Below are 196,603 nucleotides of genomic sequence, written 5' to 3' on the forward strand. Positions count from 1 at the left end.
ATCGATGACGCGCTTCCCGAGCGACTGCTTCAAGTCTCGGGGGATGTTGCGGGTGAGGTTCGTGGCCATCTGAAGCAGACCAAGCGAAACCTTGTAGATTTGCAAGTCCGTGTGCATTGCCATGAGGCTCGCTCTCCAAGAGCAACCGGCCGCAAGCGGCCGGATTGAATAAACGAATTAATCAATCAATTGACTGCGGACGGGGCGGACGCGGAGCTCGCTGTACTTGGCGTCGTTGCTCTGATAGCCATCACCGAAGACCATGTAGAACGCGCCGTTGGCGGAGCGCTGCGAACTCGACCAGTAGGCGCGGGGCTGAAAGGCTTCGGCGGCGCCTGCTTGGAAGGCGGCCAGCGTTGTCTGAGCCGGTGATTCTTCGGTGTGCAGCAGGCCGACAGGCTCGCTGTTCGGGTTGTCACCACTGCGACCGTACTGCCAGTTCACTTCGGTGGTCGGCTTGAAGTGGCGGTACTGCAATTCCTGAACGTCGCGCGCCGGGATTGCCCAATCGGTGAAGCCGCCGATATCCAGAGCCAGCACCTGCTGCGCCAGTTCGCTGCCAGCGGCAGCCATCGCCTCGGTGTTGGCGCGGCTGTTAGTGAAGCTGTCGGCACCTTCGATCTTCTCGCCGTACTTGCCCCATTCGCCTTCCAGTTCGTGCGCAGCGCCGGCGCTGATGTTCAGGTAACGCTTGCCGGTGTCTGGGTCACGGGTAATGCCGGAGAAGAACCCGCCGCCGAAGGGCTGGCCGATTTCCGGGATTGTCACTGCTGGTGCTGCTTGAGCTGCTGCGGACATGGTCTTTCCTCTTTTCGAAGGCAACAAAAAAGGCGCTGCTGCGCCCGGTGCCGATCAAGAACGAATTATTGAAGGATTAAATAAAGAATCTGCGGACGGGGCGGACGCGGAGCTCGTGGTGCTTGCCGATGAGGACCTGACAGCCATCACCGAAGTGCATGGCGAATGCGTGGTTGGCGGAGCGCTGCGTTGATGACCAGTACCAGGTGTCTTTGGCGAACAGTTCAGGCACGTTCACCCAGCAGTGATACAGCTCCGCACACGCTGGCAGGTAAAAGTCGTGATGCCCTTCGGCCTGGTACTCGGCGCAAGCATCGGCAGCTGGGTACTTACGCTCATCGTCATTGCCAATGAGCACCTGTGTGTTGGTGTGGCCGTCGGTCTTGCTCAGACCCTTCACCTCCACTCCACGCCCGCCCCACTCAAGACTGCCAACATCCTTGGCTGCGACGATCAGGTGGTGCGCGGGAACATCGCCGCGAGCAGCCACCAGCCCGCCGTTGATGCCGCCTTGACCGGGCCACTCAGCGCCAAGCGCAGGCACTGAGTGGGCGGTTATCGGCTGGACGTTGGACGCCGGTGGCAGTACCAGGGCAAAAGTGCTGGCCAGTGCCAGTTTGGCCAGCGAAGAAGCCGGCATCTTAATCGTGGCGTCGCCGTGCTTCAGGGTGATCATTTCGGGTTTCATATGATACCTCGTTGGTTCCAGTAAGGCGCCGCCCTCCGTGACTGGATGCGCAGCGTGGGTAGGGTTATTTCGGAATTTCGATTTCGTCTTCAGGTTCTGGCGGATCGGCTGCGAGCGACTTCCTCCCGGCAGCCTCAATAAGTCGCGACACTTTTTCGGTAACGACAATAGGTGTCTTGACACCGCGTAACATGGTGGCCTGGGTTTCGAAGTCGGCGGCTATCAGGTTGATCAGCAGCCGCTGGTGGATGTCCTGCTGGTTGTTGATGCCGTGGGCTGCCATGACCCGCTTCAGGTCAGGCTTGAACACCCCTGCCACTTCAACCGTAAACTTCTCGACGCCCAATGCGGCGTCCTTTGCTGCTGCCTTCTCGCGCTTCCTGCGCTGCTTGATGGCTTCCGCTGTCGGCTCCTGTTGTTCCTCGGCCATGGCCTACCTCTTCTATTCCGCTGGCCGGCAAGTCCAGCCAGGTTTGTCGTTTGCGTTGTTGGGTGCGAAAACGTCTCACGCTGCGACCTTCACCTGATGCCAGGCGCCGGCGGCGTAGAACAGCTTCGCAGCTTGGGCTTCGTCCATCGATATCTCGTCGGGAATGGCGATCCAGCCTGATGCGACCAGATGGGTAGGGTTCGCGCTGTTGCGCAGCTCCAGGTAGTAATGCTCAATCGCATCGGTGAGGTGCTCGACCTTGTAGATGCCCTCGGGCGAGATCTCCACCGACTTGATGTACTCGGCGCCGCGCTCGTCTCGACACATGGCGGCGATGTAGATCGTCCAGCGATACGAGAAATCGAAGATCGCATTGGCGATCGCCAGACTGCGGATCTGCCGGCAGCTCTTCCAGTTCGCCATGATCTGGCTGCCGCTGGGGTCGATGTTCACGACCGCGACGTGGTTGGTACGCAGCAGCGCCCGGCAGCTGCGTTCAGCCCGGGCGAAACCGTTGTTGGGTTTGCGTTTCGACTTCATATCGAGTCCGCCATTTTGCGCAGAGCCCTGCGGTCAGCGGCCGATATCGGCTTCGGGCGCCGCTTGAGGACCGTTTCAGGGTCTATTTTCTTCGAGCGGGGCGGCTTTGGCTTCATTCGGGCGGTTGGCAGCTCCTGATAGTTGCTGCCGGGGCGCACCCAGAAGTCCGCCATCGCAGCGGCGATCCGATCCGACTCAGTCTGTTTTGCCCGAACTGCGTTGAGGTTGAGACTGATCATGCTGCCACCTTTATCAGCCTCACGCCGGCCATGCTGAATTTGTTGCCCTGATCGGCGACCAGCGCGTCGAGGTTTTCCCAGCTCACGGTCAGCACCGAGATTGGCGCTTGGCCGTAAGCAACCGCTTTGATCAGCTCTTCCAGATCAAACACTTCGGCCTGCAGGTTCAGCGGCGCCGCGGTTGAAGTCGATGGTTTCGAGGCTGACTGAACCGGCGCCGCAGCTTTCACTGGTGCCGGGCTGGCAATTGGAACCTGTTCGACCGGCGCCTTGGCTTTCGCCTCGTCTTCGATTCGCTTCAGCTCCTCCTGACGGATCTGCTCGCGCTGGGCTTCGGCTTTTTGCTCCTCAGCCTTCTGGTGCTCAGAGATGCGCACCTTGATCAGCGCGACCAGGTCATCGTTGGCCTTGAGGACGAGTTGTTGAATATCGTTGAACAAGAATGCATGGTCAGGCGCGAGCTCGGCCAAGCTGGTCAAATTCAAGCGAATGGCATCTGCTGACTGGCTCGCGGCGATTTTTGCTCGAGCCAGCTCGGTATCGACGGCATCCTGCAGACTGGCAATGGTGCGTTTGTTCTTCATCGCGCCGGCGAAGTCGGAAGCAACCGCTGGCAGCGTCACCCGGCCCAGTGTTTTATTGATGGCCGCGACGTGATCCGCTAACGCCTGCTCAGCCTTCTGCTTGATGCTGGTCTTCACCAGCAGCTCTTGAGCCTTAACGAGCTTGTCGACTTTCAAACGCGTCTCGCGAGCATGTGCGCTGATTCGATCAAGAGACGAGAAAAGCTCGTCAATGCTTTGGGTTTGGGAGAGCGCTTGTTTCTTCGCTACCGCAACCGCTTCTTCGACATCACCGCACCACTTGACCGCCTTCTTGGCGTCGGCAAAGTCTTGGTCGGTCTGCAGGGTGGTTTTCACAGAGTCGATGACAGCGAGAGCCGAATCCTCGAACACCTTGAGGTTGCTCGCGGTAACCATACCGGTGAGTTCGATGCGTAGCGCTGGCAGCTCGTCCGGGGCCTTGCCGACGATAATCGACGGAGCCTCTGCCATTTCGAAGTTGGCCAGGTCGGCCTCGAACTGTTTCCAGCCTTCGACCAGCTGCGCGGCGCGGCCGGCGACAGGTCGGTATTCCATGTGCACGAAGTTTTCGGCAGTGCCGTCGGAGCAAACGAAAATCACGCGCTCGGCGCCGCTCACCAGCAGTTGCTGCTCAAGCTGCCAGTAGTAATGCGGATCCAGCTCGCCGGCCTTCACCTGGGCGACCAATGATTCGTTCCAAAGCTTGTGCTCGAAGAGGGTCTCGCCCAGCATCGTCGCGCCGTCCATGGAGGCGAGCAGATTGCCTTCGGTACCTACGACTGGATAAAGCTCCTCGCCGATCATCACTTCAACCAGTGGCCGGGCAAGCGCTTCAGTTGCATGGCCTCTGTCGAAGATGTACTGCTGCGCCTGATTGACCTCCGGCGCAATTCCGGTTTTCTTCATGGTCAGCAGGTCGGTGCGGGTCTGGTACTTCGAAGCGCCCATCATTGCGGGCGCCTCTGAGGCGGTGAAGTGCTGAGCGCGCAATGCGTGCCACTCGGCGGAGCCTTGAGCTACGTTGTGAATTTTCATGCTGCGTCTCCGTCGATGGCTTTGAGGTTCTGGATTTTTTCGATCTGGGCCGGGCTCAGCATGTATTTGCTGCTGATGGTCGCGATCAGGTGTTCTGGGCTGGTTCGGTTGGCATCAACCAGTGGCTGCCATTTGGCGATGTTCTCTTTCAGGAGATCATCGGAGTAGGGCGGAAGAGCCTCGGGCTCAGGTTCTTGCTGCCGCTGCGGACTCACGTCGCGCGGCGCCTCTTCGAATGTTTTGCCTTCCATCTCGTCGGCCGTTGGCGCTGATCCGACCTCAGGGAAAGCCTTGCGCAGTGCCTGAGCCTCAGCGCACTTGGCGAGCTGGGCGAAGGCGCGGCGCTTCCACATGGTGTTTGGGGCAATCGTGTCCTTGCCGGCCGTTGCGTAGTTCTCAAGCCAGCGCTCGTTCGCGGTGAACTCGGCAACGAGGCCGTTCGACATTTGGCGTTTGACGGTCACCCGGCACCACTCTGGATAGGTGACGTCCACGCCGCCCAGCTTTGCGGTAATTGGCGGTCCGTATTCAGGATCGCTGATACCTGCGTACTGCCCAGTGCGCGCGGCCTGGATGCGATAAAGACCAATGCCGGGCATTACCGTGTCCTGCATCTTTTTCGCTTTGGTGTTCCAGATCGGCACGATGTGCACAGGCTTCAGCATTGGGTCCAGATGCGCGGCCTGGCAGTAAGCCAACACCATCACCACCGAGTTCTTTTCTGCGCCTGGGTAGAGGCTGTTGCTCAGCACCTCAACAAGTGCCGCCTCAGACATCGCAGGCAATTGGTCTTCCTGCTTCATTACTGCGCTCACGGGAGTTCCTTGCCGCGCCCAGCGCAGCGATTGAATGCTTGGTTTATTGAGTGATGCGGTCGGCGAGTGCGCTGAGCAGCATCAGGAAGGTGTAAATCGAGAGGACTCGAAACGAACCGCGCCGAATCAGCACGCGGCGTGCCCGCTGAAGACTGGTCATCGGAACACGTTGTAGGTGGTGGATCTCGGCACCTGGCACGTACCCTGGCCATCGCGAACGACGCCATAGGCTCCTGCACCGGCTACCAGAACCGCAACGAGAATCCAGTAGACGAGATTCATGGTCGAGCCCTCACGGCGATGCGGCCTTGTTTGATGGCAGCTACCAGCGGAGGAGGGAGCGCCGAAACAGGAAGTTCGCGGGGGATGCCCGCACCGATAACCGCGAGGCTGCGTTCAATCTCCTCCAGTTGCTCATCAAGAAGCGTTTTAACCGGTGCAGTGGTCATACCGAAACTCCTTTCAGATGCGCGTTGCGCTCGACGAACTTGGCGTCCAGCGCATCCCGATAACGGTTGGCGGTGCGGGTGTCGATGATCTCGGCGAACTCCGCCATTTCGATCATGCCCATGACGAAGGTGCGATCCGGCACCGGAGTGCAGGTCTTCTTCATCTTGGCGATCTCAAAGCCCAGCCGGGCCAGTGCTACCTGATTGCTCATAACTTGTCGTCCTCGACAGCCTCGCGCTCAGCTGCCACTGCTTCGGCGGCGTGCGGACGGAGGAGGTCGGTTGCGATCGTTTCCAACTCCGTGACCGGGCTTTCGGTGCCTAGCAGGCGCTTGGCGTGTGTCAGCGCCTCGGCCGGACTGCCGACCACGACAGCCAGCACCAGGTTGGCGAACGAATCGCGATCATCCAGCCCGTCGATCTGGCGCTGATTCAGGTGTAGTTGCAGGTGTTCGGCATACTGCGCTGAGGTCGCTTTCTGCGCCGGGCCAAACCGACGCTTCCATTCCACATCCGAGCCGCACACCAGCTGTTCAGCGGCGCTTTCCAGCCATTCGCGCTGATCGTCCGGTTCGCTCACCGCGGGAGGCAACTGCGCGTCGTACATGGCCTGACAGAGTTTCAGTGCTGCGTTCATGCGACCTCCGGCCAATGGCGCTCAATGCTCTCTTTGGCGTACGGCGACAGGCGCGCATAGCCGTTTACCGATCCGCACCCCGGCATGGTCCCTTCAAGCTCGACGCAGGCACGGATGTCGCAGCGGCGCGAGCAAACCCAGCCGCCGTAATGGCAGCGGTGGACTTCACCTTTCGGCTCGGGGTGATAGGCGAGGCCGCCTTTCCACGATGGCGAGCCGCGCAGCTTCAGCCCGCAACCTCGGCAAACTGCTTGTGTGTCGGTGCAGTTGTGCATGACGACCTCCAGTGTTTGTGGTTAGGCGGCTTTCGGATCGCCGTTAAATGCGTCGATAACCGCCTGCGCCTGATCTTCGCCATCAATGAACAGAATGTTCGAAGGGAGAAAGGTGTCGACGCGACCGTCAGGGAACTCAACGACCGCTACCGTGAAATTTCCAAACCCAGTTTCCGCTTCAACTGTCTCAACGCCCCAGTGATGGAAAAGCGCTTCGCCAGTGCCTTTAAAGCCTGTGTGGGGATTGCCGATTCGCGTCATTACGGGGCGCATAATTGATGCCTCTGTGGTTGATCCAACAAAACTCGCAATGCACTCATCCGCTCCGCTGGTTGCCGTTGGGCGCGGAGGTGAGTGCATTCGGGTGGTGTCGGGGAGGGATGCCGGTTACTTGTCCGGCGCTGATGTCACCAGCAGATCCGTGGGCTATACCCGCTGCGGGGCGCTGACAAGGCGCGCTCTCCGGAACCGATATTCTCTCGTCGGCCCAAGCGCCCGACACTGTAGCGGCCGGGTAGGCTGTTGCTCGGCAACGGCTGGTTAGCGCTTCATGTCGGTATCTCCTATCGCTCGCTCACTGGGCAGGCAGTGGCCACCTATGGAATGGGATGCCGGTCTTTCCCGGCTGTCACGGCGCTTGTGCCAGATCAAGGTAGCTCGCCAATACTGGGTTGGCGCTGACCCTGCGCAATGCGGGTTGAGCTATTCGCCGAGTGATGCAGAAGGCCGGACGCTACCCCGGCTCTGGAACGTTCACGCTCTGTGTAATGGCCGCAGCGCGTTCGGTATCGCCCGATTGCTCGGCAAGGCTGCAGTACGTCCGAATCCAGGGGCCTGTTTCCACCAATACAAGAAGGTGTGCACTTACCCACCTTGGTTCCAATCCCCAAGGAGCGATCCCCATCGAGTCATGCCGTGTATAGCGTGTCTGCGAGGCTCAGCATCGAACCCATCTTTCCACGCCGCTTCCGCATCGGGGTGTGATCTACGCGAGGTCGTCACCTCTGGCTTTGCCTGCCGCCGCGCTTTGTCGACGGTGCTCAGTGGCTGGTCTGATTACGAGTCAGGTGCCTTGCTCCGCTGTAGATCACACCCCGATGCGCTCTCATAGAGAGGATCGGGCAGCAGCTTTGCAGTCGGCTGCCGTCATTCGTTGGCCGTCTTCGCACTCAACTACGTGCACGCCGCTGGTGTATCCACGCTCAGCGTTAATCCGGTTTGCCTCTCGGATGCAGGCGTCCAAGTCGTCATCGGCGAATACCTGCAGCTCTCCGCGCAGGGTGATGTGAATGACCTTGTTCATCGTCTTGCCCTCGGTTGATTTCCCGTCTGGCCCTGTCGCCAAGGCCAGCCAGTGAAATCTGTTTTCTCCACCACGCGCATCGCCTCGGTTTCCCCACCTGGCCGGGTCACACATTTCGTGTTCAGTGTTCTTCCCGGCTGGCTTGCGTGGTTTCGCGTACTCACATCTGGTGAGCACGGCCAGTTCCAGAGCTGGCATGGCATCGACTATTTGTTGCTCGCGCTTACCGGATCGGGTCCGGGGTAGTCGATGGCGAGGATCCTGAGGTTTTAAAGAGCGCAGGCCTTGTTGAGGCCCTTCGCAGTGGCTGTGTGTCGCTGCGATGGGTGGAATATGAACCATCAGTTCACATTAGGTCAAGTACCAAAAGTACATATTTTTCATAAAGTACAGATTCGGCGAAATTTCACCGGTCGACGGTTTAGGGATTTACCACCAAGGATCGCTTCGCTATAGTCCGTCGAATACTGGATGCATATACAGCATGAGGAGGTGGAAATGGCGAAGGCAAAGAAGACAGATAAGCCAGTGGCGCGGCATGAGGTCAGTGGAATTGAAAGGCTGGGGCTGCGGGTTTCGGGGATGATCAATCATCCGATCGCGCAGGAAAGGCGGATGGTGACGATCCATCGTCTCGACAATGATGGCGATCGAGAGTGGGAGGAGGTGATGGGCTTGCTATCCGAAACGGACGGGATTGAGATGATCCTCAACGATGAGGATGAGTCGATAACGTTGAAGTGGGAGGCGCAGGAGGAAAGTGATCCCGTTGCGCATGAAGATGATGATCTTCGGGTGATAGCCCAGGAAGTGCCTTTCTAACGGACAAAGAAAAGCCCGCTCATTGGCGGGCTACGGATTCGGCAGGGAAGGGCAGAAACAAGAAGCCCGGCGCTAGGCCGGGCTTGGTTACTTGCTTGGCGCTTGCGGCTGAGGCGGTGGTGGGGAAGTCGTCTCCGACTTGCCTGCCTGAAACGCTGAAAGCGTGGTGGTTATCGCGGTGATGGTATTCGCTTGAGTCGCGAAGTAAGCGCCAACCAAGATCGCGGCGACCGCTAAAAGCTGAACGCCTACAGCAGCCCAGTAGTTGGATTTCACAGTGGCGGCTTGTTTTGCTGCTTCTTCCGCGCCTTCAGCGGCTTTTGTTACCCTGTCGGCCATAAACTCATAGCGCTTGTCACGCTCCAGTTGCGTCTTATCGCGCTCGGCTTGCGCTGAAAGAAAGGCATCAATTTTCGCAGACACAGACTCTACCCTAGCATCCATCTTTACCTCGATGGTCTCCATTCGGGCATTGAATTCTTCGCGAGTGATATCGTTCATGGCCTTAGTATTGCCCGCGCCAGCGGCCCTGTCCACATTGACATTTGTTCCGGCGCGATATGCTGTTCGGGCTCTCTCGCTCATTTTGTCCAGAAGCTCCAGCTTGTTCAGCGCAAGCTTGTCATATGCGTCCTGCGCCAGCCGCGCCGCTTCCTCAATAGAAAGAGGCGCGCCTTCATCTGAGGTTGGCTCGTCGGTCATTGCTCTTTCCTTTTTGCCCGCTTGGTTCGTGGGGGCTTTGGTCCTTACGGCCATGCCTTAAAGCCTCTAAAGTTCAAGATTTACTAGTCTGCCTGCTTTCTTAGTAGCTATCCCCAGTTCTGGCTTACACATCAAGCCAACACCGACCTCGGCCACTTGGAGTCTACTAACTTGCCGACGACCACGAAGTCACAATCCCCGCCGCGCCAGGTCACCCAGCCTTCACCCTGGTAACCAGGCCAATCTCCACTTCCGCTGCATATCCCACCAGCCGATCCTCACCATCATGAAACACGGTGCACATCCTCAGCACGGCCTGTGCATCCGCCTCATTGCCTGCCAGGCTCAGCCGCTCCGCAATCCTCATCAGCTCCACAGCTGACCACTTGAGGTCCGAGGCGATGCCCTGGAGGTCGCGCTTTAGGTCTTGATTAGGTTTGGTTAGGGTCATGCTTTAACCTCAGATCTTCTGCGAGCCTCTGACTGAACCGCTCCACAGGAATGCCGGTAAGCTTAAGAACCGCTTGAGCAACCTCAATGTCTAGAGCCTTAGTACCTAGAAAATAATTATTAATGGTCGAAGTGGATACCCCTATCTCGCTCGCTATGGTGCTCCGAGCTAGACGATCCGCCTTTTGCCTGCTTGCGTTATAAGCGGCAATCGCTCTGCGAAGGGCTAGGCACTCGTCTTCTTCCCATATCCACAAGCCATGATTACGCATAAATTCTCGCTCAAGTGCGCAATGCCATTCTGGCTAGGTAGGTCGCACAACCTTCACGCCTTCACCGCATCCGCAAGCGACGCCGCCCGATCCGCATGCTTGTAGAGTTTCGCAATCAGCATAAGGGCAGCTGTCGCATCGACATCTCGGCAGTCCTTAGTGATTCTCAGCACTTCGTCTGCGGCTTGCTCAAGGTCGAGCGCTAACTCGTTGAGATCGCTGTGAATATCTTGGTTGGGTTTGGGCATAGACTTTATACCAAGTGGGCATTCCAGACGAGCAACACGCGCGCTTGGATGTAGGTCTCGTCGGCAAAAATGTCCTCGGCTGGATGCTTCTTGTTGTCCGAGATCATCTTGAATTTGTCCTTGCCCTTCATCTGCAGGCGCTTTATGTACTGGAAGCCCTGGTAGGAGAAGAAGTATATCCCGTCTCCGACGAACTCTTTGATGCTGATGTCTACCAGCAATGGGTCGCCATGCTTGACTGTTGGCGTCATCGACTGACCCCAACCTGTAATCATTTTCAGGTGGTAGTGTTCAACGAACTCAACACCCATCGCCCGAAGCTGTGAAGGACTGACGCGCACGTCCTGAAGCATCTCCGGGTAGTCATGGGCGACCTCCCCGCCACCTAAAGCGCCGCGAATGTCGTAGTGGGCAATCCAAACTTCATCCCCGACCTTGCCTGGGCGATATGCGTCGTGCACAAGCACTCCGCCAGATGCTTCGACTTCATCACCTTCGGCTACGGCGAGAAGCCGCTGAAGCCGCTCTTCGCTGAGAGTCTTGCCAGCCAACATTGCCCGCACCTTGTCGGCGGCAGTGGTCGGCTCCGGCTCAGCGGCATCTGCTAATTGAGCAGGACCGTCACCGGCAGCGTGCTGTAGCCACTCCACCTTGACCCCTAAAAAGGAAGCGATTGCCTGCATTTTGGCAGGGCCTGGCATGGACTCGCCATTCAGCCATTTACTGGCAGCCTTCGGCGTGACCTTCGCTATTTCAGCCAAGCGAGCGCCCGCCCCCCACTGATCAATGCCTTTTGCGGCAACTGACTTTTTGAGGCGGGAAGCGAAAGCAGCGCGTATTTCTTCGATATGAACCATAGGTTCAATATCGCATGCCCTTGCATGTACTTTCAGTTCCGACATAATATGTACTGCAAGTTCATAATTTACCCGGAGGCCATATGAGCCCACTGAAGAAATCGATTGATGACGCCGGCGGCGTTCCGGTGGTTGCCCTGGCCTGCGGAAAGACGCCGCGTGCCGTTTACAAATGGCTCACCGCTGAATGCTTGCCGCGCACCGAGTACACCGGCGAGACGCGCTATGCCGAGCGAATTTCTGCGTTAGCAGCCGCAAACGGGAAGCCATTCGAGGCCTCTTGGTTGCTGTCCGAAGCCCATCCGAAAAAATCTGCTGCCTGACTAACCACTTCCAACCACACAAGGAAACACAGATGTCGTACTTCGCACCCGATCACCTCCACGACAAGCCGACCAAGGTTCGCCTGGATGAGGTGGCTGATGATTTGTTGACAGCGATGGCTCGCTTCCAGCGGACCCAGAAAGCCGTTCTTGCTCGGGAAATTCTTGAGCGCGGACTGAACCAGATGATGGAAGAGCTTAACGCAAAGACTGACGTGGCCTGAAGTAGCCGAGGAGGCCCTGTGCCTGAAAGAAAACCGCTGGAAATCCAGCTCGACTGGCAGGGACTCGCTGATCTGGAGCTATTAGCCAGACGCAACGGGATAACACCAGAAGAGATGGCCGCAACAATCATGAACCGGGCGCTGGATCGAATGACCCGGCCACCAAAGAGCCGGAGCAACGTCGCTTCCATAGGACGGAAGGGCTGATAAGCCCCTCAGGGACTATTGAGGATCTGCCAATGAAACAACCGATTACCAAATCACAGGCACAAAAAAGCCACCGGGCAAGGGTGGCTTTTTGTGCAGCACTTACAAATCAGTTCTGGAGCGAATAATGCCCATTCCCCAATCAGTCGTCAACTCAAACCAATCCGCGACACAATTTCGCGTATCGCAAAACGTGTCGCGACCCACGTCGCTTGCTCTTGGCGGCGTGAAAATTAAGCAGGATCTCGATGGGCGTTATTGCCTGAATGACCTGCACAAGGCTGCCGGAAAAGAGAAGCGTCACGCACCAGGTTACTGGCTCGCGATCCAGCAAACAGCAGAGCTAGTGGCTGAACTGGAAACTACCGGAATCCCGGTAGTTACGATTGAGGGCCGAAATGGTGGCACCTTCGTTATGAAGGAGCTGGTTTATGCCTACGCAATGTGGGTGAGCGCCAAATTCCACTTGCAAGTGATCCGCACCTTCGACGCTGTCGTCATCGGCCACATTCAGCTTGTCGAAGGAAAGCAGGCCAGGGAGAGGGCTCGTCTTGAGGCTCCAGCCCTAACTGACGCGATCAAGCACGGGCGCCTCTCTGCAGGTAAAGACGTCAAGCACTACCACTTCAGCAATGAGTTCGACCTGATCAACCGCATCGCCCTGGGCATGCCTTCCAAGGCGTACCGGGCGGCGCACTGCATCAGCCCCACCGATTCGATCCGCGACCACCTCACGCCCTGCGAGATCCGCTGCATTGAGCACCTTCAGCGCGTCAATGCCTCCCTGATCGACGTTGGCATGGACTTCGAATCCCGCAAGCAGAAGCTCAGCCAGATTTATATCCAGCGTCACAGCCGGGCTCTTCTTTCCGAAATTAAGCGCCTGGAGTTCTGACCATGGCCGATAAAACCTACCAGCAATTGATCGAGCGGGCCGCACAGACCGCGCTTGAACACTACCAGGCGCAGAACACTAAAAAGGCCCTCAAGGCTGAACTGCGCTCGCTGTACGACACCTACTTCCGAGCCCATGGCCGACCTGACGGGAAGTTCGACCCATACAACGAGGCCTTCCTCCCTGTGATGGATTTCACCGAGGCGCAGTTCCAGCGCGTTCGTGCTGCCAAGAAAGCCGAATACAACGCCAAGCGTCGTCACCACACCGCGCTGCGCGCGCTCGAAGCTTTCCGGCCAACCAATCTCAAGGGGGTCGCATGATGCATTACTTCAAGCGGAACATTGGTGATTACCACAAGAAGGCCGGGCGTCTTTCCATGCTTGAACATGGGGCTTACACACTCCTGATTGATGCGTGCTACGACCGTGAGCGCTTCCCAACGATGGAAGACGCAATTGACTGGTGCTGGGCACGCAACAAGGAAGAAATCGACGCAGTTGAGCTTGTTTTGCGCAAGTTCTTCGAGCTTGTCGATGGTTTCTACATCCAGGCGCGTATTCAGGACGAGATAAACGCCTATCACGCTACAGCCTTGAAAAATAAGGAGATTGCCGAAAAGCGTGAAGAGGTGAGACGCACGAAGCGTGTACCAAATAGCACGAAGCGTGCACCACTCGTGCACGAAGCGTGCACGGATGGTCACCTAACCACTAACCATAAACCACTAACCATTAACCAAGAACCAATAGATCAAAAGACTTGCGCACCTGCGGTGAGCGAGGCGCCGGATCTGTTCCCGAAGTTCTGGGCGCTGTACCCACGGAAGCAGGACAAGGCCAAGGCTCTGAAGGCGTGGACGAAACTCAAGGTCACTGACGAACTGTTCAACCTGATCGCCAAAGGCCTCGCCGCGCAGGTTGTGTCCGCCGACTGGGTCAAGGAGGGCGGTAAGTACGTCCCAATGCCCACTACCTGGCTCAACGGCAAGCGCTGGGAGGACGAGGTCAAGCCATCCAGCAACGTCCACCAGTTCCCGGCATCCCGCCACACCGGTTTCGACCAGCGTGATTACAAGGCGGGCCTGACTGCTCGTGGGGACGGCACCTATGACTTCTGAGCCGAAGAAAATCGATCTCGACATCAACGACATCGAGCGCCGTTTCGGTGTGATCGCCAAGCAGCCAGCCGAATGCCCGACTCACGGTAAATACGCCGCAGTGATTCGCAAGACCAGCGACATCGCGTCCGGTTGCCCGGAGTGCGCCGCAGAGATTCAGGCGCAGCGCGATCAGGAAGAACAGCGGGCGATGTATGCCCGCATTGCCGAACAGCGCTTAGAGCGCAAGCTGGGGGCCTCGCTGATTCCGAAGCGATTCATGGGCAAGAACTTTGCCGACTTCGTTGCCGACACTGCAGCGCAGAAAGCCAATCTGGCCAAGTGCGTCGAGTACGCCGACAAATTCCCGCAGCACCTGGAAGACGGGCGCTGCATCGTGATGACCGGCACGCCGGGTACGGGGAAGACGCATCTGGCCGCCGCCATCGCTGGGCACGTCATCGTCAACCACAACGCCACAGCCGTGTACCGCACTGTCGGCGGACTGCTCCAGTTCATCAAGGGCAGCTACGGCGACCGCGCCGAATACACCGAGTCCGAGGCGTTCGCCAGTCTGGTCGAGCCATCGCTGCTGATCATCGATGAAGTGGGTGCCACCAAGCCGACCGAGTTCGAGTTGGCCACCTTGTTCGCAGTGATCAACGGGCGCTACGAGGCGCAGCTGCCGACCATCGTGATTTCCAACATCGACGCCAAGGAGTTGGGCGCGGTGCTGGGTGATCGCTCGGTCGACCGCCTGCGTGAGGGTCGCGGCATTGGTCTGGTGTTCGAAGGCGCGTCTGAGCGCAGCAAGCGGAGGGCTTCGTGATGAGCAACGACAAGATTCAGGGCGAGTTCGCCGTTTGGTATCTGGCAGAGGTTATCGAATCGTACGGCAAGGGCGTACGCGCTCAGGCAGAAAAGAATCTGGCTTGGTTGCGTGAGGACGGCAGCTTTGCCGACCCAATGCTTCGGCTGGGCTTTTTGGCATGGCAAGCATCCCGCGCAGCACTGCCGACGTGGCAGTCGATGGAAACCTGCCCAAAGCACATCGACGTTCTGTTTTTCAATGAGCGAAACGGCGTGATACCCGGCCGCTTGACCGATGCCGATTCCTTCATGACCGACAAAGAGCGCGATGAATGGGATGGCAGCGAAGAAGCCCAGTTCAGCATCGACGCATTTGGCTTCGGCCACTGGGGCGTTGATCGCATGGAAGGGTCGGAGGCTCCGACTCACTGGATGCCATACCCGCAAGCTCTGAGGATGAAGCCATGACGACCAAAACCCAAATCGGATTTGCTTGCGGCTTCGCAGGTTTCGGCATCGGCATCTACTGCGTCCTGATCACAATGGCGGTGACGGCATGATCATCGACAATGAGCAGCTTAAAAAGACTCAAAAACTGCAAAAGTTGATGCGCGACCCAGTCGCTGTCCTGGCCCTGATCGCCGAGAACGAGCGGCTCAAGGCCGGTGTTGATTCTGACATGGCAGAAATTGACCGGATTCAGGCCGAGTACGACAAGCAATTCCGAAGGGCTCGGGAATTTCGAATCGAGCGCGACCATCTCAAGGCCGCGAACGCCGGCCTCAAAACCGGCTACGAAGCCTATGAGCAGGTAGTACAGGGGCTCAAGGCTGAGAACGAGGCGCTGCGCAATGCTCTGAAAGCCGCCGAGGTCGCCATGTGGAAGGCTGAGTCGAATATGGACAACGAAGCGGCTGATATACGCGACTTGCTCGCCGCCATGAGCAAAGGGGCGCAGTCATGAGCACCGAGTTCGCAATCCGCGACCAGCGCGACGTCAACCGGCTGATGGGCTTCCTTCACGCATCCGACTTCACCAAGCCGAAGACGGTGGTGATCAAGGACGAGAAGCGCCCTGAAGTCTGCAATCGGAAGATGTGGGCGATGCTCAAAGACGTGTCCAGCCAGGTCGAGTGGTACGGCAAAAAGCTCTCCGATGAGGACTGGAAGCACGTCTTCAGTTCCGCGCTCCAGAAGCAAGACGTCGTGCCAGGGATTGATGGCGGCTACGTCGTGCTGGGCGTTTCGACCCGAAAGCAGTCCCAGAAGTGGTTCAGCGATTTGTTCGAGCTGATGGGGGCGTTCGGCGCCGAGCATGGCGTGCGCTGGACTGAGTCCGACAAATGGGGCGGCCGATATGATTGATAAACGGATTCGTACAATTTGGAAGGACATCAATCGACGGTGTAAGTCCGATGGTGATCGGTCTAAAAAATGGCCGACCTACAAATCATCTACATGCGATTTTGAGGATCTTGCTGATTTTGCGGACTGGGCAAATGTGCAGCCCGGCTTCCACATGCGCGACGGCGACGGAAACAGCTACCAGCTTGATAAGGACATCATCATCGCTGGAAACAAAGCCTATTCGAGAGAAGCCTGCTGTTTTGTGCCTGCGAGAATCAACACCATCCTCACGTCATGTATCGGCGCGCGCGGAGCGTGGCCGGTTGGCGTCAGCTGGAACATCCGGGACAGAAAATTCGCATCCAAAATTCGCATTAACGGAGTTCGTCGCTACCTAGGGTATTTCGATGATCCATTACAGGCTCATGCAGCTTGGCAGGAAGCAAAAGCCCAGGAAATACGCAATGCGGTCGCAAGTTACGAGTCGTCCCTTGGAGTAGATGTGCGGGTTGTCGATGCGCTGCTGAAGCGGGCGGACGGTATCGACAGTGATCGCGCTCAAGGACTGGAAACCATGGAGCAACAACCATGCGCGTAGCCATCAAGGAATCGAAGGCGCCCAAGCCGAAGAAGTGCAAGAACCCAGCGTGCGGGGACTCATTCGTTCCGCAGCGACTCGGGCAGGCGGTATGTGGCTACAAGTGCGGTCTGGCGATAAAGGAGGTCAATCAGGCGAAGGCTGGCAAGGCGTTGGCCCAGGTTGGGCGCCGCGAGATCCAGGTGCGCAAGGAAAAGCTGAAGACCAGGGCTGACCACCTGCGAGAAGCCCAGGCGGCCGTGAACGAGTACGTCCGCCTGCGTGATGCGCACCTTCCGTGCATCAGCTGCGACTCCATGCCGAACGACAACGACCTGATGACGGGCAGCCGCTGGGACGCTGGCCACTACCGATCTGTCGGTGCCTGTCCTGAGCTGCGTTTCGAGCCGCTGAACATCCACCGCCAGTGCGTGAAGTGCAACCGCAACCTATCCGGTAACGCGGTCGAGTACCGCATCCGGTTGGTGCAGCGCATCGGCGCCGAAACCGTGGCATGGCTCGAAGGGCCTCATGAGCCCCGCAAGTACACCGTTGAAGAAATCAAAACCATCAAGGCCGAATACCGGGCCAAGACCCGAGAACTGAAAAAGGGGCAGGCAGCATGAAATTGATCAACGCACGTCAAGCGTGGACAGACGCACAACATGAGTCGAATGCCTCAATCAGTGCAGCAGCGGCTGACCGGGCAAAATCTGCAACCGTCGTCCGGAAGGAGAAGGCCGCGCTGCGAGAGATCATCTTCGCCGCTCAGGGAGAGGACAAGGAAGAGCGCATCATGGCTGTGCGCCAGAAGATCCACATTGCCGAAACACGCCGTTCGCCAATTGGTCGGTCGACACATCGAGCTGCCCACCTGGTGACCATGGGGAAGGTTCAGAAGGCGATCGAGTCATTGCCGTTCCAGGTGCAGCAGTTGGGGCACTACCTCTACCACCCATGCATGACGGTCGTTCACATGCTCAACGCCGAGAAGCTGATCTGGTCGGATACCGACTTCAGTGCGCTCACCGATGCCAAGGCGGCGAAGGTTCATTGCCTGATCACCTGCGCGCTTCAGTCCTACAAGGCCGAGGCGAACGGTGGTGACGCGTGGGGGCCGGCGCGAGTGTCTGACGCCATGATGAAGCTGTACGGGATCGCTATTCAGCCCAAGCACTGGGATCGCGATTGGCTCGACATCTGGAATTTCCTGAGAAAGGCTATCGAGGAAGTGGATTTTCAGGCACAACAGCCAGTGTGGCAGGTTATTCACGCAGAAAAATCAGAGGATGCGGCATAAAGGTGTTGCCATGGTGGGGAATTTGATGTACTTTTCCCACACTGCGCAACTTACCTCCAGCGCACGACCACTTCGAAGCCCGGCCACTGCGCCGGGTTTTTTATTGCCTCGAAATCAACCTTCTGGAGATGCGCATGAAGCTGAAAGCCAAAAGCAATCTGCTGGAGCGCGCCAGAAAGGCTTGGGAGGCGGTCGCACGCCAAGTTGGCGAGAGCGACTTCTCGCGCCATCCGCGCACCGGCGAGTATCTGCACCCCGGTGTCGCCATGGGTTGGCGCATCCGCAAAAAGAATCTGTAGTTTTACCTGTAGCCAGGACAGCCTTCGGGAAGGCCTGGACGTCTATAGCCGGATAGTGCGACGCACGGATCAACGCCGGCAGCCCGTGCACCCTGACCTCAAACTTGCTTTCGGGGTGGCGCGAGACTGGATCAGCGAGATCGATGCAAAGGGGCGTCGACGTTGAGAAAGGCTTTGGCAGACAGCTCGGAAAGACGAGAGCACCTATTCAGGGCCTCTGCATTTGCAGGGACTTTTCGTTTTCGGCTCCCCACACCCATTGCTCCGAGCTGGGAGTGCAGCGGACGCCGGATTTATCAATCTCCCCATGGGGGAGGCAACTCGGATGCCTACCATGCCTGATAAGCCAGACACCTGGGCCAAGATCTGGCTGGCGTTGAGCAATCCGCTCTGGCAGGGCGCAATCATGGCCATCACCGTATCGTTGCTTCGCGTGATGTACGACGCGAAGGAAACCAGTAAGCGTCGGATCCTTTTCGAATCGCTGATCTGTGGATCGCTGAGCCTCGTTGCGTCCAGCGTGATCGAGTGGATGACCTGGCCGCCCAGTCTGTCGGTTGCTGCTGGAGGGACTATTGGGTTCCTCGGCGTGACAGCCATTCGCGAGCTGGTGACCCGTTTCCTCGGTCGCAAGGCGGATGCCGCATGAAGGCCTTCGCTGCTGCAATCATCATTGCCTTGGTCGGCCTGCTCCTCGTTGGGATTCAGCAGTCGCGCGTCATCGCCCTTCGCGGTGAGGTGGCGTTCGAAGCCAGCGAGAAGAAGAAGGCGGTCGACGCCAACCTCGAAAGCCAGGCCACGATCACCACGCTGCGCGCTGAAGCCCAGCGCAATGCCGATTACCAGAAAGACCTGAGCAAGCGGTTACAGGCCAGCCAGGCCAAAGCCAAAAAGGCGGAGAAGAACTTTGAAGAACTCAAGCGCAACAGCAAGCCTGTTCGTGATTGGGCTGCTCAGCCTCTTCCTGACGGCCTGCGCGGGAAAGCCGGCGGTGGTAACAAAGACAGCGGCAGTAAGAGTCGAGCCCCCTGAGCTGGTGCCATGCGAGCGGGTAGCTGATGAAGACCTCGCCGACAACGGCCAGCTCTGGGAGCTGAAGAACCAAGCCATCAACCTGCTCGACACCTGCGCTGACCAGGTGGACGCGCAGATCAAGCGCAGTCAGAGCAAGTAGGTCGCGACACGTTTCGCGAGAGTGCAAATTGTGTCGCGACACTAGTGCATAGGCCCCTTCAAGTTCCTCGCCTCGTTTTCCGCTGAGAGAATTTGCATGCGCACGCGCTCATGCTTTTCGTGCAGCTTAAGGTAGTCGGCGCGAACGTCCTTGTTCCTGTCACGATCGTTGGCCAAGAATCGACGATTGTGCTCGAGCACTCGCAACGTTTCCTCTCGGGTAAGTCCGACCATAACTTCGTTGCCATCCTGATCCTTGCCGAGCATTCGCATCTCATTCATGTAGTTGCGGTCTGAGTCGGTTATGTCGAGGTTGCTCATTAATGTCTCCGCCGTTCAGTGATTCCGATTGCTAGGAATAACCGACGAACCCTAAACATTTCAAGCACTGCCCAAGCGAGGCACCACAGTCTCAAGGAATCCCTATGGCGCTGACAGCAAAACAGCAGCGCTTCGTCGACGAGTACCTGATAGACCTGAATGCCACGCAAGCCGCTATTCGTGCGGGATACAGCGCAAGGACAGCCAGATCCATCAGCAACGAGAACCTGACAAAACCTGACATCCAGTTAGCAATTGAAAAGGGGATGAAAGCGCGGTCGAGCCGGGTAGAGATCACCCAGGACATGGTTCTTAAAGAACTGGCCAAGATTGGCTTCAGCGACATCCGTAAGGTCGTGCGCTGGGGTGAGACGCAGGTCCGCATGGTCGAGGACGAAGAAGGCAATGCGGAGGACATGGTTCCGTATCACGGCCTAGCGCTGATCGATTCGACTGAGGTGGATGACTCTACGGCGGCAGCCATTGCCGAGGTGTCCCAGAGTCGGGACGGTTTGAAGGTCAAGCTGCACGATAAGAAGGGCGCGCTGGTCGATATCGGCCGTCACCTTGGAATGTTCTCACCGCCTGGCCATGCCGACCTCGAAACCGAGCTCAAACGCATCGAGGTCGAGAACAAGCGCCTGCTCAACGAGAAGCTGCGCCGCGAATTGGAAGACCCGAATCAGGGCCTGCCCGAGCCCAAACAAGTAATCATCGGGGTAGAAGATGCAAGCGACCCTGAAGCTGAATAAGCCGCAGTTCGAGTTCATCAGTCACCCCAAGAAGTTTTCAGCGTTCGTCGGCGGCTACCGTAGCGGCAAGACGTTCGTGGGATGTGTCCGGATGTGCATCAACGCACTGGAGCACCCAGGCATTCCGCAGGGCTACTTCGCGCCGACCTATCCGCAGATCGCGGACATCTTCTACGACACCATGCCGGTGGTGGCCGAGGCATTCGGCCTGTTCGCCGACATCGTACCGAGCAAGAAACGCGTGTACCTGCGCGACAACCGAGGCCGGTGCCTGTCGACGATCGTCTGCAAGAGCATGGAGCACCCGCACCGCATCGTCGGCTTCAACATAGCTCATGCGTTGGTCGACGAGATCGACTGCATGGCGATTAAGAAGGCTGACAGCGCCTGGAAGAAGATCATCGCGCGGATGTCCACGGTTTGGCCTACGCGGGCCATGAACACCATCGACGTCACCACGACGCCGGAGGGCTTCAACTGGGTTTATCGCAAGTTCGTCAAGGAGCTGGCGGCCAACCCGAGCCAGCGCCCGCTGTACGGCATCGTGCACGCTTCGACGCGGCAAAACGCGAAGAACCTGCCGAAGGACTACATCAAGTCGCTGCGTGAGTCGTACCCGGCCAACCTGGTGGACGCATACATCGACGGCCTGTTCGTCAACCTGACGTCGGGCAGCGTGTACCCGAACTTCTGCCGCAAGCAGAACCACACGGACGCCACGATTCGCCCGGGCGAGCAGTTGCACGTCGGCATGGACTTCAACATCAACCGGATGGCCGCGACGGTGCATGTCATTCGTGACGGGCTGCCGCTGTTGCTGGAAGAGGCCACGCACCTGTTCGACACGCCGGCGATGATCGTCGAGCTCAAACGGCGGTATCCGGGCCACAGCATCACGGTTTACCCGGACGCCAGCGGCAAGAACCGCAAGAGCGTCAGCGGCAGCGAGTCAGACCACAGTTTGCTCCGCGCCGCCGGCTTTATGGTCATGGTGAACCCGTCGAACCCAGCGGTTCGCGATCGGGTGCTGGCCGTGAACGCCATGTTCCTCAACATCGATCAGAAGCGCCGCTACCTGGTGAACACCGACAACTGTCCGGTGAGTACGCAGGTGCTCGAACAGCAGGCCTACAGCGAAAACGGCGAACCCAACAAGGACGGCACTGAAGACCCGGTCGACGCACTCGGCTACTTCATTGTCCAGCGCTTCCCGATTGCGGGCAGCTACACACTCGCGAACGTGAGCGACCAATGAGCGCATTCACTTATCTGAAAGACAGCCTGCAGAACCTGGTCGCAGGACTGGGTACTGCGCGCGACAAGGCATCGCACTCGCACTACGCGCTCCCAGTGATGGATGACCAGCAACTGCTGAACGCTTTCCGTGGTTCGTGGACGGCGCAGAAAGGCGTGAGCATCCCGGCCGTTGATGCGTGCCGCAACTGGCGCAACTGGCAGGCCGACAAGGCTCAGATCGAGCTGATCGAAGCCGAAGAGGATCGCCTGAACGTCAAGGGCAAGATTCTGGAGGCCCTATTGAAGGCTCGACTGTTCGGCGGGGCCGCAGTGTTCATCGGCACCGGTGAGCGTGACACGGCATCTGAGCTGAAGCCGGATCGAGTCGGGAAGGGCGGCATAAAGTACCTGACGGTGATGACTCGCCGCCAACTCAGTGCCACGGAGATCGAGCAGGACCCGCAAAGCCCGCGCTTCGGCAAGCCAAAGGCCTACCGGCTCCCCGGTTCGACGGTGGAGATTCACCCGTCGCGCCTTGTCATCTTTGTAGGCGTGCCGCATCCAGACCCCGAGCTTGCCATAGGCACGGGCTTCGGCTGGGGTGATTCGGTACTGCTGTCGGCCATGCCGGCCGTACGTCACTACGACGAGACGGTCGCCAACGTGGTCAGTCTGGTCTACGAGGCCAAGATCGACGTCATCAACATCCCCAACCTGATGTCGAGCATGCAGGACAAGAACTACGAGCGCTTGCTGCTGGAGCGCTTGCGGCTTGCCGCTACGGCCAAGGGGATCAACGGAACGCTGATCCTCGACGGGCAAGAGACGCACAGCTCCAAATCGGCGAGCTTCGGCAACCTGCCTGAAGTGATCGCCAAGACAGAGCAGGGCGTCGCCGGCGCGTTCGATATCCCAGGAACCCGCATGTTCGGCCAGTCCTCGACAGGGCTCGGCGCGAACGGCGAAGAGAACACCCGCAACTACTACGACAACGTCGCCTCACGCCAGAAGCTGGAGATCAAGCCAGCCATGAGCGTGCTGGATGAGGGCTTGATCCGCTCCGCGCTCGGCAGTCGGCCGAAAGAGGTGCACTACACCTGGGCGCCACTTTGGCAGGCCACGGCGAAAGAGCGGGCCGATATCGGCAAGACCACAGCGGACACCATCAAGGCGCTGAAAGACTCCGGACTGTTCCCTGAGGATGCGCTCTCGACCGCCGCAGTGAACCTGCTGGTCGAGCTGAGCGTAATGCCGGGTCTGGAAGCGGCGATCGAGAAGTTCGGCGCCGAGCTGCCCGATGAAGACGATGACGACGCCGACCTGCCGGGCACCGCCGCGGGTCGGCCGGTGGCGAAGAAAGCGATCACTGACGCCGCGCCTCGCTCCCTGTATGTGTCCCGCAAGGTCATCAACGGCGCCGAGGTCATCGCGTGGGCCAAGTCGCAGGGCTTTGAATCCACCGTCCCGGCTGCTGACCTGCACGTCACCGTTGCCTACAGCCGCAACCCGGTGGATTGGATGAAGGTTGGCGAGTCATGGTCGGGCGATGGCAAGGGCCAGCTCAAGATTGCACCAGGTGGCGCACGGCTGATCGACAAGTTCGGCGAAGGCGCGGTGGTGCTGCTGTTCAACAGCTCCGAACTGGCTTGGCGGCACGTCTCCATCGTTGAGGCTGGCGCCTCTTGGGACTGGCCGGACTATCAGCCCCACATCACCTTCACCTACGAACCCGGCAGCGTCGATATCGACAAGGTCGAGCCATACCGTGGCGCGATTGAGCTGGGTCCTGAGATCTTCGAGGAGCTCGCCCCATGATCTTCACCGACTCCGTGCCAGTCACGGGAGTGCGGCGCACCGAGGACGGCTATCTGGTGGCCGAGGCTCGAGTCGCGCGCACCGGCATCCAGGACTATCTGGGTACCGAGATCGACCCGGACAACGAACACGGCCTGCGGGATAAGCCAATCGTTCGTGTGTACCGGCCAGAGAGCGCGGTCTTCCACGCTGACGCCATGCACTCGTACGCCTACCGGCCAATGACCAACGGCCACCCGGGCGGGGACGGCGTCAACTCCAAGAACTGGAAAGACGTCGCGATCGGCCAAACCGGTGGCGAGGTTGTCCGCGACGGGCAGTTCGTCAAGGTGCCGCTGGTGCTGATGGACGCCAAGGCGATCGAGGACTACGAGTCCGGCAAGCGAGAGCTGTCCATGGGCTACGGCGCCGAAGTCGTGTTTCAGGATGGCGTTTCCCCCGATGGCGAGCAGTACGACTGCTTCCTCGGCCCTATGAAAATGAATCACCTCAGCCTTGAGCATCGCGCTCGGGGTGGCGAGCACCTTCGCATCGGTGACCATAAACCACACACCCCCCAAGGAGGCCATGACATGGCTGATTCACTGCGTACGGTCATCGTTGATGGCCTGTCCGTCCAGACGACCGACCAAGGCGCCCAGGCGATCGACAAGCTGACCAAGCAGCTGGCCGATGCCGGGGTAAACATCAAATCCCTGACCGACGCGCATACCGCTGCGCTGGCGCTGAAGGATGGCGAACTGGCGAAGAAAGACGCTGAGATCGACGCCCTCAAGGCCAAGCAGCTCAGCGATGCCGATATCGACAAGCGCGTCACCGCTCGCGCTGATCTGATCAGCAAGGCCAAGTCGATCGCGGACGCCGACTACACCGGGAAGACCGACGCCGACATCCGCAAGGCTGTCGTGGTCGCCAAGCTGGGCGATGCGGCCGTGGCCGGCAAGGCTGACGCCTACATCGACGCGCGCTTCGAGATTCTGGTCGAAGACGCCGCCAAAGATCCGGCCGGCGACCCGTTCCGCAAACACATGATTCAGCAGGACGGCAAGACCGTCGGCGATGAATCGGAAAAAGCGCGTCTGCAGATGATTGCCGACATGCAAACCGCCCACCTGCCGAAGGCATAAGGAGCACAGCAATGGCTACTTACCAAAACACGTACACCAACGCTCCAGCCAAGGGCGTGCCCGGCCTGGTCGCCAACGAAGAGAAGTGCAACAAGATCAGCCGCACCGTCTCGAACGCTGAGGGCGTTGTCTTCGGCGCGCCTGGCTTCCGTGTGGCTGGTGCTGGCAACGATCACAAGATCGCTGCCACTGGCACCCTGTTCCTCGGCCTGGCCGTGCTCACTGCTGCTGTCCCGCCAGTTGCCACTGGCTCGACGCTGGTCGACGGCTACCCGCAGGACTTCACCGGCGCGTTCATGACCGATGGCCAGATGTATGTAACTGCCGGCGCCGCTGTAGCGCCAGGCGATGACGTGTACTACGTCGCCGCCACCAACCGTTACGTGACGACTGCCGCCGCCGGCGCCGTGCTGATCCCGGGCGCCTTCTTCGACACCACCGGTGCGAACGGCGACATCGTCGAAATCTCCCTCAAACATCGGAGCGCTTAACATGCCACAAGCTTTCGAAGACGCTCAGTCGGCGTTCCCGTTCGTTCTGGCCCAAGGCCGGAACATCGAAACCCGCATCTACACGCGCCGCTACCCAGCGTTCAACTACGCGGCAAGCATCCCGGTCGTGACCGAGGGCGCCCCATGGGCCATCGGCACCACCTTTTTCACCGTCGATACTGCCGGTGAAGCGAAGTTCTTGTCGGGCTCCGGTACCGACATGCCGTTCAACTCCGCAACCCACGATCAGGCATCGCACGACTTCGCGATGATCGGCTCTGGCTGGGAGTGGAACCTGGAAGAAGTGAACCAGGCGCAGTTGTACGGCATCAACCTGAGCGGCACCAAAGCGGACTCTGCTGCTGACAAGGTCGAGCGCCTGCTGAACTCCATCGCGTTCGTCGGCAGCACCGAGAAGCGCTGGACCGGACTGCTGAACGACGGCAACGTTTCCCGCGTCGACGCTGCTTCGACCGGTACCGGCAGCTCGACGTTCTGGCCAAACAAAACGCCGGATCAGATTCTGGACGACGTCAACGGTGTTCTGGGGAGTATCCGAACAAACACCGGCGAGGTTGAATGGGCTGACACGCTGCGCCTGCCGCCGGACGCCTTCCGTCACATTGCTACTCGTCGCATGGGCGCCGGCGATGGCTTCATGACTGTTCTGGACTACCTGCGCAAGAACAACATCTACACCGCGGAAACCGGTCAGCCATTGGACATCGCTCCGCTGCGCGAAGCTCGCAATGCTTCCGCTGATGGCGGCGGTCGCCTAGTTGCGTACCGGAAGGATCCGGAGGTGGTTCGCTTCCACCTGCCAATGCCGCGCCGCGTGCTGGCTCCGCGTCAGAAGTCCATCATGGGTTTCGAGACCGGCATCATCGCGCGTACCGGCGGTACCGAGATTCGTCTGCCGGGCGCCGTGGCGTACCTCGACGAAATCACCCCACCAGCAGCCTGATAGGAGGTCGACATGAAAGTGACCAACAACTCGAAGGCGCTTCAGGGCGTGCACACCACGGCTGGCGTTGTCTACGTCCTCCCTGGTGAAACGCAAGACCTGGACTTGACGCCAGAAGGGCACAAAGGCGCGTCGCGTCTCGCCTTCATGAGCGTCGATGGCAAGGCGCCTGCCGCCGACGGCGACGAAAAGGCTGAACTGCTCGCCAAGCTGAAGGCGCTGGGCATCGATGCCGCTGGCAACAGCAAAGTCGAAACCCTGCGCAAGAAGCTGGAAGAAGCCGAGGCAGCCGCCGAAAAGCAGAAGGTCGTCGACGAGCTGAAGGCGCTGAACGTTGAGTTCGATGCCGAAGCAAATCTGGAAGCCCTACAGGCCGCACTCGCTGCTGCCAAGGCGTAACACCCCGCAAAACCGGAGCGCATGACGCTCCACCTATTCGAGATATCCCGATGCCAGACTTTTACGGAACCGTCGCAGCTGCCGACGCCTATCACGCTGCGCGCGCGAATGCCGCCTGGGTTGGTGATGAAGTGGCGAAGCAGGCTGCGCTGATCCGGGCATCGGTCTACATCGACGGCCGCTACCGGAAGCTTCTTGCTTCGGGCGTGTGGCAGTCATTGTTCCCCGGCGTTAAGACCGAGGGCAGAGGGCAAGCCAGGGAATGGCCGCGCACCGGCGCCTATGACTATGAGAGCAACCCGATTCCCGCTGACCAGGTGCCCGTCGAGGTTGAGCAGGCTACGTACGAAGCCGCACTTCGTGAGCTTGTCGAGCCTGGCAGCCTAAGCCCAGACTTCGTTTCCGCCTCATTGGTAAAGCGCGAGAAGGTCGGGCCGCTGGAAACTGAATTCGCCGTGTCGGTGGGTTCGGATGCCGCCGGATCTGTCCGCCCGGTGATCAGCATCATCGACGAGATGATTGCTCCGGTTCTGGTTGCACGGTATGCGCTCCCCGTGGTGTTCGTTGTATGAACGCCGCCGAGATACTCCAGAAGGTCGAGGCCATGGAGCCCGGTATGCAGAAGGCCTATCTCGATTCGGTGCGCGCCACAGTTGATGCGGCCACTGTCATCGAGGTGGAGCGCCTGCTGGCTGCCGAAGATGAAAATGGGCTGATCAAGCTGCTGAGCATGGGCGCAATGGCGCTGCTGATCGAGTCGGTTCGGTCTTCGTTCATTGCCGGCGGTCGATTCGAGATGGTGGCCATCTTCATTCCGCAGGCTGATCGAGAGGTTGCGGGTCGCAAAGAGTTCGACGTCACCAGTGCCGAGGCCAGTAATTGGCTCTCTCGCCAGATCGTCGAAACCCGCAACACGACTACCGACAACGTCCGCGAGGCGATCCGCTCTGTGATGGGTTCTCGCCGGGTTATCGGCGGGCCACAGGCGGTTGTTCGCACGAACCGCCAGGCCGCGCTTGACCTGATTGGGAGGGTGAGTCCGCAGACCGGGGTGCGCTCCGGCGGAGTCGTAGGGCTTCCCGGTAACTTCGCCCAGTTTGTCGTCAATGCCCGTCGCCAGTTGCTCAGCGGCGACCCTGCGCAGCTCAGGCAGTACCTGGCTCGGACGCGGCGTGATCGTCGATTTGACGGCATCGTGAGCCGCGCCATCGCGAGCAGCAAGCCGGTGGCGGTCAAGGACGTGGACAGGATTGCCGGGCGCTATTCTGAGCGGCTGCTAAAGACCCATACCGAAATGCTGGCCCGCACCCTGGCGCATGAGTCACTCAACGCTGGGCGCGATCAGGCGTGGGAGCAGCTGGTCGAGCAGGGCATTGCTCGCGAGCGTGTCGAGAAGGAATGGCGTGATCGCAACGACGAAAAAGTGCGCAACAGTCATCGATACATGCGCGGTGTGCGCACCAAGCTTGGGCAGGCATTCCAAACCAACAGCGGCGCGCTACTGCGATTTCCGGGCGATTCAAGCCTGGGCGCCGGTTATGACGAAACAGCCAGCTGCCGGTGCATCTGCATCTACCACCTGAAGGACTGACTCATGCCCGACATTTACGACCGGAGCAAAGCGCTGACGGTGCGGATGCTCGCGCCTCGAAGCAAAGGTGGCAAAGGTTTGGAGATGACGCTGACCAAATCAGTGAAGGGGCCGAGAGATCCAGACACTGGCAGCGCAACTACGGCGAGCACGAATTACGCAGGCTCGGCATTTCGCGATACCTATGAGCAGAAGGACATTGACGGCACGCTGATCAAGATCGGCGACGTGAAGCTCTTGGTTTCGCCCGTGCAGTTCTCTGGCTCGGATATGCCGCAGCCCGCTACCCAAGACAAGATCCTGTTCGACGGAAAGCTCTACACCGTCATTCAGGTCAACCCGTGGAATTACGCGGGCCTCGCAGTCGGCTTTGAAGTGCAGGGGAGGGCGTAATGGCGAACCAACCACATCACATGACCGAAAGGTATGGCGGCCTGAACGGCTCGTTTGCCGAGACCCTGCGCCAGTACCGAGATCAGGCGCTGGCTGACATGGACGAAGTGTTCCGCAAGGTCGTGATCGAGATCGGATCTTCAGTTATCCGCTTGTCACCGGTGGACACGGGCCGCTTTCGGGGCAACTGGCAAATGACTATCGACGCTCCAGCATCAGCCAGCCTCGACAACTACGACAAGGAAGGGCATGAAACCATCGCCACCCTTGTCTCTGATGCTCAGCCGCTCACGTTCGGGCAGACAGCCTACATCGTCAACAACCTAATTTACGCGATTCCGCTGGAATACGGCCACAGCCAGCAAGCGCTGGCGGGCATGGTGCGGATCACCAAAGAGCGCTTTCAAGACATCGTGGCACAGGCCATTCGAGAGGTAGCGGAATGAGTCACGCCAGAGCGCGCCGCGCCATCGAGGTAAAGCTGACGGCCTGGGCCGAAGATCAGGCCATGCCGATCGTATTCGGCACCGAAGAGTTCACGCCGCTAGAGGGTCAGGTCTATGTCCGCGCATTCCTGATGCCTGCCAGCACCACATGCCGCTACCTGAATGCCAGTGAGCTGGAGTACCGAGGCATCTACCAGGTCAGCATCTACACCCCAAACGGTGAGCCTATTTCGGTTCCTGAGCAGATCGTAGACCAGATGTCCGCGCTGTTTCCGCTGGATTCGCGGCTGGACCGCGCAGGATTTCTCGGCCAGGTAACAGATCCGGTAGAGCAGGGGCCAACGATCCCGGACCCAGTCAGATACACGGTTCCCGCGTCATTCACTTACCGCGGGAGCGCCCCGCCATAGGGCAGAGCAATGCAAAAGCGTATCCCTCTACCCAACGGGACCACGATCTGGGTAAGCCCGGCCGTTGCACCTGGCACGCTTACACCGCCAGTTCCAAGCGACTCAAGCTGGATTGAGGTGCAGAAGGTAACGGCGCTGACCCATTCGGGCGGCGACGAGAAGTTCTCGGTTTACTCACCACTCGGCAGCTACGAAGACGTTCGCACACCGTCTGGCCGCAACCTGATGGACGTTCAAATGAGCTTCCAGGATGCGCCGGGATCGGCATTCGCAACGGCAATTGAGCTGGGAAGGGATTCCAGGGCGGCGCTGGCATGGAAGTTCAAGCTACCCGGCGGCCAGGTCAGCATCGTGTTTTCGGGCTACGCCAGCGGATCCATGATCCCGGTCCTTGACCGAAACCAGCTGATGGTAATCGCAATCACCATAGCCGTGATCGGCACGCCCAAACGCATTACAGGCTGAAAAGCCAAGCCCATCAAGCCCTGGCACTCGCCGGGGCTTTTTGTTTCTGCCGCAAGGCAAACCGAATCCCTCGCGGGATATTCATGCTGGCTAGGGCTGTACACCCGAAAGGGACGGGTACGCCTCCGTCCCTGCCTGCATGCCTCTATTAAATGGCGAGTCAGGAGTGCGCAATGAGCGAATTGATTTTGAACGATGCTGACTTTCAGCAGATGGTGATGGCCGACCAAGGAAAGGTCGTAACTACTTCGCTGCGCGTTGCTGCCTACTTTGGCAGGGCGCACAAGGCTGTCTTGCGAAAGATTGCCAACATGAAGTGCTCGCCCGAATTCAACCGGCGCAATTTTGCGCTCGTTGAATACCTGGACGCGAAGGGTGAGCAGCGGCCCATGTACGAGATGACCAAGGATGGCTTTATGTTTGTCGCCATGGGGCTGACTGGCGAGAAAGCGGACCAGATCAAAGAGCGCTTCATTGACGCCTTCAACTGGATGGCCGATCAGCTGCTCCAGCGCGCCATGAGTTACGACCATATTCGCAACGAGCTGATGCTTGAATACCGGCAGGAGAAGGGCATTGCCAGCCTGGCCGGACGAACCTTGCAGCGCTGGCAGATCAAGAAGCCAGCCATTGAAACCAAGATAATGACCATTGAGCGCGACGGTCAGTACCGACTGTTTAGCGCTTAACACTAAAGAACCCCAATAACCCGCCATGAGCGGGCTTTCTCGTTACTAAGAGGTAATACCCCATGGCTACTCGCATTGCGCTTCCGAACGGCGCGACTATGCAACTCGCAGCAAGCTTTTCTGCTGCCAAACTGATCACCGCCATCAGCAACGCCAGCCCTGCCGTGGCAAGCGCTACAGCGAACGGCTTGCTCGAGGGCGACATCGTCCTGTTGGAGTCGAACTGGGGCAAGCTGAATGGTCGAGCCGTTCGCGTTTCCGATCCGGCCACCGACACGTTCTCGCTGGAAAACATCAGTACCGAGAACCTCGATTTCTACACCGCCGGCGGCGGCGCGGGCAACTTCCAGCTGGCGGCGACCTGGGTGGAAATCACCAAGATCACGGGTGTATCCCTGACCGGTGGCGAACAGCAGTTCCTGACTGTTGGCTACTTGGCTGACGATGACGACCGCCAGTACCCGACCAACCGCAACCCGATGAGCATGGCGCTGACTGTTGAAGATCAGCCGACAGCCGCCTATGTGCCAGTTGCTGAGGGCTACACCGACAACAAAACCCAGACCATCCTGCGTCTGAACCTGCCTAACGGCGACAAGATTCTGTACCCAGGCTTCTGCACCATCACTGATACGCCGACTCTGGAGCGTAATGCCCTGATGACCCGCACAGTGAACTTCGCCCTGTCCGGTCGCCCGGTTCGCTACGTAAAAGCCGCGTAACTCGCGGCTTCACCCTTTCCCCAGATAGACCACCCCCCCACCTTATTCGCATCAGGAGCTTCACCCATGGCTAAGATTTCCATTCAGCAGAACCCTACCTTTAAAGTCGACGTGGAGATCCCGCGCATTGGTGACAAGGCAGTCAAAGTCCCGTTCGTGTTCGCATACCTCAACCGCGATGAACTGGCGGAGTTCGCCGATGCCAGTCTTCGGAATGGCAAGGAGCTGCGCGGCCTGATCGAAAAGGAAGGCACGATCCGCGAACTGTCGGGCGTGTCCGAAGACTTCCAAGTGGGCCAGCTACAGCAGATCGTGAAGGGCTGGGGCTTCGACGACGAACTGAACGAAGAAAACATCCGTGCCCTGGTTCGCAGCTATGCCGCCGTTCCTGATGCCATCGTCATGGCCTACCAGGAGTCGTACAACCAGGCTCGCAAGGGAAACTAATCGAGGTCGTCCGGGCGGTCTACACCCCATCCGCCACGGCCGAGCAGGCCGCGCTGTTTGGGATGAGCCTGGACGACCTGGAAGAGGAGGTGGTGCTGTGGGATGTCAACGCCGAAGCCTTCGCCGTGTTCAACTCCATGAGCACGCAGTGGCGAGCCGGCATGAGCGGGGCGACCGGCCTGGACTACACCTCTCTGCCAATCGTGATGGATCTCGAAGGGATTGACGCTGACTACCGCAAGCAGGTTTTTCGCGACGTGCGGACCATGGAGCAGGAAGCGCTGAAGACGATGGCTGACAATCAGGAATAGGGATATTTGGGCGGCCACCATGGATGGTGGTAGATTGATGTCATTACAAAAGGGAGCTCCATAATGAAGATGTTTTTAGCCGTAGTATCGATTGCACTGGTTGGGCTTTCGCCGGCTCAAGCGGCGCCTGCTGACCCGGTAAAGGAATATGCCGAACTGCTCCATCATGGCGCGTTCATGTGCAAGGTTCAGCAAGACACCTATGACGTCGCGAAAAGATACCAGTCCGCGACGCAGAATCAGGACCGCGATAAGGTCATGAGCTGTTATCAGGAATATTCTACGCAAGCGAAGACCGGGCTACCGGCAGCTCTGAAGGCGGCAAAAAATGATGCTGTTCGTACAGCTCTAAAGAATCTGTACACGGACTGGGCAGCATATTTTGGCGAATTTGACCGGCTCAGCGAAAGCCGTTACGAGCACTCAGAGAGCGCGCTAGAAACGGAACTGCTAATCGATAATTAGCGCCCATCAATCCTATAAACCCGCCTAGGCGGGTTTTTTTTCGCCTGGAGAAAAGTAATGACAACCATCGCCGAGCTTGGTCTTGCCGTTAATTCTGAGTCAGCGGTTCAGGCGGCCGAAAACCTTGACGGCATGGTCGAAGCCGGCGTCCGCGCCGAGCAGGCAATCAAAAAGGTAGGCGAGACCTCCGATCAGGCCAAGGAGCGCATGCTGGCACTTGCCAACGCTGCGCTCCAGTCGAGCGGCTATCAGGAAACGCTTAATCGCGCCTACGAGGCGACAGCCGGAGCGTCAGCCGCAGCCGCACGCGAACAACTCAATCAGTCCGCAGCGATGCGTCAAAGCGCCAGGTCCGCAACTGATAACAGCTCCGCACAGGAAAAAGTAGCAGCCTCCGAGAAGAAGGCAACCGTAGCAATCACCGAGCAGCGCACTCAGCTTGAACAGCTTCTAGCGAAAATCGATCCGACCACCGCGGCGCTCGCGAGACTGGGTGACCAGCAGCGCCAGCTTGAGAAATTTAAGGCGGCCGGCATCCTTGATCCTGCGACATTCTCTGAATATCAAGCCAGGCTTCAGCAAACCGAATCCTCTCTAACAGGGTTTGGTACAACGCTTACTCGAACCGGCGTGTCGGCCGGGCAGACGCAGGCAGCGCTTCGTCAGCTCCCGGCGCAGTTCACTGATATTTTCACCAGTTTGGCCGGCGGCCAAAACCCGCTACTGGTGTTTATCCAGCAAGGCGGCCAGATCAAGGATTCGTTCGGCGGCATTGGCCCGATGTTCGATGTGCTAACCCAAAAAGTTGGCTCATTCCTTGGCTTGAGCGGTGGCGTGGTAGCCGCCGGCGCTGCACTTGGCGAGGTCGGCTTGGGCGCGCGCTCTGTCGGAGAAGGAGCAGAAGCCGCCGGAGAGGGTCTGGGCAGTCTGGCCGAGGGGGCAAACACCACCACCGACGCACTCAAGAACACCAAAGAGGCTACCGACGCACTTCGGGCGGCTACGCCACCACTCGGCATTGGGCTTGGAGCGGTGCTTGGCGTTGTTGCTGCTGTCGCCGCCGCTGCTGTAGCGCTTGGTATTGCATACAAGCAAGGGTCAGACGAGACCAGCGCTTATGGAGCGGCGCTCGCTCTTACCGGAAACACCGCAGGGGCCACGGCCGGGCAACTCAGCGTCATGGCCAGAGCCGTGGCGGAAAGCAACGGAACCGTCCATGAAGCCGCAGCAAGCCTTGCCCAGCTTGCTCGATCTACCCGGATCCCGTTAGAGGCCTTCGAGGGGCTGGCCACGGCTGCGGCTAACTTTGAAGATGCCACTGGTGTCGCCGCAACTGAAACCATCGCCAACTTTGAGCGGATCGCGAAGGAGCCGTCGAAGGCACTGCTAGCGCTCAACGAATCGATGAACTTCCTTACCGCTAGCACGCTGGAGCAAATCCAGGCTCTAGAGCGCCAAGGAAAGACCGCTGAAGCCGCGAGCCTCTCCAACACCACATATTCCGAAGCTCTGACGGCGGTTGCGGGCAGCGTAAACGCGAACCTCGGTTCAATTGAGTCTGGCTGGAAATCGGTGAAAGAGGCTGCAGCTAGCGCATGGGACGTGATGCGCAATGTTGGTCGCGAGAAGTCGTTTGCAGACGCCGTGTCTGAAATCGAGCAAAAAATATCGGACTTCAGAGAGCAAGGAGAAAGGCTCGGAGGGAGCTGGGGTAAGAGCCTGGCCGACAAGGGTATCGCGAAGCAACAGTCGGCCCTAACCCAGTTGCTAGTTGCAGAGGATGAGCGGTTGCGCCGAGCGTCCGCAAAGGGTGTTGCTGCGCAAATTCGTTCGGACGGAATTGAGGGTGAGCAGGCAATTCGCAAGGTGCGTGAGGCTACGCAAACCAACGCCCAGAAGCGCGAAAAGGAAATTGAGGACTATCGGCTTGGCGTTGAGAAGCTACGCAAGAGCAACCCGAGCAGCGCATTGCTGGCAGAAAAGCAAATCGCACAGGACATCGCGAACATTCGCGCGAAGTATAAGGACTCCAAGGTCAGCGGCCCCGCCGTAGACCTAACCTCCTTCAACGACGCCGAAAACAAGCTCAAAGCGCTGACCGCAAGCCATCAGAACTCGATGCGGATTCTGGATGCTTCGCAGAAGGCTGGCCTGATCACTCAGCAGCAGTACGCCGAGCAGAAGTCAGCGCTGATCCAGAAAGAAAAGACCGACGTCGAGGCTGCCTATCAGGGTGAGATTGCAGCCCTTGAATCGGTCCGCGACAAGTCCAGCACCACCGGCGCCCAGCGCATTCAGATAGACCAGAAGATCGCCGACGCGCGGTCGAAGATGGTCGACGCCTTGAAGAAGCTGGATGCTGACCAGGAGGTGCTTTCTGTCGAGATGCGCGGCCGTATCGAAAAGGACGAGGCGGCCATCAAGGCGTTCGCTCAGACCGTACAGGACAGCCTCAATCTGGCTCAGCAGGGACTGGACAATCAGCTTGCAGGTTTTGGGCTGAGCGACAGAGACCGCGCGCGACTCCAGGAAGACTTGAAAATCCGCCAGGATTATCAAAAGCAAATGGAACGGCTTACTCGTGATTACGGAAATATCGTAAATCCAACGAGCGGCGATAAGGATAAGTACGACAGGGAAACTCGGATTCTTGAGGATGCCCTAAGTGAGCGGCTGTCCAAGCAAGAGAAGTTCTACAGGGACGAAGAGCAGCTTCGAGGCGACTGGTCGAACGGTGTGTCTCGGGCCTGGAGGAACTACGTCGATGAGGCCAGCGATGCCGCCGGGATGACCCAGTCTGCCTTCAGCAGTGCCTTCACAGGCATTGAAGATGTATTCGTCGACTTCATCACCACGGGCAAGGCGTCGTTTAAAGACTTCGCTGACTCGGTGCTCGCCGATCTGGCGCGAATCGTGGTCAAGCAGCAAGTCATCGCTCCGCTGCTGCAATCGATGTTCGGCAGCACGTCATCGGGCGGCGGTATCGGCCAGGCTTCGGGCGAGATGTTCGGCGGAGGAACTGGATCGGGATTTACTGACATCCTGTCGATGGGCCAGAAGGCTATCGGCTTGTATCAAAGTGGTGCCGGTCAGGCGTTCATGTCTGGCTTTCAGTCGGGCGCCGGCATAGTCGGCGGTATCGAAAGCGGCCTCACTGCTGGCTATGCATCCCTTGCTGGCTCAATAACTGGCAACACCGCGGCTATCGGCAGTTTGCAGGCAGGCTACACAGGCTCGGCCATGTCGAACTGGGTCGCCGGGCAGGCCGGGTCAGGAGCGAGCGCGGCAACAGGCGCGGCTTCTGGTGCTGCGTCCGGGGCCGGTGCGGGCGTCAGCACGCTGGGTGCCGCCGCATACGGCATTGGTGGCGCGATCATGGGCTACCAGCAAGCAGGCATTAAAGGTGCTGTGACTGGAGCGGGCGGCGCTGTAGCTGGTGCATACGCAGGCGCCGCAATTGGTAGTGTTGTCCCGATCATCGGCACGGCGATTGGCGCCGCAATAGGTGCAATCCTTGGAGGAACTGTTGGCTCATCTATTTGGGGGGGCGAATGGCAAACAAAGGATCAGGGTTTTCAGCTCGGAGTCACCGACAATGAGTTTGTCGGCAGCCAGTACGAATACCAGAAAAAGAAAGGCGGACTGTTCGGTAAGAACAAGAAGCGCACCCGACTTTCTGCACTTGATCCAGAGATGCAGAAGTCGCTGGACGGCGCGTACGACGCTACGGAAGGCTCCGTCCTCACGCTGTTTGATCGCCTCAACGTTCAGCTGAATGACGGCGTTCTCGACGGCCTCAACATTGCTTCAACCAAGATCAGCACGAAGGATAAGACGGCTGAGCAGATCCAGGAAGAAATCACCAAGTGGTTTGGTGGCGTGGCGGACTCCATGGTTTCCGCTGTCGATTCCGCAACTGGAGCAGGTCTAGGCGGTTTCAACTTCGAAAGCCTGACCACGTTCGTCAACAACCTGTACTCCGTCAACGACGTGTTGAAAAACCTGAATGTCGGGCTTTTCGATCTCAACGTTAACGGCGGGTACATGGCGCAGAGTCTGTCGGCCATGGCAGGTGGGATTGAGGCGCTAACCACCAGCGCGAGCACCTATTACGACAACTTCTTCACGGATACGGAGAAGGCTGACGACACGCTCGAGGCTGTCCGCAAGCAGTTCGAAGCAATTAACATGACGCTTCCGGCCAGCCGCCAGGGCTATCGAGACATTATCGAGGCGCTGGACGTGACCACTGAGGCAGGGCGGGCGATGTTCGTCACGCTGACGGGTCTTGCCGGCAATGCTGCTTCGGCCTATTCGATTCTCGAGCAGCGGGCGACCGACGCGCAGCAGAAGGCGGCCGCAGCAGCTCAAGCAATCATAGACGGCCTAATGGGCTCGGTTTCCAGTGCTCAAGGCGCCGTACAGCGCGCCATCTCGGCCCAGCAGAAAGCCGCACAGGATGCTTACAACGCTCGCGTCACTTCGCTTAATGACATGGTCAGCACCGCGACGGAAAACGTCAGCGGCCTGACTTCTGTCGGTAACGATCTGGGCGCTGCGCTCAAAGCTCTGCGTGGCGATTCGGATGACGCCGTGAAGATGCTGCGGGCCCAGGCACAAGCCACGCTGCAAAGCGCGCTGGCCACGGCTCGTTCCGGTGGGTCGCTGTCCGGCTTCACCGGCTTGAGTGATGCGCTGGATACGGTCAGCAGCAACAACACTGATTTGTACGGCTCCATGGAGGACTTCGCTCGGGACCAGGGTCGCACGGCTAACGTCGTGGCCGAGCTGAACGGGATCAACGGCAAGCAGCTCACCACCGCCGAGAAGTCGCTGAAGGGTCTGGAGACGCAAGTCGAACTGGCCAAGGCGGCGTATGAAGCACAGATGGCTCAGTTCGATTCGCAGCTTGAGTTCGCCCAGGCGCAAATGGACGCCCTCAACGGCGTCGACAACTCGGTCATGGGTGTTACGGCCGCCGTCAATGCCATGAACGCGGCAGTGGTCGCGGCGCTGATGGCGCAGGCATCAGGTGCAGCACAAGCCAATACCCCGCAGAACAACGCCACGCTCGTCGACACCATCTACAAGTCGGTGCTCGGGCGCGACACCAAAGGGGACGAGGCGGGCGCTGCGTTCTGGGCTGCGCAGCTGCAGTCCGGCGCGCTCGGATATGACCAAATCGCGGCGGCCATTGCTCAGGGCGCGCTGGGTAACGGTGCGGAGTCAGCGGCGACCAAGGCCAATGCCGGGAAGTTTCTCGGACTGCCAGGCTATGCCACTGGCGGCTTGATCAATGGACCTGGCACTGGAACCAGCGACAGCATCTTTGCCCGGCTTTCGAATGGCGAATACGTCATGAGCGCTGACGCGGTGCGGATGTTCGGAACTGGGGTGCTCGATCAGATGAATTCCGGTCTTGTCCCGGCTTTCGCTACTGGTGGGGGAATTGGAGAAACCGGGCCACAACTGGAAGTCACCGGCCCGAGTCGGATCTTCAATGCCAACCAGACGGCTTCGATGTTGCGGGGTGGCGGTGATAACGCTGCGCTTCTGTCCGAGCTCAAGCAGATGCGTGAGGAAAACAAATCGCAGCGGTTTCAGATCGCCAAGACAAATCAGCAAGTCGCCACGTTGCTTCAGAAATGGGACGCCGAAGGCGCACCGAAAGAAAGGGACTATGCCCTATGAGACTCATCAAACCGGTTGAAATAACGCCGGCCAAGCTGATCAGCAGCAACGTGCCGGAGACGGAATATCCGGCCTGGGTCGCTGGGTCTTATGGTCTGGGCGACAAGCGAATCAAAGACCATCACATCTATGAGTCGCTGGCCGCTGCCAACACCGCCGATCCATCTGACGCGACGAAATGGTTGGATTTGGGATTTACCAACCGCTGGCGGATGTTCGACAACAAGGTTGAATCACTGACCACTCGCGCTGGCACGATTGAAATCACGATCAAGCCGGGGGCGGTGGTCAACTCCCTGGCCTTGTTCAACCTCAAGGGCAAGTCGGTCACGGTCACGATGGTTGACGCGGTGGAGGGTGAGGTTTACCGCAAGCAAATCAGCCTTGTCGATGCCGGCGTCACCAATTGGTATGACTGGTTTTTTGAGCCGGTTGGTATCCGCACGGACGTCGTGGTGTTGGATATGCCGGCCTATGGTTCGGCCAATGTCGTGGTGACCATAGACGCAGGAGCCGAGGAAGCCGCTGTCGGACACTTGGTTATCGGAGCGGTCAAGCAGATTGGCACCGCGCTTTATGGCAGTTCGGTCGGGATCAACGACTACAGCCGCAAGTCCACGGATGAGTTCGGCAACACCGTTGTAATTCAACGATCGTTCTCCAATCGAGCCGAGTTCGATGTCGCCCTTGATACCTCTGAGGTGACCAAGGTTCGTCGGCTGCTGGCTGAGCTACGGGCCACGCCGGTGGTGTGGATCGGCGAAGAATCTTATGAGGCCACCATCCTGTTTGGTTTTTACAAAGACTTTCAGATCGTGTTTTCCGGTCCGACTGTTTCCGACTGCTCAATTACTGTTGAAGGGGTTACTTAATGGCTAATCCGCCTGTTATTCCAAACCTGCCGCCAGCGCCGACACGAAGCGATGGCCCGGCCGATTTCACGCCCAAAGCGGACGCGATGATTGCAGCGCTACAGCCGATGGTAGCGGCAGAAAATGCACTCGGCGCCTGGATGAACGGCACAGCGCAGCAAGTAGCGGAAGACGCGCTATACGCTGGTCAGGCCGCAGATCGAGCAGAGGCAGTTGACACCAATGTCAGCGAGCAGGTTGCCGCTGCCACAGCAGCAGCAAACAACGCCGCGGCCTCGGCAGTCGCCGCCGAATCCGCCCCTGGCTCAATCGGCAATCTCGCTTTGTTGCATGCCGTCGCCCTCTCTTTTTAGGAATTAAAAACATGTCCAATACATTTACCGCACCCTTTGTTCAGACCTACAAAACGCAGTCCGCCATCGCGCCGACAGCCGTTACCGGTATCGGTACATCCAGTATCGTTGGCGCTGTTCCTGTTTGTACCGCTGGTTCTAATGGGGCACTGGTCACTAAGCTGACGGCGATCCCAAGAGCGACGGTTACAGCTTCGTCCCTGGTTCTGTTTCTTGTGAAGTCTTCCGCCCCGACCGTATTCAACCTGATCGATTCCGAGCTGATGGCCGGATACACCCTCGCCTCTACCACTGCCATCCCTGAAACGGTTTTTGGCAACATTAGCGACGACACGCCGATCCGCCTTGAGGCAGGGGACGCCCTCTATGCGGGCTCCCAAGTGGCACTAGCTGCTGGCATAGTTTTTACGGCTCAGTGGGGCAACCTGTAATGGGCAGCCGGGAACTGGGAAATCCGCTAGGCAATCCTTTCGGGTTGCCTAGAAAAGCCGGCGGTGGGTTAAAGACGATAAATCCGACCATTGTCGATTTCATAAACGGGGCTTCCGGCACCTATACGATTCCTGACGGGTTCTCGTTTTTTCGCGTCACGGCAGTAGGGGCGGGGGGTTCTAGCTCCTTTACTGTCGGCAACAGTGGTGGCGGCGGCGGTTTGGCGAGAACCGGCATTCTTCCTGTAGTGCAAGGGCTGGCAATCTCATATAGCGCAGCAGCCGTACCTACGACAAATAGCGACGGCGCTGCGTCTACCGCGTCTTTCGGCGCCGTTTCCCTTGCGGGTAATGGGGGTAAGGTGTCCGGGGCAGGCGGAACAGGCGCGGGCGGGGACTTCAATTTTACTGGCGGATCTGGAGTGAATCGGGGCGGCGGCGGTGCAGCCGGCCCGAATTCTAATGGTGGCGATGGTGCGGCCAACAACACCAACGACCCCGGAGGTAACTCGACCGATGGGGGTGGCGGCGGTGTCGCCTCCCTAGGCTCTACCCGAGGAGCGGGTGGCGGCGGCGGGGTAATGGCAAAGGGCGCGTCACTTTATCCTAACGGCGGCCTTGTTTCTTCAGGTGGTGCAACCAAGGAGTACTGGGGGGCTGCCGGGCTCACACAGTTCACGCTGAGTGGTGGTAATGGCGGAGACTGGGGCGGTGGCGGTGGCTGCCGCGCAGTAGGGGCTTCAGGGGGAACGGGATCTGTAGGTGGCTATGGCGGGGTGAGGGTCGAACTATGGTAAAGGTACAGAACGATATCGCAACGCGCGAGCCCCTTCCGCAGTTCCTGCAAGGCTTGCTGCCTGAATCGCTCACCGATCTGTCGTGGACCGATCCGGCGCTAGGCGTGCAGGGTGTGGCCTGGTGGCCCGAAGAAAACACTGAAGGCGAACTCGGCGCCGACAAGAAGTGGGGCGCCGAGGTATTGACCATCGACGCCGAGCGCAAAGTGGTGAAGGTCGCCCGCAAGCAGGTGGCTATGACAGCGGCCGAAAAGGCGGCTCGGGATGCGCTGCTTGCTGCTGATTGGCGCGATCGGATTGCGGCTCGTCGCTATGCCGCCGAGACATCCGGCACGATGATCGCCGGCATGCCGATCGATACCGACGACCGCAGCAAGACGCTGATCAATGGCGCGGCATTGCGGGCGTACCGGAGCACTGACTACGTGTTGCGCTGGAAAACCTCAGACGGCTTTGTCGATCTGCCAGCCGCCCAGGTGCTGGCGATTGCCGACGCCGTAAGCGAACACGTTCAGCTCTGTTTTGACCGTGAGGATGTGCTTCTCGGCGCAGTGGCCGACGGCTCGATCACCGCTGAGATGCTGGAAGAGGGGTGGCCTGCATGAGCCGTTTTATCACCACGCTGAAAACCGACCAGACCGACCGCCGAACCTACACGCTGCTGGCTGACCTGGTGCTGGCCGATGAGTACGAGCGCACGATCATCGTCCCCGCTGGCTTCGTCACCGACTTTGCCAGCATCAAGGTGCTGCACAACGCCTTTCTGTTTGTCCTGTTCGCGCTGGTGTCCGGTTACGGCAACTACGCCGCGACTGTGCATGACTGGCTGTACTTCGGCGGGCAGGTCAGCCGCAAGGAGGCAGATGCGGTGCTGTACCGGGCGCTGCGTGCGGAGGGAGTCGCCCGCTGGAGAGCGTACTTGTTCTGGCTGGGTGTCAGGATAGGTGGCGCTAAGCACTTCACCAAGACCCCGACTCGTTCGGGGTTTTCTTCGTCTGGGGATTGAAAAGACGAAGCCCCGGCGAGCTGTAATCACCAGGGCTTCTGTTTTCTCTAGGCGACCGACCCAGAGAACGTGGCGCAATGCTACCAGCGGCAATAAAAAAGCAAAACCCCGGCGGTTCGCAATCGCCAGGGTTTCTATTCTCATCTGACCCCTTAACGACAGAAGAGCGTGGCTCAGATCCTACCAGCGAGAGGCGTGCCCGCCAACCGCCGCACAGCCTGTAACGACTACAAATTTCAGCTATCAGCCCGCCGAGTGCGGGTTTCTTTTTGCCTGGAGAAAAGCATGCCGATCACCGCGCAGCAGCTGCTGCAAATCCTTCCGAACGCCGGCGCCAAAGCCGGCGTTTTTGCACCCGCCCTCAATACTGCGATGCAGCGGTACCAGATCGTCGGCGCCAAGCGTGTGGCCGCGTTCATCGCCCAGATCGGCCATGAGTCCGGCCAGTTGGTCTACGTGCGTGAGATCTGGGGGCCGACTACCGCCCAGGCGAAATACGAAGGCCGCAAGGACCTGGGCAACACCGTCCCGGGCGACGGCCTCAAATACCGCGGGCGTGGCCTGATCCAGATCACCGGCCGGGCGAACTATGCGGCGTGCGGCGAAGCCCTCGGCCTTGACCTGATCAACCAGCCAGAGCTGTTGGAGCAGCCGAAGAACGCCTGCCTGTCAGCCGCGTGGTTCTGGGCAACCAATGGGCTGAACACCCTGGCCGATGCCGACAAGTTCGAAGCCATCACGCGCAGGATCAATGGCGGGCTCAATGGCCAGGCGGATCGGCTGAAGCTTTGGAGCAAGGCGACGGCGGTGCTTGCGTGAGCCCGGTAGCGCTGAAAGCCGCACTGGCTGGTGTGCTGGCGCTGGTGCTGGGCGTGGCCGGTGGAGTCTGGAAGGTGCAGGGCTGGCGTTATGGCCAGAAGCTCGCCGAGCAGTCCGCCGCGTATCAGGCCGATCTGACCACCATCAGCAATGCGGCCTCTGACCAGGTACGCACCGACCAGGCGAAACGGCTCGCGCTCGAGCAGCGTCTGGCAGCCAGCGACCAAACCCACCAAGAGGTTTTGACCAATGCTCAAAAAGACCAAGCTCGCCTGCGCGATCGCCTTGCCACTGCTGATCTGCGGCTGTCAGTCCTCATCGACGCGGATTCAGCCAGTGGGTGTGACCTGCCACAAGCCACCGCCACCGGCGGCGTGGATCATGCAACCGTACGAGCCAGACTTGACCCGGCGCATGCTCAACGAATTATCGCCATCACCGACACCGGCGACCGTGGACTGATCGCGCTACAGGCTTGTCAGGCCTATGTGCGGGCACTCAGTTCTGCCGATACCGCGCATCCCTGAGAAGGCTCTGATTCTCGTGGAAGAGATGGTCCCTCTGGTGCGACACATCAGCGAATCTGCGTTTTTCGCTCAGTAACTCCCCCTCGGTGTACTGAAGCTTTGCCCTGAGAGAGTTACGATCCACCGTGAGAGCGTCATTGTCTCTGACCAAGCCCTGAATATTTTCCAGTGCACGCTCCAGCTTAAGGGTGAGCGCTTCGAATTCGTTCTCATACATCCGCAGCTGGTGCCGGCAGGTTTCGAGCGGTGTTGGATTACCGAGCCAATCGTCGGTGTCTTCTATATAGAGGGGGTCCACGGTAGCGCCTTACTGAATACTGTTTGCATATACAGTAATCGAGGCGCGTAGGGTGGGCGAGGGTGAGGCGACGAGCTGTAGCATCGGATGATAAGGTGACAGGCTGCGAGCAGTGGAACCCGAGCCAGCGACGATTAATTAGTACACGGATCAGTACATCGGAGCGGAGTTGATTGTTCGGAAGGCAATGTTTATTGGCGTTTTGTCGACTAATTAGGTTCCGGCTTCGGGCACCATCTATATCAAGGGCTTGCATGACATACCTCATGCAAGCCCTTATTTTTTTCCGCAATCAAAAAATCTTTTCCGCAATTCCCGTCCTTCTGTCACTTCGTAGGGGCTACCTTCATGCCCTTACGCGTCCGGATATCCTGTTCTGTTATCCCGACAGATGCATGCCCAACTGGTCTCGAGCTTCGTGGATGCTCTCTGTTGGTTCCTCTTCGCCCGCTGCCGCTTTTGCTGGTATCCCGCATTTGAAATTCTGCTTACGGAATCCAGGCGCAACCGGCAGGTAACGTTCATTCAGTGGTGTTCGACGTTATCCGATTCATAATGGCGTGGTGAGCGAAAACGGAAGGCGCAGTTCTTCGACAGGCCCTGTATCCCGGCCGCACATTTCGTCGTGCACGCATTGCTGCACCAGCACGCAAGGAAATGCAGGGACGGTCTGCAGCAAGTCACGCAGGTGGGTGATCGAACGCAGGTGCATCGGCTTGGTCGCATCATCAAGCAAGGTGAACTGGCCGTGGTCCAGGCGGATCCGTGCCAGATAAAAACCACCTTCGAGTGACAGCAGTTCCAGCTCGCGTATTTCGCTGTTGGCCGCGTGTTCGGTGAGGGTTTTCAGGTTCATGCTTCACTCCTTGCCTACCAGGGCAGGCGTTCTCCATCGTAAGCAAAGAAATGGCCGCTGTCGGCCGGCGTCAACTGGTCTATCAAGGTCAGCAATTGGGCCGCGGCCACGTCTGCCGGCCGGGCACTGGAGGCTCCGCGGAAAGGTTGCGACAACCCCGAGACAACCGTGCCTGGGTGCAGACTGAGCAAGCGGCTCTGCGGGCGAGTGCGTGCCAGTTCGATGGCGGCGGTCTTGATCAGCATGTTCAGTGCAGCCTTGGAGGCGCGATAGGCGTACCAGCCGCCCAAACGGTTGTCGCCAATGCTCCCGACCTTTGCCGAAAGCATCGCCATCGCTCCCATAGGATCGAGCAGCGGCAGAAAGTGGCGCAGCACCATTGCCGGCCCCAGCGCGTTCACTTGAAACACGGTCTGAAGCGCGTCCGGCTCGATTGCACTGAGGCTTTTTTCCGGCTTGATCCCGTCGCGATGGAGTAGGCCGGCCGCATGTACGATCAGTTGATACGGTGCTTCGGATGCCAGCTCGGTGGCGGCGCTGGCAATCGTTTCGGGTCGTTCAAGGTCCAGTTCGGGAACGGTATGGCGCCCCAGCGCGCGAACCCCGGCACAGCGCGGATCCTGTTCGAGCTGTTCGCAAAAAGCCGTGCCGAGGGTTCCACCGGCGCCGATCACCAGCGCGCGATAACCGTCGCCGAGCGAGTCCATGGTCAATACGCGATTCATTGGCTCGCTCCGGCGCCCTGGCGACGGAAGAATAGCGTCACCTGGCCGACCTCTACCCCGAACTTGGACATAGTGGTGCGGTTGATCAACGTGTCCTCGTCCATCAGGTACATCCAGTCGTCCATGCTCATTTCGTAGGTCGAGTCGTCGACCGGCAGGTTCAGGCGATAACGCCAGTGCAACGTGTTTCCAGCGATTTGGCCCTTGGCGACACCCACCACATCATCCGCGCGACCGCTCCAGCGCCCCTGGCCCTCGGGCGTGAGGGTCCAGACGCGGCGCTGGCGTGTGCCGTCGCTGTACTGGAAGCGCTCGTCGAGAATCAGGTTGTTGCCCTCGCGGCGGCTGACGATGTCGACCTCGAAGCGCTTGACAACCTCACCGCTGCGCTTCTGAAACATCCCCCAGGCTTTGACGGGCTGGCTGAAAAAATGCTCCAGATTCAATGCCGGTTGCTGATCCGCATAACGGGCGACATCCACACTGCTGCAACTCCCGACGCTGAGGGCCATTGCCAGTATCAGTAGAAATCGGGTCATTGCCTTACTCCCTGAAGTACAAAGGTGATGAGTGTGAAGTTTCGAACTATGGGCTTGTACAGTGGGCAGGCCCTGTATAGGTTTATCGCCGTCCGATCAGCTGTAGAAACTCCTGCCGCGTCGTCGAACTATCACGGAAGGCGCCCAGCATTACGGAGGAAGTCATGACCGAATTCTGCTTCTCTACGCCGCGCATCATCATGCACATGTGCCTGGCTTCAATGACCACCGCCACACCGGCGGCATCGGTGATCTGCTGGATGGCTTCAGCAATCTGCCGTGTGAGGTTTTCCTGGATCTGCAGGCGACGCGCGAACATATCAACCACTCGCGCGACCTTTGATAGCCCCAGCACCCTGCCGGTGGGGATGTAGGCCACATGCGCCTTACCGATAAAGGGCAGCATGTGGTGCTCACACAAGGAATAAAGCTCGATGTCGCTGACGATCACCATTTCATCGCTCTGCGACTCGAACAAGGCACCGTTGGTGACGTCCTCCAGGCTCAACGTGTAGCCATTGCACAGATACTGCATCGCTTTGGCGGCACGCTTGGGCGTGTCTAACAGCCCCTCGCGCTCGGGGTTTTCACCGACGCCGACGAGAATTTCACGGTAATGGCTGGCTAGTAGTGGGTTCATCGAAGTTTCTCGCGGCGTTGGTATGCGTGAGGGCCAATCCGTAGCTAAAGAGTTGTACGCGGCCAAGTGCTTTGTATAGGTTTTATTCAAGATAGGCTGAAAAAAATCATCTGACAATGAATCGGCAATCTTTTTGTGCAGATGCGAAACCCTCACATCGCAGATGTGTGAGGTTGCTCGGATAGCTTCTCGGAAGCCAATGCCACGACGTGCACTTACAATCTGGTATGGGAAACACTTACATGGCAGCGCCGCCACCCATCGCGGTATCGGCGGCGAACCTGAGTTCAGTGTTAATTTCCAGAAGGGTGAGTCAGGCGATAGCAATGCGTTTGACGAACGCGTGGATGATGCATCTCTTTGATTCTTCGCCCCGTCGAATGAGAGGCGATGGATCTACGCAGAAGAGACACGAAAAAAGGGCCGAGAGAATCGGCCCTTTTTATGCTGTCCTAAACAAAGGCTTGTCCGCTAAAGCCGCGGGGCAAGCGCTGAAGTCCGGCCATCGTCGTCAGCCGTTCAATCCATTCGGCGCGCCAGTTGGTTGGGCCGTGTGGGGTTTTTGCTCTTCGCGCGGTGCGGCGGGCCGCATTGCGCTGGTCTTTTCTTGCTTGTTTGAAGGCATCGGTATTGCGGCAACTGCGGCACTTCACGCGATTGAGTTCTTTGCTTGAGCTCAGTTGTTCACCTTTGTGACCACAGGCCAGATGCCCGTCGACGTTGAAATGGATGACCATGAAATGTCTCCTTCGTGACGTGTACAAATTTTGACCATTTGAATACAACGACGTTCGGGGAGGTTTTCGACAGGAAAAAAAACACCCGCATGCGGGCGGGTGAGGGGGGTGTTTCTAAAGGAGTAACTCTACTGTAGGCCAGCAGATGTGATGGTTATGTGAAAAGCTCCACGCCAATTCAAAATCCAGATAAAAAGCGCCCAGGCAGGATTTCGGTGACACTTTTGCCACCGCTGGTGAGGCTCAGATGATTACCGCGCAAAACCCACTGTTATCTGAATCGAGGCAATGGCCGATCAATAGGCTTGAGCGCCGACAGTGAGTTGCGAATCAGCGGAGCATCTTTTTCGATGTCATTCAGGCGATCGCGGATGCGCAGGGCTGTCGGGTGCCCGCCCTGGTGATCGACCCAGTCGGCTATCTCTTTGCAAGCGGCCGCGAGGCGCGCCTGCCGGGCGTCGAGCAGGGTGAGGAGGGTAGTGATGGACTCTTTCTCGGACATGAAACACCTCCGTACGTTGAAACCGCTGAACAGCAGCAAAAAGCCCGCGAGTTGCGAGCTTTCTGCCGATGGGGCGCTGCTCCTTCAGCTGGTTTCAGTATAGACCCGCTGCTGATCGGCATCAGCTTGATAACTGTCGGGCCGGTGTGGTTGAACTGGCTGCGTTGAGACGCTTGCATTCGTCTCGAGCGTCCTCTTCCACGTCGTAGCCATCGCCAATGAAACCGCCAGTGCGGCTATCGCAGATGCGAAACCAGCTTTTGGCTTCTGCAGGATCATGCTGGCTATCAGTGGCGCGTCGCCCGTGAATGATGATCTTGTTGCAACGCTTCACGATGAAAATGTCTTCCATGGCGTCACCGCAGTTGATTCGTGTCACATCAACTATAGAAGTCTTCAGCAATTGTGCAAAAAACAGCCAGGTCAGCTCGTCGGTTGCAGACGCCATCCTTCGGCGTGCCACTGCAGTTCATGGCTCGGGTGTAACGCTCGTAGAAACGCCTGGTCGTGAGAAACCGCCACAATCGCTCCGGGAAATGTCTGCAAGGCTTGCTCGAAAGCTTCTACCGAAGTCAGATCAAGGTGATTGGTTGGTTCATCAAGCAGCAGTAATTGGGCGGGCGTCTGACGCCATAACGCCAGAGCAAGCGCGGCTTTCAGGCGTTCACCGCCACTGAGTGAAGCGCAGGGCAGGGTGACGCGCTGCGCGTTGAGTTGCAGGTGTGCCAGGTAACTGCGCAACGTGCCTTCGCTCAGCGGTGTTTGTTGCTCCTTCAGCTGTTCAACGATAGACATACGATCATCCAGCGACGTCAGTTGCTGATCGAGGAAAGCCAACGGCACATGGGTGCTGCAGGCGCCGGACAGTGGCTTCAGTTCACCGCTTAGCAGGTTCAACAACGTCGATTTGCCACAGCCATTCGGACCACTGACCGCAATACGCATCGGCCCGTGGATGTCTAGGTTCAGCCGCGACGATGGTGCATCAGCCGCTAGCCAGGGCAAACGAGCGTCGATCAACGTGCAGATCCGGCGTGTACTCGGCACGATGCTGCCCGGCAGATTGATCAAGACACCCTCGTCAGGCACGACCTTCGCGAAGGCGTCACGTACCCCGGTATCCAGATCGGTTTTGCGTGACTGCTGGCCGAGGCGCACGTGGTCCATGATTTCCCGCGCAGCCGCTTTCATCGCCGCCCGTTCGAAGCCCGCCACGTTGGCGGTCTGTGCGTTGCGCCGACTGCTGGCAGCGTGGCGCTGGATTGTGTCGTGCTCGCGTTGCAGTCGCGCACGCTGGCGCTGGCGTTCGACCCGGGCCTGATCAAGCTGTGCCTGCGCCGCGGCTTGATGGACCTGCCGCTGTTCAGTGAATTCTGAAAAACGACCCGTGAAGACAGTCGCCCCCAATGGCGTGAGTTCGACAATTCGACGCATCTGTTCCAGTAACTGGCGGTCGTGACTGACGACAATCAGGCCACCGCGCCATGCTTGCAGTGCGTTCCTCAGCCATTGCCGACCCGCGTTGTCGAGGTGGTTGGTCGGCTCATCCAGCACAAGTAATTGACCGGGATTCAGCAGCGCGCCGATCAGGGCGATTCTGGCTTGTTGGCCACCGCTGAGCGTTTGAGTGAGGTCGCTGGCAACGATGTCGGGCAGTCCGGCTTCATCCAGTCGCTGACGCAAGCGCTCCGATAAATCCCAGCGTTCGCCGATGAGGTCGAAATCCTCGCTACTGGCGCAGCCCATCGCCAGCCGCTCGAGCGCCGCGAGCCCCGGCGCCGTGCCTGTTGCGTCGGCGACTGTCTGCCCGCAGGTTGCGACGAAGTTTTGCGCGACGTAGCTCACCGAAACCGGACGCGCCACACTGCCGGTGACAGGCTGCAATTGTCCGGCTATCAGCCGCGCGAGCACGCTTTTGCCGATGCCATTGCGACCCACGATAGCGGTCGGCAGATGATCGAATTTGAGAGTGAGGTCGTTGAAAATCGTCTCGCCATTGGCGAATTGAAAGCCCATTTGATTCAGGGAGACGAGTGCAGGCGTACGCGAGACGTGAGTCATCGGCACCTCCAGAAAATGTCGTGAAAACTGACAAGCGCTAATAAGCGGCAAGTCGCGATTACATTTTTAGAAGGCTGGATTGTTCACGTTTGCGATCATCCTGAGGACGGAAAGGTGGCTAGCCTAAAGGACGGTGCGCAGTCGATCAAGGGGCGACGGTCATCTCGCTCATGCGTTCGAGAAACATCGCCAGCGCCACTTCTTCGGTGCGCAGCCCTTTGCGTACGCGTGGGCGCGGCAATTCGGCAAGCGCGCCTAGCATGAAATTTTCCACCACGGCCGGGTGGATGTAGCACTTGCGGCACACTGCAGGCGTGTTCCCCAGCTGTTTGGCGACGCCTTTGACCATGTCCACCACATGCCGTTTAGCTTCGGTTTCTGATTCATGTTTAAGCTCGCGCAACACGGACAAGGCCAAGGCGCTGCCGGCCCAGGTGCGGTAGTCCTTGGCGGTGAAGTCTGCGCCGGTTAGGGTTTTCAGGTAGCTGTTGACGTCGGAAGAGCTGACGGTATGCCGTTCGCCGTGTTCATCCAGATACTGAAACAGATTCTGCCCGGGGATTTCCAGGCAGCGTTTGATGACCCGCGCCAGGCGCCGATCCTTCACGGTGATCTGGTGTTCTATGCCGCTCTTGCCCCGAAACTGGAACAGGATCGCACTGCCGTTGACCTCGACGTGCCGGCTGCGCAGGGTGGTCAGGCCGTAGGAGCGATTATCCCGCGCGTATTGCGTATTGCCGACTCGAATCAGCGTTGCGTCGAGCAAGGTGATCACCGTGGCCATGACCTTGTCGCGACTGAAGCCCGGTGCAGCCAACAGTGCTTCCAGTTGTTTGCGTAACTTCGGCAATGCCTGGCCGAACTCGCGCAGCCGCGAATACTTGTCGGCATCACGCACCTCACGCCAGCGCGCGTGATATCGGTATTGCTTGCGGCCACGGGCGTCGCGGCCGGTGGCTTGAAGATGACCGCTCGGGTCGGGGCAGATCCACACGTCGCTGTAGGCCGGTGGCACGGCAAGGGCGTTGATGCGTTTGATCTCATCCGCATCGGTAATGCGTTGGCCCGACGGTTCGAAATAACTGAACTTGCCGCGCAGTTTTTTGCGGGTGATGCCGGGCTGTGTGTCATCGACGTAATGCAGGTCGGATGGCAGTGCATCGATCAGCTCGGTGTCGGGCATGGCGGCTTCCTTTGGTGGCGCAGTGGTCGTTAAAGCCATTGACCGCACGCCGAAGCCGTCGTGCCGAATGATTTACGCGAGCACCGCGACTGCCTTTATCTGCGCCCACAATTGCAGGCCAGGACGCACGCCCAATTGATCGCGGGAGAACCTTGTAATGCGCGCCAGCAAAGGCGTGCCGCCCGCGTCTAGACGAATCAGCACATGCGCGGCATTGTCCGCGGCCTGCTCACTGATGACGGTGACCGGAAGGCGATTGAGAATGCTGCTGGATTCGCTGTTTTGCAGGGTCAGGCTGATGTCGCGCGCATGTACCTTGCAACGCAAGGTCTGGCCCACCGCCATTGGCGCATGCGTTACGCGGATGCTCATTTCGGTGGCCGGCAATTGCAGGCTCAGCAGCTGATAATCCGCGTCGTAGGCACAGACCTGGCCTTCGATGATCACGCCGGCGTCATCGCCCATGGCCATCGGCAAGTCCAGACGCGCGAGGGTTTCACCAATCGGCCCGCTGGCCAGGGCCTTGCCGTCGCTGAGCAGCACCAGATGATCGGCCAGGCGCGCGACTTCGTCCTGCGCATGGCTGACGTACAACAGTGGAATATCCAGCTCATCATGCAAGCGCTGCAGGTAGGGCAGGATTTCGTTTTTGCGCTGGCTGTCGAGTGCTGCGAGCGGCTCGTCCATCAGCAGCAGTTTTGGGCTGGTCAGCAGCGCACGGGCGATGCCGACACGCTGACGCTCGCCACCCGAGAGATGCTGCGGATGACGCTCAAGCAAATGACCGATGCCGAGCAATTCAGTGGCATGCGTCATGTCGACCCGGCGCTGCGACTTGGCAATACGTTTGAGGCCGAACTCCAGGTTGGCCAACACTGACAGATGCGGAAACAGGCTGGCCTCTTGAAACACATAACCCACCGCGCGTTTGTGCGGCGGGACGAAAACACCGTTATCGCTGTCCTGCCAAACCTCGTCGTTGACCCGAATAAAGCCTTGCTCTGCGCGTTCAAGCCCGGCGATACAGCGCAGGCACGTGGTTTTTCCCGACCCGGAGTGGCCGAACAGCGCGCTGACGCCGCGGCCCGGCAAGTGCAGATCGACATCCAGGCTGAAGCCTGAATAGGCCATTTTCAAACGTGCATCAATCATCGATCAGCTCCAGCCCGCGCGGGTCTTGCGGCTTGAGTACAGCGCAAGCAACACCACAAACGAAAACACCAGCATCGCGCCTGCCAGCCAGTGGGCCTGTGCGTATTCCATCGCCTCAACGTGATCGTAGATTTGCACCGAGACCACGCGGGTCTTGTCGGGGATATTGCCGCCAATCATCAGCACGACGCCGAACTCACCGACGGTATGGGCAAACCCGAGGATGGCCGCCGTGATGAAGCCCGGGCGGGCCAGCGGCAGGATCACGCTGAAAAAGGTGTCCCACGGATTGGCGCGCAATGTTGCGGCCACTTCCAGCGGGCGGGTACCAATAGCCGAAAACGCGTTTTGCAACGGTTGCACCACGAACGGCATGGAATAGATTACGGAGCCAATCACCAGCCCGGTGAAACTGAACGTCAGAGTGCCGAGCCCCAGCCATTGGGTGAACTGGCCGAGAAAGCCGTGTGGCCCCATCATCAGCAACAGATAAAAACCGATAACGGTCGGCGGCAGCACGAGGGGCAGGGCGACGATCGCCCCAACCGGGCCGCGCAACCATGAGCGGGTGCGCGACAACCACAGGGCAATCGGCGTGCCGATAACCAACAGGATCGCGGTGGTCAGGGACGCCAGTTTCAGGGTCAGCCAGATCGCCGCAAAATCGGCACTCGTCAGCGACATTTAGAGTTGGTAGCCGTAAGACTTGATCACCGCAGCGGCTTTCGGGCCCTTGAGGTATTCAACCAGTGCCTTGGCGGCGGCGTTGTCCTTGCCTTTGCTGAGGATCACCGCGTCCTGTTTGATCGGATCATGCAGGCTGGCCGGTACGATCCACGCCGAACCGCTGGTGACTTTGCCTTCCTTATAGATCTGCGACAGCGCGACGAAGCCGAGTTCGGCGTTACCAGTCGAAACGAACTGGTAGGCCTGGGTGATGTTCTGGCCTTCGACAATCTTGGTTTTGGTCGCTTCGGTCAGTTTCAGTTTTTCCAGCACTTGCGTGGCTGCCAGGCCGTATGGTGCTGTTTTCGGATTGGCGATGGACAGGTGCTGGTATTCGTTTTTCTTCAGCACCTCACCTTTGGTATCGACATAACCGTCCTTCGCCGACCACAGCGCCAGGGTGCCAACGGCGTAAGTGAAGCGCGAGCCCTTGACGGTATCGCCTTCTCTTTCCAGTTTTTCCGGCGTGGTGTCGTCCGCCGAGAGGAACACTTCGAACGGCGCGCCATTCTTGATCTGTGTGTAGAACTGGCCGGTGGCGCCATAGGCTGCGACCAGTTTGTGCCCGGTGTCTTTTTCGAAATCGGCAGCGATGGCCTGGATCGGTGCCGTGAAATTCGCAGCAACAGCGACCTGCACTTCATCAGCCTGAGCAGCACCGATGGCAAATACGGCAAGCAGTGAGGTGAGACGGACAGGGGCAAAACGTGAGGCGCGAATGGTCATGTAGCAGCTCCGTTGTGGGCGGTGCACAGGGCAGGTTTACTCGAGGTGGACTGCGCCGTTGCAAGGGGGGAAATCGCTATGTAGCGAAATATATAGCGATCCCCACTTTGTGGCGAGAGGATTTATCCTGACGGGCCGCTTGACCTGAAACGCATCCCACGCGCGGTATCAACGCGCATTCAGCTTCGCCAATGCACCCTCGGCCAATTGGCGAGTCAGTTCAGCACTGCTGAGGTCTTGGCCCAGCGTGAATGCCTGGCCTGCCCACAGGTTGGCGAACTGCGCATCATCTTTTGCACGTAGAGGCATCAGGGCGCCACCGGCCAACGGGAATGCCGGCGCTTTGGCCGACATTGGCCCCATTTCACGCATCACACGATTAAGAATGCCCCGTGCCGGGCGTCCGGTGAAAATGTTGGTGATCGCGGTTTCACTCTCTTTGGCGGTGCGCAGGGCCTTGTGATGAGAGGCGCTGACTTTCGCTTCCGGGGTGAACAGGTACGCGGTGCCAACCTGAGCCGCTGACGCGCCGAGCATGAAAGCTGCCGCGACGCCTCGCGCATCTGCGATTGCACCGGCGGCAATCACCGACACTGTCACCGCATCGACTATCTGCGGCACCAGTGCGAACGTGCCGACTTGACTGCTCAAGTCCTCGCTGAGAAACATCCCGCGATGACCGCCGGCCTCGTAGCCCATGGCGATGATCGCGTCACAGCCATTGTGTTCCAGCCAGATCGCTTCATCGACGGTGGTTGCCGAAGAGAGGATTTTTGCGCCGGTGGCCTTTACTCGATCGAGCAGAGATTTCTCTGGCAATCCGAAGTGAAAACTCACCACCTCCGGCCGGAATTCTTCCAGCACTTCGCACGCTGCCGTGTCGAACGGCGCCCGGTTGGATACCGGTGTTGGCGCCTCGAAGTCGACACCCAGTTCGCGGTAGTACGGTTCCAGCAGGTTCTTCCACTCGCGTGCGCGTTGCTCATCAGCGGCGGGTGGCTGATGGCAGAAAAAATTTACATTGAAGGGCTTGTCGGTGTGTTCGCGAATCGTTTTCAGCTCTTCGCGTAACTGCTCGATGCTTAGCATCGCCGCCGGCATCGAACCCAGGCCGCCAGCGTTGCACACGGCGATCACCATCGATGAATTTGTCGCACCGGCCATCGGGCCCTGAATGATCGGCGATTGAATGCCGAGCAGGTCGAGAATGCGTGTATCTGGCCATTGGCTCATGGAAGCGGACTCCGAACGATGAAACGGGGCAGGGACGGCAAAGCCGGTTTTACCAGCAAAACCAGACTCCGGGCCACTTTGAAATTGTGAACATCACCTGACGCAGGTTCTCAGCGTCGATGAAATCCGCCATCTCCACCGCCGGCGCCATGAAAATACCCGGCCGATTCGCGGATTGGCTGAAAGTCGAGTGTGGCAACGTATTGCGATGTGATATTTGAAAGCCATGACCCCCTGAAACCCATCCATGAGAGGCCATCATGTTCAACGGTATTTTGATCAATAAAGACGACAGCGGTTATCGCGCCAACCTTCAACAGATCAACGAAGACCAGTTGCCCGAGGGCGACGTGACCGTGGCCGTTGCGTACAGCACGTTGAATTTCAAGGATGGCTTGGCGATTACGGGCAGCAGCCCGGTGGTGCGCAAATTTCCCTTGGTGCCGGGGATCGATCTGGCAGGCACCGTCGAGGTCAGCTCACATCCCGACTATAAAGTGGGCGATCAGGTGCTGCTCAATGGCTGGGGCGTGGGCGAAAGCCATTGGGGCGGCCTAGCGCAAAAGGCCCGGCTGAATGGCGACTGGCTGATTCCGTTGCCAAACGCTTTTACCGCTGCTCAGGCGATGGCGGTCGGCACGGCGGGTTACACCGCAATGTTGTGCATTTTGGCGCTTGAGCGTAATGGCGTGACGCCTGCGCAGGGCGAGGTGCTTGTGACGGGGGCCAATGGCGGCGTGGGCAGTTTTGCCATCGCGCTGCTGAGCAAGCTCGGCTATAAGGTCGTGGCGTCCACGGGCCGGGTGTCCGAGCATGACTATCTCAAGCAATTGGGCGCGACTGAAATCATCGACCGCGCGACCTTGTCCGAGCCGGGCAAGCCGCTGGCCAAGGAACGTTGGGCAGCGGTAATCGATTCGGTCGGCAGCCACACGCTGGCGAATGCCTGCGCCAGTACGCGTGCAGAGGGCACCGTCGCCGCGTGCGGTCTGGCCCAGGGTATGGATTTCCCTGCCTCGGTGGCGCCGTTTATTTTGCGCGGCGTCACTCTGGCCGGGATCAACAGCGTGACTCAGCCAAAAGCGCGCCGCGTGGAGGCATGGGGTCGACTGGCGAAGGATCTGGACTTTGCCTTACTGCCATTGATCAGCCATGAAATCGCCCTCGGCGACGTTATCGATGCCGCGCCGAAACTGCTCGCAGGACAGCTTCGCGGGCGCGTTGTGGTGGACGTCAATCGCTGAAGTGGCACGCAGCTTCAGGGTTGCGTTTCACGCTCCAGCAGTTGCCTTTTACGCTCGACACCCCAGCGATAACCGGAAAGATTGCCATCGCTGCGCACCACGCGATGGCAGGGAATCGCGACGGCCAATCGATTGGCACCGCATGCCTGAGCCACGGCGCGCATGGATGTCGGCGCGCCGATGCGTTGGGCAACGTCGGCGTAGCTGGCGGTGCTGCCAACCGGGATTTCCCGCAGCGCCTGCCACACGCGCTCCTGAAATGCCGTGCCGCGCACATCCAGCGGTAGATCGAGGCCGATGGCCGGGGTTTCGATAAAGCCGACGACTTTGGCGATCAACTGTTCAAACCCTGCGTCGGCGCCAATAAGATTGGCTTTGCGAAACTGATCCTGCAGATCACACACCAGTTGGTGAGGATCGTCGCCCAACAAAATCGCGCAAACCCCGCGCTCGCTTTGTGCCACCAGGATCGCGCCAAGCGAGCATTGTCCGACGGCAAAACGAATGTCGTTGTTTTGCCCGGCCGCGCGGTAGTCACCGGGTTTCATTCCCAGCAAGTGATCGGCGCTTTCATAGAAACGACTGTTGGAATTGAAACCTGCGTCATACAACGCATCGGTCACTGAGCCGCCGTCTGCCAGGCGCTCACGCACGCGGCGCGAGCGGTGGGCGCTGGCGTAACCCTTCGGCGTCAGTCCGGTCGCGGCTTTAAACACACGGTGAAAATGAAACGGGCTCAGACCGGCCGTTTCGGCGAGTTCATTGAGCGCCGGCAAAGTGTCGGCGGACTCGATCTGCCTGCATGCCAGCTCCACGGTGGCAGCATGTTGCGCGAGCACATCGCTCTGATCCTTGCTGGCCCTTTTGCTCGGGCGGTAGCCGGCGGCTTCAGCCTCAAGCGCCGTATCAAAAAACTCCACATTATGCGGTTTCGGCAAGCGCGCAAGACTGCTTGGGCGACAATAGATGCCTGTGGTCTTCACCGCATAGACAAACGTCCCGTCCGCCCGAGCATCCCGCGCAACAACAGCGGCCCAGCGTGGATCGTCTTCAATGTTGGGCGTGCTCGAAAGCGTTTTCATGATGGCTAATCCGTTGACCTGTTTGATTCAGGTTAACCAGCGTTGGTGAACACAACACTCCGGGCCTTGCGGTCAAATTTTCAAGGTTCATCCGGCAACACGAAAAGTCAGATTGATGCGTTGTTCGCCAAGTTGCGGGTGTCGCCCCTGCTTGATCGGTAAAACACCGTGGAACCGCAAGCGATCTACGCCGCCCCAAACCACCATGTCGCCATGCAACAGAGGGATCCGCTGGCTCTTGTCACCACGAGCGAAACCGCCAAACAAAAACATTGCCGGCAAGCCCAGCGACAGCGAAACGATTGGTGCAGCGTAGGCATTTTCGTCTTTGTCCTGATGCAAGGACATCTTGGCGCCGGGGATATAGCGGTTGATCAAGCAGGAATCTGCCTTGAAGTCAGAAAAACCGGCCTCCTGCGCCGCGGCCTCTGCCAGATCGGCAAACACCGGCGGCAGCTCGGGCCAGGGCAATCCGCTGAGTGGATCGACCCTTGAGTAACGATAGCCGCTGCGGTCAGTAATCCAGCCCAGTTGCCCGCAGCTGCTGGTGCCCACCGACATGCTGAAGCCGCCCGGCGTGACCATGTGGCGGAGTGGGGCGGCGACCAGGACGGCGTCCAGCGCCGGTAGCAATCGATCGGTCAGCGGCAGGGCGAATCCGCGCAGTACCCAAGATTGTTCACCGATCTGTTCGGCGCGGGGCTGCTGTGCGGGTTGGTGATCAGCGAACAGGTCGAAAGTGTGCGGCTGCATAGCGATCACCAAAACCTTGGGGCAGTCATTCTGTTGGTCCGTTACAGCGCTTTGCTGACGGCGATATCGCTGATCACATCTTCAGTCTGCCCGTGGATTGCGTCGAGAGCAGCCTTGGCTTCTTCCGCGGTGCCGTTTTCCAGTTGCGCGAACTCGAAACGGCGCTCGCCGTTGAGCTTGTACTTGATGACGTATTTAGTCGTTTGGGCCACGGTCATGAATACCTGTCTGTGTAGGCGGGGCGGCTCAGCTGAGTTTGGAGCTGGAGCGGCGGATGATCTTGATCGAGTGCGTCAGCGTCGGTTTGCGTGTAACGCTGATTGCCCGGGTGGTGACGGTGTCGATGGTAATGTTCCAGAATCCGGTGCTCGGCGCGGTGATGCGGGCCGGGAACGTGTCGAAAGCGCCGCCGTGGTAAGAGTGACGACCGCCATTTTTGAAGCTGCGGAAGTTGGCGTCGCTCATCAAACGGATGTTGCAGGTTTGCGAGCACTGGATGACGACGATGTCGTCTTCGTTGAGGTGTTCGCGCTGGTGAATGAATTTCATGGGCGCCTCCAGAAGGGCTTTTTCTACAAAATCAAAACGATAGCTTGTAATTGGGCGCAGTTTATCAGCCTGCACAGGTTATTATCTGGCCGTCGGGCGTTGGTTTGACAATTTTGAACAGATATTCGCGATTGGATGCGGGTTAAATGCAGAAGGCCCCGGAGAAAAACGGCATTTGTGCTGTCGGACGGTCTTTAACGGAGGTTTTGTATGAAGTGGGGTGTGGTGTGTCTGCCGTTGGTTTTGGCTATGGGTGGTTGTGCGAACGTTTCCGAAATCAATGAAACGCTACCGACCGTAAGCGTAATCTCTGGCAAGAAGCCCCATGAGTATGCGCAGTGCCTGACCGAAAAACTGGCGAACAGCCGCGGCGCGCTGCAGGTACAGCCGCAAAAGGAGGGGGTTCGCGTGATTGTTCCGGGCAAACTGTCTTCTGGTCCCGCCGCCGTGTTTGATATCGAAAACCGCTCCGGCGGTAGCAGCATCAAGCTGCATGAGCGCATGTCCAACGTGCCGGTGCGCCCGCGTGATGTGCGTAACGCTGCCAACGCCTGTATTTCCGGCTGATAGACTATTGGTCATCAGCATCAATGCCGTCACAGTCATGCTGTGACGGCATTTTCATTTCTGGAGTTGCAATGAAGCGAGAGCAAGTGCGGGAACGCCATGCAGAGGGTTTGATCTCTGCCACACATGTCATTCAGAACCCGGCAAATTCCGGAGAATGGATCGTGTTTTTCAAGAAGAGCGCCGGGCGCAGCTATTTCCTGGTGGACGAAAACGACGAAGTCGAGTCTTTCAATCGGCTCGACGACCTGATCGAAGTCGTACGCGGACTCGGGATAAAGTTCGCGGAAATTCACATGTAGAGTCTATTTGCAGACCACTACCACGCTGCGGTTCTTGTAGTTACCGACATCGACGCCCAGTGTCTTTTCGCTTTCCTTCGGCGCCGGTGTGCCGTCAGTGCCGACGATACGGTAGCCCGTCCCTGCGCATGAGGCGTCAGCCTTTTCATAGCAGGTGGCCCAGGAATTGGCTTCGCCGGAGCAGTCGATGGTCAGCCCCTGTTCGCCGTTGTTCAGGGTGGTCGGTTGGGACGTGGCGCAGCCGCTCAATACCAGTACCGCAATCAGTGGCAAAAATCTGTTCATGTTCATAGTTGTCGTCTTCAGCGATGGGGGACTAGACGCTCTGACAGCGCCGGTGTGAAAAGGTTATAGCGATTGGCCACTTGTTTGCGACGGTCGTGTGTCAGGCACAAAAAAGCCCTGCTCGACGGCAGGGCTTGCGACGCTTGGCAGCAGATCAGTCCTGATCTTTGCCGCGGCGCTTTGCCGATGCAGGGGTGTCAGTGAATACCGACGCAACATCAGTCGCCATCTGCTCGCTGTCGAAAGGCCCGGCAACGTGTTCGCCATTGGTAGTGGTGAGAGTCCACTTTCCGTCTTTCTTGTCGATCACATACCCGTTGATGATTTTTACGGCGGCCATCTAATCTGTCTCGTTCGCTGGTTCAAAGTCGCCATGATACCGGCAAAATGTTCACAACGGGGGCGATGAGCGTATGGTAATCCTGCTCTTCGGTCACTTTGCGCTACGCTAGGTGATGGTCTGCAGATGTCGATGGAACTATCGGCGAGAATATTTCTCTATTTTGGCATCGGTCAGCCAGTGCGGGGCATTGTAAGGTGCGCGCCGCCTGATTAGACTGCGCCGAAACTCGTACACACAGCCTTTTCAAGGACTTATATGATCAAGAAATGCTTGTTCCCAGCAGCCGGTTACGGTACTCGCTTCCTGCCAGCGACTAAAGCCATGCCTAAAGAAATGCTGCCGGTGGTAAACAAGCCACTGATCCAGTACGGCGTTGAAGAAGCTCTGGACGCTGGCCTGACTGAAATCTCGATCGTTACCGGTCGTGGCAAGCGCGCCCTGGAAGACCACTTCGACATCAGCTACGAGTTGGAAAACCAGATCAAAGGCACCGACAAGGAAAAATACCTGGTCGGCATCCGCAAACTGCTGGACGAGTGCTCGTTCTCCTACACTCGTCAGACCGAAATGAAAGGCCTGGGCCACGCCATCCTGACCGGGCGCCCACTGATCGGTGACGAGCCGTTCGCCGTGGTGCTGGCGGATGACTTGTGCGTCAACCTCGAAGGCGACGGCGTACTGACCCAGATGGTCAAGCTGTACAAGCAGTTCCGCTGCTCGATCGTGGCCATTCAGGAAGTTGATCCGCAAGAAACTCACAAATACGGCGTGATTGCCGGTGAGATGATTCGCGACGACATCTACCGCGTTCACAGCATGGTCGAGAAGCCAAAGCCGGAAGATGCGCCGTCGAACCTGGCTATCATCGGTCGCTACATTCTGACTCCGGACATTTTCGACCTGCTTGAGCAGACCGAGCCAGGCAAGGGCGGCGAAATCCAGATCACCGACGCCCTTATGAAACAGGCCCAGAACGGCTGCGTAATGGCCTACAAGTTCAAAGGCACGCGTTTCGACTGCGGTGGCGCTGAAGGCTACATCGACGCGACCAACTTCTGCTTCGAAAACTTCTACAAGACTGGCAAGGCTTACTAAGAGCGCTTGATCCTCTGTAGGTTCGTCACGCGGCCCGCATCGTGTGACGCTAAAAACAAACGCCCCGACATATTCGGGGCGTTTGCGTTTGTGCAAACTGAAAATCCTGGTCCGGTTTTTCGCTATTTGAGTCTGGTGCGAATTAGTCGTCAGATTTTTGTTAGTAGTTTGTAACTTAAAATTTAAATTTTATGTTTTGTTCAAAAGAAATTATCTGATCGTTGATGATTAACCGAGTGGTTAGTTCTCGTGTTTATTGGCTTTTATTGCTCTTTTATTGGCAGAGTGTGTGAAAGTATTTCAAAGATACAATATGAAACAAATGCTCTATTGAACTGTAATGTAACGAAATTATAGAAATGTTTTGTTTTTAAAAGGGTGGAAATTCAAGTTTCTTAAATCGTATGTAATATCTTGAGGTCAAGACATGGAGTTCGACGTCATTGTTGTAGGGGCAGGCGCTGTCGGTGGTTCAATCGCGTATGAACTGTCATCGCGAGGTTTGAATGTCTGTCGGGTCGGCGAAACCGATCGTGCGAACGCAGCGTCAAAAGCTGCCGGGGCAATGAACGGATGTTTCGGAGAGGTTACCAGCGGATTGCTGGCAAGCGACTTTGGTCGACTGAAGCTGGATATGGACCGGCAGGCCCAGCAATTATGGCCGAGTTGGGCAGAGCGTCTTGCCATATCCTCTAGTAACGCAACCTCCTTGTTCACCGCAATGGGCACCCACGTCCTGCTCAATACGGCGGGCATGGACGAAGTCGACAGTGTCAACTACGACACCATCGAGAGCACGCTAAGTGAGTACGGCGAACCTTACGAGGTCATTGATCCACGCAAAATGGAGTGGCTCAAACCCAACCATCTCGTTCGTCCGCTGCGAGGCTTGTACATACCGAACGAACATTCAGTGAACTCCCATCTGTTGCTGGAAAAGCTCGATGCTGCATTTGTCGCTGAAGGCGGCACTCTGAAAAATGAGAATGCCAGACGAGTGCTGGCGGAGGGCGGTGTAGCTACAGGCGTGGAGTTAAGCGGTGGGGAAGTGTTATGGGCTCGGAAAGTGATCGTCGCTGCGGGGGTTCATTCTCTTGATCTGCTGAGTGATTTCGACGATGTGGTAAAGAAGATTCCACCGCTATTCAGTGGATATGGCGTATCCGTCCTGGTGAAAATGCCGGAGGGCGTCGAGTTGCCGGGATCCGTCATTCGTACCCCGAACCGTGCGTTCGCCTGTGGCCTGCACTGCGTTCCTCGCGGTGATGGAATTCTGTACCTTGGCGCGACTAATATTATCTCCGAACAGCCGAAGACCCATGCGCTTATTTCGGATGTGCAGTTCTTGCTTGATTGCGCTGTCGATCAGCTGAGTCTGGATCTGCATGGTGCTGAAGTCATTTCCATCCAGGTTGGCAACCGACCCATTCCGGCTGACGGTTTCCCATTGATTGGTGAGTGCGGCGTAGAGGGGCTTTGGCTCGCAACAGGCACTTATCGGGATGGGTTGCATCAGTCGCCATTGTTGGCAAGCTATATAGCCGACTGCTTGACTGGACTGAAGGATACCGGTCTTGATCTCAGTCCGTTTACACCAATGCGCGCTCCGCTGACCGGATTTGCTCGAGAAAACACTGTAAAAGAAACCGTGCAACAAATGTTTGCAACGGGGTATGAGTATCGCTGGGATATAAAGCCTTATTGGTTCCCGCTGCTAGATGAGGGGTTGTCGCGCAACTATCAACAATTGATAAATGATTTACACCCTTCGTTTACTCCGCCACCGGAATTGGTAGCGTTCTCTTACCTATACGAATCTATCCTGAATAAACTCTCCCAATATTATCGGGAGTGGTCATGAGTCTTTCCGAGCGTGAGTGCATCGCCATTCATCAGGCACGAGCGCTGTTACAAGAGTCTGGTGTCTGGAGTCTGGAAGAAGACTTGAGTTGCCTTGTGGATCGCTTTATCGAGCGTGCGGATAAAAAACGCGCACTTGAAGAGTTCATGCTGGCTGTTCATGAGCGCTGCAACCGTATCCCGCTTGGGCATATTGTCGGCACGGTGGACTTTGACGACTTGCCGCTGGTCGTCGGCAGCGGTGTATTCATCCCGCGTTCTCACAGCAGAGTCATTCACAAGTGGATCGAGAGCAGTGCAGCGATGCCGTCGGGCGCAAAGGTTCTGGATCTGTGTGCAGGCAGTGGCGCGATAGGTCTGGCGATCGCGCGACGCAGACCTGACCTCAAAGTCACTTGCGTCGAGTTTGATCCGATAGCCGTGCAGTACCTCAAACGCAATATTGATCGGTTGTCGTGCAAGGGGGTACAGGCAAATCACCTTTGTGCAGACATTGGCGACGAGCAGGCATTTGCGCCATTTGAAAAACAGATCGGCCTGATTGTCGCCAACCCTCCGTACGTTCCGCAGGCTCAGGAACTGCTACCCGAATGGGGCGAGCATCATCCTCAAGCCTCTGTCTATTCCGGTACCGATGGGCTTGAGATGATTCGGCAGATCATTGCTCTTGCCGATCGGTTGCTCGTCCGCGACGGCTGGTTGGTGATGGAGCACGGCGAAGGTCAGGCTGAAGCGGTGCGTGAACTGTTCAGGCGCGATCACCTGACTGACATAGAAACAGTGATCGACAAGGACGAGTCCGATGCGTCGGGTAGTTCGGTAATAACGATTGGCCGCAAGCCTCAGTGATTTCAGGGCAGGAGTTTTCGCATGGATGTGCAAGTAAAGAAAGACTGGATGAGCATTCGCCGTGGTAACACCACTACTGCTCTGACAACCGCTTATGAGGAAGGGCTGACAGGTTTTACCGTTGCGAGTCGTACCGGCAAGCAGATCACACTGCAGGAAGGAGGTGTGTATACGGAATTTGTGTCGTGTTCGTATCTGGGATTGGAAACCCATCCTGCACTGATCGAAGCTGCGCATCAGGCACTCAATACCTGTGGGCTGCATCTATCTTCTTCTCGAAGTGCGATGCGCCCCCAGTATCTGCCGCAACTGGAAGAGCTACTTTGCCAGGTTTATAGAGGCAGTGCGGTTGCTGTGTTCACTTCCACCAGTAGTGTGCATCTCGGTGTATTGCCTCTGTTGGGCAGTGGTTCACTGGCTGGCTATCCCGTCAGAAAGAGAGTGCATTGGCTGATGGACAAGACTGCCCATGCATCTATGCAGGTTTTGAGGGGAATTCTGGAACAGTTCGGTTCTGTTTCAAGAGTTGAGTCGACTGACCCAGAGTCGTTGGACGTTACGTTGAAAGAGTGTTCGAGCAGGGGCGAAACTCCAGTGCTTCTGATCGATGGCATTGGGTCGATGAGTGGTTTGGTGCCCATTGCCGAGCTTTCCCGGCAGTTGGAGTTTGCGCAGGGATATCTGTATGTAGATGATGCACACGGTATTTCGATTGTTGGCCGCTTCGGCGCGGGTTACGCGTTTTCTGCTGTAGATCATTCGATGCCGGCAAATGTCATTTTGGCCGGATCACTTTCCAAAGCCTTTGGCGGCGCCGGTGGTTTTGTTGTGGTGTCGGATCCGCAGGATGTCGAGATCATACGCACTTCAGCAAACCCATTGATCTTCGGGCATTCGATCATGGTGCCGATGCTCTCGGCTAATGTTGCTTCCGCGCAAATCCATCTCACTGAAGAAATTGACGTGCTGCAAAAGCGCCTGTGGAAAAACGTCAGCCTTTTAGATGCGGTCACCGACAACAAGCTGCTTAATGCGGGCGTCCAGTCGCCAGTCAGGGGCGCCTTTTTTGAAACCGAGGAGGCTGGATTGCTGGCTGCAAGAGCCCTGCGTGACCAAGGCATGCTGCTGTTCCCGGTGTTCTATCCAATCATCGCCAAAGGTAAAGCAATGCTGCGTTTTGCAGTGTCGTCCGATCACCGTGAGCAAGAGATCAGACTGCTTGGGGAGGCATTGCAAGCGTTGTCGCGAGACGGGACGTGGACACCTGTTATCAGCGAGCCAGCTTGAATCTGACCGTCGAATACCTTGCAGAAATTGGCTAATGGAGGTGCATGAATGCAACAACACGGACAGTTATCACAGACGGGAACTTCAAACATTTTGCGACCGCTGCGAGAAAGGCTCGACTCGATCAATTTACAGGTGGTTGACCTGCTCTCGGAGCGCATGAAGCTGTGTATGGGCATTGCCGAGCTTAAAGCCGCGCACGGCATTGCGATGATGCAGCCTGGGCGAATTTCCCATGTGCTGGAAATGATCAAGGAAAGATCACAGGCAACCGGGCTCAGGCCGGAGTACGCCGAATCGATTTTCAAACTCATCATTGCGGAGACGTGTACGCAGGAAGACGTGTTGATCAATCAGCGGCTGAGTGGGGGCGTGTCCTCATGAAAATACTGCTGATTGATAACTTCGATTCCTTTACTCAGAACATCGCGCAATATCTGTTCGAGGTAACGGGGGTGTGTGCGGACATCGTCAAGAACTGTGTTTCGTACAGCGAACTCGGTATCGACAACTACGACGCAGTGGTGCTGTCCCCCGGCCCCGGACATCCCGCCGAAGAGGAAGATTTCGGTGTCTGCGGCAACGTCATTTTGCATTCTCCTGTGCCGATACTCGGCATCTGCCTGGGGCATCAGGGAATCGCGCAGTTTCTTGGGGGGGCTGTCGGGCATGCTCCAAGCCCTGTGCATGGCTATCGCAGCCGTATTACGCACTCAGGCAAAGGGCTTTTTCGGGACTTGCCCGAGCAGTTTGATGTGGTCCGGTACCACTCGCTGATGTGCACAAGTCTGCCTGCGGAGCTTCAATGCACAGCTTGGTCCTCCGAAGGCGTGGTGATGGCAATCGAGCATGTTTCCCGGCCGATATGGGGGGTTCAATTCCACCCGGAGTCCATTGATTCGGAATATGGGCACGCGCTACTGAGCAACTTCATACGCATGGCGCTTGAACACAACGTCAGCGTGAGAAGCCGGCTGGAATCCGATACGGAATGCGCGTCGTCAAAAAGCGCCTATGTCGCCGTGGGAGGCGACCTGAATATGCAGCTCTCCTACCGAGAGCTATCTGACAACCTGGATCCCCAAGCGGTATTTTCAACCCTTTATGCCGATGACCGCTTCGCGTTTTGGCTGGACAGCGAGAAATCGGAAAGACCGAACGCACGTTACTCGATCATGGGCAGCGGTGTGGGGCAGGGCGCCATAAGGCTTGACTACGATGTCACTGATCAATGCCTGACGCTCGAAGGACCCAAGGGCAAAAAAAGCATTAAGGGCGACTTTTTTACGCTGGTTGCACAGATCTTCGAAGCCGTTCAGATCGCCACTCCACAGTACATGCCATTCGGCTTCAAGGGCGGTTTTGTCGGTTACCTGGGGTATGAATTAAAAGCATTAACCGGAGGGGAAAAGGTCTATCGGTCGGGCCATCCAGATGCGGCGTTCATGTTTGCGCCACACTTTCTGGTCTTTGATCATCAGGAAGGCAAAGCTTATCAGTGCATGATCACCGCCACGGGGGAAGCGGCCGTTTGGCCGACGCTGCTTGACGTCGTCGAGCTTGAAGAAACTCCCACTCTTCATGGCAGGGCATTTGTTCCGGGAGCTGTTGATGAACTGAAGCTATCGCTTGATGACGGAGCTGATGATTACATCACCAAGATCAATCAGTCGCTGCAGTACATCACCGATGGGGAGTCTTATGAGATCTGTCTCACCAACCGGGCAAAAATGAAGTATGACGGCGCGCCATTGAACGCCTACAAGCGAATGCGTCAGGCCAGCCCTGTGCCTTATGGCGCCTATCTTTCATTTGCGCATTTCTCGGTGCTGAGTGCATCACCAGAGACGTTCCTCAGGATCGATGACAGCGGGATGATCGAGTCTCGCCCTATCAAAGGTACCAGGCCGCGCAGCGAACAAGTTTCGGAAGACCGGATGCTGCGTGATGAGCTCAGGGTTTCAACCAAGGACAGAGCCGAGAACCTGATGATTGTTGATCTGGTCCGCCACGACTTGAATCAGGTTTGCCGCCCGGGGAGCGTACATGTTCCCGAGATTTTCTCGGTCGAGAGTTTCTCGTCGGTACATCAACTGGTTTCCACCGTTCGCGGGCACCTTCGTTCTGAAGTGGTAACTCTTGAGGCCATTCGCGCCTGTTTTCCGGGTGGCTCCATGACGGGGGCGCCGAAGAAACGCACAATGGAAATTATTGACGTGTTGGAATCCTCGGCACGAGGTATCTATGCTGGCGCTTTGGGCTGGTTGTCTTTCAGCGGAGCAGCAGAACTGAGCATTGTCATACGCACAGCTGTTCTGCAGGACGGCGAGGCAACATTTGGCATCGGTGGTGCGATCGTTGCGCACTCTGATCCGCAACAGGAACTTGAAGAGACATTGGTCAAGGCCAGCGTGCCTTATTACAGTTTTGTCGCAGGGAGCGAAGCATGATGGGCGACACGGTAGTCGTGTTGGGTGGCGCTGGACTGGTGGGTTCCCTCATTACCCGTATTTTTATGCAGTACGGATGCGATGTGCGCGTGGTGGATCGCAGGCCACCAGAGCAGCCCTGTGTTTTTCATGAGGTCGACGTTACCAGTCCATTCAGTAATACCGGACATATTTTTCAAGGGGCGACGGCGGTTGTTTTTGCCTTGCCGGAAAGTGTCGCGATTCGTGCCATCCCCTGGGTTCTCGGTGCTGTTTCGGACAAGGTAGCCTTTATTCCAACCTGCTCTGTTCAAGAACCGTTTTATCGAGCATTAAAGAGTGCTTCATCCCGACAGCCCTTTGTCGGGATCAACCCGATGTTTTCGCCGAAGCTTTCTGTTCAGGGGCGTACTGTTGCCGTTTGCCTGGAGGAGGAGTCGCCGACAACCTTTATCGAGCAGTTTCTGCTCGGTGCGGGAATGAAGATCAAGCGAATGACGCCTGTTGCCCACGACGAGCTGATGGCTCTTTGTCAGGCGCTGCCTCATGCCGCGATTCTTGGCTTTGGGCTGGCGTTGTCCAAGTGCTCGCTGGACCTTGAAACTGCGCTGGAAGTGATGCCGCCGCCAATGCGCACCATGATGGCGTTGTTGTCTCGCGTTCTGGTGAATCCACCCGAAGTCTACTGGGACATTCAGCTGGAGAACGATCACGCCATCAAGCAGCGCGAGGCGTTAGCAGAAGGGATGAAGTGCTTGACCGAGAGTGTTCGCAGTCAGGATTACGACGGGTTTCGCAATGATCTGCAAGGTGTTTCAAATGCATTGGGTCGCCGTTTGAATTCGGGGGCAGTCGATTGTCAGCACGTGTTTTCACTGCTGAACTAATCCATATACGCCAGGGAAGTGCGTAGGAAAACGTTTCGCGGGGTCATCAAAAATGCCCCGTGAAATTATCTTTGTCTAAGGAGCTTTATCCATGGCATTAACAAATGAGTCTTCCGGCAGTAACACATCAAAGCGCTGGTTTGGCCTCGGCGTGTTGATGTTGCCAGTGCTGCTGGTGACCGTCGATAACACCGTACTGGGTTTCGCATTACCCAAAATCGCCGAAGCCTTGCGACCGACTGCCAGCCAGCAGTTGTGGATGATCGATGCCTACTCATTGGTTCTCGCAGGGCTGCTGGTGTCGATGGGTAGTCTGGGTGATCGGGTGGGGCACCGTAAGTTGCTGCTCGTCGGGTCACTCGGGTTTGCGGTGGTCTCGGTGCTGACTGCCTACTCCGAGACGGCCATGCAACTGATTATCGGACGGGCTTGTATGGGGATTTTCGGTGCGATGCTGATGCCTTCCACGCTGGCATTGATACGTTCGGTTTTTGAGGATCGAGAAGAGCGCAGGCTGGCGGTGGCGATCTGGGCAACGACGTTGACCGTCGGCTCGGCACTGGGGCCTTTGGTGGGCGGAGTGTTGCTGCAGTTCTTTGGTTGGGGCGCAATTTTTCTGTTGGCGGTGCCCGTTCTGATTCCATTATTGGTGTTGGGGCCGCTTTTGCTCCCTGAGTCAGAGCGTGATGCGTCGGGCCCGTTGGACCCGATCAGCATCCTCCAGTCGATGGTCGCACTGGGAAGCATCGTTTACAGCATCAAACATGGCGCCAGTGACGGCGTTGACTTGGCAGTGCTAATTACTTTTTTGGTCGGTGCATTGGCGGGCTGGATGTTCGTAAGGCGACAGCTGCGTCTTCCTGTGCCTCTGATGGATATGGCCCTATTTCGCAGTGGCACCTTCAGCGGGTCTGTTTTAATCAATTTGATGAGTCTTGCGTTTCTCGTCGGTTTCGTTTTCTTTACGACTCAGTATCTGCAAATTGTCCTGCAGATGTCGCCCTTGAGTGCGAGTCTGGCGTTGGTGCCAGGGCAAATTATGGCAATCATGGTTGGAATGGCGGTGGTCCCGGTCGCGCAGCGTATGCCTGTGCATGTACTGATACCGGTCCTGATGGCCTTCGCTGGCGCGGCGTTTTTGCTGGTGGCCAGCATGGGCAGCAGTCTTGCGGTATTGGTAGCGGCGTTCGCATTGTTGAATATCGGAGTGGGCGCTATTGCGACGGTTTCCAATGACGTGATTTTGTCGGCTGCGCCCCCGGCAAAGGCAGGTGCAGCTTCCGCCATCAGTGAAACAGCCTATGAAGTGGGCGTGGTGTTGGGAACGACTCTGCTCGGCGGCCTGGTTACGGCCTACTATCGTACTGGCCTGCAGCTACCAGCGTTTTTGAGTGATATTCAGGCAGCGCTGGCAAGTGAAACGCTGTCGGGTGCTCATCATGTGGCGACCGGTTTGGTGGAAGATCAGGCGCAACAGTTGATGCAGCAGGCAGGAAGTGCATTTGAAGGCGGAATCGAATTGGTTTCGTGGGTCGCGTTCAGCCTGGCACTCATGGCGATTCTGATCGCTTGGCTTACGTTGCGATTGCCAAAATCGCAACCAGCAGAATGTCATTAATCAAAAGCTGAAGGTAGAACTCCTCGGTATTGCTCATCCACATCCTGTAGAGACTTGCTCAATGGGTGTCTACAGGTATGCTGATCGCCTGCCGAGGAGATAGAAATGGCCTACGATTTTGACCTTTATGTAATTGGTGCTGGTTCCGGTGGAGTTCGCGCTGCGCGGTTTGCGGCCGGTTTTGGTGCGAAAGTGGCGGTGGCTGAGAGCCGTTATCTGGGCGGGACCTGCGTCAACGTTGGTTGCGTGCCGAAAAAGCTGCTGGTTTACGGCGCGCATTTCGCCGAAGACTTCGAGCAGGCGTCCGGTTTCGGCTGGAGTCTGGGTGAGGCGAATTTTGATTGGGCGACGCTGATCGCCAACAAGGATCGCGAGATCAATCGCCTCAATGGCATTTATCGCAATCTGCTGGTGAACAGCGGTGTGACCCTGCACGAAGCTCACGCGAAGATCGTTGGTCCGCATGAAGTCGAAGTCAATGGTGAGCGCTTCACTGCAAAAAATATCCTTATCGCTACGGGTGGCTGGCCGCAGATTCCAGAGGTTCCGGGGCGTGAGCACGCGATCGGTTCCAATGAGGCTTTCTTCCTCAAAGAACTGCCCAAGCGCGTATTGGTCGTGGGTGGTGGTTACATCGCGGTCGAGTTTGCCGGGATCTTCCACGGCCTCGGCGCCAACACCACATTGCTGTACCGCGGCGATCTGTTCCTGCGCGGCTTTGATGGTTCGGTGCGCAAGCACTTGCAAGAGGAGCTGACCAAGCGCGGCATGGATCTGCAATTCAATGCCGACATCGCGCGCATCGACAAGCAGGCGGACGGCAGCTTGAAAGCCACGCTCAAGGATGGCCGAGTGCTGGAGGCCGATTGCATTTTCTACGCGACCGGTCGCCGTCCGATGCTGGACAACCTGGGGCTGGAAAACACTGATGTTCAGCTCACCGATAAAGGTTTCATCAAGGTCGATGAGCAATACCAGACCACTGAGCCGTCGATTCTGGCGCTGGGTGACGTCATTGGTCGCGTGCAGCTGACGCCTGTGGCATTGGCCGAGGGCATGGCGGTGGCGCGGCGTCTGTTCAAGCCGGAGCAATACCGTCCGGTGGATTACAAGATGATCGCGACGGCTGTGTTCAGCCTGCCGAACATCGGCACTGTCGGTTTGACCGAAGAAGATGCGCGTGAAGCGGGTCACGATGTGGTGATCTTCGAGAGCCGCTTCCGGCCGATGAAGCTGACCCTGACTGAATGTCAGGAGAAAACGCTGATGAAGCTGGTGGTCGACGGCAAGACTGACAAGGTTCTCGGCTGCCACATGGTCGGTCCGGACGCGGGCGAAATCGTCCAGGGCCTGGCGATTGCGCTGAAGGCTGGCGCGACCAAGCGTGACTTCGACGACACGATCGGGGTGCACCCGACGGCCGCCGAAGAGTTTGTCACCATGCGTACACCGGTCGGCGCTTAAGCGTCTTTCGGTTTGGCCGAGTCTGGCGTTGCCGCAACGGTAGCTGCCAGGCGAAGGCTGTCTTCCAGGCTCGCTTGAGCCTTGGTCAATTCCTTTTCCAGTGACTGATTGAGTAGCGTCTGCTCCTCGACGCTCTGTTTGAGTGTCTGGCTTTCCAGTGTTGCTACGCGCAGACGTTCGTGGAGGAGGGTGCGCTCACTGTCAACGCGGGTGGCTTGCTCCAGCAATTGATCCTGGCGCTGGTTGCTTTGCTTGAGCTGGTCTTGCATCAGGCTGAGTTCGCGTTGAGTGCCGCGGTTCTCGGTGAGCAAGCGCTCGTTGTCGCGATGCAGTTGGGTAATTTCATCCTGGCGCACCATCGCGCTTTGCTGCGCCTGACGCAGCTCTGCCTGAATTTGCTGCACCTGGCCTTCGTGGCGGCTCTGTTCCTGCTCGCGCTGCTCCTTGGTGGCGTTGCGGTAGTGCTCCAGCGCATCGCGGGCGTGCAGGTGCTTTTCTTCCAGTGAGCGGATCTGCTCGTCCTTGTCCTGCAAGCGCAATTCAAAGTCGGCCAATGCCTGATTCAGACCGGCATTGCGGGTTTGCTCGGTTTGCAGCATCGAGCGGGTGTTGCTTAGCGCCTCGGATTCACGCTCCAGCGCGGCGCCTTGAATGTCGTGCTGGTGCTCCAGTTGTTCCAGAGCCTGACGCACCTGCTTGAGCTCTGATTCGAGCGCGTCGCGCTGTTCCTCAAACTGCTCGCGAGCCTGCTCGATGGGCTCTTGGGCCTGCTCCTTCAAGCGCTGGGCGAGACGCGAAACCAGCGCTGTCAGCTCGTCGTCGATGGGCTCGGCTGAAGCTTCGATCGGCTGAGCGCCGTCATCCAGCTCTTTGAGATAGCGATGGATCGTGGTTTTCGAACCGGTATTGCCCATTTCAATGCGTACTGCATCGATGCTTGGGTGTTCGCCGCGGGCCAGGATTGCTGTGCGCGCAATCTGAACCAGCGCTTTGGTAATGCCGCCACGGGCCATGTGAACTCCTACGATTACGTACTGTGGTACATGCCACTAAAGTACGTAGTGTACCACGATGATAATAAAGTTAAATCTTTGACATTTAAGAGGCGGGATATACTGGTATTACCCAGTGTCAGGCGGCAAAATGCGTTTCGGACATCCTTGAATCAGTACGCCAGCGAGAAAACAGCCCATGAGCGATCTGGATCGCTACCTGCAAGCCGCCACCCGTGACAACACCCGCCGCAGCTATCGCGCCGCCATCGAGCATTTCGAAATAACGTGGGGTGGGTTTCTGCCGGCCACAGCCGACAGCGTTGCGCGCTATCTGGTCGAGCATGCGGGTGTGCTGGCGATCAATACATTGAAGCTGCGGCTGTCGGCACTGGCGCAGTGGCACAACAGCCAGGGTTTTGCCGACCCGACGAAAGCGCCCGTGGTGCGCAAAGTGTTCAAAGGCATTCGGGCGCTGCACCCGGCGCAGGAAAAACAAGCCGAGCCTTTGCAGCTGCAGGATTTGGAGAGAGTCATCGATTGGCTGGAACAGGAAGCTCAAATTGCGAAGGCGCAGCAGGATCGTCCGTCATTGCTCAAGGCTTATCGCGATCGCGCGCTGATTCTGCTGGGCTTCTGGCGCGGCTTTCGCAGCGATGAGTTGTGCCGCTTGCAGATCGAGCATGTGCAGGCGCATGCCGGCAATGGCATCACCTTGTATCTGCCGCGCAGCAAAGGCGATCGGGAAAACCTCGGCCAGACGTATCAGACTCCGGCACTGCTCAAGCTATGCCCGGTGCAGGCCTATATCGACTGGATCAACGAAGCGGCACTGGTGCGCGGCCCGGTTTTCCGTAGCATCGATCGCTGGGGCAATCTGAGCGAAGAGGGCTTGCACGCCAACAGCATCATCCCGTTATTGCGCCAGGCGCTGGAGCGCGCCGGGATTGCCGCCGAACGCTACACCAGTCACTCGTTACGCCGCGGCTTTGCAACCTGGGCCCATCAAAGTGGCTGGGACCTGAAATCGTTGATGAGTTACGTCGGCTGGAAGGATATGAAGTCAGCCATGCGCTATGTTGAATCCAGCCCATTCCAGGGGATGGCTCGGATTACGGATAAACCGGTTTCGCCCTAGATATCGTTTTCTTCTATTAATACAGTCTGCTAATAGCGAAAACAAATCAGCAGCATCAGGTTTGCCAATGAGCCATCCGTCGAGTGAGTGGGTAGGATTCACCCCATCAACTTCATAACCACTGACGGAGAGTCATCAATGCCTATCATCAACAGCCAAGTAAAACCGTTCAAAGCTACCGCGTTCAAAAACGGCGACTTCGTTCAAGTCTCGGACGCTGACCTGAAAGGCAAGTGGTCGGTTGTGTTCTTCTACCCAGCCGACTTCACCTTCGTTTGCCCAACCGAGCTGGAAGACCTGGCTGACAACTACTCTGCTTTCCAGAAGCTGGGCGTAGAGATCTACAGCGTTTCCACCGACACCCACTTTGCTCACGCTGCCTGGCACAACACTTCGCCAGCCATCGGCAAAATCCAGTACACCATGATCGGCGACCCGACTCAGGTTATCTCCCGCAACTTCGACGTGCTGATTGAAGAAGCTGGCCTGGCTGACCGTGGCACCTTCGTGATCAACCCTGAAGGCCAGATCAAAATCGTTGAACTGAACGATGGCGGCGTTGGTCGTGACGCTTCCGAGCTGCTGCGCAAGATCAAGGCTGCTCAGTACGTTGCTGCTCACCCAGGCGAAGTTTGCCCAGCCAAGTGGAAAGAAGGCGAGGCCACTCTGGCTCCGTCCCTGGACCTGGTCGGCAAGATCTAAGTCTGTGACACGCAACTCAGGGCGGAACTCCGCACCTACTTAAGTTAGCTGCACCGCCCAATAAAACGCCCGGGCGAGATTCGCTCGGGCGTTTTTTTATGTCTGAAACAAACCAAAGGAAATCGCCCGTATGTTGGACGCCAATCTTAAAGCCCAGTTGAAATCGTACCTGGAACGGGTCACCCAGCCGATCGAGATCGTTGCTTCCCTCGACGACGGTGCGAAATCCCGTGAAATGCTGGACCTGCTGAAAGACGTTGCCAGTCTTTCGAGCCAAATTACTTTGATCGACAGCGGTGACGATGCTCGCAAGCCATCGTTCTCGATCAACCGCCCGGGCGCCGATATCAGTCTGCGTTTCGCCGGCATCCCGATGGGCCACGAATTCACCTCGCTGGTGCTGGCCCTGCTGCAAGTCGGCGGCCACCCATCGAAAGCCAGTGCCGAAGTCATCGAGCAGATTCGCTCGCTCAAAGGCGAGTTCAGTTTTGAGACGTATTTCTCGCTGTCCTGCCAGAACTGCCCGGACGTCGTTCAGGCGCTGAACCTGATGGCGGTGCTGAACCCGAACATCCGCCACGTCGCCATCGACGGCGCGCTGTTCCAGGACGAAGTCAACGATCGCAAGATCATGGCCGTGCCGAGCATTTACTTGAATGGCGAAAACTTCGGCCAGGGCCGCATGGGTCTGGAAGAGATCCTCGCCAAACTCGACACCGGCGCCATCGAGCGTCAGGCTGAGAAAATCAGCGCCAAGGAAGCCTTTGACGTGCTGGTGGTCGGCGGTGGCCCGGCCGGTGCTTCGGCGGCCATTTATGCCGCACGTAAAGGCATCCGCACCGGTGTTGCGGCTGAGCGTTTCGGCGGTCAGGTGCTGGACACCATGGCCATCGAGAACTTCATTTCCGTGCAGGAAACCGAAGGGCCGAAACTGGCCACGGCGCTGGAGGAACACGTCAAGCAGTACGACGTCGACATCATGAACCTGCAACGCGCCGACAAGCTGATCCCGGGTAAAAATGGCGAGCTGCATGAAATCCGTTTCGCCAGTGGCGCGACCCTCAAAGCCAAGAGCGTGATTCTGGCAACCGGTGCGCGGTGGCGTGAAATGAACGTGCCGGGCGAGCAGGACTATCGAAACAAAGGCGTGGCGTACTGCCCGCACTGTGATGGCCCGCTGTTCAAAGGCAAGCGTGTCGCGGTGATTGGCGGTGGTAACTCTGGCGTTGAAGCGGCCATCGACCTGGCCGGTATCGTGGCGCACGTGACGCTGCTGGAGTTCGATGTGCAGTTGCGGGCCGACGCCGTGTTGCAGCGCAAGCTGCACAGCCTGCCGAACGTTACCGTGATCACCAGTGCGCAAACCACTGAAGTCACCGGCGACGGCCAGAAAGTCAACGGCCTGCGCTACAAGGATCGCAATACTGACGAACTGCGCACTATCGAGCTGGAAGGGATTTTTGTGCAGATCGGTCTGCTGCCCAACACTGACTGGCTCAAAGGCACCATCGAGCTGTCGCCGCGTGGCGAGATCATTGTCGATAACCGTGGCGAGACGTCGATCCCGGGCATCTTCGCTGCCGGTGACGTGACCACTGTGCCGTACAAGCAGATCGTGATTGCAGTGGGCGAGGGCGCGAAGGCTTCGCTGAGCGCGTTCGATCACTTGATCCGAACTTCGGCTCCGGCGTAAACGCCAGGCCTGAAAAGACAAAACCCCATGAGTGATCATGGGGTTTTTTATTGTGCGTGAAAATGCAGCCCCTCACCCCAGCCCTTTCCCGAGGGAGAGGGTTAGGGTGAGGGGCTTTTCGCCTTTCACATCGGCGCAGGCTGAATGATCTCGACCCAGTAACCATCCGGATCCTTGATAAACGCCAGGCTTTTCATGCGGCCATCGGTCAGGCGCTTCTGGAAGTCACAGCCCAGCGCTTCAAAACGCTCACACGCTGCCACGATGTCCGGCACCGAGATGCAGATGTGGCCGAAACCACGCGGGTCAGTGTTGCCATTGTGATAGGCAAAATCGGCATCGTTTTCGGTGCCGTGATTGTGGGTCAGTTCCAGAATGCCCGGGATCGACTTCATCCATTCGGTGCGAGCAGCGGCGTCGGCCGGGATCTGCGCCTTGTCGACCAGCGCCAGGAAATACAGGCTGAATTCCGCTTCCGGAAAGTCGCGCTTCTCAACCAGCGAGAAACCCAGCACGCGGGTGTAGAAATCCAGGGACTTGGTGATGTCCTTGACGCGCAGCATGGTGTGGTTGAAAACGAAATTGTGGGTTGCGCTGTCTGGCGTGGCGGTAACGCCGGGGAAAGTGTTCAGTTCGTGCAGGCTCATGGGCCCTCCAATAACTATGGGCGAGTGATTGGCGCAATGATACGCATGCCTGCCGGCATCGCCAAATGAAAGGGCAGGCTTGCCGTGCGCGCGGCGGGGGCTCAGACTTTGCGGCTCAATCTTCGAGTGCGTCCGGCAATGATCCGACTGTTTAAAACCCCGTTAGTTTTCTTTGGCTTGTTTCTGTGCACCGCTACTGTGTTTGCCGAAGAACCGAGCATCACCTGGCCCGCAGGCTGGCAGGTGGAGGCGCTTGCCGACGCCGCGCCGCAGGTTTCTCGCCAGCGGGGGGTCAAGAACGATGCCGATGGCAATCAGGTAATGGTGATGGAGTTGACCATGACTCAGATTGAAACGGGTCATCAAGTCAATTTGCAAGGTGTTTTGCTGGAAATGCGCAAGTCGATACAAAAGGACTTTTTCAAGGGGGGCTATCAAAGTGTCTGCAACAAGGTGCATCCGACGACGCTTGGTTCTTTGTCTGCCCTGGAGACGACTTGCACGGTGACCGAAAACGGTCGGCATGTGTTATCGCAAACGCTGGTAGCGGCGGTCGCGGCGGATAAGGCTTATGTTCTTTCCTATGCCGGTCAGGCCGAGGCTTATAAGGCGAGCGCGGAAGAGATAGTCGCGGTGAGAAACAGCCTGAAACTTTAACCCACTGTACTCATCTCGCCGGGTTAGATACCCGAAGGGATTAAGCACAAAGTTTAACGTTGGTGCCGCTCGCAACATGATGCAGCAGAATGTTTAGGTTTTTGGCTCAGTAGCGTTACACAAAAATCGCAACTTGCTCGATGAAATTCATTTCATTTGTTAGATATTGTCAATAAAAAAGCCCTGCATCATGCAGGGCTTTGGTGGGAGCCGGATTAACCGCGCAACCAGGAATCAACGGTGCCTGCACCATACTCTTCCTTCCAGGCTTTCAGGCCACGGTGGTTGCCGCCCTTGGTCTCGATCAGTTCGCCGGTGTGCGGATTCTGATAGACCTTGACCACGCGAGCGCGGCGGGTTTTAGGCGCTGCAGAGCTTTGCAGTGCGGATTTTGTCGGATTCGGATCGAGAATGGCGATGATGTCTTTAAGGCCCTTGCCGTAGCTTTTCATCAGCCCCTGGAGCTTTTCTTCGAATTCGATTTCTTTCTTGAGCCCGGCATCGTTCTTCAGCGATTCCAACTGCTTGAGCTGTTCCTGAAGGGCCTTTTCAGCTGCACGAAATTCAGCGAGTCTGGACAATATCTTTACTCCAATAGTGTATTTGGCTGATACCAACCGCAAACAAAGCTTAAAACTGGAGCCTTGTAGCGACTCGGTGATAAGTGGCTCGCCTGCCAGTCTTTGCACAGGCAAGAAAAATTGTAGTTGTTAATGCGTCAGGAGTAAATCCTGATGTTGTCCTCATGTAACAGCAGTGGTTTTTTGTATCATTTTTGTGCGCCTTGTCGGCGTATCTCGCTTAAGTCCATTTAGTTAATGGTGACTTAATGCACTAATGAAGTCTGCCGCCGGCATGGGTTTGCCGTACAGATAGCCTTGCAGGAAGTTAACGTTATGCGCGGTCAGATAATCCGCTTGTGCCTGTGTTTCGACACCTTCGGCAACAATGCCCAGATCAAGCTTGGCCGAGAGTTCGATGATGGTGTCCAGAATGTGCCGCGAAAGCGCGTCAACGCCGATCATGGCCACAAAACTCTGGTCGATCTTGAGGAAATCCACATTGAATCTGCGCAAGTAACCGAGGCTTGAGTGCCCGGTGCCAAAGTCGTCGATGGCGATCTTCACGCCCAGTGCATGCAATTGCTCAAACAGCTGCTGCGTGATCTCGGTGGGCTCGATCAGCTCGCGCTCGGTCAACTCCAGCACCAGACTGACGCTGTCGGGCGCGAAGGATGCGAGAAACTCACGGCAATCTTTGACCAGTGCCAGATCCCGGCAATGACTCGCGGTAATGTTGATACCGATGTGAAACGGCGCGGCAAAGGTCGGTGACTGGGGCCCAAGTAACGCCGCTGTTTGTCGCATCAAGGCGCGGGTCATCGGCACGATCAGCCCTGAGTGCTCGGCGAACGGGATAAACAGGTCCGGGCGCACGAGGCCTTCCTTGGGGTGATTCCAGCGCATCAACACTTCAGCGCCTGACCATTTCTTGCTGTCGCCGTGCACCACGGGCTGGAAGTACGGAACGAACTCGCCGGCTTCCAGGGCACGAAGCATTTCGTGGCTCGGCGAAGTCGAGCGCTTCTGCACGACATGGCCGATGGCGCCCGACACCACACCAAAGAACATCAGCAGGCTGAACAATGGTGGGTACTGTTCGGCCATGTAGCGCCAGGTTTCACCCTTTGGAAAACCGGCCGAGACGCTGAACGCATACCGCGAAGAGTCCAGCATGGTGTGCGCTACCGGCAGCGCGGGCAGCACGCCTTGGCGAACCTGGCCATTGGCTGACATCCAGTTATCACCCACCTGCAATAACAGCAGTGTGTGCCGGCCGATCAGTCGCAGCATGTTGCTCAGGTGATAGCCATCCAGTGTCGTCAATGCACCACCGCGACCATCGCTGAGCCGGTACACCAGCAGCGCGGTGTTGGGTGTGACCGGATTGCCGTTCATCAACCACAACTTGCCCTGAACATAGTCGCCTGCTTTAACGGCTTCCTTGAAGTCGCCGAACAACGAACTGCAATAAAGATTGTTGTCCCACACCAGATTGGTCGAGCGCACAAAAGGGCGGCGGGTTACCTGCTCGCGCAGGGCCAGTTTGACGTTTTCACACGGTTGACCGGCCAGCGGTAGCAGATCCCAGGCCGCCTGGGCTGTGCTGTCAAGCATCAACTCGAACTGAAGCAACGCCTCTTCGGCCGTCTTCTGTGAACTCTGCGCAAGGGTGCGCTCGGCCTGCATGTACAGAATCACGCCACCCAGCAAGACTGGCAGCAGCGCGCAGAGCAGGGTGATAGCGATGCGCACGCTATGTTTACGGCGAGGTCTGACGGTCAACGGCATGGGCGCATCCTGTCGCGAATAAGTGAGGCGCCCGACATCAGACCCGGCACCGGTGCACCGCTGAAAAACATTTCAGCCAGTGGGCAGGATAGATGGCAGATGACACTTGCGCCGCTCATTGCGGGTTAAGTCGTGATGCCAGCTCGATAAAGGCCAGCGCCGCCGGTGATGCCTGACGCTGGTCGAGGACGGCGAGACCGACCTGGCGTTTAACTGCCGGCGACAGCGGTATTTTTACGTAACCGGGATGTGGCGAGTCCGGCAGCGAACCTTCGGCAATCACCGTGATCGCGTCGCCGCGGCTGACCGTCTCGAGCGTACTGAGCAATTGCGAGCAACGATAACGAATGTTCGGTTGCAGGCGTGCGGCGTTGAACAGTCGCGACACCAGTTCCGACGACCCTGCCTCGGTCAAAATGAACGGATCAGCGCAAAGCGCTTTCAGGCTCAGATCGGATCGTGTTGCCAAGGGATGCGCCGCGGGGAGCAGGGCGACCATCTGATCTTCGATCAAGGCAAACGTGTCGAAACGTTCTTCGGGCAGCACCACGAAACCGATGTCGATCCGCCGCTCTTCCAGCCACTGAACGACTTGCCGATCCGGTCCCTCATCAACATGCACTTCGATGCCCGGGTGGGCCTGGCGATAGTGCTGCAGAATATTGGGCAACAACTTGATCGATGAGGTTGGGCCGAATGATCCAATGCGCAGCGTGCCGCGTTTCATGCCGCGGGCATCGGCGGCTTCCTGGCGCATCGTATTGGCCAGGCCGAGCATGGCGCGGGCGCGCAGCAGCAATTGCTCGCCGATATCGCTGAGTTCCACTTGCGACTGATGCCGGCGCAGCAGTTCGACGCCAAGTTCCTGCTCCAGCAACTTCATTGCGTGAGACACCGCAGACTGTGAAATCCCTAACTGATGGGCGGCGAGAGTGAAACCGCGCAGTTCGGCCACCTGGGAGAAAATCTCCAGTTGAGTGAGGGTCATGAGTGTTTGCTCATTTTACGATGATCGGGAATGAGGCGAATGATACGTCATCTTTCCTTTCTCCCGTTTGGAGTGTCATGCGAAACGTTGAGCAAACTCACACAACCCACTGCGCAATGCGGGTCTATCTGACATTGGCGGCAGTCACCATGATATGGGGTGGAACATTTGTTGCCGGGCGTTTTCTGGCCGGTAGCCTCAGCCCGATGTTCGCGGCCAGCCTGCGATTTTTGCTGGCCAGCGTCGCGTTACTGGGTTTTTTATGGCTGGCGCGGATCCCGTTGGCGCGACCTTCGGTGCGCGAGTGGCTGCAACTGGCAGTGCTGGGGTGCTTCGGCATCTTCTTCTACAACCTGTGCTTCTTTTATGGTTTGCAGTACATCAATGCTTCGCGAGCCTCGTTGATTGTCGCGTTGAATCCCGCGGTGATCGGCCTCGCTTCCTGGCTGCTGTTCAAGGAGCGCCTTGGAAGCATGAAAGTCGCTGGCATCGTAATCTGCATTGTCGGCGCCGGGCTGGTGATCGTCAGTCGTAATCCGCAATTGCTGGCTGCGACGCCGGACGCGTGGATCGGCGATTTGCTGATTCTGGGGTGCGTGCTCGGCTGGGGTGTTTATTCGCTGTTTTCCCGTCGCCTCAACCAGACGATCGGCCCAGTGCAGACGGTGACTTATTCGATCCTCATCGGCACGGCAATGCTCTGGACGCTGGCAGCGGTGCGCGGGGAATTGAGTTGGGCTGGGCTGATTGAACTCGGCACACCACAGTGGCTGAGCCTGTTCTACCTCGGTGTCCTCGGCTCGGCACTGGCCTATATCGGTTACTACGATGGCATCCGCAAAATAGGTGCAACCCGCTCCGGCGTGTTCATTGCCCTGAATCCATTGACTGCAGTGATTCTCGGTGCCTTGTTGCTCGGCGAACAACTGACGCTGGCCATGGGGCTGGGGGGCGTACTGATCCTGGCGGGCATTTACCTGTGCAACAAACCCCTTGCACCGGCGCCAGAAAAGCGGATTTTATAGAGAGGGCAGACAACCCTATTTACGCTGTGTAGAATCGGGTTACGCATACAATAATAATTCGTCTTCTGGCAGCAGAAGCCTCGCCCGCAAGAGCCTTGGGTCGACAATGAAGATATTCGGGTTTCAACTGATCTACGGTGACTTTCTCGCCCGCAGTGTGCGTGGCATCTCCTGTGCGCCACCCAGCTACCTCAGCATGACTGACAAATAACCCTGGTTAATTGATAAGAAATGATGAGGCGTCACCATGGCAGATTTATACGAAAACCCAATGGGCCTGATGGGCTTTGAGTTCATCGAGCTTGCATCGCCGGTCCCTGGCACTCTGGAGCCGATCTTCGAGATCATGGGCTTCACCAAAGTCGCCACCCACCGTTCCAAGAATGTGCACCTGTATCGTCAGGGCGCGATCAACCTGATCCTCAACAACGAACCGAACAGCGTGGCTTCCTACTTCGCGGCCGAGCACGGCCCGTCGGTGTGCGGCATGGCGTTCCGCGTCAAGGATTCGCAGCAGGCCTACAAGCGCGCGCTGGAAATCGGCGCCCAGCCGATCCACATCGAAACCGGGCCGATGGAGCTGAACCTGCCGGCGATCAAAGGCATTGGCGGCGCGCCGCTGTACCTGATCGACCGTTTCGGCGAAGGCAGCTCGATCTATGACATCGACTTCGTGTTTATCGAAGGTGTTGATCGCAATCCGGTCGGTGCCGGCCTGAAGATCATCGACCATCTGACTCACAACGTGTATCGCGGTCGCATGGCTTATTGGGCGAACTTCTACGAGAAGCTGTTCAACTTCCGCGAAATCCGCTACTTCGATATCAAAGGCGAATACACCGGCCTGACCTCCAAAGCGATGACCGCGCCGGACGGCATGATCCGCATCCCGCTGAACGAAGAGTCGTCCAAGGGCGCCGGGCAGATCGAAGAGTTCCTGATGCAGTTCAATGGCGAGGGCATCCAGCACGTCGCGTTCCTCTCCGATGACCTGATCAAGACCTGGGATCACCTGAAGAAGATCGGCATGCGCTTCATGACCGCGCCACCGGAAACCTATTACGAAATGCTCGAAGGGCGTCTGCCGAACCACGGCGAGCCGGTTGATCAACTGCAGTCGCGTGGCATTCTGCTCGACGGCTCATCGGAGCAGGGCGACAAGCGTCTGCTGCTGCAGATCTTTTCGGAAACCCTGATGGGCCCGGTGTTCTTCGAATTCATCCAGCGTAAAGGCGATGATGGTTTCGGTGAGGGCAATTTCAAGGCACTGTTCGAATCGATCGAGCGTGACCAGGTTCGCCGCGGTGTACTGGCGACCGAGTAAGCGATAAAAAAGCCTGGCTTCGGCCAGGCTTTTTCAGGTCAAAAGATCGCAGCCTTCGGCAGCTCCTACTAGGGATTTACCTTCCAAATGTAGAAGCTGCCGAAGGCTGCGATCTTTTGCTTTTCAAGGTCTGCGCTGTCGCATCAAATGTTTAAACCCTTCAAACATCAGCACCACAACCGCCAGCCAGATCGGAATGTAGGTCAGCCATTCGCCTGACTTGATGCTTTCGCCCAGGATCAGCGCGACACCCAGCAGTAACACCGGCTCAACATAACTCAACAACCCAAACAGACTGAACGGCAACAACCTGCTGGCAATGATGTAAACCACCAGCGCCGAAGCACTGATCAAGCCGAGCAGTGGAATCAGCCACATCAACCCCGGATATTGATTGAACACGTCCAAGCCTTGCTCACCACTCTGCACAAACCAGTAAGCGACCGGCAGCATCAGGGTCATGTCGACCCACAGCCCGCCGAGGTGGTCGGTTTTCAGGTATTTGCGCAGCACGAAGTACAGCGGATAGCCGACCACGACCACCAGCGTCGCCCAGGAAAATCCGCCGACCTGATACAACTCGTTCAACACGCCCAGGCTTGCAAAGAACACCGCGACCTTTTGCAGGTACGACAGGCTCTCGCCGTAGGCAATCCGCCCGGTCAGTACCATGGCCAGCGGCAGCAGGAAGTAGCCCAGCGACACGTCGAGGCTGTAACCGTTGAGCGGTGCCCACATGAACAGCCACAACTGCACGCCGAGCAGCGCTGACGAGACGACCAGCCCCCCGATGAGTTTTGGCTTGCCCGCCATCAGGCGAATCAACTCCAGGACCCGCCGCCATTCGCTGGAGACCAGCATGAACACCGTCATGCACGGCACCGTCAGGAGCATCCGCCAGCCGAAAATCTCCACGCCGCTCAATGGGGTGAGCAACGAAGTGAAGTAATACATGACGGCAAACAGCACCGAGGCTGTAACCGATAAAGCGATACCTTTAGACAAACTGTCCTCGCGGGTGGGTGATCAAACGGGGCGCGAAGGATACGTGGTTTTTGTGCTGAATATTGCTCGAGTGCTCGATATTCCACACATCCGTCATGACGGTGGGTCGAATATATTGTAGGAGCTGTCGCAGGCTGCGATCTTTTTGATCCTATTGAGGGGACAGCGCCTGCACGGTGTACATCTATCCCGTGTTGGCGCTGCCGCAGACTGCGATCTTTTGATACGGCTTGAATCAGGCGCGCAATGTCCGCGTCATGCGCAACGCCAACACACTTCCGGCAACAATCACACCTGCCAGTAGATACAACGCCGCATCCGTCGAGCCGGTGCTGTCCTTGACCCAACCCACCAGGTACGGGCTGAGGAATCCGGCCATCTGTCCCATCGAGTTGATCAACGCCAACCCTCCGGCAGCAGCGCCAGCACTCAACATGGCAGTTGGCACCGGCCAGAACATCGGCAGGCCCGTCAACGCCCCCATGGTCGCGATGGTCAGACCCAGGATAGCGATGGCCGGATTGCCGGCGAAATTCACCGCAATCACCAGACCGATCGCGCCCATCAACATAGGCACCACCAGATGCCAGCGGCGTTCTTTGCGCAGGTCCGCAGAACGCCCGACCACCAGCATGAACACGGCCGCCAGCAGATACGGAATCGCACTCAACCAGCCGATCACCAGGTTATCGCTGAAACCGAGGTTCTTGATGATCGACGGCAGCCAGAAGTTGATCGCGTACACGCCGCTCTGGATGCAGAAATAGATCAGGCCGAACGCCCAGATCGCCGGATTCTTGAACACCGCCAACAGCGAATCGGTGGTGGTTTTCGGTTTGTTCGCCAGGTCTTCGGCTTGATCCGCTTCCAGTACCGCACGCTCATGTGCGGTCAGCCATTTGGCCTTGGCAAAACTGTCGCTCAGCAGGAAGTAAGCCAGCAAGCCCAGCACCACGGTCGGAATGCCTTGCAGCAAAAACATCCACTGCCAGCCGGCCAAACCGCCCTGGCCCGCCGCGAAGTGATTGAGAATCCAGCCCGAAAACGGGCTGCCGAGCAGACCGGACACCGGGATCGCCGACATGAATAGCGCCATGATCCGGCCACGGCGGAAGGTCGGGAACCACTGCGAGAGATACAGCACAACGCCCGGGAAGAACCCGGCCTCGGCCGCACCGGTAAACAGGCGCAGGGTATAGAACTCGGTTGGTGTGGTGACGAACAACAGGCAGGTCGACAGCGTGCCCCACGTGATCATCATCACCGCAATCCAGCGCCGCGGACCGAATTTGGTCAAGGCCAGATTGCTCGGTACGCCGCACAGCACGTAGCCGATAAAGAAAATACCGGCACCTAGGCCGTACACGGTTTCGCTGAATTTCAACGCGTCGAGCATCTGCAGTTTGGCAAATCCAACGTTAACCCGGTCGAGGTAGTTGAACAGATAGCAGATGAAAATGAAGGGGATCAGGCGCAGGGTAATGCGTTTGTAAACGGCGTTTTTATCATCGTCGATGGTCTGGGTAGCTGCGGCGCTCTGCGACATAGCGGCTCTCTCTTTATTATGATTTTTTGCGATGCAAAGGGTAACGTTGATCGCCCTGAGAGTCTCGGCCACCTTTGGCTGGATTGTCTTTGTGCCTGAGCACAGGGTTTGCCACCAGACCCTGTGCGGGTGACCAACCGTCCGCGCCTGTTTAGAAGGATTGCAGCCGTTATGTTCGAACTCGATCACGACCTCGCTCAGGACATCGTCGACCGGGCCATGGCCATTTTGCCGTACAACGTCAACGTCATGGACAGCCAGGGCTTGATCCTCGGCAGCGGCGAGCCGGAGCGCATCAACACCCGCCACGAAGGTGCGCAACTGGTGTTGGCCAACGGTCGCGTGGTGGAGATAGACGCGCCGACAGCCCTGCATCTGAAGGGTGTGCAACCGGGGATCAATCTGCCGCTGTGGCTCGATCAGCGGTTGATAGGCGTGCTGGGCATTACCGGCGAACCAGAGCATCTGCGCACTTACGCCGAACTGGTGCGCATGACCGCCGAAATGCTGGTGGGCCAACGCAATCAGCAGGCCGAACAGCAATGGCGGCGCCAGCGCTGCGATGATCTGCTGGCATTGCTGCTGAGCGAAGCGGGGGATTCACCGCGTCTGGTCGACGAGGCGCAGCAACTCGGGCTCAAGCCGCAATTGACGCGCGTGCCGTATCTGTTCGAGTTGGGTCTTGAGCACGGGCCGGGGCAAACTGTCGAAGCGCTGAGTGCCTGGCTGACCTCGCGATACCCGGACAGTTGGTGCGTGAGCTCGGCCAAGTCGTCGCTGCTGTGGTGTCGGCCGGCCAGTCAAAACATCGAGCACGATCGTTTGCTGGAAAAACTCGACGGCCTGGGCTGGAAAATCCTGCGCATTGCGGTGGGCGGGCAGGCGGACGGGCTGGTCGGGTTGCGCCGTTGTTATCGCCGGGTCGGCGATCTGCTGGCCTACGGCCGCGAGGTGTTGCCCAATTCGCGCTTGTTGACCCTCAATCGCTATCGTCTACCGGTCATGCTCTGGCGCCATCGCAACGACGATGCGCTGGATGAACTGCTCAAACCACTGCGCAAGGTGATCGCCAAGGACGGCAACGGCCAATTGCTGGCGACGCTGCGCAGTTGGTGTGATCACGATGGCCAGAGTCAGGCCTGTGCTGATGCGCTGGGTATTCATCGCAACAGCTTGCGCTATCGGATGGAGCGGATTGCCGAGATCAGCGGGGTGGATCCGCTAAGGCTGGAGGGGATGCTGGCGTTGTATCTGGGTGTGCAGTTGTTGCCGCAGATTGAACCGGGTTGATTGCTGCTCTCACTGACGCCATCGCTGTCAAGCCAGCTCCCACAGGGGCTTCGGTGACTACAGATATTGTGAACACCCCTAAAACCTGTGGGAGATGGCTTGCCAGCGATGGCGCCGGAACATTCAGCATCAACACCAAGACCTTTTGTAGAAATGAACAATAAACGCCTGCGCCACTTGTGCAGCAGACAGGCGTCAATGCGCATGCCGACTGGCAGCATGAGGGGCATTGGAACTGGAGAATTCACATGAAGATCGTCATCGCCCCCGATTCGTTCAAGGACAGCCTGAGTGCCCAAGGCGTTGCCGAGGCCATTGCGCTGGGCCTGGCGCAAGTCTGGCCGCACGCCACGCTGGTCAAATGCCCGATGGCTGACGGTGGCGAAGGCACGGTCGAGTCGATTCTGGCGGCGTGCGAAGGCGAGTTGCGCCGCACTACTGTGCGTGGCCCGTTGGGCACGGCGGTTGATGCCGCGTGGGGGTGGTTGCCGCACAACCACACGGCAATCATTGAAATGGCCGAAGCCAGCGGTTTGCAATTGGTACCGCCGGGCAAGCGTGATGCATGCATCAGCAGCACGTTCGGCACCGGCGAACTGATTCGCGCCGCACTCGATGCCGGTGCGCAACGGGTGATCCTGGCGATTGGCGGCAGCGCCACCAACGATGGCGGGGCAGGGGCGATGCAGGCGTTGGGTGTGAAGTTGCTCGACGCGCAAGGCCAAATGCTGGTGCCGGGCGGATTGGCGTTGGCGCAATTGGCGCGTGTGGATTTGACTGAACTTGATCCTCGTCTGGCGCAGGTGCGGTTTGATATCGCAGCGGACGTCAACAATCCACTTTGCGGCCCGCACGGTGCCTCGGCGATCTTCGGCCCGCAGAAAGGGGCATCGCCAGCGCAGGTGCAACAACTGGATCAGGCCCTCGGTCATTTCGCGCAATTGTGCGCCGAGGTGCTGGGCAAGGACGTGCGCGATGAACCGGGCAGTGGCGCGGCGGGGGGCTTGGGTTTTGCGGCCAAGGCATTTCTCGGCGCGCAGTTTCAGGCCGGTGTGGAGGTGGTGGCCGAACTGGTCGGGCTGGCCGAAGCCGTCAAGGGCGCGGACCTGGTGATTACCGGCGAGGGGCGATTCGATGCACAGACGCTTCGCGGCAAAACCCCGTTCGGCGTGGCGCGGATTGCCAAGCACTATGCCGTGCCGGTGATCGTAATCGCCGGAACCCTGGGCGACGGTTATCAAGAACTCTATGGCCATGGCATCGATGCCGCTTTCGCCGTGACCAGTGGTCCGATGACGCTCGAACAGGCCTGCGCCGAAGCACCACGACTGCTGCGCGAACGGGCTACCGATATCGCCCGTGTGTGGCAACTGGCCGCAAAACCCTGAGACATTCGCACTGCAAGAGCTGCCGAAGGCTGCGATCTTTTTATTTTGAGGTTAAAAACCAAGAGCAAAAGATCGCAGCCTTCGGCAGCTCCTACATAATGCGCCGTCGACATGGGCGGTCGGGTGTTTCACTGCCGTTACACCCTGAAAAATAGTTCATCTCTACCCACATCCTTCCTCAAGTCTGGCCGATACAGCTAACAGGCGCGCACAACAAATCCCAAAACAGTGACGCCGCACTGAAGCCCGCCTCCACGGGCAGGTGATCACGGCATGGATGCTCGTAGTTTCTATCCTCCGAGAGTCCAACTATGTCTTTGCGTAACCTCAATATCGCGCCCCGTGCCTTCCTCGGTTTTGCCTTCATCGCCTTGCTGGTGATTGTGCTTGGCGTGTTCGCCGTCAATCGCATGTCGACCATTCGCCAGGCGTCAATCGACATGGACTCAACGCAGTTGCCCAGCGTGACGCAACTCAGCGTGGTGACGGAAAACGTGCTGCGCCTGCGGATTCTGTCGTTCCGCGTGCTGGTCAATCGCGAGCCCACCGGTTTGCAGGAGGCGCAGACTCGCATCAATGTGTTGGTGGACAAAGTGCGCAATGCTCAAGCCAGCTATGCCGCGCTGCCCGCAGGCACAGAAGAACGCGCGCTTTACCAGACATTCGTCACGACGCTGGACAACTACCTGCAAGCGCAGAGCCAGATGATGGAGCTGTCGCGTCAGGACAAACTCGACGAAATGCGCACCTTGATCAACACGCGCATCAAGGACGGCACCGACCAGATGGGCGAGCAGCTCAACAAGCTGATCGCAATGAATGCTGCCGGCGCCAAAGCCGCTTCGATCCAGGCGGGTAAGTATTACGACAGCGCCATCACCGGCATCATCATTGTCTCCGTCGTTGCTGCGCTGGCGACCGTGCTGCTGGCCTGGCTGCTGACCCGCAGTATCGTCACCCCACTGAACCGCGCCGTCGAAGCCGCGCGAACCATTGCTGGCGGCAACTTGAGCAAACGCATCGAAGTCGATGGCAAGGACGAACCGGCTCGCCTGCTCGAAGCCCTCGCAGCGATGCAAACCAACCTGCGCAAAACCATCGAACAGATCGCCGGGTCCGCGACGCAACTGGGTGCCGCTGCCGAAGAACTCAGCGCCGTGACCGAAGAAGCCTCACGTGGCCTGCAACAGCAGAACAATGAAATCGAACAGGCGGCCACCGCCGTCAACGAGATGACCGCCGCTGTCGAGGAAGTCGCGCGCAATGCCGTGTCGACCTCCGAAGCGTCGAACCAGTCGACTCACGCCGCCCGCGAAGGTCGCGATCAAGTGGTGAAAACTGTCGACGCGATCCAGACCATGACCCACGACGTGCAAAACACCTCGCACATGATCGAAGGCCTCGCCGCACAGGGTCGCGACATTGGCAAGGTGCTCGACGTGATCCGCGCTATCGCCGAACAGACCAACCTGCTGGCGCTCAACGCCGCCATCGAAGCAGCGCGTGCCGGTGAAGCCGGACGCGGTTTTGCGGTAGTGGCGGACGAAGTGCGCGCGCTGGCTCATCGCACCGCGCAGTCGACGCAAGAGATTGAAAAAATGGTCGCCGGTATCCAGAACGGCACCGGCGAAGCAGTTTCATCGATGCAACAAAGCAACCAGCGCACCCAGTCCACCCTGGAAATGGCTCGTGCCGCCGGCGTTGCGCTGGAGCAGATCACCCAGTCGATCCACCAGATCAACGAACGCAACCTGGTCATCGCCAGCGCTTCGGAAGAACAGGCGCAGGTGTCGCGCGAAGTTGACCGCAATCTGGTCAACATCCGCGACCTGGCCACGCAATCGGCCGCAGGCGCCGACCAGACCAGCGCCGCGACCCACGAACTGTCGCGCCTGGCAGTGGATTTGAACGCCATGGTGGCGCGGTTTGTGATTTGAGCGACTGATTCTGGGAGAAAAAAGGCGAAGCAGTAAGTGTGCTTCGCCTTTCGTAGTTACAAGGTATTCAGGTCAGTTTAACGTCGATGGATTGGCTTCTGGATACCGGACCTGTATTGCCGGCGCGATCCTTTAGCGTAAAAAAAACCGGCCAATTGCCGTTGCCTATGTTACGGACAACGCTCCCCTTCAACTCGATAGGTGTAACCGAGGTTGAGTTCAGGACCTGTGTACTTGAAACAGGCTCGTTGAAACGGCCGAGATAAAGCTCAATGGCATCTCCTGGGCGCTGACCGAAGTAGGGCGCAACTCCAATGACGACCTTGTCTTGGTTTTTTTCTAGATAGTCGGAGGTGAGGCCATCACGGATCACTTCTTCCGGAAGATCAGGCGGGGCGGCCGGACTACCAAAATTCGGGGCGGTCTTGTCTACTTCGAAAAAGGCAGGATCCGACTCCGAGTGGCTTCCAAGATACTCCAGTACAATGCGCACTTCGTAGATTCCTTCGGTAATAAAATAATCCGGGGGTATTACGCTGGGAATAGGAAATTGTATCGGCGTAGTCACTGACTGGATTGCCGCAGTTGCTAAAACGCTCCCTCTCAAACCGACTTTCGTATGCAGATCAACTCGCCGGCCTTGTGGAATGGGAGGGTCAATCAAGGCCTCCACGATTGTAATGTTGAGTGGGCGGTCCAACTGACTGATGGGCAAAAGATTAGCCTGTCCATCAGGAATGTCGGGGAGGGCTCCGTGGATGACTGGAGGTTTGAAGGATTGTGTTTCTTCAGCTGAAATTAACATGTGGTTATTCGCTCATAACGTACGCAATGGGAAGGGTTTTGCCTGTCAATTTAAGGGGGGAAACTTGCGCAGGGGCTACTGTCAGAGTTGACAGGTGTGGCCCTTCGTTAAAAGCATTACGATGAAGGTCTTTTTCAATTGAGTTAATTCTTTTTGACGCTGGCGCGTTTTGTGAATTGAGATAGGGTGAAGGCTGGACATTGCGCAATCAGGAGACGTGCATGCGCTATTCAGCCTTGACCCAACGAATCGCCGGCGAAGGCGCAGCGGCCTGGCAAATTCACGACCGGGCGCTGGAGTTGCGCGCTCAGGGTGTCGATATTTTATTGCTGAGCGTCGGGGATCCGGATTTCGATACGCCGCTGCCGATCATCCACGGCGCGATCGACAGTCTGCTGGCGGGCGATACTCACTATTCCGATGTGCGTGGCCGCTTGGCGCTGCGCAAGCTGATTGCCGAACGTCATCGGCGAAGCAGCGGCCAAGTGGTCGATGCCGACCATGTGATCGTCATGCCCGGGGCGCAATGCGCCGTGTATTCGGTGGCGCAATGCCTGCTTGATCCGGGTGACGAGGTGATCATTGCCGAACCGATGTACGTCACCTATGAAGCCGTTTTCGGTGCGTGTGGCGCGACGGTGGTGCCGGTGCCGGTTCGCCCGGAAAACGGCTTTCGCGTCGATCCCGCCGATGTCGCGGCGCGCATCACGGCGAAAACCCGCGCCATGCTGCTCAACAGTCCCAACAACCCATCCGGTGCGAGCCTGTCGTTACTGATCTGGCAGGAATTGGCCGCGCTGTGCGTGCGTCATGACTTGTGGCTGATCAGCGACGAGGTCTATAGCGAACTTCTCTACGAAGGCCAGCACATCAGTCCGGCGAGCCTGCCGGGCATGGCCGAACGCACGGCGACAATCAACAGTCTGTCGAAATCCCATGCCATGACCGGCTGGCGCGTCGGCTGGTCGATCGGGCCGAAATCGTTGGCCGGGCATCTGGTCAATCTGTCGTTGAGCATGCTTTTTGGTCTGCCGGATTTCGTGCAGAAAGCCGCGCAAGTCGCGCTGGAGACCGACCTGCCGGAAGTGACGCAGATGCGTGAGGAATATCGCCTGCGCCGCGACCTGGTCTGCGAGCGCTTGCACGGTTGTCCGGGGCTGCATCCGGTCCGCCCTGATGGCGGCATGTTCGTGATGGTCGATGTGCGCCAGACCGGACTCGGCGCGCAGGCATTTGCCGAGCGGTTGCTGGAAGGGTATGGCGTCTCGGTGCTGGCCGGTGAGGCATTCGGGCCCAGTGCCGCGGGGCATATTCGCATCGGGCTGGTGGTGGATCGGGTGCGGCTGGCGGATGCCTGTTCGCGGATTTCGCTGTGTGCGGCGCAGCTGTTACAGGCGCGCAGTGCCTGAACGTTTGGCATCAGATGTACTGGCCTCATCGCTGGCAAGCCAGCTCCCACAGTGGTTAGTGTCGTTCACAAATGTGATGAACACCGCATAACCTGTGGGAGCTGGCTTGCCAGCGATGGGGCCCATTCAGGCACCGAAGTTCTTAAGCCTGCCAAGCCGCTGAGTTCACCAGATTCAAAGGCTTTTCACCACCCAAAGCCGCCAACAAATTCTCCACCGCACACCGCGCCATTGCCTCGCGTGTCTCGTGCGTCGCCGAGCCCATATGCGGGGTTGCCACCACGTTATCCAGTAGCATCAACGGCGAATCCTGATTCAACGGCTCACGCTCGAACACGTCCAGACCTGCCGCACGAATCCGTTGATGGCGCAGTGCATCAACCATCGCTGCTTCGTCAACAACCTTACCCCGCGAGATGTTGATGAAGATGCTTTCCGGACGCATCAACGCAAATTGCCCGGCGCCGATCAACCCCTCGGTCTGCGCCGTCAGAGGCAGGGTCAGGCAGATGAAATCGGCCTGCTTGAGCAAATCTTCCAGGCTGCGGTACTGCGCATCAAAACGCGCCTCGACAGCCGGTTTACGCGACTGGCTGTGATAAATCACCGGCATGCCAAATCCGAAATGACCACGCTGCGCCAGCGCCTCGCCAATGCGGCCCATGCCGATGATCCCCAGCGTCTTTCCATGCACATCGGTGCCAAAATGCGCCGGGCCGAGGTTGCGCTGCCACTGACCGCTGCGCACCATGTTCGCCAGCTCGACCACGCGCCGGGCGGCGGCAAGGATCAGGGCGAAACCGGTGTCGGCGGTGGTTTCGGTCAGCACGTCCGGGGTGTTGGTCAGCAGAATCTTGCGGCGGGTCAGGTAATCGATGTCGTAGTTGTCGACGCCCACCGACACACTGGCAATGGCCTCCAGCTGTGGCGCCAGATCGAGCAATGTGGCGTCGAGTTTCAGGCTGGCGCCCAGCAAGCCATGGGCGCGGGGCAGGGCATCACGCAGTTGCATGAGGCCGTCGGCATCGAGGCTTTCGATCAGCGTCACATCAAACTGATCTTGCAGGCGCACCATGAGCGCGGGCGATAGTTTCTTGTACAGGACAACCTGTTTTTTCATGGCAAAGATCTCTTCAGGAGTGAGCCGGCACGGCAGGCGTGGCGACGGCTTTGGCCACGACGCGATCACTGGCGCCGGGCTTGAGGAAAATCGTCAGCACCACCGACAGCAGCAATGCACCGCTCATCAGCAGGTACGAAGAACCGGGCGAACCGGTCGAGCTGTTCAGGTAACCCACCAGGTACGAGCCGCCGAACGAACCGAGCGCGCCCATGCTGTTGATCAGCGCCATCGCGCCACCGGCGACGTTGGCCGGAAGAATCTCGGGCACGATCGCGAAGAACGGCCCGTAAGGTGCGTACATGCAGGCGCCAGCGATCACCAGCAGCGTGTACGACCACCAGAAATGTTCCGCACCGAGCGCGTAGGAACCGTAGAACGCAATGGAAGCAATCAACAGCGGCGGCCAGACGAAGCGTTTGCGTTTTTGCAGTTTGTCCGAGCCCCACGACACCACCAGCATACCGATCACTGCCGCCAGATACGGCAGCGATGACAGCCAGCCAGCCTCGATCATGTCCATTTGCGCGCCAGCCTTGAGGATCGACGGCAGCCACAATACAAAGCCGTAGACGCCGATGCTCCAGCAGAAAAACTGCAAGGCCAGAATGATCACCTTTGGTGAACGGAACGCCTCGGCGTAGTTCTTCACCGCTTTGATGCCGACCTGTTCGGCGGCCAAGGCGCTTTCCAGATCGTGTTTTTCCTGGTCGCTGAGCCACTTGGCCTGGGCCGGACGATCATCGGCCAGTTTCCACCAGATAAACGCCCAGAGCACCGCCGGCAAACCTTCAATGATAAACATCCAGCGCCAGCTGAAATGCTGCACCAGATAACCCGACACCACCGACATCCACAGCATGGTCACCGGGTTGCCGAGGATCAGAAAGGTGTTGGCCCGCGAGCGTTCGGCGCGGGTGAACCAGTGGCACAGATAAACCAGCATCGCCGGCATCACCGCCGCTTCGACCACGCCGAGCATGAAGCGGATGACGATCAGCCAATAGGCGTTGCTGACCACGCCGGTCAACGTCGCGAGCCCGCCCCAAAGGATCAGGCTGACGAAAATCAGTTTCTTCACGCTGTGTTTTTGCGCGTAGATCGCGCCGGGTACCTGGAAGAAAAAGTAGCCCAGGAAAAACAGTGCACCGAGCAATGAGGACAGGCCCGGCGTGATCATCAAGTCTTCGGCCATGCCGGACGCCGCAGCGAAACCGTAGTTGGCGCGATCGAGATACGCCAGGCTGTAAGTGATGAAAACGATGGGCATGATGTACCACCAGCGGCGGGCGGCGAGGGTTGCAGTTTTCATGGGTGTGACTCCTGAGCTTGTTGTTTTTGTCGCAGCAGGTTTGGTTAATCGGTTGACTGTCAGGTCCTCATCGCTGGCAAGCCAGCTCCCACAATGGTTTGTGGTGTTTCAAAAACAGTGGCAACACCACAGGACCCTGTGGGAGCTGGCTTGCCAGCGATGGGGTCCATGAATTCAACAGTGAGTTCAGCCCGGGTCGGCAACCCCTCCATATCCCCGCGACTCTGTACCGCCCGACTGCCAATCCAGTTCGCGCGCCGCACGGCCTCGGCAAAACTCTGGTGCTCCAGCAGGGCGCTGATCATGCCCACCGCAAACCCGTCACCCGCGCCAACCGTATCGACGACATGGGTCACCGGCACCCCTGCAACAAAGCCCTGATCCAGCTGCGTGCGGTAATAGGCACCCTGCGGCCCGAGCTTGATCGCCACCGCTTCGGCGCCCTGATCGAGATAAAACGCAGCGATATCTGCCGGGTCTTCAAACCCGGTGAGCAAACGCCCTTCGCTCAAGCCCGGCAGCACCCAATGGGCGAGGGCGGCGAGGCGGTTGATCTCGCCGATCATCTCGCGCTCGCTGGCCCACAGGCTCGGGCGCAGGTTGGGGTCGAACGACACGCTGCGCCCGGCATTGCGCATGCGCGTCATCAGTTCGAATGACATTTCCCGCGCCGTACCGGACAGCGCGGGAGGAATGCCGGTGGCGTGCAGATGCCGAGCGTTCAGCAGTTCGGGCGTGATCGATTGCGGCGACAGATGACTGGCCGCCGAGCCACGACGGAAGTACTCGACTTGCGGGTCGCTGCCATCGTCGCAACGGGACTTGAACTGAAACCCGGTTGGATGCGTTTTGCAGACTTCAACCTGGCTGCAATGCAGCCCCTCGCGCGCCAAGGTGTCGACGACAAAACGGCCGAGCGAATCATTGCCCACCCGACTCAGCCACGCGACGTTGAAACCCAGCCGCGAGAGGCCGATCGCCACGTTGCTGTCGGCGCCGGCAATGCGCTTGTGGAAGTGCTCGACCTTTGCCAGGTCCCCGCTTTGCTCGGCCACCAGCATCGCCATGGTTTCGCCGAACGACAGAATATCGATCTCAGACATGAGCTGGCTCCAGGCGGGATTGGCCGAGGCGGGCGAGGGTGGCGACGTGTTCGGTGGTCAACTCCACCAGGTCATCGCCCTGCAACGGATATTCGGCGGCGCGCATAACGCCTTGGTCCATGTGCCGCAGCAGTTGCTCCCACAGATGCAGGTCGCTGACGGCGGGCGGCACTGCTACCAACTTGCCGTCGGCGCGCCGGGCCACGGCTTTGCAATGCACATAGCCCACGTGCCGACCGAGCAGGCGAGCGGCGTTGGCAGCGGATTGGTCCTGCCACTGCCAATTGCCGATATCGAAGGTCATTTTGATCGGCAAGTTGTGCTGCTCAACAGCATTAAAGAAGCGTTGGAACGCCTCGATCCGCCCGCCGTGCAGCGTCTGGTCGTTTTCCACCAGCAGGTGCACCGGGCTGTTGCCGAGCAGTTGCTGCAAAACCGTCAGATCGCAATTGTCGGTGAAGTAGCCGAGGGAGACTTTCAGCCATTTCGAACCGAACGCCTCGGCGTGTTGCAGGGCCGTGATCAGTTCAGGATTGGGGCGCGCCTGGCCGGCCAGCCACAACTCGGTCGGCGAGGAATAGATGCTTTGCAGGCCCAGTGCCTGAGCGGCTGCGCTCAACTGTGCGGGGTTCTCGCGAGTCAGCAACTCTTCGCGCCACTCGATACGATCGGCCCCGGCAGCGGCCAGCACGTCGATAAAAAAGTCCTGCCCGCGTTGGCGCACTAGCTCGGCGCCGTAGCTGGACAGGCTGATGGAAACGGCAGGTTTATTCATTGTTGTTGACCTCTGAAACCGGTTTCATTTTTGTTCAAAAAAATATCAGTCAGTGCTGTGTTGCTTTCGAGCGCCTCATCGCTGGCAAGCCAGGACCCACAGGTTTAGTGAGCGACACGGACATAGTGGGAGCTGGCTTGCCAGCGATGAGGCCCGATCAATCACTGCAAAACCCCAGGGTGGAACCTCGTACGACCAACACCGGCGCAAAATCCACCACCCGCGCCGCCTCATCATCCCCACGCAAACGCTTGAGCAAACACTCGAATGCTCGTGCGCCAATCGCTTCCGTTGGCTGCGCAAGCGCAGTAATCCCGCTGCCCACCAGCGGATACCAATCCAGATCATCCAGGGCAATCAAGCCGATATCCTCGAACAGCCGCGAACCGATCTTGCGCAACGCATGAGTGGCGGCCAGCGCCGCCACGCCATTGGCACAAAACAGCGCTTTCGGGCCGAGATCAGGTTTGTGTAAAAAGGTTTGAAGATGCGTCGCGAGATCGTCGCCGGTTTCCACCACCGCCCCATTCAATCCAGAGCGCTGCTTTATCTGCGCCTGAAAACTGCTGACTCGTTCGATCCGCGAACTGGTGCCGTCATAGGGTTCAGTCACCAACAACACGTCGCGATAACCACGTTGTTCCAGGTGGGCGAGGGCCATTTCCACTGCCTGCGGATTGTTCAGCCCGATCATGTCGCTGTCGAGCCCGTCGACCTTGCGATCCACCAGCACCAGCGGCATCTCGCGGCGCAGTTCGTGCAACTCGTCGCGGTGATGGCCGAGGGTGTTCACGATCAGCCCTTCGATGTTGTACGAGCGCAATAGCGCCAGATGCTGGCGCTCCTGCTCGTCATCGCGGTCGGTGTTGCACACCACCAGGCTGTAGCCGTGCGCACGGCAGGCGGTTTCCACCCCGTGCATCACGGCAATTGAATAAGGGTTGCGGATATCGGCCACCAGCATGCCGATCAGGCGTGTGCGCCCGCGCTTGAGGCCACGGGCCATCTGGTTTGGGCGATAGCCGAGTTCATCGATAGCCTGTTCGATGCGCAAGGCGATTGCATCGGAAAGCAGGGCGCGGTCGTCGCCGATGAAACGCGAGACGCTGGCCTTGGATACGCCTGCGCGCTCGGCGACATCAAGCATGGTGACGCGGCTGCGCTGGGCGGCGGAGAAGTCGTTCACGGTCTGAAACCTTATTATTGGATTTATCAGGTTCAGTCGCTGGTGTAGCGCTGAAACCGGTTTCAGGAAACAACAGAATCCAATCGTCCGTCAAGTGAAGGATCGTCTGATAGTCGTCAGGTCCAGACGGGCGGCGCTGCAAAGCAGGCCGCCCTTGTACCCGTCAGCCGAATAAGCCTGCGGCGATGTTGATGGAGAATCCGAGAATTGCCGTGTTGAACACGAAACCGATCAACGACTGTGCGAGGACGATTTTGCGAATGTCCCGCGTCGCCACGCCGACGTCGGCAGTTTGCACCGCCACGCCGATGGTGAAAGAGAAGTAGAGGAAGTCCCAGTAGTTGGGCGTGGTCAGCCCTTCGGCGAAACGCAGTGCGGGTTCCTTACCGTCCCAGGTGTAAAACAGGCGTGCATAGTGCACAGAGAAAATCACCCCGATCAGCAGCCACGAACCAATCACCGTCAGGGCGGTGAAGCCGTAGTGCATCAGTTTGTGAGTGGTGTCCAGATCCTTGCTGCCGGCCAGTTCGAAGGTAATGGTAGCGAGGCTTGCCAGCGCGGCGATGCACACCACGAACAACACCAGGCCGGCATTTTCATCTTCGACTTCAGCGATGCGCCTCACGTCCGGGGCCTTGGAGCGCGCGGTCAGCCAGAGCATCAGGATCAGGTAAGTCCATACGCCGGCGTTCCAGCCGTAGAGGATTTTGCTGACGATGGAGTCGACGGGGGAAATCAGGCCCACGGCGAGGCCGAGCAGGGCAGCTGCGGAAAGGCGAGGGTGGGTGCGGGCGAGCAAGCGCATGGGGACTCACTTTGGTGGTCGATCCCTGCACCATAGCGCACGCCATGTGGCTTTTGTAGGAGCTGCCGAAGGCTGCGATCTTTTGATCTTGTGTTTTAAGAAAAAAATCAAAAGATCGCAGCCTTCGGCAGCTCCTACATGTTTACACGTGGGGTTTTGTGAATCGTTTTACGAGCTTCATGACGACGACGAAGAATACCGGAACGAAGATCACTGCCAACGTTGCGGTGATCATCCCGCCGATAACCCCTGTACCGATCGCTTGCTGGCTCGCCGAACTGGCGCCGGTGGCAATCGCCAGCGGAACCACGCCGAGGATGAAGGCCAGCGACGTCATCACGATCGGACGCAGGCGCAGGCGGGCGGCTTGCAACGTTGCATCGATCAGGTCGTGACCTTCGTCGTACAGGCTCTTGGCAAACTCGATGATCAGGATCGCATTCTTCGCCGACAGACCGATGATGGTGATCAACCCGACCTTGAAGAACACGTCGTTGGGCATTCCGCGCAGCGTCACTGCCAGCACCGCACCGAGTACCCCCAACGGCACCACCAGCAACACCGAGGTCGGAATCGACCAGCTCTCATACAGCGCCGCCAGACACAGGAACACGATCAGCAACGACAGGCCGAGCAGAATCGGTGCCTGACTGCCGGACAAGCGCTCTTGCAACGACAGGCCGGTCCATTCTTGCCCCAGACCCTTCGGCCCCTGTGCGACAAGACGTTCAATCTCGGCCATGGCCTCGCCGGTGCTGTGGCCGGGAGACGGTTCGCCGGAGATCGCAATCGCCGGATAACCGTTATAGCGGGTCAGTTGCGCCGGCCCTTGAATCCAGTTGGCCTGGACGAATGCCGACAGCGGAACCATTTTTCCGGCATTGTTGCGCACGTGCATTTTCAGCAGATCATCGACCTGACTGCGTTGATCGCCTTCAGCCTGCACCACCACGCGCTGCATACGTCCCTGATTGGGGAAATCATTGATATAGGCCGAGCCCACAGCAGTAGACAGCACGTTGCCGATGTCGGCGAACGACACCCCCAAGGCATTGGCCTGCTTGCGATCCACTTCGAGTTGCACTTGCGGCGCCTCGGCCAGTGCGCTTTCACGCACATTCATCAGGACCGGACTTTCCTCCGCGGCTGCCAGCAGTTCCGTGCGCGCTTGCATTAACGTTGCATGACCGAGGCCACCGCGATCCTGCAAACGGAACTCGAAACCGCTGGACGTGCCGAGACCGTCCACGGGCGGCGGCAGAACCGAGAACGCCATGGCGTCCTTGATCTGGCTCAGGGCGATGTTGGCGCGGTCGGCAATCGAACTGGCCGAATCTTCGCTGTCGCGTTGCGACCAATCCTTGAGTGTCGAGAACGCCAGTGCCGCGTTCTGTCCGCTACCGGAGAAGCTGAAACCGAGAATCACCACGCTGTCGCTGATACCAGGCTCACCGGCGTTATGCGCTTCAAGCTGTTCGGCCACTTGCACCGTGCGGTTCTTGGTTGCGCCGGGCGGCAGCTGGATATCGGTGATGGTGTAACCCTGATCCTCGACCGGCAGGAACGAGGAGGGCAGACGCATGAAGCAAATCCCCAGGCCCACCAGCAACACGCCATAAATCAGCAGGTATCGCCCGGTGCGTTTCAGCGCATAACCGACCCAGCCCTGATAACGCACGGTCAGTTGCTCGAAACGGCGGTTGAACCAACCGAAGAATCCGGACTTCTCGTGATGCTCGCCCTTGGCGATTGGCTTGAGCAGTGTCGCGCACAGCGCTGGCGTCAGCGTCAGGGCGAGGAATGCGGAGAACAGAATGGACGTCGCCATCGACAGCGAAAACTGCTGATAGATCACCCCGACCGAACCCTGCATGAACGCCATCGGGATGAATACCGCCACCAGCACCAGAGTGATGCCGATGATGGCACCGGTGATCTGCGTCATCGCTTTGCGCGTGGCCTCCTTAGGCGACAAGCCCTCGGTGGCCATGATCCGTTCGACGTTTTCCACCACGACAATGGCGTCGTCCACCAGAATGCCAATGGCCAATACCATACCGAACATGGTCAGCACGTTGATCGAGAAACCCAGCGCCAGCATGGTTGCAAACGTGCCCATCAGCGCCACTGGCACCACCAGTGTCGGAATCAGCGTGTAGCGCACGTTCTGCAGAAACAGGAACATCACCGCAAACACCAGCAGCATCGCCTCGCCGAGGGTGTAGATCACTTTGGTGATCGAGACTTTGACGAAGGGCGAAGTGTCGTACGGGATCTTGTATTCCACGCCGGCCGGGAAGTAGCGCGCCAGCTCATCCATCTTCGCCCGCACCAGCGTTGCGGTGCTCAGCGCGTTGGCTCCCGGCGACAATTGCACGCCGACAGCGGTGGACGGCTTGCCGTTGAGGCGTGTGCCGAACTGATAGTCCTGACTGCCGATCTCGACCCGCGCCACATCACCGATACGCACAGTGGATCCGTCCGGGTTGGCCTTGAGCACGATGTCGGCGAACTCCTGCGGCGTCGACAACTGGCCTTTGACCAAAATTGTTGCAGTGATTTCCTGTGTTGACGGGCCGGGCAAGTCACCGATGCTGCCTGCCGACACCTGAGCGTTCTGCGCCACAATGGCGGCGTTGACGTCAGCCGGGGTCAGGTTGAAACCGATGAGTTTTTGCGGGTCGATCCAGATACGCATGGCACGCTCGGCACCGTACAACTGAGCCTTGCCGACGCCGTCCAGACGCTTGATTTCGTTCATCACGTTGCGTGCCAGATAATCACTGAGCGCAACGTCATCGAGCTTGCCGTCGTTGGACGTCAGGCTGATCAGCAAGAGGAAACCCGAGGAGACTTTCTCCACCTGCAAACCCTGCTGGTTCACGGCTTGCGGCAAGCGCGACTCGACCACTTTCAGACGGTTTTGCACGTCGACCTGCGCCAGTTCCGGGTTGGTGCCCGGCTGGAAAGTCGCTTTGATCGTGGCGCTGCCCAGACTGCTCTGCGATTCGAAATAAAGCAGGTGATCCGCGCCGTTAAGCTCTTCCTCGATCAGGCTGACCACGCTTTCATCGACGGTTTGCGCCGAGGCGCCGGGGTACACGGCATAGATTTCGATCTGTGGCGGCGCGACGTCGGGGTATTGCGCCACCGGCAATTGCGGGATGGCCAGCGCACCGGCCAACAGGATGAACAAGGCGACCACCCAGGCAAATACGGGGCGATCGATAAAGAACTGCGGCATATAAAAGCGTCCTGCTTACTGACCAGAGGTCTGGGCAAGTGGAAGAGGGGTGTCGTCAATCTGCACCTTGTCACCGGGGCGGGCGTGTTGCAGGCCTTCAGTAACGATGCGGTCGCCGGGCTTGAGGCCACCGGTGACGATCCAGCGATTGTTTTGCACGGCGCCCAGTTGCACCGTTTGCTCGGCTACACGCATTTGCTCATCGACGGTCAACACTTGCGCGATGCCTGCGCTGTCACGTTGCACGGCGCGTTGCGGCACGGTGATGCCGTTCTGGATAGTCGCCTGCTGCAGGCGCACGCGAATGAAGCTTCCGGGCAGCAGGTCGAGATCGGGATTGGGGAACTCGCTGCGCAAAATGATCTGGCCGGTGCCCGGGTCGACGGTGATGTCGCTGAACAGTAGTTTGCCCGGCAACGGATACAGGCTGCCGTCATCCTGAATTAGAGTCGCTTTGACCTGATCCTGACCGACTTCCTGCAATTGTCCGGAGCGGAATGCCCTGCGCAGTTCGTTGAGTTCGCGGGTCGACTGGGTGAGGTCGGCGTAGATCGGATTGAGTTGCTGAATCAGCGCCAGTGGCGTGGTTTCGTTCTGCCCGACCAGCGCGCCTTCGGTGACCAGCGCGCGGCCGATACGACCGGAAATCGGCGCGGTGACAGTGGCGTAACCCAGGTTCAATCTGGCCCGCTCCACCGCAGCCTTGTTGCCGGCGACGTCAGCGGCCGTTTGCCGGGTATTGGCGCGGGCGTTGTCATAATCCTGAGCGCTGATGGCTTTGTCGTCGATCAACTGGGCGTAGCGTTGCTCCTGCAGCTTCGCCTGAAACGCATTGGCCTCGGCCTTGCGCAACGCCGCTTCGGCGCTGTCCAGGTCAGCCTTGAACGGCGCCGGGTCGATGCGGAACAGCACATCGCCTTTCTTCACGTCGCTGCCTTCGCGAAAGTTACGTTGCAGTACGACGCCGGGCACACGGGCACGGACTTCGGCAATCCGCGGTGCAGCGATCCGGCCGCTGAGTTCGCTGCTGATCGACAGTGGGCGCGCTTCGATGGTTTCGATGCGCACGGTTGCTGGCGGTGCCTGGTCTTCGGCCTTCGAAGAAGAGTCACAGGCGCTCAGCGTCAGCGCCACGGCGATCAGGCCGAGCCCGGCCAGCAGTTTGTTCGACATTTACCACCCCCAATATTGATGCCCGCATCCTACGGGCAGTTGGCGAGAGTAGCGGTGAAGCTTTGTAGGCGCTGTGTGAAATTGTGTAAGGGTTTTACTCAGGGACGGGTGAGGGCGTATATCCTTAAGCCATTGAAATTTATTGCGACATTTAAAGCATTCGCGAGCAGGCTCGCTCCTACACTTGGAATGCATTCACTTGTGGGAGCGAGCCTGCTCGCGAATGCGGTTGCTCGGTCGCCACAGCACTTTCTGGATCACCCATGCCCAATATCCTCCTGGTCGAAGACGACACCGCCCTCGCCGAACTGATTTCCAGCTACCTGGAACGCAACGGTTATTCCGTCAGCGTCATTGGTCGGGGTGACCATGTGCGTGAACGGGCGAGGGTCAATCCGCCGGACCTGGTTATCCTCGATCTGATGCTGCCGGGGCTCGACGGGCTGCAAGTCTGCCGTCTGCTGCGCGCCGATTCAGCGACGCTGCCGATCCTGATGCTCACCGCCCGTGATGACAGCCACGACCAAGTACTCGGCCTGGAAATGGGCGCCGACGACTACGTCACCAAACCCTGCGAGCCGCGGGTGTTGCTGGCGCGGGTGCGGACCCTGTTACGGCGCAGCAGTCTCGGAGAGCCGTTGACGGCCAACGACCGCATCATCATGGGTAATCTGTGTATCGACTTGTCCGAACGCACCGTGACCTGGCGCGATCAGCCGGTGGAACTGTCCAGCGGTGAGTACAACTTGCTGGTGCTGCTGGCCCGACACGCCGGCGAAGTGCTCAGCCGCGACCAGATTCTGCAACGCCTGCGCGGCATAGAGTTCAACGGCACCGACCGCTCGGTGGATGTGGCGATTTCCAAGTTGCGGCGCAAGTTCGATGACCACGCCGGTGAGGCGCGCAAGATCAAGACCGTGTGGGGCAAGGGTTATCTGTTCAGCCGTTCCGAGTGGGAATGCTGATCTGATGTTCCGCATCCTGTTCCGTCTGTATCTGGTGACGATTGTGTCGTACAGCGCCGCCATCTATCTGGTGCCAGACCTGGTGGTCATGGCCTTCCGGGATCGTTTCGTCACCTACAACCTGGATTATTCCCGTGGTCTGCAATCGCTGATCGCCAAGCAGTTCCGAGCGGTGCCGCAAGATCAATGGCCTGCGCTGGCGGCGTCGATGGACAAGGACTTCCAGCCTTTGAATATCGTGCTGGCGCCTATCGATGACGCTGAATTTACCGACATTGAGCGTGAACGGCTGCGGCGCGGCGAGAACGTGGTGCGCATCGGTGACTGGGGCTGGCGCACCCTCGCGGTAGCGCCGCTAAACGACAGCATGGCGGTGCAAATGATCGTGCCGCCGGATCCGATGGACGTCGATCTGCTGTACTGGAGCATCAACGTATTGATCGGCGCGACGCTCCTTGCCTGCCTGTTGATATGGTTGCGCCCGCACTGGCGCGATCTGGAGCGCCTCAAAAGCACTGCCGAACGCTTCGGTAAAGGCCATTTGAGCGAACGCACGAAAATCGCTTCAAGCTCCAACATCGGCGGCCTTGCGGTGGTGTTCGACACCATGGCCGGCGATATCGAAAACCTGCTTAATCAGCAGCGCGACCTCCTCAATGCGGTGTCCCACGAATTGCGTACGCCGTTGACGCGCCTGGATTTCGGCCTGGCACTGGCACTGTCCGACGACCTGCCAGCAGCAAGCCGCGAACGCTTGCAGGGATTGGTTGCGCACATTCGTGAGCTGGATGAGTTGGTGCTGGAACTGCTGTCCTACAGCCGCTTGCAAAATCCGGCGCACTCACCTGAACAGGTCGAAGTGTCGCTCGATGAGTTCATCGACAGCATCCTGGGCAGCGTCGACGAAGAGCTGGAGTCGCCGGAAATCGTCATCGACGTGCTGTTGCACGGCCAGCTCGAACGTTTTTCGCTCGACCCGCGGTTGACCGCCCGAGCGATTCAGAACCTGGTGCGCAACGCCATGCGCTACTGCGAGAAACGCATTCAGATTGGCGTACAGGTTAACGCTGAGGGTTGCGAAATCTGGGTGGATGACGACGGCATCGGTATTCCTGACGATGAGCGAGAGCGGATTTTCGAGCCGTTTTATCGACTGGATCGCAGCCGGGATCGGGCCACGGGCGGGTTTGGGTTGGGATTGGCAATCAGTCGCAGGGCCCTGGAAGCTCAAGGCGGGACGTTGACGGTCGAGTCTTCGCCTTTGGGTGGGGCGCGATTCCGTTTGTGGTTGCCGACAGCTGCCTGAAACTCAAGTCCCTGTAGGAGCTGTCGAGTAAAAGAGGCTGCGATCTTTTGATCTTGTTTTTTAAGGATCAAGATCAAAAGATCGCAGCGTGCCGCAGCTCCTACAGGGGGCGCGTTGTTCAGGTCAGCTCGGTCGATTGAATCAGTCCAACGCCAGCGCCCTGCATCCGGTCGATCGCCGCTGCCAGCGATCCATTAATGTCGATCGCCCGGCAAGCATCCAGCACTACAAACGCATTGAACCCCGCCGCCCGAGCGTCCAGCGCCGAGTACATTACGCAGAAATCCAGCGCCAGACCGACCATGTAAACCGTGTCTATGCCGCGCTCCTTCAGATAGCCGGACAGTCCCGTGGTCGTGCGACGGTCTGCCTCCAGAAACGCCGAATAACTGTCAATGTCAGGATTGCAGCCCTTGCGAATGATCAATTGGGCGTGCGGCAGGTCGAGTTCCGGGTGGAGCTCGGCGCCGGGTGTGGCTTGCACACAATGCTCGGGCCACAGGGTCTGCTCGCCGTAAGGCAACTGGATGACATCGTAGGGTTGGTGGCCGGGGTGACTGGAAGCGAACGACGCATGGCCGGCTGGATGCCAGTCCTGGGCAATAACGACCTGTTTGAACTGGCGCGCGAGGCGGTTGATCAACGGCACAATATGATCGCCTTCAGGCACCGGCAATTGGCCGCCGGGAATGAAGTCGTTCTGAACGTCGATCACCAGTAAAGCAGCACGAGACGAAATGGGCATCGGTGAATCATCCTCGGAAAATCACTCGCTCAGCATAGAGCAGTCTGGGTCATGCACTTATGCGGCTTTTCAACAATTTTGCCTTGTCTGCCAGTACCGCCGGGGCGTCATGGCCGATCAGCATCCAGGCATGCTCGCGCTCGGTCCAATACACCACATTCATACCATGCCGACTTTCATGCTCCAGCGGCCGGCTGCCGCTGTTCGAGCGGGTGACGCACAGCGCTAATGGCCGGTGCCTGGCATCCAGATAAACGATCTGCGCAATCGGCACACCGTCATATTCAAGCATCTGTGCGCGTTTGAATTCGGCGCCCGGCAGTTTCAACACGGCAGGCGAAAGACTCAGGCCCATTCGCGCATCGACCGTGCGCAACTGCGCGCGTTGTGTGGCTTCGTCGGCAGGCAAGTGGTCGAGCGTCTGCGGTCCATACAGCGCCATATAGTCGCCGACCAAGCCTCGCCACTCATGCGTTTGTTGCGCCTGCCAGCCGAGAAACAAGCGGTCGGCGAGTACGCCACCGGCGATCAATGTTGCGGCGGCAGCGCCGACAAACCAGCGCCGACTCAGTCCCGGGTTTTCTGGCGAAGGGATGGCATCGAGTCGTGCTTGCAGGCGATCGAGCGGTGCCTGTTGCGCCAGTTCATCGTAAGCGGCCCTGTACGGCAGGCTGCTGCGATTCAGCCACTGCACGCGCAGGTTCAGCAGCGGATCATCGGCGATGGCCGCGTCGAGTTGGCGGCGATAATCCTCGGCGACTTCGCCGTCCAGATACGCCACCAGTTGCTCATCCGAAGGTGCATTCATCAGCGATCCCCTTCGGTGGTTTTCGGGACCGCTTGCAGCGGCGGATACTCGGCGAGTTTCAGGCGGGCGGTGGCCAGACGACTCATCACCGTAGCGATCGGTACTTGCAGGATCTCGGCGACGTCGCGATACGACAGGCCCTCGACATAGGCCAGATACACCGTTTCGCGCTGGGTTTCGGGCAGCGCATCGACGCGGCGGATCACCTGCGCCGCCATGACGTGTGTTTGCGCCACGTATTCGCCGTCGAGCATCATTTGCCCATCGGTCTGTCCACCACCCTGACGCACACGACGGGCGCGTACTTCATTGAGCCAGGTCGAATGCAGAATGCTCAGCAACCAGAGATCTATGCGCGTCCCCGCGACGTATTGCGCAGCACGCTCCAGTGCACGCACACACGTTGTCTGCACGAGATCCTCGGCCACATGCCGATTGCGCGACAGCAGCAGACCGTAGCGCCACAGTCGTGCGAGGTGCTGTGCCAGTTCTGCTCTGAATGCCTGATCGCTGATGATGGACTCCGTTTATGGGTGTTCAGGTGCTTGATGAATCGATGTCAGTACGTTGGCACTCGGCAAAACGCCGCTGGTGAGCAGAGCGCATTTCTGGGTCTTGCTGTCCCAGACCTGGCCTTTTGGACACTCGGGTTTCTGCACGGGATTCTTTTCATCGCCACTGGCCATGACCATTGGGCTGGACAGGGCGGCGGCCAGTAGCCACGGGGCGGCGAACATAACGGATCGGATAGTCATGGGCAAGGCTCCACGAAGGGACATGTCTGTGTTTGAAAAGCACAGAGCGAAATTTTCTTCATTGCATAGACAGTGACTGTTCAGGGCGCAGGTAAATTCAAGGAATATGGCGTCTGGCAAAATCCACGGTGGGAACGAGCCTGCTCGCGAAGGCTCATTCAGCAGCAACAAGTCCTCCGGATCAGCTCGGTTGACGCGTAATGATCATGTTCTTCCGATCCCTCACCCCGCGAACTACCAGATAGAACAACGGCCCGATCGACACAAAAACCGCCGTCAGCAACAAATAAGGCACCACCGACCAAACCGTCTGCCCACGCGAGCGGGCATCCCTGACCATCCAGACCCCGGCCAGCGTTGCCAGCAGATACAGATCAATCACCACTTGCGCGGTATCTGGCCGCGACATCAGGCTGATGCCGAAATCGATCAACGACTGCTCGGCCTGGAGCATCACCGAAACGGTGTAGCCGGTAAATGCGAGCAAAGCCGTGAGGGGCAGGGCGATAGACATCATGCGTTCATTCCTTGAAGTGATGAGGAGAATCGCCAGCCTATCGTTTGTGCCGGAAATTGGCCATTGACTTGCCATTAGCGCTCGGGCTAATTTTCAGCTCATGACTTCCACTGTGTTGCGTTGCCAGCCAAGCATTATTACCGCCATTCCTCATTTGGCGGGCTAGCTCACGACTGCAGCACCCAACCCGCCCTAGAGGCGGGTTTTCATTTTCTGTCTCCCGGGTTTTAACCACGAACACCGACCCCTGCAGGAGCTGCGGCACGCTGCGAATTTTTGACTTTGGTTTATAGAATCAAGGACAAGATCAAAAGATCGCAGCCTTCGGCAGCTACAGGGTGGGGTGAGTCAGGAGACGATGATGAACGACCAGCAAGCCCTGCTTGAGCACTACGTAAAAAAGATCCTTGCCGCGCCGGTGTATGACATTGCTGTGCGCACGCCATTGCAGGCCGCGCCGGCATTGTCCGAAGCGCTCGGCAATCGCATCCTGCTGAAGCGCGAAGACCTGCAACCCACGTTCTCCTTCAAGATCCGCGGTGCCTACAACAAGTTGGTGCAACTGAGCGACGAGCAGAAGGCACGTGGCGTGATCACCGCGTCGGCCGGCAATCACGCGCAAGGCGTGGCACTGGCAGCGCGTGAACTGGGCATCGCGGCGACCATCGTCATGCCGTCGACCACGCCCGAACTCAAAGTACTGGGCGTGCGAAGTCGCGGTGCCGAAGCGCTGCTGCACGGCGAGAGCTTCCCGTTCGCCCTGGCCCACGCACTGCAAATGTCCGAGCAGTCAGGCCGCACCTTCGTTTCACCCTTCGATGACCCGGACGTCATCGCCGGACAAGGCACGGTTGCGATGGAAATCCTTCGTCAGCATCAAGGCGCACTGGACGCAATCTTCATCCCGGTGGGCGGTGGCGGTTTGATCGCCGGCATCGCGGCTTACGTCAAATACCTTCGCCCGGAAGTGCGCATCATCGGCGTCGAATCAGAGCATTCGGCGTGCCTGAAAGCTGCGCTGCACGCGGGGCAACGGGTGGTTTTACCCAGCGTAGGCACCTTCGCCGACGGCGTGGCCGTGGCGCAGATCGGAGAGTACGGGTTTGAAGTGTGTCGCTTTTGCGTAGATGAAGTCATCACCGTCAGCAACGACGAACTCTGCGCGGCGATCAAGAATATCTACGACGATACGCGCTCGATCACCGAGCCTTCCGGCGCGTTGGCGGTGGCGGGGATCAAGCAATACGTGAGGCGAAGTGGTGTGCGGGATCAGACCTTCGTGGCGATCGACTCAGGCGCCAACATCAATTTCGACAGCCTGCGCCACGTCGCCGAGCGCGCCGCGGCATGCGGCTTGCCGGCGTAATGGTGGTCAGGACAGCAGTGGGCGCAGGAAGCTGCGCTCGTAACTGATAATGAATTTCTTCTCGACCAGTGATTCCACCAGCGCGGTGCTCTCTGGGTCGGTCATCGCGATATGCCGGTAGCTTTCGTAATCCGCCAGCGACGGAAAACTGAACAGGCAGTAGGCGATATTGCTCGCACCCTCGGACGGCAAGAAGTAGCCGTGATGGGTGCCGCCCAGTCGCTCGACAATGCCGAGCCAGGCCTTGGCATACGCCTCAAACTCGGTCAATTGATAAGGGTCGATCACGTATCTGACGTGGCAGGTAATCACCGATGACGCTCCTTGCTCAGGTCATTCCTGAAGGGCAGTGCCGACTTTGTCCGAGGCGGACCAGATGCGATAACGCACTTCGACGTCCGACGGAGCGTAGACCACCACCGGCAGCTTGCTGTTGTAGCGCAGCATGAAGCCGTCGCCGACGACAGGTACGAACGCGCGTTTTTTCTGCGAGCCGGATGGGCAGGCCATCATCGTGCTCATCGGGCCGATCACTGTTTCCAGTCGGTAGAACGGGTAACCCCAGCCTTCGAGGTTCTTCTCGTCCAGCATCCCGCCGAGGCGTTGAAGATTGCAGTCCACTTCAAGGGTTTTGCCCGCGAGAATTTCGACCTGGAAATTCTCTTCCTTGTCCTGCTTGGGAAGATGAATGACCTGTCGGCTGAAGCCGGTCTCTGCCTTGGGATATGGCGCGACATCTTCCAGTTTGGCCGCTTGGGCGAGGCTGGACAGGCTGGCGATCATCAGGCCGACGGTCGCGTAAGCTTGGAAAGAACCCATAAAAGCCTCCTTGCAGGTGTAGTGTGGTTGAGCGCCATTCTTACTGTCACCGACGCTGAATGCAAACCGCCATCGACATGCAATTTGCAGTGCCTCAATAGGCGATTCATGCAATTTGCAACTGGCTCAATGCTGGCCCTGTTGGCAAGTGCTTGATTTCACTAGGGTCAAAACGATCTGATGAGAGGCATGCTTTATGCGTCTATTTGGTGCAGCGTACCGGGTTCGGACGCCTACACTCCAAGAGGCATTTCGCCGTATCACCGTTTGCTACACCCAAGGAGTCAGCGGGGACACACCCGCGCAGGGGCAGCAAAAACGGTCAACGTGAAGAGTTGATTGGCAGTCTCATCAATAAGGAGAGGTTCACCATGTTTCTTTCTGCCTTGGAACTACGCAACATCATTGAAAGCAGCTTTCTGCCTAAACGTTGCCAATGCACGCTGTCGCCGGACTTGTCGATGACCGTCAAGGTTTTTGGCGATCACAAGACCGATCAGGTCGATCTGCTCGTTAGTGACATCGATGCCAGCCACCTCAATGGCTGTCGTGAAATCAACGACCTGATCGCCGGGCTGCGTTCGGAACTTGCGCAAAAAGCATTGCCGCAGCAGTACAGTCCACGATCCAGAGCCATTTAACGCACCGTTTCACCCAGTTCTACCGTCACGCGCCGGGCCTGCAAAAATCCAAGGCCCAGCGCGAACTCGACCAGCACCGCGAGCAGAATCCCGGGGCCGGCATGGCCGTTCAGCCATTCAGCAAAACCCAGCACTGCCAAACCAAAACAACCTACGATAAACCCGTTGCTCAGCGCATTACGCCCAAGCGACGGCGGTGCCTTGCGCGCCAGATAAAACATCAGTCCCAGCGCCGCGAACAACACCGCACTGCGCCGCGCAACAAAACCCGCGACCCCGGAAGACTCGATGCTCCAGATCGCCAACAACATATCCGGCAAAAATCCCCAGACGATCGCCAGGAGAAAACACAACAAAGACGTGAAGCTCGACAACGTGCGAAACGACAACTGCATGGCGAATCCTTGCGGCAGTGAGGCGGGCCCCGAGCATAACCCCGGGAACCCTCCAAGCCTACTGCAACGCCACAAATCAGACTTTTCTGTCAGTTCTGATAACTGCACGCGTCAGACAATTTCCGGTAGCTGATTTCCTGAGGCTGCCCGTTGTTATTGATGTACTTCATGTTGGCAGTGATCACCTTGCAATCCATCGTTGGCGGCTCGGTGAGCGACACCACTTTCGCCACATGCAGCGGCATACCGTAATGATAGGGAACGGCGCTGGACGAGGTGGACGTGTCATTGGCCTGGGCCAGCCCGGCGAACGCGGTAGAGGCGAGGGCGGTGGTGAGCATTAACGTGCGAATGTTCATGGTGCGACTCCCGTACGACGGATGAGAGTTCGGCGCGATGCAGCCGAACCTGCCGCACTGGGCGCCAGCGAGAGGCTGAGGGCGTGCGGTTCAGTAGAGTTTTTGACCACGACGTTAAGCGATGGTTAACCGAGTTGAATGCCGGCTGTCAGGGAGCGGGGCGATTTCCGCGGGAGGGAGTGCGGATTCCTACAAGGACAGATGCCTTGTCTGCTTTCGGCAGCTGGAGTGGGGCGGGTATGGTTCGGTGTCGCTGCAAAATCAGCGATTCGGGTTTGGTCACCTGAGCACCACACCAATGCAGATGTGCCATCATTTGCCCTGCGGACATCTATGTCCTTGCAGAGCATTGTTATGGTGGTTGCGTGCAGGACGCCTTCGGGCGAGCTGAGTTTGGTGTTGTCTCGGTTGACCAAGCCTGCACGCGGCCGCCTCCACTGTTTGGTCACGGTATTGGCGGTTAAATTCGAAAACATCGAGTATTCAAAATGCCAATTATCAAACCGCTCCAAAACCGCTACCTCGCCCTCAACAGCAACGTTACCGAAAGCCCAACGCTGCTCATCGACACCGAAGCCAATCCCAAAGACATCCTCGAAGCCGCCGTCCAGCGCGTCCGCGCCTCGGCCGATCTGCTCGAAACCCTGCATTGCCTCTGTTTCAAACACGCCGATGTCGAGGACATTCCGCACATTACGCATGCGTTGTACCTGCTGGTTCAGGACGGCAATGATTTACTGCAGGTTGCGCAGCAGCAGATGTTGAACTGGAAAGCGCCGGCCTGACACTCAACAGCAATTTTTAACAGGGAGTCAGGCGGGGCTCCCCATCAAATCGCTTGAGCAAAGCAGAATAGCCAACGCCAGGTCCTCAGGGCGAGAACTCGCTTCTAATTAGCCCTTGTTTGGCGCTGGTTTCTTGCATATTCCACCAGATCGTTTGGGTACACCATGTGATCTATTTTGCTGTAGTGGTAATGGGCTTTAGTAAAACCCGTTGATGTTTGTTTACTGCCAATCTTTCCCTGTTAACGCAAGAACGATACCCGTGTTTCGCAGCATTCATGTGTGCTATTCAAGCGCGGAGACAGGCACCAGGCTCAAAAACAACCCCAATCCTTGCTGATACGTGTCTGAGTCCATCAAACCGCTGTGTCGAGGGATGTGATAGGCCTTGCCCTTACTGTCCAGTTTGGCGCAGGCAACGGAGTAGAAGTCGGGTGTTACCTTGAAGCGCACAATTTGCTCCCAGGCAAGCCCGCTTTTGGCGCCTTTGCCCTTTATTTTGATCAAGGTGAAACCACGGTCGTCGAACTCCAGGCGATAAGCGCCTTCAGCAGCCTTGAGCTTGGTTCGTAACGTTGATTCGATCAGGCGTCGATTTACGTTGTGAAAAGGCTTGCGAGGTTTCGCACGGTTATCGGCGATACGTTTGCGCAAACGGCTAAGCAGTCGACCGGAATAGATCCACCAACACACAACGAAAATCACTGTGAAGAGCACCATGGAGATGAGTTTCTCCGGGCTCAACTCGCGCGAGGGGAAATAGATGGCCGCCATGCCGCCGATCAGCCCCAACAAAAAAAATAGTGGTGCGAGCATGCGATCCTGTAAGCGAGCCACATAGCCTGACAACCGGGCCCGCAGTTGATCATCCTTGAGCATCTCCTGCCCAAGCAGTTTGGCGATTCTGCCCTGCGTATGTTCGGGGGTGATGGTGAATTGCAATTCCATGGGGTGTTGAATCCGAAGTCCGTTTTCTGATGAGTGTGGAGTTTACCGGTTTACGTTGCGCCTGGCGTATTCGACCAAGTCTTTGGGATAGACCATATGGTCTATTTTGCTGTCGTCTATGCCATATAAAAATGCAATAGCTGCTGCTTCGATGGCCCAGTACCCGACATAGTTACCATCCTCTCCTTGTAAATGAGTATCGTGCCAAGGAGCCTGTTTAAAGGCTGGGTACCATTGTTGGCAATATTTTTTTAGAAGCTTTGAAGATTCTTCTTTATTGTTAATGTATAGGGCTTGTACAAGTGGTGTATATACGTCGTGATACCAACGATCGACGTCGTGGCGGTTTGGCAGAACTTTCTTCAATAAGTCTTCGTAAAGAGTGTCATCACCAGCATACCCTGCTTGGTCAATGAGTTTTACGAAGCGAGGTAATAGGTCAGTTCGATGCAATAAGATACAGAGACTGATAACTTGAACGGCTTCCTCGTATTGATCCGGCCAGTCATCTAGTGCCAATGGCGATATTTTGGGTGATTTTTCATATTCGGCTAGAGTTTTTTGACGGATCTCGTATTTTTCAATTAGATCCTCCAACAGAGGGACGAGGTTCTCTATGTTTTCTCCTGCGGTATAGCTGGCAAGAAGCTTGTCAAGAGCTAGAGTCTGAAAAAAAGCTGAGCGAAGTGATGCTTCTTCCTCGGCAGTGTCGGATTTGAATTTATTGCTCTTGAAGAACTCGATTACTTCATCGTGCTCTGTTAAGAAGTTTTGATAATGGTTTTCGCTAAAATAAGGTTGTCTTATTTTCATTTCGGCCAGTCTCATGTTCAGCGAGTCTGATACAAAGTGCTTATAGTGTATGAAGACTTATGCGGAGATGTATTAGCTATTTAGATTGTAGAGGGTTGTAACAGTGTGCTATGAGTATTTCGCTCAGAACTTTTAGCCAAGTTCTGAGCGAATAGGAAGAAATTTTATTCTTCGCCTGACCAATACCAAATAGTTTCACCCCATTTGGAGTCACTGAAACTCGGCATGGTTTCACCTTGAAGGAAGTGACGTCTTGAATTCGCTTGTGCCGGTGTGAACCAATAACCAGTCATGCTGCATGGTTGACCAGCATCTATGCGAGCTACTTGAGATTCATTATCTGGCTGATGATTTCGGGCATATTCGACTAAATCCTTTGGGTAAACCATATGATCTATTTTGCTGTCATCTATGCCATACAGAAAGGCAACTGCGCCCGCTTCAAATGCCCAGTAACCAACGTACGTTCCTTCCTCTCCTTGAAGGTGGGTATCATGCCAGGGGGCTTGCTTGAAGGCTGGATACCATTGCTTGCAATATTTTTTTAGAAGTTTTGGAGGGTCTTCTTTGTTATCGCTATAGATGGCTTGAATAAGCGGTGTATAGACGTCGTGATACCATTCGTCTACATCATGCCGATTTGGCATAACCTTGTTTAACAGTGCCTCATAGAGAGTGTCTTCACCTGCATATCCTGCATCGTCAATGAGTTTGACGAACCGTGGGAGCAAGTCGGTTCGGTGTAATAGTATGCACAGGCTGATAACTTGGACGGCTTCTTCATATTGGTTTATCCAGTCATCTATTGCCAGTGGAGATATATTCTGCACACCTTGGTATTCGGCTAGGGTCTTTTGACGAATTTCGTATTTTTTTACGAGATCTTCAAGAAGAGGAGTAAGGTTTTCTATATTTTCGCCCGATGTGTAAGTGGCGAGTAACTTGTCTAAGGCGAGCGTTTGGAAGTATTTTGCGCGTTGAGATGCTTCCTCCAAAGCTGAGTCAGATTTAAATTTGTTTGTTTTGAATAGTTCAACTAACTCGTCGTGCTCCCTGAGAAAGTTTTCGTAGTGCTTGGCGCTGAAAAAATTCTGTCGTATCTTCAATGTGTCATGCCTCAATCTTTAGGGTGTCCAAGGCGCCGTGTTTTCTGGCTAAGGACTTCTTGCGTTTATTGACGAACGATTTGACCTCTGTTTCGTTGTAATGAAAGGCTTTATGTGACTGGTGTCCACTTTCATTTGAATTATTTAGTCTCGACTCAGCGTGTTCTTTAGGACTGGAACTCGGGTGGTAAAGTGGGGCGTAGAATAAATGTCGACTGTATGAAAGTTCTACTTGAGCGGCGAGCATTCGATTGCCAACAGCTTTTTGAAGGTTGCTGAGTATCCACTCTACGCTCATCTGCACAAGTATTTCTTTATGCTTGGTTTTACCAGTTGCCGATTTTTTTGATGGGGCTTTCTGCGCTCTTCCTGCGGTTTTGGGCACGGCGCGTTTTGTATCAGCTGAATTTTGGTCATTTTCAATTGGTTCGAGCAAGGTGCTTGCATCGCCTAACCCGGATACGCCTAACTTAGAACCTACACCAGGCTTGCGAGTATTGTTCGGTTTGCGCATAAACTTAGGCGCATCTTCATCGCGGCTAGCCTTCGCTTCTACAATGGCAAACTTTTCGCCGCCATTATTTGCCGGGTTGGCGCGCCAAACAGCATCGATGCCCGTTCCGTTTGCGCCGTCAGACAATTTATAAAGCACATGCTTCGCCTTAGGACTCCCGCCTGCCGAAAGCTTGCCCATCTTGCTCCCACTCGGCACGCCCTCAAGCCACTTCCCATCAGCACCCTTGTCATGCCCGTCCCAATCCTTACCCCAGCCAAACTCCACCGCGCAGATGTAGTCCGCAATGTGCTCGCCACTCACTCCTAAACCTTCGTTCAAAATGCTGGAAGGGGCCTGAAGGCCTACTTTGGAGGCTTCGACTTGGTTGGAATGGGTGCCGCTCGCGCTATCGGTGCCATTGGTGGCGACGGCGGGGTCCTTGTTGGCAGGCTTTTCCGCTCTTTTCGGGTGGCTGGATCCGGAGGAGGCCGCCGAGCTGTTGCGCTGCATGCCTTTCCATTTCAACAACCGTTTTTCGACAATTCCGACCATGGCCGGCATGTTGTCGCGGGAGGCGGCCAGCACGGTCACAACGGAGGTTTTCGCCCAGTTGGGAAGGCTCTGGAACGTGGAGGAGCCTTTGACGCCGGTAATGATTTCGTCGAGTTCGGCGCGCAGTTTGCCGGCGTCGAAGATTTGTTTGAGCAGTTCTTCGGGGCTGGTTTTGATTCCGCATTCTTGCAGGACGAAGCGAAGCAGGTCGAACAGGACCGGCGCATAGCGTTGCGGGTCTTTGTTGACGATTCGCAGGCTCTTTTTCAACCCGTCGCCCGGGCCGGGAACCCAGCCGATAACGGCCATCAGCAGGTCGAACTGGGCGTCTTCCTTGCCATCGGTCGACTCTGCGTTGTAAAGGACGATTGAGGACTCGATGGTGTCGTAGGCGTCGATGGCCTGACCCAGGAACGGCACTGCACCAAGCGCGATGCCTTTTGCCAGTTCTACCGCGGCCTCTTGATACGCTGCGCTACGGTCTTCGCCGCCCTCGCTTGCGTTCTCAGCTACTGCCTCGCTCATGTCAGCCTCCCTGCGGCTTTCTCCACTAATGCTTGTAAATCAACCTGGTTTGGATCCAGGCCGAGCTTGCGTAAATCTTCGTTAACCTTTTCGTCTGAGTTCTGCACGATCGCGACGCTTTCGCGGCTGTACGGCCTAGGGTCCTCGCCGTAATACACTTTGGCCGGACCTTTTGGCACGTCCTCCAACCGAGCGAACCCGTCGTCATCCAGCACGCCTTCACGCGTCGAGCCGTCAGCAAAGTCGACGCGGTACGAAGCGCCGGGTACGGGCTCAAGGTTGTCGTAATGCAGGTTCAACTCCAGCCAGGTCGGATTGGCTTTGGCCGTTTCCATCAACTTGCCGGCAATGTCCGCTGCGGCCAACCCCGGAATCAACGGAATCAAAATCCCGATCCCGCTCCCCACCCCAGGCGCCCCCCCGGTATTAACCTTCACCTCAGCGCCACTAATCGTCACGCCACCCGCATCAACCTTCACAAAACTCCCACCAGCCTTGGCCGTGAGCTCCATGCCCCCCTCAACCACAACCTTCTCGCCAGCGTGGTAGTGGATTTCGGTGCCGGCTTCGACGAATTGAGCAGTGCCGATTTTTACGTGCTGAGTCACACCGACAGTCAAATGATCATCCGCACGCATTTCGCTTTTACGATCCAGATGCGTAATCCGGTGTTCTTCAACCTTGAACTCGCTCAGCGTATTGGCTTCAACGGTGTCGTGCCGTTCGTTGCCCACACGAATTTTCTGGTCGTGCTCGATGTTTTCATCCCAATCGCGTTGGGCGTGGATGTAGATCTGCTCGACGCCTTTCTTGTCTTCGATCCGAAACTCGTTGTAGCCCTTGCCGCCCGGTGAACTCAGGGTTTTGAAGGTGCTGCGGGTTTTGTTTGCCGGCAGGTCGTAGGGGACGACGTTTTCCTTGTGGTACAGGCAGCCGGTGACGAGTGGCTGGTCGGGGTCGCCTTCGAGGAAGGTGACGAGGACTTCCATGCCGATGCGCGGGATGGCGATACCGCCGTAGGCGGCGCCGGCCCAGCCGCTGGCGACGCGCATCCAGCAGGTGGTTTTATCGTCGGCCTGGCCGTCGCGGTCCCAGTGGAACTGGACCTTGATGCGGCCGTATTGGTCGCAGTGGATTTCTTCGCCTTTCGGGCCGGTGACGATGGCGGTCTGGCTGCCGAGGACTTTCGGTTTCGGGTGTTCGAGGGCAGGGCGGTAGTGCGCGTCCCACGGGGTGGCGAGGAAGCTGTTGCGGTAGCCCTGGTGGAAGTCGCTTTTGTTGTCGGTGACGTCGCTGGTGACGTTTTCGCCGAGCACTTGCGGTTGTTTGCCTTCGTGGAAGACTTCCAGCAGCAGCCACATATCGTTCCACTCGGCGCGCGGGTGTTCGGCGAGGGTGAGGAAATGGCCGCTGGTGAGGGTCGGTTCGTCACCTTTGCCTTCGGCGAGTTTGTAGTCGCTGCGATGGCGTTCCAGTGCTCGGGTCGAGAGGAATTTGCCGCGCTCGCGAGTGGTGAAGCGGCCGGGGTAGTCGTAATCCTCAAGGTCCGGGGCGAACTCGGATTTGGCCGCGCCTTCGGGCAGGATCTTTGGTTTTTCGAAGTCGTAGTCGCGGCGGCTGACGCGGGTGGTGCGGGTTTCCAGGCGCAGGTTGAAGCGCTTGATGACCGGTTTGTCAGCGCTCATGCCGGAGTCTTGCTGGTAGCTCACGGCTTTGAGTTTGCGAAACACCGTCTGGTCGTCGCCGAACACCAATTTGTGGCCGCTGCTGCTGTGCTGGAAGTGGAAGTGAATGCCTTCCTCTTCGCACAAACGCTGGATGAAATGCAGGTCGGATTCGTCGTACTGCACGCAGTAATCGCGTTCCGGATACTCGGCACTGAGCTGGAAGCTGTAGGCGTCGGCGAGGATGCCGCGATCTTCCAGCACCTGCGCGATGATCTTCGGCACGGTCAGTTGCTGGAAAATCTGCTGATCGTGGTTGTGCCGCAGGTAAGCGAGTTGCGGCACCAGGCTGATGCTGTAACGCGTCAGGGTTTTGCCGGAATCGCCTTGCTCGATGCGGTACACCAAACCGTGGATCGTGCCTTCGCCGGTGGCGCCAAACGTCAGCACGCCGCGCTTGTGCAGCAGCTCTTCGAGCTTGAGGTCGGGGCGAGCGCTGACCAGTTCGAGGTCAAAACGGAACGGTTCGTTGAGGGCTTCGCGACCGGTGAAGCTCAGGACTTGCAGGTCAGCGGAAACGCCTTCGAGGGTTAGGGTGATGTGGGTTGCGTTGGCGTCCAGCATGCCTTGAATTCCGTCCGTTGAATAAGCAGGAGGTGGATGTTGCAGGATTAGACCGTCTCGTTCAAGGCGCAAATGCCGTACGCCCAGCCTGTGCGGGTTATAGGGAAAACCCTTAGGACGAACGTTCGGCTCAATAAAATCGGGTATTCCCCCAAAAGCATGGCTCGCCAATCTGGAGGGTTCAAACGGCAGAGCGCCGAAGAATAGCCAGTCAGTTTCAGACTAAAGTCGCCTGTAGCACGTCAAAGCCATCTGCCATCATTGCGGCTCACCCCTGCGTGTTCACTTCCTCTCGGCGCTTCATTGATCCGGGACGGGAGCTATTTTTCTGGCTTATTGCGCGTTTGCGCAAACGCTTCAATGTTGGAGTTTTTCATGCGTCCCCCATTTCCCCTCATCACCCCGCGCCAGTCGTTTGGCTTCGGAGCCTTTGTGCTGTGCGCCGGTTTCACCGCGCAAGTTCAGGCCAGCGGATTTCTTGAAGACACCACAGCGAAAATCGAGTCGCGCACGGTGTACTTCAACCGCGATTTCCGTGATGGGCACACGTCCAATGATCAGGGCGCGTCCAAGCGTGAAGAGTCGGCGCAGGGTTTCATTCTCAATCTGCAGTCGGGTTACACCGAGGGCACGGTTGGCTTCGGTATCGATGCGCTGGGCATGCTTGGCTTCAAACTGGATTCCAGCGCCGACAGCAGTAACAGCGGTTTACTGCCGTCCAGCGGGCAGGATCCGCGCGGTTCGAAAGATCAGTACGCGAAAATGGGCCTGACCGCGAAAATGAAGGTTTCGGACACGGTGTTGAAGTACGGCGCGCTGCTGCCGGATCTGCCGCTGCTCAAGTACAACGACGGCCGTCTGCTGCCAACGATGTTCAACGGCGCGATGCTCACTTCAAAGGAAGTGAAGGATCTGACCTTTATGGCCGCACGTTTGGACAAGTACACCGCGCGTGACTCTACCGATTCGCAAGACATCCGCGTGCACTGCAAGAACAAGCGCTACGCATGTAACACCACCGCCGACCATTTCGACATGTACGGCTTCGACTACAAGATCAACGATCGTCTGACTGCGCAGTATCACTACGCCGAACTTGAAGACATCTATCGTCAGCACTTCGTGGGGCTGTTGGGCAATCAGCCGCTGGGCAACGGTGTGTTGAAGGCTGATTTGCGCTTGCTGAAAAGTGCCGACAGCGGCGATGCAAAAGCCGGCTCAATCGACAACCGTGCACTGAGTGGCATGCTGTCTTACGCCATCAGCGGCCACACTTTCAGTACTGGCTGGCAACGCATGAACGGTGACAACTCGATGCCGTACCTCGATGGCAGCAACCCGTATCTGGTCAACTATGTGCAAGTCAACGACTTCGCCGCCGCGCAGGAACGCTCCTGGCAACTGCGTTATGACTACGACTTCAAGGCGATCGGCATCAACGGTCTGAGTTTCCTGACGCGTTATGTGAACGGTGATCACATCAAGGTCGTGGGCAGTGATCAGGAAGGCAAAGAGTGGGAGCGTGACAGCGAGTTGAAGTATGTGATTCAGACGGGGACATTCAAGGACGTGAGTTTACGCTTGCGTAACGCGACTTACCGGACGAATTACCAGCAGTTTGCGCGGGATGTGGATGAGACGCGGTTGATTGTGAGTTACAACTTTTCCGTGTTGTAACCGTTGGATTGTCGGAATTTGACCCATCGCCATCGCGGGCAAGCCCGCTCCCACAGGGATCTCCAGTGAACACGGATTCTGTGTTCGATAGACGTCCAATGTAGGAGCGAGCATTTTCAAGCAGCGCGTCGCTTCAAAGTCCGGGAAGTGAAACCTGGAAAGCCTGCGCGCTGCCGGAAGGAGTCACGCCATAACCACCGCCAAGGGTGCCACTGATGGAAATTGCCCTCGCCAGGTTGTCTTCTGTCCCGGCCATTCCCAGTACTTCAGTCAACCCTTCGGCAGGGCTCCAAGTGTAGACGCCCAGCGGCGCATTCGAATCGGTGGGCACGCAGGTCATTATGGTCTTGTCGACGGCCTGGGCAAGTGCTTCGACCTGGATGAGATTACAGCCCGAAGGTACGGGTACATACGGAGCTTGATTGGACACTTGGCGCCACAACCGCGGCCGTACGATTTTCCCAGGCGTCGTATCCGTCTCCTTCACGACGATGAGGTCGTTTTCGTTGAAAAACTGGGTCTCGGTTGCGTAGCCATTCGCAGACGCCAGTGTTGTCGGCACTGCGTCGAAACTCGACCAGAAGGTCGCTTTGGACGGGCCATTCGTGTAATGACAGGTTCCCGCGGCCTTATCGCTATTATTGATCGCGGTAACTTTGCAGTTGATTGCATCTGCAGGCGTCTTGAGCGTGTTTACAAGATATTTAACGCCATCGTAGGTCGCGACCCTCGGGCTGTTGCCACAATTGAGCGCAACATTCGGAAGGCCGTTGTGGGCCTCATCGTTAATGTCGGCAACTTTGCAATTATCATAGCGGTTGGAAACCATGATTGGCTTTCCTTCACCGAACAGCGGCCATAGAACTGCCGTCTGTCGTGTTCCGATACTTTGTCCTGCTACTTGCCCGTGCAGGTTGGCGGCTCCAAACGAAGTTCTGAGATCCAGAATCAGAGGAAGGAGTTCGGTCGGCGGACCTGAGGGCGTATTAATAGACCATGTCACAACACCACTTATCCCTAGCAGCTTTTTGCAAGTCCCCACCATCACATTGACTCCCATTTGATGAGGGTCGCAGGCCGAGCCCAAGGCCGGTGGCTTCAAGTTGATGAAGGTTGAAGGTGGACGGAAAAACCAGGCCTGCGTTGGGGTCTGATTTATGCAGGCGCCCAGTACGTTACCGTTGTCGGTAACCGCAGCGGTCAAACACGTCTTGCCAGTCGGTCCGACCAGCACGGCTTGCGGTGGCGCCGCTTGAGCGGGGCTGAGCATCGACATCAACAGCGGTAAAAGTACAGCGGTAGAAATGGCGGTTTGTCGCGCAAGGGATAAGTTCATGACGGATCTTCCATGTTCGTCGTTCAGGTTTTGCAAACAGGCGTCGATGCAGAATTCGATGTCCTGGCCTGACGGCACCGTGGAGGTTAGTGGCGCTGTCGAACTTAGTAGAGAGGAGAGACAAGCCGCAGACAACTGGCATATCTGACAGGTGACAACCTCCTCTTTGCCATGTTAGGCCTCGCGGGTGACTACACGGGTGTTACAACCAATGCCAGAACCGACTCCAAAACCCGCGATTCAAGTCTTCCTTGCACCCGGCATATTGCCTTGCATACATGTCGGAGCGATTCTGCACCTTGCGCGCCGTCGGCATCAGCCACGCCTTGCTGGCGTAGGTCTTGTTGCGATAACCGCCCCAGCCTTCGTGATAGTTGAGGTACTGGCCATAGGCGTCGTATTTGTAGACGCCGTTGATCGAGGTGGTCTTGTCCATGTACCAGCCGACGAAGTCGATGGCGTCGTCGAAGTCTTCGCGGTCGGCCCAGTTTCTGCCGGTGCTTTTCTGGTAGTCGGACCAGACTTCATCCTTGGCCTGCGCATAACCAGAGGCGGTCGAGACGCGGCCCCACGGAATTATCCAGAGCAGGTATTTGCGTGGAGTCTTGGCGTCGTAGCGGTAACCGGACTCCTGATACATGATCGCGAACGGCACCTGGATCGGTACGCCCCAGCGCTTTTGCGTGACTTGCGCGGCGTCGTACCAATCGCTTTTTTCCCGGAAGATCTCGCAGATGTTTTCAGGCGAGCGGGGCGGCGAGGTGCCGCAGCCCGTCAACAGCGCCGCGAGTATCAATAGTCCAATTGTCTGCCGAGAATTCAAAAGCCGTCGTCCTGTGATGCGCATAAAAGGGCGACAGTTTACGCGTTCAGGCCAATTGATGACGATAGGGCAGATCCGGGCCGGTCTTGCTGCACGTCAGCGCCGCCGCTTGCACGGCGAACTTGAGCATCGCGTCGATCTGCTCGCGAGCCAATTGCTGCACGCCTTCGACCGAGTCCAGACCCTGCTCGGTCAGCCAGGTAATCAATGCAGCCTGGAAGGTGTCTCCGGCGCCAACGGTATCGGCGATCTTCACGGAACAGGCTGGCACTGACCAGGAGCCGTGGGCGCGGCTGAACACGCTTGCGCCTTCACCGCCACGGGTGAGGAATACCATGTGGCAGCGATGTTCCAGCCAGCCTTCGATGACTCGCTGCGGATCCTGCTCGGGATACAGCAGGCTCAAGTCTTCATCACTGACTTTGATCAGATCGGCCAGTTGCACCAGCGTGGCGATTCGCTCGCGCCACAGATCGATGTTCGGCTCGGGATTGAGGCGTACGTTGGGGTCGAGGCTGATCAGGCGTTTGCCGCTTTCACGCTGCACCAGCGCCAGCAGTGTGTCGGCAATCGGCTGCACCACCAGGGAAAACGAGCCAATGTGCAAGCCGCGTACTTCGGGGCCTAGCGTAGGCAGATGCGCCAGGCTCAGTTGCCGGTCAGCGCAGCCTTCACCGCGAAAGCTGTAATGCGGCGAGCCATTGGCACCCACGGCGACCATCGCCAGCGTGGTTGGCGCAGCGAAGTCCACCAGATAATCCGGGCACACACCTTCGTCCTGCAGCACCTGTTGCAAGCGGCGGCCGAGGTAGTCGGTGGACAGCCCGCCGAACAAGGCCGAGTCCACACCCAGACGGCGCAAACCGACCGCGACGTTGAACGGCGAGCCGCCAGCAATCGCCTTGAAATTCACTTTCGAGGCCAGACCACTGGCATCATCTTCGCTGAAGAAATCAAACAGCGCTTCGCCACACACCAAATACATAATTGTTTGCTCTTTATAGGGTTGCGACATGCTGTTGATAGCGTTCATAAGCCCGCTGGAATGCCGCGACATTGGCGGCGTTCGGCAGGGTTTCACTGCTCAGGTCAAGCTTCACACAGCGCTGGCAAAGATCGGCCAGCGTGTCTTCCTGGCCATGGGACCATGACTTGCACCACGCGGCCTGAATCGCCGCGCCAAGGGCGGCCGCTTCGCTCTGTTCGGTGCAGATGACGGGGGTGTCCATGATGTCGGCGACGATTTGTCGCCACACGGCGCTTTTAGAACCGCCGCCGATCAGGCAAATGTTGCGGCTTTGTAAACCATTGTGCCGGAGTAAATCCAGTCCATAGCGCAAGCCGAAGGTCGTGCCTTCGATGGCGGCGCGGCACAGATTGGCCTGCGTCAGGTTGTCCAGCGTCAAGCCGTGCAGGCTTCCGGTGGCGTGGGGCAGGGCGGGGACGCGCTCGCCGTTGAGGAATGGCAGCATACACACGCCTTCAGCCCCGATAGGGGCCTGGGCGCCGAGGGTGTTGAACTGATCGAGATCGAGGTCGAACAATTCGCGAATCGCGCCGGTCGCGTTGGTCAGGTTCATGGTGCAGATCAATGGCAGCCAACCTCCGCTGGAGGAGCAAAAAGTCGCGACCGAAGCCTCCGCACTGACCGTTGGCGCATCAGCATAGGCGTAAACAGTGCCTGACGACCCGAGACTCATGGTGATCGCGCCGGGCTGGATGTTGCCGGTGCCGATGGCGCCCATCATGTTGTCACCGCCACCGCTGGACACCAATGCGTTGCGGTTGATGCCCAGGTGTTCGGCAATCGCGGGCAGGATCGTGCCTACCGCTTCGTGCGCATCGATCAGCTCCGGCAACGCCGCTTGCAGGCGTCCGCTGGGGTCGATGTCGCGCAACAGCTGCAAATCCCACTGGCGGCTGCGTACGTTGAAATAACCGGTGCCGGAAGCGTCGCCGTACTCGCTGCAGGCTCGCCCCGTGAGCCAATAGTTGAGGTAATCGTGGGGCAGCAGGACGCGGGCGATGCGCGGGAATACGTCTGGGTGCTGTTCTTTGGTCCAGAGCAGTTTTGACACGGTGTAACCCGGGGCGATGACTACGCCGAGGCGTTCCAGAGAGCCTTTTTCACCGCCCAGATGGGTGAGCAATCGGTCGTTTTCAGCGCTGGTTTCGGTGTCGCACCAGAGTTTGGCCGGGCGCAGGACTTCGCCTTCATCATCGAGCAGCACCAGACCGTGCTGCTGGCCGGAAACACCGATGCCGAGGATTGATTGGCCGTCGACATCCGCCGCCAGCAGTGCCTGGCGGGTGGCGAGGGCGAAAGCTTCAAGCCATTGGTGAGTGTCTTGCTCGCGACGGCCATTGGCGCCGCTGATCATCGTGTGCGCCGCGGCGCCCTGGCCGAGCACCTGACCGCTGGCGGCATCGAGGATGATCGCTTTGGTGCCTTGAGTGCCGCAGTCTATGCCGAGGAAGAGTTGTCGGGTTGTCACAAGAATATCCTCAAGGAGTCAGGTCAATCCGGGTGTGGCCAATCGCGGGCAAGCCAGCTCCCACAGAGTTCTCAGTCGTTCACACGTATTGAGTGCCATCGAGAAAATGTGGGAGCTGGCTTGCCAGCGATGACGTCGGTAGCTTCACCGCATAACTCAGGCCAGCACACGCTCCAAAGTCCGCGTAACACCCACCTCGCGCAAACTATCGCAGCACCATTCAAACGCTGCGACAAACTCCGCCGACCTCGGTATCGCCGTGCCGAAAATCTCCTCGACCGCCAACAAACGCTCCGTCATCGAAGCATCCTCCGCCACCAACGCCTGACAAAAAACAGCCCGCGGATCAGGAATGGAATAGGTATCGCCATTCTCATCCACACCTTTCAAATACAACGCCCAGGCCGCCACCACCAACGCCGCGCGGCGGGTCTCGCGCCCATCGGCAATCAACCGGTTGATCGTCGGAACAGTGAACTTGGGAAACTTCGACGAACCATCCGAACACACCCGCTCAAGCTGATCGGCAATCGCTTGGTTAGAGAACCGCGCTACCAGCGTGTCTTTGTAATCGTCCAGGTTGATACCCGGCACCGGCGCCAGTTGCGGCGTGACATCCAGGTCCATGTAAGCGCGCATGTAACGCACGAACAGCGGGTCGTTCATGGTTTCGTGAACAAAACGATAGCCCTTCAAAAACCCCAGATAGGTCAGCGCTAGATGGCTGCCGTTGAGCAATTTGATCTTCATCTCTTCGTACGGCGACACGTCGTCGGTGAACTGCACACCAACCTTCTCCCACGCCGGGCGACCGTTGACGAATTTGTCTTCCAGCACCCACTGCACAAACGGTTCGCAGACCACCGGCCAGGTGTCGTCCACCGCGTGTTTGTCGGCAAGTTGCAGACGGTGCGCGGTGCTGGTCATCGGTGTGATGCGGTCGACCATCGCGTTGGGGAAACTGACATTCTGCTCGATCCAGTCGCGCAGCCCCGTGTTGCGCAGGGTGGCGAAGGCCAGCAGCGCCTTGCGGGTCACCGCTCCGTTGTGCGGCAGGTTATCGCAGGACATGATCGTGAACGCCGGCGTGCCTGCGCCACGGCGTTTCTCCAGGGCCGCGCAGAGGAAGCCGAACACGGTTGTCGGTGCGCCCGGGTGCGCCAGATCGTGCTGGATCTGCGGCAGATGCGCCATGAATTCGCCGTTGCTGTCGTCGATGCAGTAACCGCCCTCGGTGATGGTCAGCGAGACGATGCGGATCTGCGGATCGGCGAGTTTGTCGATCAACGCCTGCGCGCCGTCTTCGGCCAGGAGCATGTCGCGAATCGCGCCGATGACGCGTACTTCGGTGTCATCGCTGTCGCCGAGTTCGAACAGGGTAAACAAGTAATCCTGCTCTTTGAGATCGTCGCGGGCGCGGCGGTCTTCGGCGCGCAGGCCGACACCGCAAATCGCCCAGTCCAGAGCTTCGCCGGTGTTCATCAGCGCGTCGGTGTAATACGCCTGATGCGCCCGGTGAAAGCCACCGACACCAATGTGCGCGATGCCCTGGCGAGTGTCGCTGAGGCTGTAGGCCGGCAGTTGCACTTCGGCGGCGAGGCGGTTGAGATTCTGTTTGTTCAGTTTCATGGGAAAACTCTCGAAAAAATCAGGCAGCCGCACGCAGCGGACGGGCCAGCGCCACGCCTTCGGCATCGAATAAATGGCAGTGGGCGGCGTCCAGATAGAGGTTCAGTTGCTCGCCATAACGGCTTGCCAGATCACCGCGCACACGCATGGTCAGAGCTTCGCCTGCGTTGGTTTTGACGTGGCAAAAGGTGTCGCTGCCCAGACGTTCGCTGACATCGGCGGTGACTTGCAGGGTGCAGTCGCCCGGTTGTGCCAGCTCCAGATGTTCCGGGCGAATACCCAAGGTCACAGCGCTGCCGACGCTCAGGTGCGCGGCGTTGAAAGGCAGGGTGATGCGGGTACCAGCGTCCAGCGCGACTTCGCAGCTTGGGCCTCCGACGCGGGTAATCTTGCCCTTGAGGAAACCCATTTTCGGTGTGCCGAGGAAACCGGCGACGAACAGGTTGGCCGGGCTGTGATAGAGGTCCAGCGGCGAGCCGACCTGCTCGATCCTGCCGCTATTGAGCACCACGACTTTGTCGGCCATGGTCATCGCTTCGACCTGGTCGTGGGTCACGTAGATCATGGTCGCTTGCAGGTCCTTGTGCAGGCGCAGCAGTTCCAGGCGCATCTGCACGCGCAGCGCGGCGTCGAGGTTGGACAGCGGCTCGTCGAACAGGAAGATTTTCGGATTGCGCACGATGGCGCGGCCGATCGCTACACGTTGACGCTGACCGCCGGAGAGCTGTTTAGGTTTGCGCTCAAGCATCGGCCCGAGCTCAAGAATGCGCGCCGCCTCACCGACTTTCTGCTCGACTTCGGCTTTCGGCACACCGGCCAGATCGAGGGCGAAGGACATGTTCTTTTTCACGGTCATGTGCGGGTACAGCGCGTAGGTCTGAAACACCATCGCCAGGTCGCGTTTGGCCGGGCTGACTTCGGTGATGTCGCGGCCATCCAGTTCGATGGTGCCGCCGCTGACTTCTTCCAGGCCTGCGATCAGGCGCAGCAGCGTGGACTTGCCGCAGCCGGACGGGCCGACGAAGACCACGAATTCCTTGTCGTTCACTTCCAGGTCGATGCCCTTGATGATGGAGAAACCTTCGAAGCCTTTTTGCAGATTCTTGATTTTCAGGTTGGCCATGGTGATGGGCCTCCGCATTGTTGTTTTTTTAAGATCAAAAGATCGCAGCCTGCGGCAGCTCCTACAGGGGGACGGTGTGCTCTGTGTAGGAGCTGCCGAAGGCTGCGATCTTTTGCTTCTGAAATATCTACTTCACAGCGCCAAACGACAGCCCGCGCACCAGTTGTTTCTGGCTGATCCAGCCGAAGATCAGAATCGGCGCACAGGCCAGAGTCGACACCGCCGACAACTTGGCCCAGAACAATCCTTCGGGGCTTGAGTACGAGGCGATCAACGCGGTCAGTGGTGCGGCTTTCGAGGAAGTCAGGTTCAGCGACCAGAAAGCTTCGTTCCAGCACAGGATCAGCGACAGCAGCACGGTCGAGGCGAGGCCGCCCTTGGCGATTGGCAGCAGCACGCGGACCATTTCCTGCCACAGCGTGGCGCCGTCGAGGCGGGCGGCTTCGAGGATGTCTTTGGGGATGTCCTTGAAGTAGGTGTAAACCATCCAGACCACAATCGGCAGGTTGATCAGCGTGTAGATCACGATCAGCGCGATGCGCGTATCGAGCAGGCCGAAACTCTTGGCCAGCAGGTAGATCGGCATCAGCACGCCGACTGGCGGCAGCATTTTGGTGGAGAGCATCCAAAGCAGGGTGCCTTTGGTGCGCTGGGTTTCGTAGAACGCCATCGAGTAGGCGGCCGGCACTGCAATCAGCAGGCTCAGCGCGGTGGCGCTGAAGGAAATCACCACCGAATTCCAGGCAAAACTGAAGTAGTCGCTGCGCTCGTTGATGTGCAGATAGTTCTCCAGCGTGGGCGTGAAGATGAACTGCGGCGGCGTGGCGAAGGCGTCGATTTCGGTCTTGAAACTGGTCATCACCATCCAGAAGATCGGGAAGAAAACCACGATCGCGATGGCCCAGGCCAGCGTGCCGAGCAGCAGGCTTTGCAGCCGTCGGGATTGTTGAAGAGTCATGGCAGGCCTCAGGCTTTGTCAGTCAGGTTTTTGCCGATCATCCGCACCAGAATGATCGCGGCGATGTTGGCGATGACCACGGCAATCAAGCCGCCCGCCGAGGCCATGCCGACGTCGAACTGCACCAGCGCCTGGTTGTAGATAAGGTAGGCGAGGTTGGTCGAGGCGTAGCCGGGGCCGCCGTTGGTGGTGGTGAAAATCTCGGCGAACACCGACAGCAGGAAGATCGTTTCGATCATCACCACCACCGCAATCGGCCGAGCCAGATGCGGCAGCGTCAGGTGCCAGAAGATGGCGATGGGACCTGCGCCGTCGAGGCGCGCGGCTTCTTTCTGTTCCTGGTCGAGGGACTGCATGGCCGTCATCAGGATCAGGATCGCGAAGGGCAGCCATTGCCACGAAACAATGATGATGATCGACAGCAGCGGGTAGTGCGCCAGCCAGTCCACCGGTTGTGCGCCGAACAGTTTCCAGATGTAGGCGAGGATTCCCGACACCGGATGGAAAATCAGGTTCTTCCAGATCAGCGCGCCGACCGTGGGCATGATGAAGAACGGCGAAATCAGCATGACCCGCACGATGCCACGCCCGAGAAACTCACTGGCCTCCAGCAACGCGCTGATCAATACGCCGAACACCACACTGATCAGCAACACGCTGCCGACCAATAACAAGGTGTTGGTGGCGCCGGGCATGAAGCCCGAATCGGTGAGGAAATAAGTGAAGTTCTCAAGCCCCACGAACTGGTTTTCACCGGGGTAGAGCAGGTTGTAGCGGATCATCGAGAAGTAAATGGTCATGCCCAGCGGCACGATCATCCACAGCAGCAATAAGGCCACGGAGGGGCTGACCAGAAACCAGCCGGGATTGGCCACGCGGCTTTTGCGCTGCGGTCGGGACAGGTCGATTTGGGCTTTGGCAGTTGAAGTATTCATGGCAATAACCGATTAGCGACGGGCGGATGAAGATCAACTGTGGGAGCGAGCCTGCTCGCGAAGAGGCCGTCACATTCAACATCTCAGTGACTGACCTGGCGCTTTCGCGAGCAGGCTCGCTCCCACATGGAAATGCGCTGGTTTACTTCGGATAACCCGCGCGCTTCATCTCGCGTTCAGTGGTCTGCTGCGCTGACGCCAGCGCCTGATCCACCGTGGTCTGGCCGATCAGCGCCGCCGAGAACAGCTTGCCGACCTGCGTACCCACCGCCTGGAACTCAGGGATGGTCACCAATTGAATACCGATGTACGGCACCGGTTTGAGCGTCGGTTTGCTCGGGTCGGCGGCTTTCAGCGATTCCAGCGTGACCTTGGCAAACGGCGCGGCCTTCATGTAGGCATCGCTGTAGGTCGTGGCGCGCGTGCCTGGCGGTACGTTGGCGATCCCGTCCTTTTCGGCAACCAGTGCGCCGTATTCTTTCGACGTGGCCCAGGCGCTGAAGGTTTTCGCGGCATCCTTGGCCTTGGAGCTGGTCGGAATCGCCAGCGCCCACGAATACAGCCATGCCGAACCTTTGTCGGTGACTTGATGCGGTGCGAAGGTGAAGCCGACGTGGTCGCTAACCTTGCTCTGGGTCTTGTCGGTGACGAACGAGCCGGCGACGCTGGCATCAACCCAGATGGCGCATTTGCCGCTATTGAACAGCGCAAGGTTTTCGTTGAAACCGTTGCTGGAGGCGCCCGGCGGGCCGGATTTCTTCATGGTGTCGACATAGAAGTTCAGCGCGTTTTTCCACTCGGGCCCCGTGAATTCCGGCTTCCACTGCTCATCGAACCAGCGTGCGCCGTAGGCATTGGCGACGGTGCTGATCAGCGCCATGTTCTCGCCCCAACCAGCCTTGCCGCGCAGGCAGATGCCGTATTGCTCTTTATCTTTGTGGGTGAGTTTTTCCGCGAAACCTGCGATCTGCTCCCAGGTCGGACGCTCTGGCATGGTCAGGCCGGCCTCCTTGAACAGGTCGGTGCGGTAATAGGTGATCGAGCTTTCGGCATAGAACGGCAGGGCATACAGCGAACCCTTGACCGACAGACCTTCGCGCACCGACGGGAACACATCGTCGAGGGCGTAACTGGCCGGCAGGTCTTTCATCGGTTCAAGCCAGCCCTTGGCGCCCCACAGTGCAGCTTCGTACATGCCGATGGTCAACACGTCGAACTGCCCGCCTTGAGTGGCGATGTCGGTGGTCAGGCGCTGGCGCAGGACGTTTTCTTCCAGCACGACCCAATTGAGCTTGATGTCCGGGTGCTCGGCCTCGAAAGTTTTCGAGAGCTTCTGCATGCGGATCATGTCGCTGTTGTTGACGGTGGCGATGGTCAGGGTCTGGGCGCCAAGGCTGACGCTGCTGAGGGTCATGCAGGTGAGGGCAAGCAGAGCTTTTGCAGTGGGTTGCATCGTGCACTCCTTTTTCTGCACCCCGGGGGAGGCAGAAGGACGGTTATTGTTTTTGTGTCTTCCGAATGCAGGAAGAATGTGTGCTGATTACAGCGTTCAATCGCAGGACTGACAAATCATCCATCGCACTTCGACTGATACTTTTTTGTACTGCACTTTGACGGGGTAAACGCAGGGAAGGGGATTGCAGCGTGGGGAGGACATCGGATATGTACAGGTTTACAGAGATTAATAGCCAAGTTCAAAAGATCGCAGCCTTCGGCAGCTCCTACAGAAGACCGGTGTAGGAGCTGCCGAAGGCTGCGATCTTTTGATCCTGCTTTCAGCTGTGGTTTTGCTCAGTCAGGCGCTGCACCGCCAAGCGTCGATAATGCGAAGGCGTCATGCCCTTGAGCTGCTGAAAGCGCCGATTGAAGTTGGAAATATTGTTGAATCCCGACTCGAAGCACACATCTGTCACCGGTTTATCCCCATCGGCCAACAGCTCGCAGGATTTGCTGATGCGCAAGCGATTGACGAACTCGATGAAGGTGCGCCCGGTCGCCTGTTTGAATACGCGGCTGAAGTAGGTCGGTGTCATGCCCAGATGCTCGGCGACTTCTTCGAGCGAAATGTCCCGGGCGTAGTGGCTGAAGATGTAATCGACCGCGCGGTTGGTGCGATCGATATTGTGCTCGTCCGCCAGTTGCGGCGTGGTGGCGCCGGACAATAACTGGAAATCATCGCTGGCCGCGAGCAACTCCATGAGGATGAAAAAGTGCCCAAGCCGAGTGATGCCGCTGCTGTCGGCGATTCTTTGCATCAACGTCATGGCCTGGCGAATCGTGCGTTTGCAGCGGAACTCGATGCCGTACTGAGCACGCTCCAACAATGGCGCAAGCGTCTTCAATTCGGCGAACACCTGGTGGCCGCTCTCGAACAACTCATCAGTGAAATTGACCAGCATGTCGCGCTTTTCGACGATTTCGTCTTCGGCCACCTGGCTGATCCAGTTGTGCGGCAGATTGGGCCCGGTGAGAAATAGCGATTCCGGATAGAAGTTGCCGATGTAGTCACCGATGAACACCTTGCCCGAACTGGCAACGATCAGGTGCAGCTCGTATTCCTTGTGAAAATGCCAACGCACCAATGGGCAGGGAAAACCATGCTGGCGGTAGATGATGGACAGCCCATTGTGGTCATCCATCAACTCGTAAGAGGGGTCGGTCACGCGTGCGGTGCGGGTCATGGCTGGGCGCTTTTTTTGTTATCGCCTGGCGATCATGCCTCTTTCAGGGCGCAGGGTGCCAGCCCGATACCTCAATAGGCTGGCTGATCAACCCTGAAGAGCCTTTTTGCTCGCCTTCTTGAGATTTGCCAGATAACAGAAATAGACGATCTTGGAGCTTTTAATAAAGTCGAAGTTGATGATGCTGCATTTTTCCGCCCAATCACTTTTTGCCGGGTCGAACCATTCGTCGAGGTCTTTCAGCATTCTGACTGGGCCACCCGCGTCATAGACGGCAGCCGACAGCGACCACGGCGCCCGTTGCCCGGGAGGATTGGCCAGAACTTCAGTGATATAAAGTTTTAAACGCGAGTGAGAGAAAGTATCTTCAAAAATCTTTGAAGCGTCGCTGCCGGCCCATCGATGCGGGGTTTCAGATGCGAAGATTTTTCTATCAAGACTGCTGTTATAAGGCGCGGTGACCAGGACTCGCTGAGGCCGGCTGATTGCCTTTAATTGTGCCAGTGTCAGGTTCATGTTTTCTGTCGGTATGATGTGTTCTCCAAGGTGCTCCTTCATCATGTCGCTGAAGTAGCCGAAGTCGAACCTTTCGTCACCATGTTCGAGTTTGTGAAAGTCCAGAATGATGAACTCGTTAAAGCTTCGTTCGAGAAAAGCTTTAATGTCGCGAATAAGATCAGCCAGTGTGCGCGAAGACCGGGCTCCGTTATGTACGAAACGAAATTTCTCAAGTCCGCTCGCTTTGGCGTTATAGATCAGGCGTACATCAAGCGCCCGGGCGCCGCGATTTAGCTGGCTGTAGAAGGGCACGTCCTGACAAGCGAACCAATTACGCGTGAATACACTGGAGTAAGAGGCCTCCAGGTCGCAGCCCGCATTGTGCGTACCGGGCAATGTCATTTCTTTAAGCGATAGATTGTCGCATTCAGGGGTCGCTCTCATCCACTCGTGAGCGGGGAAATATTTAAAACTAATCGGTGTCATGGTTACATCCTGCTGGCTTGTTAAGTTGTTTAAGTTAGCTGCGCAGGATGTATATAACGAATGACAGAGATTTGACTAATGATGATGTTGTTCGAGTTGTGTGTTATCGGATCTTAAGTGTCGCTGTCTGGCGCAATGTTACGATTCTTTGCCTCAATCCACTGTGCCATGTACTGAGTGCTTTTGTGGGAGTGGTGGCGCAGCATGTTTCCGATAAAGTTACTGGCCCTGAGTTGTTTCAGGTTTAGTTGGTAATTGATCAGTTTTTTTATCAATGCCGGGCCATGAACTGAAATAGGGTAACGCTCATTGAGCAATACTGTTCCTGCAAGTTGGCTCGATTGCCAGCGTACCTCATCGGTATAAAGTTGAACGGCATTGTTCGCGAAGTCGCTTGCCGTTTGTGTGACCGCGCCGGGCCAAGGGAGATCCCCGTGCATGCCTTCGGCGCCGATTGGCGTGGTCACGCTAGGTGTTCCGCAGAGCATGGCGTCAACCAGTTTGCCCTTGATGCCGGCACCGAAACGCAGGGGGGCCAGACAGACTCGCGCTGCCGACATAACCTGCAAAGCATCTTCAGCCCAGTTCATGATGTGAAACCCTTGCGCCGCATTATGCAGCGCAGTGGCTTTGGGCGGGGTGTACGCACCATAGATATGCAGTTGCGCCTGCGGCAGTTGCTGGCGGATCAGCGGCCAGATCGTGGTCTTCATCCAAAGCACGGCATCCCAGTTAGGCGCGTGGCGAAAATTACCGATGCTCAGAAAATGCGCGCGTTCCTCGAACGGGCGAAATGCTGCTGTCGGCGACTCGATCATCAACGGGCACCAGTGCAATAGTTGTCGCGGCAGCCCGAACTGTGACACCAGCAGATCTATCTCGACCTCGGAAATCATCAAGTTCAAGTCACAGCGATACAGCGCAGCGATTTCACGCTTGGCCAGGTCGGTATCGGCCATCAACTCAAACTCTTCGCGCAATGCCGGGGCGAACAAATCGCTGAAGTCATCCTGATCGTCGTTGATTTTCAAACGATCCTTCTGACGTTGATGGCGGGCATGTCGCAAACTTTGCAGGTCGGATGTTTCCAGAACACGCAGGGCGTCTGGACAATGCTTTTCAACCCGCCAGCCGAACTGTTCTTCCATCATGAACTGGTCGAACAACACAATGTCGGGCGCCAGGTCTCTAATGAAGGTATCGAAGCTGCTGTTATTGAGTTCGATCGGCACTTCGCGGATCCCCAGTGCAGACAAATCGGCCTTGTGCTCACCGGGCCCCGCCGGGCTGCTGAAAGTGATGTCCCAGCCTTGGGCCAGGAACGTCTCGAGAATCTGCATCACGTGCCCGCTGGCAGCGGAGGAACGGGGTTCGGGCCAGACATAACCAATGACGAGAACTTTGGTTGCAGGCTGACTCATAACGCGAATTCCTAAACATACGGTGGGGAAAAAACAGCGCGAATTAAAACACAAACCGGACAGTGTCCGGTTTGTCGATATCCGCTGGGAGGGGCCTCGAGGCGTAGAGTGTACGGCGCTTCCGGGAATCCGGTCGTACCAGGGACTACATGATCAAGTGCCTTGAGTTTCCAGAATTCCCTTCACCTTGTCGCGTAGTTCGTCAATCGAAAATGGTTTGCCGATAACGTGCATGCCATCTGGCACATCGATACTTTCGGCGTAACCACTGGCAAACAGGATTGGCAATTCGGGACGCATTTTACGCGCTTCCAGGGCCAGTTCGCGGCCATCCATACCGGGCAAACCGACATCCGTCATCATCAGATCAATGTGCCTGGTTGTATCCACGAGAATTTCCAGCGCCTGTTCGCTACCGTCAGCCTCCAACACTTTGTAGTCCAGTTCCTCGAGGACATCGACGATCAGCATGCGCACGATGGCATCGTCTTCGACTACAAGGATGGTGGAAAGGGTGGCGGACATAATTAAGCTCTCAAGGGTAGGGTTGGGGCGCGCCGGCCGATCAAAAATACCGGGCTCTTGCATGAGTAAGTGGCGCATAGCCACAAGTTCCCGTTTTGATACAAAAAAGATTAGCAGCTGCGAGGCGTGCAAGGATAACTGCTGGCACGCACCCAGGCGCAGGCAAATGTAGGAATTTACTGCCAAAGTCGTCAGAAAAATGGATCCACGCCGGTGTTTTGGGGCAAACTCTCGGGTTTTCAACAGTTCGACAAGGCTGCCCCATGTCCTCTCCGTCTTCGGTTGATGAGCAACGCTTTCGCAAACTCCTGAGTCGCAACGTCGGTCTGCCGTTGGGCGTCGGTCTGCTCAGTGCGGTGTTCTTCGTGTCGCTGATCACTTATCTGCTGTCGGTCATCCAGTGGGTTGAACACACTGACCGCGTGATCAATAACGCCAACGAAGCGGTGAAACTGACCGTGGATCTGGAAACCGGCATGCGCGGTTACCTGTTAAGCGGCGATGAGCACTTCCTCGACCCATACGAAACAGCCAGGCCGCGAATCGCCGTAGCGCTCAATACGTTGCTTGAGCTGACAGCCGACAATCCGGTGCAAACCGATCGTTTGCGCCGCCTGCAAGCGTTACAGGCCGAATGGGCGACCTACGCGCAATCGATGATCGATTTACAGCGCAGCAGCGGTGATTACCGTGGCGCGGTAAAGGCCGGACGCGGCAAGCGCCTGACGGACGAGATTCGCAAGCAGTTCGAAGATGTGATCGACATGGAGCAGCAGTTGCGCGCCTCGCGCAATGAAGAGGTGCGCCGCACTACGATCTGGAGCATCACCTCTTATCTGCTGTTTGTCGCGGGTATCAGCGGGTTGCTGGCCTACATTGGTCGGCGTGATCTGGTCAATCTGTCACAAAATTACGGCGCCACATTGGCCGCACAGCAAGCCAGCGCCGAACGCCTGGAGCGCCAGGCCTGGCTGCGCAACGGCCAGACCGAACTGGCCGAGCAAGTGCTGGGGCAGCTGACACTGAATCTGTTGGGACGCAACATTCTGCAGTTCTGCGCCCAATATCTCGGCAGCGCGGTGGCTGCTCTTTATGTACGCGAAGAACACGGTGACCTGAAGCGGGTCGCCACTTATGGCTTCTCGCGGGAACAGGAAGAACACGGGCAGGCGATTCACAGTGCTGAAGGCATTGTCGGCCAAGTGGTGCAGCAGGCGCGTCTGGTTCGGCTGGATTCGGTGCCATTCGATTACTTCAAGGTCAGTTCCGGTCTTGGCGAAGGTCTGCCGCACAGTGTGCTGGTGGTGCCGACCAGCGACGACGATCGGGTCAACGGCGTGATCGAGCTGGGTTTCCTGCGTCCGCTCAATGACCGCGACATCGAGTTGCTTGAGCTGATCGCCAGCAATATCGGCACCTCTATCGAGGCGGCCCGTTATCGCCAGCGCCTGCAGGAAGTGTTGGCCGAAACCCAGCAACTCAACGAAGAGTTGCAGGTGCAGCAAGAAGAGCTGAAAACCGCCAACGAAGAGCTGGAAGAGCAGTCGCGGATTCTCAAGGAGTCCCAGGCGCATCTGGAAACCCAGCAAGTGGAGCTTGAGCAGACCAACGAGCAACTGGCTGAACAGGCCCAGACACTTGCAGAACAACGCGACGCCATGGACTTGAAAAACACCGAGCTGAATCAAGCTCAGGTGCAACTCGAAGAGCGTGCCGAAGAGTTGCAGCGTTCGAGCAAATACAAGTCCGAGTTCCTCGCCAACATGTCTCACGAACTGCGCACGCCGCTGAACAGTTCGCTGATCCTCGCCAAGCTGCTCGCGGAAAACCCGCAGGACAACCTCAGTCCCGAGCAGGTCAAGTTTGCCGAGTCGATCTATTCTGCCGGCAACGATCTGCTCAACTTGATCAACGATATCCTCGACATCTCCAAGGTCGAGGCGGGCAAGCTGGAAGTCCTGCCGGAAAACACCCACGTCGCGCGGCTGGCGGACGGTTTACGGGGTGTCTTTGAACCGATCGCGGCGGATAAGAAGCTGGCGTTCCGTGTCGAAGTGCAACCCGGCGCCCCGACAATGATGTTCACTGACCGCCAGCGCCTGGAACAAGTGATCAAAAATCTGCTGTCCAACGCCATCAAGTTCACCGAGCAAGGCTCGGTCAGCCTGACGATTGCCAGTCAGCCCGATGAGCGCATTGCCTTCATCGTTCAGGATTCGGGGATCGGCATTGCCACGGATCAGCAGGAAAGCATCTTCGAAGCCTTCCGTCAGGCCGATGGCACCACCAATCGCAAGTACGGCGGCACCGGGCTGGGGTTGTCGATTTCCCGGGACCTGGCAATGTTGCTCGGCGGTTCTATCAGTGTCAGCAGCACGCCGGGGCAGGGCAGTGTGTTCACCCTGGTATTGCCGTTGCAGTACAGCGAGCCGGGCGATACGCCGTTCGCGCCGCTGAGCTTTACTCCGCCCGCGGCAGTGACGCACGTTGCCGCACCAGCGGTGCCAGCGGTGCCTGTTAAATCGCTCGCACCGGTCAACATCCCGCGCTTTGCCGATGATCGTGACAAGGGGCCGTTTGCCACCCGCTGCATTCTGGTGGTCGAAGACGAGCCGAATTTCGCTCACATCCTTTACGACCTTGCGCATGAGCTGGGTTATCAGTGCCTGGTCGCCCATGGGGCGGACGAAGGCTACGATCTGGCGCGGGATTTCTTGCCGGATGCGATCCTGCTCGATATGCGCCTGCCAGACCACTCCGGTCTGACCGTGCTGCAGCGTTTGAAAGAGCGCGCCGAAACCCGTCACATCCCGGTCCACGTGATCTCGGTCGAGGATCGCGTCGAAGCGGCCATGCACATGGGCGCCATCGGTTACGCGGTCAAGCCGACCACCCGCGAAGAGCTCAAGGACGTGTTTGCCCGTCTCGAAGCCAAACTGACGCAAAAGGTAAAACGTGTGCTGCTGGTCGAGGACGATGATCTGCAGCGCGAAAGCATTGCGCGGCTGATTGGCGATGAAGACATCGAAATCACCGCCGTGGGCCTTGCTCAAGAGGCTCTGGATCTGCTGCGCACGACGATCTTTGATTGCATGGTTATCGACCTGAAGCTGCCGGACATGCTCGGCAACGAGTTGCTCAAGCGCATGTCCACCGAAGACATCTGTTCGTTCCCTCCGGTGATTGTCTACACCGGGCGCAACCTGACCCGCGACGAAGAGGCCGAGCTGCGCAAGTATTCGCGCTCGATCATCATCAAGGGCGCGCGTTCACCGGAACGCTTGCTCGATGAGGTCACACTCTTTCTGCACAAAGTCGAATCACAGTTGTCCCATGAACGGCAGAAGATGCTCAAGACCGCGCGCAGCCGCGACAAGGTCTTCGAGGGTCGCAAAGTGCTGCTGGTGGACGACGATGTACGCAACATCTTCGCCCTGACCAGCGCGCTGGAGACCAAAGGCGCAGTCGTGGTGATCGGCCGGAACGGTCGTGAGGCGATTGAAAAACTCAATGAAGTCGAGGACATCGATCTGGTGCTGATGGACGTGATGATGCCGGAAATGGATGGTTTCGAAGCCACCATTGAGATCCGCAAGGATCCACGCTGGCGCAAACTGCCCATTATTGCGGTGACGGCCAAGGCCATGAAGGACGATCAGGAGCGCTGCCTGCAAGCGGGCGCCAACGATTATCTGGCCAAGCCTATCGACCTGGATCGTCTGTTCTCGCTGATTCGTGTGTGGTTACCGAAGATGGAACGCATTTAGTGGACGGCAATCACTCATTAGAGCGAAACAGTGAAATCGAATTGCGGCTGTTGATTGAGGCTATCTACCTCAAGTACAGCTACGATTTTCGCGATTACTCCGGCGCTTCGATCAAGCGTCGGGTGCAGCACGCATTGAGCCAGTTCGAGTGCGCGACCATCTCTGCGTTACAGGAGAAAGTCCTGCATGACCCGACAGCGTTCATGCAGTTGCTGCAATTGCTGACGATTCCGGTCAGCGAGATGTTTCGTGATCCGTCGCACTTCCTCGCCATTCGCAATGAGGTGGTGCCGCTGCTGCGCACCTATCCGTCGATCAAGATCTGGATTGCCGGGTGCAGCACCGGGGAGGAGGTCTATTCGATGGCGATTCTGCTGCGCGAAGAGGGCCTGCTCGATCGCACGATCATCTATGCGACCGACATCAACCCGCGTTCGCTGGACAAGGCCAAGCAGGGTATTTTCTCGATGGAAAATGTCCGGGCCTACACCGCCAATTATCAGCAGGCCGGTGGCCAGTGTTCATTTGCCGACTACTACACGGCGGCTTATGGTTACGCGATTTTCGACAAGAGCCTGTGCGAAAACGTGACGTTCGCCGATCACAGCCTGGCCACTGACAGTGTGTTCTCCGAAACTCAATTGATTTCTTGCCGCAATGTGCTGATCTACTTCAACAAGAAGCTTCAGGACAGAGCGTTCGGGCTGTTCCATGAATCGCTTTGTCATCGCGGTTTTCTTGTACTGGGCAGCAAGGAGACGCTGGATTTTTCCAGCTATGCGAACCAGTTCGAGCCGCTGGTAAAGCAAGAACGGATCTACCGCAAAAAATGAACGACACTGTGGATTTGCCTCGAATCGAGGCTATTGTGGTCGGTGCTTCTGCTGGCGGCGTCGAGGCATTGATGAAACTGCTTGGCCCGTTGCGCCAGGGTTTTGTGCTGCCGATCATCATCGTGCTGCACTTGCCGGAAGAGCGTCGCAGCCACTTGGCTGAAGTGTTCGCCCGACGTCTGCTGCTGCCGGTCGAAGAGGCCACGGACAAGCAGGATATTCAGGCCGGCACGGTGTATTTCGCCACGCCCGGTTATCACGTGTCGGTGGAGCAGGATCGCAGTTTGTCCTTGAGCCTTGAGGACCGCCTTCATCATTCGCGGCCATCAATTGACTATCTGTTCGAGTCTGCTGCCGATGTCTACGGACCCAAATTGGCCGCGGTGTTGCTGACCGGCGCCAATCAGGATGGCGCGCGCGGGCTGGCGCAGGTCAAACGCTGCGGCGGGCTGACCATTGTGCAGGAGCCCAGCGACGCTCAGGTCGCCACCATGCCTCTGGCAGCGCTGAAGATTCAGCAGCCGGATCATGTCTTACCCATTCACGGCATCGGCCGTCTGCTAGTCGAGCTGGAACAAATCGCATGCTGAGTAATATTCAGGCAAAACTGCTGATCGTCGACGATCTGCCCGAGAACCTGTTGGCTCTCGAAGCGCTGATCAAACGCGAAGACCGCACCGTCTATAAGGCGTTGTCGGCTGACGAAGCGTTGTCGCTGCTGCTGCAACACGAGTTTGCCATGGCCATTCTCGACGTGCAGATGCCCGGCATGAACGGCTTCGAACTGGCCGAGCTGATGCGCGGCACCGAGAAAACCAAGAACATTCCGATCGTTTTCGTCAGCGCCGCCGGCCGCGAACTGAACTATGCGTTCAAGGGCTACGAGAGCGGTGCGGTGGACTTCCTGCACAAGCCGCTGGACATCCACGCGGTGAAAAGCAAGGTCAACGTATTCGTCGATCTATATCGCCAGAGCAAGGCCATGAAGCAACAGGTCGAAGCGCTGGAACAGGCCCGGCGGGAGCAGGAAGCGCTGCTGCAGCAATTACAGAGCACCCAGTCGGAGCTTGAGCAAGCAGTGCGGATGCGCGATGACTTCATGTCAATCGTCGCCCACGAAGTGCGTACACCACTCAATGGCCTGATACTTGAAACCCAATTGCGCAAGATGCACCTGGCGCGGGACAACGCTGCGGCGTTCACCCTCGACAAGATGCACGCCATGGTCGATCGCGATGAGCGGCAGATCAAAAGCCTGATCCGTTTGATCGAGGACATGCTCGACGTTTCGCGGATCCGTACCGGCAAGCTGTCGATCCGGCCGAATTCCTTTGACCTTGTGCAGTTGGTGAGCAATCTGCTGCAAAATTTTGCTGCGCAAATCGAAGCGGCGGAAACCACCGTCACCTTCGAGGCTGACGTGCCGGTAAAAGGTTGCTGGGATGAGTTCCGCATCGAGCAGGTGATTTCCAATCTGCTGACCAACGCCTTGCGTTACGGTGGCAGGAGCCCGATTCAGGTGCGCGTCTATCGCCAGGGCAACGAAGCTCGGGTTGAGGTTCAGGACCACGGGATCGGCATCAGCTCCGAGAATCAGAAACGTATTTTTCAACAGTTCGAACGGGTTTCCGCCAAGACGGTAGTGGCCGGTCTCGGGTTGGGTCTGTTCATTTCCGAGCAGATCGTCGCCGCCCATGGCGGTTCCATCGTCGTCGAGAGTCAAATCAACGAGGGCGCCCTGTTTCGCGTTTGTCTGCCGATCGAGGAAAACGGCAAATCCGACGCAACCTCTGAGTGACCGCACGGTCGTATCAGCAGCTATTGACCGAACATAGGCTTCCCATGAGCGTAGATGCACAAGATGTAGTACTCGTCGTCGAGGACGAACCGGTTATCTTGATGGTTTTGACGGATTATCTGTCGGGGCAGGGCTATCGTGTCTTGCAGGCCGAAAACGGCGAGCAGGCGTTCGAAATCCTCGCGAGCAAGCCACATCTGGACATGTTGATCACCGACTTCCGTTTACCCGGCGGCATCTCCGGCGTGCAGATCGCCGAGCCCGCCGTGAAACTGCGACCCGATCTCAAGGTGATTTTCATCAGCGGTTATCCGCAGGAAATCCGCGAGACCGGTAGCCCGATCACGCTCAAGGCGCCGATTCTGGAAAAGCCGTTTGATCTGGACGTGTTGCAGGAAAAGATTCAGGAGATGCTGGCCTGATCGCGATAGCCCTCATTTAGGAGCTGCCGCAGGCTGCGATCTTTTGACTTTGTTTCAAAATCAAAAGATCGCAGTCTTCGGCAGCCCTTACCGCTTTTTTGAGGCTTCAGCTTTTGATCATCTCTCGCACCTTGGCGGTCAACAGATCAAAGGTGAACGGCTTGGTGATCATCTGCATTCCCGAATCCAGGAAACCACCGCGCACCGCCGCATGCTCGGCGTATCCGGTGATGAACAGAATCTTCAGATCCGGCCGGTATTGCCGGCCAATCTCAGCCAACTGACGACCATTCATCCCCGGCAAACCGACGTCGCTGATCAACAGATCGATGCGCTGCGTCGAGTTGAGAATCGGCATTGCGCCGTCGGCATCTCCAGCTTCCAGAAACGCATACCCCAACTCACTGAGCACCGCGCTGACCAGCACGCGTACGGCCGGGTCGTCTTCGACGATCAGCACGGTTTCGCCATCTATTGCATTCGGCGATTGCTGGATGTCGGACACGGGTTGCTCAAGTTCTTCGCCACGGTAGCGCGGCAGGTAAAGTCTGACGGTCGTGCCCTGATCGACTTCGCTGTCGATCGACACATGGCCGCGCGACTGCTTGCTGAAGCCGTAAATCATCGACAGACCCAAGCCTGTGCCCTGGCCGATCGGCTTGGTGGTAAAAAATGGATCGAACGCGCGACTGATCACACTTTGTGGCATGCCGCTGCCGTTGTCGGTGACGCTTAACATCACATAATCGCCGGGCTCAAGATTGGGGTAAGCCACGGTGAACTCACGATGCAGGACCTGATTGCTGGTCTCGACCACCAGTTTGCCGCCCTCGGGCATGGCATCGCGGGCATTGATGACCAGGTTGAGCAGGGCGCTTTCCAGTTGATTGGGGTCCGCCTCGGCTATCCAGAGTTTTTCGTCGAGCCGCATTTCCAGTTGAATGCTTTCGTTGAGACTGCGCTGCAGCAGCTCGCCCATCGACAGCACCAGACTATTCATCTGCACGGCTTTGGAATCGAGCGATTGCCGACGGGAAAAGGCCAGCAGGCGATGAGTCAGGCTGGCAGCCCGATTGGCCGAGGTCACGCCCAGGTCAATCAAGCTGTCGAGGTCTTCTGTGCGCCCTCGGGCCAGACGCCGACGAATCAATTCAAGGCTGCCGATAACGCCGGTGAGCATGTTGTTGAAGTCGTGAGCGATACCACCGGTGAGCTGACCGACTGCTTCCATTTTTTGCGACTGACGCAATGCTTCTTCGTTGTGCCGCAGTTGCGCGGTGCGTTCTTCGACTTGCTGTTCGAGGGTTTCCAGTGTCGATTGCAGGCGTCGTTCGCTTTCACTCAGATCGATCAGACGGTCGCGGGCTTCGTACTGTCGTCGCCGGCCGCGGAGTGCGGCAGACACCAGGCTGATCAGAGTGGCTGGATGGAACGGCCGCTCAAGGAACGTAACGTTGCCTAACTGATCGCTGAGTCGAGAGGAGGGGCCCTGTTCCTGTCCGCCGTGATGAGTGAGCAAAATGGTCGGTAAATCCGACCATGCTGGCTGCTCTTCCAGGTACACAAACAGCGTTTCCAGTTCCGGGCCGCGCAACGCTTCGGCAGCGATCAGCACCAGTCCGGCACCGATTTCCAGTTGCGCACACAGTTCGGCGAGATTCGGTGTGATCAGGCCGTGATACCCGGCCTCGTTGAGGATCATCAGCGCAATTTGGCTGTCGCGACCCATGGGCGCCAGAATCAGCGCCCGTTCGGCGAGCGGCACTGAGACAGTCATATGCGTTCCTGCAACAGCGGTTTTCTCTCACCGAGGTAAGTCGGGACGCCACGCAGTACACCCTGAAAGGCCTCCAGCGGTTCGCCAATGATCATGCCATTCGACGAAATAAGGTATTCGCGAATCGTCGATTCGTGGCTGCCGGTGCGCTTTTTGATGATGGAAATGGCGCGGCGCACCTTGCCGATGGCTTCGAAGTAGCGCAACAGAATCACCGTGTCAGCCAGATAGGTAATGTCGACGGGTGCCTGCATGTCGCCGACCAGACCATGCTGGGCGACTGTCATAAATGTCGCCGCCCCTTTGCGGTTCAGATACAGCAGCAATTCGTGCATGTGCAGCACCAAGGCCTTTTCTTCAGGCATCGCTGCCTGATAGCCGTTGATGCTGTCGATCACCACGGTTTTGATCTGGCCTTCGTCAACGCAGCGACGTACGCGATGGGAGAACTCACCCGGAGACAGCTCGGCGGCATCCACTTGTTCGATCAGCAGGTTGCCGGTGGCGCGCAGGGCCTTGAGATCGATACCGATGTTCTTCATCCGCTCGAAAAGCAGTTCCAACTCTTCGTCAAAAATGAACAATGCCGCTTTTTCCCCGCGTGCCACAGCAGCGGCGGCGAAGATCATCGAGATCAGCGATTTGCCCGTACCCGCCGGGCCCAAGATCAACGTGCTTGATCCCGTCTCGATGCCGCCACCGAGCAACGCGTCCAGCTCTTTGATACCGCTGGTCAATTGCAGGCGCGGGTAGTCGCCGCGATGTTCGGCTGCGACCAGTCGTGGGAACACATGCACGCCATCGCCCATGATGGTGAAGTCGTGATAACCGCCGCGGTACTTTTGGCCACGGTACTTCACTATCCGCACTCGGCGACGCTCGGCGCCATAGTTGGGGGTGATTTCTTCCAGGCGAATCACACCATGGGCCACGCTGTGCACGGTTTTGTCGAGAGACTCGGTGGTCAAGTCGTCGAGCAGCAGAACCGTCGCGTTGTAACGCACGAAGTAGTGCTTGATTGCCAGAATCTGTCGGCGGTAGCGCAAGGAGCTTTGTGCGAGCAGACGGATCTCCGACAGGCTGTCGAGTACCACGCGGGTCGGTTTGAAGCGTTCGACCGCTTCGAATATCTGCTTGGTGGCTTCGCCCAATTCCAGATCGGAGGAGTACAGCAAACTCTGCTGGTGCTCTGCATTAAGCAGGCTTTCCGGGGGCGTCAGCTCGAAGATGTTGATGTTTTCATCGAGGTCCCAGCCGTGGGACAGCGCACCTTGGCGCAATTCACGCTCGGTTTCCGAGAGCGTGATGTACAACGAGCGTTCACCGGCTTTCGCGCCGGCCATCAGAAAATGCAAAGCGACCGTGGTTTTGCCGGTGCCGGGCTCACCCTCCAGCAAAAATACATGACCGCGAGACAAGCCACCGGCGAGGATGTCATCCAGGCCCTCGACTCCGGTGGCGGCTTTTTCACTGATCAACTCGTTTGATGTAGACAAAAAATGCCCTCTCATGACTAGGGGAAGCGAGGCAGCCGTCTAGGGTGGACTGCCTGTTTACTTGACCTGTAGCCGTGATGGCAGTTCCGCTTTTTCTTTCATGAAGGCTGGAAATTTCCTGTGGCGAGCGGATTTTCCCCCTTACCGCAGGACAATTTCAGAGGCCTTGCTGTATTGCCGGATCGTCGGGGTTCAACTGTTCAAGCTGGGCGAGCAGTATCTGCACATTCTGCAATTGCCCGCTTTCTTTCCAGTAGTTGATCAGCAGCACCCGCGCCTTGCGATCGGCCGGATGGCGCTGGACGATTTCCTGCAGTTGCTTTTGCGCCGCTTCCAGTTCTTCTGCGCTGTGAAGAGTGGTGGCGAGGTCGTAGCGGTAATCTTTGTTGTCCGGCTCCAGCTCCACCGCTTTGGACAGACCGAGCAGGGCGTATTCGCGCTGACCATGGTGCAGCAACCACAGCCCCAGGGCATGTTGCAGATAGGCGGAGTCAGGCTGGGCTTGAAGCTTTTGCGCGAGCAACTGTCGCGCGGCGTCGGCCTGCCCCTGGCGGTCGAGCACATCGATCTGCATCACCAGCGCCGGCAGGTTGCCGGGGTCCAGGCGCAGCGCATTCTCCAATGCTTGCTGTGCCTCTTTGAGCTCGGCGTTATGTAGATGCAGGCGCGCCAGTTGCGCATAAGAGGCGGCGCTCGGCGGTTGATCCTTGAGTGCTTGCTCCCAGCCGTCGATAGCCTGCTGTAACGGCGCAAAATACAGCCCGAGTTCATCCGGGGTCAGGCCGAGCAGGGCGTTGATCGCGGCAAACCGAACAGTCGGTTCCTCATCATCAAGCATCGGTCCGAGCAACAGACTGCGTTGCCCACCCGGCACGAGTCCAACCACACTTTTGATCGCTGACACCCGCACCTCGGGTGCTTCGTGCTGCAGGTCCGCGTCGGCCAGTTTCAGCGCCTGTGGGCTCGGGTAATTGGGCAGTTCGCCGTGCAGCCAGACGCGGCGCTTGACCGACAGATCCGGCCGGCCCAATTGCTGATACAGCTGACGCGCCGCCCCCGGTTCACCGGTTCGGGCTGCGCCCAGCGCTTCGCTGTAGCCGTGCTTGATCGCGTCCGGAATCACCGGCGTGGTGCTGCGCAGGGCTAGCCACGCCACGACGACAATAAGCACGAGGCCAAGGCAGATAAGCAGATAGCGGCGAGACTGAGGCATGCGGGTTTCCGAAAACAGACGTACTTGAGCAGAGCGGCAAGCTTCGGTCAGCTCGAGCCGTGAGTCAAACCCGAGCATGCGAATCGTGACGCAATCCCCTCTAGGAGCTGCGGAACGCATTTCAAATGGCGGAGCAACTTTGGCCTCTACTGCAATTGCGGGCATAAAAAAGCCCCGCGACCGAATGATACGCGGGGCAAAAAATTGGTTGGTTGCGGCCAACCAAAGGAGCTCTTTAACAATCAATGGTTACTTGCTGGCGACCGTCTCCGGCTGCCAGCCACCGCCGAGGGCTTTGTAGATCGCGACAATCCCGCGATACAGATCCACTTCGGCCTGGGCCTGGCTGTCTTCGGCATTCAGCCGTTCACGCTGGGCGTCGAGTAGCACCAGGAAATCTGTGGTGCCTTCGCGATAGCGAATCTCTGCCAAGTCGGCTGCGTTGCGGCTCGATTCACTCTGGCGGATCAGCGAGATCAGGCGTTGCTGACGTTTGCCGTAGTCGCTGAAGGCGTTTTCCGACTCTTCCAGTGCCAGCAGCACTTGTTGCTCGTAGGTCGCCAGCGCGCCCTCGGCATCCGCATCGGCACCGCGCAAACGCGCTCGCACGCTGCCGAGATCGAATGCTGCCCAGGTGATGCTCGGGCCGAGTGCCCAGGCATTGGCCGCCGAGGAACCGATCTGCGAACCACGCCCGGCCGTCCAGCCGAGGAAGCCGCTGAGGCTGACCCGTGGGAACAGATCCGCTTTCGCCACGCCAATTCGCGCTGTGGCTGAAGCGAGTTGGCGTTCAGCACTGAGAATGTCCGGACGACGTTGCAGCAGCTCGCCCGGGTTGCCGATTGGCAAGGCCTTGGCGATTGCCGGCAAGTCTTTTGGACTCAGGTCGACGGTCAGTTTGTCCGGACGCTCACCCAGCAGGGTGGCGATGCGGTTTTTCTGCCGAACCTGCTCGGCTTGCAGTTGCGGCACGCTGGCTTCGACCGAGGCCAGACGCGCATCGGCACGTTCGACATCGAGCTGATCGCCAACGCCGGCATCACGCAGGCTGATGGTGATCTTGCGTGATTCCTGCTGGTTGTTCAGGTTGGCCACCGCGATTTTTTCGCGCAGTTGTGCGCCACGCAGTTGACCGTAGGCGTCCACCAGTTCGGCAATCATGGTGACTTGCAGTTGGTACAGATCGGCTTCGGCGGCCTGCTGATCGGCATCGCTGGCTTCCAGATTGCGCTGGATGCGCCCGAACAGGTCCAGCTCCCAGGCCATGTCCAGGCCCAGGTCATAGCGTTCACTGCTGACCCGATTGGTGGTCTGGCCGGGGATTTGCCCCTTGGCCAGATCACTGCTGGCGCGGCTGGTGATGGTCGGCATGATGTCATTGCTGGCGTCATCGCGGATCGCCCGTGCGGCTTTCCAGCGGGCAAACGCCACGCGCAATTCACGGTTGCCTTGCAGCGATTGCGTCACCAACTGGTTGAGGGTCGGATCGTCGAACTGCTGCCACCAGATGCCTTCGAACTTCGAACGGTCAAAGTTATTCTGACCGTTGGCGCCGTCGGTGGCGGTCGTGATGTTGGCCGCCTCCGTCGCCGGGGTCTTGTAGTCGGGGCCGACGGCGCAGGCGCTCAGGGCCAGCACCAGCAGACTCGGCAGGAAGACTTTCAGACTCATTGTTGCGCCTCCAGTGGCTTTTGAAGAGAGTGCGCCTTGGCCGCTTTGCGGGCTTCGCCGCGTTCGACAAAGTTACGAATCAATACGTAGAACACTGGCGTCAGCAACAGACCGAAGAAGGTCACCCCGAGCATCCCGGAGAACACCGCCACACCCATCGCGTGACGCATCTCGGCACCGGCACCGCTGGAGAACACCAGTGGCACCACACCCATGATGAACGCGAAGGAGGTCATCAGGATCGGCCGCAGACGCAGACGGCAGGCTTCCAGTACCGCTGCGAGCGGATCGAGGCCTTCTTCCTGTTTATCCTTGGCGAACTCGACGATCAGAATCGCGTTCTTACACGCAAGTCCCACCAGTACGATCAGTCCGATCTGGGTGAAGATGTTGTTGTCGCCGCCAGAGATGATCACCCCGGTAATGGCGGACAGCAGGGTCATCGGTACGATCAGGATCACCGCCAGTGGCAGGCTCCAGCTTTCGTATTGAGCCGCGAGTACCAGGAACGCCAGCAGTACGCAGAGCGGGAACACGAACAGTGCGGTGTTGCCGGACAGAATCTGCTGATAGGTCAGGTCGGTCCATTCGTAGGTCATGCCGTTCGGAAGTTCTTCCTTGAGCAGTTTCTCGATGGCTTTTTCGGCCTGGCCAGAGCTGTAGCCGGGGGCTGCCGCACCGTTGATTTCTGCGGTAATGAAGCCGTTGTAGTGCATCACGCGATCCGGGCCCGAGGTGTCGCTGACCTTGATGAAGGTCGCCAGCGGGATCATTTCGCCTTTGTTGTTACGCACTTTCAGCTGACCGATCTGATCGGATTCGAGGCGGAACTGTTGCTCAGCCTGAACGTTGACCTGGTAAGTGCGTCCGAAACGGTTGAAGTCGTTGGCATACAGCGAACCCAGGTAGATCTGCAGGGTGTCGAAGATGTCGCTGACCGCCACGCCATGAGTCTTGGCTTTCTCGCGGTCGATCGCTGCATCGACCTGCGGCACGTTCACGGTGTAACTGGTGAACAGGCCAGCCAGTTCCGGCACGTTGTGGCTCTTGTTGATGATGTTCATGGTTTCTTTGTACAGCTCGTCGTAGCCCAGGTTGCCCCGGTCTTCGATTTGCAGGCGGAAACCACCGATGGTGCCCAGACCTTGTACCGGCGGCGGCGGGAAGATCGCCATGTACGCCTCTTGAATGTTCGCGAACTGGCCGTTCAGGGCGCCGGCGATTGCTCCGGCGGACATGCTCGGGTCTTTACGTTCGTCGAACGGTTTCAGGGTCACGAACACGATGCCGGCGTTCGGGCTGTTGGTGAAGCCGTTGATCGACAGGCCCGGGAACGCTACTGCACTTTCCACGCCCGGCTGTTTCAGCGCCATATCGGACATGCGCTTGATCACGTCTTCAGTGCGATCCAGGCTCGAGGCGTCCGGCAATTGCGCGAAAGCCACCAGGTATTGCTTGTCCTGGCCGGGTACGAAACCGGTCGGGGTGTGCGAGAAGCCGAAGAAGGTCAGCACCATCAGGCCTGCGTACAAGATCAGGGCGATACCACTGCTGCGGATAACCCGAGCCACCGTGCCGACGTAGCCATGGCTGGCACGTTCGAAGAAGCGGTTGAACGGGCGGAACAGCCAGCCACCGAAGATCTTGTCGAGCACTCTGGAGAAGCGGTCTTTCGGTGCGTCATGACTTTTCAGCAATACAGCGGCCAGTGCCGGCGACAGGGTCAGCGAGTTGAACGCCGAGATCACGGTCGAGATTGCGATGGTCAGTGCGAACTGCTTATAGAACTGACCGGTGAGGCCGGAGATGAACGCCGCCGGAATAAATACCGCACACAGCACCAGTGCCGTGGCAACGATCGGGCCGGTCACCTCACGCATGGCGCGCTTGGTCGCCTCGACCGGTGTGAGTCCGAGTCCGATGTTTCGCTCGACGTTCTCCACCACCACGATGGCGTCATCCACCACGATACCGATGGCCAACACCAGGCCGAACAGCGACAGGGCATTGAGTGAGAAGCCGAACAGGTGCATCACCGCAAACGTACCGATCAACGATACCGGCACCGCCACCAAGGGAATGATCGAGGCGCGCCAGGTTTGCAGGAACAGGATCACCACCAGGACCACGAGGATCAGCGCTTCGAAAAGGGTGTGAACCACTGCTTCGATCGAGCCGCGCACGAAGATCGTCGGGTCATAGACGATGCTGTAATCCATGCCTTGCGGGAAGCCTTTCTTCAGCTCGTCCATTTTCGCCCGAACGTCATTCGAGATGTCGATGGCGTTGGAACCTGGACGCTGGAAGATTGGGATCGCCACCGCCGGCTGGTTGTTCAGCAGCGAACGCAATGCGTACTGGCTGGAACCCAGTTCAATGCGAGCGATGTCTTTGAGTCGAGTGATCTCACCGTCGTCACCTGCACGAATGACGATGTTTTCGAACTCTTCCTCGGTGACCAGTCGGCCCTGAGTGTTGACCGACAGCTGGAAGCTCTGTGCAGTCGGGGCAGGGGGCGCACCCAGTTGGCCGGCGGCTACCTGGCGGTTCTGTTCACGAATGGCGGTAACCACATCGGTAGCGGTCAGATTGCGCGAAGCGGTTTTGTTCGGATCAAGCCAGACACGCAGCGAGTAATCGCCCATGCCGAACAGTTGCACATCACCGACACCGCTCAGACGAGCGAGCTCATCCTTGATGTTGAGGATTGCGTAGTTGGACAGGTAGAGCATGTCGTAACGCTTGTCCGGAGAGGTCAAGTGCACAACCATGGTCAGATCAGGCGAAGCTTTGTCGACGGTGATACCGATGCGTGTCACTTCCTCGGGAAGTTTCGGCTCGGTCCGGGTGACCCGGTTTTGTACCTGCACCTGCGCGTTGTCCAGGTCAGTGCCCAGGGCGAAGGTGATGGTCAGGGTAATCTTGCCGTCAGCGGTCGATTGCGAGGACATGTACAGCATGTTCTCGACGCCGGTGATGGCTTGCTCCAGAGGAGCCGCCACGGTTTCACCGATGACTTTTGGGTTCGCGCCCGGGAAGTTTGCACGCACCACCACGGTCGGTGGCACGACTTCCGGGTATTCGCTGATCGGTAACTGGAACAGCGAAATCGCACCGGCGATCAGGATCAGCAGCGACAGCACCGCTGCGAAGATCGGCCGTGAAATGAAGAATTGGGAAAAATTCATCGGAGTTGTCGTCCCTTAACCGCGTGGGGTCGTAGCGGCCAGCTTCGCAACCGAACCGGACGCGCCTTTGGCAGGCGTGACTTTAGGCAGGTTGCTGGCTTCCAGCGCTTGACGTTGTTGAGCGAGTGCCGCGATGGTTTGCTCGCTGGCCATCGGGACGACTTCAGGCGTCACCGGTGAGCCAGGGCGTACGCGTTGCAGGCCCTTGACGATGATGGTGTCGTCTTTGTTCAGGCCGCTACGCACGATCCGCAGGCCTTCGATTTTCGGGCCGAGTTCAACGGCGCGGTAAACGGTTTTGTTGTCCGCGTCCATCACCAGCACGAACTTCTTGCCCAGATCGGTACCGACGGCTTCGTCGTTGATCAACATGGCGTCGTAGGTGCCACTGCCTACCAGTTTCAGGCGTGCATACAGGCCCGGGGTATAAGTGCCATCGCTGTTGTCGAACACCGCGCGACCACGGATGGTGCCGGTTTTCGGATTGACCTGGTTGTCGATGAAGTTCATCTGACCCAGGTGCGGATTGCCATCCTCATTGGACAGACCCATGTACACCGGGGTGGTGGCTCCGCGCTGCCCCTGACGGGCGAGTTGGGTGTATTTGAGGAATACACGCTCATCAGCGTCGAAGTAGGCGTAGACCTTATCGGTAGAAACCACGCTGGTGAGTGGCGTGGTGTCGGCGGTTACCAGGTTGCCGGCGGTGATTTCGGCACGGCTGACGCGGCCGCTGATGGGTGCGGTCACGCGGGTGAAACTCAGGTTCAGCCTGGCCAGATCCAGTTGCGCTTGCAGTGCGCCAACGGCGGCGCGGGCTTCTTGTGCGGCGCTGGTACGCGAGTCGGCGAGTTCGGCAGAGATTGCGTTGCTGGCACGCAGACGTTCGCCTCGGGCGGCTTCGTTTTGGCTGCGAGTGGCGTTGGCGCGTGATTGAGCAACCAGGGCTTCGAGGCGGCGAACCTCAGCCTGGAATGGACGCGGATCGATCTGGAACAGCAGGTCGCCTTTCTTCACCAGTGCGCCTTCAGTGAAAGCAACCAGATCGATCTGGCCAGAAACCCGTGGGCGGATATCAACGGTTTCCGGCGCTTCGAGGCGCCCGGTGAATTCGTCCCACTCGTTGACCGGTTGTTCCAGCACCTTGGCCACGCTGACTTTGGCAGCAGGGGGGGCGGTTGCGGTTTCCGGATTTTTGCCGCAAGCGCTCATCACCAGTACGGCCAGCAAGGCCAACGGGAAGCGCAAATGTTTAAGTGACTGTTCCATGGAATGCATCCGCCAAGTATTGAAGATGGGCGGATGATGCTCGGCGGCTAGTTAGCAAACGAATCGAATGAGGCAAAGGTAACTATCATTCGGAATGATATAAGCCCCGAGCGAGCCCTCTAGCATGCACCTTTCGTTAGGGGGCTATCAATCGGATTGATGGCAATTCTGTTTTACGCGACCAGTAAAGGTGCAGCTACTCGTAGGGGGAGGGGTTTCAGAAACAAAGAGACGGCCATGAAGGCCGTCTCGTTCAGCGATATACCGATGTGTATCAGTTGTTGCCTTTACGGTTCTCGCCGAAACGATTCGGGCCCGGCTGGCTGTCTTGCGCAAGGAACACCAGGTTGACGATAGGCAGCAGCAACCACCAGCCGCTGCGATCGGTGTCGTGCATGCGACGGACACCTACTGCGATCGATGGCAGGAGGATCGCGAGGCTGTAGAGGTTGTACAGCATGCCTTTGGTGTTCAGCATGGCATCAATGGCGATGATGCCAAAAGAGATTCCCAGGTTGATCAGAAAGAACATCCAGTACTCGCGGCGAGTGGCGCGGCCGCGGAATACGACGTAGTTTCTCCACGCCTCGACGTACGGGTTACCGGTTGTAATGGCTGGGCCACTTGGGTAGGACTGTTGGGTGGCTTGAGGCGCCCCGCACTGTGGGCAAGCCACGGCCAAAGTGCTTATTTCCTTGGCGCAACCGCGGCAGAAAACCATGCTCATATTTTTTCCCTAAAATTATTCAATCGATAGACAGAGCAAAACGAACGCAGTAAGGCCTGACAAAACAATGCCGGCGATCGCGAGGTTTCTTCCTGAGTGTTTTTGGTTGATGCAGGTGATGCCGCAAGCGAGACCTGCGATGGAGAAAACCCCCACGCCGAGGATCGTCTCACTGTCCCATTCGGAGTCATCAAACAGGGTGAGTGCGCAGATAATCCCGAAGATCAGTGAAACGATGGCCAGCCAGGGTGTTTCGGCTTGCGTTTGCGGCACATGGGCCTGCTGGACAGCCCCGCATTGGGGGCAGTTGAGCGCCGTTTCGTGAAGCTCCTTGGCGCAAGCACGACAATAGACCATTGCCATCGTTTTCCTTAACTGAGTGCTGAAACCCGACCTTCCATCTGGCGGGGCGCGCTAAGTTAAACTTTATTACCAAATTTGTCATTCGGCACTTTGCCATTACCCGTCATGGCTGTTGAAAACAGTGCTTTGGAACTGCGTTGCGGGGGATTGTGAGCGGTGGCGAGGGAGTTCGATCCCTCGCCACGCGTGCATCAGAGCTTCGGCAACTGACCGATCCGGCCAATCATTTCCGTCACGATCTGCAGATCAAGCTGGAATTGTTCCACGGTCTTGAATTCACCGTCGGTGTGACCGGTGTATTTGACCTCTGGCCGGGCCAGACCGAACTGCACGCCGTTGGGCAGTTCATGCACCGAAGTCGCACCGGCGGAAGTGCCGAACTCGTGTTTCATGCCCAGATTTTCAGTGGCCACCGCGAGCAGCGCTTTGACCCACTCGCCCTCTGGATTGCGGTACATCGGTTCGGCGATCGAATAATCGAAGGCAACGGCAACATGGGTTTTCTTGCTCCACGCCGCCAGTTTCTCGGCGATTTCGGCTTTGAGTTTTTCCGGCGACTTGCCTTTCGGCACGCGCAGGTTGACCGCCAGTTTAAAGGCCTTGTCATCCATTGCGACGTAGGTCAGCGACGTGGTCAGCGGCCCCATGAAGGCGTCGGAGAAACCGACATTCAGCTTGTTGCCCAGGTAATCCAGCCCCCAGTTGTCGGCGGCGTAGCGTGCGGCGTCAGTAATGTGGTTGTGCTTGAGCGCGACCTTGCCATCAAGGCTATTGATGAAGTCGAGCATACGCGCCACCGGATTGACCCCTGATTCGGGCTCGGAGGAGTGCGCGGACACCCCGGTGACCGTCAGCTTCACGTCTTTGCCATCGGCTTTGGCGCTGATCTCGAAGTTGCCGCCATTGCGTTTGGCATACTCGGCGCCGGCCTTTTGCAGGCTTGCGACGAGTTCGGCAGGTTTGTCCGTAATCAACGTCGCGACAGATGCCGACGGAATCTGGTTGGTCGCCAGGCCACCGGTCATCAAGATGATTTCCGCGCCTTTGCCCTCAGCCTTGCGCTTGGCAAAGTTGGCCATGACGGTGCCGTAACCTTTCTCGGCAATCACCACCGGGTAACCGCCATCCAGCGCCAGGTTGTAGTTGGGCGTCGGGTTACGCTCGAAGTAGTAGGGGATCGCGTCGCCAGTGGTTTCTTCGGTGGTGTCGACCAACAGCTTGAAATTACGTGCCAGCGGCAGCTTTTCTTCCTTGATTACCTTCATGGCATACATCGTCACTACGATGCCGTTCTTGTCATCCTCGGTCCCGCGGCCATACATGCGATCGCCGATCAGAGTGATCTTGAACGGGTCGAGACGAGTACCGTCCTTCAATACCCAGTTCTCCGGCGTCACCGGAACCACATCGGCATGCGCATGAATGCCGACCACTTCATCGCCGGAACCATCGAGGGAAATCTCGTAAACACGGTTGTCGATGTTGCGGAAATTCAGATTGAAAGACTTGGCCAGGTCCTTGATCTTCTCTGCGATCTTGATGAATTCCGGATTGTCGTGCTGGGCAACGCCGTCCTTGCGAAAGGTCGGGATTTCCACCAACTCGCGCAGAGTCTCAGTGGCTGCCGCGCTGTACTTCACGCGTGCGTAGATGCCGAGCAGGCGATAGATCTCGTTTTGCTGCTCAGCCGTCAGAGTCTTGTTGTCGAGGAAGGCCCCAATGGCAGGACCGATACTGGCTGTTTTCGCTAGATTGCTCTTGGCCACGCTGCCGAGGAACTGCCGGAAATCCGTAATCGTGTCGGCACTGAAGCTCTTAAGGATTTCAGCGCTTTGCTGCGGGGTGATGTTGGCTTGCGCGGGCGCAATGAAGGCAGATAGACCGGCCAGCATCAGCGTGGTGGCGGCCAGTTTCTTGAAAGGGAAATTCATTACGAAGAGCATTCCTTGGCAGTGCAGTTAATAAAAGAGTGTCTCAGTGCTGAGACACATGCCCTTACAAACTACCACTGCAATGCTGCATTGCGGCACCCCTGAAACGGGATCTGTCGCACAGAAATGCAAAAGCGACGCAAAGTTTGCAGGTCGCGCGCGGGGGCGTTCTTAGAGACTATCCGGATCCCCAAAAAACATTTTGACTGGGCTCTAGGGCGGTAGTTACAGCCTGAAAAAATAGAATTGTGCCCCCAGTTTTGCCCCCGTTCGCACCGGGTGTACAAGCGATCGCGAACGGCGATTTCCAACGGCCTCAAGTCTGGCAGTGCCTGGATCAGTGTATTTCGTTTGGGCTTCGGTGTGGGCTTGAGGTTTCTTCGCGTAAATAAGTCTAGGGTTGTTTGAGATGAAGGTTTGATCGGCCACTTCCATAGCGGCCAGCGGTGCGGTGGCGCCCAATGCCTGTGCTCGAGCATAACCTCGGGCATCACGCCAATCCGCAAGATGCGCAACCACTGTGTGCCGATGGGGCTTGGGGGACAGCTGGGCTTTCAACAATGACGCCGGCATGAGCGGTGAGGTGCACCAAGCCTAATCGGAGCAGGTCGGTTTCGGCCCCTATGCGATAACTGCGTGCGAAGCACAGGAATTTGGCAACCTGGGCCGCGCCAAGGATCTCAACTCTTAGAGTATTTCCGCCTTGGCCCCGTGCATATCTGCCTACCCCAGGTATGGGGTGCTAGGGGTCGAGTGTTCGAATCACTCCGTCCCGACCATATTATTCAATGACTTAGCCCAATCTGAAAAGGTTGGGCTTTTTCATGCCTGAAAAATACTCCCACATTTACTCCCACGGATATCTTGGATCTTAATAGCTTTACCATTTGAGAGGCTTGGTTGTGTTCGAGTCTCGTCCGCTGCGCCATATTTGCTTCCACTAAGGCCCACTTAACGCCTGGAAGCTACGGAAATAGCGGCCTTGAGCCGCTTTTAAGTGGGAGTTTTTGGCGAAGTAGCTTGATCAGGCTGCTTTTGAGCTCAACGACAGGACAGTAGTTGACCGAATCCAACAGTTTCTCAGCGATTGCGAGGTTAGCTGGCTTGTTGTCAAACTGAGTGAGCCAAAGTTTAGCCTTTTCCTGCTCCTTGAACTGTGGCATCGCGGTAATATCTATTGACTGTAAAGCGCCTAGTTTCGCCCCGTCTTCACCAATGGGTGCTGCCTAGGGCACAGAATAGTGAAATCAGGCGGGCGTTGCTTGCCCGAAAATTTCAATGCAAGCAGCCAGTGGTGTATGAGCGCCAAGGCCGCCGATCAGGGTAATGGGTCATCAGGCACGACCTGCGAGAAGCATTGGGCTCGTCCCTGGTGAACCTTGGTGATTTGGTATGCGTCCGGGCCTCCGTCTTGCGTAACTAAGCCGGTTACCATCTGTGCGGTAGCAACTCGGAAATATCACTCGCCCGCTACGTCGGTAGGCGCGTGAGTGCATCCTTCAGATGGCATACGGGTCATGCCCGTTGAACCGTGCCGGTTGGATCAGACTCATGAGCGCTACCGCTCGTTTGTCGCTGGGCAGTGAGCCGTCAAGTGGCCAATTCTTGCGACTCCGCGCCCACGGCCGGATCTGATTGTCGGGTTGTCAGGCACGGTTACCCTCATCCAACCCCCTAAGAACCGTGCATGCGAGTTTCCCAGCACACGGCTGAAGCCTCCACAAAAGCAATATTAACTAAGCGGGGTGCGGGGGGTCTTCCTAAAGGAGCATGTGTTCTGCTAAAACGAATAGCGATGGTAAAAGGCCATGACTTGGCCGTGTTCCCATATTGGGAATATAAATTGACGATGGCCGCTTTCCGACGTATTCTAATCCCAAATTGGGAACACATTTATGTATCTTTTTGGTAGGGACAAGCTCGAAAGCCTTAGGGGGCGAGAGAGGGCTACAGATCTTTGGGTGTCAGCCTGGCTTTCAGAGGTGTGCCATGCGGCGTGGGCCGGACCTGGGGATGTCTTGACGCAATTCCCAAAGGCACTAGAAATAGGCTCTGGTAAATACCGTTTTTCAGTGTCTTCAGGGCTGCATGTTATAGAGGTGTTTGTGAGCTTTCCGCAAAAAGTCGTTTTGATCACCGGTTTGGTAAATATAGAAGATGCAAATGGATACTAGGGTAATTCGCACAGAAGAGCAGCATAGAGCTTACTTGGATGAACTCCATAAGCTCATGACTCTTATGCCGACCCCTGGATCTGAAAACAGTGAGCGTCTTGAGTTACTTATCGTGCTGATAGAGGCATATGAGAGCAAACGCTATCCCGTGGAGCTACCTGATCCCGTTGATGCCATTATTTTTCGTATGCAAGAGAAAGGGTATAAACAGGCCGATCTTATACCCTATTTTGGAACGCGAAGTAGAGTTTCAGAGATATTGTCGAGGAAAAGACCATTAACTGTCCCGATGATCAGAGCCATCTCAATCGGGTTAGGTATTTCAGCAGAAACACTTATAGGTGTGGGTGATTCTGAAAGCCAAAAAACAAAAAATGACATTGATTGGTCCAGATTTCCCGTTAAGGAGATGATTGCAAGGGGGTGGATCCAAAAGTTTGCTGGAAAAGTATCGCGCTCAACTGAGGATATTGTTCAAGAGTTTATATCTCAAATTGGATGGCAGTTCGGGGATACGGCTTTCAAACGCTCACTTGCTGGGGATGCTTATTCACCCACAACTAAATATGCTCTTTATGCATGGCTTGTAAGGGTGATTCAGAAGTCTCGTGAAAAAAAATCTTCAATCGGTGTTTTTAGTGAAAGTGTCATGTCAGCTTCTTTTTTACAAGAAGTTGCTCGCTTAAGCTGGTTTGATAATGGGCCTTTGCTGGCGGTAGAGTTTTTGCAAAAAAGTGGTATCGCCCTGATAGTGGAGCCTCATTTGAAGGGCACATTGTTGGATGGGGCAGCTTTAAAGGATGTAGATGGACAACCTATAATTGGTATGACATTACGTCATGATAGGCTGGATAATTTTTGGTTTACGCTGTTGCATGAGCTTGCTCATTTGTGGAAGCACGTAGGAAAAAATGAAACCTTTCTCGATGATTTGGATGCTACATCTGAAGATAAGAGAGAAGCCGAAGCGAACCGCCTTGCTAGAGAGGCGTTTATTCCCCGTATTTTATGGCGGCGTAGCGAGGCATGCCTTGCTCCAAGTCGTGAAAATATAGATAAGCTATCAAGGGAGCTTAAAATTCATCCTTCTATTATCGCGGGTAGGATAAGAAGGGAGACGGAAAATTATCAGTTGTACAATGACCTGATCGGGCATGGGGATGTAAGACGTTTGTTTTTTAATACTTCAGAAGGTGAATGAAAATGCAATCAACTTATATTCCAATACTCAAGGCTAAAGAAGGAGAGTTAGACGCGTTAGGCTGCCTTTTTGAGAGCACAAGGAACAATCTTAAGCCTTGGTTTGACGTACCTCAGATTACAGACAAAGACAAGGAAAAGTTTAAAGGAAAGAATGTCTCAGTTGTAGAAGCGTTTCTTACAAATATTGCTCATGCCATCTCTAAAGTATGGAAGCACAGGGATGCTTATGTAGATTTGCCTCTATGGGCGCCTAACGCCCAGACTGAAGGTGGTGAACATGTAATCCAGTTTTTTTGTAAGCAAGCAGAACATTTTGGAGTGAGAGTTACTCCCGTTGTGGATTGTATGCGTTGGGATGATCCGATATATGTATACGCATTCAAAGGATTAACTCACAAGGCAGATAAGGAGGTCATTCTTAGGCTTGTGATGAATGTTGACTCTGCGGAAGAGATGGCCGAGGAAGATGAGTTTTTAGCCAGGCTGGAAGATATTGCAGCTACTCTTAACTATGATCCTCGTGCGACAGCAGTTATGATCGATTTTGGTGATGTCACATCCGCAAAGTATGAGATCCCAAAAATAACCACGCAGGCCGAGCGTGTAATTGAAATTTTTAGGCGTGCTGGGCATCAAAAATTTGTCGTCTCGGGTTGTTCAATAGGTGCTTATATTTCCTCGGTTGTTCCATTACCGAGCACAGAGAAAACAGTTCCTCGCAAAGAAATGCTTGCATGGAAAAGTATTGTTTCTCTGCAAGGCTTTAAAGATGTAGGTTTTTCCGATTATGGTGTGAGGGGTCCTGGCTCTCTAGTATCGGGTGGGGCAGGCAATCAGAACGGTAAAATTAGATATACCATTCAGGATGGCTACTTTATCGCCCGAGGCTATCAATTAAAAACTGGTGAGAAGGGTGGTCAATACTATGGCCTTGCCCAGAAAATTATCGATTCTGGATATTATGAAGGGCCGGAATTTAGCTGGGGTGACAAAGAACTCCTAGATTGTAGCCACTGGGCGTTTAGAGGGTTGGCATCAAAGTGGATTGCTATTGATACTACTCACCATGTTGAGTATGTTTTGAAGGAAGTTGAAGAGTTTAAAAGGCAGCGTGTTATTGTTGAGGCTAGATCAGTTGCTGGTGTTTGATTTGAGTTTTTTAAGGCGTTCTAATATTAATAATAAATTTAGAGGTGCTGAGTTTCTTGCTCAAACGGAGCATCTTTAGGGGGGCTTCTGCGATTATATCTGGATTTGCGTGTGATGGCTAAAGTACAAGACGGCTTCATAGCTTCCAACGGCAACACCAGTATGCCTGAACGAAGCCAATGTCTATTGGCTCAACAAGGCCTGGAATGATTTTCAGCGGTCTGAGTTGAGTATTTACCGATTAATCGATCGATCTATCGGTACCGCACTTGACCATCAAGCGACTACACCAAACAATCGAGACTCCAAGTCTGGAGGTCGTATAGATATGTTCATTGAGCGGCTCAATCTGATCAATTTCCGATGCTTCGGTCCTGAGGCGTTGACGATTGATCTCACGCCCGGTCTCACGGCATTCATAGGCGTCAATGGTGCAGGCAAGACCGCGGTGATGCAGGCGCTTCAGCGGCTCTTCGGCATCACCGGGGAGCATCGGCGTCTGAGGCTCCATGACTTTCATATTCCCGCCGATGAGACTGCTGCGCCGGTCCAGCGTACCTTTGTGCTTGAGGCAATCATCGCTTTTCCCGAACTGGAAAATGGAGGTGATGGGGTAGCTATTCCGGAGTTCTTCAACCAGATGGCCGCCGACGAAGCAGGCCGGCTGAAATGTCGACTTAGGCTTGAAGCAACCTGGACAGATGACGGATCACTTGACGGGTTCATTGAGCAGAAATATCGCGCAGTTCGTAACCTCGGAGAATTCAACGAGGCTGATTGCATTGAGCTGAAGGCTATCGACCGCAATCGCATCCAGATGATCTATGTGCCCGCATCGCGCGATGGCGCATCCCAAGTAACGGCCTTTCTGCGTGGACGTTTATGGCGTGCAATCAACTGGTCTCAGGGTGTTCGGGACACATTCTCCGAAGCCGGTGCCACACTGAATGGCGCCTTCGCCGGTGAGCCTGCTGTCGACCTCGTTGCAGCCGCTGTGCAGCGACGTTGGCAAGAGGTCCATAACGCAGGTACTGAAACGACTCCACTGTTTCGGCCAGTCGACCTGCGTTTTCAGGAGTTCATCCGAAAGGTCGAAGTAGTTTTCCATCCCGATATAGCAGGCCGTGAGCGCGCGCTCGACGAGCTGAGCGATGGACAGCGTTCGCTGTTTCATTTAGCGATGACGGCAGCAACGCTGGATGTCGAGGGCGGTATCGCCGATGACCCGGAGGCGGCTGGATTCCAGCCTGGCGGAGTGCCTCTGCCTGCATTGACGCTCATCGCGGTCGAGGAACCGGAGAACAATCTCGCTCCTTTCTACCTTTCACGCATCGTTCGGCAAATCGAAGATTTAACGAGCGGGAATCGAGCTCAGGCGGTTATTTCTAGTCATTCAGCGAGCATTCTTGCGCGAGTTGATCCGTCGCAAGTCAGGCATTTCCGTCTCGACCCAGCCAGCCGAACTGCCCGGGTTAGGGCTATTAAGTTACCGATCGGTCAGGAGGAAGCATCGAAATTTGTGCGAGAGGCCGTCCGCACCTACCCTGAGCTTTACTTCGCCCGCTTTGCGGTGCTTGGGGAGGGCGCCACCGAAGAAGTGGTGCTGCCACGCCTCGCCGAGGCGATGGGCTTCGACATAGATCGTTCCTTCGTTGCCGTCGTTCCCCTCGGTGGGCGGCACGTCAATCATCTGTGGCGTCTCCTGGCTGATCTCGACATCCCCTACGCGACGCTCCTCGATCTTGATTGGGGGCGTGACGGCGGCGGATGGGGCCGCATCAAGACAGCATGCGCCCAACTTTTAGAAAATGGTGTTTCGCCGCAGGCAATCTTCGCACAGCCAGACCCTGCGGGGCCTGCATCAAATCTGGCTGTCTTTGATACGCACCTAATAACAGACTTCGTCGGTTTGACTAACTGGGCCACTTCATTGCGACGATTCAACGTGTTTTTCTGCTCTCCTCTGGATCTTGATTATTCGATGATGCGTGCCTTTCCTGCTGCGTACCAGGTTCTTGAGCCCGGTCGACTGGGGCCGTCGCAACGGGGTGACCCACGTACGGCGGTGCTGGGCGACGAAGGTCAAGGCTACCTCTATGGTGCAGACCAAGATCAACTCTTGCGATGGTATCGCTATCTTTTCCTTGGGCGTGGTAAGCCCAGCACGCACGTCCGTGTTCTTAGTGCGCAGACATCCCAGGATTTAACAGCAGGCGCTCCAGAGGAGTTGCGGGCGATTCTGACATCCATTGCTGCCCGTCTAGCGCCACCTGTACCACCCGCACCGCCAGTGCTTTGATCATGCCAATCATCCGATCACAAGATTGGCGACCACGAGGTATAGATGACCTTGAGCCTGACGCGTGGCGCGCATTGCGCCAAGCCGGCTCGACCTGCGTTATAGCCGGTCCGGGCGCAGGAAAGACCGAGTTTCTCGCACAACGCGCCGTTTACCTACTCGAAACGGGGTTATGCCCAGCGCCTTATCGCGTCCTGGCAATCTCCTTCAAGAGCGATGCGGCAGAAAATCTCGCCACACGGGTTCGCAAGCGGTGTCCGGCTGAACTGGCTAACCGCTTTACTTCGCTCACCTTCGACGCCTTCGCCAAAGGCTTGGTTGATCGGTTCTTGTCAGCTATTCCCGCTCACTGGTGTCCGACCCGTCCATACGACCTCGTATTCCCCACTCGTCGGCAGAAAGAGGGGTTCTTGAACCTTTCCAGCAACACTGCTCCCCCGCAATGGCGGACTGAGATCGCGGGCTTTCACGCTGAAAGTTTTGAAGCTCGCCATGTCGGTGCCTACCGTCTCCCTATCACGCAACAAGCGCCGCAATCGGGTGCGGAGTTCATCATCCAGCGCTGGTTGGCAGGACAGCTAGCAACGCAGCCCCGGTCCACCCTCACATTTGTAATCATCAATCGATTAGCTGAATTGCTCTTGCGTTCCTGCCCGCACATACGGCGCGCACTCCAGTTGACCTATCCGTTCGTCTTTGTGGATGAATTTCAGGACACAACCTTCGCGCAGTACGACTTCCTGCTCTCGGCATTTAGCGGCGGCGAAATTGCTGTGACGGCGGTCGGAGATGACAAACAACGCATAATGACTTGGGCTGGTGCACGAACCGATGCCTTTGAGCGGTTTGCGATAGATTTTGCTGCTACTCGCATTCAGCTACTTTTCAATTTCCGATCCTCGCCAGATCTCGTCCGAATCCAGCATGTCGTCGCAAGAGCGCTAGATCCCCATAGCGCGCTCACTGTGGCCCAGGCTGTGCGGCAGGTCGACGGCGATGTCGCCCAGGTTTGGAATATTCCGACGATTTCGCGCGAAGCCGAATACCTTGCGCGGTGGCTCGCGACCGATATGGCAACGCGCGGCCGTGCACCTCGAGATTACGCAATCTTGGTCAAGCAAAAGTCCGACGATGTCGAGGCCGATCTTGCTGCGACGTTTGCCCAAGCGGGCCTACGACTGCGAAATGAAAGCCACTCACTCGGACGTACGACTCTGCAGGATCTACTCTCAGATGAGTTCGCTAGAATTGCGATCGGCTTATTTCGACTCGGTTCAACGCAGCGCGCTCCGGACGCATGGCAAATATGCTCTGCTGCACTCTCGGCAGTGCGAGCGTTAGCGGACGGTGACGACATCACCGAAGCACGCACTGACGCCGAGCTCACAGCCTTCTTGGCGACGATGCGAGCGGAGATGAGAAACACTCCCCCGACGGAGGTGAGTGTCACGACCCTCGTAAACCGAGTACTGGCATTCCTGGATCTCTCAGCAGTAGCGCGAACCTACCTTGAATATTCATCAGGCGATCTGCTCGCAATCATGGTCGAAGCCTTCCAGTTGCATCTCGCCGCTTCGGCGAGGGGGGCTGCGAACTGGACGATCTGTCTGGATGCCTTTGAGGGCCTCGAGCAAATTCCACTGATGACCGTCCACAAGAGCAAGGGACTCGAATACGACACCATTGTCTTCGTCGGCCTTGATGATCATGCTTGGTGGGCACACACACCGGGTAACGCCGAAGGCCTTGCAACTTTTTTCGTGGCACTCACACGCGCCAAGCAGCGCGCGATCTTTGCTTTCTGTCGAGAGCGCGGCCAGCGGCGTCGTGTGGCCGAGCTGTATCAGCTTCTGAGCGACGCTGCCGTTCCCGAGATCACTACAGACTAGTGCCGCGCCTCAAATGGTAGGCGTCATGGTCCAATCCAATCAGTTGGGGGCCAAGGTGCGTAAGTTTGCGTGCGCAACTGGGTGGCATTGTTGATTGCCTGATGCCGTCGTTGTTCTAGAAGTGCCAATAACTCCGGGCTGGTGATACCTAAGGTGGTGAACCGCCTCTGCAGGATGGAGTAAGTATCGGCGAACTGTCCGTTCCATTTGTCGATACAGATCTCAAGGATGGAGGCGAGATGCGGACCATGAAGGTCGATGCCGGGCATACCTTCTTTTAATGCTGCTGTGAATCTCAACAAGGCCCCATCTTCCTTGAACACCTCCCAGAATCCTCGTTGATCCTGTTTCTCTACTAGCCAATCGTCCAACTCGCTAAGATCCCGCAGGATCACCGGCCCCAACACCAGTACTTTTTTCAGCCAACGTTCTCGCGTCTGTGGATCGGGCGCCCGACCCAATAGCAGCTTCCAGCTCTGTGGCAGAGGGTTCCCTGAGCGCGAAGTGACCCGAATCAGAATGTCGAGAATTCGTTCGCTGTCAGAGGTGGCATTTGCCCGGATCAGACGTGTCACGACTTGGTCTGTCTCATGCCAACCTTCGCTGGCCAAATGCTCCCACATGTCATTGAATAAGGCATGCTCTGGTAGGCTCGCAATCAGTTCGAAAACAGGCATCCAAATGTGCGAATTGGCTCTACCGATACCGAGCTGACCCAAAGGACCTCTGACGCCGTAAAATATGTCCATCACCGCCTCAAGTAGTGGCAGTGGCAGCTGTTCTACAAGCTGTTTTGGTGAGGAATCGACCGTCAATCCCGAAGGAAGAATCTGGTGCAGTACAGAAGACGGGGTTTGACTTAGCATCAGCAACGCCGCAGATATCCATCGGCTGTCCGGGCGTGGTTCGAGACAAACTTTCATAAGCTTCTGATGCTCAACATCTGTCAGCTGCTCAACGTGGTGTATCAAGTCTGCAGTGAACGCCAGTACCGCTCCCGAGTCCTTGAAGGCGAGCAGGTGTTCAATGCGCGACTTTCTCAGCTCTGGATGCATCCTTGTGGCATGCATCAAAATCTCGACAACACCTAGGGCAAAGTCTGCAGGAATACGCTGATCGTGAAGCATGCGCTCGAGCCAACCGGTCCAGGCATCGCAGATGTCGATCATCTCGGCAGGTTGCAGATATTTTGTTGACTGAAGACAAACATCGTGGAGCCGAGCGTCAACGATTGGTGCGTTGTGTGGGAGCGAGCTCAATGCAATCGGCATCAGCGTGGCAAAGATCCGCCAGGGAGTCTGCTTTCCCGTGTGCTCCACACGACCGAATAGCAGCAACTTCGCGATGACGACTGTTGCTGCGCTGGGGACGCCAACTTGTCTTGCCAAGCCTTCCAGAATTAGCGTTCGCCGCGGTTCTGTCCATTGGTTCCAGCCTTTAACCGTTCCTTTAAGAGCTGCAAGCGCTACCAGTGGATGGTCCTCGCGGAAAATGCGCAGTATGACCTCGTCGTCGTCCGCTCGCGGAAACTGCAGCCACAGTTCGACTGCTTCCGCGCGAATTACGGCCTCATTGAAACTAAGCAAACGGCCCATGCTGCCTAAGGTCATGGTTTCCAGGTTGTCTTTGTAATAACTGAGCACTCGAGCTGCCTGCTCAGGCGTTGGTAACGGGCTGTCCTTAGCTCCCCATAGGTCTAGCTCTCCCTCGTCCAGTGACGGCTTCGCTCCCCAGTTCCCAAGGTTACGAAACCCCTGTCCGGCCTCGTCTGACAGGCGCGCCTCACCGTTACGCCATTCCATGTCATCGAGGGTCAAGTAACTGACTGCTGACACCCACTGAGGTAGCCGATGGCGTACATCAGCCTGAAGTACGCTCAGGTGGCGAAGTAGAAAGTTGAAACAAAGGTCACGAGTCGAAGGAAAGACCGATTTCAATCCACGCTCGGCGTAGTCGACTATTTGCTGGCGAGCCTCAGGCAGTTGAACGAGGCTCTGGAAAACCCAATCGAGGTTACGTGCAGTGGCGCGAGATGTGCTTGGTATCCAACAGAATAAGCCTTGGGCAATCACTTTGGTGACCCGGTCGACGTTGAACGAATTGACGTCGTCGAGACTAGCCTCTGCAGCCGAGCGATAAAACGGGTGACTGAACGCAATATTTTTTTGTGCAACTACCTCAATGATCCTCTTACTGGCCAGCGAGGCGAGTTGTGCCTCTTTGTCCCTGTCTTGAGGAATGGATGGCATTGCAAGTTGCTCTAACGGAATACCGAAAAGATCATCGAACAGTGAACCTGCGGCTAAGATCGCGGCTTCTGAGTCCTCGTTTTGTTTGTCCACCAAAACGGCCAGCATCTGTGACGAAATCGGCTCGCTGACACTGGAGGCGACAGACATTCCCAATAGGATGCTGCTAAACCCTTGCTCCGTGAGAGCGTGTCCGAGGCTAGCTGCATCGACCCTCGCGAAACGGTATAGGTTGTCCAGGTCACAGCCTCCCTCATACTCGTAATGGTGGCTGGCCAAGTGGAGCAAGCAACCGGGCTCTAAATCCAAGGCCCCTTGGTCAACAGCATTTTGCACGTATGAGCGAATGGGATCGGGGACTTGCTCCGTAGATGCAAACTGACTCCACAGCTGTCCCTTGAAAAGGCTGCCGGACTGGCCCAGATCCCACCATTGGTGACCTGCCGTTTTCAGAAGATTCAAGTTCGCTTTGCGACTGGCGGTCAGCAGATGGTTTTCCACTTGGGCGACGATCAGTTATCGCCGAGTTCCTCGGCTTAACTCGATTGTCAGTTGCTCGAGTCGACGAAGGACCCTTACCGGCTCGACCACCGAATGCGTTCCACCGAGAGGGTCGTCCAATACCACCAACCGACTCGCTGTACCTGGTTGCGATAGAAATCGTTCTGCGTCGTCGATATCAGAGTACCGTCGTACTTCATACCCGAGCTGCTCGAACTCTGCAGCGACCCAGCGCGCAGAAGAGGTTTTACCGACTCGTGGCAAGCCCGAAAGCAGCAGTACGCCATGACGAGACAAGTGAGTGAACCATGCCTGCTCCTGGCCACGTGCGACATAGTCCGTGGGGCGGATGCTCAGGGGAGCAATGGTGTTGAGCAATGCGCGTACTTTTGGGAATGAGTCGATCAGGTGGGTAAGGCTTTTCGATGCGCTAACGATCTCCCGTAGCTCAAGAATAACCTGGTCAATTCGATCATCAGGGACACGCCAAGACCGCCTCAAATGTTCGGAGCAGCTCGCTAGCAAAGAGTTGTTGCTCACCCGTTCAAGGATGATCAGCCGTTGAAAGGCATCGCGTATTTCCGATGTTGAAAGCTTCCCGGCCAGCGTCAGGCAGTGATTCTTGCGCTTGATTGCCAAGTCCTTATCGTCCTCATGGGGCGAAGAACAGCTGGACCATACATCAATGAATGCCTGGGCATCCGTCACCTTGATCGGCTTTCCGTGACTGGCGCCCAACCAATCAGGTGCCACGGAATAAAGCGCCGTCTGATCATCGCAACGACCGGAGACTATGAACAGCACGGTAAGCTCTGGGTCGTCCAATAAACGCTCGAGCAAGGTGCCGTTACTTTTCCGTGGTGGGCAATGAGCCAGATATTTGGCAATGTCCAACAGCTTGACCGGTAGCTCCGACCCTTTGATTTGGATTTCTACCCGGCGGCCTGTTGCTGTGCCATCAAATCGGATCTCCCCGTCCTCTCCACCCAGAGGTTCGACGTAAAAGTTCGCTTGAGTTTTGTTTTCGAAGCGCAACATCATTTCCAGGCAGGCCAAATCCTGAAAGTTGAACTTCTCGGGTGCAGTGATGGCGATGGTCATGGAGATGGTTTACCGACGAAAAGTCTGAACAGTGACAACGTCACGGTTGTCGCGGGAGCGATTTTGATCGCTACAGAGCATACAAGTCGGTGGGCGGACTTGAAACCCGAGATGGGGTCTCTTCCTGCAAAACATTTAGGTCGTCTGTCAAGATCATCATATCTCTTCTAACGATTGCTCTTGCCGTGCCGGTGATCTGCATCCTGACGTGGTACCTCACCAAGAGTACTTCCGGATTTATCACCCAGCGTCTTGGATAACGAAGGCGTCGATGAGGCAGTCTCGCGCTTCGACCCGAAATGAGATCCTTGGGGGATTTAAGCTTTCTCAATTTTAAGAAAGGGATTATCGGGTGGTATCCATTCAAAAAATAGCTTCGGTTCCTCAATCAGATATCCCTTCAAAGTGGCTGTTTTCCTGGGGCCGTGCACTTGGCACGTCCAGATATTCAGACCGTCCTCACGCTTCCTGTGGATCTTCAGTTTTTCAAACTGCTTCTGTACCCAGCGCCATTTTTCAGTTTCTTGATCGGCCCCCTGTGAGATACCAGGAAACTCCTGCGCGTAGCGTTGGAAGAGGCCAGGTGTGACCAGTAATACGCTGCCACTCACCGTGTGGATTTTGGCCTTGCTGTCATTGATGATCAGCTTATGGCTGAGGATGCCTTCCTTGAGCCAATTCAGGAATGCCTGACCAGGGTTGTCCGATGGGGGATTTGAGATTTCGAGGGTGCCTGCTGACGATGCGTTGCTGGCCTCAGGCTCTTCCAGCTCGAACATATCCAACAACGTTCCGAGATAGTCAGCGTCTTCTATCGCCCTGGGATCTGCCAGCGAAGAGCTTTGACGCGATCCTGTACTGACAGTCTCGGGCGCTGCTGGTGATGCCGGAGTGTCAGTCGGGTGGTCATCGAGTGCCACGCTCACCGTTCCGCTGAAAGTTTCGGGGCGGTCTTCGCTTCCCCAGATTAATGCCGGCTGAAGCCTTAGAAAGGTGAAGCTCTGCTGCCAGTTTCCCTGTGCCACGAGCGCGGTCCAGATGGCTTTGCCTTCGGGGGTAGACTCGACCAGCCCATGCGATTGTAGTTCGTCGAACACCGCGATGTTGGATGAGGGAATGCCCTCTATCGCTTGCGACAGCAGATAGGCTCGCAGCTTGTCCGTGACCGTCTTGCTGACCAGCCAGAGTGCGTCCTGGGTCAGCCATCCCGCGGCACCCGGCTGGTTGAGTTTCAGCTCGTGCTGAACCAGATGACGCAGTCCGCTGATCAAGTGATGTTGCAGCGAATGAATCGGCGCTTGCAGCGCCTTGCTCGGGTTACCACCGATGTTCTGTGCGGTGGAAACTCGGTCGGCCTGCATCACCAACTCACCGAGCACGCCGGCACGTTCGTACTGGCCCGCCAGGACATACAGCAGACTGGCCCACAGTGGCGGAAATCCACTGAGCCAATCGAGGATTGGGCGGTCGAGAATTTGGGTGTAGAGCAAGCCTGCGGCGGCGCCGTGCAGGTGGTAGTCACGACCCTTGATGTAACGAAAACGGTAGGGCTGATCCAGGGAGCCCTGCCAAGGATGCCAAACACGGCCATCCTGGCGTTCGACCAGCAGGTCCACGGCGATCTTGCCGATGTCATGCAGCAGGGCGCCATAGGCGATGCCAGCCGACCAGGCATCGGTCTGGGCGGCTTGGTCTTCGGGCGCGGCGCCGGTGGGAAGCAGATACGACTGACGCAGTTTCAAACTGCAAGCGACCAGCTCCAGGCCATGGTCGAGCATGCCACCGAGATACGCATGGTGGTGCGTCTCGCTGGCCGGGAGTTGCTGGACCTGTTCGGCGTAGCGATGGATCGGATTTAAGTAGAGCTGGGTGAATTGGACGTGGGAGAGGGCGGTGTATTGCCAGATGCGATCGAGTAACTGACGGCGGTGCTCCACTGCTAAGAGGGTATGGGCTGACTCGATGGACAGGTAACCTTCGGCGACGTTGACGGTCGGTGGCGGAGGGGGCTTCTGCCTTTTGTGGCGAAACAGACTGAGCATCGTGACCTCCGGAAGTGGCTGGGTCATCGGCCTTTTAGCCTTTTCGGATAGCGCTCTTACCCTTGAGTGCCCATTCCCTTCCAACCCTTACCCGTCCTTTTGGCTCGTGTCCCTTTCTGCGGCAATCGGAATATTGATACTGCTGGATATCGTTTTGTTGGGGGCTAGTACGGCAAAGAAAAGAGTCGGTACACTGCGGTGCATATTTTTTGGGCCTTACCATGAACCTCACTGACGCTACGCTCGTGCTGCTGCTCGCGGCACGTATCCATGGGACCGACGAAGCCGTCAGGGCCTCGGCGAAGAGCGTGGTCAAGAAGTTGCCGCGCAGTAAGCGCGATCTGATCTACAAGGTGATCGACAGCCAGAGTCCCCTCGAGCTGGTGGATTTTCTGGCGCAGAACCTGGATGCGGATTGACATGCTGCGGGTGTGCGCCCCTCTCTTGTTCATTGCGTGAGGGGCCCAAGGCGTGATGCCTTCTGTTTTCTGGAAACAGAAAAAAGGGCTCAACTCGCGTTGGGCCCTGTGAAGCGATTGCAGCGGTGAGGTAACGATTAAGCTCCATCGTTCATGCATAGCGAATCAACTAGGACCGCTTGCTTCAGTTGCTGCTCCAGGTTGAGCACATACTCCGATGCGCTTCGGGCGTGACCACTGGCGCGAAAGATCGCGCGTTTGTCAGCCTTGAGCAGGCCGAGCCAGGAGTCGATGTAGCCCTCGTGCCGCAGCTCCCCCCGTATACCGGCGTAGGCACATAAAAAAGCAGCGCCCATCTCGGCGATCAACTCCTCAAACACGTAGCCTGGCGAGCCGAAAGGACAGGATGACGTCACACCCTCGCGTTGCAACCGAGAGTGATGCCCAGTCCAGTGCGTCAGCTCGTGAAGTGCAGTGGCGTAGTATCCACCCTCGTCTTGAAACTGCGCTTTTGTCGGCAGATGGATGAGATCCCTGATCGGGTGGTAAAAGGCTTCGTTGGCAGATCGATGAACGATGTGTGCACCCGAACTTAACAGCAGATTTTCCGCAGCGCTGTTGGGCTGGAAGGGATCACTCTGTTCCGTCTCGAGCAGGGTTTCATTGAGCATTTCGAGCCCCTCCGTTTGCTCGATGTTGAACAGGAAATGCGTCCGGAGAATGCCAAAGTGAGTGACCTTGAGCTGACCGTTTTCATCGAGTACGGGTTGGCCTGACTCGCTTTGCTCCTCACGCTCCATCGGCTTGTAGAGCACCGCCAGGGTACTGTGCTCACCCTTACGGATGTGCCCACCGGTTTTTTTGGCTTGGTTGAAGGTCAGCCAACGATCTTGAGTGAATCCCTGCAACCTGGCCTCGGCCCAAAGCAACGGTAAATTGATGCCCGAGTAGGGACGACGCGTGATGGCATTGATGGGGTAGGGTTGATGACCGATGTAAGCTGAGCCACTTGAGGACCAGGGTTTGATCCAGGGGGCAACGCCTTGGTCCAAAGCGGCAACGATCTTGTCAGTCACGTCTTGGTAGATATCGCGCATGGCATTTTCCTCGAGAGAAAACGAAGGAACGCCTTACCCGTCGGGGAGGGTTCCCCGATTGGGTGTGGGTGGATTGATGCAGGTCTTGCATGCCGTCTGAGTGTGGATCTGAGCGTCGAGTACAGTCGTGTGCACTCAGCGCTGGTGCTCTCCTACAAGAGCGATCAGCAATGCGCCAGGCTGGTCCGGCTCTTGGAGTAGGCTGAGACTCAATTGCAGCAACGGATCATGGTCTAAGTGATCTGTTGGTTGAATGTGTACTACCTCGAACAGTACATAGGGCTCGTGTGGAGAGGCGAGGTGAGCCTCGAAGGCTGCGCGCAATACGTGGCTCAGCCGATCGACCTTCAGCTTCTCAGCGTGATCTGAACACTCGAGCAGTACTGCGCGTTGCCACGCGCCAGGAGTGAACACGATGGGCAACCGAAGGGTGTTCAGTGTTTCCGGTGTAAGTAAGTCGGGCATGGTATGTCTCCGTTGAATACGCGAAGAAACCTGTCCCGTGCGGGGAAAGATTTCCCCGCAGTGGGTTGAAGAAAATCAAGAGGGCTTACCTCACGAGCAGCGCTCGAAAGGCGCTCAGAAGAGCAGTAGGCGTTCATCACCGTAGAAACGGTCACCGTGCGAGCCACCGAACGCTAATCGCACTTGGGGAGAACCATCACCGAAGTGAACGTAGCCTTGAAGGCTCTGGCTACCTGGGAAGGTGCTGTCGATAACAGCGATCCATACCTTGTATTTAGCCGGACGATTTGTATGGGTCAATGACTGTAGAGACGCTGTTTCACGGAGCTTGTCTTCTGTCTTCCAGTGAAGATTTTTCGGCTGGGGCAAACTGATAAACGGTCAGGCACGGGCCGATTTCAGTAGTACGCTATTACTCCTGTCTCAATCATGAAAACGCTCAGAAGAGGGCGAGAACATGCAGACGCAGAATCCCGTTCAAGTTTCCCGTGCCCACCGCTGGGTCTACACATGTGGCATGTCGGTAAAGCGTGGTTACCGTAAGTTGAAAACGTTTGAGTACCGCGTGGTTGAGCGTGCGGTGACGGCAGGTATGCCCGCAGGTAAATTACTTGTTCGCGGGAGTTTTTTGATTGCCAAACTGGCATTGATCGGAGGATTGCTTTTTGTCAGTGCTTGGATGGTTACTTTCATTGTGATGATGCTGGCTGTCACTACTTTGCTATGGCTCAGAGTTTTTATTGGTGCCGATCAACAAGAGAAAAATCCAGGGCCAGACTACCTAGGTGCTGACCTCTACATCGGTGACTTCGACGACAATGGGCATTATATAGGCGACAGCAAGTCATCTAATTGAGCGCTTAGCAGCACCCAATATTTGATCCGCACCTTTGCTCGCTGAGTCACTTGCAGCTTTGCTACCGTTCGCCAACATACCTTGAATCCCGTTGCCGACTGAATATCCTGCCCAGCTCATGGCTCCTAGAAATAGCATCGGCAGCACGATGAACATCGCCCCCATCACATACTCAATTACCTGCGCCGTGACAGTCCCATCCATAAACCCGGATGTGGGCAGCGATAACAGCACTTGATTGGAAGCCGAAACTTGGTTGTACAAGGTATCGAGCATGCTGGAGTCGACCCAGCGCGCCAGCTCCCACCAGAAGGTCAGCATGTGTAAGGTGAACAGTGCGAACGTCACTGTCATGACGGTCTTCAACTGATAGGTACTGACCAGCAGGATCAACGGCAAGCTGATGATGACGCCCATGATGAGGAAGGCCTGCACCATTGGCAGAGCGGCGCGTAGTGCATTCATTGCCGGGAAGTTGCTGAAGGAGCCGAGGGCCAATCCGGTATTGGTGGCCAGGTTATTAAGCCCCTGATTGATCGAGCCGCCACGAGCGCTGGAACCATAGTCCTGGTACACCTGTCCGGGCGACATGGACATCGATTGCTGGCGCGGGCTGACCAACTCACGGAGGGTGGCATCCTCTATCTCGTTGCCCGAACGGCCAGTCAACCAACCGTTCAACTGAGTCAGCAGCGAAGGATCGACCTGCTCGATCAAGCGCCCGCGCAAGCCGACACCGCTGTCGCTCCACCACTGCTTGCAGGTGGGGTAGCCCGCGCCATTCTCTAACCGAGGCAAGGAAACATCGCGGTTTTCATCATAGGGCCAGTTGACGCGCGGCCTGCGTGAACGATCCGTATCGTAGTAGCCGGGCGTATCGAGAAAAAAGTTTGAGCCGATCCAGGACGCGTCGTGACTTTGTGCCTTGTCCAACTGCGGACGGTTGGTGAACAGCCGAGAGCGGGAATAGCCATAGCAGTCGCGGGTGAAGTCGGCGACTTCCTGCAGCAGTACCTGGTTGTCGATGCGCGAACTGTCGATCTCCATGCGCATCTGCCGGATATCCGGTGCGCAAGGGATAGAGGCAGTGGCTGACGCAGTCACGCCTTTGCTCAAGGCATGCACCAGAAACCACCAGATCGGCACATTGGCGGAGCGTTCGCCGATAGTATTGAAGGTCGTCCCCCAGGCGGTTTCCGTCGGTTTGGCCACACTCACGCCGCAGCGCTGACTCGCCGCATCATCGAACGCCATCGATGCGAGGCTCAACGGAAAGACCGGCGCGCAACCGAACAACACGACTATGTAGGCCAACCACAATCGGTTCTCGATCCGCGGCACCGAGAGCAGTCCCTTGTTGCCTTCATCCGCGCCTTGCTGACGGGCAGACAACCACTCCTGCAAGATGATTGCACCAAAGGGCGCAGCGAATAGCCCGGTGTCGGACAGGACGCTCCAGAGGCCGTTGTTGATGATCCAGGCCAGCAGGGAGAGGTAAAACTCCAGGTAGCTGTTGGTGCTCATAAGCATGGGGGTGACCTCACAGTCGGGTGAGTTCGACGCAGGTAAAGAGCACGAACCCTAATGCCCCTATGCGTTGCACGCGTAGTCGATCCTGTGGTCGATGTCGGTAGCGTCGAAGCAGGTTCCACCAGAGGGCAAAGAGGGCGCCGTAAAGTAGGGTGCGCCACCCCCGCAGATAAGGTCGTGCGGATTCGAATGCCTGCTGCCAGGCCTCGAAACTACCCAGCGCAGTGCAGCCGATCCAGGCGACCAGTGCGGCGGTCAGGATCATCACCGCGGCAATCCCCAGACTCGAAAGCAAAGTGAATAGCGGTGAGCGTTTCACAGCTCACTTGCGCCTGGCGTCAGCATTATTCAGTCGACCGGGCTCGGGGTCGCCTTGCTCGACGGTGCGCGAAGCATCAGCACCGCCGGCATGCCGATCGAGCACCAGGCTGGCGGTGTTGGTGGCCAACATCTGCCGGACCTGCAGTTCGGTTTGCAGCAGGCGTATTTCGCGCTCCAGAGCGTCCATGTTTTTCGTCAAGGCGGTTTGGGCCGGCTTGGCGGAAGCAATGTTCGGTTCGTGACTGCCCGCCAGTAACGTGCGCAGTAGCAGCAGTGCCTTATCGAGTACGCTGGATAGGGCCGTCTCGCTGGCCAGGCGTCTCGCCAGCAGATCCTGGTCGGGATCGTCGCGCAAGGCTTCGATCACGCCACGGGTCACCGGCAGCATTGGGCTCGAGGCTTTAGCCAGGTTGTCAGGGGTAGGCGACAGTGAACCGGACAGCAGCCCTTGCAGGCCCTTGAGACCTTCGCTGTAGGCCTCCTGGATTAGCGGCGTCAATCCGCTGCCCGCGGTTGCACGCAGGGTTTCGCAGCTGTCGCAGGTCGAGACTTCGCTCTCGCCCAGCACGCGAACGGCCCATTCGGATTCCTCCTGGGGCGAGGTCCATGTCTGGCAAATAGCCCCACCCAGGCAATCGCCGCTACTGATTGAGGCACTGTCATCCACCGACCGGTTATGCAGCAGGTTATAGCCTGCGCGCACTACGTCGGCGGTCACTCGGATGGGTGTCTGCCCGCTACCTCCAGCCTTCTGGCCGCCGACCCAGGACACCCCATTGTTGCCGTTATGGGTCTCGGTGTTTTTTACCGCCGCCACCGCATCACCGCCGGTTTGCTCCAGATTGCCCTGCATTTCCTCGTTCTTGGCCAGCGCACCCCAGCCGGCTTGACCGACCTTGTCCGCCATCTTCTCGGCCATGGCTTGGCAGGTCAGTTTGGAGCGATCGAAGTCGATACGCCCTTGCATCACCCCGTTACTCAACAACTCGTAGAGGCCGGGGTTGGCGCGCTGGATGATCAACGCCGGCAGCGACATCACCGCTTGGGTCGCGTTCTGCACGATGCTGCCCATGATCTGCTGGAAACCTTCGGTGGCGCCGTTCAGCTGGTTTTGCAGGGTGTTGGTGAGGCTCATGTTTCCGCACATCATGTTTGCTCGCCAAGAGCCACCGACGCCGAGACCGCTGGGTCGGTAGAGCGAGCTTGGTGAGCCGACTGCCGAACCGCCACCGATGGTGTACATCACCCGGTCATCGAGCACTTCGCCTTGAGTGCCCAGGCGGTAATCGCCCTCGGCGGCGTGGACATGGAGGACAACGGTCAGCAGTCCGTAGAGCAACAGACTCACCACGCCCAACCATGGTCGTGCGAGAAACCGACTCATGACGCACCGCCTTCGAAGTCGATGCTGAACAGAAAGGTGTGCCCCTCGCGCTTGCAGCAGGTGTAGGGACGCCACAACGACCAGGCGTAGCCGCCATCCGCACTCTGTACCGGATCACTGGGGAAGATGGCGCATGTCGGTTGAACCTGAGGGTAGAGCAATTGCCATTTGTGGGTCGAAGCGTCGTTTTCAACGATCGGGCCGGGTGGCCAGTAGCCGTCGCGTTTGGCGGGCGTGAGTGGTAAGTACACATGCGGCTGCCAGTTGCGGGTAATCACATCGCCCGCCCGTTGCGCCATGACTGCGGCCGCCTTGAAATCGTCGGGCTGTACCAGAAAGCCTTGGCGGGGATAGACGTTGCCCCACATGTTTCCCGAAGCCTGACGACCGATTTCTCGTATCCCCGGCATGAGAGCTTCGGGGTAAAAGCTTTCCGGGATGCCATGGCGCCACGCCAGCGAGTCCAAGGTGCTCAGGTAGTAGGGTATGAAAGCAGTTGCACCACTGGCGCAGGCATAGCCAGATTGCGAAGCCAGTTGCGTTGCGATCCAGCCACCGGGGTGGCCGATGCCATCGACGTTCTTGAAGCGGGGCAGGTTGTCGCGGTGAGTGTTCGGGGTGATTAGGTTGCCGCCACCTTCCGCACCGCTGATGGGATAGGAGAGGGTGGCCATTTCGGTCCAGGAGTTATTGCCGGTGGTGGCGTAGCTCGAGACCACCAGCTCAGGAATGAAATGACGAACCTTGGTCGAGGTTTTGACTGTGCAGCCGAAGGGCGTGCAGAGGAGCCAGAAACAAATGCCGACGACCCTATATTCGAGACAATTTGGCGAAAGCACGGAAGACGTGATGCTGCCGGTGTCCAGAGCCATGCTTGGACCGCACGCTAGCAGGACGCTCAGCGCAAAGGGCCGTAGCTTTGTGGGCGGGATTGAGGAGCAGGCAACAAGCATGATCCAAGCTCTCGGTGGTTGGCCTGGGCAGCGTCGGTTACGGATTGAATACTGTCAGCGGTAATTATGAAGGCGGATCTATCGGATTTGTGAGACGTAAGACTATTATTTGACGTGAAGGGAACTGCGCAGGATATCGGCATCCACAAGTAACTGATCTGCGGTAATTTCAAAAATATTGGCGAGCTTGCACAGAACCAACAGCGACGGATTGCCCGTGCATCGTTCGAATTGACTGACGTAGGTGCGATCCACCTCGGCCATGAGCGCGAGCTGCTCTTGGGTAAGGTTTTTCACGCGTAGCATCAAGCGGATGTTTTCCGCCAGCTGCAGACGAAGCTGTTCGTAGTCTTGAGTCATGCGCGCAAATTGCGCCTTGAGGGACTCTCAATCCACGGGATATAGCCAATACATTGGTATTGATCTAGGCCATTTGATGCTCATTCCTGTTATCAAGCGTTCATTTGGTGTCGTTAAGCTTTTCGAAGCTGGGCCCAGCGTCTAACAAAAAATCAGAAATCTAGGGTGTGTATGGACGAAAACTACATTTCAATTCCGGCGGCGGATGGTAGCCCAAATCTTCTGACACCTTGGGGCAGCGAGTTTGCGCCGATGATCGAACGTGGGGTGCAATGCGCTCAGGCTTGGCTTGATACGTCCGGCGAGATTCCACTGTGGTGGGAGCTGGCGCAAACCCGCAAGACCTTTCCTGTCGGTGACTGCCAAGATGCATTCGAAGCCGGGTTCTTGTTGAGCATCCAGCAGCGGCTTGGAGGCGCACAGAGGTGATTCACTACTCGCAGGCTGAGTCGATGTGCATTGGCACTGTCACAAGGACAGCAATTTGAATCTCTGGAGGCTTTGAAGCTTTGTGCTTTTGCCCCGTCGTTGTAAGACCTCGATCGAACCTCGGCGAGATAGACCAATGGCGGCAATACATAACTATCCAGGCACACAGCTCCCCTAACACTTTCACTTAAACTCTCAATTTTGACCTTAGGCACCGATCATCAATGGGAGCTACTTTCACACTTCGGAACAGGGTTCTGTTGTGCATTGGAGTTTACGGCCTTTCAACACAAACTCGAGGGTTCGAAACTGCGTTGGGCAACACAAGCCGTCATTATCAGCATGCATCATCAGTTGCACGACGACACTCTCACCCTGAATAGATACGCTACGAATCTCTACCCTATCCCCCAAGACGTAAGCTTTCCCGTAAGCCCTTGCATTTCCTCTGTCATTGAAAACGGTGGCAAGGTAGTAGTAAATCCCACTGCCTCCTTCCGATGCCTGCAACACAGCGATGGCATCACCGTTACCGTCGCCATTAATATCGCCAAACGCATGGTCTACTAAATAAACGGCTATATCTTTATCGGGCAAATCACGTCCGGTGTCAGGAGCAAACTCACGCTTTCCGCCTTGCAACGTAATGAAATCGTCGTCAATTCTATACGTAAGATTTTTCAATACCTCCATCGAAATCGGAGGGTAGGTGATTGCGCCTGGTGGCTGGGCGCCAAAGCTTGCAATTGATACATATACCCAAGCCGCGATGCTTGAGAGCCCTAGGGTCAAAAAAGTGAACGCCGTGAACATGACGATCCAAAAGTTTTGTTTCTTTGTGAGGTTCGGAAAGATGACCTTTGCAATGATGTCACGGCCAACGCAAAGGGCCGCTCCAATAGCTAGTCCTGCCGGTGCTGCAATTGGTGCGACTGATTTGATTAGGTCGAGTGTAATTGTTGAAGACATAGGGGATGGCAGTGCCTAGCTATCGAGTTGATGCGGTGTGCTTGAGACTCCGCGTAGTTTGATGTTCAAGAAAGACTCTGCCGAACCACCCCTACTAGGTGTTTCACGGCCTATAGACAAGGCTCCTATCGCCCTGAGAGGGTGGCCAAGGGCCACTTGAGTATGCAAGATGCGCTAACTTGCATTGTCCAGTCAAGTTGCAAGAAAGGCAGGAGGATGCGTAAACAGATGTCCTACACAGGTTCTATTCCTCGCGCTCTATCGATCCGTTCAGCTACCCGGTAGGCCGCTTCCAACTCTGAGCAGCCGTTCTCCTGCATCAGTGTCCAGCGCTCGGCTTTTTCCTCGGGCTCCGTCATGGCCAGGGCGAGATAAAGGCTGGGCGGCACGGCCCGAAACAGCGTTTCGATCTTTTTCGACAGCACGACCCCCTCAGTGTATTTCCCCGGCTCCTTACTGGAGGAGAGCAACAAGGCTTTCTGTGCCAGCGTGAGCTTCTTGAACCGTGCGATTTCCTCAATCTCCGCGGGCGGCATGTTCAAACAAATCCACCATTCGATCATGTTGAGCATGGTCTGCGCAGCAGTGGGAAAGTCGGCAAGGTTTTGCGTCGCCAGCCAGAACCAAGCGCCGAGCTTGCGCCACATCTTCGTGCCCTTGACCACGAAGGGCGCCAGCAGCGGGTTTTTGGTGATGATATGGCCCTCGTCGGTGACCATGATGATCGGTCGCCCCAGGTATTGGTCGCGCTCGGCAAGGTTGTTCACGGTGTTCATCAGGCTGATGTAGCTGATGGACATCTGTGCCTCATAGCCTTCGCGAGCGTAAGTGGCCAAGTCGACAATGGTCACATCGCTCTCGGGCCAAGGTGTGCCCTCGCGATCGAACAACTCACCCTCGAAACCCTGACAAAACAGGTCAATGGACTCGCCCATTTCCTGGGCACGCTCACGACGCTTCTCCGGTAAGTGCGGGTCAGCAGCGACGCGCAGCAAGGCGTCGCGCACGTCGCGAGTCAGCACCTGGCGGCCCGCCGTGACGCAGGTCTGCGCCGCATCCAGGATGCACTCGCGGATCAGGCTGCGGTCGGCTCGACTCAGGCGGGCTTCTTCCTTGGCCTCGCCGCCGGTGATCATCAGCCGGGCGGTGATTTCCAATTCGCCGAGAATGTCGCGCTGGTCTTCGCGACTGGTTACCACCTCATCGTCCAGCTCATCGATCGACAGACTCGCCACCTGATCCGGCTGCTCGACCAGGCGCCTAGCATCAGTAAAGGGAGCGAGACTGACCGAAGCGCCAGGTTTCAATTGGACCTTATTGACCGACAGGCCCTGTGTCGCGAAGTAGTCGCCCTGCAAGCCGAATGAGTTACCGGCCTCGACGATAAACAGGCGAGGGCGGTACACCGCCATGACCTGCATCAGCAGGGTGACCAGGGTCGCCGACTTGCCGGCACCGGTGGGGCCGAACAACAGCAGATGACCGTTCATAGCCCGATCCAGGCGTGACAGAGGGTCGAAACTCAATGGCGAACCGCCACGATTGAACAGGGTGATACCCGGATGTCCTGTTCCTGTGCTGCGGCCCCACACCGGAACCAGGTTCGCCAGGTGCTGGGCGAATATCAGGCGCGTGTACCAGTTGCGCGTGTCTCGGGCCGGGTTGTAAGCCATCGGCAACCAACGCAGATAGCTGTTGCAGGCTGCGACTTCATCGCCTTCACGTACCGGTTGCAGCCCCGCGCCCAACAGCGCGTTGGCCAGGCTGACGGAGCGCTGGTGCAATTGCTGTTCATCGTGACCGCGCACGTAAAACGCCAGGGTTCCCCGATACAGCTTGTGCTGGCGGCCGATGATCGCGCGGGCTTCTTCGACATCCTGACGGGTTTGGGTCGAGGCCAGGTTTTCACCGATGGATTTGCGTGCCAAGCGGTTCAACTGATCCTCGAGCGCATCTTGCGGTTTGACCACCAGGGTCAGACTCATCACCGTGCCTTCAGGCAACTGGTCGAACAGGGCGTTCACCGCGTCACCCTTACGGGTTTCGCCAGTGAGTTGGCCAATCAAAGGTGCCCGCCGCAGCTTGTCCACCACCATGACCCGATGGGGTTGACCATCGAAGTACCAGAGTCCGTGCTGCACATTTGAACGCGGCTCATTGAAAAACAACCGTTCGGCGAAGTCGTGATCGAAAGGTAGTTCCAGCGACTCGCCGTTGCCTGACTCTGGATAGGCCACACGGTGATAGAACTCTTCGGGCGACTCATCGGTGAGCCTGGGTGCTGGATTGAACCAGGGCAACAACCAGGCATACAAATCTCGCCCATCGACTCGCGTTGATTGCACTCCGCACGCCTGCAACGAAGCACCGATACGTTCGCAAGCCTGTTGCAGGGATTGCAACGGGGTGAGTCCCGTCTCTTCAGCGCCAGACTCGAGCCAGCGATAGACCACCAGGCGCACCCGGCGGTTATTGCCTCGCCAGGGTAGGCGTGTCACAACCTTATCCTCAAACAGGCCACCGGGCTTGGCGATGGCCTTTAGATGACGGCGGCTGAGCTCCAAATACGCCTCGGTGAAGGCCGTGCCTCGTGCGCTGTCCTGAATGTAATCGGTAAGCCGGGACAGGTAGGTTGTGAAGTCGTTGTCGTCCTGGCAGAAAAACTGCGCCACCCAAGGCGATTGATCCAGCTCGTCAAAGCTGTCTTGCAGGGCATCCTCAAGGGCATCGCGGGCTGCCATCAGCCAATCAGGTTCGCGCCCTTCGGTGCCAACGGGCAGTAACTCAAACACCGCGCCCACCGAGCGATTGTCATCGAGCAGAAAACACTGCTCGGTGTCGAGGTACTCGACCCACGGCAGGTGATCGGTGAAGCTGGGGTTGTGCGCGTAGAGTGCGGCTTCGTCGGCTAAGGTCGCGCGAGGGCGCAAAGGGGTGCGCCAGCTTTTCCACGCGGGAGTGCCGGTTCGCATCATAAGTCTTCCTGACGTTCACCAGGTAATGCGTACTGCACACGTTGGTAGAACGGAAAGACGGTCGAGTAGCCCGGGACCGGTGCCTGCTCGGTACCACTCAAATGCGGATACACGTACAGCACTAGATCGGGATTGGGCAGGCGAGGGAACAGGTTGCGGATCTCGTTCGCTGCGGTGCGCGTATACGGTTCCTGGAGAGCCGCGGAGACATCTGCCTGAGCCAGCGGGCGGCGTAACTGCTGTCGAGCATCCAGCAGTTGCTGCTGAGTACCTTGCGAACCGGCGCCGTTCCAGATATCCATCATGGTTTGCTCGCCATGGGGCAGCAGCGTGTCTTTGTCGGTGGAACACCCCGTCAGGACCCAGCAGAGCAAGCTAATCCAGGTCAGGCAGGGAAGCATGGTCTTTTTCATGGTGAACGCTCCGGCCCTTGGGCTCGTAGTCGATGGTGATCTCATGGTCGAGGTGCAGTGCGACCTGTGCTGCAGGTGGCACGTACACGGCAGCAAAGGCTTCGCCATACAGTTTGTTGACCCACTCGCGGACGTCGCTGACCCCACCACTGAGAATTGAATTCAGTGCGCTATTGCCACTGCTGCTGGTGACCCCGAAGGCACTGCCGCCCGAACTGATCACGCTGCTGTTGTTCTGCTCATTCCCGAGCAAGGCAGCAACACCCGCGCCGGCTGCAGTGATCAGGCTCTGGCTGCCGAGGTACTGCTGTGCGTTCGAGCGGCGCTCGCCGGCAATGCAAGGAATGCCATACGGATCGGACAGGTAACCGAGCCCACCGCGGATCTTGTCGGTGTTTGAGCTCTGGGTGGTGGAGGCGTTTCGGCTGGCTACCGCCTTCGGCTGAGGCACCGTACGGATGGTGCCATCGGTAAACACAAAGGTGATCGACTCGACCTGTCCGCGTACGCACGACAGGGTCCAATCCCCGGACGCCGTGCCGCTCATCACGGCCCCCGCAATGTCTGGCAGGTCGATGCCGTTGGCGGTCAGGTTCTCCGGACCGACCAGCACCTTGAAGGGATAAGGATCATTCACTGTTCCGTCCACCGGGACTCGGCCGATCATCGCGGTCATGGCGACCGAGCCCATCAGCGTGGCGTTTTCAGGAATGGTGTAGACCGGCTTCGCGCCCTCGGTACGATCAGCGGATCGTGTCAGGTCACGCTCACCCTTGCTGACTGCACGTAGCTGTTTCTGGCTACGATCAATCGCGTTATCTTTCAAGCCTTCCAGCGAGTTGAAGGTGGTAGGCAGACTCAGTGCGGAGGCGGACTTGGTTTTGCCTCGGGCGCCGGTGGGCTGAGCATCCGAAGGTTCAATCCACTGCAGTGCATCATTGGCAGAATGCTGCCCTTCGAACTGAGCACCGTCACCCGGCTCAAGCCCCAATCCGATAGGTATGTCCTTGCCTTTGCCGGTCAGCCCCGACAACTGCTCCTGCAATTGCGTCAGCAGACCACGGGCCTGACGACTGTCTTGTTCTGCTTTGAGTCGGGCCTCGTTGGCTTGGCGTCGGCCTTCGTCGACCTGCTGGGTTACGCTGCCAAGCGCTGTCTGGATACGCGAATCGACGCTGTTTTCCCGCTCGCGCAGGCGGTTGTTCTCCGTCTGCAGCGACTCGTTGTGTTTCTTCAGGCCGAGCATGTCACTGCGCATGGCCTTCACCTGCCCGACCAGCGTGGCGACCGTGTCGCGTGGGGTATCGCCAGCAATGCCGAGCGACTTGGCTTGCTCGGCGGATAACTGAATATTTCCCTGATCAACTGGGTGCTCTGGAGAGGGCGTGCTGCCACCCGCGACCCAGCTTTTCAGGATGATCAGCACCACGCCCAGCAGCGCAGCCGGTACCAGCCATTTGAGCAAGGCGTTAGCGCTCATGGCCGCTACCTTGCGTAACAGATGGGATCAATAGGACCGCTTGTTCGAGGCCGGCACCGAGGGTGACGAGGTAGGTAATCGTGGTGTCTTCAGCATTGCCGACAGGTCCGAGGAAAGCATGCTGGAAGGCCGCGGCGAACAGCTTGGCCTGAAGCCGGCGCGGATCGAGTTGCACCGTCTCTGAACCACGATTGCGCAACTTCACCGCCGTCACCCAGTAATCACCGAGTCTCCAGGCGGCGATGGGCGTGCTGGACACGTTTTCGGTCGGCAGCAGGGTCGGCAGTTCGGTGCGCAGCTTGAGCGGTACGCGGCGTACACCGGGTAGGGATTCTACGGTGCGCAGCGGCGCGTACAGGCTCTGTGCGGCGTAGCGCGTCAAAGCGACCGGGATCGGCGTACGTTCTGGAATAGGTGCGGTGCTCGATTCCGCCTCGGTAGCCTGCACCGGAGCATTCTTGAGAATACGCACGGGCTCCAGCGGTTGATCGCCAGGGGTGGCCGCGATATCCAGGAGGATGATCTCGCCCGTCGTGACCGATTGCAGTTGCAGTCGGGTCGGTGCAATGGCTTCCGACGCTCGCAGGTACAGCGTGCCGCCGGTTGATTGCACGCGCAGCTTGCCCGTCAGGGTTGAGGGCAGGCCGACTCGAACATCCTCATCGATAAAGACCACCCGTTCCTGATTGATCACCAGAGGGACCGCGAGGGGGAGGCGTTCCCAGTGCATCAGTTCGACGGCCTGCGCCACAGCTCCCCATGTAGTCAGTGCGACGGCGAGTCCCAGGGTAGAAATCCGCTTCATGGCTCACCTCCAGGCAGGGAGATTTTTTGGGGAGTGCCCTGATAACAATCCAGTGCCAGCCCCCACTTATTGCGTTCGGCGTCCAGATCAAAACGCACCACGCGCAATGGATACCGCACCACCACCCGTTTCACCGGTTCGGCGGCGTAATATTCATCGGCATTGAGATCGAGCTTGACCAGCCAGCTGTCGCGGTCGAGTTGCTTGACCCTGAGTTCCGGATCCTCGCTGTAGCCTCGGCCCAGAATTTCGTAGACGCCACGCACCCGCTGGCGCAGCTCGCCGGCGGCCTTACGGTACTCATAATCACCGTCGAGAAAGGCCTTGCAGGCGGGGGTCAGGTAGGATTGCAAGCCATAGATGGCGCGGCGATAATCCTGCTCGCCATCCGAGGGCCAGCGGTTGAGTTGGCCAAAGATGTACAGGGCAAAGGCATAGATATTCTCTGGGGGGACATCCCACCACTTACGCGTGCTGCCCGAGCGCAGATCCGGGGGGACATGCACCGTCAGATCGGTCGGTGCCGAGCGCCAGCCATACCAAAGTCCGGCACAGACCAGGGCCAAAATCACTACCGCCAGACGCAGGCTGAAGATGTGGGCCTGTTGGGCATCCACCTTGTTTCGAAATCGGCTCATGGCTGCCACCGGGACAGGGCAGGGCGCAGCCGACGCGAACGGCGAACCGTCCAGGCGCCGGAGTGCAGGATCAGACTTCCGCGACCCAGGCGCCAACGGCTGGCCAGTACCCATTCGAGTTTGCGGTACAACCAGGTCTCTGGCCGGGCCCGTTTGGCCCGACGCAGTAGTGTGCCACCGGCAAATAGCACCACCGCCATGCCTGCGATCATGCTGGTTGGCGCCACGGCAATGGAGACGGTGGCGATCGCCAGAGGAACACCCAGCACCAGGCCGACAAGTGCGCCGGCACCGAGCGCCACCCACATCTCATCATTGGTCAAACCACGCAATACGGCAGGATCACGATTGAGTCGCTCTGGTAGAAAAACCAAAGTGCCGTCGGCAAGGTGTTCGATAGCGTCATTCATGCCAACCTCAAAGAATCGCGGCAGCCTTGGTCAGGAACCAGATGATGATCACCACCAACAGAGCACCGATACCGACCACCGCACCCAAGTCCTTCCAGGTCTTACGCTGGTTTTGCACGTCGGCGTACACGGTCAACGAATGCCAGGCCACCCCCAAGAAAGCGAGCAGGGCAATCAGCAGACCGAGCAGGATGCCGCCGTCGTAGGCGTAGTTTTTGATCGTCTCGATCAACCCGGAACCTTCACCACGTGAAGGAGCTTCCATAGTCGGTAGTTCGGCAAAAGCCAGGCTTGGACCGAGTACTAACAGCAGACCGATCAAGCGCTGGCTAGCGCGATCACGCAGATTGTTTTTCAGGGGGGCAAGGCACTTGAGCATGACGGCGATCTCCGGGGTTAGGACAAGGTGAAGAACATCAGAACCAGCAAGGTGAGCAGCACGCGCGCGGCGCTGCCGCCAAACGCGCCGAAGCGCACACTGCCTGTTGCCCAGCCCCGGTAAGCCGTCCACATCACCCAGGCACACCACAGCAAAACCAGGACGAGAACCAGGGACAGCCAGAGCGTCGAACTGCTCTGCGGTGAGAAGCCGGAGGCGTTTTGAAAGGCAGCGGTCTGCGCGTCGGTCATGCTCATGGCGACGGCTCCGGGGGCGGAGTGTCGAGGCGGTAATCGCCGACCAGCTCACCAGGATCGTGAGGTTGAGCACGCGAGGGCGACAGATAGTTCTGCATTCCTTGGCGAATGCGTTGGATGTCCTGAGACAGGCGGGGATAGTCGAAGCGATAGCGTTCGTTTGGTTCAGAGGTCCTGGCTACCTTAGCTTGCGCCGCAAGGCGCTCAATAGCATCGAGCTGCTGCTGAACTAGGCTGAGCTGTTCGCGCTCATGAGCAGATGCGGCATAGCCGCCGCTATGGAACGTCATCAATATGAGCAGCGTGCAGATTCGGAAAAATGTAGTCGGCATGTGGATAGCCCATTTGGAGATGGGGCCAGCATTCAACTAACGTCCAGAACTCAGCAGTAAGAAACACGAAACACGCAGCGTCATTTTATTTCGATACAGTCTCTGATCGTGTACCGAGTTCGAACATCGTATCGAGAGCTACGAAACGCGGAAAAATGACACGATTGGACCGCAAGTACAGCATTGGTTACTCATGAAAAACGATAAGTAGCCGTTAACGTTTGATTCCGCTAACAACATTGTTAGCGGGGCGCAGATAAGCGCGGACGAAATCAGTTAACGAAGAGTGATTGCAGAGAGTGAACATCCAACAAGCAATTCGGCGGTATCGTATTCGACAGGCCGTGGGCGTCTCCTTGATGGTCTTCGGGGCGCTATTTTATTTGGTTTCATCGTTGATTTTTCTGCACCATCAAGCAGAGATTCTCGCGAGCACAAAAATTTTTGGGCATTTTGGAGGGGTTGTGCAAAATTTAGTAGCCGATGTTTACCAGGCCACATCACCCTACATCGGTTTTGTATGGGAGCACGCGCCTACCCTCAGCCAGGAAAACCCGCTCAGCTATGGAAATTTGCTGTTTTTCGGTTTGCTGGGTGTGATGATTATTGGAAAGCAAATTCTCCTTTCCGCTAGCCAACTCAAGAGGCGTGTTCAGGTTCAACTCGAACGTCTTGAGGAAGCTCAGTGGCGCAACTCGATGCAAAATGGAGCAGCCACCCAACTCAACGCAAATCAGATCGGGCAGATCAATTTTTATCAGCAGTCTATGCCGCCGTCCCCTAGCGGTGATTGGTGGCAGCGGCCATTGGGTATTGTTGGTTTGTCTATTATTGGCGGTTATGTCGTCGCTATTTTGGCCAAATTCACCGGAATGGTTTAACACGTCAGCGTTACATTTTATTAAATGTATTTTTTAAACGTCGCCGCGGTGATAGCTGTCGTTGCTCCGAGCATCACTGCGCAAGGCAAAAAAATGGCCATGGGATTGAGCGAAAAGGGCAATGACAGGTAAATGATCCAGGGCACGATCAGCAGCGGTAGCACTGCTCGTTTAGCGCGGTGATAGACAAAACTGCTTTCTCGCCCGGCTCCAAACTTGCGCAGGTCGCGGCGCATCAAACCATCAACAAAACCGGAGAGCGTGGCCAACAAAAATAGTGGTGTGGCCAGGACTAGAATCGTCAGGCGCACCACGAAGGTAAAGGTCACATACACTGCGGCCACTACGAAATCCTCAATGCTCACGTAGAGTTGGTTGATCCAGCCCCAGATGCCGTTGCCCTGGCTCGACATCCGCGCCTGCCGGGCAAAATCCGCAAAGCCAGTCTTAACTAATAGCCATTGATTGAGAAAATCCAGCCATTGAACAATCGTCTGTCCAGGTTGTTGGAGGATGAGAGAAGATTTGAAGTGCTCACTCAGCCAGCCCAGTTCGTTCGCCAACATGGCTTGGCTGTGCCGCCAACCCTGATCGGCCCAGAACAGCAGCAAGCCGGCGAACTCGGTGAGGATCGAGAATAGCAACGAGGCAATCAGCAGTCCGATGATGCGCAGGACCAGGCTGATCGCCGAGGTGAACAACCCCGGGCGCTGGATCGGTTGTGGCGGCGTGTTCTGGACGGAAGTCGCCATCGTTCACTCCATTGCGCGCTGCAGTGTTGATGTCGTCATGAGGCCTTCTGGATAGTTTTTGCTGAATCGAAACCTGTGCCAGGGGCGGGCTACCCCACCTGATCCAGATCGAAGTTTGTTGTTGGGCCGCCACCGCTTGCGCTCCACCATTGCCCCGCCTGCTCGTTGTAGGCGGCCCGCATTCGCTGGGTGAGCTCCTGCAGGTCCTTGGGCATGGCATCGTCGTTGGAGGGTTTTGGCAAAGGCATTCGGACTTTCCAGAGCTGCCCACCGGCCTGGAAGGAGAACATTTGCCCCTTGGGCAAGCTGACGATGTGAGCGGGCTCGATCAACGGCACGCTGGTGCTGCTGACGCGATCTTGCGAGGATGAGGTGAAGTCTGTATTGGCCTCAGGATCGGAGGTGTCGGTGGCACCGGAGACCAGGGTTTTGGTCAGTACGTTGACCTTGGGCAACTGTTGGGTGAGTAGTTCAGCAGTGGCGGTCTCGCGTACCCGGAGCATCTGCAAGGTGTTGAAGTTACCAATGACCTGGCCAGCCTTGGCGCGGTTGCCGATTCGCGCTTCGATATCGCTGAGGGTCTGGGTGTAGGCCGTCACCTGGATGCCGGCCCCGCCACCCTTATTGATCAGTGGGATGAACTCATCGCCCATCAACTCGTTGAACTCATCGGCGTGCAGGTTGATCGGCAACTTGTCACTGCTGCTGCCCGATGCGGGTAGGCCATGGTCAATTCCATGTTTGTAGATGTGCCCCGCGACCGAGACCAAATCGGCGAACATGGAGTTGCCCACAGCAGCGGCCACCTCGGCGTCGGTCAGTGCATCCAGGCCGATATAGACGATGCCACGTTTTCGGATGATCTGCATCCAGTCGAAGATTGGCCGCGGGTCCTCTAAATCGGTGTAGTTGGGGGCCAGTAACTGGGCGGTCTTGCCGGTGGTGAGTTTCTCCAGCAGCGGCAGTAGCGAGGCAACGATTTTATCGAAGTACGTACGGTCATATCGTACCGCCGAACGCAGTCCGTCCATTACCGGATCAAATACACGCTTCACCGCCAGGTACTGCTCGATGGCCACCACACGCTTTTCGCGCCCGATCATATGCCGGGGAATGTTTTTCTCGGTGAGCTTGCCTTCAAGCTGGACGATCACCTCCCACGCTTTCGGATCAGTCTTGGCGAAAAACTGCTGGGCGTATTCGATGAACAGTGCGTCGATGTTGACCACATGTCGCTGGATCTGCAGGTAGTCCGGACGTCGGCCCAGCTCGATCAGGGCGCGGGCGATGATGTTGACGAAACGCCAGGCGAACTCACGGAAGGCCGCAGAGTTCCCTTCGCCACTGAGTTGCCCAGCAATGCGTGACGCCACTTCCGAGATGCGACCGAAACGTCCCACGGCGTTGTAGCGGGCGGAGATTTCTGGCCAGCCCAGATGGAAGACATAAAACTCCTTCTCCCGACCGGCTCGCTTGGCTTCGACGTACATGCGTTTGAGCAGGTCGGCATCACCCTTCGGATCGAAGACAATCACCACTTCATGTTCGACGCGGTGAATGTCCTGGGTGATGTACACCTCGGCGAGTCGCGTCTTGCCGACACGGGTAGTGCCCAGCACCAGGGTGTGTCCGACCCGTTCGCCCAGTGGCAGACTGACCTCCGTTTCGTTGGGCTCGACCCCATGCAACAGCGGCGAGCCACCTACTGGGGGCAAAGGGCGCAACGGATTGAAGGCACTGTCCCAAGCGGTGACACGGGCCAATGTGGAGAGCGGAAACGGTGCATGTTCCAGGCGGCGTTCGAGACCGCGTGCCAGACGATAGCGAGTCGGTTGGTCGATATAGTGAGCAACAGCCGGATCCTGGGCCTCGACCAAGCGCTGGGTGTGCAGGCGGGTCCAGCGAAAGCCGCGACCCATAAACAAACGCTTACGGCTGACCGGAATCTGCCGACTGGTCAGTTCGTAGCGGGGCAGCCGGCGGATATTGCGCCGATAGCGTAACACATCCCAGGCTTGTCGCAGCCGGATCAGGCCGAACAGGGCATAGGCCAGCGCTGTAACCAGACCGATCTCGGGTGACAGGGCCACAGCCCAGGGCGAGTACACGCACAACACCGCGGCAGCGATGCAGATCGCTACGGTGTACAGCTCCACCGCTGGCCGGAGCTTGGACTCCATCGCATGCTCGGCCATGACCTGGACTCACTGTTCCAGTGAGGTGGCAGTTATCAGGACGGGATAGTGCTCAATCTGCAGGCGGGTGGCGATGTCGTTGCCGTTGACCGGCAGGATGGTGATGCCCGGAGCGGCTGCTCGAATCCGGGCCAGGGCTTCAGCATCGGCCACTTCGACGGCGAGGCCGGCTGCGCCCATTTCGTGCAGTTCAGTCGCACGTTGATGCAGCCAAGCCCGCGAACGGGGATCGTCGCCCACCAGAAAGAAGGGTTGTAGGCCAGGCATGTTCAGGGTACGAGATGCGATCTGGCCGGGGCTCAAATGGGAGCTGCGGACGGGCAGTATCCAGGCTTCATCGGCAAACGTGGACAGGTCCGCCTGCATGACGCGATCAGGCTGGGTCTTGTTGTTTATTGGCGTCCTGGAACCTTGAAAATGGGGCCGGGTGAAGTCGCTAGGCTGATCCCCGGCTACGGTCAGTTCCGGCTGGGCGAAAGGAGCCAAGAGCAGGATGAAATAACAGATAAGGAATATTCGCTTCATGGCGGTGTGCCCTGTTTGAAGGAAACCTGCAGTCGTTCGAGTTGTCGGGAAAAGCCGGCGCGGTAACGCGCGGCTGGCGTTCCTCCTGCCGGGCGGTGATAACGTCCGGCAGCCAACACCCAATCACCTGTGGCAGCGTGATGCTCCTGCAACAGCGCGGCGGTCACGGCGAGATTTCGGTAGGGATCGAGAGCGTCACAGGGGCTGGAAAAACGTTGTCCCAGGTAACCCAGGTTGGTTTGTCCGAGACCGACATCGACCCGCTTGGCGTCATGCCGGGTGAGCGCTTGAAGCAAGGCGTGACAGGCGGCCTGGTGAGTGGCGAAGCGGTAGGGTGTTCCGGCGATGTTCAGGGTCCAAGGCCAGGGCAGCAGTCGACCACGGACGCGGATACCACTCTCCTGCAGGACAATCGCGAACAGCACCGTAGAAGGGATGTCGGCGTCATGCGCCGCCAGTTGGTAGGCCGGAGGCGGAAGTTCGTCAGCCTGGACGGCGAGCATTGTCAGCAGGAGCGCAATAGCACTCAGTTGAGGCGTTGCCATTTTCCATTCACCTGTTGAAATGTGGCAGGCAATGGCCCCGGAGCACCCAGGTTGAACCAGCGACCACGGTCATGGTTCAGGGTGATCTGCCGGCGTTGAACCTTGGCCGGATCGATGTCCGCTTGCCGAGCCCAGCTACGGACGCGTTTATCCTCGCCTTGGCTGCCCACCAGATAGATATCGAACGCCGTGTCGCCGCTTTGCAGACGCTGCGCTTCGGCGGTGCACGCTGGGCAGTGGTCCTCCACAAACAGGGCTTGGCGCGGCACGACCGATGAGCTGCCAGGGGACGCCGCGCCCTGGATCGGCTGCAGCCCGGGAAACAGCTTGGCCCAGGCCGCGGTGTAAGCGTTTTGGTAAGCCAACTCGCGCTCGGCGCGTTTGGCTTCCAGCGCCACCTGTAATTCGGCATAGCGCTGGCGCTCTTGGTCGGTCTGGGCCTCGACCCCGAGTGCGGTCAACGGATCGAGGTTCGGGCTCCAGAAGCTGCGCGGGCCGGCTTGGATCTGTTCGAAGCGCGTCCACTCCTGCTCCGTCAGACCCCAGCTCGCCGCCTGTTCAGAGTCAGAGCGCCCCAGCGGAGCAGACTGCGTGTCCTGGGTCCGTGACTGTGTCGTGACGGGGTTGCCCATCGCAGCGCCCATGGCCAATAGCGAAGCGAGACAGACGACGGTGGGCAGTAGCGCTCTGTTCATGATCGCTTCTCAAGGGAGGTGCACGGTCTGGTCTGGCTGAGCGGCCACCGCGAAGATAGCTGAGTTCGGCTCCAGCACTTTCAGGTGCCAGGTACCGAACTGCTCGCCGCTGTGCAGCAGCCGAACATCCATGAGCGAGCGACTGTCATGAGGTGCCACCGCCAGAAAACGCTCACCACCGCGGAACTCGACGCTCAACACTGAGAACGGTGGCGAGAGCGATACGGGCTTGGGGCGAGCGGTCTTTTTCGGTTTAGTCGCGGAAGGCGGCGGTGGGGGTGATGGCTGGGGCTTGTGCTCGTGGAACTGCTGCTCGACCTGTTCAAGGCTTGCGCGCAGCGCTGTCAGGTCTGCCGCGGTGGCGCGGGTTGCCAGACCGTCGCGCAGTTCCTGTATTTCTTGCGCCCATTGATCTAGCATCGGATCGAGGGTATTGGCCTGTTGCTCGCCGTTATCGACCATCTGCTTCAGGTCTTTTAGCGCGTACTGCAACTGCTCCTGTGCGTCCTTGAGGGCGTTTGAATCACGTTGCAGAGTGTCCAGGGTTTTTAGGTGTTGGGTGTTCGTACTCTGTAGCTCGGCCACACGTTTATACTGGTTATATAAAACCCCGCTCAGCCCGGCGGCCGCCAGACAAAGCAATCCAATAATGAAGGTTTGTAACGTCGAGGCTTTCATGGATGTGCCTCCGCCTGATGGTACGAGTTGGGTGTGACCCGCACGCTGCCGACATCAGCTTTCTGCTGTTCGAAGCAGACCGAACGGCCGACTTCATCGGCCGTGAGTTGCCAGGCGGGGCCAGCCAGCACTTGTAGCGCGCGGCGCAAAGGGATCGGGCCCAGCCGGTAATGGGCTGCGGGCAGGGGCCGGGTGAACAGCACCTTCACCGACGCAGTATCTGCGCAAAGCGCATAACCCGAACGCTGCAGCACGTAGTGCAGCGCCTCCTGTACCGAGGGGTTCAGGCTGGGCGGGATATTCACTTCAATGATTTGGGCAAGAAGATCGCGTTGTTCCTTGGTGGGCTCGGTGTTGACCAGCGTGTAGCGGCCATAACGAAGCTCTGCCGGATGGCATTCTTCGGCTATGCCCTTCGAGTGCTGGGGCCGATTGGAGCCACTGTCGATCTCTGGATTGGTCGGCAACGGGTTGGGGATTTGCGCGGTGCAGGCGCTCAACAAACCCAGCATGCAGACAGGCGTGAAAAAACGCTCCATGGAAGAAACCTCATGTCAGATTCAGTGCAGAACCTGACATGAGGTGAAGGAGCGATTCAGTGAGAAAGTTGATTCAAGGTGGGTCGTGTTAACGCTGAACACGTTGCTGTTCAACGAAAATGGCGAGCCCATCCAAGACGGCAGCGTCGGGGTCGAAGATCAAGAATCGCACATCCACCAATGCCGCCATATACAGTACGTTGACCAAGGCTTCCGGCGTACAGGCATCGAGTTGCTCCTGCCTCAGCGATGAGTAAGGACAGCCCTCGATTTTCTCCAGGTTATCGTCGGTCCAAGGCGTGCCAATCAGCTTACACCCGACGCCATTGCAGTCCGCCAGGGTAAAGGGTTCGAACAGCAGACCAGTTGGTTTGAAGTCGAAATTGCTAGCCCGGCGCTCCAAATAGCGCAATGCTTCTTCAGTGAGGTGTGCGGTACTGATCTCCCAGGTTCGACTGTAGTGTCCCGTCTCGAAGCTCAAGCAATGGATCATTGCTTGAGCATCTTCCCGGGAGTACAGATCGCCGACATGATGCCGCTCGTTAAGCATTTCGCCCATCACGGCGTAGATCACTTGGCGCACCAGTCCGGTTGATTGGAAGCGTTCATCCAACTCCTCCGGAATGGATTGGCCTTCGCTGATCAAGGCGAAATCGTCATTGAGCAGGCAGGGTAACAGTTGCAACTCATTGTCGGGCAGATGGGCTTGTGAGTCGTGCAGGGGTCGAAAGCAGGGAGGGCAGTCGTCTTCGTAAGTGATCAGTAGTCGACGTTCAATATGCAGGTTGTCGTAACCGCGAGAAAATGGGTTTGAGCCTTGCAGCAGGGCTGGGGTTTGGTTCATGAGGGTTCTCCAGAATGGAAATGAACAAGGCGCCCGTAGGCGCCTGTGAGGGTTAAAGCCAACCGTATTCGGCAAGGGAGAGAGGATGACCTTCTCCCACGATGAAGTGATCCAGTACGCGCACTTCGATTAAGGCTAAGGCCTCCTTCAGCCGTGCCGTCAGCACGCGATCCGCCTGGCTGGGTTCCGTGCACCCTGAGGGGTGGTTGTGAACAAAAATGGCGGCCGCAGCGTTATGCGCCAATGAGCGTTTAACGACCTGTCTGGGGTAAACGCTGGCCCCATCAATGCTGCCGTGAAACAGGACTTCGAACGCCAACACGCGGTGCTTTGCGTCGAGAAAGATCACACCGAAGACTTCATGCTCTTGTTGCGCAAGGTGCAGTTTTAGGTATGAGGCCACAGTATCAGGCGACGTCAGGTTAGGGCCGCGGGCGAACAGCCGACGATCCAGAATATGCAGCGCTTCGTCGATCACCTGGTTTTCTTGGACGATACGATCAGCTTCGAAATCCGAGGTTTCAATCAGTGTGAGTTGGGTGCTCATGGGGGTACCTCCGAAGGGAACAATCAGGGGTACACGCCCGAGGGGAGTGGTGTCCCCAAGGTGGATATAGAGTCGCGGGCCTTAGCAGATGGCGCGCTGTTTACAGCCGAGTGAATCGGTGGCGTTGACCGTGCAGGGGTGAACCACAACCGTCACAGGGAAATGGGGAAAAGGCTTTTATTCCCCAGCCGGCTTCGGGATCAAAGTCGGCACTGATGGGCATCAACCGAACCAGCCCACATTGCATCGCGGCGATGCGTTCCCCGGTTTCATCCGTCGTGTAGTAGAGCGATAACGTGCTGTAGTCCTCGTAAGCCGCCGCGAACAGGCAGTCGTCGCAAAGCCAGAAGGATTCCATGTGGGTTCTCCTGTGCTAATTGAAGAAAAGGCGCTCGAGGGAGCGCCTTGATGTGTACATCGTGGACTGTTCAGGCGGACTGAACGGTACGGGGGGCGTCACGGCGGGCCGTGCGGGGAGTGGGTTGAGATTCAGGTTCGACCTGAGCCTCTGTTGGGTTAGCGGTCTCCTCGGCGTCGACATCAGCCGACGTTAGAGAGGGTTCATTGATCGGCGCTTGCTCAGCAGGTGCTGTTGCTTCCTGCCTGGCGGGCGCTTTGTATTCGAACGTGCCGTTGACTTTGATCCAGTCGATGAACAGCAAACGACCTTTCAGGCTGGCGCCCGGTTGGCCTTGTTTAACGCCTTTCTCGTAGAGAAACGGATCGATCCACAGGTCGCCGATACGGAACGACAGCAAGACCTTTTTCTCGGCTTTGACGGCGTCCATATAGAGACGAATCAAGCGTTCAGCTTCACCCCCGGCGACTTTGCAGTCGAAACGGGTGTACTCCACCGCATCGGTTGCACCGTGTAGGGCTGCAATATCGCAGGCCATGAATGGCTGACCGCGGCGGACTTGTACTTCACGAACACGGTTGAGGTAACCGATACCGACGGTGTGCAGATTGAAGTAAGTGGTCGCTTCTTGGGATTGGTTGGCGTGGGCCATGGTGGTTCTCCTGTTTCATGGGAAAACGGCGACGCACAATCCCTGACGGGGATGTGAGCCCCCGTCAGGGTGGGTAGGTGAAGGCGAGCAATGTACAACTCGTCACCGGCAATCCGATGACGATCAGAACGATGCGTCCGGGGAATAGCGGTGAAGCAGAAGAGAATCCGCAGTAGTGGTCTGCGGATCTGGTGTAGTGGGCATTCATCACCGCCGAAGCGGTAACCGCGCGAGCTTCCGAACGCTGATCGCACTTGGGTAAACCACCACGAACGTGGCGTAGCCTTGAAGGTTCAAGCTACCTGGGCTGGGCTGTCGACGACAGCGAACCACGCCCTTTGTATAAGCCTGTAACAGGGGGGCGTCAAGACGCTGCAACCCGTTTTTTTAAGGCTGGAATACGGTGGCAGTCACTGGAATTAAGAAAATGAAAAAAATGAAGAGTGGGCCCGGCTGGGCGCCAGGCGAGGAAGAGAAAAGCCACCTTTGGCGGTCTTACGCAGTCGACAAGCTCCTCGCAAAACTTGGTTGAACTGC

206 protein-coding genes and 2 pseudogenes (1 of these 208 running past the window's edge) are annotated in these 196,603 nt (G+C 57.5%); 84 read left to right on the forward strand and 124 right to left on the reverse strand.

Features of this window, described 5'->3' with window-relative positions:
- The 14 genes from AB4P92_RS28745 to AB4P92_RS28810 all read right to left on the reverse strand — a co-directional run.
- A protein-coding gene (locus AB4P92_RS28745; RefSeq protein ID WP_095040486.1) for a four helix bundle protein crosses the window boundary here: on the reverse strand, positions 1-123 show its start. 234 nt of this gene lie to the left of the window's left edge; 123 of the gene's 357 nt are visible here — the first part of the coding sequence; the start codon lies at positions 121-123; its stop codon lies beyond the left edge, outside the window.
- Between the two features lie 54 nt (positions 124-177).
- On the reverse strand, positions 178-798 hold the full coding sequence (locus AB4P92_RS28750; RefSeq protein ID WP_395598571.1) for a DUF1566 domain-containing protein: 621 nt from the start codon (positions 796-798) through the stop codon (positions 178-180).
- A 76-nt stretch (positions 799-874) separates the two neighbouring features.
- Complete coding sequence (locus AB4P92_RS28755) at positions 875-1,486, reverse strand: DUF1566 domain-containing protein (protein WP_395598572.1); 612 nt, start codon at positions 1,484-1,486, stop codon at positions 875-877.
- A gap of 64 nt (positions 1,487-1,550) precedes the next feature.
- A complete protein-coding gene (locus tag AB4P92_RS28760; protein ID WP_395598573.1) occupies positions 1,551-1,916 on the reverse strand; it encodes a hypothetical protein in 366 nt (121 codons plus the stop codon).
- A gap of 75 nt (positions 1,917-1,991) precedes the next feature.
- Positions 1,992-2,456, reverse strand: coding sequence for a hypothetical protein (locus tag AB4P92_RS28765; RefSeq protein ID WP_395598574.1), 465 nt, complete (start codon positions 2,454-2,456; stop codon positions 1,992-1,994).
- Positions 2,453-2,695 carry a hypothetical protein gene (locus AB4P92_RS28770; protein WP_395598575.1) on the reverse strand — a complete coding sequence of 81 codons (243 nt, stop codon included), beginning with the start codon at positions 2,693-2,695 and terminating at the stop codon, positions 2,453-2,455. Before AB4P92_RS28770 ends, AB4P92_RS28765 begins: the two co-directional genes overlap by 4 nt.
- On the reverse strand, positions 2,692-4,314 hold the full coding sequence (locus AB4P92_RS28775) for a YqaJ viral recombinase family protein (protein ID WP_395598576.1): 1,623 nt from the start codon (positions 4,312-4,314) through the stop codon (positions 2,692-2,694). The genes AB4P92_RS28770 and AB4P92_RS28775 overlap by 4 nt, the downstream gene beginning before the upstream one ends.
- On the reverse strand, positions 4,311-5,117 hold the full coding sequence (gene bet / locus AB4P92_RS28780; protein ID WP_395598577.1) for a phage recombination protein Bet: 807 nt from the start codon (positions 5,115-5,117) through the stop codon (positions 4,311-4,313). The genes AB4P92_RS28775 and bet overlap by 4 nt, the downstream gene beginning before the upstream one ends.
- Positions 5,118-5,407: 290 nt before the next feature.
- Positions 5,408-5,578 (reverse strand): hypothetical protein, encoded by a 171-nt coding sequence (locus AB4P92_RS28785; protein ID WP_179294971.1) that lies wholly within the window; start codon positions 5,576-5,578, stop codon positions 5,408-5,410.
- Positions 5,575-5,790: a hypothetical protein gene (locus tag AB4P92_RS28790; protein WP_395598578.1), complete on the reverse strand. Its 216-nt coding sequence runs from the start codon at positions 5,788-5,790 to the stop codon at positions 5,575-5,577. The genes AB4P92_RS28785 and AB4P92_RS28790 overlap by 4 nt, the downstream gene beginning before the upstream one ends.
- Positions 5,787-6,215 carry a hypothetical protein gene (locus AB4P92_RS28795; RefSeq protein WP_395598579.1) on the reverse strand — a complete coding sequence of 143 codons (429 nt, stop codon included), beginning with the start codon at positions 6,213-6,215 and terminating at the stop codon, positions 5,787-5,789. The genes AB4P92_RS28790 and AB4P92_RS28795 overlap by 4 nt, the downstream gene beginning before the upstream one ends.
- A complete protein-coding gene (locus AB4P92_RS28800) occupies positions 6,212-6,490 on the reverse strand; it encodes a hypothetical protein (RefSeq protein WP_115148366.1) in 279 nt (92 codons plus the stop codon). Before AB4P92_RS28800 ends, AB4P92_RS28795 begins: the two co-directional genes overlap by 4 nt.
- Positions 6,491-6,511: 21 nt before the next feature.
- On the reverse strand, positions 6,512-6,763 hold the full coding sequence (locus AB4P92_RS28805) for a hypothetical protein (RefSeq protein WP_115148365.1): 252 nt from the start codon (positions 6,761-6,763) through the stop codon (positions 6,512-6,514).
- 832 nt (positions 6,764-7,595) lie between these two features.
- Positions 7,596-7,793: a hypothetical protein gene (locus AB4P92_RS28810; protein WP_395598580.1), complete on the reverse strand. Its 198-nt coding sequence runs from the start codon at positions 7,791-7,793 to the stop codon at positions 7,596-7,598.
- A gap of 498 nt (positions 7,794-8,291) precedes the next feature.
- Between AB4P92_RS28810 and AB4P92_RS28815 the strand changes: the two genes are divergently transcribed.
- Positions 8,292-8,615 (forward strand): DUF1654 domain-containing protein, encoded by a 324-nt coding sequence (locus AB4P92_RS28815; RefSeq protein ID WP_395598581.1) that lies wholly within the window; start codon positions 8,292-8,294, stop codon positions 8,613-8,615.
- Positions 8,616-8,702: 87 nt separating this feature from the next.
- Here the strand turns inward: AB4P92_RS28815 and AB4P92_RS28820 are convergent, their stop codons facing one another.
- The 5 genes from AB4P92_RS28820 to AB4P92_RS28840 all read right to left on the reverse strand — a co-directional run bounded on the left by AB4P92_RS28820 (position 8,703) and on the right by AB4P92_RS28840 (position 11,144).
- Positions 8,703-9,317 carry a hypothetical protein gene (locus AB4P92_RS28820; protein ID WP_395598582.1) on the reverse strand — a complete coding sequence of 205 codons (615 nt, stop codon included), beginning with the start codon at positions 9,315-9,317 and terminating at the stop codon, positions 8,703-8,705.
- A gap of 211 nt (positions 9,318-9,528) precedes the next feature.
- Positions 9,529-9,768 (reverse strand): hypothetical protein, encoded by a 240-nt coding sequence (locus AB4P92_RS28825; RefSeq protein ID WP_395598583.1) that lies wholly within the window; start codon positions 9,766-9,768, stop codon positions 9,529-9,531.
- Positions 9,749-10,039 carry a helix-turn-helix transcriptional regulator gene (locus tag AB4P92_RS28830; RefSeq protein ID WP_058410611.1) on the reverse strand — a complete coding sequence of 97 codons (291 nt, stop codon included), beginning with the start codon at positions 10,037-10,039 and terminating at the stop codon, positions 9,749-9,751. Before AB4P92_RS28830 ends, AB4P92_RS28825 begins: the two co-directional genes overlap by 20 nt.
- A gap of 53 nt (positions 10,040-10,092) precedes the next feature.
- A complete protein-coding gene (locus AB4P92_RS28835; RefSeq protein WP_225571175.1) occupies positions 10,093-10,287 on the reverse strand; it encodes a hypothetical protein in 195 nt (64 codons plus the stop codon).
- A 5-nt stretch (positions 10,288-10,292) separates the two neighbouring features.
- Positions 10,293-11,144 carry an XRE family transcriptional regulator gene (locus tag AB4P92_RS28840; RefSeq protein WP_395599715.1) on the reverse strand — a complete coding sequence of 284 codons (852 nt, stop codon included), beginning with the start codon at positions 11,142-11,144 and terminating at the stop codon, positions 10,293-10,295.
- Positions 11,145-11,227: 83 nt separating this feature from the next.
- Here AB4P92_RS28840 and AB4P92_RS28845 point away from each other — a divergent pair, with 83 nt between their 5' ends.
- The 16 genes from AB4P92_RS28845 (at position 11,228) to AB4P92_RS28920 (ending at position 19,399) form a co-directional block, all read left to right on the forward strand.
- Positions 11,228-11,467: a hypothetical protein gene (locus AB4P92_RS28845; protein ID WP_058410614.1), complete on the forward strand. Its 240-nt coding sequence runs from the start codon at positions 11,228-11,230 to the stop codon at positions 11,465-11,467.
- 32 nt (positions 11,468-11,499) lie between these two features.
- The gene (locus tag AB4P92_RS28850; RefSeq protein ID WP_058410615.1) at positions 11,500-11,691 is read left to right on the forward strand and encodes a hypothetical protein; all 192 of its coding nucleotides are present in this window, start codon (positions 11,500-11,502) and stop codon (positions 11,689-11,691) included.
- Between the two features lie 334 nt (positions 11,692-12,025).
- Positions 12,026-12,793, forward strand: a complete 768-nt coding sequence (locus AB4P92_RS28855; RefSeq protein ID WP_052439828.1) for a KilA-N domain-containing protein — start codon at positions 12,026-12,028, stop codon at positions 12,791-12,793.
- 2 nt (positions 12,794-12,795) lie between these two features.
- The gene (locus AB4P92_RS28860) at positions 12,796-13,116 is read left to right on the forward strand and encodes a hypothetical protein (protein ID WP_315437929.1); all 321 of its coding nucleotides are present in this window, start codon (positions 12,796-12,798) and stop codon (positions 13,114-13,116) included.
- Entirely contained in the window at positions 13,116-13,913 is a 798-nt protein-coding gene (locus tag AB4P92_RS28865; RefSeq protein ID WP_395599716.1) for a YdaU family protein, read from the forward strand. The genes AB4P92_RS28860 and AB4P92_RS28865 overlap by 1 nt, the downstream gene beginning before the upstream one ends.
- A complete protein-coding gene (locus AB4P92_RS28870; RefSeq protein WP_395598584.1) occupies positions 13,903-14,721 on the forward strand; it encodes an ATP-binding protein in 819 nt (272 codons plus the stop codon). Before AB4P92_RS28865 ends, AB4P92_RS28870 begins: the two co-directional genes overlap by 11 nt.
- A complete protein-coding gene (locus AB4P92_RS28875) occupies positions 14,721-15,170 on the forward strand; it encodes a hypothetical protein (protein WP_395598585.1) in 450 nt (149 codons plus the stop codon). Before AB4P92_RS28870 ends, AB4P92_RS28875 begins: the two co-directional genes overlap by 1 nt.
- A gap of 88 nt (positions 15,171-15,258) precedes the next feature.
- Entirely contained in the window at positions 15,259-15,666 is a 408-nt protein-coding gene (locus AB4P92_RS28880) for a hypothetical protein (RefSeq protein WP_395598586.1), read from the forward strand.
- Positions 15,663-16,067, forward strand: a complete 405-nt coding sequence (locus AB4P92_RS28885; protein ID WP_395598587.1) for a recombination protein NinB — start codon at positions 15,663-15,665, stop codon at positions 16,065-16,067. Before AB4P92_RS28880 ends, AB4P92_RS28885 begins: the two co-directional genes overlap by 4 nt.
- Positions 16,060-16,647, forward strand: a complete 588-nt coding sequence (locus AB4P92_RS28890) for a hypothetical protein (protein WP_395598588.1) — start codon at positions 16,060-16,062, stop codon at positions 16,645-16,647. The genes AB4P92_RS28885 and AB4P92_RS28890 overlap by 8 nt, the downstream gene beginning before the upstream one ends.
- Entirely contained in the window at positions 16,638-17,252 is a 615-nt protein-coding gene (locus AB4P92_RS28895; RefSeq protein WP_395598589.1) for a recombination protein NinG, read from the forward strand. The genes AB4P92_RS28890 and AB4P92_RS28895 overlap by 10 nt, the downstream gene beginning before the upstream one ends.
- Positions 17,249-17,926 carry a hypothetical protein gene (locus AB4P92_RS28900; protein ID WP_395598590.1) on the forward strand — a complete coding sequence of 226 codons (678 nt, stop codon included), beginning with the start codon at positions 17,249-17,251 and terminating at the stop codon, positions 17,924-17,926. The genes AB4P92_RS28895 and AB4P92_RS28900 overlap by 4 nt, the downstream gene beginning before the upstream one ends.
- 134 nt (positions 17,927-18,060) lie before the next feature.
- A complete protein-coding gene (locus AB4P92_RS28905) occupies positions 18,061-18,225 on the forward strand; it encodes a hypothetical protein (protein WP_395598591.1) in 165 nt (54 codons plus the stop codon).
- A 325-nt stretch (positions 18,226-18,550) separates the two neighbouring features.
- Positions 18,551-18,874 carry a phage holin, lambda family gene (locus AB4P92_RS28910; protein ID WP_122597479.1) on the forward strand — a complete coding sequence of 108 codons (324 nt, stop codon included), beginning with the start codon at positions 18,551-18,553 and terminating at the stop codon, positions 18,872-18,874.
- Positions 18,871-19,257, forward strand: coding sequence for a hypothetical protein (locus AB4P92_RS28915; protein WP_395598592.1), 387 nt, complete (start codon positions 18,871-18,873; stop codon positions 19,255-19,257). The genes AB4P92_RS28910 and AB4P92_RS28915 overlap by 4 nt, the downstream gene beginning before the upstream one ends.
- A gap of 4 nt (positions 19,258-19,261) precedes the next feature.
- Positions 19,262-19,399 (forward strand): hypothetical protein, encoded by a 138-nt coding sequence (locus AB4P92_RS28920; protein WP_016773998.1) that lies wholly within the window; start codon positions 19,262-19,264, stop codon positions 19,397-19,399.
- 41 nt (positions 19,400-19,440) lie between these two features.
- Here the strand turns inward: AB4P92_RS28920 and AB4P92_RS28925 are convergent, their stop codons facing one another.
- Positions 19,441-19,719 carry a hypothetical protein gene (locus tag AB4P92_RS28925; RefSeq protein WP_395598593.1) on the reverse strand — a complete coding sequence of 93 codons (279 nt, stop codon included), beginning with the start codon at positions 19,717-19,719 and terminating at the stop codon, positions 19,441-19,443.
- A 104-nt stretch (positions 19,720-19,823) separates the two neighbouring features.
- Between AB4P92_RS28925 and AB4P92_RS28930 the strand changes: the two genes are divergently transcribed.
- The 26 genes from AB4P92_RS28930 to AB4P92_RS29055 all read left to right on the forward strand — a co-directional run bounded on the left by AB4P92_RS28930 (position 19,824) and on the right by AB4P92_RS29055 (position 42,873).
- Positions 19,824-20,471 (forward strand): terminase small subunit, encoded by a 648-nt coding sequence (locus AB4P92_RS28930; protein WP_395598594.1) that lies wholly within the window; start codon positions 19,824-19,826, stop codon positions 20,469-20,471.
- Entirely contained in the window at positions 20,446-21,726 is a 1,281-nt protein-coding gene (locus AB4P92_RS28935) for a terminase large subunit domain-containing protein (RefSeq protein ID WP_395598595.1), read from the forward strand. The genes AB4P92_RS28930 and AB4P92_RS28935 overlap by 26 nt, the downstream gene beginning before the upstream one ends.
- Positions 21,723-23,522 (forward strand): anti-CBASS protein Acb1 family protein, encoded by a 1,800-nt coding sequence (locus tag AB4P92_RS28940; protein WP_395598596.1) that lies wholly within the window; start codon positions 21,723-21,725, stop codon positions 23,520-23,522. The genes AB4P92_RS28935 and AB4P92_RS28940 overlap by 4 nt, the downstream gene beginning before the upstream one ends.
- On the forward strand, positions 23,519-24,649 hold the full coding sequence (locus AB4P92_RS28945) for a DUF2213 domain-containing protein (RefSeq protein ID WP_310219773.1): 1,131 nt from the start codon (positions 23,519-23,521) through the stop codon (positions 24,647-24,649). Before AB4P92_RS28940 ends, AB4P92_RS28945 begins: the two co-directional genes overlap by 4 nt.
- Positions 24,650-24,660: 11 nt before the next feature.
- Complete coding sequence (locus AB4P92_RS28950; RefSeq protein ID WP_395598597.1) at positions 24,661-25,140, forward strand: hypothetical protein; 480 nt, start codon at positions 24,661-24,663, stop codon at positions 25,138-25,140.
- Between the two features lies 1 nt (position 25,141).
- Positions 25,142-26,104 (forward strand): DUF2184 domain-containing protein, encoded by a 963-nt coding sequence (locus AB4P92_RS28955; RefSeq protein ID WP_115148304.1) that lies wholly within the window; start codon positions 25,142-25,144, stop codon positions 26,102-26,104.
- 12 nt (positions 26,105-26,116) lie between these two features.
- Positions 26,117-26,503, forward strand: a complete 387-nt coding sequence (locus AB4P92_RS28960; RefSeq protein WP_395598598.1) for a hypothetical protein — start codon at positions 26,117-26,119, stop codon at positions 26,501-26,503.
- Positions 26,504-26,553: 50 nt separating this feature from the next.
- A complete protein-coding gene (locus tag AB4P92_RS28965) occupies positions 26,554-27,075 on the forward strand; it encodes a DnaT-like ssDNA-binding protein (protein WP_395598599.1) in 522 nt (173 codons plus the stop codon).
- Entirely contained in the window at positions 27,072-28,094 is a 1,023-nt protein-coding gene (locus AB4P92_RS28970) for a hypothetical protein (protein WP_395598600.1), read from the forward strand. Before AB4P92_RS28965 ends, AB4P92_RS28970 begins: the two co-directional genes overlap by 4 nt.
- Before the next feature lie 3 nt (positions 28,095-28,097).
- Positions 28,098-28,487, forward strand: coding sequence for a hypothetical protein (locus AB4P92_RS28975; protein WP_395598601.1), 390 nt, complete (start codon positions 28,098-28,100; stop codon positions 28,485-28,487).
- 20 nt (positions 28,488-28,507) lie between these two features.
- Entirely contained in the window at positions 28,508-28,933 is a 426-nt protein-coding gene (locus AB4P92_RS28980) for an HK97 gp10 family phage protein (protein WP_395599717.1), read from the forward strand.
- Positions 28,930-29,343: a phage tail terminator-like protein gene (locus AB4P92_RS28985; RefSeq protein ID WP_395598602.1), complete on the forward strand. Its 414-nt coding sequence runs from the start codon at positions 28,930-28,932 to the stop codon at positions 29,341-29,343. Before AB4P92_RS28980 ends, AB4P92_RS28985 begins: the two co-directional genes overlap by 4 nt.
- Before the next feature lie 9 nt (positions 29,344-29,352).
- Positions 29,353-29,808 carry a phage tail tube protein gene (locus AB4P92_RS28990; RefSeq protein ID WP_395598603.1) on the forward strand — a complete coding sequence of 152 codons (456 nt, stop codon included), beginning with the start codon at positions 29,353-29,355 and terminating at the stop codon, positions 29,806-29,808.
- A gap of 173 nt (positions 29,809-29,981) precedes the next feature.
- On the forward strand, positions 29,982-30,497 hold the full coding sequence (locus AB4P92_RS28995; protein WP_395598604.1) for a Rha family transcriptional regulator: 516 nt from the start codon (positions 29,982-29,984) through the stop codon (positions 30,495-30,497).
- A gap of 62 nt (positions 30,498-30,559) precedes the next feature.
- The gene (locus tag AB4P92_RS29000) at positions 30,560-31,219 is read left to right on the forward strand and encodes a phage tail protein (RefSeq protein WP_395598605.1); all 660 of its coding nucleotides are present in this window, start codon (positions 30,560-30,562) and stop codon (positions 31,217-31,219) included.
- Positions 31,220-31,285: 66 nt separating this feature from the next.
- Positions 31,286-31,666, forward strand: coding sequence for a phage tail assembly chaperone (locus AB4P92_RS29005; protein ID WP_395598606.1), 381 nt, complete (start codon positions 31,286-31,288; stop codon positions 31,664-31,666).
- A 62-nt stretch (positions 31,667-31,728) separates the two neighbouring features.
- Positions 31,729-31,977 carry a DUF1799 domain-containing protein gene (locus AB4P92_RS29010; protein WP_395598607.1) on the forward strand — a complete coding sequence of 83 codons (249 nt, stop codon included), beginning with the start codon at positions 31,729-31,731 and terminating at the stop codon, positions 31,975-31,977.
- Positions 31,978-32,040: 63 nt separating this feature from the next.
- Positions 32,041-32,442 (forward strand): hypothetical protein, encoded by a 402-nt coding sequence (locus tag AB4P92_RS29015; protein WP_395598608.1) that lies wholly within the window; start codon positions 32,041-32,043, stop codon positions 32,440-32,442.
- A 57-nt stretch (positions 32,443-32,499) separates the two neighbouring features.
- Positions 32,500-38,133 (forward strand): phage tail tape measure protein, encoded by a 5,634-nt coding sequence (locus AB4P92_RS29020; protein WP_395598609.1) that lies wholly within the window; start codon positions 32,500-32,502, stop codon positions 38,131-38,133.
- Positions 38,130-39,005: a hypothetical protein gene (locus AB4P92_RS29025; protein WP_395598610.1), complete on the forward strand. Its 876-nt coding sequence runs from the start codon at positions 38,130-38,132 to the stop codon at positions 39,003-39,005. Before AB4P92_RS29020 ends, AB4P92_RS29025 begins: the two co-directional genes overlap by 4 nt.
- On the forward strand, positions 39,005-39,358 hold the full coding sequence (locus AB4P92_RS29030; protein WP_395598611.1) for a hypothetical protein: 354 nt from the start codon (positions 39,005-39,007) through the stop codon (positions 39,356-39,358). Before AB4P92_RS29025 ends, AB4P92_RS29030 begins: the two co-directional genes overlap by 1 nt.
- 11 nt (positions 39,359-39,369) lie before the next feature.
- Entirely contained in the window at positions 39,370-39,789 is a 420-nt protein-coding gene (locus tag AB4P92_RS29035; RefSeq protein WP_395598612.1) for a hypothetical protein, read from the forward strand.
- A gap of 790 nt (positions 39,790-40,579) precedes the next feature.
- Positions 40,580-41,191: a DUF4376 domain-containing protein gene (locus AB4P92_RS29040; RefSeq protein ID WP_395598613.1), complete on the forward strand. Its 612-nt coding sequence runs from the start codon at positions 40,580-40,582 to the stop codon at positions 41,189-41,191.
- The gene (locus tag AB4P92_RS29045; protein WP_395598614.1) at positions 41,188-41,592 is read left to right on the forward strand and encodes a DUF1353 domain-containing protein; all 405 of its coding nucleotides are present in this window, start codon (positions 41,188-41,190) and stop codon (positions 41,590-41,592) included. Before AB4P92_RS29040 ends, AB4P92_RS29045 begins: the two co-directional genes overlap by 4 nt.
- Positions 41,593-41,877: 285 nt before the next feature.
- A complete protein-coding gene (locus AB4P92_RS29050; protein ID WP_395598615.1) occupies positions 41,878-42,411 on the forward strand; it encodes a glycoside hydrolase family 19 protein in 534 nt (177 codons plus the stop codon).
- A gap of 249 nt (positions 42,412-42,660) precedes the next feature.
- Positions 42,661-42,873 (forward strand): lysis system o-spanin lipoprotein Rz1, encoded by a 213-nt coding sequence (locus tag AB4P92_RS29055; RefSeq protein WP_024013519.1) that lies wholly within the window; start codon positions 42,661-42,663, stop codon positions 42,871-42,873.
- Positions 42,874-42,909: 36 nt separating this feature from the next.
- Here AB4P92_RS29055 and AB4P92_RS29060 read toward each other — a convergent pair whose 3' ends face one another.
- From AB4P92_RS29060 to AB4P92_RS29125, 14 genes are all read right to left on the reverse strand, one after another.
- A complete protein-coding gene (locus AB4P92_RS29060; RefSeq protein ID WP_210705968.1) occupies positions 42,910-43,236 on the reverse strand; it encodes a hypothetical protein in 327 nt (108 codons plus the stop codon).
- Between the two features lie 550 nt (positions 43,237-43,786).
- The gene (locus AB4P92_RS29065; RefSeq protein WP_042559369.1) at positions 43,787-44,092 is read right to left on the reverse strand and encodes a DUF6482 family protein; all 306 of its coding nucleotides are present in this window, start codon (positions 44,090-44,092) and stop codon (positions 43,787-43,789) included.
- Positions 44,093-44,106: 14 nt separating this feature from the next.
- A complete protein-coding gene (locus AB4P92_RS29070; protein WP_395598616.1) occupies positions 44,107-44,817 on the reverse strand; it encodes an SDR family oxidoreductase in 711 nt (236 codons plus the stop codon).
- Positions 44,814-45,356 (reverse strand): DUF3833 domain-containing protein, encoded by a 543-nt coding sequence (locus AB4P92_RS29075; RefSeq protein WP_042559367.1) that lies wholly within the window; start codon positions 45,354-45,356, stop codon positions 44,814-44,816. Before AB4P92_RS29075 ends, AB4P92_RS29070 begins: the two co-directional genes overlap by 4 nt.
- Positions 45,357-45,438: 82 nt before the next feature.
- On the reverse strand, positions 45,439-45,996 hold the full coding sequence (folE, locus tag AB4P92_RS29080) for a GTP cyclohydrolase I FolE (RefSeq protein WP_047301436.1): 558 nt from the start codon (positions 45,994-45,996) through the stop codon (positions 45,439-45,441).
- A gap of 452 nt (positions 45,997-46,448) precedes the next feature.
- Positions 46,449-46,733, reverse strand: a complete 285-nt coding sequence (locus AB4P92_RS29085) for a hypothetical protein (RefSeq protein ID WP_200615252.1) — start codon at positions 46,731-46,733, stop codon at positions 46,449-46,451.
- A 271-nt stretch (positions 46,734-47,004) separates the two neighbouring features.
- On the reverse strand, positions 47,005-47,235 hold the full coding sequence (locus tag AB4P92_RS29090) for a hypothetical protein (RefSeq protein WP_042559364.1): 231 nt from the start codon (positions 47,233-47,235) through the stop codon (positions 47,005-47,007).
- Between the two features lie 121 nt (positions 47,236-47,356).
- Positions 47,357-47,587 carry a hypothetical protein gene (locus tag AB4P92_RS29095; protein WP_042562104.1) on the reverse strand — a complete coding sequence of 77 codons (231 nt, stop codon included), beginning with the start codon at positions 47,585-47,587 and terminating at the stop codon, positions 47,357-47,359.
- A 71-nt stretch (positions 47,588-47,658) separates the two neighbouring features.
- A complete protein-coding gene (locus AB4P92_RS29100) occupies positions 47,659-49,296 on the reverse strand; it encodes an ATP-binding cassette domain-containing protein (RefSeq protein ID WP_261735768.1) in 1,638 nt (545 codons plus the stop codon).
- Positions 49,297-49,441: 145 nt separating this feature from the next.
- A complete protein-coding gene (locus AB4P92_RS29105) occupies positions 49,442-50,479 on the reverse strand; it encodes a DNA topoisomerase IB (protein ID WP_261735769.1) in 1,038 nt (345 codons plus the stop codon).
- Positions 50,480-50,551: 72 nt separating this feature from the next.
- The gene (gene modC, locus AB4P92_RS29110) at positions 50,552-51,631 is read right to left on the reverse strand and encodes a molybdenum ABC transporter ATP-binding protein (protein ID WP_210624604.1); all 1,080 of its coding nucleotides are present in this window, start codon (positions 51,629-51,631) and stop codon (positions 50,552-50,554) included.
- Between the two features lie 3 nt (positions 51,632-51,634).
- Positions 51,635-52,315, reverse strand: coding sequence for a molybdate ABC transporter permease subunit (gene modB, locus AB4P92_RS29115; protein ID WP_047301428.1), 681 nt, complete (start codon positions 52,313-52,315; stop codon positions 51,635-51,637).
- Positions 52,316-53,083 (reverse strand): molybdate ABC transporter substrate-binding protein, encoded by a 768-nt coding sequence (gene modA, locus AB4P92_RS29120; RefSeq protein WP_395598617.1) that lies wholly within the window; start codon positions 53,081-53,083, stop codon positions 52,316-52,318.
- Positions 53,084-53,251: 168 nt separating this feature from the next.
- Positions 53,252-54,316, reverse strand: coding sequence for an NAD(P)H-dependent flavin oxidoreductase (locus AB4P92_RS29125; RefSeq protein ID WP_395598618.1), 1,065 nt, complete (start codon positions 54,314-54,316; stop codon positions 53,252-53,254).
- 260 nt (positions 54,317-54,576) lie between these two features.
- Between AB4P92_RS29125 and AB4P92_RS29130 the strand changes: the two genes are divergently transcribed.
- Positions 54,577-55,560, forward strand: a complete 984-nt coding sequence (locus tag AB4P92_RS29130; protein WP_395598619.1) for an MDR family oxidoreductase — start codon at positions 54,577-54,579, stop codon at positions 55,558-55,560.
- Positions 55,561-55,574: 14 nt separating this feature from the next.
- On the opposite strand, the gene ada is transcribed toward AB4P92_RS29130, so the two are convergent.
- The 4 genes from ada to AB4P92_RS29150 all read right to left on the reverse strand — a co-directional run bounded on the left by ada (position 55,575) and on the right by AB4P92_RS29150 (position 57,944).
- Positions 55,575-56,642: a bifunctional DNA-binding transcriptional regulator/O6-methylguanine-DNA methyltransferase Ada gene (gene ada / locus AB4P92_RS29135; protein WP_395598620.1), complete on the reverse strand. Its 1,068-nt coding sequence runs from the start codon at positions 56,640-56,642 to the stop codon at positions 55,575-55,577.
- Positions 56,643-56,729: 87 nt separating this feature from the next.
- Positions 56,730-57,395: a DNA oxidative demethylase AlkB gene (gene alkB, locus AB4P92_RS29140; protein ID WP_042559355.1), complete on the reverse strand. Its 666-nt coding sequence runs from the start codon at positions 57,393-57,395 to the stop codon at positions 56,730-56,732.
- A 41-nt stretch (positions 57,396-57,436) separates the two neighbouring features.
- Complete coding sequence (locus AB4P92_RS29145; RefSeq protein ID WP_155401126.1) at positions 57,437-57,613, reverse strand: hypothetical protein; 177 nt, start codon at positions 57,611-57,613, stop codon at positions 57,437-57,439.
- Positions 57,614-57,641: 28 nt separating this feature from the next.
- Positions 57,642-57,944 (reverse strand): DUF1883 domain-containing protein, encoded by a 303-nt coding sequence (locus tag AB4P92_RS29150; protein ID WP_042559354.1) that lies wholly within the window; start codon positions 57,942-57,944, stop codon positions 57,642-57,644.
- A gap of 210 nt (positions 57,945-58,154) precedes the next feature.
- Here AB4P92_RS29150 and AB4P92_RS29155 point away from each other — a divergent pair, with 210 nt between their 5' ends.
- Positions 58,155-58,511, forward strand: coding sequence for a hypothetical protein (locus AB4P92_RS29155; RefSeq protein ID WP_042559353.1), 357 nt, complete (start codon positions 58,155-58,157; stop codon positions 58,509-58,511).
- A 71-nt stretch (positions 58,512-58,582) separates the two neighbouring features.
- Positions 58,583-58,813 (forward strand): hypothetical protein, encoded by a 231-nt coding sequence (locus AB4P92_RS29160; protein ID WP_042559352.1) that lies wholly within the window; start codon positions 58,583-58,585, stop codon positions 58,811-58,813.
- A 3-nt stretch (positions 58,814-58,816) separates the two neighbouring features.
- Here AB4P92_RS29160 and AB4P92_RS29165 read toward each other — a convergent pair whose 3' ends face one another.
- Together AB4P92_RS29165 and AB4P92_RS29170 are read right to left on the reverse strand one after the other, a co-directional pair.
- On the reverse strand, positions 58,817-59,104 hold the full coding sequence (locus AB4P92_RS29165) for a hypothetical protein (RefSeq protein ID WP_080896026.1): 288 nt from the start codon (positions 59,102-59,104) through the stop codon (positions 58,817-58,819).
- Positions 59,105-59,252: 148 nt separating this feature from the next.
- Positions 59,253-59,438: a hypothetical protein gene (locus tag AB4P92_RS29170; protein WP_042559351.1), complete on the reverse strand. Its 186-nt coding sequence runs from the start codon at positions 59,436-59,438 to the stop codon at positions 59,253-59,255.
- Positions 59,439-59,696: 258 nt separating this feature from the next.
- Here AB4P92_RS29170 and galU point away from each other — a divergent pair, with 258 nt between their 5' ends.
- The 9 genes from galU to gorA all read left to right on the forward strand — a co-directional run bounded on the left by galU (position 59,697) and on the right by gorA (position 70,930).
- Positions 59,697-60,536, forward strand: coding sequence for a UTP--glucose-1-phosphate uridylyltransferase GalU (galU, locus tag AB4P92_RS29175; RefSeq protein ID WP_042559350.1), 840 nt, complete (start codon positions 59,697-59,699; stop codon positions 60,534-60,536).
- Between the two features lie 427 nt (positions 60,537-60,963).
- Positions 60,964-62,397 carry an FAD-binding oxidoreductase gene (locus AB4P92_RS29180; protein WP_261735773.1) on the forward strand — a complete coding sequence of 478 codons (1,434 nt, stop codon included), beginning with the start codon at positions 60,964-60,966 and terminating at the stop codon, positions 62,395-62,397.
- Entirely contained in the window at positions 62,394-63,245 is an 852-nt protein-coding gene (locus tag AB4P92_RS29185) for a HemK/PrmC family methyltransferase (protein ID WP_261735774.1), read from the forward strand. The genes AB4P92_RS29180 and AB4P92_RS29185 overlap by 4 nt, the downstream gene beginning before the upstream one ends.
- A gap of 21 nt (positions 63,246-63,266) precedes the next feature.
- Positions 63,267-64,532: an aminotransferase class I/II-fold pyridoxal phosphate-dependent enzyme gene (locus AB4P92_RS29190; protein ID WP_261735775.1), complete on the forward strand. Its 1,266-nt coding sequence runs from the start codon at positions 63,267-63,269 to the stop codon at positions 64,530-64,532.
- 48 nt (positions 64,533-64,580) lie between these two features.
- Positions 64,581-64,916: a chorismate mutase gene (locus tag AB4P92_RS29195; protein WP_261735776.1), complete on the forward strand. Its 336-nt coding sequence runs from the start codon at positions 64,581-64,583 to the stop codon at positions 64,914-64,916.
- On the forward strand, positions 64,913-66,982 hold the full coding sequence (gene pabB, locus AB4P92_RS29200) for an aminodeoxychorismate synthase component I (protein ID WP_261735777.1): 2,070 nt from the start codon (positions 64,913-64,915) through the stop codon (positions 66,980-66,982). Before AB4P92_RS29195 ends, pabB begins: the two co-directional genes overlap by 4 nt.
- Positions 66,979-67,848 carry a prephenate dehydrogenase dimerization domain-containing protein gene (locus AB4P92_RS29205; protein WP_261735778.1) on the forward strand — a complete coding sequence of 290 codons (870 nt, stop codon included), beginning with the start codon at positions 66,979-66,981 and terminating at the stop codon, positions 67,846-67,848. The genes pabB and AB4P92_RS29205 overlap by 4 nt, the downstream gene beginning before the upstream one ends.
- Positions 67,849-67,939: 91 nt before the next feature.
- A complete protein-coding gene (locus tag AB4P92_RS29210; RefSeq protein WP_261735779.1) occupies positions 67,940-69,466 on the forward strand; it encodes an MFS transporter in 1,527 nt (508 codons plus the stop codon).
- A gap of 105 nt (positions 69,467-69,571) precedes the next feature.
- On the forward strand, positions 69,572-70,930 hold the full coding sequence (gorA, locus tag AB4P92_RS29215; protein WP_042559348.1) for a glutathione-disulfide reductase: 1,359 nt from the start codon (positions 69,572-69,574) through the stop codon (positions 70,928-70,930).
- Here the strand turns inward: gorA and AB4P92_RS29220 are convergent.
- Entirely contained in the window at positions 70,927-71,943 is a 1,017-nt protein-coding gene (locus tag AB4P92_RS29220; RefSeq protein ID WP_395598621.1) for a DNA-binding protein, read from the reverse strand. The two genes, gorA and AB4P92_RS29220, sit on opposite strands and share 4 nt — an antisense overlap.
- 178 nt (positions 71,944-72,121) lie before the next feature.
- Here AB4P92_RS29220 and AB4P92_RS29225 point away from each other — a divergent pair, with 178 nt between their 5' ends.
- From AB4P92_RS29225 to ahpF, 3 genes are all read left to right on the forward strand, one after another.
- Positions 72,122-73,060 (forward strand): site-specific integrase, encoded by a 939-nt coding sequence (locus AB4P92_RS29225; protein ID WP_395598622.1) that lies wholly within the window; start codon positions 72,122-72,124, stop codon positions 73,058-73,060.
- Between the two features lie 138 nt (positions 73,061-73,198).
- Complete coding sequence (ahpC, locus tag AB4P92_RS29230; RefSeq protein WP_115146928.1) at positions 73,199-73,762, forward strand: alkyl hydroperoxide reductase subunit C; 564 nt, start codon at positions 73,199-73,201, stop codon at positions 73,760-73,762.
- A 130-nt stretch (positions 73,763-73,892) separates the two neighbouring features.
- Entirely contained in the window at positions 73,893-75,455 is a 1,563-nt protein-coding gene (ahpF, locus tag AB4P92_RS29235; RefSeq protein ID WP_395598623.1) for an alkyl hydroperoxide reductase subunit F, read from the forward strand.
- Positions 75,456-75,580: 125 nt separating this feature from the next.
- Here the strand turns inward: ahpF and gloA are convergent, their stop codons facing one another.
- A complete protein-coding gene (gene gloA / locus AB4P92_RS29240) occupies positions 75,581-76,102 on the reverse strand; it encodes a lactoylglutathione lyase (RefSeq protein ID WP_042559344.1) in 522 nt (173 codons plus the stop codon).
- Between the two features lie 138 nt (positions 76,103-76,240).
- On the opposite strand from gloA, the gene AB4P92_RS29245 reads away from it, so the two are divergent.
- A complete protein-coding gene (locus AB4P92_RS29245; protein WP_395598624.1) occupies positions 76,241-76,759 on the forward strand; it encodes a DUF4946 domain-containing protein in 519 nt (172 codons plus the stop codon).
- A 215-nt stretch (positions 76,760-76,974) separates the two neighbouring features.
- Here the strand turns inward: AB4P92_RS29245 and AB4P92_RS29250 are convergent, their stop codons facing one another.
- The 3 genes from AB4P92_RS29250 to AB4P92_RS29260 form a co-directional block, all read right to left on the reverse strand.
- The gene (locus AB4P92_RS29250) at positions 76,975-77,340 is read right to left on the reverse strand and encodes a histone-like nucleoid-structuring protein, MvaT/MvaU family (protein WP_042559342.1); all 366 of its coding nucleotides are present in this window, start codon (positions 77,338-77,340) and stop codon (positions 76,975-76,977) included.
- A 234-nt stretch (positions 77,341-77,574) separates the two neighbouring features.
- Complete coding sequence (locus tag AB4P92_RS29255; protein WP_395598625.1) at positions 77,575-79,110, reverse strand: EAL domain-containing protein; 1,536 nt, start codon at positions 79,108-79,110, stop codon at positions 77,575-77,577.
- 115 nt (positions 79,111-79,225) lie between these two features.
- Positions 79,226-80,098, reverse strand: a complete 873-nt coding sequence (locus AB4P92_RS29260; RefSeq protein WP_047301407.1) for a LysR family transcriptional regulator — start codon at positions 80,096-80,098, stop codon at positions 79,226-79,228.
- Between the two features lie 77 nt (positions 80,099-80,175).
- On the opposite strand from AB4P92_RS29260, the gene AB4P92_RS29265 reads away from it, so the two are divergent.
- The gene (locus AB4P92_RS29265; RefSeq protein ID WP_047301405.1) at positions 80,176-81,123 is read left to right on the forward strand and encodes a DMT family transporter; all 948 of its coding nucleotides are present in this window, start codon (positions 80,176-80,178) and stop codon (positions 81,121-81,123) included.
- Between the two features lie 247 nt (positions 81,124-81,370).
- Positions 81,371-82,447 carry a 4-hydroxyphenylpyruvate dioxygenase gene (hppD, locus tag AB4P92_RS29270; protein WP_042559338.1) on the forward strand — a complete coding sequence of 359 codons (1,077 nt, stop codon included), beginning with the start codon at positions 81,371-81,373 and terminating at the stop codon, positions 82,445-82,447.
- A 123-nt stretch (positions 82,448-82,570) separates the two neighbouring features.
- Here the strand turns inward: hppD and rarD are convergent, their stop codons facing one another.
- Together rarD and AB4P92_RS29280 are read right to left on the reverse strand one after the other, a co-directional pair.
- Entirely contained in the window at positions 82,571-83,452 is an 882-nt protein-coding gene (gene rarD / locus AB4P92_RS29275; RefSeq protein WP_395598626.1) for an EamA family transporter RarD, read from the reverse strand.
- Positions 83,453-83,687: 235 nt separating this feature from the next.
- Complete coding sequence (locus tag AB4P92_RS29280) at positions 83,688-84,998, reverse strand: MFS transporter (protein WP_210624590.1); 1,311 nt, start codon at positions 84,996-84,998, stop codon at positions 83,688-83,690.
- A 171-nt stretch (positions 84,999-85,169) separates the two neighbouring features.
- Between AB4P92_RS29280 and AB4P92_RS29285 the strand changes: the two genes are divergently transcribed.
- From AB4P92_RS29285 to AB4P92_RS29295, 3 genes are all read left to right on the forward strand, one after another.
- Positions 85,170-86,288: a sugar diacid recognition domain-containing protein gene (locus AB4P92_RS29285; RefSeq protein ID WP_395598627.1), complete on the forward strand. Its 1,119-nt coding sequence runs from the start codon at positions 85,170-85,172 to the stop codon at positions 86,286-86,288.
- Positions 86,289-86,536: 248 nt separating this feature from the next.
- On the forward strand, positions 86,537-87,676 hold the full coding sequence (locus AB4P92_RS29290; protein WP_395598628.1) for a glycerate kinase: 1,140 nt from the start codon (positions 86,537-86,539) through the stop codon (positions 87,674-87,676).
- Positions 87,677-87,987: 311 nt separating this feature from the next.
- On the forward strand, positions 87,988-89,613 hold the full coding sequence (locus AB4P92_RS29295) for a methyl-accepting chemotaxis protein (protein WP_395598629.1): 1,626 nt from the start codon (positions 87,988-87,990) through the stop codon (positions 89,611-89,613).
- A 67-nt stretch (positions 89,614-89,680) separates the two neighbouring features.
- Here the strand turns inward: AB4P92_RS29295 and AB4P92_RS29300 are convergent, their stop codons facing one another.
- Positions 89,681-90,418, reverse strand: a complete 738-nt coding sequence (locus AB4P92_RS29300) for a hypothetical protein (protein WP_261735789.1) — start codon at positions 90,416-90,418, stop codon at positions 89,681-89,683.
- A gap of 221 nt (positions 90,419-90,639) precedes the next feature.
- Between AB4P92_RS29300 and AB4P92_RS29305 the strand changes: the two genes are divergently transcribed.
- Positions 90,640-91,827, forward strand: coding sequence for a pyridoxal phosphate-dependent aminotransferase (locus AB4P92_RS29305; RefSeq protein WP_395598630.1), 1,188 nt, complete (start codon positions 90,640-90,642; stop codon positions 91,825-91,827).
- A 142-nt stretch (positions 91,828-91,969) separates the two neighbouring features.
- Here the strand turns inward: AB4P92_RS29305 and AB4P92_RS29310 are convergent, their stop codons facing one another.
- The 8 genes from AB4P92_RS29310 to AB4P92_RS29345 all read right to left on the reverse strand — a co-directional run bounded on the left by AB4P92_RS29310 (position 91,970) and on the right by AB4P92_RS29345 (position 102,545).
- Positions 91,970-92,947: a 2-hydroxyacid dehydrogenase gene (locus AB4P92_RS29310; protein WP_395598631.1), complete on the reverse strand. Its 978-nt coding sequence runs from the start codon at positions 92,945-92,947 to the stop codon at positions 91,970-91,972.
- Positions 92,948-92,960: 13 nt separating this feature from the next.
- Positions 92,961-94,259, reverse strand: a complete 1,299-nt coding sequence (locus AB4P92_RS29315) for an MFS transporter (protein WP_042559329.1) — start codon at positions 94,257-94,259, stop codon at positions 92,961-92,963.
- A 59-nt stretch (positions 94,260-94,318) separates the two neighbouring features.
- Positions 94,319-95,362 carry a sugar kinase gene (locus AB4P92_RS29320; protein WP_395598632.1) on the reverse strand — a complete coding sequence of 348 codons (1,044 nt, stop codon included), beginning with the start codon at positions 95,360-95,362 and terminating at the stop codon, positions 94,319-94,321.
- Positions 95,355-96,137 carry an AP endonuclease gene (locus AB4P92_RS29325; protein ID WP_200615204.1) on the reverse strand — a complete coding sequence of 261 codons (783 nt, stop codon included), beginning with the start codon at positions 96,135-96,137 and terminating at the stop codon, positions 95,355-95,357. Before AB4P92_RS29325 ends, AB4P92_RS29320 begins: the two co-directional genes overlap by 8 nt.
- 157 nt (positions 96,138-96,294) lie before the next feature.
- A complete protein-coding gene (locus AB4P92_RS29330) occupies positions 96,295-97,323 on the reverse strand; it encodes a LacI family DNA-binding transcriptional regulator (RefSeq protein WP_395598633.1) in 1,029 nt (342 codons plus the stop codon).
- A 163-nt stretch (positions 97,324-97,486) separates the two neighbouring features.
- On the reverse strand, positions 97,487-98,128 hold the full coding sequence (locus AB4P92_RS29335; protein WP_042559322.1) for a DUF1345 domain-containing protein: 642 nt from the start codon (positions 98,126-98,128) through the stop codon (positions 97,487-97,489).
- A gap of 142 nt (positions 98,129-98,270) precedes the next feature.
- On the reverse strand, positions 98,271-101,372 hold the full coding sequence (locus AB4P92_RS29340; RefSeq protein WP_115146911.1) for an efflux RND transporter permease subunit: 3,102 nt from the start codon (positions 101,370-101,372) through the stop codon (positions 98,271-98,273).
- A 15-nt stretch (positions 101,373-101,387) separates the two neighbouring features.
- A complete protein-coding gene (locus AB4P92_RS29345; RefSeq protein ID WP_395598634.1) occupies positions 101,388-102,545 on the reverse strand; it encodes an efflux RND transporter periplasmic adaptor subunit in 1,158 nt (385 codons plus the stop codon).
- A gap of 263 nt (positions 102,546-102,808) precedes the next feature.
- Here AB4P92_RS29345 and AB4P92_RS29350 point away from each other — a divergent pair, with 263 nt between their 5' ends.
- Both AB4P92_RS29350 and AB4P92_RS29355 read left to right on the forward strand, forming a co-directional pair.
- Positions 102,809-103,510, forward strand: coding sequence for a response regulator (locus AB4P92_RS29350; RefSeq protein ID WP_395598635.1), 702 nt, complete (start codon positions 102,809-102,811; stop codon positions 103,508-103,510).
- Between the two features lie 4 nt (positions 103,511-103,514).
- The gene (locus AB4P92_RS29355; RefSeq protein ID WP_261735795.1) at positions 103,515-104,816 is read left to right on the forward strand and encodes an ATP-binding protein; all 1,302 of its coding nucleotides are present in this window, start codon (positions 103,515-103,517) and stop codon (positions 104,814-104,816) included.
- Positions 104,817-104,934: 118 nt separating this feature from the next.
- Here AB4P92_RS29355 and pncA read toward each other — a convergent pair whose 3' ends face one another.
- The 5 genes from pncA to AB4P92_RS29380 form a co-directional block, all read right to left on the reverse strand.
- Positions 104,935-105,561, reverse strand: a complete 627-nt coding sequence (pncA, locus tag AB4P92_RS29360; protein WP_395598636.1) for a bifunctional nicotinamidase/pyrazinamidase — start codon at positions 105,559-105,561, stop codon at positions 104,935-104,937.
- Positions 105,562-105,610: 49 nt separating this feature from the next.
- Entirely contained in the window at positions 105,611-106,369 is a 759-nt protein-coding gene (locus tag AB4P92_RS29365) for an anti-sigma factor family protein (RefSeq protein ID WP_395598637.1), read from the reverse strand.
- Positions 106,369-106,887: a sigma-70 family RNA polymerase sigma factor gene (locus AB4P92_RS29370; RefSeq protein WP_390896370.1), complete on the reverse strand. Its 519-nt coding sequence runs from the start codon at positions 106,885-106,887 to the stop codon at positions 106,369-106,371. Before AB4P92_RS29370 ends, AB4P92_RS29365 begins: the two co-directional genes overlap by 1 nt.
- A 9-nt stretch (positions 106,888-106,896) precedes the next feature.
- A complete protein-coding gene (locus AB4P92_RS29375) occupies positions 106,897-107,124 on the reverse strand; it encodes a hypothetical protein (RefSeq protein WP_395598638.1) in 228 nt (75 codons plus the stop codon).
- A gap of 181 nt (positions 107,125-107,305) precedes the next feature.
- The gene (locus tag AB4P92_RS29380; protein ID WP_395598639.1) at positions 107,306-107,641 is read right to left on the reverse strand and encodes a DUF2834 domain-containing protein; all 336 of its coding nucleotides are present in this window, start codon (positions 107,639-107,641) and stop codon (positions 107,306-107,308) included.
- A 358-nt stretch (positions 107,642-107,999) separates the two neighbouring features.
- Between AB4P92_RS29380 and ilvA the strand changes: the two are divergent.
- Positions 108,000-108,983 (forward strand): annotated as a pseudogene (ilvA, locus tag AB4P92_RS29385) (threonine ammonia-lyase, biosynthetic); the annotation flags it as partial.
- Between the two features lie 30 nt (positions 108,984-109,013).
- On the opposite strand, the gene AB4P92_RS29390 reads toward ilvA, so the two are convergent.
- Together AB4P92_RS29390 and eco are read right to left on the reverse strand one after the other, a co-directional pair.
- The gene (locus AB4P92_RS29390; RefSeq protein WP_042559313.1) at positions 109,014-109,319 is read right to left on the reverse strand and encodes an NIPSNAP family protein; all 306 of its coding nucleotides are present in this window, start codon (positions 109,317-109,319) and stop codon (positions 109,014-109,016) included.
- 21 nt (positions 109,320-109,340) lie between these two features.
- Entirely contained in the window at positions 109,341-109,826 is a 486-nt protein-coding gene (eco, locus tag AB4P92_RS29395; RefSeq protein WP_395598640.1) for a serine protease inhibitor ecotin, read from the reverse strand.
- A gap of 371 nt (positions 109,827-110,197) precedes the next feature.
- On the opposite strand from eco, the gene AB4P92_RS29400 reads away from it, so the two are divergent.
- A complete protein-coding gene (locus tag AB4P92_RS29400) occupies positions 110,198-110,467 on the forward strand; it encodes a DUF1652 domain-containing protein (protein ID WP_042559311.1) in 270 nt (89 codons plus the stop codon).
- Here the strand turns inward: AB4P92_RS29400 and AB4P92_RS29405 are convergent.
- Together AB4P92_RS29405 and AB4P92_RS29410 are read right to left on the reverse strand one after the other, a co-directional pair.
- Complete coding sequence (locus AB4P92_RS29405; RefSeq protein ID WP_261735800.1) at positions 110,464-110,862, reverse strand: hypothetical protein; 399 nt, start codon at positions 110,860-110,862, stop codon at positions 110,464-110,466. The genes AB4P92_RS29400 and AB4P92_RS29405 overlap by 4 nt on opposite strands.
- Before the next feature lie 89 nt (positions 110,863-110,951).
- Entirely contained in the window at positions 110,952-111,221 is a 270-nt protein-coding gene (locus AB4P92_RS29410; RefSeq protein ID WP_395598641.1) for a DUF2790 domain-containing protein, read from the reverse strand.
- A gap of 488 nt (positions 111,222-111,709) precedes the next feature.
- Here AB4P92_RS29410 and AB4P92_RS29415 point away from each other — a divergent pair, with 488 nt between their 5' ends.
- Positions 111,710-112,006: a hypothetical protein gene (locus AB4P92_RS29415; protein ID WP_042559308.1), complete on the forward strand. Its 297-nt coding sequence runs from the start codon at positions 111,710-111,712 to the stop codon at positions 112,004-112,006.
- A gap of 285 nt (positions 112,007-112,291) precedes the next feature.
- Here AB4P92_RS29415 and AB4P92_RS29420 read toward each other — a convergent pair whose 3' ends face one another.
- The 5 genes from AB4P92_RS29420 to tssI form a co-directional block, all read right to left on the reverse strand.
- Positions 112,292-112,954 carry a hypothetical protein gene (locus AB4P92_RS29420; RefSeq protein ID WP_395598642.1) on the reverse strand — a complete coding sequence of 221 codons (663 nt, stop codon included), beginning with the start codon at positions 112,952-112,954 and terminating at the stop codon, positions 112,292-112,294.
- Positions 112,955-112,996: 42 nt separating this feature from the next.
- The gene (locus AB4P92_RS29425) at positions 112,997-113,782 is read right to left on the reverse strand and encodes a PoNe immunity protein domain-containing protein (protein ID WP_395598643.1); all 786 of its coding nucleotides are present in this window, start codon (positions 113,780-113,782) and stop codon (positions 112,997-112,999) included.
- Between the two features lie 149 nt (positions 113,783-113,931).
- Complete coding sequence (locus AB4P92_RS29430) at positions 113,932-114,873, reverse strand: PoNe immunity protein domain-containing protein (RefSeq protein WP_395598644.1); 942 nt, start codon at positions 114,871-114,873, stop codon at positions 113,932-113,934.
- A gap of 4 nt (positions 114,874-114,877) precedes the next feature.
- A complete protein-coding gene (locus tag AB4P92_RS29435; protein WP_395598645.1) occupies positions 114,878-116,446 on the reverse strand; it encodes a hypothetical protein in 1,569 nt (522 codons plus the stop codon).
- A complete protein-coding gene (gene tssI, locus AB4P92_RS29440; protein ID WP_395598646.1) occupies positions 116,443-118,734 on the reverse strand; it encodes a type VI secretion system tip protein TssI/VgrG in 2,292 nt (763 codons plus the stop codon). Before tssI ends, AB4P92_RS29435 begins: the two co-directional genes overlap by 4 nt.
- Positions 118,735-119,109: 375 nt before the next feature.
- On the opposite strand from tssI, the gene AB4P92_RS29445 reads away from it, so the two are divergent.
- Positions 119,110-120,411 carry an OprD family porin gene (locus AB4P92_RS29445; protein ID WP_395598647.1) on the forward strand — a complete coding sequence of 434 codons (1,302 nt, stop codon included), beginning with the start codon at positions 119,110-119,112 and terminating at the stop codon, positions 120,409-120,411.
- A 133-nt stretch (positions 120,412-120,544) separates the two neighbouring features.
- Here AB4P92_RS29445 and AB4P92_RS29450 read toward each other — a convergent pair whose 3' ends face one another.
- The 13 genes from AB4P92_RS29450 to AB4P92_RS29510 form a co-directional block, all read right to left on the reverse strand.
- Positions 120,545-121,747 carry a hypothetical protein gene (locus tag AB4P92_RS29450; protein WP_395598648.1) on the reverse strand — a complete coding sequence of 401 codons (1,203 nt, stop codon included), beginning with the start codon at positions 121,745-121,747 and terminating at the stop codon, positions 120,545-120,547.
- A 202-nt stretch (positions 121,748-121,949) separates the two neighbouring features.
- Complete coding sequence (locus AB4P92_RS29455) at positions 121,950-122,570, reverse strand: hypothetical protein (protein WP_115148129.1); 621 nt, start codon at positions 122,568-122,570, stop codon at positions 121,950-121,952.
- A gap of 46 nt (positions 122,571-122,616) precedes the next feature.
- Positions 122,617-123,555 (reverse strand): carbohydrate kinase, encoded by a 939-nt coding sequence (locus AB4P92_RS29460; protein ID WP_395598649.1) that lies wholly within the window; start codon positions 123,553-123,555, stop codon positions 122,617-122,619.
- 13 nt (positions 123,556-123,568) lie between these two features.
- A complete protein-coding gene (gene xylB / locus AB4P92_RS29465) occupies positions 123,569-125,065 on the reverse strand; it encodes a xylulokinase (protein WP_395598650.1) in 1,497 nt (498 codons plus the stop codon).
- Positions 125,066-125,221: 156 nt separating this feature from the next.
- Positions 125,222-126,694: a mannitol dehydrogenase family protein gene (locus AB4P92_RS29470; RefSeq protein ID WP_395598651.1), complete on the reverse strand. Its 1,473-nt coding sequence runs from the start codon at positions 126,692-126,694 to the stop codon at positions 125,222-125,224.
- A 19-nt stretch (positions 126,695-126,713) separates the two neighbouring features.
- The gene (locus tag AB4P92_RS29475) at positions 126,714-127,817 is read right to left on the reverse strand and encodes an ABC transporter ATP-binding protein (RefSeq protein ID WP_200617895.1); all 1,104 of its coding nucleotides are present in this window, start codon (positions 127,815-127,817) and stop codon (positions 126,714-126,716) included.
- Between the two features lie 127 nt (positions 127,818-127,944).
- Complete coding sequence (locus AB4P92_RS29480) at positions 127,945-128,775, reverse strand: carbohydrate ABC transporter permease (protein WP_047301354.1); 831 nt, start codon at positions 128,773-128,775, stop codon at positions 127,945-127,947.
- An 8-nt stretch (positions 128,776-128,783) separates the two neighbouring features.
- Entirely contained in the window at positions 128,784-129,710 is a 927-nt protein-coding gene (locus tag AB4P92_RS29485; RefSeq protein WP_047301353.1) for a carbohydrate ABC transporter permease, read from the reverse strand.
- Positions 129,711-129,852: 142 nt separating this feature from the next.
- Positions 129,853-131,163: a sugar ABC transporter substrate-binding protein gene (locus AB4P92_RS29490; RefSeq protein ID WP_261735811.1), complete on the reverse strand. Its 1,311-nt coding sequence runs from the start codon at positions 131,161-131,163 to the stop codon at positions 129,853-129,855.
- 322 nt (positions 131,164-131,485) lie between these two features.
- Positions 131,486-132,391: an AraC family transcriptional regulator gene (locus AB4P92_RS29495; protein ID WP_150591942.1), complete on the reverse strand. Its 906-nt coding sequence runs from the start codon at positions 132,389-132,391 to the stop codon at positions 131,486-131,488.
- An 87-nt stretch (positions 132,392-132,478) separates the two neighbouring features.
- Entirely contained in the window at positions 132,479-133,375 is an 897-nt protein-coding gene (locus tag AB4P92_RS29500) for a phospholipase (RefSeq protein WP_395598652.1), read from the reverse strand.
- A 113-nt stretch (positions 133,376-133,488) separates the two neighbouring features.
- The gene (locus tag AB4P92_RS29505; protein ID WP_042559290.1) at positions 133,489-134,796 is read right to left on the reverse strand and encodes a glycosyltransferase; all 1,308 of its coding nucleotides are present in this window, start codon (positions 134,794-134,796) and stop codon (positions 133,489-133,491) included.
- Between the two features lie 153 nt (positions 134,797-134,949).
- The gene (locus AB4P92_RS29510; RefSeq protein WP_042559289.1) at positions 134,950-135,321 is read right to left on the reverse strand and encodes a response regulator; all 372 of its coding nucleotides are present in this window, start codon (positions 135,319-135,321) and stop codon (positions 134,950-134,952) included.
- A 263-nt stretch (positions 135,322-135,584) separates the two neighbouring features.
- Here AB4P92_RS29510 and AB4P92_RS29515 point away from each other — a divergent pair, with 263 nt between their 5' ends.
- From AB4P92_RS29515 to AB4P92_RS29535, 5 genes are read left to right on the forward strand one after another with little or no spacing between them, the layout of a single operon-like run.
- A complete protein-coding gene (locus tag AB4P92_RS29515) occupies positions 135,585-139,088 on the forward strand; it encodes a response regulator (protein WP_395598653.1) in 3,504 nt (1,167 codons plus the stop codon).
- Positions 139,088-139,921 (forward strand): protein-glutamate O-methyltransferase CheR, encoded by an 834-nt coding sequence (locus tag AB4P92_RS29520; protein WP_042559287.1) that lies wholly within the window; start codon positions 139,088-139,090, stop codon positions 139,919-139,921. The genes AB4P92_RS29515 and AB4P92_RS29520 overlap by 1 nt, the downstream gene beginning before the upstream one ends.
- Positions 139,918-140,511 (forward strand): chemotaxis protein CheB, encoded by a 594-nt coding sequence (locus tag AB4P92_RS29525; RefSeq protein ID WP_395598654.1) that lies wholly within the window; start codon positions 139,918-139,920, stop codon positions 140,509-140,511. Before AB4P92_RS29520 ends, AB4P92_RS29525 begins: the two co-directional genes overlap by 4 nt.
- On the forward strand, positions 140,505-141,719 hold the full coding sequence (locus AB4P92_RS29530) for a hybrid sensor histidine kinase/response regulator (RefSeq protein WP_042559285.1): 1,215 nt from the start codon (positions 140,505-140,507) through the stop codon (positions 141,717-141,719). Before AB4P92_RS29525 ends, AB4P92_RS29530 begins: the two co-directional genes overlap by 7 nt.
- Positions 141,720-141,763: 44 nt before the next feature.
- Positions 141,764-142,141 (forward strand): response regulator, encoded by a 378-nt coding sequence (locus AB4P92_RS29535; protein WP_042559284.1) that lies wholly within the window; start codon positions 141,764-141,766, stop codon positions 142,139-142,141.
- Positions 142,142-142,247: 106 nt separating this feature from the next.
- On the opposite strand, the gene AB4P92_RS29540 is transcribed toward AB4P92_RS29535, so the two are convergent.
- The 10 genes and pseudogenes from AB4P92_RS29540 to AB4P92_RS29585 all read right to left on the reverse strand — a co-directional run.
- Positions 142,248-143,918, reverse strand: coding sequence for an ATP-binding protein (locus AB4P92_RS29540; RefSeq protein ID WP_395598655.1), 1,671 nt, complete (start codon positions 143,916-143,918; stop codon positions 142,248-142,250).
- The gene (locus tag AB4P92_RS29545) at positions 143,915-145,414 is read right to left on the reverse strand and encodes an ATPase domain-containing protein (RefSeq protein ID WP_115148120.1); all 1,500 of its coding nucleotides are present in this window, start codon (positions 145,412-145,414) and stop codon (positions 143,915-143,917) included. Before AB4P92_RS29545 ends, AB4P92_RS29540 begins: the two co-directional genes overlap by 4 nt.
- Positions 145,415-145,571: 157 nt before the next feature.
- A complete protein-coding gene (locus tag AB4P92_RS29550) occupies positions 145,572-146,627 on the reverse strand; it encodes a tetratricopeptide repeat protein (protein ID WP_395598656.1) in 1,056 nt (351 codons plus the stop codon).
- 249 nt (positions 146,628-146,876) lie between these two features.
- Positions 146,877-148,298: an efflux transporter outer membrane subunit gene (locus AB4P92_RS29555; RefSeq protein ID WP_395598657.1), complete on the reverse strand. Its 1,422-nt coding sequence runs from the start codon at positions 148,296-148,298 to the stop codon at positions 146,877-146,879.
- On the reverse strand, positions 148,295-151,486 hold the full coding sequence (locus tag AB4P92_RS29560) for an efflux RND transporter permease subunit (protein ID WP_042559280.1): 3,192 nt from the start codon (positions 151,484-151,486) through the stop codon (positions 148,295-148,297). The genes AB4P92_RS29555 and AB4P92_RS29560 overlap by 4 nt, the downstream gene beginning before the upstream one ends.
- Positions 151,487-151,501: 15 nt before the next feature.
- Positions 151,502-152,755 (reverse strand): multidrug efflux RND transporter periplasmic adaptor subunit MexE, encoded by a 1,254-nt coding sequence (gene mexE, locus AB4P92_RS29565; protein ID WP_395598658.1) that lies wholly within the window; start codon positions 152,753-152,755, stop codon positions 151,502-151,504.
- 274 nt (positions 152,756-153,029) lie between these two features.
- The gene (locus AB4P92_RS29570; RefSeq protein ID WP_042559278.1) at positions 153,030-153,482 is read right to left on the reverse strand and encodes a DUF805 domain-containing protein; all 453 of its coding nucleotides are present in this window, start codon (positions 153,480-153,482) and stop codon (positions 153,030-153,032) included.
- A 15-nt stretch (positions 153,483-153,497) separates the two neighbouring features.
- On the reverse strand, positions 153,498-153,845 hold the full coding sequence (locus AB4P92_RS29575; protein ID WP_042559277.1) for a DUF4190 domain-containing protein: 348 nt from the start codon (positions 153,843-153,845) through the stop codon (positions 153,498-153,500).
- Between the two features lie 191 nt (positions 153,846-154,036).
- Positions 154,037-155,776: a dipeptidase gene (locus AB4P92_RS29580; protein WP_395598659.1), complete on the reverse strand. Its 1,740-nt coding sequence runs from the start codon at positions 155,774-155,776 to the stop codon at positions 154,037-154,039.
- A 1,470-nt stretch (positions 155,777-157,246) separates the two neighbouring features.
- Positions 157,247-157,416 (reverse strand): annotated as a pseudogene (locus AB4P92_RS29585) (IS66 family transposase); the annotation flags it as partial.
- Between the two features lie 523 nt (positions 157,417-157,939).
- Here AB4P92_RS29585 and AB4P92_RS29590 point away from each other — a divergent pair.
- The 4 genes from AB4P92_RS29590 to AB4P92_RS29605 all read left to right on the forward strand — a co-directional run bounded on the left by AB4P92_RS29590 (position 157,940) and on the right by AB4P92_RS29605 (position 164,490).
- Positions 157,940-159,151: an ImmA/IrrE family metallo-endopeptidase gene (locus AB4P92_RS29590; RefSeq protein WP_102879539.1), complete on the forward strand. Its 1,212-nt coding sequence runs from the start codon at positions 157,940-157,942 to the stop codon at positions 159,149-159,151.
- 2 nt (positions 159,152-159,153) lie between these two features.
- A complete protein-coding gene (locus AB4P92_RS29595) occupies positions 159,154-160,302 on the forward strand; it encodes a beta family protein (protein ID WP_157815126.1) in 1,149 nt (382 codons plus the stop codon).
- A gap of 328 nt (positions 160,303-160,630) precedes the next feature.
- Positions 160,631-162,601, forward strand: a complete 1,971-nt coding sequence (locus tag AB4P92_RS29600; RefSeq protein ID WP_102879538.1) for an ATP-dependent endonuclease — start codon at positions 160,631-160,633, stop codon at positions 162,599-162,601.
- Positions 162,602-162,603: 2 nt separating this feature from the next.
- Positions 162,604-164,490: a UvrD-helicase domain-containing protein gene (locus AB4P92_RS29605; protein ID WP_102879537.1), complete on the forward strand. Its 1,887-nt coding sequence runs from the start codon at positions 162,604-162,606 to the stop codon at positions 164,488-164,490.
- A gap of 23 nt (positions 164,491-164,513) precedes the next feature.
- Here AB4P92_RS29605 and AB4P92_RS29610 read toward each other — a convergent pair whose 3' ends face one another.
- From AB4P92_RS29610 to mobH, 3 genes are all read right to left on the reverse strand, one after another.
- Positions 164,514-167,240, reverse strand: a complete 2,727-nt coding sequence (locus tag AB4P92_RS29610; RefSeq protein WP_395598660.1) for a hypothetical protein — start codon at positions 167,238-167,240, stop codon at positions 164,514-164,516.
- A gap of 15 nt (positions 167,241-167,255) precedes the next feature.
- A complete protein-coding gene (locus AB4P92_RS29615) occupies positions 167,256-168,341 on the reverse strand; it encodes a hypothetical protein (RefSeq protein WP_395598661.1) in 1,086 nt (361 codons plus the stop codon).
- A 317-nt stretch (positions 168,342-168,658) separates the two neighbouring features.
- Complete coding sequence (gene mobH, locus AB4P92_RS29620) at positions 168,659-170,383, reverse strand: MobH family relaxase (protein WP_102880071.1); 1,725 nt, start codon at positions 170,381-170,383, stop codon at positions 168,659-168,661.
- Between the two features lie 221 nt (positions 170,384-170,604).
- Between mobH and AB4P92_RS29625 the strand changes: the two genes are divergently transcribed.
- Positions 170,605-170,802 (forward strand): hypothetical protein, encoded by a 198-nt coding sequence (locus AB4P92_RS29625; protein WP_102880070.1) that lies wholly within the window; start codon positions 170,605-170,607, stop codon positions 170,800-170,802.
- A gap of 137 nt (positions 170,803-170,939) precedes the next feature.
- Here AB4P92_RS29625 and AB4P92_RS29630 read toward each other — a convergent pair whose 3' ends face one another.
- Complete coding sequence (locus AB4P92_RS29630) at positions 170,940-171,899, reverse strand: ArdC family protein (protein WP_102879535.1); 960 nt, start codon at positions 171,897-171,899, stop codon at positions 170,940-170,942.
- A 135-nt stretch (positions 171,900-172,034) separates the two neighbouring features.
- Positions 172,035-172,364, reverse strand: coding sequence for a hypothetical protein (locus tag AB4P92_RS29635; protein WP_102879534.1), 330 nt, complete (start codon positions 172,362-172,364; stop codon positions 172,035-172,037).
- Positions 172,365-172,821: 457 nt separating this feature from the next.
- Between AB4P92_RS29635 and AB4P92_RS29640 the strand changes: the two genes are divergently transcribed.
- Entirely contained in the window at positions 172,822-173,220 is a 399-nt protein-coding gene (locus tag AB4P92_RS29640; RefSeq protein WP_102879533.1) for a DUF3742 family protein, read from the forward strand.
- On the opposite strand, the gene AB4P92_RS29645 is transcribed toward AB4P92_RS29640, so the two are convergent.
- The 5 genes from AB4P92_RS29645 to AB4P92_RS29665 form a co-directional block, all read right to left on the reverse strand.
- Positions 173,209-174,750, reverse strand: coding sequence for a conjugal transfer protein TraG N-terminal domain-containing protein (locus AB4P92_RS29645; protein ID WP_102879532.1), 1,542 nt, complete (start codon positions 174,748-174,750; stop codon positions 173,209-173,211). The two genes, AB4P92_RS29640 and AB4P92_RS29645, sit on opposite strands and share 12 nt — an antisense overlap.
- Positions 174,751-174,760: 10 nt before the next feature.
- Positions 174,761-175,069 (reverse strand): hypothetical protein, encoded by a 309-nt coding sequence (locus tag AB4P92_RS29650; RefSeq protein ID WP_102879531.1) that lies wholly within the window; start codon positions 175,067-175,069, stop codon positions 174,761-174,763.
- A gap of 3 nt (positions 175,070-175,072) precedes the next feature.
- Complete coding sequence (locus tag AB4P92_RS29655; protein ID WP_102879530.1) at positions 175,073-176,455, reverse strand: integrating conjugative element protein; 1,383 nt, start codon at positions 176,453-176,455, stop codon at positions 175,073-175,075.
- On the reverse strand, positions 176,452-177,408 hold the full coding sequence (locus AB4P92_RS29660; RefSeq protein WP_102879529.1) for a TIGR03756 family integrating conjugative element protein: 957 nt from the start codon (positions 177,406-177,408) through the stop codon (positions 176,452-176,454). Before AB4P92_RS29660 ends, AB4P92_RS29655 begins: the two co-directional genes overlap by 4 nt.
- Before the next feature lie 105 nt (positions 177,409-177,513).
- Entirely contained in the window at positions 177,514-177,768 is a 255-nt protein-coding gene (locus AB4P92_RS29665; protein WP_102879528.1) for a helix-turn-helix domain-containing protein, read from the reverse strand.
- A gap of 171 nt (positions 177,769-177,939) precedes the next feature.
- Between AB4P92_RS29665 and AB4P92_RS29670 the strand changes: the two genes are divergently transcribed.
- Complete coding sequence (locus AB4P92_RS29670; RefSeq protein WP_102879527.1) at positions 177,940-178,197, forward strand: LasR-specific antiactivator QslA; 258 nt, start codon at positions 177,940-177,942, stop codon at positions 178,195-178,197.
- Between the two features lie 237 nt (positions 178,198-178,434).
- On the opposite strand, the gene AB4P92_RS29675 is transcribed toward AB4P92_RS29670, so the two are convergent.
- The 10 genes from AB4P92_RS29675 to AB4P92_RS29720 all read right to left on the reverse strand — a co-directional run bounded on the left by AB4P92_RS29675 (position 178,435) and on the right by AB4P92_RS29720 (position 186,855).
- Positions 178,435-179,166: a hypothetical protein gene (locus tag AB4P92_RS29675; RefSeq protein WP_146036630.1), complete on the reverse strand. Its 732-nt coding sequence runs from the start codon at positions 179,164-179,166 to the stop codon at positions 178,435-178,437.
- A gap of 233 nt (positions 179,167-179,399) precedes the next feature.
- Positions 179,400-182,141, reverse strand: coding sequence for a conjugative transfer ATPase (locus AB4P92_RS29680; RefSeq protein WP_371359949.1), 2,742 nt, complete (start codon positions 182,139-182,141; stop codon positions 179,400-179,402).
- Entirely contained in the window at positions 182,138-182,554 is a 417-nt protein-coding gene (locus AB4P92_RS29685) for a TIGR03751 family conjugal transfer lipoprotein (protein WP_102879525.1), read from the reverse strand. The genes AB4P92_RS29680 and AB4P92_RS29685 overlap by 4 nt, the downstream gene beginning before the upstream one ends.
- The gene (locus AB4P92_RS29690; protein WP_102879524.1) at positions 182,517-184,034 is read right to left on the reverse strand and encodes a TIGR03752 family integrating conjugative element protein; all 1,518 of its coding nucleotides are present in this window, start codon (positions 184,032-184,034) and stop codon (positions 182,517-182,519) included. Before AB4P92_RS29690 ends, AB4P92_RS29685 begins: the two co-directional genes overlap by 38 nt.
- Positions 184,024-184,839 (reverse strand): TIGR03749 family integrating conjugative element protein, encoded by an 816-nt coding sequence (locus AB4P92_RS29695; RefSeq protein ID WP_102879523.1) that lies wholly within the window; start codon positions 184,837-184,839, stop codon positions 184,024-184,026. Before AB4P92_RS29695 ends, AB4P92_RS29690 begins: the two co-directional genes overlap by 11 nt.
- Complete coding sequence (locus tag AB4P92_RS29700; RefSeq protein WP_102879522.1) at positions 184,836-185,477, reverse strand: PFL_4703 family integrating conjugative element protein; 642 nt, start codon at positions 185,475-185,477, stop codon at positions 184,836-184,838. Before AB4P92_RS29700 ends, AB4P92_RS29695 begins: the two co-directional genes overlap by 4 nt.
- The gene (locus AB4P92_RS29705) at positions 185,474-185,887 is read right to left on the reverse strand and encodes a TIGR03750 family conjugal transfer protein (RefSeq protein ID WP_102879521.1); all 414 of its coding nucleotides are present in this window, start codon (positions 185,885-185,887) and stop codon (positions 185,474-185,476) included. The genes AB4P92_RS29700 and AB4P92_RS29705 overlap by 4 nt, the downstream gene beginning before the upstream one ends.
- 7 nt (positions 185,888-185,894) lie before the next feature.
- Complete coding sequence (locus AB4P92_RS29710; protein WP_060738069.1) at positions 185,895-186,266, reverse strand: TIGR03745 family integrating conjugative element membrane protein; 372 nt, start codon at positions 186,264-186,266, stop codon at positions 185,895-185,897.
- A gap of 17 nt (positions 186,267-186,283) precedes the next feature.
- On the reverse strand, positions 186,284-186,523 hold the full coding sequence (locus AB4P92_RS29715) for a TIGR03758 family integrating conjugative element protein (RefSeq protein WP_102879520.1): 240 nt from the start codon (positions 186,521-186,523) through the stop codon (positions 186,284-186,286).
- Positions 186,520-186,855, reverse strand: coding sequence for an RAQPRD family integrative conjugative element protein (locus AB4P92_RS29720; protein WP_102880068.1), 336 nt, complete (start codon positions 186,853-186,855; stop codon positions 186,520-186,522). Before AB4P92_RS29720 ends, AB4P92_RS29715 begins: the two co-directional genes overlap by 4 nt.
- A 299-nt stretch (positions 186,856-187,154) precedes the next feature.
- On the opposite strand from AB4P92_RS29720, the gene AB4P92_RS29725 reads away from it, so the two are divergent.
- The gene (locus tag AB4P92_RS29725) at positions 187,155-187,736 is read left to right on the forward strand and encodes a hypothetical protein (protein ID WP_102880067.1); all 582 of its coding nucleotides are present in this window, start codon (positions 187,155-187,157) and stop codon (positions 187,734-187,736) included.
- Between the two features lie 20 nt (positions 187,737-187,756).
- Here AB4P92_RS29725 and AB4P92_RS29730 read toward each other — a convergent pair whose 3' ends face one another.
- The 11 genes from AB4P92_RS29730 to AB4P92_RS29780 all read right to left on the reverse strand — a co-directional run bounded on the left by AB4P92_RS29730 (position 187,757) and on the right by AB4P92_RS29780 (position 196,066).
- On the reverse strand, positions 187,757-188,488 hold the full coding sequence (locus tag AB4P92_RS29730; protein WP_102879519.1) for a TIGR03747 family integrating conjugative element membrane protein: 732 nt from the start codon (positions 188,486-188,488) through the stop codon (positions 187,757-187,759).
- Positions 188,489-188,577: 89 nt separating this feature from the next.
- Positions 188,578-190,683 (reverse strand): type IV conjugative transfer system coupling protein TraD, encoded by a 2,106-nt coding sequence (gene traD / locus AB4P92_RS29735; RefSeq protein ID WP_102879518.1) that lies wholly within the window; start codon positions 190,681-190,683, stop codon positions 188,578-188,580.
- A 9-nt stretch (positions 190,684-190,692) separates the two neighbouring features.
- Entirely contained in the window at positions 190,693-191,208 is a 516-nt protein-coding gene (locus tag AB4P92_RS29740; protein WP_102879517.1) for an integrating conjugative element protein, read from the reverse strand.
- Entirely contained in the window at positions 191,205-191,753 is a 549-nt protein-coding gene (locus AB4P92_RS29745; RefSeq protein ID WP_102879516.1) for a lytic transglycosylase, read from the reverse strand. Before AB4P92_RS29745 ends, AB4P92_RS29740 begins: the two co-directional genes overlap by 4 nt.
- A complete protein-coding gene (locus AB4P92_RS29750) occupies positions 191,735-192,448 on the reverse strand; it encodes a TIGR03759 family integrating conjugative element protein (protein WP_102879515.1) in 714 nt (237 codons plus the stop codon). Before AB4P92_RS29750 ends, AB4P92_RS29745 begins: the two co-directional genes overlap by 19 nt.
- A 9-nt stretch (positions 192,449-192,457) precedes the next feature.
- Positions 192,458-193,126 (reverse strand): chemotaxis protein, encoded by a 669-nt coding sequence (locus AB4P92_RS29755; protein WP_102879514.1) that lies wholly within the window; start codon positions 193,124-193,126, stop codon positions 192,458-192,460.
- Positions 193,123-193,665 carry a PilL N-terminal domain-containing protein gene (locus AB4P92_RS29760; protein ID WP_102879513.1) on the reverse strand — a complete coding sequence of 181 codons (543 nt, stop codon included), beginning with the start codon at positions 193,663-193,665 and terminating at the stop codon, positions 193,123-193,125. The genes AB4P92_RS29755 and AB4P92_RS29760 overlap by 4 nt, the downstream gene beginning before the upstream one ends.
- A gap of 88 nt (positions 193,666-193,753) precedes the next feature.
- Positions 193,754-194,509: an ABC transporter substrate-binding protein gene (locus AB4P92_RS29765; protein WP_102879512.1), complete on the reverse strand. Its 756-nt coding sequence runs from the start codon at positions 194,507-194,509 to the stop codon at positions 193,754-193,756.
- Between the two features lie 52 nt (positions 194,510-194,561).
- On the reverse strand, positions 194,562-195,056 hold the full coding sequence (radC, locus tag AB4P92_RS29770) for a DNA repair protein RadC (RefSeq protein ID WP_102879511.1): 495 nt from the start codon (positions 195,054-195,056) through the stop codon (positions 194,562-194,564).
- Positions 195,057-195,156: 100 nt separating this feature from the next.
- Positions 195,157-195,414, reverse strand: a complete 258-nt coding sequence (locus AB4P92_RS29775; RefSeq protein WP_102879510.1) for a hypothetical protein — start codon at positions 195,412-195,414, stop codon at positions 195,157-195,159.
- A gap of 70 nt (positions 195,415-195,484) precedes the next feature.
- Positions 195,485-196,066 (reverse strand): STY4534 family ICE replication protein, encoded by a 582-nt coding sequence (locus AB4P92_RS29780; RefSeq protein WP_102879509.1) that lies wholly within the window; start codon positions 196,064-196,066, stop codon positions 195,485-195,487.
- Positions 196,067-196,603 lie beyond the last annotated feature (537 nt).

It is taken from the genome of Pseudomonas sp. A0308, assembly GCF_044218815.1.
In the GTDB taxonomy this organism is placed as follows: Bacteria; Pseudomonadota; Gammaproteobacteria; order Pseudomonadales; family Pseudomonadaceae; genus Aquipseudomonas; species Aquipseudomonas iridis.

Excerpts from the sequence above, each read along its gene's own strand:
- AB4P92_RS28750 (WP_395598571.1), bottom strand. The coding sequence starts at position 798 with ATGTCCGCAGCAGCTCAAGCAGCACCAGCAGTGACAATCCCGGAAATC.
- AB4P92_RS28755 (WP_395598572.1), bottom strand. The coding sequence starts at position 1,486 with ATGAAACCCGAAATGATCACCCTGAAGCACGGCGACGCCACGATTAAG.
- AB4P92_RS28760 (WP_395598573.1), bottom strand. The coding sequence starts at position 1,916 with ATGGCCGAGGAACAACAGGAGCCGACAGCGGAAGCCATCAAGCAGCGC.
- AB4P92_RS28765 (WP_395598574.1), bottom strand. The coding sequence starts at position 2,456 with ATGAAGTCGAAACGCAAACCCAACAACGGTTTCGCCCGGGCTGAACGC.
- AB4P92_RS28770 (WP_395598575.1), bottom strand. The coding sequence starts at position 2,695 with ATGATCAGTCTCAACCTCAACGCAGTTCGGGCAAAACAGACTGAGTCG.
- AB4P92_RS28775 (WP_395598576.1), bottom strand. The coding sequence starts at position 4,314 with ATGAAAATTCACAACGTAGCTCAAGGCTCCGCCGAGTGGCACGCATTG.
- bet (WP_395598577.1), bottom strand. The coding sequence starts at position 5,117 with ATGAAGCAGGAAGACCAATTGCCTGCGATGTCTGAGGCGGCACTTGTT.
- AB4P92_RS28785 (WP_179294971.1), bottom strand. The coding sequence starts at position 5,578 with ATGACCACTGCACCGGTTAAAACGCTTCTTGATGAGCAACTGGAGGAG.
- AB4P92_RS28790 (WP_395598578.1), bottom strand. The coding sequence starts at position 5,790 with ATGAGCAATCAGGTAGCACTGGCCCGGCTGGGCTTTGAGATCGCCAAG.
- AB4P92_RS28795 (WP_395598579.1), bottom strand. The coding sequence starts at position 6,215 with ATGAACGCAGCACTGAAACTCTGTCAGGCCATGTACGACGCGCAGTTG.
- AB4P92_RS28800 (WP_115148366.1), bottom strand. The coding sequence starts at position 6,490 with ATGCACAACTGCACCGACACACAAGCAGTTTGCCGAGGTTGCGGGCTG.
- AB4P92_RS28805 (WP_115148365.1), bottom strand. The coding sequence starts at position 6,763 with ATGCGCCCCGTAATGACGCGAATCGGCAATCCCCACACAGGCTTTAAA.
- AB4P92_RS28810 (WP_395598580.1), bottom strand. The coding sequence starts at position 7,793 with ATGAACAAGGTCATTCACATCACCCTGCGCGGAGAGCTGCAGGTATTC.
- AB4P92_RS28815 (WP_395598581.1), top strand. The coding sequence starts at position 8,292 with ATGGCGAAGGCAAAGAAGACAGATAAGCCAGTGGCGCGGCATGAGGTC.
- AB4P92_RS28820 (WP_395598582.1), bottom strand. The coding sequence starts at position 9,317 with ATGACCGACGAGCCAACCTCAGATGAAGGCGCGCCTCTTTCTATTGAG.
- AB4P92_RS28825 (WP_395598583.1), bottom strand. The coding sequence starts at position 9,768 with ATGACCCTAACCAAACCTAATCAAGACCTAAAGCGCGACCTCCAGGGC.
- AB4P92_RS28830 (WP_058410611.1), bottom strand. The coding sequence starts at position 10,039 with ATGCGTAATCATGGCTTGTGGATATGGGAAGAAGACGAGTGCCTAGCC.
- AB4P92_RS28835 (WP_225571175.1), bottom strand. The coding sequence starts at position 10,287 with ATGCCCAAACCCAACCAAGATATTCACAGCGATCTCAACGAGTTAGCG.
- AB4P92_RS28840 (WP_395599715.1), bottom strand. The coding sequence starts at position 11,144 with ATGGTTCATATCGAAGAAATACGCGCTGCTTTCGCTTCCCGCCTCAAA.
- AB4P92_RS28845 (WP_058410614.1), top strand. The coding sequence starts at position 11,228 with ATGAGCCCACTGAAGAAATCGATTGATGACGCCGGCGGCGTTCCGGTG.
- AB4P92_RS28850 (WP_058410615.1), top strand. The coding sequence starts at position 11,500 with ATGTCGTACTTCGCACCCGATCACCTCCACGACAAGCCGACCAAGGTT.
- AB4P92_RS28855 (WP_052439828.1), top strand. The coding sequence starts at position 12,026 with ATGCCCATTCCCCAATCAGTCGTCAACTCAAACCAATCCGCGACACAA.
- AB4P92_RS28860 (WP_315437929.1), top strand. The coding sequence starts at position 12,796 with ATGGCCGATAAAACCTACCAGCAATTGATCGAGCGGGCCGCACAGACC.
- AB4P92_RS28865 (WP_395599716.1), top strand. The coding sequence starts at position 13,116 with ATGCATTACTTCAAGCGGAACATTGGTGATTACCACAAGAAGGCCGGG.
- AB4P92_RS28870 (WP_395598584.1), top strand. The coding sequence starts at position 13,903 with ATGACTTCTGAGCCGAAGAAAATCGATCTCGACATCAACGACATCGAG.
- AB4P92_RS28875 (WP_395598585.1), top strand. The coding sequence starts at position 14,721 with ATGAGCAACGACAAGATTCAGGGCGAGTTCGCCGTTTGGTATCTGGCA.
- AB4P92_RS28880 (WP_395598586.1), top strand. The coding sequence starts at position 15,259 with ATGATCATCGACAATGAGCAGCTTAAAAAGACTCAAAAACTGCAAAAG.
- AB4P92_RS28885 (WP_395598587.1), top strand. The coding sequence starts at position 15,663 with ATGAGCACCGAGTTCGCAATCCGCGACCAGCGCGACGTCAACCGGCTG.
- AB4P92_RS28890 (WP_395598588.1), top strand. The coding sequence starts at position 16,060 with ATGATTGATAAACGGATTCGTACAATTTGGAAGGACATCAATCGACGG.
- AB4P92_RS28895 (WP_395598589.1), top strand. The coding sequence starts at position 16,638 with ATGCGCGTAGCCATCAAGGAATCGAAGGCGCCCAAGCCGAAGAAGTGC.
- AB4P92_RS28900 (WP_395598590.1), top strand. The coding sequence starts at position 17,249 with ATGAAATTGATCAACGCACGTCAAGCGTGGACAGACGCACAACATGAG.
- AB4P92_RS28905 (WP_395598591.1), top strand. The coding sequence starts at position 18,061 with ATGAAGCTGAAAGCCAAAAGCAATCTGCTGGAGCGCGCCAGAAAGGCT.
- AB4P92_RS28910 (WP_122597479.1), top strand. The coding sequence starts at position 18,551 with ATGCCTACCATGCCTGATAAGCCAGACACCTGGGCCAAGATCTGGCTG.
- AB4P92_RS28915 (WP_395598592.1), top strand. The coding sequence starts at position 18,871 with ATGAAGGCCTTCGCTGCTGCAATCATCATTGCCTTGGTCGGCCTGCTC.
- AB4P92_RS28925 (WP_395598593.1), bottom strand. The coding sequence starts at position 19,719 with ATGAGCAACCTCGACATAACCGACTCAGACCGCAACTACATGAATGAG.
- AB4P92_RS28930 (WP_395598594.1), top strand. The coding sequence starts at position 19,824 with ATGGCGCTGACAGCAAAACAGCAGCGCTTCGTCGACGAGTACCTGATA.
- AB4P92_RS28935 (WP_395598595.1), top strand. The coding sequence starts at position 20,446 with ATGCAAGCGACCCTGAAGCTGAATAAGCCGCAGTTCGAGTTCATCAGT.
- AB4P92_RS28940 (WP_395598596.1), top strand. The coding sequence starts at position 21,723 with ATGAGCGCATTCACTTATCTGAAAGACAGCCTGCAGAACCTGGTCGCA.
- AB4P92_RS28945 (WP_310219773.1), top strand. The coding sequence starts at position 23,519 with ATGATCTTCACCGACTCCGTGCCAGTCACGGGAGTGCGGCGCACCGAG.
- AB4P92_RS28950 (WP_395598597.1), top strand. The coding sequence starts at position 24,661 with ATGGCTACTTACCAAAACACGTACACCAACGCTCCAGCCAAGGGCGTG.
- AB4P92_RS28955 (WP_115148304.1), top strand. The coding sequence starts at position 25,142 with ATGCCACAAGCTTTCGAAGACGCTCAGTCGGCGTTCCCGTTCGTTCTG.
- AB4P92_RS28960 (WP_395598598.1), top strand. The coding sequence starts at position 26,117 with ATGAAAGTGACCAACAACTCGAAGGCGCTTCAGGGCGTGCACACCACG.
- AB4P92_RS28965 (WP_395598599.1), top strand. The coding sequence starts at position 26,554 with ATGCCAGACTTTTACGGAACCGTCGCAGCTGCCGACGCCTATCACGCT.
- AB4P92_RS28970 (WP_395598600.1), top strand. The coding sequence starts at position 27,072 with ATGAACGCCGCCGAGATACTCCAGAAGGTCGAGGCCATGGAGCCCGGT.
- AB4P92_RS28975 (WP_395598601.1), top strand. The coding sequence starts at position 28,098 with ATGCCCGACATTTACGACCGGAGCAAAGCGCTGACGGTGCGGATGCTC.
- AB4P92_RS28980 (WP_395599717.1), top strand. The coding sequence starts at position 28,508 with ATGACCGAAAGGTATGGCGGCCTGAACGGCTCGTTTGCCGAGACCCTG.
- AB4P92_RS28985 (WP_395598602.1), top strand. The coding sequence starts at position 28,930 with ATGAGTCACGCCAGAGCGCGCCGCGCCATCGAGGTAAAGCTGACGGCC.
- AB4P92_RS28990 (WP_395598603.1), top strand. The coding sequence starts at position 29,353 with ATGCAAAAGCGTATCCCTCTACCCAACGGGACCACGATCTGGGTAAGC.
- AB4P92_RS28995 (WP_395598604.1), top strand. The coding sequence starts at position 29,982 with ATGAGCGAATTGATTTTGAACGATGCTGACTTTCAGCAGATGGTGATG.
- AB4P92_RS29000 (WP_395598605.1), top strand. The coding sequence starts at position 30,560 with ATGGCTACTCGCATTGCGCTTCCGAACGGCGCGACTATGCAACTCGCA.
- AB4P92_RS29005 (WP_395598606.1), top strand. The coding sequence starts at position 31,286 with ATGGCTAAGATTTCCATTCAGCAGAACCCTACCTTTAAAGTCGACGTG.
- AB4P92_RS29010 (WP_395598607.1), top strand. The coding sequence starts at position 31,729 with ATGAGCCTGGACGACCTGGAAGAGGAGGTGGTGCTGTGGGATGTCAAC.
- AB4P92_RS29015 (WP_395598608.1), top strand. The coding sequence starts at position 32,041 with ATGAAGATGTTTTTAGCCGTAGTATCGATTGCACTGGTTGGGCTTTCG.
- AB4P92_RS29020 (WP_395598609.1), top strand. The coding sequence starts at position 32,500 with ATGACAACCATCGCCGAGCTTGGTCTTGCCGTTAATTCTGAGTCAGCG.
- AB4P92_RS29025 (WP_395598610.1), top strand. The coding sequence starts at position 38,130 with ATGAGACTCATCAAACCGGTTGAAATAACGCCGGCCAAGCTGATCAGC.
- AB4P92_RS29030 (WP_395598611.1), top strand. The coding sequence starts at position 39,005 with ATGGCTAATCCGCCTGTTATTCCAAACCTGCCGCCAGCGCCGACACGA.
- AB4P92_RS29035 (WP_395598612.1), top strand. The coding sequence starts at position 39,370 with ATGTCCAATACATTTACCGCACCCTTTGTTCAGACCTACAAAACGCAG.
- AB4P92_RS29040 (WP_395598613.1), top strand. The coding sequence starts at position 40,580 with ATGGTAAAGGTACAGAACGATATCGCAACGCGCGAGCCCCTTCCGCAG.
- AB4P92_RS29045 (WP_395598614.1), top strand. The coding sequence starts at position 41,188 with ATGAGCCGTTTTATCACCACGCTGAAAACCGACCAGACCGACCGCCGA.
- AB4P92_RS29050 (WP_395598615.1), top strand. The coding sequence starts at position 41,878 with ATGCCGATCACCGCGCAGCAGCTGCTGCAAATCCTTCCGAACGCCGGC.
- AB4P92_RS29055 (WP_024013519.1), top strand. The coding sequence starts at position 42,661 with ATGCTCAAAAAGACCAAGCTCGCCTGCGCGATCGCCTTGCCACTGCTG.
- AB4P92_RS29065 (WP_042559369.1), bottom strand. The coding sequence starts at position 44,092 with ATGAACCTGAAAACCCTCACCGAACACGCGGCCAACAGCGAAATACGC.
- AB4P92_RS29070 (WP_395598616.1), bottom strand. The coding sequence starts at position 44,817 with ATGAATCGCGTATTGACCATGGACTCGCTCGGCGACGGTTATCGCGCG.
- AB4P92_RS29075 (WP_042559367.1), bottom strand. The coding sequence starts at position 45,356 with ATGACCCGATTTCTACTGATACTGGCAATGGCCCTCAGCGTCGGGAGT.
- folE (WP_047301436.1), bottom strand. The coding sequence starts at position 45,996 with ATGAACCCACTACTAGCCAGCCATTACCGTGAAATTCTCGTCGGCGTC.
- AB4P92_RS29085 (WP_200615252.1), bottom strand. The coding sequence starts at position 46,733 with ATGGTCATCCATTTCAACGTCGACGGGCATCTGGCCTGTGGTCACAAA.
- AB4P92_RS29090 (WP_042559364.1), bottom strand. The coding sequence starts at position 47,235 with ATGTCCGAGAAAGAGTCCATCACTACCCTCCTCACCCTGCTCGACGCC.
- AB4P92_RS29095 (WP_042562104.1), bottom strand. The coding sequence starts at position 47,587 with ATGGAAGACATTTTCATCGTGAAGCGTTGCAACAAGATCATCATTCAC.
- AB4P92_RS29100 (WP_261735768.1), bottom strand. The coding sequence starts at position 49,296 with ATGACTCACGTCTCGCGTACGCCTGCACTCGTCTCCCTGAATCAAATG.
- AB4P92_RS29105 (WP_261735769.1), bottom strand. The coding sequence starts at position 50,479 with ATGCCCGACACCGAGCTGATCGATGCACTGCCATCCGACCTGCATTAC.
- modC (WP_210624604.1), bottom strand. The coding sequence starts at position 51,631 with ATGATTGATGCACGTTTGAAAATGGCCTATTCAGGCTTCAGCCTGGAT.
- modB (WP_047301428.1), bottom strand. The coding sequence starts at position 52,315 with ATGTCGCTGACGAGTGCCGATTTTGCGGCGATCTGGCTGACCCTGAAA.
- modA (WP_395598617.1), bottom strand. The coding sequence starts at position 53,083 with ATGACCATTCGCGCCTCACGTTTTGCCCCTGTCCGTCTCACCTCACTG.
- AB4P92_RS29125 (WP_395598618.1), bottom strand. The coding sequence starts at position 54,316 with ATGAGCCAATGGCCAGATACACGCATTCTCGACCTGCTCGGCATTCAA.
- AB4P92_RS29130 (WP_395598619.1), top strand. The coding sequence starts at position 54,577 with ATGTTCAACGGTATTTTGATCAATAAAGACGACAGCGGTTATCGCGCC.
- ada (WP_395598620.1), bottom strand. The coding sequence starts at position 56,642 with ATGAAAACGCTTTCGAGCACGCCCAACATTGAAGACGATCCACGCTGG.
- alkB (WP_042559355.1), bottom strand. The coding sequence starts at position 57,395 with ATGCAGCCGCACACTTTCGACCTGTTCGCTGATCACCAACCCGCACAG.
- AB4P92_RS29145 (WP_155401126.1), bottom strand. The coding sequence starts at position 57,613 with ATGACCGTGGCCCAAACGACTAAATACGTCATCAAGTACAAGCTCAAC.
- AB4P92_RS29150 (WP_042559354.1), bottom strand. The coding sequence starts at position 57,944 with ATGAAATTCATTCACCAGCGCGAACACCTCAACGAAGACGACATCGTC.
- AB4P92_RS29155 (WP_042559353.1), top strand. The coding sequence starts at position 58,155 with ATGAAGTGGGGTGTGGTGTGTCTGCCGTTGGTTTTGGCTATGGGTGGT.
- AB4P92_RS29160 (WP_042559352.1), top strand. The coding sequence starts at position 58,583 with ATGAAGCGAGAGCAAGTGCGGGAACGCCATGCAGAGGGTTTGATCTCT.
- AB4P92_RS29165 (WP_080896026.1), bottom strand. The coding sequence starts at position 59,104 with ATGAACATGAACAGATTTTTGCCACTGATTGCGGTACTGGTATTGAGC.
- AB4P92_RS29170 (WP_042559351.1), bottom strand. The coding sequence starts at position 59,438 with ATGGCCGCCGTAAAAATCATCAACGGGTATGTGATCGACAAGAAAGAC.
- galU (WP_042559350.1), top strand. The coding sequence starts at position 59,697 with ATGATCAAGAAATGCTTGTTCCCAGCAGCCGGTTACGGTACTCGCTTC.
- AB4P92_RS29180 (WP_261735773.1), top strand. The coding sequence starts at position 60,964 with ATGGAGTTCGACGTCATTGTTGTAGGGGCAGGCGCTGTCGGTGGTTCA.
- AB4P92_RS29185 (WP_261735774.1), top strand. The coding sequence starts at position 62,394 with ATGAGTCTTTCCGAGCGTGAGTGCATCGCCATTCATCAGGCACGAGCG.
- AB4P92_RS29190 (WP_261735775.1), top strand. The coding sequence starts at position 63,267 with ATGGATGTGCAAGTAAAGAAAGACTGGATGAGCATTCGCCGTGGTAAC.
- AB4P92_RS29195 (WP_261735776.1), top strand. The coding sequence starts at position 64,581 with ATGCAACAACACGGACAGTTATCACAGACGGGAACTTCAAACATTTTG.
- pabB (WP_261735777.1), top strand. The coding sequence starts at position 64,913 with ATGAAAATACTGCTGATTGATAACTTCGATTCCTTTACTCAGAACATC.
- AB4P92_RS29205 (WP_261735778.1), top strand. The coding sequence starts at position 66,979 with ATGATGGGCGACACGGTAGTCGTGTTGGGTGGCGCTGGACTGGTGGGT.
- AB4P92_RS29210 (WP_261735779.1), top strand. The coding sequence starts at position 67,940 with ATGGCATTAACAAATGAGTCTTCCGGCAGTAACACATCAAAGCGCTGG.
- gorA (WP_042559348.1), top strand. The coding sequence starts at position 69,572 with ATGGCCTACGATTTTGACCTTTATGTAATTGGTGCTGGTTCCGGTGGA.
- AB4P92_RS29220 (WP_395598621.1), bottom strand. The coding sequence starts at position 71,943 with ATGGCCCGTGGCGGCATTACCAAAGCGCTGGTTCAGATTGCGCGCACA.
- AB4P92_RS29225 (WP_395598622.1), top strand. The coding sequence starts at position 72,122 with ATGAGCGATCTGGATCGCTACCTGCAAGCCGCCACCCGTGACAACACC.
- ahpC (WP_115146928.1), top strand. The coding sequence starts at position 73,199 with ATGCCTATCATCAACAGCCAAGTAAAACCGTTCAAAGCTACCGCGTTC.
- ahpF (WP_395598623.1), top strand. The coding sequence starts at position 73,893 with ATGTTGGACGCCAATCTTAAAGCCCAGTTGAAATCGTACCTGGAACGG.
- gloA (WP_042559344.1), bottom strand. The coding sequence starts at position 76,102 with ATGAGCCTGCACGAACTGAACACTTTCCCCGGCGTTACCGCCACGCCA.
- AB4P92_RS29245 (WP_395598624.1), top strand. The coding sequence starts at position 76,241 with ATGATCCGACTGTTTAAAACCCCGTTAGTTTTCTTTGGCTTGTTTCTG.
- AB4P92_RS29255 (WP_395598625.1), bottom strand. The coding sequence starts at position 79,110 with ATGCCGTTGACCGTCAGACCTCGCCGTAAACATAGCGTGCGCATCGCT.
- AB4P92_RS29260 (WP_047301407.1), bottom strand. The coding sequence starts at position 80,098 with ATGACCCTCACTCAACTGGAGATTTTCTCCCAGGTGGCCGAACTGCGC.
- AB4P92_RS29265 (WP_047301405.1), top strand. The coding sequence starts at position 80,176 with ATGCGAAACGTTGAGCAAACTCACACAACCCACTGCGCAATGCGGGTC.
- hppD (WP_042559338.1), top strand. The coding sequence starts at position 81,371 with ATGGCAGATTTATACGAAAACCCAATGGGCCTGATGGGCTTTGAGTTC.
- AB4P92_RS29280 (WP_210624590.1), bottom strand. The coding sequence starts at position 84,998 with ATGTCGCAGAGCGCCGCAGCTACCCAGACCATCGACGATGATAAAAAC.
- AB4P92_RS29285 (WP_395598627.1), top strand. The coding sequence starts at position 85,170 with ATGTTCGAACTCGATCACGACCTCGCTCAGGACATCGTCGACCGGGCC.
- AB4P92_RS29290 (WP_395598628.1), top strand. The coding sequence starts at position 86,537 with ATGAAGATCGTCATCGCCCCCGATTCGTTCAAGGACAGCCTGAGTGCC.
- AB4P92_RS29295 (WP_395598629.1), top strand. The coding sequence starts at position 87,988 with ATGTCTTTGCGTAACCTCAATATCGCGCCCCGTGCCTTCCTCGGTTTT.
- AB4P92_RS29300 (WP_261735789.1), bottom strand. The coding sequence starts at position 90,418 with ATGTTAATTTCAGCTGAAGAAACACAATCCTTCAAACCTCCAGTCATC.
- AB4P92_RS29305 (WP_395598630.1), top strand. The coding sequence starts at position 90,640 with ATGCGCTATTCAGCCTTGACCCAACGAATCGCCGGCGAAGGCGCAGCG.
- AB4P92_RS29310 (WP_395598631.1), bottom strand. The coding sequence starts at position 92,947 with ATGAAAAAACAGGTTGTCCTGTACAAGAAACTATCGCCCGCGCTCATG.
- AB4P92_RS29315 (WP_042559329.1), bottom strand. The coding sequence starts at position 94,259 with ATGAAAACTGCAACCCTCGCCGCCCGCCGCTGGTGGTACATCATGCCC.
- AB4P92_RS29320 (WP_395598632.1), bottom strand. The coding sequence starts at position 95,362 with ATGTCTGAGATCGATATTCTGTCGTTCGGCGAAACCATGGCGATGCTG.
- AB4P92_RS29325 (WP_200615204.1), bottom strand. The coding sequence starts at position 96,137 with ATGAATAAACCTGCCGTTTCCATCAGCCTGTCCAGCTACGGCGCCGAG.
- AB4P92_RS29335 (WP_042559322.1), bottom strand. The coding sequence starts at position 98,128 with ATGCGCTTGCTCGCCCGCACCCACCCTCGCCTTTCCGCAGCTGCCCTG.
- AB4P92_RS29340 (WP_115146911.1), bottom strand. The coding sequence starts at position 101,372 with ATGCCGCAGTTCTTTATCGATCGCCCCGTATTTGCCTGGGTGGTCGCC.
- AB4P92_RS29345 (WP_395598634.1), bottom strand. The coding sequence starts at position 102,545 with ATGTCGAACAAACTGCTGGCCGGGCTCGGCCTGATCGCCGTGGCGCTG.
- AB4P92_RS29350 (WP_395598635.1), top strand. The coding sequence starts at position 102,809 with ATGCCCAATATCCTCCTGGTCGAAGACGACACCGCCCTCGCCGAACTG.
- AB4P92_RS29355 (WP_261735795.1), top strand. The coding sequence starts at position 103,515 with ATGTTCCGCATCCTGTTCCGTCTGTATCTGGTGACGATTGTGTCGTAC.
- pncA (WP_395598636.1), bottom strand. The coding sequence starts at position 105,561 with ATGCCCATTTCGTCTCGTGCTGCTTTACTGGTGATCGACGTTCAGAAC.
- AB4P92_RS29365 (WP_395598637.1), bottom strand. The coding sequence starts at position 106,369 with ATGAATGCACCTTCGGATGAGCAACTGGTGGCGTATCTGGACGGCGAA.
- AB4P92_RS29375 (WP_395598638.1), bottom strand. The coding sequence starts at position 107,124 with ATGACTATCCGATCCGTTATGTTCGCCGCCCCGTGGCTACTGGCCGCC.
- AB4P92_RS29380 (WP_395598639.1), bottom strand. The coding sequence starts at position 107,641 with ATGATGTCTATCGCCCTGCCCCTCACGGCTTTGCTCGCATTTACCGGC.
- eco (WP_395598640.1), bottom strand. The coding sequence starts at position 109,826 with ATGGGTTCTTTCCAAGCTTACGCGACCGTCGGCCTGATGATCGCCAGC.
- AB4P92_RS29400 (WP_042559311.1), top strand. The coding sequence starts at position 110,198 with ATGTTTCTTTCTGCCTTGGAACTACGCAACATCATTGAAAGCAGCTTT.
- AB4P92_RS29405 (WP_261735800.1), bottom strand. The coding sequence starts at position 110,862 with ATGCAGTTGTCGTTTCGCACGTTGTCGAGCTTCACGTCTTTGTTGTGT.
- AB4P92_RS29410 (WP_395598641.1), bottom strand. The coding sequence starts at position 111,221 with ATGAACATTCGCACGTTAATGCTCACCACCGCCCTCGCCTCTACCGCG.
- AB4P92_RS29415 (WP_042559308.1), top strand. The coding sequence starts at position 111,710 with ATGCCAATTATCAAACCGCTCCAAAACCGCTACCTCGCCCTCAACAGC.
- AB4P92_RS29420 (WP_395598642.1), bottom strand. The coding sequence starts at position 112,954 with ATGGAATTGCAATTCACCATCACCCCCGAACATACGCAGGGCAGAATC.
- AB4P92_RS29425 (WP_395598643.1), bottom strand. The coding sequence starts at position 113,782 with ATGAGACTGGCCGAAATGAAAATAAGACAACCTTATTTTAGCGAAAAC.
- AB4P92_RS29435 (WP_395598645.1), bottom strand. The coding sequence starts at position 116,446 with ATGAGCGAGGCAGTAGCTGAGAACGCAAGCGAGGGCGGCGAAGACCGT.
- tssI (WP_395598646.1), bottom strand. The coding sequence starts at position 118,734 with ATGCTGGACGCCAACGCAACCCACATCACCCTAACCCTCGAAGGCGTT.
- AB4P92_RS29445 (WP_395598647.1), top strand. The coding sequence starts at position 119,110 with ATGCGTCCCCCATTTCCCCTCATCACCCCGCGCCAGTCGTTTGGCTTC.
- AB4P92_RS29450 (WP_395598648.1), bottom strand. The coding sequence starts at position 121,747 with ATGAACTTATCCCTTGCGCGACAAACCGCCATTTCTACCGCTGTACTT.
- AB4P92_RS29460 (WP_395598649.1), bottom strand. The coding sequence starts at position 123,555 with ATGTATTTGGTGTGTGGCGAAGCGCTGTTTGATTTCTTCAGCGAAGAT.
- AB4P92_RS29470 (WP_395598651.1), bottom strand. The coding sequence starts at position 126,694 with ATGAAACTGAACAAACAGAATCTCAACCGCCTCGCCGCCGAAGTGCAA.
- AB4P92_RS29475 (WP_200617895.1), bottom strand. The coding sequence starts at position 127,817 with ATGGCCAACCTGAAAATCAAGAATCTGCAAAAAGGCTTCGAAGGTTTC.
- AB4P92_RS29480 (WP_047301354.1), bottom strand. The coding sequence starts at position 128,775 with ATGACTCTTCAACAATCCCGACGGCTGCAAAGCCTGCTGCTCGGCACG.
- AB4P92_RS29485 (WP_047301353.1), bottom strand. The coding sequence starts at position 129,710 with ATGAATACTTCAACTGCCAAAGCCCAAATCGACCTGTCCCGACCGCAG.
- AB4P92_RS29490 (WP_261735811.1), bottom strand. The coding sequence starts at position 131,163 with ATGCAACCCACTGCAAAAGCTCTGCTTGCCCTCACCTGCATGACCCTC.
- AB4P92_RS29495 (WP_150591942.1), bottom strand. The coding sequence starts at position 132,391 with ATGACCCGCACCGCACGCGTGACCGACCCCTCTTACGAGTTGATGGAT.
- AB4P92_RS29500 (WP_395598652.1), bottom strand. The coding sequence starts at position 133,375 with ATGACACCGATTAGTTTTAAATATTTCCCCGCTCACGAGTGGATGAGA.
- AB4P92_RS29505 (WP_042559290.1), bottom strand. The coding sequence starts at position 134,796 with ATGAGTCAGCCTGCAACCAAAGTTCTCGTCATTGGTTATGTCTGGCCC.
- AB4P92_RS29510 (WP_042559289.1), bottom strand. The coding sequence starts at position 135,321 with ATGTCCGCCACCCTTTCCACCATCCTTGTAGTCGAAGACGATGCCATC.
- AB4P92_RS29515 (WP_395598653.1), top strand. The coding sequence starts at position 135,585 with ATGTCCTCTCCGTCTTCGGTTGATGAGCAACGCTTTCGCAAACTCCTG.
- AB4P92_RS29525 (WP_395598654.1), top strand. The coding sequence starts at position 139,918 with ATGAACGACACTGTGGATTTGCCTCGAATCGAGGCTATTGTGGTCGGT.
- AB4P92_RS29530 (WP_042559285.1), top strand. The coding sequence starts at position 140,505 with ATGCTGAGTAATATTCAGGCAAAACTGCTGATCGTCGACGATCTGCCC.
- AB4P92_RS29535 (WP_042559284.1), top strand. The coding sequence starts at position 141,764 with ATGAGCGTAGATGCACAAGATGTAGTACTCGTCGTCGAGGACGAACCG.
- AB4P92_RS29540 (WP_395598655.1), bottom strand. The coding sequence starts at position 143,918 with ATGACTGTCTCAGTGCCGCTCGCCGAACGGGCGCTGATTCTGGCGCCC.
- AB4P92_RS29550 (WP_395598656.1), bottom strand. The coding sequence starts at position 146,627 with ATGCCTCAGTCTCGCCGCTATCTGCTTATCTGCCTTGGCCTCGTGCTT.
- AB4P92_RS29555 (WP_395598657.1), bottom strand. The coding sequence starts at position 148,298 with ATGAGTCTGAAAGTCTTCCTGCCGAGTCTGCTGGTGCTGGCCCTGAGC.
- AB4P92_RS29560 (WP_042559280.1), bottom strand. The coding sequence starts at position 151,486 with ATGAATTTTTCCCAATTCTTCATTTCACGGCCGATCTTCGCAGCGGTG.
- mexE (WP_395598658.1), bottom strand. The coding sequence starts at position 152,755 with ATGGAACAGTCACTTAAACATTTGCGCTTCCCGTTGGCCTTGCTGGCC.
- AB4P92_RS29570 (WP_042559278.1), bottom strand. The coding sequence starts at position 153,482 with ATGAGCATGGTTTTCTGCCGCGGTTGCGCCAAGGAAATAAGCACTTTG.
- AB4P92_RS29575 (WP_042559277.1), bottom strand. The coding sequence starts at position 153,845 with ATGGCAATGGTCTATTGTCGTGCTTGCGCCAAGGAGCTTCACGAAACG.
- AB4P92_RS29580 (WP_395598659.1), bottom strand. The coding sequence starts at position 155,776 with ATGAATTTCCCTTTCAAGAAACTGGCCGCCACCACGCTGATGCTGGCC.
- AB4P92_RS29590 (WP_102879539.1), top strand. The coding sequence starts at position 157,940 with ATGGATACTAGGGTAATTCGCACAGAAGAGCAGCATAGAGCTTACTTG.
- AB4P92_RS29595 (WP_157815126.1), top strand. The coding sequence starts at position 159,154 with ATGCAATCAACTTATATTCCAATACTCAAGGCTAAAGAAGGAGAGTTA.
- AB4P92_RS29600 (WP_102879538.1), top strand. The coding sequence starts at position 160,631 with ATGTTCATTGAGCGGCTCAATCTGATCAATTTCCGATGCTTCGGTCCT.
- AB4P92_RS29605 (WP_102879537.1), top strand. The coding sequence starts at position 162,604 with ATGCCAATCATCCGATCACAAGATTGGCGACCACGAGGTATAGATGAC.
- AB4P92_RS29615 (WP_395598661.1), bottom strand. The coding sequence starts at position 168,341 with ATGACCATCGCCATCACTGCACCCGAGAAGTTCAACTTTCAGGATTTG.
- mobH (WP_102880071.1), bottom strand. The coding sequence starts at position 170,383 with ATGCTCAGTCTGTTTCGCCACAAAAGGCAGAAGCCCCCTCCGCCACCG.
- AB4P92_RS29625 (WP_102880070.1), top strand. The coding sequence starts at position 170,605 with ATGAACCTCACTGACGCTACGCTCGTGCTGCTGCTCGCGGCACGTATC.
- AB4P92_RS29630 (WP_102879535.1), bottom strand. The coding sequence starts at position 171,899 with ATGCGCGATATCTACCAAGACGTGACTGACAAGATCGTTGCCGCTTTG.
- AB4P92_RS29635 (WP_102879534.1), bottom strand. The coding sequence starts at position 172,364 with ATGCCCGACTTACTTACACCGGAAACACTGAACACCCTTCGGTTGCCC.
- AB4P92_RS29640 (WP_102879533.1), top strand. The coding sequence starts at position 172,822 with ATGCAGACGCAGAATCCCGTTCAAGTTTCCCGTGCCCACCGCTGGGTC.
- AB4P92_RS29645 (WP_102879532.1), bottom strand. The coding sequence starts at position 174,750 with ATGCTTATGAGCACCAACAGCTACCTGGAGTTTTACCTCTCCCTGCTG.
- AB4P92_RS29655 (WP_102879530.1), bottom strand. The coding sequence starts at position 176,455 with ATGAGTCGGTTTCTCGCACGACCATGGTTGGGCGTGGTGAGTCTGTTG.
- AB4P92_RS29660 (WP_102879529.1), bottom strand. The coding sequence starts at position 177,408 with ATGCTTGTTGCCTGCTCCTCAATCCCGCCCACAAAGCTACGGCCCTTT.
- AB4P92_RS29665 (WP_102879528.1), bottom strand. The coding sequence starts at position 177,768 with ATGACTCAAGACTACGAACAGCTTCGTCTGCAGCTGGCGGAAAACATC.
- AB4P92_RS29670 (WP_102879527.1), top strand. The coding sequence starts at position 177,940 with ATGGACGAAAACTACATTTCAATTCCGGCGGCGGATGGTAGCCCAAAT.
- AB4P92_RS29675 (WP_146036630.1), bottom strand. The coding sequence starts at position 179,166 with ATGTCTTCAACAATTACACTCGACCTAATCAAATCAGTCGCACCAATT.
- AB4P92_RS29680 (WP_371359949.1), bottom strand. The coding sequence starts at position 182,141 with ATGATGCGAACCGGCACTCCCGCGTGGAAAAGCTGGCGCACCCCTTTG.
- AB4P92_RS29685 (WP_102879525.1), bottom strand. The coding sequence starts at position 182,554 with ATGAAAAAGACCATGCTTCCCTGCCTGACCTGGATTAGCTTGCTCTGC.
- AB4P92_RS29690 (WP_102879524.1), bottom strand. The coding sequence starts at position 184,034 with ATGAGCGCTAACGCCTTGCTCAAATGGCTGGTACCGGCTGCGCTGCTG.
- AB4P92_RS29695 (WP_102879523.1), bottom strand. The coding sequence starts at position 184,839 with ATGAAGCGGATTTCTACCCTGGGACTCGCCGTCGCACTGACTACATGG.
- AB4P92_RS29700 (WP_102879522.1), bottom strand. The coding sequence starts at position 185,477 with ATGAGCCGATTTCGAAACAAGGTGGATGCCCAACAGGCCCACATCTTC.
- AB4P92_RS29705 (WP_102879521.1), bottom strand. The coding sequence starts at position 185,887 with ATGAATGACGCTATCGAACACCTTGCCGACGGCACTTTGGTTTTTCTA.
- AB4P92_RS29710 (WP_060738069.1), bottom strand. The coding sequence starts at position 186,266 with ATGCTCAAGTGCCTTGCCCCCCTGAAAAACAATCTGCGTGATCGCGCT.
- AB4P92_RS29715 (WP_102879520.1), bottom strand. The coding sequence starts at position 186,523 with ATGAGCATGACCGACGCGCAGACCGCTGCCTTTCAAAACGCCTCCGGC.
- AB4P92_RS29720 (WP_102880068.1), bottom strand. The coding sequence starts at position 186,855 with ATGCCGACTACATTTTTCCGAATCTGCACGCTGCTCATATTGATGACG.
- AB4P92_RS29730 (WP_102879519.1), bottom strand. The coding sequence starts at position 188,488 with ATGGCGACTTCCGTCCAGAACACGCCGCCACAACCGATCCAGCGCCCG.
- traD (WP_102879518.1), bottom strand. The coding sequence starts at position 190,683 with ATGGCCGAGCATGCGATGGAGTCCAAGCTCCGGCCAGCGGTGGAGCTG.
- AB4P92_RS29740 (WP_102879517.1), bottom strand. The coding sequence starts at position 191,208 with ATGAAGCGAATATTCCTTATCTGTTATTTCATCCTGCTCTTGGCTCCT.
- AB4P92_RS29745 (WP_102879516.1), bottom strand. The coding sequence starts at position 191,753 with ATGGCAACGCCTCAACTGAGTGCTATTGCGCTCCTGCTGACAATGCTC.
- AB4P92_RS29750 (WP_102879515.1), bottom strand. The coding sequence starts at position 192,448 with ATGAACAGAGCGCTACTGCCCACCGTCGTCTGTCTCGCTTCGCTATTG.
- AB4P92_RS29755 (WP_102879514.1), bottom strand. The coding sequence starts at position 193,126 with ATGAAAGCCTCGACGTTACAAACCTTCATTATTGGATTGCTTTGTCTG.
- AB4P92_RS29760 (WP_102879513.1), bottom strand. The coding sequence starts at position 193,665 with ATGGAGCGTTTTTTCACGCCTGTCTGCATGCTGGGTTTGTTGAGCGCC.
- AB4P92_RS29765 (WP_102879512.1), bottom strand. The coding sequence starts at position 194,509 with ATGAACCAAACCCCAGCCCTGCTGCAAGGCTCAAACCCATTTTCTCGC.
- radC (WP_102879511.1), bottom strand. The coding sequence starts at position 195,056 with ATGAGCACCCAACTCACACTGATTGAAACCTCGGATTTCGAAGCTGAT.
- AB4P92_RS29775 (WP_102879510.1), bottom strand. The coding sequence starts at position 195,414 with ATGGAATCCTTCTGGCTTTGCGACGACTGCCTGTTCGCGGCGGCTTAC.
- AB4P92_RS29780 (WP_102879509.1), bottom strand. The coding sequence starts at position 196,066 with ATGGCCCACGCCAACCAATCCCAAGAAGCGACCACTTACTTCAATCTG.